A 230,686-nucleotide genomic window follows, 5' to 3' on the forward strand; every position below is an offset into this window, starting at 1 on the left:
AACTCCGAATACCGGGGAGTACTACTGGGCAGACACACGGCGGGTGCTAACGTCCGTCGTGAAGAGGGCAACAACCCTGACCACCATCTAAGGTCCCTAAGTTATGGCTAAGTGGGAAAGGATGTGAGGATCCCAAAACAACCAGGATGTTGGCTTAGAAGCAGCCATCATTTAAAGAAAGCGTAACAGCTCACTGGTCTAAATAAGGGTCTTTGCGCCGAAAATGTACCGGGCTAAAGCCATACACCGAAGCTGTGGATGCACGTATGTGCGTGGTAGCGGAGCGTTCCGTAAGCCTGTGAAGGGACAGTCGTGAGACATCCTGGAGGTATCGGAAGTGAGAATGCTGACATGAGTAACGATAAAGGGAGTGAGAGACTCCCTCGCCGAAAGTCCAAGGGTTCCTGCTTAAAGTTAATCTGAGCAGGGTTAGCCGGCCCCTAAGGCGAGGCCGAAAGGCGTAGTCGATGGGAACCACGTTAATATTCGTGGGCCTGCAGGTAGTGACGGATTGCGTGTGTTGTACATTCTTATTGGATTGAATGTGCAGCGAAGCGGTTCCAGGAAATAGCTCCTGCATATAGACCGTACCCTAAACCGACACTGGTGGACTGGTAGAGAATACCAAGGCGCTTGAGAGAACTGCGTTGAAGGAACTCGGCAAAATGCACGCGTAACTTCGGAAGAAGCGTGACCCTTGTTTAGGCAACTAGATGAGGGTGGCACAGACCAGGGGGTAGCGACTGTTTACCAAAAACACAGGGCTCTGCGAAGTCGCAAGACGACGTATAGGGTCTGACGCCTGCCCGGTGCTGGAAGGTTAAGAGGAGATGTGCAAGCATTGAATTGAAGCCCCAGTAAACGGCGGCCGTAACTATAACGGTCCTAAGGTAGCGAAATTCCTTGTCGGGTAAGTTCCGACCTGCACGAATGGCGTAACGACTTCCCCGCTGTCTCCAACGCAGACTCAGTGAAATTGAATTCCCCGTGAAGATGCGGGGTTCCTGCGGTTAGACGGAAAGACCCCGTGCACCTTTACTATAGCTTTACACTGGCATTCGTGTCGACATGTGTAGGATAGGTGGTAGACTTTGAAGCAGTGGCGCCAGCCATTGTGGAGTCATCCTTGAAATACCACCCTTATCTATATGGATGTCTAACTGCGGCCCGTTATCCGGGTCCAGGACCGTGTATGGTGGGTAGTTTGACTGGGGCGGTCGCCTCCTAAAGAGTAACGGAGGCGCGCGATGGTAGGCTCAGAACGGTCGGAAATCGTTCGTCGAGTGCAATGGCATAAGCCTGCCTGACTGCAAGACTGACAAGTCGAGCAGAGACGAAAGTCGGTCATAGTGATCCGGTGGTCCCGCGTGGAAGGGCCATCGCTCAACGGATAAAAGGTACGCCGGGGATAACAGGCTGATGACCCCCAAGAGTCCATATCGACGGGGTTGTTTGGCACCTCGATGTCGACTCATCGCATCCTGGGGCTGGAGCAGGTCCCAAGGGTATGGCTGTTCGCCATTTAAAGCGGTACGTGAGTTGGGTTCAGAACGTCGTGAGACAGTTCGGTCCCTATCTGCCGTGGGTGTAGGAATATTGATAGGATCTGTCCCTAGTACGAGAGGACCGGGATGGACGTATCTCTGGTGGACCTGTTGTCGTGCCAACGGCATAGCAGGGTAGCTATATACGGACGGGATAACCGCTGAAGGCATCTAAGCGGGAAACCCACCTAAAAACGAGTATTCCCTATCAGAGCCGTGGAAGACTACCACGTTGATAGGCCGGGTGTGGAAGTGCGGCAACGCATGTAGCTTACCGGTACTAATAGCTCGATCGACTTGATCACTCCCATTTACAATATCCATCAAGCAAAGCTTGATGATGATAAAAGCACGAAAGACAACAGCTTCTCATATTTGTGTTCTTCGCCGACCTGGTGGTTATGGCGGAGCGGCTGCACCCGATCCCATTCCGAACTCGGCCGTGAAACGCTCCAGCGCCAATGGTACTTTGTCTTAAGACACGGGAGAGTAGGTCGCTGCCAGGTCTGCTAAGCACACAAATAATTCCATCTTCTCAAATCCATACAAAACAGACCATTCAACGCGGCAACCGCGAAAAAAATACCCAACCGGTTCATAATAAACACCCTGGCGCGGGGTGGAGCAGCCCGGTAGCTCGTCAGGCTCATAACCTGAAGGCCGCAGGTTCAAATCCTGCCCCCGCAACCAATATCCATAACAAATACAAATTGTTACGCCTCCTTCGGGAGGCTGTTCGCGTTCCCGCCAAATCCACCCGGAATCATATCGGAAGCATCAGAAGGAAAGCTGTCGCGCAGTAAAGCCGGATAAATGCGACGGAAATTTACTGCGGATTGCGCTGAAAAAGTACCAATGGCGGAGACGTGGTAAGGGTATAAACGAACCAGGGCCGGAGGGGATGAGATGGCTGAAATCCGGGATGAAGCTCATGACGTCGTCGTCACCTCTGATGATATTCTTGGCGGTACGCCGGTGATTGCCGGCACGCGAATCCCAGCTCATGATGTATTGGCTGCCTTGGCCGCGGGCGCAACAGAAGAACAAGTCCTTACAAACTATCGCTCGCTCACTACCCATCATATTAAGTTGCTGGCATCCTATCATGAAATCTACTCGACTGGGGCGTTGAATGCACCGCGGGCGCGTACCTTGCCCGAAGGCGTCCGCCGGATCAATGAATACCGCGTTCCACGTATCCGGAAAGGTTAATCCACGTTGATCGTCGATATCGATGAGACAAGATATGGGAGAAAGCCATTCCAGGTCTCTGCTGATCAGTCATCAACATATCAGACGCGGCGATGAAGAAAAACACGACTGCTTCGCGCTTTATTTCTGCCGTCAAGTGAAGTTCGTGCGTATCCACCAAGCAGACGTAGATTAGGCACTCGAAATTCGCCTCTCCTGCTCTTATTCGACCTGAGTGTCGATCCAATCGCGGGTCTGCTCAAGAACCTCATTAGACAATTCGGGGTCATCGACCGCTCTCGCGAGGATGACGGCTCCGATCATTGCCGCCCAGCTTCCGATCGCTGCCCGGCGCTTGTCGACCGCGCCGTCGTCCGGAAGTGCTTGCTCGATACGAGCAATCTGTGTCCGCAGACCTTCGGTCATGGCGCCTTTCGCTGCGGGCGTCTGGTGACGAATGGCAGCGGCCAAGCCCGCCGTCGGGCATCCATTGCCGGGATTATCCCGATGGCGAGGCGCTAGATAAGACCGGATGAAATCGCTGAACTCGCCATTGCCGACGCTGTCTGCTGCAAGCGCGTGCGCCAGACTCTGCGCAACCAGGTCGTCCTTCGATGTGAAGTGTCCATAGAAGCCGCCATGGGTCAGGCCCGCTGCCTTCATGACCTCTGCAACGCTCACCGCATCGAACCCCTTGTCCTTAAACAACCGGCTGGCGACGTCCAGGATCCGGCGACGGTTCTCTGCCATCTGTTCTCGGCTGACCTTCATTTTCAAAATTCTCCGCAACACCCGTTGACATTTACATGATGACCATCATATTTAAATATATTCATGATGAGCGTCATGTATATAAGATCAATGACAGAAAAGAGCAATCCGATGAGCCAAGATTCCGCAGTCCTCATTACCGGCGCCTCCACGGGCATCGGCGCCACCTATGCCGAACGGTTCGCGCGCCGCGGCCATGATCTCGTACTGGTCGCCCGAGACGCGGTGCGCATGGAAGCGCTTGCGGGCCGCCTGCGCCAGGAAACGGGAGTCACGGTAGATATCCTCCAAGCCGATCTCACCCAGGCGACTGATCTTGCCAAGGTCGAGACGAGGCTGCGCGACGATGCGCGCATCGGCGTCCTAGTCAACAATGCCGGAACGGCGATCGGCGGAAGCTTCGTCGACCAGAATGTCGATGACATGACCAAGCTCGTTGCGCTCAATGCGACCGCACTCGTCCGACTTTCCAGCGCTATTGCTCCCCGTCTTGCCAAGGCAGGCGAGGGCGCGATCATCAATATCGGTTCGGTCGTCGGTCTAGCGCCAGAGTTCGGCATGACCGTCTACGGTGCGACGAAGGCTTTCGTGCTCTTCCTGTCGCAGGGGCTGGCACATGAACTCGGGCCTAAGGGCGTGTACATCCAGGCCGTACTTCCCGCCACGACCCGCACCGAGATCTGGGATCATGTCGGCGCAGACGTGAACGCCATGAGCAATGTCATGGAAGTGGGCGATCTGGTGGATGCCGCCCTGGTCGGCTTCGACAGTCGCGAGCCGGTCACCATCCCGCCGCTGCACGACGGCGGACAGTGGGACGCTTTCGATGGAGCCCGCAAAGCGATGCTCGGAAACCTTGTCAACGCGCTTCCCGCCGAACGCTATCGCACTCCCGCCTGAGCATCTCCAGTCAGCAAGCCCCCACTGCAGAAGAAACATCAAAGGTACATCATGACCCGCAGCCCTCTTTTCGAACCCGCCGCCCTCGGCAACATCCCCTTTCAAACCGGGTCGTAATTGCGCCGCTCACACGCAATCGTGCAGGCGCGGGCTTCGTGTCCGGTACCCTGACCCCCGAGTATTATGCCCAGCGCGCCACGGCTGGCCTGATCGTTACCGAAGCGACCCAAATTTCTCAGCAGTGGCAGGGCTATCAGGACACGCCGGGATCTACACGCAGGCGCAGAGATGCGCGCCGAAGGGCAGCAACTGAGGGAGATCTCCTAGCTGAGCGACGCTGGCCCCATTCGTCCGATCGTGTACAAGGTGTATCCCTTTGCGCAGACGCCAGAAGCCTTGGGTTATGTCGAGACCGGGCGGGCCAAGAGCAAGGTTGTTGTTGCCGTTTCGCAATGACCGTCTCGCCAGCAGTAGTTCAATTCCACTAAAGCATGATATCCGCTTCCATGACTCTTGCGAGATGAGCGGACATTCTCCTTCCGGCCCCTTTCCGGACAAAAAATCTGTCCAGAAGGCGCTGCTCTTGATTGGCTTCCTGACTTGATCGTTGCGCCACGACAGGGTAGAATGGTAGAAGATTGGTTGATTAGGTAGAAGCGGAGCGCCTCCACATGAGCCTCAACGTGAAAGATCCCGAAGCGCATCGCCTTGCCCTGGCAATTGCCCATGCGACCGGGCAGAGCATGAGCCGTGTCGTGACCGACGCGCTGCGCGAGCGGTATGCGCAAATCGAAAAACAGAGGGGTAGGGCTTCCGTCGAAGAGCTTCTGGCGATTGCTGATAGGGCCGCCGTTCACCTGAAACGGCCTTACGCCGACCACGCCGAGCTTCTCTATGACGAGGATGGCCTGCCGAAATGATTATCGACACATCCGCCATGGTGGCGATCCTCTACGGCGAACCGGAGGCGGCTGCCTTCACGCGACTGATCCACGATTCCGCAGCCAGCCGGATCAGCGTGGCGAACTATCTGGAACTGTCCATGGTGATCGAGAAGCAACTTGGGCCGGAAGGCATGAGGCAGGCCGATGCCTTCTTCCGCCGTGCCGCGATCGATATCGAACCTGTAACAGTTGAACAAGGTCATCTGGCGCGCCAGGCATTCCTCGATTTCGGGAAGGGCCGGCACAAAGCCGGGCTGAATTTCGGCGACTGCTTTGCCTACGCTCTTGCCAAGGATTTCGGTGAACCACTGCTGTTCAAGGGCAACGATTTCACCGAGACGGATATCCGTTCGGCTACGTGACTTCGTGGCTGATAGCGACCGGATCAACCTGGCAACGTTTCAGGTATTCCCCAATCCATTTGTGTAGGCGGTTAAGGGCAGGGGACTGTTCCGTGGTTCAGAGTTATGCCTGCCGAACCACGGGTTGTTATTTTATGCCAAGTGTTATCGCTTTTCTGTCATGGCTTTGGCCGGATAGACTGTGTCCGTACCGAAATCGGACGTAGAAGCGCGTCGCCCTTTGTCGACCCAGGCTCTCAGATCCACGACATTGTAGACCACCCTGCCGCCGAGCTTCCTGTAGACGGGACCTGTACCGTAGGTCCAGTGCTTTTCGAGCGGTCCTGCTGGACAGCCCCAGCAACTCTGCTGCCTCGCGTGTTTTGAGCAATTGAACGAGCGTTGCGCCGGATTGTGACATGTCTTTCTCCTTGGTATCGCGCGGAAATTCGCGCGGGCGAGGAGGGGGCAGATCGCTGGTGAGGACGCAACGGGATTGCGGCATGCGGCGCGAATTTCCCACAGATGAGGTTGCTGCAATTCCACGGGCCGCTTGACTGCGCCTCTGCGCCTTGGATATGAGAGCCAGCCGATCGTGCAGCTTACGACCCCTTCCGGAATCATTTTGCGGAAATCGCCGCGTGGTGCTGCGTAGAAACGGCGACACTATCCGTAAAAGCCATTCGTGAGCGTAGTATCGCAGCGAATGTTCGGATGCTGCCGGATACTGTGGCGTAGGAATCGGCCGTCAGGCTCATAACGTGAAGGCCGCAGGTTCAAATCCTGCCCCCGCAACCAAATCCTTCCCTGAAAATACTAAAACCTGCGATACATACGTCATGCTCGTAGCTGTACGGCTTGTGAAAGCTCCATGGAGCAGCCCGTTCAAGCTGAAATCGATAATCAATCGATCTTTGAACGCTCTCACCTCATAAGCATCATAACCTGAACCGTGAGGAGCATAGTAATCGATCCACTATCGATTACCCGACGAACGGGAAAAAGCATCACACGCAACCAAAGACCCCAAAACATCAATAAAATCAAAAAGCCCGGTGCATAAGCAGCCGGGCTTTTGCCGTTTCTGATAGATGACCAAAGCCGGGAAAGGGCAAAGGGCAGGCCAACATAAGTGTATTTGCCTGCAGGACCACACAGCGCCTAACCTCACATAACAAGGCAAACCCAACGGTGCTAAAAATACAAGTGTTGGCATTTGATAAGTTGGGTGTGAAGCTCTAGTCTGGGTCAAGGAGTAAGCTCGTAAAAGGGCGTTGGCGTCACGACCGCCAGTGAAGTTCGCAGCGCAAATGGTTTTTCCTGTTCAAAATCGCTCAGTCCCCTCTTGGGCAGTCTCGAGTTTTTGACTATGAAGAGGATTATACCAATATTGAAGGTGTGTTTAGAATGCGCTTCTGCCTGATCGTTGCCCTTGCATTGTCGCCGAGTATTGCTTTGGCTGAAGCCGATCAGGATCATATCTCGTATATATGCGATCATGAAAATGCGATTGAGATTATCACTTCGCAAGACAAACCCGAACAGATCATTCTGAATGCTTTTGGACGTGAACGTTCGCTTGATAAAACAACGGATGCTCCGCGGAAGACCTTCGCGGGTGAGGGCTACGAGATATCGTTTACCACTATGGAACAGATATTCGTTACATCTCAGGGTGTAACGCTTACCTGTAACGTGGATGCTATCGAGTAATATTACTTCGCTTGGTTTTGCCCACTCATCAGTTGAGGTCTGCCTATTAATTGCGGCTTCGCAGGCTTACTTAAGACATAATATCGCGGCTCATTATATTCTCCCTAACGATTGGCGGAGAACTCATGAAAAGCGCTTCTACAGCATCGGCATTAGCGGTATCTGCATCGCTCTTGTTTGCCACGGCATCCTTTGCCGAGGCAGCCCCCCAGCAGGTATCGTCCCAACCCAGGCGAGTTGAAGTGGCCTTCGTACTCGACACCACAGGATCAATGGTAGATTTGCTTGAGGGAGCGAAGCGTAAAATCTGGTCGATTGCGAATACGATAGTCGATGTACAGCCTGATGCAGATATAAGAATGGCATTGATCGGATATCGTGATCGTGGTGACGATTATGTGGTCAAATCCTTCGAAATGAGCAAAGATTTGCAGTCACTTTACGCAAATCTGAGGCGCTTTGAGGCTGATGGGGGCGGAGATGATCCTGAATCCGTCAATGAAGCGCTTGATAATGCGATTGGGCGACTGACATGGAGCGAAGGTTCCACAACCCAGAGAATTGTGTTCCTGGTCGGTGATGCCCCACCTCACATGGATTATAAGGGTGAGCGCAAATATCCCGAGATTTTGGCCGAAGCAAAAAGCCGAAATATTCGCGTGAATGCCGTCCAAGCCGGTAACTCTGAAGAAACCCGTAACTTCTGGAAGGATATCGCGGAGCGCGGGTCGGGTCGCTATATCCAGATTGCGCAGGATGGTGGACGTATTGATGAAGTCAAAACACCCTATGATCAGGAGATCATTACGGTTCAGCAGAACATCGATAACACAATCATGCCATACGGTAATGCCGCGATCAGACAAGAGCTCAACAGTAAACTAGCCGCGAAAGCCGCAGCGCCAATGGAGGCGCAGGTCGAGAACTCCAAGTTTTATTCCAAGCGATCATCGATGAAGGAGGTTGTTACGGGTGGCGGCGATCTTCTTGACGATATTCGCAACAAGGATCTGAAATGGGACGAAATCAAAGAAAGCGAGCTGCCAGCGTCGTTGAAAGACAAATCCCATGCGGAGCAGAAGAAAATTATCGATGAAACCCTGAATGTGAGAACCGAGCTTGAGCGCCAGATGACGGATCTTGTCCAGAAGCGGGATGAGTATGTTGAAAGCGAAATGGAGAAGAACGCGAAAAATGGTGACGTTTCTTTTGATAAGGTCGTCGCCGATATGTTGAAGCAGCAGCTCGCTCAGCAATAGTCGACAATCCCGCATTCAGCTTTGATAACAGTGAAATCGAGTGGCGAAAATTGAGCCGCTCGATAAGGCTTGAACGCTTGTTCGAGCTAAGAAAGTTCAATCTGAACCTGAAATTATAAAAATATTGCAATTAGATACTGGTGCATGTGGCTGTTTAAGGCTGAATGCTTCATCCTGAATTAACTCTTGGATGAAATTTATATGATTTCCGGCTTCTAAGGGAATACGTTGTTGACTGCTCTGAAAGTTGAACAGTTTAAAACGCTACCCTGGTAGCGAAGCAGGCAAGGCCTCGGATACCCTCGTATGGTTGAGGTCAGGCGCTCCCAATCGGCATTAGCCACGCCCCCGCAACAAAGAAACCTCTGGTAAGGCACGGGCTTGCCATCGATTCAATGGATGTCATCGAATTCAATGAGGCTTTCGCCTCTCAGAGGTTGCTGTCTTGCGCGAACTCGGCATTTCTGACGACGATCATCGCGTTAACCCGAACGGCGGTGCGATTGCGCTGGGTCATCCGCATGGCATGTCGGGCGCACGGATCACAGGATCAGCAGCGCTCGAACTTTCTTTGAGCGGCGGTCGCTATGCGCCGGCGACAATGTGTATCGGTATGGGTCAAGGGATTGCAATCGCTCTGGAAAAGGTTTGAGTAGGCGCGCTGCGTTAGCCTTAACTATCATACATCCTCGGCACCCGAGCGGCTGATATGGCGTTTGAGCAAGGCTGCAGCAAATTCAAAGGCTCTGTTCTCGATGGCTTCGAGAATGCCTAAGTGATCTTTGCAAGCCTTGTGGATACGCTATTCGCCCAAACGGTCGAAGTCGGAATATTCCGTCATGCGGCGAAGATGGTTCTGTCACCGGACTGATTGCGTGAAAACCGATTATTCGCCCACGAAACAATGGTTTCGTGAAAGTTTGCATTGGCGTTGAATCAGAGATCCCGTGTGAGATTCTGGATCGGCAGGACCGATATTTCATTCTGCTCGCGTTGCAGAGCTGCGAGCTGGCTGAGATCAGGCGCGTAGTCGGGTTGCGAAAGCGCACCGCATTCGATCACCAGACGGAAACCGTAGCTTTCATTGACCGCGGCCGCTCATCAGACGCCGGTAGAGCTCTTCCGCCTCCGATGGCGGCAGCAGATTGTCGTTGAGTTCGTCCGGCTCTGCAATGCGGTGCAGCGCGTATCCGCGATTGGGTGTCTGACTGACAATACCCTGCTGCACAAGAAGATTGATCGCCTGACGCACGGGGGAGCGAGTTCTGGCAGCTTGTTCTCAGAACGACGGAAAGTCTCTTTCCGCCGAAAAACTCCTATTGAATAAAATCAAAGGGGAAACCTACTCAAATGAAGAAAATTCTAGCTGCATCGGTTGCTCTTCTGGCAATGTCGCAAGTTGCATAAGCTGCCGATACTATTGTTGCACCCGAGCCCGAAGCTGTTGAATACCTGCGCGTTTGCGTGCCTATGGCAAGGGCTATTTCTATATTCCCGGAACCGAAACCTGCCTGCGTTTTGCTGGTTATGTGCGTTATGATGTCAGGATGTCAGTGGTGGCGATAATGCTTATGCGCGCGTACCGAGCACCCGGAATATGGATGCTTATGCGCAGCTGACCCGTTTCACCTTCCGCTCATTTGCCGGAACCGAAACTGGAACTCGGTACACTCAAGACAGCCACTGAAGTTCGTTATCAGTGGTACAATGGTGCAGATTCTTCGTCATCCGGCTCCCTGCGTTCGGGCTTTATTGAACTTGGTGGTCTGCGTGTCGGTCTCGATCAGTCGACTTTTGTGACCTTCACGGACCATTTGGGCAATTTGCTCAATGATGACGTCATTCTCGCCGGTGGCTACCGCACGAACCTCATCAGCTATACCTACAAGAACAAGGAAGGCTTTTCGGCTACCTTGTCGCTTGAACAGGGCGGAAACACAGATGCAGACGTGGATGTTACCATCGACGATTACATGCCGCATGTGGTGGGTGGTCTGAAATATGCTCCGTCATGGGGCAGTATTGCAGGTGTAGCGGCCTATGACGCGCGCAACGAAGAATGGGCAGGTAAGGTCAAGGTCGACCTCAAAGTGAGCAACAACTTCTCGGTCTGGTCGCAGTTCGCCTATAAGTCCAATGATGACCATTACAAAGCCAATGCCAATGGCGAAGTCTATCGTATGGTAGATAGCTTCTACGGAACATGGGGTGGCGATTGGGCTTTGTGGGGCGGTCTTGCCTATCAGAAAACTGAAAAGGCAAAGCTCAACCTGTAGGTTGGCTATGATGCCAGTGAAACGCTGATGGCGACCGGCAATGTGAGCTATGCACTGGTGCCGGGCTTCAACATCACCCCGGTACTCACCTATGTTCAGTGGAATAACAAGCGCATTGCGCTTGATGGTGAAGACGCATTCGGTTTGAAAGTCCGCTTTCAGCGTTCGTTCTAAGCGGTCAAAGAGAACTGGCGCTGTCTGTATGCAGGTAGCGCCAGCGACTAGCCATCAGGCGCTGTCTTTGAAAAGGACGCTCTGGTCGAAAAGATAGCGATGGGAGAGCGGTAGGCTTGCAGCGCCCATCGCTTTCCCATGAACACCGACTTTCCCTTCAATGATTTCGGGTGCCGAAAGACCTTGCAGGTCGATGCGCGTTAGCTCAAGCTTGGTTGCTTCGACGATGCTGTGGCGGACACTTTCTGGCAACCAGCCGTCAATAATCGCTGCAGGGAAATCAATGACAGACGCAGCTGCAACTGCTGCATGGGCCAGGCCGCGTGCGGCCAATGCAACCCAATCGTCTAGTAATTGACCGAAATCCGGCCAGCGTTCCGGGGAAAGCCACAGTTGTTCCGACGAGATACCGTGCTCACGCAACATGCGTTCAAGCACGAAGAGCGAAGCAGTATCGATCAACTGAATTGTTTCGCGAGCATCGTCTGTTCCGCGCATACGCATAGGCATGGAACCGAGAGCCCCAGCGTTGCCGGTGCGACCCGGATAGAGTGTGTTGTTTAAAACCACACCGCCACCGATAAATGACCCGATTGAGAAATAGACGAAATCGGCAAATTCAGGCCCGCGTCCGAATGTCAGTTCCGCGCCGCAGGCGGCCGTTCCGTCATTTTGCAGAAAGACAGGAAATGGCAAAGCTGACCCGAAATCATGGATAAGATCAGCATCAAGCCAAGCATTCATATCGGCGGCAGGTGCGCCGACTTCCTCGACCCAGTTCCATAGCTCGAACGGAAGCGCAATGCCGAGGCCTGCAATACGGGTGCGTTTATCTGCGTCAAGGGCTGCCGTAAACTCATTGATGCTGTCGAAAGCAAATTGGCGAATTTTATCGGGAACGGGCCAGGAATATGTGACGTGGCGGCGCTGCCGAATGTGACCGAGAAAATCCATCAGGATGATCTCTGCACTGCGCCGTCCAATCTTGAGGCCAAATGAGAATACGCCGTCGGCAGCAAGCCGCATGGGCATGGATGGTTGCCCCACACGCCCGCGCACGCGTTCGCCTTGTGTAATGAGGCCATCTTTTTCGAGTTCGCGAATGATCACAGAAATGGTTTGTGCCGAAAGCCCAGTCTTCCTCGCAATATCAGCACGCGCCATTGCACCATGTCGGCGCACCAACGCTAGTACAAGGCGTTCATTATAGGCGCGAACGCCAATCTGATTGGACCCACGATTAATACTCGCCCCGGTTTCGGCAAATTGTGGCAAAGTAGATTCAGCTGCTGCGGGTTCGCCGCGCTGCTCAGAATCACGTTCTGAAGTGTGCCTGACCATATCCTCTCCCAAGGTCCCGCATGTTGAAGTCGCGCCCGGAAATGTGTGAAACGATCTTCGGAACAAGATGCGCGATTAAACATAAGCTTAGCGTGTAGATCTGGTTCAATCAGATCCAAACCCGCTTCATCGTCGATTGGCCTACTCCATTCGATGAAGCAGAAAAAGCCCTCATTTGGCGAACATGTTAAATAAAAACATCAACTTAAGCGCCGGAATCGTACTTTCAGGAAACAAACCAGCCTCAATCTCTTAGCCAGAGAGTGGCACAGCAAATTAATAAATCAAGTGGATTTATTAATTGACTCTCGTGCGAAGCCGTGTTTTGCTTTCATCACGCCGGGGGAAGAGGAACCGGTTTCACTCTGGGAGGAGTTCATGAAGAAGACAGTTCTCTCGGCAGCGGTTGCTGCCTTTTCGCTTAGTGTGGCCGCTTCGGTTGCAGGCCCAGCCAATGCGGCGGATGTTGGTGCTTGCCTGATTACCAAGACCGACACCAACCCCTTCTTCGTTAAGATGAAGGAAGGCGCGATTGCAAAAGCCAAGGAGCTAGGCGTCAATCTCAAGACTTATGCAGGCAAGATCGACGGCGATTCCGAAAGTCAGGTCGCAGCAATCGAAACCTGTATTGCAGATGGTGCAAAGGGCATTCTGATTACCGCTTCTGACACAAAGGGCATCGTACCGTCGCTGCAAAAAGCTCGTGACGCGGGTGCGTTGATCATTGCGCTTGATACGCCGCTAGAACCAGCGGATGCAGCAGATGCCACTTTCGCGACAGATAACTTCCTTGCTGGCGAACTGGTCGGCAAATGGGCCGCGGCAACGCTTGGCGATAAAGTGAAGGATGCGCGCGTGGCTTTCCTTAACCTCACCGCGTCGCAGCCAAGCGTTGACGTTCTGCGCGATCAGGGTTTTGCCGTTGGCTTTGGCATCGACCCGAAAGACAAGACCAAGCTCGGCGATGAAGATGATCCACGCATTGTGGGTCGTGATTTGACTGATGGTAATGAAGAAGGTGGCCGTCGCGCGATGGAAAACCTTCTCCAGAAAGATCCGACCATCAATGTCGTTCATACGATCAACGAACCTGCTGCAGCTGGTGCTTACGAAGCGCTCAAGGCCGTAGGCCGTGAAAAAGACGTGCTTATTGTTTCGATTGATGGCGGTTGCCCAGGCGTTAAAAACGTCGAAGCCGGCGTTATTGGTGCAACGTCGCAGCAATATCCGCTGCAGATGGCAGCTCTTGGCATCGAAGCTATCAAAAAATTCGCTGATAGTGGCGAAAAGCCAAAGCCGACAGAAGGCAAGACCTTCGTCGATACGGGAGTGGCGCTGGTCACTGACAAGCCGGTGGAGGGTGTGGAATCAATCGACACCAAAACTGCGCTCGGCAAGTGCTGGGGCTAATAGCTTAGAGCATTTCCGATTATGATTGAGTCATTGGAAATGCTCTATCCGTTTGTTTTTTCGCGCTTCTTGTTCCAAAGACCGCTTCGCTAGTTTCGAGATGCGCTCTAGTGATAACTCGCATCCGGCAGCTTTTGCCGGATGCTCTTGCGCCTTAAGCAGGAGATAGAAATGAGTGAGCCACAGGCGACGACCACCCCTGTAAAAGCATCAATGCAGGAATATGAAAAATCGCTCTCCCAAAGCGCAAGCGATGTCGCATCTTTTGATGCGGGCGATCAGTCTTTGCTCTATCGCCTTCGGCATTTTCTGCATCACAATCCCGCGGCCGTACCGTTGATTGTGCTGGTCATGTCGTTGCTGGTCTTCGGCATAACGCTTGGTGGAAAGTTTTTCTCCGCTTTCGCGCTGACACTTATTCTACAGCAAGTCGCGATTACAGGCATCGTGGCTGCGGCGCAGACTTTGGTGATCCTTACTGCCGGCATCGATCTCTCCGTCGGCGCAATCATGGTCTTATCTTCCGTGGTCATGGGGCAGTTCACATTCCGCTATGGCTTGCCTGCAGAGCTTTCCATTCTGTTCGGCTTTGCTACCGGTGCGCTTTGCGGTTTCATCAACGGGTTCTTGATCGCCTATGTGCGACTGCCACCATTTATTGTCACGCTCGGAATGTGGCAGGTGATCCTGGCGACGAACTTTCTTTATTCCTCGAACGAAACCATTCGTGCACAGGAGATTACAGCAGAGGCGCCTATCCTGCAGTTTTTTGGAGAAAGCATTCGCGTAGGTGGGGCAGTCTTCACCTATGGCGTTATCGCGATGGTACTTTTGGTTTTGTTACTCTGGTTCGTGCTAAACCACACGGCCTGGGGGCGCCATGTCTACGCCATCGGCGATGATCCGGAGGCTGCAAAACTATCAGGCGTTTCGGTTAAGCCGATACTCATGTCGGTTTATGTTCTGGCAGGTGTTATTTGCGCACTTGCTGGCTGGGCTATGATCGGGCGCTTGGGTTCTGTGTCACCGACTGCTGGACAGTTTGCCAACATTGAATCCATTACGGCTGTCGTGATCGGTGGGATTTCCCTTTTCGGCGGGCGTGGGTCCATCCTCGGCACAATGTTTGGCGCACTGATTGTTGGCGTTTTCTCGCTGGGTTTGCGCTTATGGGGCACAGATCCGCAATGGACCTATCTCCTGATTGGCGTTCTTATTATTGCCGCCGTCGCCATTGACCAATGGATCAGAAAGGCTGCCGCATGAAAACCTCTCCAACCCCGGTTCTTTCCGCACGCGGTCTCGTCAAGCGTTATGGACGCGTTACGGCACTCGACCATGCCGACTTTGACCTCTATCCGGGAGAAATCCTTGCTGTTATTGGCGACAATGGCGCTGGCAAATCGTCGCTTATCAAAGCGTTGTCAGGGGCTATCCGTCCCGATGAAGGCGAGATAATGCTTGATGGCAAGCCAGTTAGTTTCCATTCGCCAATGGAAGCGCGCCATGCAGGTATTGAGACGGTTTATCAGAACCTAGCTCTTTCTCCTGCACTTTCCATTGCGGACAATTTGTTTCTTGGACGCGAAATCCGCCGCAAGGGACCTCTTGGTTCAATACTCAGGATGCTTGATCGTGGAGCGATGGAAAAGATCGCGCGTGAAAAGCTTTCTGAACTCGGCCTGATGACCATCCAGAATATTGGTCAGGCGGTGGAAACCCTGTCAGGCGGTCAACGACAGGGTGTTGCGGTCGCGCGTGCCGCAGCTTTTGGTTCCAAGGTTGTCATCATGGATGAGCCGACGGCGGCACTTGGCGTAAAGGAATCTCGCCGCGTTCTGGAGCTTATTCAGGATGTGAAAGCGCGAGGAATGCCGATTGTGCTGATCTCGCACAACATGCCGCATGTTTTTGAAGTGGCTGATCGTATTCATATTCATCGTCTTGGCCGTCGTCTGACGGTGGTTGACCCTAAGGAATACTCGATGTCGGATGCCGTGGCATTAATGACAGGAGCAATGGCACCGCGCGCTGAAGCTGCTTGATTGGGTATATTCGGTCTGCGGGTGTGTCTGCCTGGTTGGTTTTTTAAGCAAAAAACGGCAACCCAATTAAAATCAAAAAATGTCAGTCGAAATGAACAAGCAGCACTTACGAGAAGCCAGGAAACTGGTTACACATGGCGCAAATTCTAAGGAACTCTGCTTCAGAGACGTGAAACCGTTACAAGGCTGACCAATGTTTGAGTTTGATGACCCCCGATTTCGGCCTCTGTGGACTCGGGTATTGATCTCAGGAAGCTGTTTGGCTTGGGCTGCATTCGAGATTTCGATGGGGGCCGTCGGTTGGGCCATGTTGTTTGGCGCGCTTGGCCTCTGGTCGGCTTACCGTTTCTTTGTCACATTTAACCCGGACAAGAAAAAGCAGGATTAAGCAGGGCATTTTAGTTTCACGCTGCTAACGGGCACCTCGCTGAAATATCAAATTTCTCTTAAATAATTGTGAAGGGCGCGAGTCATCGACGCGTGCTCAAGCTGTTTGCATGTGTTTTATGTGGGAAAATGACGGAGTTTGTGCGCGAGTAACATCATTTTAAAACATATTATCACATTTAAATCGTTATAATGTTATCCACATGATTGTGATGATATCAGAACGGTGTTACGTCCTCCGTGTCTCGGCCCACTATCGGGCGTGTCTTGAAGACATCCGCATGGAGATTGCCAGTAAATGAATTCCGTTTCCCCCGCTTCCAACGTGCTGCAACTGCCTCTTTTCCAGGAGCAGGGCGAATGACGATGGTAGGTAATTTCGCACCACTGGTTCTCGAAGGCGATAATGACCGTGTAGATGTGCAGGCTGCTGGAGAGTATCTGGACACTTGGGCGGGTCAGGATAGCTTGCGTCTTGCAACAAGCAGCGTCATCAAGGCCATTCTCGCAGGATCAGGCCGTCTCGCTGGTCGGATCGCGCGCGGCTCGCTTCCTGGTGATCCCGGCAAGCTGGTTGGCGTCAACAGCGATTCTGATCAGCAGAAGAGCATTGATGTCGGCTCGCACAATCTCTTCGTTGAATTGCTGATTGCGGCGGGTGCTGCATCGGTTCTGTCCGAAGAAGCGGATCTTCCTATTAAGGGTAAAGCGGATGGTCTGGTTGCGGTTGCAATCGACCCGCTCGATGGTTCCGGTAATGTGGGCTTAGGCGCACCGCTCGGCACCATTTTCTCGATCTTCCCTGCGGATACGGCAGAGCCATTCCTTCAGCCCGGTAATCGCCAGCTGGCAGCAGGCTATGTCTCGTTCGGCAACTCGATTGATCTCGCCTTCTCGGTCGGCGAAGGCGTTCTTTTTGCGACGCTTGATCCGGTCAGCGGCATCTTCCAGATCACCCGCAAGAATGTGACGCTTCCTGAGCGCACGTCCGATCTCGCTTATAATGCATCCGTATATCGTCATCTTTCGGCTGGCATGAAGGCCTATGTCGATGATTGCTACAACGGCAAGGACGGGCCGCGCGGACGCAATTTCAATATGCGCTGGTTGGGTGCAGCTGTCGGTGACATGCATCGCATCATGCAGCGCGGCGGCATCTTCTTCTACGTAGACGATGCGCGTCGGGGCTATGAAAAAGGCCGTCTGCGCCTCGTTTATGAAGCCAATCCGATTGCTTTCCTCAGCCAGCAGGCTGGTGGCAAAGCGACCAACGGTTCCACACCGATCCTTGATATCGTTCCAGAAACCTACCACGAGCGCAGTGCGCTGGTGTTTGGCGTTGCGGAAGAAGTCGATGTGCTCGGCGAATATTACGCGCGTTCGCGTAACTGATTTAGTTTAGGAGGAAACTCAGATGGCACGTATTACGCTGCGTCAATTGCTCGACCACGCTGCTGAACACAGCTATGGCGTTCCGGCTTTCAATATCAACAACATGGAACAGGCGCTCGCCATTATGGAAGCGGCGGATGCGACCAATGCGCCGGTTATCCTGCAGGCTTCGCGCGGTGCGCGTTCCTATGCAAATGATATTATGCTCCGTCACATGATGGATGCGGTCACAGAAATCTATCCGCATATTCCGGTTTGCGTGCATCTCGATCATGGCAATGAAGCTGCCACCTGCATGACTGCAATTCAGGCAGGCTTTACCTCTGTCATGATGGACGGCTCGCTCAAGGCTGACGGCAAGACGCCTGCCGATTGGGACTACAACGTCTCCGTTACGCGTCAGGTCAGTGAAATGTCCCACCTTGGCGGCATTTCGGTTGAAGGTGAGCTTGGTGTTCTCGGTTCGCTCGAAACCGGTATGGGTGAAGCAGAAGACGGTCACGGCGCGGAAGGTCAGCTTTCGCATGACCAGCTTCTGACCGACCCGGATGAAGCCGTGAAATTCGTGCGTGAAACCAAGGTCGATGCACTGGCAATCGCTATGGGCACCTCGCACGGCGCTTACAAGTTCAGCCGTAAGCCTGATGGTTCCGTGCTTGCAATGAACGTGATCGAAGAGATTCATCGTAAGCTGCCAAACACGCATCTTGTTATGCATGGATCGTCTTCGGTGCCGGAAGATTTGCAGGAGATCATCAACAGGTATGGCGGCAAGATGAAGCCAACCTGGGGTGTGCCTGTTGAGGAAATTCAGCGCGGCATCAAGCATGGCGTGCGCAAGATCAACATTGACACCGATAACCGCATGGCACTGACGGGCCAGATCCGTCGCGTGTTGCAGGAAGATCCGAGCGAGTTCGATCCACGTAAATATCTCAAGCCTGCAATGGCTGCGATGACCAAGCTTTGCAAGGATCGCTTCGAGCAGTTCGGCACTGCTGGTCATGCTCAGTCAATTCGTCCGATCCCGCTGTCGGATATGGCAAAGCGTTATCGCGACGGTTCGCTGGATCCGAAGTTCAGCTAAATAGTCTAGCTTCAATGTAAAAAAGCGGCGGGAAACCCGCCGCTTTTTTGCATTTTTGGACTTTGCTTAGACGATCAGCACTTGTTGTACTTGGCGTCGACTTCGTTGATCGCGTCGACATTACCAGCCGAACGGCCATTTTCGTCAAAGGTCTGTGCAAGGAACGCATCAGCAATGGTCTTCGCAACTTCCGAACCGATAACGCGTGCGCCCATGGTGATGATCTGCGCGTTGTTGGAGAGTGCTGCACGTTCTGCCGAATAGGTGTCGTGGGTCAACGCTGCGCGGACGCCCGGAACCTTGTTGGCCGCAATGCAAACCCCGATGCCGGTGCCGCAAACCAGAATTGCGCGGTCATAGGTGCCGTCGAGAACGGCGGATGCAACGCGGTCCGAGAGGTTTGCGTAGAATGCGTCTGCGCCAGCGTCCGTGCGGGAGATTTCGGACACTTCAAAACGATCCTTCAGATAATCTGCAAGAACCTTGGCCAGACCTTCACCGGCGCTATCGCCTGCTACTGCTACTTTCATGATATTGCTCCTTAATTGGCTTTGATGGTTTTGGCGCATTTCGCCAGAATATCGAGATAGCCTTCCACGTTCCATGCCGAACGGCCAATGAACAGGCCATCGATATGCGGGCAGGCAATGAGTTCTTCGCAGTTGCCGGGATTGACGGAGCCGCCATAGAGGCAAGGCACGCGACGGCCAAGGATGCCTTCGGCAACAGCAATAATTTCGGCCTGGCGGGCATCGGCGTAATCTGCCGAGGCTGGAATGCCATTTTCACCAATCGCCCAGACAGGCTCATAGGCAAACAGGATTTCGGCCTTTTTCTGTTCGTCCGAAAGCTTGGAAAGTGCGCCACGCACTTCTTCAGCAAGCACTTCCGCAGCGCGTCCGCTCTCGCGGTCTTCGAGCGTTTCGCCAATGCAGATAAGCGGGATCAGGCCGTGACGAACCGCTGCTTCAACCTTGAGGCCAACGGTTTCGTTGGTTTCGCCAAAGTTTGCGCGGCGTTCGGAATGGCCGAGTTCTACGATGTCGAGGTTGCAATCTTTCAGCATCAGCGGCGAAATTTCGCCGGTCCATGCACCGTGATCGGCCCAGTGCATGTTCTGCGCGCCAACCTTGACGGAGGTTTCCGACAGAATTTCCTTCACTTCACGAACATAAGTAAACGGTGGAATGACGAAGCGCTGAATGCCTGCCGAACGGCCAGCATCGGCGTCCTTCAGTGCGTTTGCGAAAACGCGTGCTTCCGCAAGCGTCTTGTTCATTTTCCAGCTCGTACCTACCCAGAATTTGGACATGCTTGAATGGTCTTTCTTCTCGTGTGTTATTCTGCAATTGTCAGTTTGATGCCTGCCGGCTCAAGTTCGGCCACAAGAGCATCGCCCGGCGATTTATCCGTGATGATCGCATCGAAATCGCCAAGATCAGCCATTACATGCAGGGCCGTGCGGCGGAAACGCTGATGATTGACCAGCAGGCATGTGCGAGTTGCCGACGCTGTCATGGCGCGCTTGGTGCGGACGACGTTTTCATCCATATGATAGACGAGACGCCCATTGACCGCAGGCGCGGAAATGAAGGCAATATCTGCGCTGAGTTTTGACAGGGCTTCCTCGGTCAGCAGGCCAAAGAACGCATTGAACTTTGCCGAAAATACGCCGCCGAGCGCGATCAGGTTGATGCCGCCTTCGCCCTTGAGATTTTCGATGATGACCGCATTGTTGGTAATCACCGTCAGCGGGCGCTTCTCAATCAACATGCTTCCGAGAACCGCAGCGGTGGAACCGTCATTAATCATCACGGTCATGCCGGGTTCGATCAGGTCAAGGGCCGCGCGGCCCATCTCGATCTTGGCTTCATTATCCTGCTGGACGCGAAAACGGAAATCGCTTTCAAACTGAGAGCCAGCATCCATGGTCGCTCCGCCGCGTACTTTGCGCAGCACGCCCGATTCTTCAAGCGAATCCAGATCGCGATGGATGGTCATTTTGGAGACAGCAAAGCGCTCGGAAAGATCATCGAGATCGACTGCATGATTTTCAACCAGCAGATTGATGATCGCCTGTCTTCTTTCATCGCGTTTCACGGAATTTCCGATCTCAGAGCGTGTTTGTTTATCACACAAACTTAAATCACAAAATCACAAAACAATCCATATAAAATGTGATTTTGTGATATTTTATTGATCGGCGTTGTGGCTATTGCAGAAGTACTTTGGCCGTGCGCTCGTCGGTAATCAGGCCATAAAGGCGACCGCTCCTCAGCACCGACCGGATAGCGCCTGCCTTGGTGATCCCGCCAGCAAGCCCGATAATACGGCTCATATCGGCATTTTCGACCGAAGCGGCAATGGTGCGTGCCGTCAACCCTGTTTCAAGCCGCGTTCCGTTGATGTCGAAGAAATGTCCAAGCATTTCGCCGACAGCGCCACGCTCTGCGATCTCTTCCATCTCCGACAGATCGATCACGCCGGATGTGACGAGCTGCGCATGGGCGTCGACAGTACCGATGCCGACAATCTTAAGTTCGGCCTGACAGCCCATTTCAAAGACGCTGGTAACACCCTTCTGGGCCAGTAGGACTTCGCGATCTTCTGCCGTATTTGCAAAGAAAGGCACCGGCATCACATAAGCAGGTCTGCCGGTCTTCTCGGCGATGCGATGCATGACGTCATGTGGATTGGCCGCAAAATTTCGCGTCAGACCACCAAGCAGCGACACAAATTGCAGATCCTTGGCCGCCACGCGCGGCATGTGATTGACCGCTGCTGAAAGCGTGCGGCCATGGCCGAGGCCAATAACCTCATGATCGCCATGCTCGATCTCGCGACGCAGAAATTCAGCACCGGCGGTTCCGAGCGACAAAAGAGGCAAATCATCTTCCCCAAGATCAGGAGCGACTTCGCAGTATTCAAGATTATATTGCTCTGCGAGGCGGTTTTCGAGGTCGATGCATTCGGTGATATCGCCGTCGATTGTTACCTTAACCGCTCCGTCGGCAACGGCCTTGGCGATCAGCCGGTGGGCCTTCACGGAAGGCAAACCCAAGCGTTTTGCAACAGATGACTGGGTCATCCCAGCAATAAAATGGAGCCAGGCTGCACGAAGGGCCAAGGAATCGTCTGAATCTGCCATTTTCGCGCTGCCTGCTCCCGATTCTTTATTCTTTTCTTGTAGTTATATTCTCAAGTCACTCGCGCCTGTGTCAATGTGGGGTGCCCAGAAGGCCACACTTTCTGCAATCTGCGGGATAACTTCACGGTCGTTTGGCTCGCGTTCCTTGAACGAGAGTTCGAGGCAGATTTCGTTATCCACTGCACCGCCTTCGGCAAAAGCCTTCAGCAACGGTTCAGGCTGAATGCGGCCCTTGGCATTGAAAGCAGCCGTGAAAGGACGATGACCGCCCTTATCCATAAGGCTCTGCTTGATGTGAATGATCGGTGAGACCTTGGGCACGGCGCGCGCCCATGCATAGGGGTCAAAATCGCCCGGGTTGGCGGATGTGACATCGCCGTGATCGATGTCGGCCATCATCCACATTGGAACTGCCATATTGGCGGCCGTCAGCCGATCCTGAAGCTTGATGCTTTCAGCGATTGTGTCTCCAAATTCACGACCGATGCTCATTGGTTCCCAGAAGACATATTCGAGACCGGCACCTCGGGCATGTTCGGCAACTTGCGCCCAGCAGTCGATCGCAATCTTGATCAGCTCTTCGCGGCGTTCAGGATTGTCAAAATCCTTGTAGGTGAAAATCGCAAACTGTGTGCCGACCGACTTGCCGCCGAGATCGCCAATAATATCGGCAAATGTCTTGAACCAGTCGATGTAATAGCGACGAACTTCGGCATCCGGATGACCAAAGTGGTTGAGGCGGCCATAGGGGCCAGTCATGCCGGACGTTACGCGAACACCGGTGCGCTCTAAAGCCTTATCCATGTCGCGCGTTAGGCGACGAATGGTAGAAGCCTGCCAGCTCGGATTGATGAACTCGTGCGTGAGCTGCAGATCGCGTAGCCGCAGGTCGCGCGCAACGGTTTCGATCAGATCATCCGGCTCTGCAAAGCGGTTAACAAGCGGATTGGTGTTCAGCGAAAGCGTAAGGGCCATGGTGTCCTCGGATGTCGCGCTTTATGCAGCAAGTTTGGCGTTCTCGAACCATGCAATGAAAGCAGTGCGTTCGGCTTCGGTCAGGTGCAGATAGTGCTTGGTGCGGCGGTATAGAATATCGTTCGCCGTCTTCGCCCATTCTTTCGAAATGAGATAGCGAACTTCAGCCTCATAGAGGTCACCGCCGAAATGCTGTCCAAGACCGTTAAGATCGGATGCACCTGCAACGACGTCCTTGGTGCGGGCACCATAGAGACGTCCGTAGTGATGGACGAGCTTGCGCGGCATCCATAGATAACTGTCGCGGAGGCTATTTGCGAAGGTTTCGTAATCCGCATTCGGGATTTCGCCGCCTGGAAGCGGTGCACCATGAGTCCAGTCTCCGCCCATATTCGGGAAGATATGTTTCAAGCGATGCATACCGCGCTCTGCGAGCTCGCGGAATGTGGTGATCTTGCCGCCAAACACATTCAGCAGTGGCGCGTCGTTGGTCTCATCCAGATCGAATACATAATCGCGAGTGACGGCTGATGGATTGCCCTTGCCGTCATCAAACAGCGGACGCACGCCGGAGAAGCTGTGAAGCACGTCTTCGCGGCGCAGCTTTTCCTTGAAATAGCGGTTTACTGCGGTGAGCAGGTAATCGATTTCTTTTTCGTCTGCGCTGACGTCTTCGGCACGGCCTTCATAAGCGATATCGGTGGTGCCGATGAGCGCCTTGTCGCCTTCATATGGATTGATGAAGATCACGCGCTTGTCGTGGTTCTGAACCAGATAGGCATTTGCACCCGACCAGAACTTTGGCACGATGATGTGGCTACCCTTGACTAGACGTACATTGCGCGAAGAATTTGAGCCAGCGACATTGGTGATAACGTCTGTAACCCACGGACCTGCGCAATTGACGATACAGCGCGCGCGGAAGCTGCGCACTTCGCCAGTATCGCGGTTTTTGGTTTCAACGACCCATCCACCTTTTTCGCGACGTGCGGAAGTAACTGGCGTACGGGTCAGAATGGTCGCGCCTTTTTCAGCGGCGCCTACAGCATTTAGAACGACGAGGCGGGCGTCATCAACCCAGCAGTCGGAATACTCGAAGCCCTTGGTATATTGATCGAGAATAGGAGTGCCTTCCGGGTCGCGCTTCAGATCAAGTGTGCGGGTTCCGGGCAGTTTCTTGCGGCCGCCAAGATGGTCGTAAAGAAACAGCCCAAGGCGGACGAGCCAAGCCGGACGATCCTGCGGGCTGTGTGGCAGAACAAAGCGCATCGGCCAGATAATATGCGGTGCCGCGTTAAGCAGAACTTCGCGCTCGATCAACGCTTCGCGTACAAGGCGGAATTCGTAATATTCGAGATAACGCAGGCCACCATGCACCAGCTTACCTGAGCGGGACGAAGTGCCTTCGGCGAGGTCGTCTTTTTCCGCGAGCACAACCTTGAGGCCGCGCCCGGCTGCATCACGAGCCACGCCCGCGCCGTTGATCCCGCCACCAATCACAAACAGATCGTAGATTTCCGGTTCAGCCATTTCATGCTCCTTCGGATGCCGGCATTCCGGCAAAATAATAAGTAATTTCAGCCGATTGTCTAATTATCTATCAGCTGCAAGCTTGTCCCAGATAGGCTCTAACGCCAGTCTAGCGTCCTTGTAGGCCGTGAAGAGTTCGTCATAGCGTTTTGCGTGCACTTCATCAGGCGCTTCGGTGGCGCCAAGCAGTGGGGTCACCCATTCAGCTATACAGTCATCCATGGAGTTATAAGCGCCGATCGCAACCGCAGCCATCATGGCTGCCCCTGCTGCTCCTGCTTCTTCACGAGATGAAACGCGTACAGGTGCGTTGACCGCTGCAGACAAGGTGCTGCGCAGTGCGCGAGAGCGTGCAGCACCGCCTGTCAGGCGCAATTCGGCGGGCATATCACCCATGGCCGCATAGCAATCCCGTGTCGCCATACCGAGACCTTCGACCACGGAACGAACCAATTCTGGGAAACGATCGCGGCTTGAAAGACCGATAAACCCCGCGCGGGCAAAAGCGTTGACAAAAGGCCCGCGTTCTCCGGCTTCCGAAATATAAGGATGGTAAAGCAGCGCGCCGGGCCGGCTTGCGTTAAACCACTCATCCAGGCGAGGGATCAGATCGCTCAGCGAGACTTTTTTCTCTTCCGTCGACATGAGGTCGGCAGCAATCTGCAGAATCCAGTCGATGTTGATCGTTGCACCCATGTTGGTCTGAACCTGCGTGACGATGCCCGGAATCGGCAGAGCAATGACGTAACCCGTACCTTCCGCATTCAGATGAATGTCGGAAACTTGTTTTGCGCGCATATGCACGCCGGTCGATCCGATCGTCGAACAGCCCGCATCGGCTGCACCACAATAGACGCCCGCTCCAAGTGCGGTCATCACCATGTCGACATAACCGAGGCTAACTGGCGTTCCGGCCAAAAGACCTGTCGCCGCGGCTGCTTCGGGGGTTAGCGGATTCTGGTTCTGAGTGCCGTCCACGATTTCGGGCAGTAAACTGCGGCGCTTTTTAAGGCCGAGAGCTTCAATAACCACATCGTCATATTGACGATTGCGGAAATTACCGAAGGTGAAACTGGCTTCTGAGGGGTCTGTGGCGCGGATACCTGTAAGGTTGAGGTAAAGCCAATCCTTGCAATGAAGGGCGACTTCCGCATTGTCGAGCAGTTCCGGCACAAAACTGTCCATATGCGCCATCTGGGTACCTTGCTGGCAGGTATTGAGGCCTGTGCCGGTCGCTTCAAAGCGCGCGCGGTTCATCGGCCCTGCTGCAAGTCTAGTGACTGTATTGGCCGCGCGGGCGTCGAGCCAGATCCAGGCATCACCAACAGGCTTGTTGTCTCGCCCGACCAGCCATGTACCATCACCCTGGCCGGTGACAGAAACAGCCGCGGTGCGCTGGCTTAAGTTTGGAATTTTCTCGGCAAGGCCACGCAATGCGCTGGCGCAGTCTTCCCACGTTTGGGAAAGCGACTGTGTAACTGCGCCATGTTCGCCGGTTTCATATTTGTTTCGGACAGCTGCCGAATCGAGTTGTCGACCGTTAAGGTCGAATGCCACAGCCTTGACGACGGATGTGCCCGCGTCGATGCCGATGATTATATCACCTTGACCACGCATGACTTGATTATGCTTTCCCGATGAGGTCCTTGGCGGACATTTGGATTCCTCCCGCGACGAAATTTGTCGCTCGCTACCCACGTTTTTAATGAAAATGGGCCTTCGCTTATGATCGAGATAACATAACGATAACGACCTGTCTGTAAATTTTTCGTGGGTAAGCATTTTTTTTCACCAAAAGGTGATTATGGTGAAAATTACGGGTCGAACCTCAACTTCTTTGTGGATGGATTAGCTTCTTCTGCTGGAAGAAAAGAGGTGATTTTTGCGTATATATGATTGTTTTTCAATGATAAAAAATGGAAATAGTATTTTTTGCAAAGCCATGTATTGCCGGTGATAGCTTTTAAAACCAAGTCTCTGCGTAACATTCGCAGCGGTGAAATTAACGGCAGAATGGTCAGTTTTTAGCCTGAAGCCGTGCGAAACTCGGGGCGCTACAAAAACATCCGATTGACAGTTATAGGTGTTTATAACATCATTATTGAAGTTGATAACATGTCGCTACCATAGCATATGGTCGCGGCGCATCTGTTTCCATGCTGCGCGGAGGGGCGGGGCCAGGGAATTATGTGGAGGATCGTCATGCATAAATTTGTTACTCCCATATCCACCTGCTCTGGCTTCCGTTTGGCTGCTGCTGGTCGGGTGCTTTATCGCGAATGCAGTCTACAAGCGGTATGAATTCAGCCGCATAATCCGTTTTTTACAACGACAATCCGGCAGAATTTGCTGAAGGCGTTTGATTATGAGTACACAAGCTAATCAAGTTTCACAGAAGCCCGCCAAGCTGAACCGCGCAGTCCTCTGGAGTGTGGTCGCTGCGGTCGTGGTTGTCGGTGCGATTGGATTTGACACGAAAGTCGTGAAGATCGGCTCGGACGCTGATGTGCGTCAGCAGGTTTTCTCACCTGATGCCTATGGCGCATCTGAGTTTCCAAAGGTCAAGGCAAGCGTTGAAGAACGTGCCGCGGATGCTGTTGAAGTTGGCACCGCACTTGCTGCCGATAAGGATGCAGCCGGTAAGAAATATGGCGTCGGCAGCGTGAACCCGGTTATCCCGGTCAAGTTCACTGGCACTGTCGAAGAACGTAAGTCGAACTATAATGTCATCAAGGTCGATGGTTTCCCTGAAGGCATGGCAATTCGCGTTCAGACGGGTCCTGCCGTAAATGGCACCGATCTGCGTGATGCAACCGGTACAATCGAATTTGGTCAGTTCAAGAACCAGATTGAGTTCCAGAACGCCGGTTCCGCTCTCAACAACGAGATGAAGAAGCAGGTTCTCGAAAGTATCGATGTCGATAATCTCGTCGGCAAGACAGTTTCAGTCACGGGCGTTTTCAAGCTGGTCAACCCGAAAAATTGGTTGGTTACGCCAGTGGGGTTTGAAGTAAAATGACCGTTCAAGCCAAAGTTGAAGGCAAGCACGGCGAGGTCGTTCTTTCCGCACATGATGTCGCTAAGGCCTATGGACGTATCAATGCGCTCAAAGGCGTGAACTTTGAAATCCGTCGCGGTCAGGTCACAACGCTTTTTGGCGAAAATGGTGCTGGCAAGTCGACGCTGATGAAGGTCCTGTCGGGTGTCATTCAGCCAACTTCGGGCACGATCATCCTTGATGGCGAACCGGTCGTGTTCAATTCTTCAACCGAAGCACGCGACCGTGGCATTTCGATTATCCATCAGGAGCTGAGTCTCGCGCCCAATATGAATGTGCGCGACAATATCTTCATGGGACGCGAAATTCGCAGTGCAACGGGTGTCAATTTTGCAGAAGAAGAACGCCTGACCCGCGAACTTCTTGCAGAACTTGAAGAAGACATCGATCCGCTAACCCCTGTTGAAGAGCTTCGTCTTGGCCAGCAGCAGGTTGTCGAGATCGCGCGTGCGCTTTCGGTCAATTCGCGCATTCTGATCATGGATGAACCGACGTCAGCGCTTAGTGCTTCGGAAGTTGAGGTGCTGTTCAAGGTCATTCGCGACCTGACAGCGCGTGGCGTGGCGATTGTCTATATCTCTCACCATCTGGAGGAAGCACTGCAGATCACCGATCATGCCGTGGTTTTGCGTGATGGTACCATGACCGCATATGCACCGCGTGCCGATATTGATCTAGAATGGATCGTTCGCAACATGGTGGGCGAAAACTTCGATCTTGGTTCGCCTCCGGCCGGTTACGAATGGGGCGATGTCGCACTTTCCGTGGAAGGTCTGACGGTTCAGGACAAGTCCGGTGACTTCGCACTTGTCGACAATATGTCATTGAATGTTCGTGCCGGTGAGATCGTTTGTATTTACGGCCTGATGGGTGCGGGACGTACCGAACTTCTTGAAACGGTAGCAGGCCGCCTCAAGGCGAATTCGGGCAGCATTCTGCTTGAAGGCAGGGATGTCGCAGGCCTCACAATTGCCCAACGCATTGATCAGGGTCTTGTTCTTGTGCCGGAAGACCGTCAGCGTGATGGTCTAGTGCAGACGATGACAGTTGGCCGCAATCTTTCGCTCGCAAGCATTGGCGAAATGACGAAAGGCCTTTTCACCTCGACAAAGCGTGAAAAGAACATCGTAGATCAGTCGATCAAGAATGTTCACATCAAGACGGATGGTGGCGAAGCCGCAATCGGTTCGCTGTCTGGTGGCAATCAGCAGAAGGTCGTTATTGGCAAGATGCTGGCGACAGAGCCAAAGGTTATCCTTCTGGATGAGCCAAGCCGCGGTATCGATATTGGTGCCAAGGCGGAAGTCTTCAAGCTGCTGGCCGAAAAGGCAAAGGACGGGCTTGCAGTCGTCTATACGACATCTGAAGTTGGCGAATGCCTCAGCATCGCTCATCGTATCATCGTTATGCACCGTGGACGCATCTCGGCCGAATTCGGCTCCGATGTCTCCAAGGAAAAGATCATGGCCGCCTCGGGCGAGTCCATGGTCGGTCACTAAAATAGTTATGGAGCACTGATAGAATGTCAGTCACGAGCACCAACGAAAAAAAGGCGGCGTCCACCGGGACAAAGCGCAAAACCAGCATCGTGCATTTGCTGCTCGAAGGCCGTGCGTTCTTTGCGTTGATTGCGATCATCGCAGCCTTTTCGTTCCTTTCGCCTTATTACTTTACCGTCAATAACTTCCTCATCATGTCCTCGCATGTGGCCATTTTTGGCTTGCTGGCGATTGGTATGCTGCTGGTCATCCTCAACGGCGGTATTGATCTTTCGGTCGGCTCTACATTGGGTCTTGCGGGCGTTGTAGCGGGCTTCCTCATGCAGGGCGTCAACATTCCGGAACTGGGTGTTATCCTTTATTTCCCGGTTTGGGCGGTTGTCATCATCACCTGTGCTCTGGGCGCCTTTGTTGGGGCGGTGAACGGTGTTCTGATCGCTTATCTGCGCGTTCCGGCCTTCGTGGCGACGCTCGGCGTGCTTTATTGCGCACGCGGTGTAGCATTGCTGATGACCAATGGTCTGACTTACAACAATCTTGGCGGTCGTCCTGAGCTTGGCAATACGGGGTTTGACTGGCTCGGTTTCAACACGCTTTTTGGCGTGCCGATTGGCGTTCTGGTACTTGCTGTTCTCGCCATCATCGTTGCAATCGTACTCAACCGCACCGCATTTGGCCGCTGGCTCTATGCTTCGGGCGGTAATGAACGTGCAGCTGAATTGTCGGGCGTCCCAGTGAAGCGCGTGCAGATCTCTGTCTATGTGATTTCGGGCATCTGTGCTGCAATCGCTGGTCTGGTTCTGTCATCGCAGCTGACGTCCGCGGGTCCGACCGCAGGCACCACTTACGAGCTGACGGCAATCGCTGCTGTCGTGATCGGCGGCGCAGCGCTTACGGGGGGACGTGGTACAATTCTCGGCACGCTTCTCGGCGCCTTTGTTATCGGTTTCCTTTCCGATGGCCTCGTTATCATCGGCGTATCGTCCTATTGGCAGACCGTCTTTACGGGTGCAGTGATCGTGCTCGCAGTTCTGCTCAACAGCATTCAATATTCCCGACGTTGATAATTACGGCTCCGTCCACCGTTCCGGGCGGAGCCGGTTCTTCGGGGGTAGCGAAAACTTTCCAAGACGGCGATCTAGCTTGAAACTCTCGCCCACTGGAAATGGTCACGCCGGGAAACCGGCAAAACTCAACGATAATTTTACGGGAGTGAGATATGTTTAAGAAGGGTATGCGCGTTCTGTTTGCTGCCGCTGCAGCATTGCCGCTTATCGCCAGCACCGCATGGGCTGAAGGTCTGATCTCGATCGTGGTCAACGATCCTTCGAACCCATATTGGTACACCGAAGGTGAAATCGCCAAGAAGACCGCTGAAGGCCTCGGCTATTCAGCTGTTGTTGGCGGCCACAAGGGCGACACCAATACCGAAAGCAACCTGATCGATACCGCGATCACCAACAAGTCGGTCGCGATCATTCTCGACCCGGCAAATGCTGATGGTTCGGTCGGTGCAGTCAAGCGCGCTGTCGCAGCTGGCATTCCAGTGTTTCTTGTAAACGCTGAAATCAACCAGGAAGGCCTCGCGAAGGCACAGCTCGTTTCCAACAACGCCCAGGGCGCAGCACTCGGTGCAACACAGTGGGTTGAAAGCGTGGGTGAAGAAGGCAAGTATGTTGAGCTGTTCGGTTCGCCGTCGGACAATAATGCTGCCACCCGTTCGAACGGCTATGAAACTGTTCTTTCGCAGTATCCAGACCTCGTAAAGGCTGGTCAGGACGTTGCTAACTGGAACCGTACCCAGGGCCACGACAAGATGCAGGCTCTTCTTCAGGCAAACCCAGACATCATCGGCGTTATTTCAGGTAACGACGAAATGGCTCTCGGTGCGATTGCTGCTCTGAAGAAGGCTGGCAAGCTCGATAAGGTCAAGGTTGGTGGTTTTGACGGATCGCCAGACGCAGTTGCTGCGATCAAGGCTGGTGAACTGCAGTACACTGTTCTACAGCCTGTTGCTATCTTCTCTGAAGCTGCCGTCAAGCAGGCCGACACCTTCATCAAGACTGGTAAGACCGGCGTTGACCAGGAAAAGCAGCTTTTCGATTGCTTCCTGATCACCAAGGACAATGTCGACAAGTACACTGCTCCGTTCGTTCTGGAACAGTAAGAACTGAAAGATGGAGCGCGGGCTTGGTCTCGCGCTCCTCTCTCTATTTTTCGTACCGATGCTATGAATCGGGACCGGTCAATTATTGAGCGGGCTGGGGACGAGTGGTAAGCATGGTCACAAGCAACAAAGCAAGCATAGACAACTTGATGACAGAGCAGGTGCCGAACGATAGTCGGCATGCACGTCAGATGGTTCGTCGCCAGCAAATTGCTGAAATGATTATGTCGGAAGGATCGGTGCGGATCGAAGATCTGACTGAACGTTTCGCAATCAGCCTCATGACCGCGCATCGGGACGTGGATGAGCTGGTCAGTCGCGGCCTGTTTCGCAAATCACGCGGTATTGTTTCCGCAGCCCCCACTAGCCTTATTGAAGCAAGCGATCTCTATCGAGTTGCGCGTCAATCTGAAGAAAAGAAACTGATCGCTGAAGCCGCGATGCAATTCGTAGAGCCCGGTCAGGCCATTTTCTTCGATGACTCAACAACTGTTCTTCAAATGGTTCCCTATCTTGCCGATAAAGGACCGCTGACGGTTATTACCAATTCGCTGATCCTGATGAATGAAGTGCGTGACATGAAAGATGTCACGTTGCTCGGTCTTGGTGGTCAGCTTTACAACTGGTGCAACGCCTTCGTCGGCAGCATGACGATCCATGAAATCCGCCGCCTGCGTGCTGACGTGGCTTTCATTTCGATCGCTGCAATTACTGACGATCTGCTGTTCCATCAATCTCCGGAAATGATCGAAACAAAGCGCGCCATGCTGGAATGTGCTGCAAAGCGTGTGCTGTTGACAGATCACACGAAATTCGAGCGCCGGGCGCTACACAATTTCGGCGCACTCAATGATTTCGATGTGGTTATTGTCGATGACAAGACTGCACATGAACATATTGAACGCATGCAGGCGCAGAACATCAATGTTGTTATCGCCAGTTCTGGCGGAACAAGAGAATAAGCTTCAGTACTTCATCGCATACATATCAGGAAATACGTTCCATGCCGTCTCTGTTGGGAATTGATAGCGGACTGACCGTCACCAAGGCCGTAATATTTGACGTTGATGGCTCGACGCTTGCCGTTGCCCGCCGCCGCGTCGCGCAATCCTTCCCACGCCCTCGCCATGTCGAGCGCGACATGGATGAATTCTGGAATGCGACTGCAGATGCAATTGCTGAAGCACTCTCAAAATGTGGACGCCCTGCATCAGATATTCTTGCTATTGCAACCACCGCCCATGGTGACGGCATCTACATGCTCGATAAAGATCGCCGCCCGCTTGGTAAAGGCATTCTGTCACTGGATAGCCGTGCCGTTGATGTGGCTGAGCGCTGGTTGAACAGCCCTGTCGCAGAACAGTCGATTGCGATCACCGGTCAATTGCCACACGCCTCTGCACCGTCCGCCATTCTGGCCTGGGTCAAGGAAAATGAGGCCGAACGCTATGGGCGCATCGGGCATGTGGTTGCATGTAAGGATTGGTTGCGTTTCTGTCTTACGGGCGAAGTCGGCACTGATCGCACCGAGGCATCGACGTCTTTCACTGATTACAAAACGCAAGACTATTCCAAAGACGCGCTCAAATTTTTCGGCCTTGAAGCACTTTGGGATGCGCTGCCGCCGATGTCGCGCTCGGATGAGATTGTTGGTGGTGTTTCGCAAGAATGCGCAAACCGTACCGGGCTTGTTGCTGGGACACCTGTTGTTGGCGGCCTGCATGATGTGACTGCTTCTGCGCTGGGTGTTGGCGGTCTCAAGATTGGTACAGTTGCGGTTGTCGCCGGGACCTATTCGATCAATGAAACGCTGTCGTCTAAGCCCAATGTCGATAAGAGCTGGTTCTGCCGCAATGGGATTGCGCCGGGAGAGTGGAACAATATGTCCATCTCACCTGCTTCCACTGCAAATTACGACTGGTTTCTCGACAAGCTCTGCCCGGCGGAACGTCTTGAAGCTGACAAAACCGGTCGCTCGATCCACGATATGCTTCGCCCGGAAATCGATGCAGCACTGGCCAAGCCTTCAACAGCTCTTTTTCATCCCTATCTGTTTGGCTCGCCTTTCGGTGCGATGGCTAGTGGCGCGTTCTTCGGCCTGCGCGGTTGGCAGGAACGTGGCGATATGCTGCGCGCGGTCTGGGAAGGCATTGCCTTTAACCACCGTATTCATGTCGACCATCTGAAAAGCGGTTTTGAAATTTCCGCGGCGCGTCTGACCGGCGGCGTGTCGCGCAGTCCATCTTTTGCGCAGATGTTTGCCAATGTGCTGGGGATGCCGGTCACGGTCACCGATACGGATGAGGCGGCAGCATGGGGTGCGGCACTTTGTGCAGGTAAGGGCGCTGGCGTTTTCACAGATGTTTACAGCGATCCGCGTGATCTTGATGCAATTGGCCGGACTTATACACCGGATGCGGCGCGCAGCGAGCAGTATGAAAAGCGCTACGCGCTATTCAAGGAAATCGCATCTGCACTTGGATCGATGTGGCCTAAGATCGATGCTCTGACGGATTGAAATCCAATGCGCCTCTAAGCGCACCGAATATGTAAAGACAGTGAAATGAACGATTTCGTAAACAGCGCTCAAATGAAGAACCGCATTAGTCAACTCGAAGCTGATGGTGTTGATGTGCTCATCCTGGGTGCGGGTATCAATGGCGCGGGTCTCTATCGCGATCTGAGTGAACAGGGTGTGAGCTGTTTCATCGTCGATAAGGGCGACTTTGGTTCCGGCACGAGTGCTGCCCCATCACGCCTCATTCACGGCGGCCTCAAATATCTCGAAACCGGAGAATTTGGTCTCGTGGCGCAATCAACCGTTGAGCGTAATATCCTGCTCAAAAACGCGCCGCATAATGTCCGGCCGCTGCCGACATTTATTCCTGTTTTCTCCTGGACCAAGGGTATTGCCGCAGCACTTCGTACCTTGTTCGGCTCAACTACAGCACCGCGCAGCCGTGGCGCGGTTCTCATCAAGATTGGTCTTGGTCTTTACGATTATTTTGGTGCGCGTGAACGCGTTATGCCAAAGCATAATTTTCTCTTCAAAAAGAGTGCCTTGAAGGAAATGCCATACATGACGCCGTCTATCGTGGCGGGTGGCATTTATTATGATGCATGGGTGAGTAAGCCGGAACGTCTGGTTTATGAGCTTGTCAGCGACGGCGTGAAAGCCAATCCAAAGAGCGCAGCAGCCAATTTCAGTTCCATTGTTGCAGCCCGTGACGGGGCCGTGAGCTTTGAAGGGCCGGATGGCGCTGCTTTCACGATCAAGCCAAAGATCGTCATAAATGCCGCTGGTCCGTGGATCGATCATGTCAACGCGGCACTTGGCAAAGAAACCAAGATGATTGGCGGCACCAAGGGTTCGCATATCCTTGTAGATCATCCCGAGCTGGTGAAGAGCCTGAAGGGCCGGATGATCTATTTTGAAGCCGATGATGGTCGTATCTGCCTTGTCTATGATTATCATGGTCTGGCGCTGGTCGGTTCGACGGATATTCCGGCAAACAATCCGGATGAGGTTTTCGCGGAAGACAAGGAAATCGATTACTTTATCGAGAGCCTGCGTTCGCTGCTGCCGAAGCTGAAATTTGATCGCAGCCAGATCATTTATACCTATAGCGGCATTCGCCCGCTGCCTGCCTCCAATGCGTCGGAGCCGGGGCTTATAAGCCGTGATCATTCCGCACCGGTTATTGAGCCGGATGCAGGCCGTCCTTTCGCGATCATCTCGCTGGTTGGCGGTAAGTGGACGACGTTCCGCGGTTTCGCGGAAGAAGTGGCAGATACGGTACTCAAGCGCTTTGGTCGCGAGCGTCTCAAATCAACCCGCACTTTGACCATCGGCGGCGGCAAGGATTACCCGGCCGATGAGAGCGCACGCGCCGCATGGGTCGCGAAACATGCCAAGGAAACCGGGCTTGCAGTCGAACGTGTCGCGACACTTTTGCAGCGTTATGGCACGACTGCTCTGCCGATCATTCAGGACGAAGCCAAAGTTGGCGTTACACTTCTGCCCGATACAGACAGCATCAGCCGTGCGGAAATTGCGTGGATTGCGCGAAATGAGCTGGTGGTGCATCTCTCGGACGTTGTTCTGCGACGTACAACACTGGCAATTGACGGGGCGCTGTCGAATGCCAATCTTGCGGCAATCTCCGACATTCTCAGCGTTGAATTTGGTTGGGACGCGGAGCGTAAGGCGCAGGAGCTCGAGCTTGTTATTGCCGAGCTTTCCAAACGCCACGGCATGAAGCTTGGCGATCAGCCAGCGAAACGCCGCTAACGCGCATTTTTGTCTTAAAACCGTTTCAAACTTTCCCGGGCGGGCGCTCAAGATCGGCATTTTGCCATTTCTTTGCGATGTCGCAGCACTATCTTATGCACGGACAGGAGAACGCTATGGAAATCAAAAGAAATGGATCTGCGCCATCAAGTGTGGGTCCTGCAGACTGGTTCACGGGCAAGGTTCGCATTGACCCGTTGTTTTCGCCCAATGAAGCGAGGCGCGCTGCAGCGGCTACCGTGACATTTGAACCGGGTGCCCGGACCGCTTGGCACACACATCCACTGGGCCAGACACTGATTGTTACCGCAGGTTTGGGGTTGGTGCAGCGTGAGGGCGGACCGATTGAAGAAATCCGTCCCGGCGATGTCGTCTGGTTCGAACCAGATGAAAAGCATTGGCATGGTGCTTCACCAAAAAATGCGATGACCCATATTGCCATGCAGGAGCAGCTCGACGGTAAAGTCGTTGACTGGATGGAGCATGTGACGGACGCTCAGTATCCGAGTGTCTAAATGAAAAAAAACGGGCCATTGGCCCGTTTTTTTAGATCATGCTCAACTGCACGCCATAGGGGGGCAAAGTTATAGTCTTGCTACCTGCAACCACCGCATCTTGTTCATGTTGTGAAATATTGACCAGCCAGACTTTCTCTTTTACCGCCATTGCCAAAACGTCCGATGGACGCGAGGACTGACACAGTTGGAAGTTTTTCCCGGCAAGCTGTGCAAGCACTTTTACAGTGTTGAACAAAGGACGGTTGTTACCAATAGCGACCGGTTCATTATCATCCGCAATGAGCCCAAAAGGCCCGGTGAGGGCTGAAAGCGTAAGGCTGTCGAGACCAGCATTCAGCACCGATATGGCATAGGCCAATGCGAAGCTTTCCGCGAACTTACCATTATGGCGCGGATCGCGATTGGCCATCGCAATGCGCTTGCCATTAGGGTTTCCCATCGTTCTGCTGCCATAAGGATTCTGGCGCATGGGGATGGTCGATGGCCCGATGCGATAGGGCTTGTCGCCGTAGATCGCGCGCACTGAACGGGTAATGAAAGGCAACGCCTCCAGTGTTTGCATAACGCTCAGATCATCAGCGGCATGAACAATTGGATTGGTGCAATGGGTGACGAAATCAACAAGCTCGCCCGGAATGCGCTTGCGATTAAGTTCGGTGAAATAGCTCAGCATTCCGCCGCCAAGCCGCACATCCGGGAATGCTGCTCTTGCTGCCGCATAAACATCTTCAAGCGGCGGGCAGGGTGGCCATTCGCTACCGGGTGGTGTTGATTGCCGATCTATAGCCGGTGAAATTATGACCGCATCCGGGGTAAAACCAGCCGCTTTCATAACAGAAGCGATTTCTGTCGTCTCTTCGATGAGCGATTTCGCGCAAGGCAATGCAATTTCGAGCGAAACGCGTCCGCTATGCTTCGCTGCCAAGGCTGCAAAGTCTGCAAAGGTTGAACCATTGTGCCCTGCCAGTTGATCGTAATGAAACAGCAGATCCTGCGGACCAATCTCCTGCAATAGATCGATTGCGGCGAGGCTTGCTTTGGCTTCTTCCGGTGTGATGATAATGCCGATATTCGGCATTCTGCCGCTTATGTCACCAAGCGTAATGCTCACCGGCTCCGCATAACGGGTGTGATTTAGTGTCGCCGCGCGCGTGTCGGAAATGTTGAGCACGATGCGCTGATGCTGGGGCTTGGTGGCTTCGATCTGGTAAGGCCATGGCAAAGCCAGCGGACGAACATAGGTTTTGTAAGATGCATCTGACCAGTTGCGCTGATCTTCCATCTCAAACGTATCGCCTTCCATGCGGCATTCGGCCGTAACGCCAGGCATGGCCTCATGCGTGATCGCACGCATGTCCTTGAAAGGCTGCCATGGCTCGATCAGATCGGGTAAGCGGGTCTTGTTGAGCGTGCCATCAACATGTTCGACGCCTACAGGTGAGCCAGCCACGCCGACGATTGGATGCAGGATGCAAAAGCCGCAGCGGTTGGTTTGAAAGCCTGTCGCTGTATTCGCTACGGCGTCGAAAGTAAGCGTACCGCCACTCTCTGCCTGAATGCGGACATCAATGGTGAGTTGGGTCGCATCCGGGCCTTCGCAACGTGCCTGATAGGTGACGATGAAACCGCTGTCGTTTTGCTCGACGTTCAGATCATGGATTTCCGGTTTATAGGTTCCCCAGTCTCGATCCCGAACGAGATAGGAGACAGCGCGCAGAACTTCGACGCCGTCGTAAGTGATGGTGCGAAGATTGCCGTCGCTTAAATCCAGGCCGAGTAAGCCCGCTTTTAGGTGCGTTGGCTGAGCTTCGGCTTCTCGCGTTCCATAGAGCAGGAAAGGATCGACGTTGCTCATTTGAGCAACGCCGTAATGTCGACGCGGTTGCCGCTTGTGGCACTCTCATAAGCGGCTTCTACAAGCGCGAAAGTCTTGAGATTATCTGCACCCGACGTCGAGGTTTCTTCGCGAGATTCCAGCTTGTCCACCCAATGCTGCTGAATGGCAAAAACGCTTTCCTGAATATTGTGCCATGGACGTGAGGCCCATGAGAGCAGTTTTGGCGATACGTCGGAAACCGTGGTGCCGTTCGGCGTAATCACTTCAAGGCGATAACCCTGATAAAGCCGGATCGAACCTTCGGTGCCATCTATTTCAATGAGCGTTTCCGGAAAAGGATCGGTTTCGAGCTTGGTGGCATAGCTGACGTCAACAATTGAAGTAGCGCCATTTTCATGGTCCATGAGAATAGTTGCTACATCTTCCCCCTTGATCTTCGGGTTCACACGCTTTGTGCGAGCAACAACGGTGGTCACATCGCCTAGAATGAAGCGTGCAATATCAAGCGTATGAATGCCTAAATCTTCGATGATGAAGCGTTCGCCTTCTGCAAGATATGGCTGGCCGGAAAACACGTCGAAGCCCGAGCGGAAGGAGAAACGTCCCCAGAACGGCGTGCCGATGACGCCACTGTCGACTGCCTTGCGCACCGCCTGTATAGGCGTCTGCCAGCGGAAGTTTTCATGCACCATGAGCGGAATACCTGCTTCATCGCAGACCATTACCATGGCCTTCGCATCATCAAGCGTTTTGGCAAAAGGCTTCTGGCAGATTGCTGGCACCTTGTGGGCGGCAGCAAGTTCCACCAAAGCACGATGGCTTGAAACTGTGGTGGCGATATCGACAAAGTCGATGCCGCCATCTGCAAACAGCGCTTGCGCATCCGTGTAGCGGCGTTCGATGCCAAACTGGTCGCCGACAATCTTCAACCGCTCAGGATCGCGGTCGCAGATTGCCACGATTTTGGCACCCGAAACGTCATTCCATGCGTGCATCTGGTTGATTGCGAAGAAACCGCAGCCGATCAGAGCGCCATTCAATTCTGCCATTTACTGAGCCTTTATCCTGCTTTTGCCATTTGCATGAGTGTAACGCGCTGCTGGAGGCGGCGCTGTGCCTGATCAACCACCACGGCAATGATGATTACAAGGCCCTTGATGACCATTTGCCAGAAGGACGATACGCCCATCATGACCAGACCGTCGGAGAGAATACCTATGACAAAAGCACCGATGATTGTGCCGCCAATGGTGCCGCGTCCGCCTGACATTGAGGTGCCACCGAGCACGGCTGCTGCAATGGCATTCAGCTCGAACGAGTTGCCGGTTGCTGGATGCGACGACATCAGTTCGGACGAGATGATAAGCCCGGCGATCGCAGCACAGAAGCCCGAAAACATATAAACGAACATTTTTACGCGGTCGACACGGATACCCGACATGCGTGCCGCACGTTCATTGCCACCGACGGCGAAAATCTGGCGACCAAGCGGCGTGTATCGCGCGATATACGCCGCAGCCAATGCAACGACGATCAGAATCCAGATTGATACCGGAAGACCGAGAATGCTGCCAGATCCGAGAAACGCGAAACCAGTTGTGCCTAGGTCTTCGCGTCCTACAAGGTTCGGGAAGGTCTGGCCGTCCGAGGACAGTAGTGCCAGACCACGCGCTACATAGAGCGTTCCGAGTGTCGCGATGAAGGGCGCAACATTCAGTTTGGTTATCAATAGCCCGTTTATGAAGCCGACTGCTACACCGACAGCCAATGTGATCAGCGAGATTTCGATGATGTTGAAATAGATAGTATAACCGATGCCAAGATCGATACCGTAGATCAGAAGTCCTCCGGCAACCATGCCGCAGAGCCCGACAATGGAGCCGACGGAAAGGTCGATGCCGCCTGTGATGATGACGAAGGTCATGCCCATCGCAAGAAATGCGTTAAGCGCAACGTGCTTCGACATTAGGATCAGGTTGGCTGCTGATAGGAAGTTCGGCGCTGCAAACGAGAAAAAGATGAACACTGCAAAAAGCGCGATGAAGGTTCTCAGTTTCATTAGCGTCAGCAGGGCCGAGCCGCTGTTAAAGGCTGAGTCAGTGGCGGCCGTCGTCGTGTTGGCTGTCATGACGCGAGTTCCTTTGGTTGTTTGTTGTGGTCGTTGTCATGTGTGTGTCCGTGGCCCTTGGCCGACGCCGTGATGATGTCGGCTTCCGTCGCCTTATCGCGATCGAATATGGCAATCAGCTTCCCATTGCTGAGCACCGCGATGCGATCAGAGAGCGCCATGACTTCTTCCAGATCAGAGGTTGAAAAGAGAATAGAAAGCCCCTCGGCAGCGAGCCTGCGCATTGTGCGAAAGACATCCGCCTTCGCACCCACATCGATCCCGCGCGATGGCTCATCCATTAAAAGAACTTTTGGATTGGTCATCAGTGCCTTGCCGATGACGACCTTCTGCTGATTGCCACCAGACATCGAAGTGACTTCGAATTCTGGATTCGGTGCTTTGATCGAAAGGTCTTTGATGGCCTGTTGAATGGCCTGCTTTTCACGCTTTGACGTGATGTGGAAGAAACGAGCCAGACGGTCGAGGCTCGCCAGTGTCAGATTGCTGGCAATCGACAAAATCTGCACTAGGCCTTCACGCTGGCGATCTTCTGGTATGAGGGCGAGACCACGCCGGATGCGACGGGTCGTATCGCGCTCCTTCACTTCCTCGCCATCGATATAGATATGGCCGGTGGAATGCCCATGTTGGCCCATCACACATTCGAAAAACTCGGAACGCCCGGCGCCCATAAGGCCGTAAATCCCCAGAACTTCGCCAGCGCGCACAGTAAGCGAGACGTTATCAACGGCAAGGCCGCCAGTCGCACGCGGGAGAGTGATGTTTTCAGCGCGAAATCTTTCGGGGCCAATCGTGTGGGTCACAGGCTTAGCAAAATCCTTTGCATCGGAGCCGATCATCGAACGCACGATCCATTGCGTATCGATATTCTTGATCTCTTCCTGGCCGGTGATTTTTCCGTCACGCAGAACCGTGATGTGATCGCCAAGCCGCATCAGTTCTTCGAGACGATGCGAGATATACACGATTGCTACGCCCTTCTTCTTCAGCTCCGCGATCACCTTGAATAGAATGTCAACTTCGGCTGCAGAAAGGGCAGATGTCGGTTCATCCATGATGACGATCCGTGCATCGAGCGAAATCGCCTTGGCGATTTCGACAAGCTGCTGCTGACCGATCGGAAGATCCGCGACGAGCGTATTTGCACTGATACCTGCGTCAAGACGGTCGAGATATTCATTGGCCTTGACGACCTGCGCCTTGTGATCAATGCCGCGCAAACCGCGTGTGATCTCGCGTGTGGCAAAGATGTTCTCTGCCACCGTCATGTTTGCAAATAGGTTAAGTTCCTGAAAGATCATCGCAATGCCGCGCTTCTGCGCGTCGGCGGGGCTGGCGAATGACACGTCCTCGCCGTCGAGGATGATCTTGCCCATTGTCGGACGCTCAACGCCCGCGATGATCTTCATCAGCGTTGACTTGCCAGCACCGTTTTCGCCGACAAGCACATTGACCGAACCACGGCGCAATTCAAGGTTGGCGCGCTTGACCGCGACAATCCCCGAATAGACCTTGGAAACATCCTCAAGCTTGAGAACGATATCGTCCTTTGGGTTTAATTCCGTCTCCATCGCTTATTTCTCCAAAGAGATAGAAACAGGCGTGACAAGCGGAAGTTGGCCCTTCGATGGCAACGGGAAGGCACCTTCGGCTTTCACCTTCATTCCAACCAAATCTTCGCGTGGGAGCTTTGAGAGAACATCGTCATTGACGCGGGTGTTAAACGCCTTGCCAAACTGTGCCCAGTCGATCTGATTGCGAAACTCGTTGAAGTTCACAAAGGAAAGGCTGTCGCGGATTGCGCTGCCGCGAACGGTCGGCCCGATCTGCACACGTGCATCGGCCTTGCCGTCGCCATTGCTGTCAACATCAACATAGGCTGCGCGTGATTTCGTTTCTGCGGCGACCACCGTACCTTCAAGCTTGGCAGCAAAAGTCCAAGGTGCATTCCCCTGTTTTTCGCGATGACCGTATTTCGCTCCTGCGGCATCTGCATCTGAGCTTGCTGCCTGCATCACTTCATCGAGTGTTGAGGTTTTCTCAACAAAAAACGGTTTCACTTTTGAATCCCAGATGTCGGCAACCGAACGGTCGGGATTGAAATTATCGCCGCGTGCTTCTGCGGCTTCTTCTGCTGTCGGAGTCTTGATGATCTTGCAGCCCGAAAGCGCGACACCGCAGGCCAGCAGGATAAAGGAAGCTGACTTCAGCACTGACATGAATTTATCCTCGGTATCAAAGCATGTCGCGAAAAAATAGGCACCGGGCTTATGCGAATGACATGCGTGAAAACAAAGACCTAAGGCGCGTCGCCTCGTTGTGGAAAACACAACGCACTTTAGGGGTGTATTTCGGGAGCGCTAACACTTGTTGGCGCTCCCGATTTCGCAAGCCTTGGGAGTTAGTCCTTCAAAGCGAAGGTTTCGAGCTTGTCTGCATTGTCAGGATTGATGAGGACGCAGTCCATCAGCTGCTTTTCTTCAGCAGGTCCCTTACCGGTCTTGATATATTCGTCAGCCTGTACGACAGCCATCTGTGCCTGAGCATAGGCTGGCTGAAGAACAGTTGCCTTGATGCCGCCAGCCTTGATGGAGTCGCGAACATCATTGGAGCCGTCAAAGCCGACAACGATCACGTCCTTGCGACCTGCAGCTTCAAGCGCTGCCCATGCGCCCATCGCCATGGTGTCATTGCCGGAAATCACGCCCTTGATGTCAGGATTTGCCTGCAAAATGCTCTGCATCTTAGTGAAAGCTTCAGTCTGGCTCCAGTTTGCAGACTGTTGCGCAACCATCTTCATGTCTGGATATTCGTCGATGACGTCGTGATAGCCCTTCGAACGGGTGCCAGCATTGAGATCAGATTCGCGACCGAGCAACTCGACATAGTTGCCAGCTTCGCCCATCAGCTTGACGAATTCTTCAGCGCCGAGCTGAGCGCCCTGATAATTGTTGGATACGATCTGCGAAACAGCAACACCCGAGGCGTTGATTTCACGGTCAATCAGGAATGACGGGATCTTCGCGTCTTTTGCTTTCTGAACGGCGGCAATCGATGCTTCTGAGCCAGCATTGTCGAGGATGATAGCCTTTGCGCCACGGCCGATGGCGGTATCGACGAGCTGCGACTGCTTGGTCGCATCGTCATCATGCTGAAGGATCAGCGTATCGTAGCCAAGTTCCTTGGCTTTGGCTTCAGCGCCGACGGCTTCAGCCTTGTAGAATGGATTGTCGTGCGATGGCGTGATGATCGCGATCAGATCAGCAGCCCATGCCGGCATGACTACGCTGCCTGCCAATGTTGCCGAGACGGCTGCAATCGCAAAACCGCGTGCGATTTTCCTGCGTGTAAACTTCATGTAGACCTCCCAATAAGCCCCGTTTCCCAAAAGGGCGAAAAAAGGGGGCGGGTTGCGCCCCCAACTGATGTCACGTAATGCGACGGATGCTTTCTGCGATTTCTTCCGGTTCGAAAACGTTCTTCCAGTCGTCGCGCATCAGCGCAGGAATACCGAATTCGATTGCCTTGTTGCAGGCATCGGAGAATACGCCCTGGACTTCGCCAAAAATGACGGCGCCGAGAACATTCATGTGGCCGAGCAGGAAGTCGCGTGCGGCTTCTTCAGGGACGCCGCGACGGACGCATTCGTCCATGGCCTGCTTCATGACAACCAGAAGCGACGCGCAAACTGTTTCCGAAAGACCAGGCTCGAGGATTGCGAGCTGTTCAACGGTTACGCGGTGCGAACGCATGACTGGTGCCCAGATGACCTTGGCGATTTCTTCACCAAGCGCATAGGATTCTTCAGGACCCTGCATCAGTGCAGAAACGATGTGCTGCTTTGCAAACAGACCGCCGAAGTGGTCCTTCTTTGCCTGCATGTCCGTTTCATCGTTGAAGATCGGCGGATGGCAAGGATGGGTTACAAAATAGGTGAGGTCCGCGCGTTCTGGTAGATGGCCAGCAAATGGAGCAGCTGCGTCGAGCGCAATAACCATGGTGCCTGGCTTCAGCTTATCAACGATGCCTGCAGCAACCTTACCGATGATGGTGTCCGGCACAGCCAGAATGACGACTTCGGCGCCTTCGAGACCTGCATCTGCATCGATGGTGTCTATGTCGAGTTCGTTCTTCAGGCGTGCCTTGCCTGCGTCGCTGACTTCGATGTGGCGCACGTCGAAGCGCGAACCCTTGAGGTTCTTGGCCAGACGGTAACCCATCTTGCCGCCTGCGCCGAACAGAGCAATAGCTGTCATGATTGTATTTCCTTCCCGTAGTTTTGGTAGCTTAACTGGTATAACCAGTCAATGAGTATTCCAGATTCAAGAAGTCAAGCCATCACGAATCTGGCTGAAGTACCCGTCAGAACCGACCTGACCGCCCTTGAGAGCAATCTGGAGGCCGTTGGTGGCGGCATGCGCGCCGTGCGCCGTGCAAAGCGGCGACCCCGGTGTTTGTGGAAGCGGCAAAAGCGTGGTTAATGCATCAACATGCAGTTCACGCAATGCGTGGCTGGAAGTGTCACCGCCTGCAATCACTGCGCGGGTGAGCTGTTCGCGCTCGACAAGACTGCGGAGGATGAAGCCGAGGCTGCGGGCCAGCTTGTGGCGGCTGCCTGCGATCCTATCAATTTCTGTGCCGCGATCAGCCGACGGACCAAGGGCGGTGTTGAGGATAACGCTGTTGCCCTGCTGGAGCGCCTTCTGGCCGTCAGCAATGGCAGCTTCGATTGCCTGATTTCCGTTTTCGCCGAGAAGATCGAGCGGGTTAAGATTAATCCCGGTGAAGCCCGATGCGGTCGCGTGGCGGATCTGGCGTTCGGTGGTCGGCGAAACACTGCCCGAAACGACCGCGATGCGGTCAGCCTTGCCTGGAAGCGGAAACTCTTTTTTTGCACCGATCAGTCCGGCCTTGGCCCAGGCGGCCAGAAGCGCATACTCGACGCCGGACGAGCCGGCAACGAACCAGCCCATATCATGGCGCAGACGCCAAAGCTGTTGGCCTGCTTGCAGCTGGCTTTCGTGGCTGTCGACGTCAAGCAACAACATGCCGTCAGCATCTTTGACAATCACATTTACACGCTCATCTGCATCGGCGGATGAAAGCGCTACGAGATCAGCAAGCACGGTTTTCAGTGCGGTCTGCTTATCCAGATGCTCGCGCAGGTCAGCTTCGTGCATTGGCGTGACAGGATGGCGGCTCATGACCGGATGGCGGTCGATACGATAGACTTCGCCCTGATAGGCGGCAAACAGATTGCCAAAAGCGGTATAGCGCTTGAGTTGCGGTGCGCCGACAATCAACGGCACATAGGCTTGATTGAAGATCGCTTTGCCGATTTCAACCGCCTTACCGATATTGCCAACCTGAGGTGCGGAATCGAATGTCGAGCAGACCTTATAATGGGCAATTGAAGCATTCAGGCTTTTGAGCCAGTTGAATGCAGGCGTGAGATTTTCCTGCATCCATTCCGGCGTTTCGCTGCGGCTTGTTCCTGCAAGACCGATAGCCTTGCAGTGCGAAAAGCGCGAAAGAAGCTCTTCGTCCGGCACATTCATAAACAGCACAGTGTCAACGCCGTTGGAAGCCATGGCTTCCATAACATCGGTCGAGCCGGTAAGGTCGTCACCGTAGTAAGACAGCAGCAATTCGTTGGAAGCCTTGTTCATTATTCGCCTCCTCCATTTGAATTAGGGGAGCCGAATTTAGCGAGCGAAGCTGCGAGTTCAGGATGCTCTGCAGCATAGGTTTCAAGTGGGATTCCAGCGACTGCTGCTTCCCATGCCTGTTGTACGGCGCGAACACCAGCTGCCGGGCCGCCCGGGTGGCTGACAATGCCGCCGCCGCAAAGATAAAGCAGGTCCGTGATGCGACCTGTGCGCTCATAGGTTTCAGGTGCCTGTCCGCCCCACTGGCCAGAACCAGCAACAGGAAGCGGGCAATCAGCTGGGTCGAAAAGTGGCGTGCTGACGGCTTTGAACGAATTGACGAAGCTTTCGTCTGGTTCCCAATATTTCACGCGAATACCGTTTATTTGGAACTGATCGACGCCAAGTAGGCGCCAGAACTGCTGATAAACACGGAAATCCATGCCTGCGCCCGGATTGCGGGTCAAAATATCCCAGCCATTGCGATGAGCGTGAAGCACGAGGCCGGAGCGCTTCCGCAAGAAGCTCATGCCGCCAAAGCCGACCGAATTGATGTTGACCACGGCGCAATTTCCACCCGCCTCGAGCACCATGTCATGGTTGCGCATCATCTCGTCAGGATCGGCGTGTGAAATGCCGAATGCATACATGACCTTTTTGCCGGTCTTTTGCTCATGATTGAGAATAAGTGGCATGATGGCGGCGATGCGCTCTTTGAGCGGCGAGTAGGCCGGGCTCATAAGCTTTTCATCATCCTTGATGAAATCGACGCCGGATTCGATCAATTCGCCAACGAGTTCTGCTGTTTCATGCGGACGTAGGCCAAGTGCAGGTTTAACGATGGTGCCAATGATCGGGCGCCTTTCAACGCTCGCCAGCCGACGGCTTCCAGCAATGCCGAACTGCGGGCCGGGATGCGCGCTTTTGAATGCTTCCGGTAGTTTCATATCAACGACGCGGATGCCCGTCATGCCCTTAATCGAGTAAACACCGCCAACGGCAATCGTCATCAGTGCTGCAAGATCAGTACCGATCGCATCGAGCGGAAAAGCAATATCCACATCGGCGCGCTTGATTGGGCCGTGACCAGGTTCGAGTTCTGGCCACGCTGGAACTGTCGCATCTTCAAGCGGACGGATTTCCAAGACGCGCGCTGCAACGCGGGCTTTGAGCTCTTCTGTTTCACCGGGCAGGGCGACAAAAGTGCCGGTCGACTGATCGCTGGCGATCTTGGCGGCCATCTTTTCAATGCTGCCGGTTGTCTCAATGCGATAGGTCAGACAAATATTCATCGGATTGTTTGTCGCTCGCTTCTCGTGTTCCACCCATGCCAGAGAGTCTCTGGCAGCTTATTTCCCGCATTTGCCAGAAAGTATCTCCTCACTTTCCGAGATGCGACTGAAGCGCTTGGCTCTGAGTGCGAACTGGTATAATGAGTATTCCAATATCTGCAAGCGGAAAATTGTTAGCCTGTTCACGAGAGCGTGGGTAACGGCTTTCATATGGTCGCTCGACGGTGCATAAGGGGAGAAAGCTTATGAACAGTGAGATGCAATGAATAAGCCCATGGAACCTATTGTTCGCCGTAAGCTATCCGACGAAGTTTTCGACCGGCTCGAAAACATGATTACTTCTGGCGAATTGACGCCCGGCGATGAAATGCCCTCTGAGCGCGTGTTGATGGAGCGCCTTGGAGTTGGGCGTCCGGCCATCCGCGAGGCGATGCAGTCACTTGCCAAAATGGGGCTTGTCAGCATTTCGCATGGTGAACGTGCTAAAGTTCTCAAACTGACTGCGCGTTCAATTTTGCAGCAGGTCGATCCGACAGCCAAGATCATGCTGGCGCAATCAATAGATACGCTGGAGCATCTTAAAAGCGCGCGAATCTTTTTTGAACGCGGCATTGCACGCGAAGCGGCACTCAAGGCAACCGACAAGGATATTGCGGAGTTACGTACCATCGTCGAGCGACAGCGGGATTCGCTGGGCGACGCTGATGCATTCATTTCTGCCGATATGGAGTTTCACATCCGTATCGCGAAGATTTCAGGCAATCCGATCTTTGTCGCGGTGAGCGAATCCATGCTTGCCTGGCTGCGTGAATATCACACGCATATGCTGATCTGGACGGGTAAAGAAAAGTACACGCTGGTCGAGCATGAAGAGATTGTAGACAAGCTGGCCGTAAGAGATGCGGATGGTGCAGAGGCGGCAATGCTCAATCACCTGGAGCGTTCGCGCGCCCTTTATACGAAATAGCTTTTTCGGGATGCGCTTCAATTCTCAGGAATGTTCTCTCTGAAGATCACCTGAACCCGAGGTGGCTGCTGGTCGAATGGTTCGCCCTTGATGCTGCTCATCAAGGAAGCAAGTGCTTCCCGTGCTTCAACACGCGGGTTCTGGTCAATGACTGCATCCATTGTGCCATTCAACAGAAGTCGCTTTGTGTTTTCGGTTAGCTCGTGGCCGATGAAAATAACGGAATCCGATTTTCCCAAATCCATCAGCGCCTGTCCGATGCCCTGATTACCAGCGCCGAGATTATAGATGCCTGCAAGGTTCGGGTGACGTTTAAGCAAAGCTCTCGTTTCTGAGTAGGCCTTTTCGCGGCTGTCTTCGATCTCGTTAAGTTCGACGATATTCAAGTGCGAAAACTCTTCCGCAATGACCCGACGAAAGCCCATTTCGCGCTCTTCGTGGCCGCGATAGGAAAGTGATCCGGCGAAAAGCGCGATCTCGTTTCGGGACTGTGGGCCAAGAAAGCGACCGAGAATATAGCCGCCGAGGCGACCAGCTGCACGGTTATCGATGCCGATATAGCCGACGCGCGGCACATGCAGAATGTCGGACGCGATGGTGACAATGCGGGTGCCGGATTCGGCAAGGGCGCGCATGGCTTCGCGCACGGTTGGGTGATCCAGTGCGATCACGCCAACGCCTTGTGACTGTCCCTTGAGATCGTCAAGGGTGCGCGCAAGCGTATCAGGGTTGAAACCTTCGACACTGTGGATTTTAAGTTCGATCTCGGGCCTCAAGGCTGCTTGCCTCGCGATCTGGTCGCGCAGATTGGCAATGAAGGTGTTTGTGCCCGCTGGCAGAACGAAAGCCAGTTTGATGCGCTCGGTGGTATTTGCGTTGAGCGGCGCGCTGCCAGGGAGATAGCCAAGATTGCGCGCGGCTTCGAGGACGATTTCACGCGTGCGCTCTTTCACGCCATCGCGGTTGTTCAATACGCGATCAACCGTGGCGCTGGAAACGCCCGCTGTTCTGGCAATGTCGCTCACCGTGGAACGCAAATCACACTCCTAACCAAAATGATGGGAAATGATGTATTTCGATTTATGCAAGATGCAAGGCTTCTTGTGTCTCTGCCATCTGTTTTCCTCATTAAATTGGCATTAATGCGAAATGGCCCCATCAAAAAACATCATTAATTTATATATGAACGCTGAAATTCAAAAGAATGAACAGTAACTTGATTAAGTTCGATGTGAAATGATGTAAAATGATCTTATATGATGTTGACACGATCGTATTGAGTCTTCATTAATCCTCAAGCTGCCAATGGAGGTTGGCATTTTCCTCGGATGAGGGCGGCCCGTTTGTCGATCTTTTGACGATATGCGGGCTTAGGCATAAATGGGAGGGTGCAATGAGCGAAGCGCGGGGCTTTGTTCCTGATCCGCAGGTGCGGGCTCGGGATTTCAAAATCGGCTGTATAGGCGCAGGCATGATCATGGCCGAGTGCCATCTTGCTGCCTATAAAGACGCTGGTTTTACAGTCACGGCAATCGCCTCACGTACCAAGGCAAAGGCCGAAGAGGTCGCTACGCGCTGGGGTATAGCCGCCGTGCATGACACGCCAGAAGCGCTGATTGGCGACGAAGCTATCGAAATCATCGATATTGCTTATCCGCCGGATCAGCAGCCTGCGCTGATCCGCAAAGCGCTGGCACAACCACATATCAAGGGCATTCTCGCCCAAAAGCCCCTGGCTCTGACGCTTGAAGAGGCCATTGCGCTTCGCGATGAAGCAGCAAAAAGTGGCAAGATCCTCTCGGTCAATCAGAACATGCGCTACGACCAGTCGATGCGCGTGTTGAAGCAAATTCTCGATAAGGGTGAGCTGGGTGCGCCTGTCATGGCGACAATCGAGATGCGTGCTATCCCACATTGGCAGGGGTTTCTGGAAGATTATGACCGCCTGACACTGTCTAACATGAGCGTGCATCATCTCGATGTGCTGCGCTTCCTGTTTGGTGAGCCTGACACCATCACCACCCTGACACGCACTGACCCACGTACTCAGTTTGAACACAAGGACGGTATCACCGTTTCGACGCTGATGTTCCCGAGCGGTGTGATGGCTGTTTCAATGGAAGACGTTTGGTCGGGGCCGCGCGAGGACGGCTTTGACAGCGATATTTACATTAAATGGCGGGTCGAGGGTACGGATGGTGTGGCACAGGGCACGATTGGCTGGCCGGATGGTTCGCCATCAACGCTGACTTATGCCTCCAAAAAGACGACAGACGGCAAATGGGTAAGCCCAAAATGGGAAACCATGTGGTTCCCGCACGCCTTTATCGGTGTGATGGAGCAGCTGCAATACGCCATTCAGTCTGGCGAGCCGCCGGCGCTTTCTGTGGCGGACAATGTGAAGACGGTCGCACTCATTGAGGCTGGCTACAAATCGATCGATGAAGGTCGCACTGTAAAATTGTCCGAGATATCAATTAGTTAAACGAGTGCATCCCGAAAAGAGCGAAGCGGTTTTCGGGAAAGATGCGCATTAACAAAGAATCTTAAAGGGAGGGTTACGATCATGATGCAGGTGGGTATTTTCAGCGGCTATTTCCCTTATTCGCTTGAGGAAACGGCCAAAAAAATCCGCGCACTCGACTTCAATACGGTCCAGCTGGATATGCATTTCAAGGATATGGATCTGAGTGCTGGGCAGATCACCAAGGACAAATGCGTCAAAATTCGCGAGACATTCCGCGATCATAATCTGCCGATTTCATGCATTTCCGGTTATACGAACATCATTCATCCGGACAAGGCAGAGCGTGAGCGTCGCGTGGGCTATCTCAAAGAGATTATCCGCCACGCACAATATCTTGGCACGCCTTATGTGATTTCGGAAACCGGTACTTATAATACTGAATCCGACTGGGTTCATCACCCGAAGAACAAGACCGAAGAAGGTTTTGAAGAATGCCGCAAGGTCATAGCTGATCTGTCGCAGTTTGCTTACGACCACGGTGCAATGTTCCTGCTCGAAACCTATGTGAACAACGTCGTCGGTTCGGTCGAGGAAACGGTAAAAATGTTTGCGCAGGTCGATCATCCGGGCCTTGGCCTCCTGATGGATCCGACCAATTATTTCGAGACGCACAACATCGACCGGATGGATGAAATTCTCAACCAGGTGTTCGATACTTTGAGCGATAAGATCAAGATCGGTCATGCCAAGGACGTCAAGCGCTCAGGCGATGATAAGACGGAAAAGCATGCTGATATCGGTGATACCGATGCCCTTGAGAGCCATACTTTCCGTGGCGTTGGTGAGATCGAACTGCCGGCTCCGGGGCTTGGTTCGCTGAACTATGACCTTTACCTCAAGCGCCTTGCACAAAAGCATCCGAATATTCCGATGATTATCGAACATCTCGATGAGGCCGACGTACCACGCGCGAAGAAGTTCCTCGACGGAAAGCTGCGCGCGCAAGGACTTTAATGCCACCTTGGGCGGGGTGGGGCGGCTAGTGCTATAAACAAGCGTTTAAACACTGGCCGCCTTCGACTGTAATGGCTGCACGCCTCAGCATTTAAAGAGCATCCCGAAAAGTGTGAAACGGCTTTCGGAACTATATGCGCGTTTAAACAAGGAGTTAGAGCGCCGATCTGAATCAATCAGCTCGAAATGCGCTCGAAGGTGCCAGAATGGTGAAGCTTTATGGAGAGGTGAAGTCGCGGCGCGACATCGCAGCGAGCAGTGGCTCTTTTGCTCAATTTGCAGGCGTTCGCCTGATGGTGCTTGAAGACGGATTGGAACGCGGCATAAGAATGCTGGAGTTTCGTTCAGGCACCGGTTTGCGCTTTACCGTTCTGGTTGATCGCGCGCTGGATATTGCCGATTGCGACTATCGTGGCATGGCCATCGGGTGGCATTCCCCGTCCGGTTTCCGCCATCCGGGACTGCATGAATATGAGGGTGAGGGCGGCCTGGGTTGGATGCGTTCTTTCTCCGGCCTGATGGTGACATGCGGTCTGGACCATATCCTCTTCATGTATGATGAGGCGGCGGACCATTATAATTACAAGCCGCGTCAGACGATCACGCACTCCATTCATGGCCGTGTTGGCACTATTCCTGCAAAGCTGACCGGCTATGGTGAGCGCTGGGAAGGCGACGAATGTTATCTGTGGTGCGAGGGTGTCGTCACACAAGGAACCGTGTTCGGTGAGCACCTCGAACTGACACGCCGCATCGAAATCAAGGCCGGCACGAATGATATTAAGCTGACGGATCGCGTGACCAATCGCGGCTTTTATCGCACGCCGCATATGTATTGTTATCACATTAATGTTGGGTATCCCGTTTTGGCCGAAGGCTCACGTTATCTTGCGCCTATAAGGGATGTGGTATGGGTGGCACATGCCGGAGAAGACTACAAAAAGCAGGGCATCGGCTATCGTAGGCTGCCTGCTCCGCAGATGAATTTTCATGAGCAGGTTTGGCAGCATGAAATGGGCGCTGATGCCATTGGCGAAGTGCCTGTTGCGCTGGTCAATGACAAGCTTGGTGTCGGTTTTGAAGTCGTTACCCGCAAGGATCAGTTCCCTTGCATGTATGAGTGGCAGAACCTGCAAGCCGGGCAGTATGCGCTTGGCATTGAACCATCGACAAATCATGTGCTTGGGCATGGTGGAGCGCGGGAACGTGGGGAGCTGATCTGGCTCGAACATGGTGAAGAGCGCCGCTACAACAGTACGTTCCGTATTCTGGGCGATGCTGCAGATATTGCTGCCAGCGAAGCCAGAATTGCTGCAATCGCTAAACAGCCGGACCAAGATTATCCCGCACCATCTGGCAATCATCTTGCCATTGGGGGCCGCTCATGACCGCACCATCGCCGTTTTCTGTCGCAGGAAAAACCATTCTCTATACAGGTGCTGCCGGTGGGCTTGGTCTTGAAACCAGCTTGAATTTTCTACGCGCTGGTGCGCGGGTGGTGGCTATTGATCACGACCCGAAAAAGATTGATGAACTGCAAGAAAAAGCCACAGCCGAAGGTTTAAGCGGCTTGTCGATCCATGCGCTTGATCTGTCGGATTTGCAGGCATTACGCCCCGCACTAGAAGCGATTAGTCGTGAGGCCGGTGGCTTCGATATCGTGATCAACAATGCTGCGATTTATCCATCCAAATCTTTTGAAGACTATACGCTTGAGGAAATGCAGAAAGTTCAGCACATCAATGTCGATGCGGGTATTGTCTGCGTCCAGGTAGCGCTGCAGCATATGCGGGAAAAGGGCTGGGGTCGTATTATCAATATAGCCAGCGTAACTGCTTATGGCGGTTGGGCGCAGCTTTCGCCTTATGTACAATCAAAGGGGGCGCTCATAGGGCTTGCGCGCGCCTGGGCACGCGAGTTCGGCGTTTATGGCATTACCGTCAATGCAATTTCGCCGGGTGCTTTTCCAACAGACGCCGAGAAAATCCATCCCGACCCGGAAGGTTATACGAAATTCGTGCTTGAGCATCAGGCTGTTAAGCGCCGCGGATCATCGCGGGATATTGCCGCGGTTTTGATGTTTCTTGCCTCTGATGAAGCAGGATTTATCACCGGGCAGACCTTGAATGTCGATGGCGGATGGGTAATGCATTAAGGAAAGAGTTGGCATTGGAGGAATGCGTGAGGAAGCTTTATCTGGCGGTTGGATCGCTTAATCGCGAAGCACCTTATTTTCAGGGTGCGCGTGGTGAAGGCCTTTCCATCTATGCATTCGATACGACGAAAGGAGATGCGTCGCATATATGCTCGACATCTTCCGTCGACAATCCAACATTCCTGAGTGTCGCGCCGGATACAGGCGTGATCTATGCAAATTCCGAAGTGTTCAGCTGGCACGAGGGAACGGTCAGTGCCTATCGTTTTGATGCTGAAAAGAGTGAGCTTGTTTATCTCAACAAGCAAAGTGCCCAGGGCAGCATAACTGCGCATAATACCGTGACGATGGACGGAAAGTTTGTGCTTGTCGCCAATTATGCGATGGGCTCGGGCGGGCCTGACCAGTCGCTTGCTGCGTTGCCAGTGTTGCCTGACGGCAGCCTCGGGCCGGTTGCACATAGCGTTCGTCACGAGGGCAAGATTGGGCCTGTTGTCGACCGGCAAGAACGCAGCCACCCGCATTGCGTGGTTGAAACACCGGAAGGCGGCATGTTCCTGTCTGCCGACCTTGGCCTCGATGAAGTCATTGCCTATCGTCTTGATAGTGATGGCAGTTTCAAGCGGGTGAGCAGTGTTGCGACGCCACCCGGTACGGGTCCTCGCCATATCGCCCAGCATCCCGACAGCAGGTTTGTCTATGTCTCCAACGAACTAAATTCCACGGTTTCGCTCATTGAGCGTGACGGCGATGAGATACGCCTTGTTCAGACCTTGCCGACAGTGCCAGCGAATGTTGAGTCGCATTGCGCTGATATTCACCTCTCACCCGATGGTCGCTTTCTTTATTGTTCCAATCGTGGTCATGACTCGATCACAATATTTCGTGTGGATCAGAAGAATGGCAACCTGGTTGAGATCGGTCACAGCTTTACGGGTGGTGCAACACCGCGTAATTTTACGCTGACACCGGATGGCAATTGGCTTCTGGTCGCTAACCAGAACGGAGATTGCATTACGATCTTCGCCATCAACAAGGAGACGGGAAATTTGACCGATACGGGCAAACGCATCGAAATTTGCACTCCCGTCTGTGTCAGGCCGTTCTATCTGTGAGCGTTGAAGCCTCAACACCGCGAAAACAGCGCCGCAAAGGTTCTGGCGTGACCATGGCGGATGTGGCCGCGGCTGCAGGGGTTTCCATGCAGACCGTTTCGCGCGCGTTGCGTTTTCCCGATTCCGTGATGCCTGAAAAGCGAAAGCTTATTCAGGATGCAATCGAGAAGACGCATTACGTTCATAATCTCGCGGCAAGCCACCTTGCATCGCATAAAAGCAATACGGTTGCGGCGATTATACCCACCCTGTCCGCATCTGTTTTTGCTGACACGATCCAGCATTTTTCCGACATTCTGCATCAGGCCGGTTATCAGATATTTTTAGGCAATACCGATTACCGACTGGAACGCGAGGAAGAAATCATTCGTAGCCTCCTCGGGCGGCGTCCGGATGGGGTTTTTCTGATTGGTACACACCATAGCAAGCGCAGCGTTGCATTGCTCAAACGTGCGGAAATTCCTGTCGTTGAGGGCTGGGATTTTACCGACAAACCGATTGACCGGCTGGTTGGATTTTCAAATACGGCGGCCATCACCGAGATGGTCAGTCATCTGATCAATACGGGTCGGCGCTATATTGTTTTTGCTGGTGTGGTTCGGAAAGGCGACAGCCGTGCTGCTGAACGCCGTGCCGCATTCAAAGCGGCAATGGAGCAACAGTTCCCGGATGAGAAGCCACGCATCACGGTGGCAACTGAAATGCCGATTGCCATGGCTTCGGGTGTCGATCTTCTGCGACGGGCGCTGGCTCAATATCCGGAAGCCGATGCCGTGATGTTTTCAAGCGATATTCTAGCTTCCGGCGCGCTTTTGGAGACGCAGCGCATTGGTATCAAGGTGCCAGAACGCCTCGCGATTACAGGCTTTGGCGACTTTGAACTTTCGCGTCATCTGCTGCCGCCATTGACGACGGTCGCCGTACCTTCCGCGGAAATCGGACGGCAGGCGGGTGAGCTTTTGCTTGAAGCCATGCGTGGTGAAACATCGACAAACACGATTGTCGATGTCGGTTTCGAACTCAAGATCAGGGCTAGTGGCTAAATAACCATTTGATGCTCGAAGTCGGTTAGCACTTTGCAGCCATTTTCTGTCACATGCAGCATGAATTCGAGCCGCACGCCGCCAGTGTCCGGATCGAAGGCGGTGGGTTCCACCATCACAACCATGTCTTTGCGGAAACGCGCGGTTTCATAACTGACAAGCCGTGGCCATTCATGGACAGATGTGCCGATAGAATGTCCGGAATGATGAGCATAGCCATAGCCATGTGCTGCTATATGGGCCTGCAATTTTTGATCCAGTTCACCGATGCCAAGGCCTGGGCGGATGATTTCGATTGCCAGATCAAGCGCCGATTTTACAGCCTTGAACTGCTTCTCAAACCCGTCAGTTGTTTTGCCCAGCATTGCCGATGCGCAGCTGTCGCCCCAATAGCCTTTGACGCGCGGTGCGAGATCGCAGATGAGCGGGTCGCCGGTAACAACGATGCGGTTTGTTGGCCAGCCCATGAATTGTGATGAGCGGGTTTTTCCGGATATGAAATCGCCGGTAAGTGGCAGGCGTTCAGAGGCTCTGCTTTCCATGGCGAGCCTGATGTCGGCAAATATTTCCAGCTCGCTGCGGCCAGCCTTACTGTGCTCAATAAACGCGCGTTGCCCGGCGGAAGCCGTCAGCGCTGCCTCACGCAATAGCGCGATCTCAGTTGCTGTTTTCACCATGCGCTGGCGCTTGAAAGCATCGTCAATCGACACACGACGGCATGTGTCGATAAGTGGGAGCAAGGATATTGGGAAGTTGTTCTGCTCTATGGCAATTACTCCGCCGACACCAAATTTGGTAAAGAGATCCTGCGCGGCGTTGAGATAGTTCGTAAAAATGTCCGTCGGCTCTTTATATGAAAAACCTTCATATGTGAGAACGATCTGTGCCCAGCTTGGCGTGTCTGCTTCGAGATTGGTGACGACAAGTCCGCATTCGCCGCTTTTGCTAACCAGTGCGATGACAGGTCCACCCGCAAAGGGTGATGGTCCCGCTTCAATGGACACGATATGACCTGAAGCGTAGGCGATGCCATCGGGGCTGGTGAAAATGCCCCAATCGGCACCGGAAACTTTGATGGCATCAATTGTCCGTGCAAGCCGCTCGTCCAACGGGTTCTCCTTCAGATAAGGTTGCGGATATGACGATCACGGCCATAGGCTGCGACCAGAAGCAGGATGAGGACACCAAGTGACGACTGCACCATAGCATCCGAAAATCCCATGCCTATGAGAAACGTGCGTAGTTCCATCAGCATGATCGCACCCGCCACCGTCCCGACAAACCCGCCGCGCCCGCCGATCAGCGCGGTTCCGCCGATGACGACTGCAGAAACCGTTTGGAAAAGATAGGGCGTGCCCACTGTCGCACTTGAAGAGCCGGTGAAGCCGAGCAGAAGAATGCCAGTAAGTGCCGCAAACATGGCACTCAGACAAAAGGTGATTGCCCACATTGCAACTGGTCTGATCAGTGCCAGTTCGGCGGCTTTGATGTTTGAACCCAACGCATAAAGCTTGCGGCCATAAATCGTACCACGCAACACAAAGACGGTGCCAAGGGTTAGCAAAATTGTAAACGGGATCAGCCAAGGGAATGGCAAAGGCCCGATGCTGCCACCCAGTGACACGAAATCATTGATGAAAGCGGGTGCTGAACCTGTCGGCAAGCCGCGTGTCCAAATTTGTACGCTCGCTTGAACCATCGTTCCGACACCAAGCGTGACGATGAGTGGGTGGATGGAAAGCGCTGCCGATAATGCACCGGAAAACGCACCGATCAGCCCCGCCGATGTCAGCACGATAATACCGGCCAAGAGCGGTGACATTCCATCGCCATAGAGGCTGGCGAAGACTACATTGGCAAAGCCGATCACAAACGGAATGGAAAGGTCGATGCCACCAAGGATCATCACCAGCGTCTGACCAAGTGCTGCAATAGCAAGTAGTGCTGCCAGAACCAGCATGGCGCGAATGGAGAAAAGGCTGGCAAAGCCCGGAATGAGGGCTGCCCCCAAGAAGAACACCAGCACCACCCCGATGAAGGCGACCAGAGCGCGATTTGTAGCCAGTGCCTTAATCATGACTGTGCCACCTTGCGTCCGAAATAGAGTTTGAGTTTTTCGGAGTTGAGGCAGACAGCCAGAACAAGTACTGCGCCATAGACTGCCTGCAGCACGAAGGTCGAGACGTTGAAGGCCGTCAACATGCTTTGCAGCAGGAAAATACATGCTGCACCTAGAAATGCTGCGGTTAATCCGCCAACACCGCCGGCGAGGCTAACGCCGCCAAGGGCGATTGCAGCAATAGCTATCAGCGTATAGCCGGGGCCGATGATCGGATCACCCGAGCCAATGAGAGCTGTGAGCGACAATGCTGCCAGTCCTGCAAATAATCCGGCCAGAACGTAAGCGATGAAGCGTACGAGAGGAACATTGACACCAGCGGTGTAGGCGGCTCGATCCTCGCTGCCGACGGCCATAAGCGCCTCATAGAAAGGCAGGCGTTTGATACCGATCCATATCAGAACCGCAGCGCCCACTGGCAGAATGGACCATGGACCCGCCAAAGATGACAGCCATGCAGGCACCGAGCCAGATGGGGACGGCAGGATGGTGAGTGCCAGCCCGCCAAAGATCAAGTAGGTGCCAAGCGTTGCAACAATTGGCTGAATGCGGATGATCGCCGCCAGAAGGCCATTTAATGCGCCAGCTAGAATGCCGAGTGCAATTGCTGCGGGGATAATGATGAAGGGCGAGGATATGCCGCCTTTTGTGATCAGTATCTGAACGAGAATGACATTGATCAAACCCACGAGCGGACCAACGGAAATGTCAATCGAGCCGCGCCCGGCAAGAAACGGGATGGTAATTGCGAGCGAAGTCAGCAGCAACGGGGCCGCAAGCCCCAACACCGAGCCCCAGTTTGACGGTGCAAAGCGTACCGGGTTAAGCACAATATTGATGACAAGCAGAATGATGAACAGGATTGCGGCGAGCCGTGTTTCCTGACTGCCGCAGAAGATGCGCCGAAAGCCGCTTTTGTTGTCGGTTAAGATCATAGCTCCACCTCATCCTGTCCGAACATGGCTGCAAGGACGCCCGACATCGACATTTCGGATTTGCCGATGGTTTTTGAGCATTCAAAATCGCGGAACACTGAAACGCTGTCGCAGATTTGCAGGATTTCTTCGATTTCGCTCGACAGGATGACGAGCGCGATACCTTCTTCACGGGCGAGTTTACGGAAGGCTTCATAGAATTTCATGCGGGTGTTGAGATCAACGCCGCGTGTCGGATCGTTGAGCAGCATTACACGCGGTTTGAGCGCCAAAAGCCGCGCGAGCAGCACTTTTTGCTGATTGCCGCCGCTGAGTGCCGTGATCGGCGCTTCCATTGCCGGATAGCGGATAGATAGAAATTCGGTATAGCGCTGCAGCTCTTCCTTCTGTTTGCGGCGGTTGAGAATGCCACCCCATGAAAAACGTGGCATGGAAGGCATGCCAAAATTGTCGAGTACGGAAAGCACAGGGAAAATGCCGGTCGCGCGCCGGTCACGCGGTAAATAAACCACACCGCACCTGGCTGCATTGTGATGATTGCTATAGGCACTCTGCACGCCGGACCGGGTGACGATTTCTACCTTTGAATGACGAGGCTGATTGAAGCCTGCAAGCGCCAGCAGAAACTGCTCTTGGCCATGGCCTTCAAGACCTGCAAGTCCGGTAATCTCACCTGCGCGGATGGTGCCTGATAGCGCTTCGCGCCCCGGGGCAAGCACGAGATTTTCATAGGTAAGAATGATTTGATCATTCAACATGGAGATGAGCCTCCGGCGCCATGAGTTCCAGAAGGATCTGGCTGTTTATCTGCTGCCTTTTGAGCGTATCGACAACATGGCCACTGCGCAGCACCGTGACCTCATCGGAAAGGCGTTTCACTTCTTCCAGCCGGTGCGAAATGAAGATCACAATATTGCCGGATGCAGCATAATCTTCGATTGTTTCAAAGACGAGATCACGATCTGCATAGTCGAGCGCTGCTGTTGCTTCATCGAGAAGCAGGATCGAAGGACGGCTGATGAAGGCGCGCGCAATCACAACGAGCTGCTGCGCTGCAAGTGACAGGCTACCCGCCGCTGCGTGCAAGTCGATCGGAAAGCGTGCAATTTTTGACAGAACTGCATGGGCTGCCTTTTCGCGCACTGATTTGCTGACTTTACGGGTAATGAGCCCGTCAAATCCGAGAAAGATATTCTCGAGCACCGAACGATGCGGAGCGATCAACACTTCCTGAAAAACCGTCGCAAGGCCCAGTGCCTTCATATCTGCAGGCGATCTGGCCGAGACGGTTTTGTCGTTGAGAACGACACGCCCATGCGTGGGGGCGACCACGCCAGACAATATTTTCAGCATCGTGCTCTTGCCTGATCCGTTCTCCCCTAGGATCGTATGAACCCCATGGCTGAAAATCACATTGGCATTTGTGAGCGCAATTGTTTCACCATAGCGCTTTTCAAGGTTTTCAACCTGTAGTGACATGACCGGAGTGTGCGTGATGTTGGGCAGCCCCGCTTCGGCAAGCAGCCTGTGTATGCTGGACGTGCCCAGCGGGGGATGCTCAGAGTCTGGCATAATGAAATGACTTTCTGCATGCGATAAGCGAAAGTCATTGCCAATGGTTTGGGCCAAGTGATTTGGACCAATTTGATCTTGGCAATGACGTTATTCAGCACGTGGTCCTGCAAGCTCTCACTTGGAGCAGGAGGCTGGAACTTTCGCGAAATCATAAAGCGCGGTGGCACTTCCGTTCGAGAAGTAGCCATTGAGCAGTTCTTCCGGGAATGGATCCTGCGGCGGTATCGGGAAGATGGCCGCGGAATCTGGCTTCATGCAGTCTTTGTACCAATTTGGAAGGTCGGCCTGCGTCACAAGCGGCATCGGAGCGATGATCGTGTTGACGAGCGGCTTCTGACCTTCAAGAACCCGTAATGCCACACGGAAGGCGTTCTGAGCTGCAACATGCGGTGATACTTCACCGCCATAGAACTTGAACGTGTCCTGATTGGCATTCCAGTAGCCAAGTGCATCGCCTGAAATGGAAGCGGCAATCAAGGGAAGCGGACGGCCCGCCTGATGGAAGGCTTCCGCAATAAAGCGTGCTTCGCTGCCCGTCGACCAGACTGCATCAATTTGCTGCGGTGTGGTGGCAAGTGCCTGAAGCACTGCCGATTTCGTTGTCGTGCCGGTCCACTCGCCGCTCACTTTACGGGCAATCTTGAGATTACCGGCCTCTTCAACCGCTTTTTCAAGTCCAGCATTTTCCTGCTGTACAAGCGGATGACCGGAAATGCCCTCAACCTGAAGGACTGTGCCGCCATCTTTGAGCACTTCCGCAATGCCTTTGCCCATCTGGTAGCCCCAGAGGTTCTGGTTGTGCATGACATTGATCGCATTAGGGGTCGTTACGGAACCAGCGGACGTTATAACCGGAATGCCAGCCTTATAGGCATCGTCAATCACTGCATTGAGCGCGGTGGAAGAACCGGCAATCGTCGTGATGACATTACAGCCCTGCTCGATGAAGGCGCGAATTTGCGAAATCTGCTGTGTGGCATCACCATTGGAGTCTGAAACAACATATTCAGATACATCACCTGCGGCTATAGCTCCATCCACAAGGCGCTTGAGTTCGTCATTGAAGGTCACACGCCACGGATTGCCCATATAGGATTCCGAATGGCACCAGCGCCATGGCTTGGCGGGCGCCTTGAAATCACCATAAGCAGAAGGCCCAACTTCAACCACATCGGTGTAAAGTGCCTGAATTTCGGTTGGCAGGGTGCCGAGTAATGCCGCGCGGTCCTGATTTTGCGCACTCGCGCCCAGTGCAGATGCCGACAAAATGGCGAGTGTGAGTGCCTTCAAACCAAGGCCTGAGCAAATTCTGGTCATGTGTTCTCCTCCAGCGTGAACCTCCCGTTCACTTGTAAAAACTTTATTCACATATGCGCCATTACGTCAATTGAAAAATGTTAGCGCTAAACCAGTTTATAGAATTATCTCATAAATCATGAGGATATGAATATAAAAATGTTAGCGCTCACTATAGACAAGGCAAAAATATTGGATAGGTTCTGACGCGAATGGATTTGAGCAGGGAGTGGAGCTGCCATGGGTGTTTTATCAGGCTTTCGTGTGCTGGATTGTTCAATTGCGATGGCCGGGCCATTTGCAGCGCAGCGTTTGGGTGATCTTGGTGCCGATGTGGTGAAGGTTGAGCCGACGACAGGCGAATGGCAGCGCCATGTGGCGGCGGGCGGTGCCGAAGGCAATCGCGTTAATGTCTCTTTCCTGTCGCTCAACCGTAACAAGCGTTCGCTTGCGGTCGATCTGAAATCACCAGACGGCAAACAGGTGCTTCTTGACCTTGTCAAAACCGCCGACGTGTTTTTGCAAAATTATCGCCCGGGCGTCGCAAAGCGTCTTGGCGTCGACTACGAGTCGCTTTCAAAGATCAATCCAAAGCTGATCTATGTTTCGATCTCCGGTTATGGCGAAGATGGTCCTTATGTCCATCGTCCGGGGCAGGATCTCGTTTTGCAAGGTATGTCGGGCGCTATGCTTTCGGCAGGCCGTGAGGGCGAGCCGCCAACCGCTGCTGGGCAATATTTGGTTGATGCAATCACCGCTTATACTGCTTTTGAAGGCGCGCTTGCAGCACTTCTCCATCGCGAGCGCACGGGGGAGGGGCAGTTGGTGCAGGTCAATATGCTAGATGCGATCACCACCATTCAGATGCAGGAACTTTCGGTATTCACGGTCGGTGGCAAGCCGCAAACCCGTTCGGAAGAGCCACATGCCCATGTCTATATCCGGGCGCCTTACGGTGCTTTTGCGACCTCTGACGGCTTTATCATTGTCGCTTTTCCGAAGCTGAAAACGCTGGGTGAAGTGATCGGCGAAGACAGTTTCCTCACCATGAATGATGAGGTTGATACCTGGGCGCGCCGCGATGAAATCTTTGCCAAGACACGCGATAAGCTGAAAACGAAAACCTCTGCCGAATGGCTGGAGCTTCTTCGCGCAGCCGATATTTGGTGCGGGCCTGTCTATGGCTATGCCGATCTCGTGGACGATGAGCAAATCAAGCATAACGGCACCTTTGTCGAATATGAGCATCCGACCGAAGGCAAGGTAAAAACGCCGGGCTTCCCGATCCGCTTTTCCAAGACGCCATCGACGGTAGACCGTGGCGCACCCGTGACCGGGCAGGATACGCGGGATGTGCTGGCCGAAGCCGGATATGCGGCAGACAAGATTGAAGCACTTGAAAAATCAGGTGCCATCGTGTCGGGGAACATCTGAAATGCAGGTGATTAAAGCTCTCACCTGGGATCATCCGCGTGGCTATAATGCATTGGCGACGGCATCAAAATTACCGGATGTTATTGCTGCCGGTCTCAACATCCATTGGGACAAGCAGCCGCTAGAAGGTTTTGAATCTCACCCGATTGCTGATCTCTGCGCCCGCTATGATCTCGTGGTTCTCGATCATCCCCATGTGGGCGAGGCCATTTCCGGCGATTGTCTGCTTTCGCTTGAAGACGTGTTTGGTGCTGAAACGGTTGCTGAGCTTGCCAAGGCGAGTATTGGTCCGTCATTGACGAGTTACCGCTTTGCAGGCAAGCATTGGGCATTGCCGCTTGATGCCGCAACGCAGGTTATGGCTCTTCGTCCTGATCTCTCAGATTGCGTGCCTGTCATTTGGGATGATGTGCTTCGTCTATCGCAGCAAAGTGGCAAGGTTGCGCTTTCGCTTGCTGGCCCACATGCTTGCCTGTCTTTTCTGTCTATCGCGGCAGCTTTTGGCGAGGCACCTGCTGAAAAAGACCCGAACATACTGGTTTCAAAAAGTGTGGGGCAGCAGGTCTATGACCTGATGGCAGAACTTGCGGCGCGCAGCCCGGCATCTGTCAGGCATAAGAATCCCATCGGTATATTGGGCCATATGGCCGAGCATGACGATGTTGCATTGAGCCCGCTGGTCTATGGTTATGTGAATTATGCAGCGCCGCAAAGTGGAAAGCCTGTCGCGTTTCACAATGCGCCAAGCTCCGCCACTGGCAGCCGTCCTGGCTCAACACTGGGCGGCACGGGCATTGGTATTTCGCGCCGCGCTCACATCACCTCGTCGCTCAAAAGTCATCTTTTGTGGCTCATGAGCCGCGAAGCCCAGTCCGGTTTCATTCCCGATCATGAAGGCCAGCCATCGCGCCGCGACGCCTGGCACGACGAGCGGGTGAACCGGCGATGGGGCAATTTCTATCGCAACACGGCGGACACACTGGAGCAGGCCTATGTGCGTCCGCGCCACGATGGCTACATCGTCTTTCAGGGCAAGGCTTCGGCGCTTTTGGGGGCGGCCTTTGATGAACGTCGCCCGGCATCTGCAGTATTGAATGAGCTGCAAACTCTCTACGCCGTTTCGCGCGTGCATGCAGGTGAAAGGTAGTTTTGCATGACTGAAGACATCAAATTCGAAATCGATGGCGCGGTTGCCGTTATCACCTTGAACCGTCCGCAGAAACTCAATGCCGTGACGCCGGAAATGGCTGATGCAATCGTTGCAGCCGTGACCGAATGCAACGACAGCGACACGATCCGTTGCGTTATTCTGACGGGCGCTGGAGAACGTGCATTTTGCGCGGGCTCGGATATTCGCGAACTCGATACCTATGAGACGCCTTGGCAGTTCCGCAACCGGCCGGATTACTGCGATGCATTCCGCGCGCTTCTTAAGCCATCGATTGCGGCCGTCAATGGTTATGCCTTTGGTGGCGGGCTTGAAACCGCGATGTCCTGCGATATCCGCATTGCGTCTGAAAATGCGCAATTTGCTGCACCTGAGATCAAACTCGGTTGGATCGGTGGTGGTGGCATGGCGGCCCATCTGGCGCACTCTATTGGCGCATCCAACGCAGCGTTGATGATTATGACAGGCGACCCGATTTCAGCCGAGAAGGCGGAGCGCTGGGGGCTTGTGAGTGAAGTCGTGCCGCAGGCTGATCTGCTCACGCGGGCGCGCGAAATTGCGAGTGTGATCTCATCGCGCGCACCGATTGCTGCCGAAACCGCGAAGCTCAACCTCAAAGCTTCTGTCTCGATGCCGCTTGAAAAAGCCATCGAGTATGAGCGCGACCTGCAAACCATCTGCTTTGCAACTGCTGATGCGCAGGAGGGGCGAGCGGCGTTCAAGGAGAAAAGAGCGCCGGTTTTCAAGCGGCGCTAACAAAGGCCGGGGGCTTTATATACGTCAAATCGAGGGAGAGGGATTTTGACAACCGAAACTAAAAGCAAGCAGAAGGCGCTTGGCAGTACGATTTTTGCCAGCACCATCGGCACCGTCATTGAATGGTATGACTTCATTCTTTACGCGACGGCTGCAGCGCTGATCTTCAATCATCTGTTCTTTCCGCAATTCGATCCGACTACCGGTATCATTGCGTCTTTTGCGACCTATACGGTCGGCTTTCTGGTGCGTCCGCTTGGCGGCATCGTCTTTGGCTGGATGGGCGATCGCATCGGGCGCAAGCCTGTGTTGATGCTTACCCTTCTGATGATGGGTATCAGCACCACATTGATCGGTTGCCTGCCGACTTATGATTCAATCGGTATTTGGGCACCGATCCTGTTGCTGGCTCTTCGCGTCGTTCAGGGGCTTGGTGCTGGTGCAGAATATGCGGGCGCTGTGGTCATGGCGGGGGAAATCGCAGGCAATCGCCGCGGTTTCTTTGCAAGTCTTCCTGCCGCAGCTGTTGATGTGGCGACAATTCTTGCAGCAGGCGTCTTTGCGCTTTTCACGCTTCTGCCGGAAGAAGCCTTCATGAGCTGGGGCTGGCGCGTGCCGTTCCTTTTGAGCGGTCTGGTGCTGTTTCTTGGCATCTACATTCGTCAGAAAGTGCCAGAATCGCCTGAGTTTTTGCAGGTAAAGGAAGAGCGTCGCGACGCCAAACTGCCGGTGCTTGAAGTTCTGCGGGACCACCCAAGAACGATGCTGGCGGCAATGGGCGCAAACCTCGCTCCAAACCTGTCCTATGTGTTTCAAACATTCACATTGGCCTACGCGACATCTAAGCTCGGTTTCCCGCGGGAAATCATTCTTATGGGCGTGATGCTTTCAAGTGCATTCGGTGCGGTTATGTGCGTGGTATTTGGCGCTCTATCTGACCGTGTTGGCCGCGTGCCGATCATGGCTATGGGTTCCGCTGCAGCTGCAATTTACTCGCTGGTCTATTTCCAGCTTCTGGGTGCCGGTACGCCTTGGACTGCAGTGGTGCTGATTATCATCGGCCATGCGATTGGTGCGCGTTCTTCGTTCGGCGTTCAGCCATCGTTTTACTGCGATATTTTCCCAACGGAAGTTCGCTACAGTGCGATTGCCTTTGCGCGAGAAGTAACGGGCGCGCTCTTTGTTGGCCCACTGCCGCTGCTCGCAACAGCTCTGGTAAGCTGGTACGAATCCGCCTGGCCAGTCGCCGTGATTACTGCGCTTTATTGCCTGATCACCACGGTGTCCGTGCTCTCTGTTGAGAAAGCGCAAAAGCTTGATGCGGAAGCCAGAGAACGACGCGATCTGGTTGAACAAAAAGCGTAGCCGCGAATTCGCAACTACGCTTAAAGTGGTTCAAGTTAAGATTAAATCGTTGGAACCGCTTCGCACTTTTGCTGAAAATGCTATAAATTTGAGAATACTCTGACCGGGTTCCGGTCAGAGTTTTCCAGTCAAGGCTGCATTCAGCAAATCGAGTGCGCCCTGTTTTGTGAGCTCGATTGGATTGCCGCCAGCCGTTGGATCGACGATGGCCATCTCGGCGATGAGGTCTTTGCGGGCTGTATCCAGTTCAAGGCCTTTGACGAATTCCGGCAATGTATTCGGCACGCCGAGGTCTGTGCGCAGCTTCAAGATAGCATCAACAAAGCCATCGAAACCACCTTCAATATCAAGATAATCGGCAAGGCGTTCAATGCGCTTTTCGATAGCTGCCCGGTTGTGCTTGAGCACATAGGGCATGAAGACGGCATTGGTCATGCCATGATGCGTGTCGTAAAGCGCGCCGATTGGGTGAGAGAGGGAGTGGATGGCACCAAGCCCTTTCTGAAACGCAGTTGCTCCCATTGAAGCTGCGGCCATCAGATTGGCGCGCGCTTCAATATCTGCCCCATCGACATAAGCTTTGGGCAGATTTTCAAACACAAGACGGATGCCTTCAACCGCAATGCCGTCAGCCATCGGATGAAAGCCCGGTGCGCAATAGGCTTCCAGACAATGTGCCAATGCATCCATGCCGGTTCCTACCGTGATGAAGGGCGGCATACCGGTCGAAAGCTCTGGATCGGCAATGACCGTTACAGGCAGCATTTTGGGGTGGAAAATGACTTTTTTTGTATGGGTGGATTCATTGGTCAGCACGCCGGCGCGTCCAACTTCCGAGCCGGTACCAGCGGTTGTCGGTACTGCGATGATCGGTGCAATCGCATTGCTGTCGGCGCGGGTCCACCAGTCGCCAATGTCTTCAAAGTCCCAGACATCGCGGGTCTGGCCTGCCTGAAAAGCGATGAGCTTGCCTAGATCAAGCGCCGAGCCTCCACCAAAAGCAATCACACCGTCATGCTTGCCGTCTTTAAAAACCTGCACGCCAGCATAAAGATTGCTTTCAACCGGATTGGGCTTCACATCGGAGAAGACTGCATATTTGACGCTGGCTCCTTCAAGAATGGCGAGTGTGGAAGCGACGACGGGAAGTTTTGCGAGGCCGGGATCGGTAACGAACAATGGGCGTTCAATACCGGCTGCTTTGAGAAGTGCAGGCAGTTCCTTTATGCGACCTGGCCCAAAAAGCACGGTTGTCGGGAAATTCCATTTGGCAGTCAGAGTGGTCATGTCATTTTTTCCGAATAATGCGTCAGAGAAATTGTTCAGATTTTTTCACGCAGGTGGAAGGATTTTGGTCGCGTGAGATTGCGGTAACCAATGGGCGAAAGGGCAGCACCCTTGCCGGTATCTTTCACCCCTGTCCAGACCAGTGCCGGGTCGAGGTAATCGCAGCGGTTCATGAAGACCGTTCCGGTCTCGATGCGGTCGCCAAGGCTCGCTGCATGATCCGTGTCGCTTGTCCATAACGAAGCGGTGAGGCCGTAGATGCTATCATTCATCAGCGCGAGCGCTTCCTCATCATTGCGCACTTTCATGATGCCAACAATGGGGCCAAAGCTTTCTTCACGCATGACACTCATCTGGTGGTCGACATGAGTTAGCACTTCTGGTGCAATATAAGGTGAACTGGCGATGTCGCTCTCAACCTTCATATTGACGTGTGCTTTGGCACCCTTGCGCAAGGCTTCGGCCTTCTGCTCGCGGATGAGATCGGCAAATCGTGCCTGCGCCATCGGTCCCAGCGTGGTTGCGCTATCGAGCGGATTGCCGACCACATATTGCTTTGTGAGGTCGATGAATCCATCGACGAAGCGGTCATAGACGGCCTCATGCACATAGATACGTTCGATACCGCAGCAGCATTGACCGGAATTGAAAAAGGCACCATCGACCAGATTGGCAACGGCATGGTCGAGATTGACGTCGGGCAGCACATAGGCCGGGTCTTTTCCGCCAAGCTCCAGCCCCAGCGACATGAAAGTGCCGGAGGCTGCCTTTTCGATTGCCCGGCCACCGCCGACGGAGCCGGTAAAATTAATATGGTCGATTGAGCCAGACGCCAGCAGCTTTTCCGTAGATGTATGATCAAGAACGATATTCTGGAACACGCCTTTTGGAATACCAGCCTTCTCAAATGCTTGCGCGAAGCGTTCGCCCGTTAGCAGAGTTTGTGTGGCGTGTTTAAGAAGAACAGTATTGCCCGCCATCAATGCCGGAATGACCGTGTTGACGGCGGTGAGATAGGGATAGTTCCAAGGTGCGATGACCATGACCACGCCGAGCGGAACGTGCTTTACGTAACGGCGAAAGCCATCTTTCTGTGCTGGAACATAAGGCTCCAGTGCTTCTTCTGCGATGTCGATCATATACTGACCGCGTTCCTGAACGCCGCCATTCTCGCCGCCATAGCGCGTAGGCCGCCCCATTTGCCATGCGATTTCGGGGATGATCTCGTCCTGCATTGCAGCAAGCGCATCAAGTGCCAAACGGCAATAGTGTGCGCGTTCTGCGATACTTGTAGCTGCCCAGCCGTGTTGCGCCCGGCGCGCCGCTGTGACCGCCGCATGGATCGCGGTGTCACTGGCATAGGCGCGTTCTGCATAAATCGAGCCATCGATAGGGGAGATAATTCTGGCCGTGCCGCTCATTGGGCAATTCCTCTATGCTTTATATAATTTAATAGCGTTCAAAACCGCGATGCAGTTCCCAGTCTGTGACGCGGCGGTCATATTCAATCTGCTCCCAGTGCGCGGTGTGGACATAGTGATTGACCACTTTTTCACCGAGCGCTTCCTTGAGGAATGCCGAGTTTTTGAGGGCCTCTGCCGCTTCACGTAGCGTGTATGGAATTTCCTTGAGTTTGACCGCGCTGTAGGCGTCCCCCACAAATGGATCTTCCAGCTCCAGATTTTCGTCGATTCCCCTAAGCCCTGCTGCAATAAGCGCTGCAAAGGCCAGATAAGGGTTGAGATCGGCACCGCCGATCCGGCACTCGATGCGAATGCCTTTGGTGCCTTCGCCGCAGAGCCGGAAACCCGCCGTGCGATTGTCCTGGCTCCACATGATTTTTGTGGGTGCGAATGTGCCCGCCTGAAAACGCTTGTAGGAGTTGATATAGGGTGCCAGAAAATAGGTGTAATCAACAGCATACTTGAGCTGGCCCGCCACCCATGAGCGCATAAGCGGCGTCATCGTATTGGGTGCTTTGGAATCGAAGAACAGCGGTTCTTTGCCGTCGGCACTCCAGATGGAGTTGTGGATATGGCTCGAGCTTCCCGCTCTGCTATAATCATACTTCGCCATGAAAGTGATACACTTGCCATGGGCCTCGGCAATTTCCTTCATGGCATTTTTCATAATGACATGGCGGTCGGCCATTTCCAGCGCTTCTGCGTAGCGAACATTGAGTTCCTGTTGTCCCGGTCCCCATTCACCTTTGGAGTTTTCAACCGGGATACCCGCGGCACCCAGATGATTGCGCATGGCGCGCAGAACCTGCTCTTCCTTGGTGGTTAGATGGATGACATAATCCTGCACATAAGGAGAGGCGGTTTCCATCTCCTGCCAGCGTTTGGCGCGTGCGGTTTTATATGTCTCGTCAAAAAGATAGAATTCGAGTTCCGACGCGAAATAGGCGCGATAGCCGCGCTCGTGCAGACGCGCGAGCTGCTTCTTGAGGATAGCGCGCGGCGAATGTGCAAGATCTTCATGATCGTGGTGATCCAGCACGTCGCAGAGGACGATTGCTGTCTTTTCCAACCATGGCGCGCGGCGCAATGTTGAGAGATCGGGCTTTATGACAAAATCGCCGTATCCCTTGTCCCAGCTTGCGGCCTCATAGCCTGGAACCGGTTCCATATCGATGTCGTCTGCCAAAAGATAATTGCAGCCATGTGTTTCATCATGGGCGGATTCCACAAAGAATGGTCCGTAGAAGCGTTTGCCAATCAGACGCCCTTGCATGTCAACAAAACATGCAAGAACGGTGTCAATCTCGTCATTTGCGACGGCTTTTTTTAGTGTGTCGAAAGTCAACTGTTCGGCCATTTAATGCTTCGCTCCTCACGGGATAAAATCATGGGCGCCGCGCATTTTTACGCGACGCCCTAAACTGTTAACTGTATCGATAAGGCGCACCCGCATTGCGCATGGTTTCCTGATACTTCTTCAGGATTGCGACCACTTTGGCATTGCGTTCGCTCTGCTTGGCAACATCGTCCCAGAACTCAAGCGCGGCGTCTTCAATCTGCTTCCATTCGGATTCTGGAATGGTGGTGAGTTCGAGTTTGCCGCCGGTGGTGCGATAATGCGCTTCACCCCACCAGTACCAATGTTGTCGATGATAGTGCGAGGAATCCATCGCTAGTCGGAACAGCGTTTTGAGATGGTCTGGTACTGCCTCCCATTTTTCAGTATTCGCGAAATAAGAGCCAGCCCATGCACCATTGATGTTGTTGGTAAGGTAGTATTTGTTGATGTCGGCCCAGCCGACAGTATAAGCCTCGGTTGCGCCGCACCAGGCAACGCCGTCGAGTTCGCCGGTCTGAATGGCGACCTCGATGTCTTCCCACGGTAGCGTCACAGGTACGACGCCAAACTTTGTGAGGAAGCGTCCGCCCGTCGGGAAGGTGAAGACGCGCAACCCCTGAAGGTCGGCAACGCTGCGGATGGGCTTGGTGGTAACGAAGTTACATGGGTCCCACGAACCAGCACTCAGCCATGTGACGCCCGGAATTTCCTTATAGGCTTCTTCCCAGATTTCATTGAGCCCATACCAGTTAAACAGTGCTGGCACATCGAGACTGTAGCGGGACGCGAATGGGAAATAAGCCCCGAAAACGGCAACATCGACAGGTGATGCCATGGAGTCATCATCGCTCTGTGCCGCATCAATTGTACCTGACTGCACAGCACGGAAAAGTTCGCCCTGCGGCACAAGCTGATCAGCAGTATAAAGTTCGATCACCATTTCGCCGTTTGCAGCCTTATTAAAAGCATCGATCGACGGCTTGATAACGTGTTCTGCGAGTGCTGGACCGGCATAGGTCTGCAGCCGCCATTTAATGGGGCTTTGTGCCCGCACATAAGGTGTAGCCAGTGTGGTGGCGCCTAACGCCCCCACGGTTGTCAGCCCCGCTCTTTTGAGAAAGTCACGTTTATTAAGCTTGTTATTCTCGCTCATGCCCATTCTCCCAATTGTTGTTTGATGTTCCCTTTGTTGCTGCTGGTCTGGCCGCTTTTCGGCTCTTTTGACCATTCTTATGCGTGTTCCTCCGTAATTGTTTTCATCGGCCCATGTACCAGTTCGGCAGCCACATCGCGATCTCAGGAAAGATCATTAGAATGATAATGGTCAGCACCATGAGAAAGAAGAATGGAACGATGGATCGATAGATATCCATCAATGTCACCTCCTTCGGCGCCAACGCTCGCATCATGAAGAGATTATATCCGAATGGCGGCGTGATATAGGCAATCTGGCAGGTGATGGTGTAGAGAATGCCAAACCATATGGGGTTGAATCCGAGGCTCTTGACCAGTGGAATATAGAGAGGCGCCACGATCACCAACATAGCGGTGTCGTCAAGGAACATGCCCAATATGATGAAGGAAAAAAGCATCAGAATTAGAATTGTCCAAGGCGACAAATCAAAAGTTCCAAGTAAAAGCCGTTCGATTGCCTTTACTGCTCCAAGGCCGTCATAGACTGACGAGAAGCAAAGTGCAGCCAGAATGATCCAAAGGAACATACAGGTGATGGTCAGGGTGTTGCGGGTGGTGGTTTCCCACACGGCTTTTGTCAGACGCTTGGTGAACAGTGCAGCCAGAGTTGCCAGCAGAGCCCCGATGGCCGAGCTTTCCACGAGGCTTGTGATACCCGTCAAAAACATTCCCATCATGGTACCGAAGATTACCAGCGGAAGCAGCCCCACTTGAAGTGAGGAGATTCGCTCGGCCCAGGTAATCCGCTCGAGCTCCTCCTTGGGTAGGGTTGGTCCAAGCTCGGGGTTCAAGCGGCAACGGATATAAATATAGATGGCAAAAAGTGTAGCCATCAGCAGACCTGGACCGATGCCCGCCAGCCAGAGTTGGAGAACTGGCTGACGTGCGATCATTGCGTAAAGGACGAGAACCACACTTGGCGGAATCAGAATGCCGAGCGAACTACCAGCCTGAATAACGCCTGTCACCATGACCTTATTATAACCGCGCTTCAAAAGTTCAGGCAGGGCGACGGTTGCACCAATAGCCATCCCGGCCACGCTCAGGCCGTTCATGCAGGAAATGATAACCATCAGGCCGATGGTGCCCAAAGCCAGACCGCCGCGAATGCCGCCGAACCACACGTGGAACATGCGGTAGAGATTGCTGGCGATACCGGATTCCGAAAGCATGTAACCCATGAAGACGAAGAACGGCACCGTGATCAGCGGATACCAGTTCAGTACCGCGAAAGTAGCATTGTAAGGCATCTCGAAAGAGCCTTTGCCCCAGAGCAGAAGGGCCGCAATCGCGCCGACAAAACCGATGACACCGAAGACACGCTGCCCCGTCATCAGCAGCAGCATCATTGTGGCAAACATGAAAAGGGTGATGAGTTCCGAACTCATATGTGATGTCCTTCCTCAATCGCCGATCCTGCAATTGTATTGATTGGCTTTCCGCGTAACGACGCCCAATCCTTGAAGAAGTTCGAGATACATTGCAGAAGGAGGAGGAAGATACCGACCGTCATGATGAGTTTAATTGGCCAGAGCACTGGTGCCCATGCCGTATAATTTTTCTGGCTGTAGGTGATTGCGTAATTGGTTGATGAAATCCCACCCATCACCATCACGCCGAGATAGAAGATGATGAAGAGAATGGTGATCATGTCTGTGATAGCTTTTTTGCGCGGTGTGAGGCGATCAAAGAACAGATCCATCCGCACATGCGCGCCCTGTTGCATGGCGTAAGCGCCGCCCAGCAGATAATAGGCTGAAAGCAGAAACTGGGACATTTCGAGCACCCAGTTGACCGGTACGCCCAAAACAACACGCGAGAAGGTCGAATAAAGAAGACATGCGCCGAGCACGAAGAACAGATACATCGCAAAACGCCCGACATAGTAGTTCAGTGCATCAACATATTTGACGAACAGTCTGATTGGCTTGGGCATTTCCCGCTCCTTCAGGCTTTCGATCCGCTGAGTTGAGTTTGAGAGGCAAGATCGTTTCCGATTGCCGCGAAAATTGTAATTAGCCGTTCTGCCCATTGCGCTTGTGTTTCTGCACCCGCAATTTCGTTGTTGCGCAGTTCGATCATCACGCAAGGCGTGTTGCGTGGGCGCGCGTGGCGTTCCAGCGTGTAATAGACCCGGTCGGCGGGCGAGTAAGGCTCGTTGATGCCGACATTCAGGTTCTTGTCTTGCGCAAGCGCTGCAATCAGCGGCTTTGCAATGCGATCATCCTCATCATGGATGATTCCGATCTGCCACGGCCGTGAGACACTACGATAAACCGGCGTGAACGAATGGATGGTGACGATCCAGGACGGCAATCCACGCTTTGCGCGTTCCGCGATAACTTCTTCGACGCGCGTATGAAAAGGCCGGTGCGAAAGGTCGATCCGTGCAGTGCGTTCAATCGAGCTCAGGTCATGATTGCCGGGGATGAGAGTGGTTTCGCTGATCTCCGGTATCAGGTCAGTTGCGTGGAGTGGCCGATTGCAATCAATCAGCAAACGAGACAGCCCGGACTCCACCAGAGGCGCGTTCAAACCTGCACTCAGCCGACGCGCAACCTCAACTGCGCCTGGATCCCAGGCGATGTGCGCTTTCAGTGCTTCAGCATCTAAACCAAGGCTGTTGAAGCGTTCCGGAATCAAGTTTGAAGCATGTTCGCAGACTAACAGCCAAGGGCTGTTGCCGTTCCCATTTACGACAATAACAGGCGCGCACGAAGCCGTGCGATCTTCTCGCTCGTCCGTCATTCTGTTTGTTCCCCGCGCTGTAACTTATGTTACGTTTTTTCAGATTATGCGCTATTGCGGATTATTTGATACGGCCTATGATAATTTGTCAAACACAATTTCGCCCAAATTTAAAAAGGGCAGGCTTGAATGGAAACAGCGTGCAGACGAGTGCCACAGTCGCTGAACTGATCAATGAACGGATCGATGCAATGCCTGCGGGAGAGCGAAGCGCTGCGCAGACGCTGATCGCGAATTATCCTATGTTGGGTTTGAAAACGGTCGCTGAATTCTCCGCACAGGCCGGGGTCAGTTCGCCGACAATCCTGCGTTTCGTCAATCGCCTGGGTTTCCAGAATTATCCTGATTTTCAGGCTCGTTTGCAGGATGAGCTTGCTGCCCAATTACAGTCTCCGCATCATCGCAATGCGCGGCCGGACAAAGAGCAGGACAAGGCCTATCCGGCTGTCGAGCATACGCTTGAGAATATCCGCGAAAGCTTCCGGCATTTGGGCGAGAAGCAACTTAAACAGGCAGTTGCTGCTCTTTGTAACTCCAAGGGCAATGTTTACCTGATCGGCGGACGTTTCACCGACCCTATCGCGCAATATATGGCAGCGCATATGACCATTATCCGGCCTAATGTTTTTCATCTTGGCGGGCAGGAAAGTGTATGGCGGGATCGTCTGCTTGATATGGGCAAGCGTGATGTGCTCGTGGTGTTTGATATTCGCCGTTATCAGGACAGTCTTCTGAGGCTGGCGGAGAAGGCGCGAGGGCGCGGGGTGGAAGTTATCCTTGTGACTGACCAGTGGCTTTCGCCGATCGCGCGGGTATCGCGTCATGTTCTTGCAGGCCGCATAGCGGTGCCGTCTGCATGGGACTCATCGGCGGCACTTTTCGTGCTGGCTGAAACAATCATTCGTGAAATGACGCGCGTTCTTGAAAAAGACAGTGCGGCCCGTATCGCTGAACTCGAAGCATTACGCTGATTACCAGTTGAGAGCTTAACTCGGGTATCCCTCTGAAAAATAGTCGCTTCGGCGCTGCGGGAACGTCGTTCCTTCGCCGCATCGTTGGTTTGCAGCTTTTTTAACGCGCTCAAAAGATTTTTCTCAATAGAAATGAAAGCACAAAAGCTGCTTGACTCAACTTATGACATAAGTCATATGACAGAGGCTGCGTTTACTCGACGAGGATCGGGGTATTCAAAAGACGCCGCGGGAGGAAAGGTCGAAGCGCAACAGGCAGCGTGCTTGGACAAAAAAGCTGGAGGAAATCATGTTTACGAAACTGTTCAGGCGGTTTGCGCTTGCGGCATCTTTCGCGTCTGTTGTGTGCTTTGGTACATCATCGGCGATTGCTCAGTCTCTGTCAGATATCACTGGAAAAGGCACTGTAACGATCGGTGTACTGACGGGCATTCCGCCCTATGATACGGTTGATGCCAGCGGCAAAACCGATGGCTTTCTCGTCGATGTAGCACGCGATGCGGCTAAGGCACTTGGCGTCAATCTCGAAGTTGTGCCGGTTAATAACGCTTCTCGTTCTGCGGCACTTGAGTCCGGACGCGTTGACTTTTTGATTGCGCAGATGACAGCGACGCCAGAACGCGCAAAGACATTTCTCATGACCAATCCCTATGGCGCTTATGAAATGCGTTTCATTGCCGCCAAGGATTTGAAGGTCGAAACTCTGCAGGATCTGGCTGGAAAGCGCATCTCGGTGCCAAAGGGAAGTACGCAGGATGTGGCGGTCAGCGGCTATGGCATCGAAGGACTGGAAGTTGTCCGTTTTGATGACGATGCGCTAGCAATGCAAGCCCTGATTTCAGGCCAAGTCGATGCGACAGCGGCGGTGGCAACAGTTGCAGAAGACATCATAAAAAAGCGCAACCTCACCAATCTGGAGATCAAGAAAGACGTTCCGATCTTTACGCTCTATTGGTCGATGGCTACCCGTAAAGGCTCGACAGAGCTGCATCAGTGGCTGAACAACTTCATCTATTATCAGGAAGTGACCGGTCGCCTGAATGAACTCCACGAGAAGTGGATCGGCGGACCTATTCCTGGTGGAAAACTCCCGACGTTCTAAGCCTTTTTTGTCTGATCGGCGTCGCATGCCGCAATGTATGCGACTGCCTGTTCCTTCATGCCGTGTTCTTTGTGCAAGGCCCTGCCCGATGAAAGAATATGCATAAAAGTTAAAGTGTTACGGCATCTCGCAACCCCGCTTCTGCGCCGCTGTTAACTCTGAAAGATCAACACAATGGCCTATGAAATGGACTTCGCTCCGGTCCTAGCCCGAGCACCCGAGCTTGTAACCGGAACAATCAACACGATAATCCTGTCAGCAGAGGCAATTGCCATCGGCCTTACGATTGGTCTTGCTGTGGCCCTGCTGCGCTTTGATGGCCCACGCTGGGGCAGGAAAATCGGCGCGGTCTATGTTGAAGCATTCCGCAATACACCGCTTCTGGTGCAACTCTTTCTGATCTACTTCGGCTTGCCTTACACAGGGATCAAGCTGGACGCCAATCAGGCGGCGATATTCGCTGTTTCACTTAATCTTGGAGCCTATTCGGCAGAGATATTTCGCGCAGGTCTGATCGCCATTCCCAAGACCCAGATTCAGGCTGGTCTGGCACTTGGCCTGTCTCAGTTTCAGGTCATGCGCTACGTGGTTTTGGTTCCTGCGCTTCGCATCATCTATCCGGCATTGACCGGCCAGCTGACGCTGACCTTGCTTGGCACTTCGATTGTGTCGGCGGTTTCGGCAAAGGAGCTGACCATGGCAGCAGGAACGATCGAGTCACAGACGTTCAGGAGCCTAGAAACCTTCTTGATCGTGGCCGCCATCTATATCTGCATCACGTTTTTCTTCCGCTTCATCTACATGCTGTTTGGTCTCTGGTTGTTCCGCCGCCGCGTGGATGTGGGCAATGAAACTGGGGCGCTGACGCTCGACGTTCAGGAGCAAAAGCCATGATCCAGTCATTCGGATGGACAAGCATTCAGTTTCTGATCCAGGGCCTTTGGTGGACAGTAGGTCTCTCGCTTATCACTTTCGTCTGCGGTGGCATTCTCGGATTGCTGTTTGCGCTGGGGCGCTCGCTCGGGCCGAGGTGGCTGCGCTGGATCATCATGGGCTACATTCAGCTCGTGCAGGCAACACCGCTTCTGATCCTGCTGTTCTTATCATTCTATGGTCTTAGCTTCCTTGGCTTTTACTTTCCACCGCTGGCAGCCGCAGCAATCTCGCTGACGATCTACACGACAGCGTTTCTGGCAGATATTTGGCGCGGTTGCATTGAGTCGATCCCCCGAGCTCAGTGGGAAGCTTCGGATTCGCTTGCGCTCAGTGGTACCCAAACGCTGCGCTACGTGATCCTGCCGCAAGCCTTTCGCATAGCACTTGGTCCAACAGTCGGCTTTATGGTGCAGGTGATCAAGAATACGTCGGTGACGGCTTTGATCGGCTTTGTCGAGCTTACCCGCGCCGGACAGCTTCTCAACAATATGACCTTCCAGCCTTTCCACGTCTTCCTGACGGTCGCAGTGATGTACTTCGCCCTTTGCTACCCGTTGTCGTGGTGGAGCGAGAAATTAAAGGAGCAGAAAAATGCCAGCGCTGCGCATTGATAACCTGCAAAAATCTTTCGGCTCTCTGCCTGTTCTAAAAGGTGTGGACCTCTCGGTTGAGCCTGGTGAAACCGTTGCCGTTATCGGGCGGTCTGGTTCTGGCAAAAGCACGATGTTGCGCTGCATCAACGGGCTTGAGCCATTCAACTCTGGCTCAATCGAAGTGGTTGGGCATAGGCTTGATGGCACCAACAAGGGGCTACGCGATTTACGCAAGGAAGTTGGGATGGTGTTTCAGAGCTACAATCTGTTTCCCCATCTCACCGTCGCTGAAAACATCAAGCTGGCCCCGCGCCTTGTGAAGAATGTGTCCAAAGCAGAGCAGGAAAAGCTGGTGGATGAAGTGCTGTCGAAAGTAGGCTTGCTGGAAAAGAAGAATGCCTATCCAGACTCTATGTCCGGTGGCCAGCAGCAGCGTGCGGCGATTGCCAGATCGTTGGCAATGAAGCCTAAAGTCATGCTGTTTGACGAAGTCACTTCTGCACTTGATCCGGAACTGACCGGTGAGGTTCTGAAGACCATCGCTGAACTCGCCAAAACTGGCATGACCATGCTTTTGGTAACGCACGAGATGGGTTTTGCCCGTCGTGTCGCGACCCACACCGTCTTCATGCATCAGGGAAAAGTTTGGGAGGCCGGGCTTTCCGAAGAACTTTTCGCAAATCCGAAAACGCCGGAATTGCAGGCGTTTATTTCCTCGGATGTGAAGTGAACCAACAATCATTAATTCCCCACATAACTACTGACTCAAGGAGAGAGAGCCGTGCCTGTAGTTGAAAATCTGAAACTGGCTGAAAAGCTGCGCAATGGCGAAGCGACGTTCGGCACAACATTCTACACCGGTTCGACGACAGCAATCGAGGTTGCTGGTAATTGGGGCTTGGATTTTGCCTTCATCGATGCTGAGCATACGCCCGTCAACGTCGATACCCATATTGAAAAGTTGGTGATGGCAGCGCTTCTTTCGGGGATCGCACCGCTGGTTCGTGTTCGCGGTACTAATGAATGGGATATCCGCAAGTCGTTGGAAATCGGCGCCACCGGAATTATCGTTCCGCAGGTCAATACCGCAGAGCAGGCTCGTGCAATCGTTCGTGCGGCAAAATTCCCACCATACGGCCGTCGTGGTGGCGACGCTTCATGTCGTGCCGCGGGTTTTGCCGGACCGGGCTTCCAGTGGTCATCCTACATGGAACGCGAGAATGCCAACAAGCTCGTTATCCCGATGGCAGAAAGCTTCGAATTCTTCGATAATATCGATGAAATTCTTGATGTCGAAGGCATTGATGTCATCAACTTCGGCCCAGCCGACTACTCGATTTCGCGCCGCATTTCGATCGACTATTCCATGTCGCATCCGGAAGTCGATGAGAAGTTGAGCGAGCTTATCGAAAAGTGTCATGCGCGCGACATCAAGGTCATGGCGCCATGCATTCCACCGGTTGCCGAGAGCGTAACTGCGCTCAAAAAGAAGGGCGTGGACATGATTATTATGGGTAATGACGTGATGTTCCTCAACGAAGGAAATCGTCGGGCGCGCGAAGCAATCGACGCCTCAGCCAAAGCGTAAAATCTGCAAGGAGAACCTACAATGACTGATATTTTTAGTGTCAAAGACCGCGTTGCGGTTGTGACAGGCGGACTCGGGCAGCTTGGAACGCAGTTTTCAAAGTCGTTGGCCGAAGCAGGTGCGAAGGTGGCAATCTTCAGCCGTCGCCCATTCACGAAGCAGCAGATTGCTGAAAAGTTTCCCGGACTTGAAGATCGTATCCGCCTTTATGAGGCAAGTGTCACAGACAAGGCTGCCCTAGAAGCTGCAACCAAACAACTGATCGCTGATTGGGGCGTACCTCATGTACTCGTCAACAATGCGGGTATCGATTCAAAGCCAGACGGTTCGGCAGAGCAGAATGCGCCATTTGAAGTCTATCCGCAGAAATTCTGGGATGAGATTATCGATACCAATCTGACCGGTGTTATGCTGACAAGTCAGGTTATCGGTAGCCACATGGCATCCGAAGGTCGCGGTTCAATCATCAATGTCGGTTCGATCTACGGTCTCGTTTCGCCAAACCAGGCGCTCTATGCCTATCGTGAAAAACGCGACGGCAAGCCGTTCATCAAAGCAATTTCCTATGCCGCTTCCAAGTCGGGACTTATCAATCTAACGCGCTATCTCGGCACCTATTGGGGTGAGAAGAACGTTCGGGTGAACCTGATTTCGTTCGGTGGTGTGAAGACTGCAAGCTTCGATAAAGAATTTATCGATGCGTTCCTTGATCGCGTACCAATGCGCCGCCAGGCTGAGATCAATGAATATAACGGTATCATCCGCTTCCTCGCATCCGACGCTTCGTCTTACATGACGGGTTCGAATGTCGTTGTGGACGGCGGCTTTACTGCTTGGTAAAGCTCGATATTACCGAGTAGGAAGAGGCTGAAACCAGAACCTGATTATGTCAAAACCTTGACATGAAATGCGAATTTACATATGACATATGTCATAACTCTAATGTAAATAAAACGCGATAATCGCGGCTTCGGAGCGGTAAAATGGTGATTGGTTCAGTTTCCCCTCATGTCGATCGCGGCAAGTTGCATATGCATATTGTTGCCGCGATAGAGGCACGCATTCTTTCTGGTGAGCTTCAGGTGGGAGAACGTCTGCCTTCTGAGGCCGAAATTGGCAGGACATTCGGTGTTAGCACGCGATCTGTGCGCGAAGCCATGCAGGTTCTTGAAACCAAAGGGCTGGTGCGGCGTCGCCATGGTGAAAGAGCGGAAGTTGTCCGGGATGATGTCAGCGAGTTCATGGACTCACTGGTATCGTCAGTTGGATCGCTTTTTGCGCGAGACTCGTCTTATCTCGTTCAGGCCATGGATGTGCGTCGCCTGATCGAAGTGGACGTTGCGGGGCGTCTCGCCTCTGGCGAGGGAGAGCTGCGTGATGGAGTAACTGCAGCCCTCGATGTCATGCGGAAGTCTGCCGATGATAACGATTTTTCGCGTTTCGCCGAAGGCGACGCGGCTTTCCATCGGGCTTTGGTGCAATCTTTGGGCAATGAGATTTTAACGTCACTGCACGGCAATCTTCATTCGCTCATCTCAGAGGTCATCAAAGTATCGAGCCGAGTTCCGAGCAAGAAACTGAGTGCGGGGCTGGCCGAGCATGAGAATATTTACGGGCTGATTGCAGCGGGTAATGCCAGCGATGCGCGCGAAGCGATGCGCGAACACATCACCAATAGTACGGCTTATCTCGAACAGGCGATCAGGCAATCCAGAAGCAGGCCTGAAACGGGCTAAAACGGAAGAGCAATACAATGAGCAGCTATGATTATTCGCGCGTCAATTGGGATGCCATCAATCGCCTGTCGCGCTGGTATTCGGGCGATATTCAGGATGTCATGGACAAGCATGGCTTTTATGGGTTTCTGCAGGGGCTGAGCCTGCAAAGTGTATTGAAGCCTGGGCAGGTGATCTGCGGTCCAGTCCATACGGTTCTCTATGAAAAAAGCACGCGAACCGGCCAGCCGCAGGATGTCTATCACGGCACAATCGACAATGTCGTCGAGGGCGGCATTCTGCTGGTGGACGCATCCTGTGCTGAAGGTTCTGGCACTGGCGAGCTGATGTCGACTGGTGCAAAAACTGCCGGTGCTGCTGCGACAATCGTCAATGGTACGGTGCGCGATATTGCAGAAGTGAAGAAGCTCGATTACCCGCTTTTTGCGCGTGGCGTTAGCCCGGTCGGGGTTTCTGGACGTATGGAGCCGACTAAGTCGCAAGTCGAGTTGAACATCAATGGTGTTCGTGTGCGCCCTGGCGATGTGATTTTCGCTGATATTTCGGGTGTAGTGGTTATTCCTGAAGAACTGGTTGCCGTTATCGCCGACGATGCAGATGCCAATGGTGATGGTGAAATCCAATGCCGAGAACGTATTTTGTCTGGTGAGAAGTTGCAAAGCGTCTGGCCTTTGGGCTCAACCGGGCCTGTCTGATGAGCAGTTGAACTGCTCGTAGAGGACAAGCATTGGTTCTGGAGGAGACGACCACATGCAGGATATCATTCTCGTCGCCAATGGCGACTTGCGTGAAAGCGCGAATATTCAATGCTGGCCTGAACAGGCCAATATGGAAAGCCGTCTCATTGCGGCAATCGAGAAACTTGGCAGGAAAGCGGTACGCGGATATGGTATCGATCCAAAAACCGGCCACGGTTTCATTACAACGCAAAAGCAAGGCATTGAGGCTTTCTCAAAGATCAATCGCGATGCACCACTGATTGTTGCGGAAGCGGTCTGGCAATATTCCCAGAATATTCTTGCAGGCCTCATCGCTCATCGTGGTCCGATCCTGACAGTCGCTAACTGGTCGGGAACCTATCCCGGCCTCGTTGGCCTGCTCAATCTTAACGGCTCGCTGACAAAGGCGGGCGTTGAATATGCTTCGCTTTGGAGTGAGGATTTCACCGATCAGTGGTTTCTGAACAAGCTCAATGAGTGGCTGAAAACAGGTAACGTTACTTCACATGATACATCTCATGTGAAGTCGTTTAACCATGCGACAGTGCCGGTGCATCTTGTTGAGCAAGCTTCGCACATTGCAAAAGACCTTCTCGAGAACAGATCCATCATGGGCATTTTCGATGAGGGGTGCATGGGAATGTATAATGCGATCATTCCCGATGAACTATTGTTTCCATTAGGTGTTTTCAAAGAACGCCTCTCGCAGTCGGCACTCTATCATGCTGCGATCAATGTTTCTCAGGAGGACGCTTGGCAAGCCTATCAATGGCTGCTTGATGCTGGAATGACTTTTCATCTTGGCAAAGATGAAGCGCAGGAATTGACGGAAGCACAGGTGCTTGGTCAGTGCCAGACCTATATCGCTGCCGTACGTATGGCAGAGCAGTTTGGATGTGAGACGATTGGTATCCAGTATCAGCAAGGCTTGAAAGATCTGCTTCCCGCCTCCGACCTCGTTGAAGGACTTCTTAATAACGAGGATCGCCCGCCTGTGCGTAACGCACAAGGAGAGATCATCCGTGAAGGTAAGGCCGTAGTTCATTTCAATGAAGTGGATGAATGTGCGGGCCTTGATGCTTTGATGATCAATCGCCTGCATCGCGCGCTTGGTGAGCCGGTTGAGACCACACTTCATGATCTGCGTTGGGGTGATGTGGATCGAGGCGGGACGACGGATGAATATGTCTGGGTGTTTGAGATTTCAGGTGCAGCACCGTCTGCTCATCATGAGGGTGGCTATCGAGGATCGGATTCTGTACGGCAGCCTCCGATGTTCTTTGGTAAAGGCGGCGGCACCCTTCGTGGTATAGCCAAGCCCGGTGAGCTGGTCTGGTCGCGCATATATGTGGAAGATGGGCGGCTTAAAATGGATATCGGACGCGGAAAGGCGGTGTCGCTTTCACCTCAGGAAACTGAGAGACGCTGGAATCTCACCAATCGAGAATGGCCGATGATGCACGGTGTGCTCTATGGCGTCACCCGTGATCAGATGATGGCACGTCATAAGGCCAACCATATACAGGTTGTCTATTCGCGTGATGTTTCTGCGGCAGACGATGCAATGCTGGCCAAAGCAAGTCTCGCACACCAGCTGGGCATTGAAGTTCATCTTTGCGGGTCGCGCGCCAACGGTGCGCCATTGCAATAGAACAGAAAAAACCGGTTCCGATTTTCTAGCCGATGTTGTAGCCAAGACGCTGCAAGGAGCGCCCATTTGGCGCACCTAGCCTGCATGGGAGGCATAAGTTGGACGTATTTCTGGGTGTTGATGTCGGTACGGGCAGTGCGCGGGCAGGGCTGTTTACACGCGATGGAGAGTTGCTGGCGAGTGCCAAGCAAAATATCCGCATGTGGAAGCAGGGTTCGGATATTGTCGAGCAATCCTCGGACGATATCTGGCAGGCCGTTTGCAGCTCAGTGGCAGCAGCATTAGAGCTGGCAAATGTCGCCCCGGAATCCGTCAAAGGCATCGGCTTTGATGCGACGTGTTCGCTGGTCATTCTCGACAAAAACGGCAATCCATTGCCTGCGAGCCCTGCGGGTGACGCAGAGCGAAACATCATCGTATGGATGGATCATCGCGCCCGCGAACAAGCTGAACGTATCAATGCGACGGCCAATCCCGTTTTGCGATATGTCGGGGGGCGCATTTCCCCAGAAATGGAAACGCCGAAGCTGCTTTGGTTGAAGGAAAACAACCCTGATACGTTCAACGCCGCCGGTCTCTTCTTCGACTTGCCCGATTATCTGACCTATCGTGCAACCGGTAGCCACTCGCGCTCGCTTTGCACGGTGGTTTGCAAATGGACTTATCTTGGCCACGAAAAGCGATGGGATGAGGATTACTTCCGCACCATTGGCCTCGGTGTGCTGGCCGATGAAGGTTTTGCCCGTATTGGAACCGACATTGTTGATATCGCCACCCCATTGGCTCAGGGATTGACTGAGCAGGCTGCAAAAGAGCTGGGTCTTGTACCCGGTACGGCGGTCGGTGCGTCGCTCATCGATGCACATGCCGGCGGTGTCGGCACTATCGCGGGAAGTGCGGATGAGAACAGCGCCGTCGATATGCGGTCCAGGTTGGCACTAATTATCGGCACATCTGCCTGCACGATGAGTGTTACCCAGAAACCTGCATTTGTGGATGGTGTCTGGGGGCCTTACTTGGGAGCCATGATGCCCGGCCTCTGGCTTAATGAAGGCGGGCAGTCGGCATTTGGTGCTGCGACTGATTATCTGGTCGGTATGCATCCCTATAAGACTGAGGCTGAGAAGGAAGCGGCAGCCAAAGGCCTGTCACTTCTCGACTACCTTGAGCAGCTGGCCATTGATGCGACAGGTGAGTTTTCAAAGACAGCGCTTCTGGCAAAGGGGCTTCACGTTGTGCCGGAGTTTCTGGGCAACCGCGCGCCAGACGCCGATCCTGATGCGACCGGTACCATAACGGGCATCAAGCTCGATGCATCGCGAGAAAATCTGGTTTGTCTGTTCGTTGCGGGTCTTTGTGGTCTGGCCTATGGCACGGCGGATATTGTTGATGCACTGACTGCCAAAAATATTCCCATCCGTACAATAATCGTGAGTGGTGGTGCTGCGCGCAGTCCGCTCATGCGTCGGATATTGGCTGATGCGACAGGGCTGGAAGTATCCTTGCCGTCTTCTGCCGAGCCTGTTCTTCTTGGCTCAGGGATCGCGGGCGCTAGCGCTTTTGAGAAAACGGATCTCGCTCAGATTGCTGCCAGCATGAGCGCAATTGCTGAAACGATTGCGCCGCAGAAAGGTTTGGTCAGCGAGTTCCATGCTGCGAAACGCGATATCTACAAAGATCTGAAGCGCAGCGAGCGTGCCGCGCGTGTGTTGATGCAGAGGTTTTAATGCATTTCCAGCAAAATTGCGAAGCAGTTTGCGTGGGATATAGTGGTTCCAATCACTCGGTCTCAACTAGAGATGCACTAAGCGGGTTTATTTACCCGCTTTGGGTGCCTTGAAAACGGGAAGCGGGTAAGTTTTGCCAAGAACGATGCCCGCTTTCTGCAACACGTCTTCCGGTGCAGCATAGGGTTTATGGATCCAACGATCCGGCAATGCGGCGATTTCCGGCACCCATTCGCGCACATATCCGCCGCGGGTATCGAATTTGTCGCCTTGTAATACAGGATTGAACACGCGGAAATAAGGTGCCGCGTCCATGCCGCAACCGGCAACCCATTGCCAGCTCCCTGGATTGCTTGCGATATCTGCATCCACCAGCGTATCCCAGAACCATTTTTCGCCGTCGCGCCAATCGACCTGCATGTTTTTGCTTAGGACTGACGCTACCAGCATCCGCACGCGGTTATGCATCCAGCCAGTAGCCCAGAGTTGACGCATCCCGGCATCAATCATTGGAACGCCGGTATTACCCTTTTTCCAGGCTTCGAACGCTTGTGGATTGCTCTGCCACTGAACGTCAGCCAGCGTATCGCGCATATCATTTTCAGCGATGTCCGGACGATAGTAGAGCTGGTGATAATGAAAATCGCGCCAGATCAGTTCGGAGAGAAATTTTTCACCGCCGGTCTGTGTGTTCGGATGTTCATCCATTAGCGAAAGCGTGGCGTACCATGCCTGTCTTGGGCTGATTTCACCAAAGCGCAGATGCGGCGAAAGCTTGGATGTGCCTTCGACATCCGGACGATCACGATCGCCGGCATAATTGCGGATGGTCTCATCGAAGAAATGATATAACTGATCAATGGCAGCCGCTTCGCCTATCTCCCACAGGCCATTCATCTTTTTTGACCAGAAAGGCTGCTTGTAAGCTTCGCTTGCAGGCTTGTCCTTTAGGATTGATGGTTCGGCTCTCCAGTCGGACGAGGAGAGCGGTCGGGTTACTCCCTGCTGACGCAGCGTTTTGGCATAGGGTGTAAAGACTTGATAAGGACCGCCGCTGCCGGTTTTGATCTCCCAAGGCTCAGCCAGAAGATTGCCGGCAAAGGACTCCACATTCAGTCCCTTGTCTTTCAATGTGGATTTGACGACTGCATCGACATCACGCTCCTGCGGCGCATAACGCCGGTTCCAAAACACTGTATCGAAGCCGTTTTCTTCAATCAGACCCTCAATGATATCGAGTGCATCGCCGCGTGCCACCAGCACCTCGACACTGCGTTCGTTGAGGCTTTTTTTGAGTGAACTGAGGCTCTGTTCCAGCCACCAGATCACGGCACCCCCGGGTGCGCGCAATTGCGGATTGGTTTCATGCACATAAAGCGCTGTGATCTTGCCGCCCAGCTTAACGGCGGCTTGAAGGGCAGGATTGTCGGCAAGGCGCAGATCGTTACGCAACCAGACAAGCGCATTCGCAGTCATTGAATGATCCTTATTTGACGGGCTTTAAGAGGTAGTGTCCGACGCCCCAGACGTCACCATTTTCGTGGCCAAATAATCCGGCAGTTGCCAGAAAGAACAGCCGCCAGCGGCGTTCCCAAAGAATGGCATCCTGCGCGTAGACCTGTTGCAGAATTGGCCTTATCTGATCAATCGAATTGTCGAAATTGTTCAGCCAATCCAAAGCTGTTTGCTGATAATGGCGTCCAGACCAGCGCCAATCCTGCTCTACGGTGAAAATATCGTCGAAGCGATGCGGCAGGTCGAAGGCAGGCATAATGCCGCCAGTGAAGAAATGATGTGCGATCCAATCGGCCGGATTTTTATGGTTGAAGCGATAGGAACGATCGCGATGAGTGAAGACATGAATGAACAATCGTCCATCTGCATGAAGCCATCCGCGTACGCGTTCAAATAAAGATTGCCAGTTCGACATATGTTCAAACATTTCCACCGAAGCCACGCGATCAAAGCGCTGGTCGATGGAAAAATCGTTCATATCGGCGGTGATAACTGTGAGGTTTTTAAGACCAAGGGTTGCGGCGCGTGCTTCGATATAGGCGCGCTGCGAGGCGGAGTTTGAAACGGAGACGATCCGCGCGTTGGGAAAATTTTCAGCGAGATAGAGCGACAATGAGCCCCAGCCACAACCAAGCTCCAGAATGTCCATTCCATCGCTGATATCGGCATGGCGCACAGTTTCGCTGAGCGCATAGGTTTCCGCCACTTCAAGTGTTGTCTTCTGGTCTGGATAAAAACAGCAGGAATATTTGCGTTGCGGACCCAGTGCCAACTCAAAAAACTGCGGCGGCAGTTCGTAATGCTGGCGGTTGGCATCATCCGTATGGGTGGCGACCGGAAAATCCTTCATGGTTTTCAGGAAATCCAGCTCGATCTGTTCAGATGTTCCTGCCAGTCGGCGCTTGGTTCGGGCGCAAAGATAATCGATACCCGCAAGTGTGATGGTATCGCTCAGAGGAACGCGCTCTGCAGCATTGATTGCATATGCCAGCATATTCATGTTTTGGCTCCTGATCTAGCGGGGCTTTTTCGGGGGCCGGGGAAAAACGCATTAACCCGGCTTTGCAGGGCACGGAATTTTTCACCGCGCGATTTCAGCATGTGTTCTTCAAGCGGCGGGATGCCGGAGACATGCACCAGCAACCAGTACATCTGGATCGGGGCGAGTAGCGACAGCCAGCTCCATGGCGATGCGGTGATCGCCATCAGCGGCCACGCACACCAGAACAACCATTCAAAGAAATAGTTTGGATGTCGGGAATAGGCCCAAAGTCCGGTTTCGCAAATTTCAGTTTTGGCTTCTGGCGTCTTGCGAAACTGCGCGAGCTGCGCGTCAGACAGGGCTTCACCAATCAGTGCTATGGCGATGATTATTACCGCGATTATATCCCAGAAAGATGGAAAGCCCGGCCGACTAACAGCAGCGAGATAGACTGCCAGAACCAGAACAAAGGCTGCGAGAGCCTGTATCTGCAAAAACCAGAAAAGGCGCGAGGAAGCATTTTCTCCCCATTCTTTTATCAGCTTTGCGTAGCGTGGGTCGTCACCATGGCCCATGCTTCGCTGCGCTATGTGAAAGCCAAGGCGAAGTGACCACGCCAGAATGAGGATCAGTATCGCGGAGCGCCGTTGCCATGTCGCATTCGCAAGCATCACGGCTATGACTGAACCTAAGCCTACAGAGAATGACCAGATTGCATCGATCCAGCCACTTTTGCCACTCTTTCTTTCAAGCGCCCACGCGAGAGCCATGATGGCCGACAAGCTGATGGCAACAATTAAAAGCAGACCGGGTTGCATGGTGGACCTTTAGCCGAGAGTTCGCTTTTTCTTCATCCAATACGTTCGGTCCGGCCGTTTGGTTTCGTAAGCGGCTCAAAAAATGAAAAAAAGTTTGATAGCCGATTGAACCAAACCCCTTCTCAAAACGTAAGACGATGAAAATGCAGCAACACGCGGCCCAAGCATGCGGTGAAGAGAGGGACTATGGATATCACGAACCACACGGGCAGCTCTAAACGTCTCAGGGTCGCGATTATCGGCAGCGGGATTTCAGGATTGTCGGCTGCATGGCTGCTTTCGCAACGCCATGATGTAACTGTATTCGAAGCATCGGATCGCATCGGCGGCCACAGCAATACCGTCGATTTTGAAAGCAGCCTCGGTCCGGTCGCTGTCGATACCGGGTTCATCGTCTATAATGAAGTGACCTATCCAAATCTGACTGCATTGTTTCGCACACTTGAAGTTCCAACCGCGGCGTCGAACATGTCATTTGCCGTTTCAGTCGCAAATGGCGCCTATGAATATTCAGGCGGCACGGCCCTCGGACTCTTTGCCCAGCGCTCCAATCTGGTTAGCCCGCGTTTCTGGTCGATGATCCGCGATCTTTTGCGATTTTATCGCAATGCATCCAAAGACCTAGCCATTATGGGCGGCATCTCGCTTGATGATTATTTAGCACGCAATGGTTATGGCCGGGCTTTCCGTGAAGATCATCTCTATCCGATGGCGGCGGCGATCTGGTCTACCCCTGCGATGGAGGTGGGGCGATATCCGGCAGCAAGCTTCGTTCGCTTTTGTTGCAATCACGGTCTTCTGGCTCTTCGTGACAGGCCGATCTGGCGCACGGTATCCGGCGGCAGCAGGGAATATGTAAAGCGTATCACCAAGCCCTATGCAGACCGGATCAGGCTTTCGACGCCGATTAAATCCGTTCGACGCTCCGAAAAATCTGTCGAGTTGATTGACGGTAGCGGTATTTCCCATGGCTTCGACGATGTCATAATCGCGACCCATGCCGATCAGGCCTTGCAGATGCTGGCCGATCCGAGCGCGGATGAAAACCGCATTCTCGGCGCGTTTCAATATTCACGTAATGAAGCGGTGCTGCACAGCGATGCATCTTTAATGCCCAAACGCAGGGCGGCGTGGTCGAGCTGGAATTACCTCACCAATGCAGGTACTGGCCCAGCGCAGCCATCCATCACTTACTGGATGAACCGCCTGCAACCATTGGGCAAAGCGCCCGAGACTTTTGTCACGCTCAATCCGTGTCGGGCGCCGCGTGAGGAACTGGTAATCCGTCGCGAAATCTATGAGCACCCGATTTTTGATATGACAACGGATCGTGCGCAGAAGGAAATCTGGTCTTTGCAGGGAACGCGCCGGACATGGTTTTGCGGTGCGCATTTTGGCTCGGGCTTTCACGAGGATGGCCTTCAGGCAGGTCTTGCCGTGGCAGAAGATCTGGGCGGCCTACGCCGCCCATGGCAGGTCGAGCAGGAAAGTGCGCGCATCGTTCGCCAGCCTTTACCGATCACGGAAAGGGCGTTGGCATGACCGAAAACTTTCAGTCGGCCCTGTTCCCCGGGCATGTGACCCATGCGCGATTGCGGCCGAAGGTTCATAAGCTGGCCTATAAAATCTACTCGCTCCTGCTTGATCTCGACGAGTTGGAAACGCTTGATGGTAAGTTGAAGCTGTTCTCGCTCGACCGTTTCAATCTGTTTTCTTTCTACAGAAAAGATAGGGGCGATGGATCGACTGTGTCGCTGCGCGAACAGGTCGAACGTGCCATGGATGCAGTCGGAGTAACGGCGGATGGCGGTGCGATCCGCCTGCTCACCATGCCGCGCATTGCAGGATGGGCTTTCAATCCGCTGAGTGTTTTCTTTTGCTATAATCGTGGCGGCGAACTTGCGGCGATCCTTTGGGAAGTTGATAACACATTTCACCAGCGCCACGGTTACATGATCCCCGTCGAAAACGCATCAAGCGGACGCATCGTGCAAAGTTGTGACAAGGCTTTTTACGTCTCGCCTTTCATGGATATGAAGCTGCGATATGAGTTTGAAGTCACGCCCCCCACAGACAGGCTATCCATCCGCATTAACAGTTTTGACGATGAAGGCCTGCTTTTGACGGCTCGTCATTTGGCGCGCCGGGTTGAACTCAGCGACGCTGCCCTGTTGCGTGCCTTTTTTGCAATTCCGTTTCTCACCCTCAAAGTGGTGGGCGGGATTCACTGGGAGGCACTGAAAATCTGGTTGAAGGGCATCGGTTTACGCAAACGACCCGCAGCGCCTGAAACTCCCATCACATCTGTTCGTAACGAGACCGTCCAGCAAAGGAACAAGGCCGCATGAGCCAGCTCGACGAATATCATCGACTCTCCGGATCAAGCCGGATCGAACGACCTGCTTTCAGCCCTTCAGCTATTGTGTTGAAACGGCTGTTTAAACAGGTCCAGCATGGGCGATTGGTGCTTTCGCTGCCTGGCGGTGAGGTCATTGCTGTCAATGGTCCATCACCCGGACCAGAAGCCAAGATCGCAATTGTAAAATGGAACAGCCTGCGTCGGTTGCTGACGGGTGGGGATATTGGCTTTGCCCAAGCCTATATCGAAGGCGAATGGACATCCCCTGATCTAACCTCGGTCATCCGCTTTGCAGCGCGCAATCGCGATACGCTGCTCTCCACATTGCGCGGGTCGGGTTGGATGCGGGCGCTGAACCGTGTGGGACATCTGCTCAACGCCAATACGCGCCGTGGTAGCCGCCGCAACATCGAAGCGCATTACGATCTTGGCAATGATTTCTATGCCCGGTGGCTCGATCCTTCGATGCTTTATTCATCTGCGATCTGGAATGAGAAAACGCATAGCCTTGAGAATGCGCAGGAGCAAAAGTTGCAGTGCATTGCTGAAAAACTGGCGCTTGAGGGCGGCGAAAAAATTCTTGAAATCGGTTGCGGCTGGGGCGCCTTGGCCAGCTATCTCGCAGAATATGGCGACGCGCATGTGACGGGGATAACCCTGTCTCCATCACAGCTCGCCTGGGCTCAAACTGCGGTAAAAAACGTTGGGAAAAGCGACGCCGTTGACCTTCGCCTGCAGGATTACCGCGATGTGCAAGGTCAGTTTGACCGCATCGTATCGATCGAGATGTTTGAGGCCGTTGGCGAAGCCTATTGGCCGGAATATTTCGCAACCCTGAAGCGCTGTCTCAAGCCCGGCGGTAGAGCGGTCTTGCAGGTCATTTCGATCGAAGAAACGCGATACGAAAACTATCGCCGCAAAGCCGATTTCATCCAGAAGTTCATTTTCCCGGGCGGCTTTCTGCCGTCAGACAAAGTGCTTGAGCGTGATCTTGTGAAGGCCGGTCTGGTGTTAACGGCTACCGAGCATTTCGGCCATTCTTATGCGCTGACACTTTCTGAATGGCGTCAGCGCTTCATCGCAAATTGGCAAGAAATCGAAAAGCTTGGCTTTGACGATAGATTCCGGAGGCTTTGGGAATACTACCTTTGCTATTGCGAAGGTGGGTTTGAGGAAGGCGCGATCAATGTCGGCCTTTACACGATTGAACATGCTTAGGCTTCATGCCCACTGACGGAGGAGGCGTCGATGAAATGGATACTGACGATCAGCATGATGACGGTGTTGCTAGCCTTCTCGGCGCAAGCGGCTGATATCAACGGCAATTGGGCGCGAGGAGATGGCAACGCGCGGGTAAAAATTGCCGGATGCGGCAAGGATATCTGCGCAACAAACATATGGATCAAGCCGGGAACGCCCAAAGAGAAAACTGGCGACCGGCTGGTGATGAGCATCAACGAGACCGCGGACGGACAATATTCAGGCACTGCTTTCGACCCGCAACGCAACCTGACTTACAAGATCAGCGTGAAAGTCGACGGAGATAATATGACGACAAATGGCTGCGTTTTGGCTGGCCTCCTGTGTCGTAATGTGGGCTGGACTCGCATCAAATAAGAGAGTGAGCAATCGATGAAAGATTATCTCATCGCCTATGTAGTGACAGCGGTTGCATTTCTGGCAATCGACTCTGTGTGGTTATCCAACATGGCGAATGTGTTTTACCGCCCTGTCATGGGCGATATGCTTGCGCCGAGTTTTCGTCTTGCACCGGCTATCGTTTTCTATGTGATCTTCGTGTTCGGACTGATTTTCTTCGCGGTGAGGCCCGGACTTGTTGCTGGAAGTGGCACAGTCACGCTCGTTCATGGGGCACTTCTGGGGTTCGTCGCCTATGCGACTTATGATCTTACCAATCAGGCAACTTTGAAAAACTGGTCGTGGACACTGACGATTGCAGACCTGATCTGGGGCACTGTTCTATCTGCAGTGTCAGCCTATATTGGCTATTGGGTTACGTCGCGGATCAGCGGATAGACTGGAGTAATCATATGCAAAAATTGGGTCTTTTGGCCGTCTTCGCCTTCGTCATTATTGTTGTCGGAATGGCAATCGGCATCGGGTTCCCGCCGGGCGAATGGTATGCAGCGCTTCAAAAGCCGTGGTTTACCCCGCCTAACGCAGCCTTTGGTCCCATCTGGACGATACTTTATATCTTCATTGCCATTGCGGGCTGGCGCACATGGATAAGTGATAGTGGGTGGCAGCGGCGCGGACCGTGGTTTGGCCAGATGATTTTGAACTTCCTCTGGACGCCCATTTTCTTTGGCGCTCACATGACCGCGCTGGGACTTGTAGTAATCATCGGGGTCTGGCTTTGCGTACTTCTTTTTATCATTCGCGCATGGCAAGCAGATCGTATCTCGGCTCTGTTATTCGTGCCGTATCTCATCTGGCTATCGCTGGCGACAGCGTTAAACGCGGCAATCGTCGTGTTAAACTAGAGCGCGGTGCGCCCTCTTGGGCGCACAAAGGCTGCTCTAACACTCTATATTTACAGAACAATTTTACCTTAAACTGATTCAAATTTAAGGAATTATGCTGTAATAAAAAAGGCGGCATATTTGCCGCCTTTGCTTTAGATGCCAATCAAGGGCTGAACCAACCGCATAAGCCAGCTCTGGAATTTGAGCGGAGCGTCAGTGACCGCCAGACAGATGCAATCCCCATCGGGCGAGGCAATCGGCTGATGCACAAGATCACCATCCGCTTCCTCAATGTCGCCACGAGCGAAAAGCCCGGTTTCATCATAGAAACTGCCGCTTAGCACCAACGTCAGTTCGCGACCGCCGTGCCCATGCTCGGGAACTGGCCTCCCCGCTGGAATTTTTAACAAGCGGGCCTGTGTTTCGCTATCGCGCGTTTCGATTGGCACCTGATAGGCACCCCGACCAAGCGATTTCCACTTGAGGTCCAGTAAGTCGCCGCCGACATAGGATTTCAGCGGTTCCGGTATCACGGCAGGCATTTTTATCTCGGCGCGTGGTGCCGAATGCGCTGTTGACGGCGGCGTCTTCTGGATCCTCTCTTTAAAACTGTCCCATGTGGATGCTTCAAGTTTCTGCGGCTCGACGGCCTCAAGAAGCTGTCCGCCTATCTGTTCAAACTGTTTGAGCCGGGAACGGCAGGCTGGACAGAGTGCAAGATGAGTGGCCACAGCGATGCTCCAGCCTTCTGCCAGTGTGCCAGCGGCATAGCTTGAAAGGAGTTCGTCGCTCAGATGATGTTTAATATCCATTAGTGCGCCCCCGAATTATCGAGCGCTGCCCGCAATTTGCTGAATGCAAGTCGAAGCCGGGATTTGACCGTGCCGAGCGGGAGGTTAAGCTTCTTTGCGATGGCACTATGCGTGCTTTCCTCGAAATAAGCGAGTTCAAGCAGGGTGCATTGTTCCTTCGGCAAGTCAGCCATTGCGGCGCGTAACTGGCTTGCAGATTGCCGCTCGGCAATCCTCAAGTCGGCTGGCTGCTCCTCATCGGGTACGAAGGCCGGATCAGTTGGGTCAAATTCCGGGCGGCGGGCGCGTCGCACTGCATCAATGCGCTGGTTTCGAGCGATGGTGAAAATCCAGGTCGACAAGGCACCTTTGGAAAAATCAAACTGATCTGCCTTGTTCCAGACCGTAATCATGGTCTCTTGCATTAATTCTTCCGCTGTTTGCGTATCGGCAGACAGTTTGGCCATATAGGCCTTCACCCGGGGTGCGAAATGTTTGAAAATCGCCTCGAATGCGTCCACGTCGCGTCGGGAACTGACCGCCAGCATCAATTCCTCCAATGAGGGCTGATTTTCAGAAGCAGTCCGTTCATTCATCCGTATCGAATCCCGTACGCTCAGATGTCGCGAAGCCAGAAGCAGCAAATTGCGCTCCACTTTCTTGTGCCATGTCTGTGAGCCAAAGGAAACGTTTGTATTCATGAAGCCTCATACGAAGGTTCGATGAAACTGGATCACAGGCCGGGGCAAAAGGCTTCAGTTTTTTGCTTTCAACGATTTCGCTTCGACGGTGGGTATCTGATCTGCGTATTGACCAAATTCCCGCAATAAGGTGGTTGCCTTTTCGTAATTGACGGCCTTGGAGAAAGCGTAGCCCTGACCAAGCTGGCAGCCCATCTGCTGCAGCTTTTCAGCAAGGGCCATCGTCTCGACCCCCTCGGCAACGAGTTTGATTTTCAGGTCTCCAGCAATTTGCACGATGCCTTTGACGATTGCGACACTTGGGTCGCCCGGTGCTAACCTGCATACAAAAGACCTGTCGATCTTGATGATATCGACGGGAACGGTGAGGAGATGCGCAAGGGCGGCGAACCCCGTCCCGAAGTCATCAAGAGCAACGCGAACGCCCAGCATCCGGAGGTTTCGAATGCCAGAAGCCACCACGTCATCGCGTTGGCCGATATAGGCGGTTTCAGTTACTTCGATGATGAGATGTCGTAGTGGCACGTCATATTTGGCGAATGTTTTAGAGACAAAAGCCGCGAGATCTCCGACATAAAAGTCTGCAGCAGTTACATTCACACCAATATGTTGTACAGGCAGGCCGAGGTCGAGCCAGCTCCTTATGTCCTGAGCAACGATGGTTAGCATATACTGCGTGATTTCAGATGCGATATGCACATCTGAAAAGCATTCCTGAAATACCGACGCGGGCAGAATATCGCCCGAGGTCGTGGTCATGCGGCTTAGGGCCTCAAAACCAATGACCTCCCTGGTATCGAGCCGCATTACGGGCTGATAATGCGCAGTAATACGCTTTTGATCGAGTGCTTCACGCACTTCTCGGATCGAATTGCGTCGATGAACAATCCGTGTATCGACGTTCGGTTGATAGCGTACAAAGCTGCCCCGCGCATTTTCCTTGGCGTGGTAAAGCGCAAAGTCTGCATTGCGGCGCACAATTTGCGGCTGTGTATCTTGTGCGGCCAGAACAGCGCCGCCAATAGTCACGCGTGGCAGAATTGTTTGACCGTCAAATTCGACATGCGAAGTAAGCGATTTAAGGATCAATTCCGCAGTGTTGTCGAGGTCGTAAAGTGCGCTATGGCTCTGGAGGATGACAGTAAATTCATCGCCGCCTGTTCGGAAGGTTATGTCAGGTGCCATCGCTGCCGAAATGTTGGTTGCGATAGTGCGGATCAGAAAGTCGCCGACCTCATGGCCGAATGTATCATTGGTAATTTTGAGATTGTCGATATCGATGACAAACAACGCCCAGCTGCCAGCCAGTTCGCAGCGCAGTTGTGAAAGCGCGTCATCAAATGCGGCACGATTGGGAAGACCTGTCTGTTCGTCAACTGTCGCTCTGCGCTCATAGTTGAGAATGCGCATTTCACGCGCCATCGCAAGACTGCAAAGTGTGCCACCCGTATTGATCACTTGCTGCTCTTGTGCCAACGGAATGCGCTTCTTGCTGAAATAGACAGCCAGCGCGCCGACGACTTCACCAGCCTCGTTCCGTATAGGTACAGAACTACAGGCCAACAAACCAAAGGGCAACACGCATTTCTTGTAGGTTGCCCACTTCGGATCATTTTCTATATCCGCCACACTCACAGCAGCATTGTGGTAAATTGCGCTGCCGCAGGAGCCGACTTCCGGACCAACTACTGTTCCGTCAAGTATTTTTCCATAGCTTTCAGGGATGCTCGGTGCTGCAAGCAGATGCATCATACCTGCACTATCGACAGAGCAGACCATCACGCTTGCATCAGCGATCAACTCCTCCATCTCACGACAGAGTTGCACAAGAGTCTGCTCCAGAGGCTTGCCTCTTGCAATCAGCTCAAGAACAGCATTCTGGAATTTTAGCACACGTTCCCCATAGTTTTTTTGTTTGCGTGCAATCTTTTAACGCGAACGCATACAGCCTTTTTCACAGGTCTGTCTTTATAGAACACCCATTATAGTTACTTGTATGTATTATAGAAGTGCGCAGAATTTATTGAAATCTTGGTTGCTTTTTTATGTACGCGATTTTGTCAGCTCGGAAACTGTCGATAGCATTCTTCAGCGATTTGCCGTAGTTGGTCTCGGGATATCTCGCCACTTACCGCGTAGCCAAGCTCACCATCGATCCAATAGAAGGTTTCAACGCCATTATTTGAGGCGAAGCGGAAGCTCGTGTCCCGGTTTTCCGGATTGCGACCGACTATGACTGAAAGGCGTTTTCCAGCGACATCTTCATACATGAAAAAAGCACCCGGTTTGCTGTCGACTGGCAACAGACGACCACCAACAAGTTGAAAGCCAAACGTGGTGAGGTCGGGGATTTTAAGGTCAGGAATATCAAGCCGCTTTCCAAGCCATGTTGCCAGATGAGCTTCTTCCGCCGAGAAGACTTCTACCGGATGGCGCACTTCGCTTGCATAGATCAGATAGGCGGCCTGTGCCTGCTGAGGTAGTGCTTCTATACTTGCTATCTGCGGTCGCTGGTCATAAATGCGAGATCCTGCAAAGCCACCGAAACCTCCAAGCGCCAGTGCAGCAAGAATGGACGCCGCAACGGCCCCGCGATAGCGCCGTTCATTTTGTTTGGTTCGCGCGCAGATAAGCCTCGTATCGCCTTTCTTCTCTAGCGCATAGCCGGAGAAAAGCTGTCTGATGCCCTCATTCTGCTTGCGCCATTCAGCGACGATCGCTGCTTTTTGACGGTCGTCTTCCAGGATCGCTGAAACACGCGCGATTTCTTCACTGGAAAGCTGACCGTCCACAAAGCCATGCAGTTCCGCTTCTGTTATCGGAGAATTGCGTTCTGTCATAGGTTTCCCCGAATTTTTACGACATTTGAGCCGTTCATGTGGTCTGCAAGGCGTTGTCGCGCGCGAGACAGTCGTGACATTACAGTCCCTATGGGAATTTCAAGCATGTCTGCTGCTTCGCCATAACTATATCCTTCAACGACGATCAGCATCAGGACGGAGCGATTGTCCTCCGGCAGGCTGTTGATGGCTTGTTCAAGCTGCTGTAACTGAAAGGGATCGTCTTCAGTTGAAGGGGTAATGATGTTTTCGGCAGCATCCAGCGTTTCATGCCGGGTACGCGCTTTGCTTTTATAGCTGTTGCGGTAAAGGTTGGTCATCATCGTGAGTATCCACCCACGCAGATTGAGGCCTCGCCACTGGCCGCGCCTGGACAGCGCTTTGGTCACGCAATCCTGCAAAAGATCTTCACCTTCGGCATCGGACGTTGCAAGACTGCGCGAATAGCGCCGCATGATCGGCAGGAGGGCCAGAAGCTGGCCCTCGAAACTGTCGGGGGCAGGACGGCTCACATCGGCCTCATGGCTTTGCGACGTGCCAGACTCCATTAACGCCGTCTCCAGTCACGTCGCCGGCCTTTTTGTCCTTCATCCAGTAGTAAAGTGGCATTCCGTCTTTTGCCCATTGCTCGCTGCCATCCTTGCGCTTTACCAATGTATAGGCGCCTGACGCCTTGTCACCCTGTGCTGCTATAAAAGGCGGCCAGTTCGTGGCACAAGTATCATGGCAATTGGACATGCCTTTGCTATCCTTGTCAAAAGTGTAGAGCGTCATATCTTTTGCACCAGCCAAAACCTGACCTTTGGATGTTTCCATCGTTTTGACCATGGGGGCTCCGAGCACTGACGTTGCCGATACTGCTGCAATTGCCAAAACAGACATGAACGTTGCGGTTTTCATGGTTTGCCTCATACGGGTTACAATCGCGATATGCGATATGACGTAAGACAATCGGGTCGCCGTTTTTATTCCCGCAGTTCGGAAAAATATTCATCTGATTAGGTAACGTTTTCGTTAGCTGGCACAACATTAGATCGATATTGATCTCTACATCGTTATGCATTATATATGTAGCTACGCATATTATAGATAGCTATACAATGTCTCAGTCCAAACTAGAATTAGAAGCCGCATTCACGATGGGCCTTTCAACGGCCGCACGAAAAATGCGCAATCTTTTTGACTCCCGTGTTCGCGAACGCGGGTTGACACTCGCACGTGCTCGCGTGCTGCTGCTTCTTGCCGAGAAGCGAGATTGGAACCAGCGTGAACTCGCTGACGCTCTTGAGGTTGAGCATCCTTCTGTTGTTCGATTGCTTGATGGTCTGGAAAAACAGCAGCTAATTTATCGCGCAGCTGTGGAGGGTGACCGTCGTGCCAAGCGCATTGAGCTGACTGAAGAAGCGCAGGCTCAGGTCAAGCAGCTTCAGGAAATCACACAAGGCATCCGCGCGGAACTTCTGCAAAAGATTGATCAGAAGTCCCTTGAAACAGCACTTACCGTCCTTCAGGAAATCAGCCAGACCGTTGAAGCAACGCTCGCTGATAAAGACAGGTGATGCGGTATGTCCGAAAGAGGCGACGATAAACCGATACCAGCAAAAGAGCCTGTCGTTCCCGCACAGGTTGCAACGTCTGCGGTTGCGCATATGCCGGTTTACATGTCCGCAATCTACATAGCAGCGTCTGTTCTCATGTGGTCGACACGCGGCCTCAGCATGTATTTCATCTCGGCAAATACGCAGCAGATTCAGGGTTCGCTCGGCGCGACCTTGACTGAAACCTCATGGGTGATTGCCGCCTACATGGCGCCCTATGCGAGCCTCACCATTCTTCTGGTCAAGATCCGCACACAGTTTGGTCTCCGACGCTTTGCAGAAATCGCGATTGCAATCTTTCTGGTTTCTTCGCTGCTACATCTGTTGGTCTATGACATCTGGTCAGCGATCCCGATCCGCTTCATCGCCGGTGCCGCCGCTGCACCTGTTTCGACCATCGGCTTTCTCTATATGCTTGAAGCTTTTCCGCCAGCAAAGAAGATGACCTGGGGGCTGAGCCTCGCGCTAACCTGTTCTGCTGCCGCTGGTCCATTTGCGCGTGTGATCTCGCCGATGTTGTTTGATATCGGACAATGGCAGCAGCTCTATATGGTTGAGATTGGCCTGTCGTTGGCGGCCTTTGCGGTTGTTTATGTATTGCCAATGACACAGGTTCCGCGGGCCAAAGTTCTGCATTGGCTCGATTTTGTGGCCTATGGACTGATCGCAATCGGATTTGGTCTTCTGGCTGTCATTTTGGTCCAGGGGAAAAACTATTGGTGGTTCGAAGCGCCATGGATTGGCGTGTGTCTTGCCATATCAATTGTGGCTTTGGCTTGTGCTGCTGCGATAGAATTAAACCGCGAACAACCGCTGATGAACCTGCATTGGTTGTTTTCGCCGGAGATCCTGCGTTTTACGCTGATCCTCCTTGTATTCCGCATTGTGCTTGCCGAACAAACAACTGGCGCCGTGGGGCTGTTTCAGGCCTTCGGTCTGCAGGATGGGCAAAGTCAGGCTCTATATCTCATAATCCTCGCCGCATCACTGGCGGGTGGCCTTTTTTGTGGCATGTGGATGAACCTTGAACGCGTCTCCTCCATCTTCGGACTGGCGCTGATTTTCATTGCGGTGGGTGCCTTTATGGATAGTCACGCAACCAATCTCACACGGCCGCAAAATGCATATCTTAGTCAGGCGTTGATTGCCTTTGGTGGTGCGTTGTTCCTACCACCTGCGATGTTGACGGGCATCACGAAAGCGCTCAAACAGGGGCCGACCTATATGACGAGCTTCATCGTCATCTTCCTGTTTACGCAGAATATTGGCGGGCTGATCGGTTCGGCAGTGTTCAGCACCTTCATTGCGATCCGCGAGAAATATCATTCAGCGCATCTGGTCGAGCAGCTCGTGATGTCCAATCCGGTGGTAGCGCAACGCATTCAGGCGCTTTCGGGTGCGTACGCGAAGGTACTGGCCGATCAAGGGCTAACCAGGGCTGAAGGATTGGCACTGCTCGGACAACAGGTTACGCGTGAGGCAACAGTGATGGCTTACAATGATGCCTTCCTTGCAATCTCGGTAATCGCTGTCATGTCACTTGGCTGTCTGATCGCCTATCGCATTTATGAAAATATGCAAATCCGTCGTCATCCAGAAGTGACGACCGTTGGTTAATCGATGAGTGTTTGAAAATGTCTGTTGGAAAGCAATATGTTCGCGGCGGTTTAGCCCTTATCATCGGCCTTGCAGGTGTTCTGATGGTTCTCTGGGCGTGGCAATTGCCACCGTTCAAGCACAGCATCGAGACGACCGATAATGCTTATGTCCGGGGGCAGGTTACGGTCATAAGCCCGCAGGTTGCGGGATATGTTACCAGCGTCGATGTGACTGACTATCAATCGGTCAAACAGGGACAGCTTCTATTTGAAATCGATAGTCGCAGCTATCAGCAGAAGCTGGATCAGGCAGAGGCGTCGCTTGCCAACAAAAAGGCAGCACTGGCCAATTCCGAGCAGAGTCAGCGTTCTGCGGAAGCAACGATCCAGTCGCGGCAGGCACAGATTTCAGGTGCGAATGCAGCGCTGGAAGTGGCGCAGGCCAATGCAAAGCGCGTAGAGGCTCTGCTGCCGCGCGGTGTTACAACGCAAAGCTCGGCCGACACAGCGCATGGTACGTTGTTGCAGGCGCAGGCTTCTGTTGAAGAAGCGCAGGCAGCTCTTGCTGTTGCAAAGCAGGATCTCCAATCCATTATCGTCAATCGAGACAGCTTGAATGCCGATATAGCCAATGCGGAAGCAACGGTGGAGCTGGCAAAGATCGACTTACAAAACACCAGGATCATGGCTCCACGTGATGGTGAACTCGGCGAAGTTGGCGTGCGGCTCGGGCAATATGTGACGGCAGGCACGCAGCTTGTCTCGCTTGTTCCCAACACCAAATGGGTTGTTGCGAATTTCAAGGAAACCCAGCTCTACGGGATGAAGGTTGGTCAGGCGGTGACATTCACCGTCGATGCACTTCGCCACGCTGAGTTGAAAGGCCATATCGAGGCCTTTTCACCAGCTGCGGGTTCGGAGTTCAGTGTTATCAAATCCGATAATGCGACTGGCAACTTCACCAAGATCACACAACGCTTGTCGGTTCGCATCGCCATCGATGACGGTCAGCCGGATGCTGATTTGCTTGCACCCGGCATGTCTGTCGTCGTTCGGGTTGATACTGCAGCGAATTAGCAGGCTTTATCGATCAACCATGGCTGGCATCATTTGGAACGAGAGGTTCTGTTTTTTTCACCTTGTCACGGTGGAAGATGAAAAGACCAGCCAGAACAATGATTGCAGCCCCAAAGAGCGTTTGGCGATCTGGCAGATCGTTGAAGAACATCCAACCGAACACGATCGCCCATAGCAACAGAGTATATTGCAGTGGTGCCAATACCGATGCCGGTGCGAGCTTAAGTGCGCGCGTAATCAGCAGATGTGCAAGGCAGGCAACAATACCAAGCAGAAGTAATGCCAGCAATTCGCCGGTGGTAAACGGCGTCCAATGTCCAATACTCAAAACGCCACCAACAACAAGACAGCCCAACGTCTGCCAGGTTACGAGCGTCGCGTCTGGTGTGGAACGCAGAACACGTCCAAGCACTAGGGTCATGGCGAAAGAAATACTGCCCAAAAGGCCGAAAACGGAAGGCCATGACAGCATCGCTGAAGATGGACGCAGCGCGATGATAACGCCGATAAAACCAATGAAGACAGCAAGCCAGCGCCGCCAGCCGATGCGTTCACCCAGCAGGAAGTGCGAGAGAGCTGCGACGTAGATTGGGCCAGCCATGTAGAAGGTCATCACGTCTGCTAGCGGAAGGAAAGTAACCGCCGCATAGAAAAGGCCTGTATCCGCGGTTGCCAGAACCACGCGCGCCAATTGAAGCGATGGTTTTTCAACCTGAAGTAAGGCGCTTGCCGGCTGGCGCGATAACATCGGGCCGAGCACAAAGAAGGCACCAAACGAGCGGATCAACAAAACTTGACCAACTGAGAAACTCGCTACAAGCCATTTGCCCATGGCGTCGTTCAATGCGAACATGAAATCGCCAAGCAGCATCAGAAGGATGCCCGCCAATACAGCGTTGCCGCCCACGGCAAGTGCCGCTTTCTTATTCATAATTTCTGGGTGCCCCGACCACTGGTTCAACGCGTTCTCGTGCGCAAATCCATTGCTGAAGTTTGCCGGATAATCTCGCTGCATGTTTGAATAGAATCTGCTTACTCCTCGCCTCATGCCTTTGCAAGATGCTCGGTGTTCTGCGTACATCAGAACAAGCCTTCTCAAGTCATTCGTCGTGAGCTATAGCGGCTTGGCTTCACTGTGAGGTCACCATGGATTCTGGAAACGCTGAGTCGAAACCGATTTTCGGGATCGCGCTTGCCTCTGCAGGTTATGCCTGCTTCGCCTTGCAAGATGCCATCGTTAAATGGCTTGTTGCAGATTATGCGGTTCCGCAAATTCTATTTATGCGAAGCCTCGTGATTGTAATCATTACCGGCGGGCTTGCGTGGCGGCTCCGCCATCCCTCAATTTTCAAGAGCAGATATCGCGGCACACTTGTGCTGCGCGCTGGTCTGATGCTCTTGGCTTGGCTTCTGTTCTATAATGCCGCCCGTCATCTTGGCCTTGCCGAGCTCACAACACTTTACTTCTCAGCGCCGATCATGGTGATGTTTCTGTCGATCTTTATTCTCAAGGAGAAGATCGGAGCAGGGCGCTGGGTTGCGTGTATGGGCGGCTTCGTCGGTGTGTTGATCGCAGCCAACCCAACCCATACGCCAAACCTGATACCCGCGATAATGTGCGTGATTGCCGGCTTTTGCTGGGCTCTGAGCACGATTTTGATCCGTCTCGTTAGCCGGACCGAAACGACTTTGACCCAGATGTGGGCGACAAGCCTTCTTTTTGGTATTGCCTGCGCTGTGTCCTTCCCTTGGGTGTGGAAAACCCCTGACGCATCGGCATGGGTATTGATGATTGGCCTTGGCCTTGTTGCAACGATTGGACAATATCTTCTTTATGAAGGTTTTCGTCACGCACCAGCCTCGGCGCTCGCGCCGACCGAGTTTACTGGCCTCATTTGGGCGTTCCTCTATGGTTACGCAATCTGGGCGGAAATCCCGGCTTCAAATGTCGCTTTCGGCGCTGTGCTGATAGTTTGTTCGAGCCTTGTTTTGGTTGCCTGGGAGAAGAGCACGGCACGAGTGCGGGCCCTATCTTGATATTTCTCACCAGCTTGAAGTGCTGGAGCTTTTGCAAAAGCTTAATCAGGAGCGTGGACGTACCATTGTCATGGTCGTGCACGATCTCAATCACGCCGCTCTATATGCGCATCATCTGATCGCGATCAGCGAGGGCCGCGTTTATGCTTCGGGTTCACCAGCGCAGCTTTTGACACCTAAACTGGTGAAAGATGTGTTTGGGATTGAGGCGCTGGTCGTACCACGCCCGCTTTATGAAACCCCATATTGCTTTCCAATCGCGGCTCGATAGAGCGGCTGCGCCCAAGATTTGGCGGCTCTAACTGTCTGTCTGCGCAATGTTTAAAGCGACACCGGTTCCCACTTTTATCGGGATGGTTTAATGTGTCCGTTAATCAGCCTATATTACATAAAAGAGATATTTCACCTCATTGAGGCATACTGAATGCAAACAATAGCTTTTGTAGTCATCGACGGATTTTCATCAATGGCTCTGGCCGCGCAGCCGGTTTTCGAGGCAGCTAACTCGATTTTGGGTGAGGAAAAGTATCACGCGGCTGTCTTCTCAGAGCATGGCGGGCTTGTAAGTTCGTCTGGTGGTCTTTCGATCATGACCGCTCCTTTGCAAGACAATATATTTGATACCGTGATTATCGCTGGTGGGACGACGGTTTTTGAGGACGCTTCCGAAGGGCTGATCCACTTTGCGCGCAGGAGTTTTCAATCGTCGCGTCGTGTCGCTTCCATCTGTACTGGCGCTTTTGTTCTGGCACAGGCAGGGCTTCTAGATGGCCGAAGGGTGACGACCCATTGGGCTTGTGCGCGCAGCCTGAAAGAACGTTTCCCAACCGTCATACTGGATGAAGACCGCATTTTTGTGAAAGACGACAAAGTCTGGACATCGGCGGGTATGACTGCAGGCATCGATCTGGCACTTGCAATGGTGGAGGAAGATCATGGCCCGGATGTTGCCCGCCGCGTTGCGCAGGCTCTTGTGATGTACCACAGGCGTGCCGGCGGTCAGTCGCAGCATTCTGCTCTGCTTGATATGGGCGCAAAGTCGGATCGTATCCAAACAGCCCTTACATATGCGCGCGCAAATCTCTCGCGGGCGTTAACAGTTGAAGATTTGGCTGAGGTTGCAAGGCTTAGTCCGCGGCAGTTCAGCCGCGCCTTCAAGGCGGAAACAGGACATTCTCCCGCGAAGGCCGTTGAAAATCTTCGCCTTGAAGCCGCGCGTCTTATGATGGAGCAAAGCCGACACAGCATTGATGAGATCGCCGGACAAACCGGTTTCATTGACAGGCGGCGGATGCGTGAAGCTTTTCTTCGTGGTTTCGGCCAGCCACCTCAGGCCATCCGTCGTAATGCGCGGCAGGGGGTGATCTAATCACACTCTTTGCGGAACTGAATTTGTCCTAATTACGTAATATATACGTCATTTGAGACGTAAGGCATCTAGCTTATTTATCAGATATCGGGTCGTTCCGATCATCTGGAGAACTAGAATGTCTGCTAATTCATTAGGTAAAGCCCTCATAACTGGTGCCTCAACTGGCATCGGTGCTGTCTATGCTGATCGTCTTGCCAAACAAGGCTACGACCTCATCCTCGTGGCGCGAAGTGCGGATAAACTCGAAGCTCTTTCGAAGAAACTCATCGCTGCGACAGGGCGATCAGTTGAAGTGCTTCCAGCGGATCTGACGAACGCTCATGATGTCCGCGCCGTGGAAGATGTACTTAAATCCGACAAGAATATCAGTCTTTTGATCAACAATGCTGGCGCGGGTGGCGTGAAGCCCCTGCTCGATAGCGATGTGGACGATATGGAGAGGATGATTACGCTCAATATCACCGCACTGACACGACTGACTTATGCCGCCGTACCTGGGTTTATCGCGCGGGGGCGGGGGACGATCATCAACATCGCCTCAGTTGTTGCGATAGCACCAGAGCTATTGAATGGCGTTTATGGCAGCTCGAAATCGTATGTTTTGAGTTTCAGCCACTCCCTCAACCATGAGCTGGCAGACAAAGGTATTCGTGTTCAAGCAGTTCTACCGGGCGCGACGGCCACCGACTTCTGGAGCATTGCTGGTAAACCAGTGGAAGAGCTGCCGCAAAGCATTGTGATGTCGACGGATGATATGGTCGATGCTGCACTTGCCGGTCTCAAAAACGGCGAGCGCGTTACCATTCCAGGGCTGCATGATGTTGAGAAATGGACAGATTTTGAAGCTGCGCGCGGTGAACTCTCCACGCTGTTTGGCAATTCAAACCCAGCTGCGCGATATCTTTAAAGATAATCCAAAAACTGTGATGCTGGGCGAGGAATCGCCCAGCACGTTGATCAAATTAGACGATCGCATATCGTGATATGAAATATCATTCATGCACGATAAGCTGGAACCAGGTGTCGAGAAAACGACTGCGTTTTAATCCGTCGAGATAAACCAGAAGCTCCGGTCCAAGCTCGACAGGTTGCAGTGATGCTACGTCCGAGGGACTCGTTTCCGATACAAGACCAGTTTCTTGAAGGATCGCCTGACCGTTAGAAGACAGAAGAAATGTGATCGCCTGTTCGGCGATGTTTGCGTGTTTGCTTCGATCCGGGATGAGCGCGGTCCAGGGCAGGGCGACAACGTAATCCTGTAGTACGATGACTGCAAAATCCCGGGCGTCATATTGCCATTTGCTTACGTCTGACAACGGCACATTATAGGCGAGATCGATGTTGCCAGCCGACAACGCCTGTAACAGCTCTTCGCTTGTATCGAAAATACGCGCTTGTGATGCGCCGAAAGCACGGACGATACGCCAGAACAGCGGTGATCGGATCGAATCCTGAGCCGCCAGTGTGTAGCTGACATTATCAATGCCGATATTGACGAGCCCGACACGCCGTTGAAAAAGCGTTGCGTTTTGCTCCAGCAATCGTGCGAGTTCGATGCGTGTCGTTGGCAGTTCATTGTTGAGCGCGCGGCGTTTGACAACACTCACCGCTGGATCGAAACCAATGCTGAACAATTCGCTGCGCCAGTGAGCTTGTGGTGCTAATCCTGCATTGCGAACAATTCCATTTCTTGGCTGCGCGCCGCCTTCATTGGCGATGAGTACCGCAAGATCGGGTGTCGAGAGGATAACGAGATCGGCGGCACTCGCTTCTTCGGCACCAGCTAGAAGCCGCGAGGTCCATTCGCCCGGTCTGATCTGTCGATAAGCGATATTGACGCTAGGCAACTGACGGGCCAGACCAGCTTGTACGGGGGCTATGGTTTCGGGTGCAATGTCACCGACAATCTGAAACTCGGGCTTTGATGCCAGGTCATTTTGCGCATGCGTGTTATGCCATGAAGGAACAATCAATATCAGAACGGCACAGAATTGCAGGATAATGCGTTTCATGTGCGTTGCTCCGGCGTCGTCGCGGGCAATGACACCAGCACGCTTGTTCCACCACCTTCGCGGTCACGCAGTTCGATCTGGCCGCCTAGTGCTTCCGCAACCATTTTTGCTATCGACAAACCAAGACCGGAACCGGGCTTTGACTGGTCCACTCGGACAAAACGCTCGAAGACACGGTCTTTCATGTCGGTCGCAAGCCCAGCCCCTCTGTCATGAACGCCAAGCGTGATCGTAGCTCCATTCTGGCTAAGGCTGATAGTCAAAGGGCCGGGTGCATGAACGAGTGCATTTTCGACGATATTGCGAATCATTTCTCTGAGGCTGATGGTTTCGCCACTCACATAGAGCGGCTCATCAGGCACATCAAAGCTGATGGTTTGTTGCAGATCAGAATAACTGCCTTCAGCGCGCAGTCTCCGGACTGCTTCCTGTGTAACCTGCCGCAGATCGAGCGTTTCGAGCTTTCGCGACTGAATACTGTGCAGTGTGGTCGCTTCAGACAGAAGCTGATTTGCGAGAAGGCTTGCGCTTATGGAATTGGCATGGACACGGGCAAGGATTTCCTTTTGCCGATTTGGATCAGTTTCTTCGAGCGACAGTTCGGTCAGGGCACGCAAGGCTGTGAGTGGCGTGCGCATCTGATGCGCTGCATCAGCAGTGACCAGCTTCAATCCGGCAAGCACATTGTTCAGACGTCCCATGAAGTCATTGAGTGCTGCAACAAGTGCGCTGACTTCCTTAGGAATAGGGCCGGCCAGTGGATTGAGATCGGATGAGGAACGCTGGCGCAGATCAGATTCAACCGTCCGCAGCGGTCTGAATGCAAATCGGATTGCGAGCCAGATAAGCACCAGTGCGAGCAAAGCCACTCCAAGCGCAGGCAAGAGAGTATTGAGGCTTAGTTGCAACGTCAGCTGTCTCCGTGCTTCCCGCGTTTCCCCAACCAGAACATCGACCCAACCGCCGCCTTTTGCGTCGCTGTGATAGCGTGCGACTGCAGCAATTCGTACTTTTTCCCCACGATACATACTGTCGCTGAGGCGAACGCGGCTATTATTGCCATGCGGAATTTCTAGCCCGAGAATGGGTGAACCGGTCAGGAGGCTGCCATCGGGTGCGACGACACGATAGAAAATGCGATTGAGACGCGAGGTGCCCAGAATGGAAAAGGCGGAGTGGGGAAGATCGACGCTGAGCGAACCATCCTGCAGAGTTATCGTGTCTGCGATGGATAGGGCGGCGGCACCAAGAACACGATCGAATGCTTCATCGGCCGCACGATGCGCATACCAGCGGCCAAGAAAGAAGAGCAGAACGGTGACAGCAAGCAGCGTCAATCCACTGCCCACCAGAATGCGGCGCTGGATTGAATATTCCCTGTTTGCGGCTCCTTTGACCATCAGAGTTGCAGCGCTTTAAGCCTGAGCAGATAGCCCACGCCGCGTTGTGTGATAATTTCAACTGTGCTGTTCTCGAGCTTCTTCCGCACGCGTGAAACCAGCAGTTCGATAGCATTGGGTGTGCCGGTATCTTCATGGCCAAACAGTTTCAGAACCAGCATATCTTTTGGGACCGTGACATTGAAACGGGTGGCAAGCATCTCGAGAACGTCGAATTCGCGCCGCCCGAAATCCAGTGGCTCGTCACCCTGCATCACTGATCTTTGTGTCAGGTTGATCGATAGTTCGCCGATCCGCAAGACCGGCTGCGCCACGCCCATATGCCGTCTTGCGACTGCTCTGATACGGGCAACAAGCTCCCTGAGATCGAAGGGTTTGACTAGGTAGTCATCAGCGCCAAGCTCGAGAAGATCGATCTTGTCGGCAATCTGATTGCGAGCGGTGATTACCAATACCGGACATGACAAGGATTGTTCGCGCATACTGCGCAGGATGGCAAAACCGTCACGTCCCGGAAGGTTGATGTCGAGTACGACCAGATCAAAGGAGCCATTCACAGCCAGATCTTCCCCTTGCACGCCATCATAGACAGTCGTGACAGAGTGGCCTTCCTTTTCAAGCTTTGAAGCAATAGCAAACGCAATATCGATTGTGTCTTCTACAAGAAGGATACGCATGTTGTGTTCGACGATTCTATTCAAGGTTTTCGGGACGACAGGATTCTGACAGTTAGAATTGCTAGTATCTGAGACAATACTGGATGAGGCTGCGGCGCTTGTATCATAGCAAGTGTCCAGGGAGGAAAAAATGTTCTGGCGCGGGTTGGCATGTCGAATCGGCATGACCTTGTTTGGGCTTCAGCTGTGCATCGCTTATGCGAATGCCGCTGATGCTGCTTGCGCTTATCGCGGTGCGCTGGATGAGCGTTATTGCGACGAGAACCGCGACCTTGTCGCAGATACACCCAAAGACGCTTCCCAGTGGCGTGATCCGCAAACACTCGTATGGGCTTATTCGCCCATCGAAGACCCGGCGGTTTATGCGCGACTTTTCAAGCCATTCACGCAGCATCTTGAAGCCTGCCTTGGACGGCAGATCGTTTATTATCCAATTCAGTCCAGCGCCGATGAAGTTGATGCGATGCGTTCAGGACGTCTGCATTTTGCGGGGTTCTCTACAGGGCCGACAATTGAGGCGGTCAATCGCGCAGGTGCCGTTCCTTTTGCCGCCAAAGGCACTGGCGATCAGATGCGCGGCTATAGGCTGGTCGCGGTCGTGCGCGCGGAATCTTCCTATGAAAAATTGGGTGATCTTAAAGGGCATCGCGTCGCCCATGCATCATTGTTCTCAAATTCCGGCAATGTCGCGCCACGCGCTCTCTTTCCAAAAGAAGGTCTCACGCCGGGGCAGGACTATGCGCCTATCATGTCGGGCGGACACGACAAATCGATCCTCGGTGTTGTCGCCGGTGATTACGATATGGCGGCGGTTGCCTCCGATGTGCTTGAACGCATGATCGAGCGGGGGCTTGTGAAGCGTGATGCCATTCGTCTGATTTATCAGAGCGATCTGTTTCCAACCTCATCATTTGCATATGCTCACAATCTTGCTCCACCTCTTGTGGCGGAAATGAAGCGCTGCTTCTTTAATTTCACATTTACGTCTGAAATGAGAGCCGAGTTTCAGGGCGACAATCACTTCATTCCGATAGATTACGCAGCCGCGTGGTCGGTGGTGCGCGAGGTGAGCGAGAAGGCTGGCGCACCGCCTCCATAATTCGCTTCCTAGTAAGCGATCAATTCGCATGGCATTTCTCTGAGTGCCAGCTCCCGCAGCAAGCCAGAACACAGTCAACTGCAACCCGATTGGGTTTCGGTCGGAGTCTCTTCGGCTCAAAGTGGATAAAATAATGAGTTTTTACAAGCAACTAACCTACAAATATAAGGTCTATAATGCAGACCCCACGACACTGATCGGGGTTATGCTGGCAATGGTTTTTGCCTATCTGATTGCAGCGCCAATCGTGCTGCTTTTGTCAGATGCAGTGATTGTCCAATTTGCTGATCGGGCACGCTCGGGCCAGCAGATTGGTGAATTGACCTTTTATTATCTCAACCGTGCGTTCTTCTCGGCGATTTCGACGGATGTGTTTTGGCGTCCGCTTTGGAACACGGCAATCATCGCACTTGGTTCGATTGCCTTTGCGCTTGTCACGGGCATTCCACTCGCATGGCTTTTGAGCCGCACAAATTTACCGGGCAAGAAGTGGTTCTCGACAGCATTGATCGTTCCTTACATGCTGCCTTCGTGGACCTTCGCGCTGGCTTGGCTGACCCTGTTTAAAAACCGCACCACCGGTGGTCAGCCAAGCTGGATGGAAGCTTTGGGCTTCTCGCCACCTGATTGGCTTGCTTACGGCATGTTGCCAATTACGCTCATTCTGGCCATGCACTATACGCCATTCGTGATCCTGCTTTTCGGCAATGCGTTGCGGCAGTTTGATTCCACGCTTGAAGATTCAGCCCGTGTCATGGGCGCAGGCAAGTTGCTGATTGCGCGCCGGATCATTCTTCCATTGATGCTGCCCTCGCTTGTGTCGGCTTCAACGCTGATCTTCGCCAAATGTCTCGGCGACTTTGGTGTCGCCTATATTCTTGGCGTGCCGGTTGGTTTTGACGTTCTGGCAACGTCTCTTTTCCGTGCAATTTCAACCAGTCAGGCTGGCATGAGTGCCGTTCTTGCGGCAACCATTGTCGTTCTTGGTAGCATTTCAATCTTCCTCGATATGTATCTGCTCAAGGAAGCGCGCCGTTTCGTCACTATTGGCAACAAGGGTTCTATGAACCGCGAGACAGACCTCGGTCGTTTTCGTGTGCCTGCATTCAGCTTCGCCGCACTCATGTTCGTTGTCAGTGCGTTCATTCCGCTGATGGCGCTTCTGCTGACGACGGTTATGCGCGTGCCGGGCGTTTTCACGCTTGATAATTTCACGCTGGATTTCTGGATCGGCACCGATCTTAACACCACCGCGATGAGCAATGGCATCCTCCTGACTGGCGAGTTCTGGAAAGCGACCTGGAACACGTTGTGGATCGTCGGCTCGGCTGCATTGGGTGCAGGCCTGCTTGGTCTTTTGGTCGGCTATGTCGTGGCTCGTACGCCTGTTTCGCTTGTCGGCACGTTTCTGCGTCAGGTGACATTCTTGCCGTATCTGGTTCCGGGCATTGCATTTGCTGCGGCCTATCTCACTATGTTTGCAGTGCAGCGTGGTCCGCTTCCGGCACTTTACGGAACGCCGATTCTGCTGGTTCTCGCGATCCTTGCCGATCAGATGCCATTCGCATCGCGTGCGGGTATCTCGGCAATGATGCAACTTGGCAAAGCACCTGAAGAAGCGGCCCAGATCGTGGGTGCCGGTTTCTGGCGTCGTCTGGTTTCGATTGTCGCGCCGATCCAGAAAGGCTCTCTGGTTTCAGGTATTCTGTTGCCGTTTATCTCTGGCATCAAAGGCTTGAGCCTCGTCGTCGTGCTGGCTGTGCCGGGCACGGATGTTCTCACCACCTATGCATTGCGCCTCGTCGACTACAGCTACAGCCAGGCCGCAAATGCAGTCGTTTTGATGATCTGTGTCATCGCCTTTGGCGGCACAGTCATCGTTCAAAAACTCACCAACAGCAAATTGTCTGACGGATTGGGAGGCAAATAATGTCGAGCATTACTATTCGCGATGTCAGAAAGAGCTACGGCAAAGCCGCCCGCGCCGCAGTTGAAAAGCTTTCACTCGAAATTCCAAAGTCGGAGTTTCTCTGCCTGCTAGGACCTTCGGGCTGCGGTAAGACGACGACGCTCCGCATGATTGCGGGTCTTGAATATCCAACCGAAGGTCAGATCCTCGTCGATGGTCAGAAGATTGTGTCGGTTGATGACGGCATTTATGTACCACCCGAAAAGCGTGGCATGGGGCTGGTGTTCCAGAACTATGCCCTTTGGCCGCATATGACTGTCGAACAAAATGTCGAGTTCGGCTTGAAGTTGCATAAGGTCGCAAAGGCTGAGCGTCAGCGTATTATCGATGACGTTCTGCAGAAGCTTGGCATTGAGCGTTATCGCGACCGTTTGCCAGCGCAGATGTCTGGCGGTCAGCAGCAGCGCGTAGCGCTTGCGCGTATGCTGGCGCTTAAGCCCGATATTATTCTGCTCGATGAACCACTGTCCAATCTCGATGCGAAACTGCGTCTCGAAATGCGCGCGGAACTCAAGCGTATTCATCAGGAAATGGGGTCGACGGTCGTATTCGTAACCCACGATCAGTGGGAGGCCATGACATTGGCAACCACGATTGCGGTGATGAGCGAAGGCGAGTTGCAGCAGCTTGGCACGCCTGACGACATTTACGAGCGCCCGGCCAATCGCTTTGTGGCTGAATTCATCGGCAATCTGCCGATCAATATCATTGAGCTTAATGACAGCAATAACGGCGCGTTGGCGACATGGGCACGCGATTACCTCAAGGCGCAGAGCCTTGCGGCAAGCAATGTCGGATCCGTCGGTGTCCGGCCTGAATCCGTACGTCTCAGCGATACGCCTGTTGAGCAGGGATGCGTGGCCAAAGTGGTCGATATCGTGCCTACCGGCGGTAGCTGGATCGTCGAAATGTCAGTTCACGGCGAGCAGTTTTTTGCAATCGCTGCAGATGCTCCAGCCCAGAAGGCTGACGATGAAATCTGGTTCTCTGTCGAACGCAGTCACGTCCATGTGTTTGACAGAGAAGGCAAGCGCATCAGCGACTGAAAAGAGACGCATCAAATGCGCGTCGATGCTTTCGCTTTCAAACAATAATTATCAACTTTGGAGGAAATAATGAGTTCAACCCTTCGCAAATATACAGCCCTTTCGTTGAGTGCCGCACTTCTGGCAAGCACGGCTGCCTTCGCAGAGCCGGTCGCTGAAATCGGCATCAAGGATGCGGATTTCTCACTAGAAGCACTGATTGAAGCGGCCAAGAAAGAGCCCGGTATTACCGTTGTGGACGCCACTGGTAAGATCGTCACCATGGCTGAAGCCTTCACCGCAAAATACGGTGTGAAGGCTACAGGCGTGAAGATGAACGGCCAGAACCAGGAACAGGTCATTCTGCGTGAAGCTGCTGCGAACAATGTTCGCACGGATGTCTTCAATATGAGCAATCTGCCATCAGTTACATCGGAGATCATAGTTCAGGGCGCAGGTCTCAGTTGGCTTCCTGTCGATCTCAAGGATCAGGTGCCTGTGGAATATCAGAACCCGGCTATCACCAGCCTTAACCCATGGGTGTGGGCTTATAACTCGGATGTCCATGGCGATAAGTGCCCAATTGACAATATTTGGGCATTGACCACGGAAGAATGGAAGGGCCGCATAGCTATTCCTGATCCGCTCCTGCGCAACGAAACCATGTTCTGGTTCAATCAGATTGCCGAGCATGATGATGAAGCCATGCGCAATGCATATGAAGAGTTCTTCGGTGAGCCATTGAAAACCGATGAAGCAAGCGCGACCGCTGAGTGGGTCAAGCGCTTCGCCAAGAACCGCCCGAGCGTTACACGGAGCGATACGGAAGTTGGCCCGATCATCGGTGCAAAGGGGCAGGAAAAGCCATTTATGGGCTTCCTCAGCACCTCGATTTTCCGTGATGCCAAGAAGAATGGCTACACGATGGGAATTTGTGCCGGCATGAAGCCTTGGGCAGGACAGCTGACGCCACGCGTTGCCGTTATCGCGTCCGGTACGAAAAGCCCGAATGCATCCAAGCTCTTCGTGCATTACATGATGACGGAAGAGGGCATGGCTCCGCAGTTGGCAGACGGAAAGATTTCGTCAAATAAGGACGCGAAAATTCCAGAAAGCGAAGTGTCTGGCATCGTGAAAGTCATCGACCAGCTCTATGTCCCGCATTCTGAGACCGCTGAAAGCGACTACTCAAAGCTTCAGGATTGGCAGGATTTCTGGACCATCAGTTCGCGCTAAGTCGGGATTGAATTGGTCTAACCGGCAGAAGGGCGGTGATCGCCCTCCTGCAACAATGCCTTTTTTGCGGCTTATTCATTGTTAGAAATGTTAGAGCCGACAGCCTATTCAATGTGCGATACTGATCGGCAAGCAATAACTATCCTGCTTGAAAGGTCTGTCAATGAAGACGGTAGCATTTACACTTACTGCGTTTGCTTTTTGCGTGGGCTCTGCTCATGCATCCAGTTCGGCTGCTTGGGAGGCGCTTCATACCAAAGTCGTCAGTTCATGCATGGCGAAATCGTCCATGGTCAGTCCTTTTGTTTCCGAGCCTGTCGACTTTGATGATAGAGTTGGGAAAGTTGCACTGCTGTTGCGTGAAGGGTCGACCCGCAATCGCAAGCAATCCAAAGACACGACGGTTATTTGCCTCTACGATAAGCGTTCAGGTAAAGTCGCAATTGAAGAGGTTCAATGGAAGAAGAACTGATCGGGTCTTGCTTTTGCAACTCCATCAGACACCTGCCATAAATACCAGGCTTTCGATGCTAAAATGTCTCGAAAGCCTTAGTTTTTTTAAACACCAGTCTTCGCCCGGATGCGCGAATTACACTTTGAAATCATTCGCATTGTAGGGGTGGTCGACGGAAGTTTGCCACTAACCAGTCATGGCCCGATCTTCGCGGATAGGAGGTGTAGAAGCACCCGGTATGTTCGACATATCCGCGAGTTTCAGTTCCTTTATAACGTTCTCCGCGAGGTGTCTCTTTTACCTCTCCGTTATACTTACCAGCAACGACTTGCGTTTTGGTTCGGCTCCATCGATAGGCTTGCTCGTTTGCGCTCATCTTATAGATATTGTCGGGAGGGCCGAAATCCCGCATGACGCTACTGATGGGTGCGGCATTTGCGAAGCGCAGCCTGTCAGCACTACAGCTGTTCCAAGAGCGGCTACTCCTCACTGGGAGGCAGGAAATAATCTGACTGCCATGGTTGTTCCTATCGGTTGCTATCTGCAGTAACGATATGAGCCAAGATTGCAAGCACATTGCACGTTTTGGTTGTTCAGAGATGCCCTTAGCCACCGTTTAACAATGCCGCTCGGAAAGCTTATTGCAAGGTGCTAAATATAGTAAAGGATGCCAATTGCAATGTAGTCGCAATGTTGGATGGCTAGTGGGGGAATGAGGACAAAAACTGGCCTCTGAGGGAAAATCATTGCGTATCTTGCTTCTCGAAGATGAACCTGAAATGGCGCGCGCTTTACTTGAAGCGCTCAGACGACATGAAGTGCTGGTTGATCATGTCAGCACCATTGCCGATGCAGATGCCCTGGCGCGTGATGGCAATTACGATGTGCTCGTTTTGGATCGTCGTCTTCCTGACGGAGAAGGGCTCAATTTGGTCGCAGCACTGCGCAAGAGTAAGCTCTCCGTACCCATTCTTGTTTTAACCGCATTGGGAAGCGTCGATCACCGCGTCGATGGGCTAGATGCAGGGGCGGATGATTATCTTGCCAAACCTTTTGCCATTGAAGAGCTGCTTGCGAGACTGCGCGCACTTAGGAGGCGGGGACCTTCGTTGTCAGATAAATTTATGAGCTTCGGAAACCTGATCATTGACCCTCGGACCAAACAGGTCACTGTGCTTGATGCGGTTATTGATTTCCCGCGGCGAGAATATCTCGCGCTGGAAGCGTTAATGCGGCGCCCAAACCGTATTGTGACCCGTTCAAATCTCGTCGAGGCCGTTTACACACTTGATGACGAGATTGAGTCAAACGCCCTTGATGCTCACATTTCCCGCATTCGCAAGAAACTGGCTCAGGCCGACGCGACTGTTGAGATTAGGGCGGTGCGAAACATTGGTTATCTGATCCGGTCGAAAGCATGAAAAAGATGCGTAGCCAATCGCTGCGATGGAGTCTGATGAGGCGCCTGTTCATATTGCAGGCATCTTTACTTGTACTTTTCGTCATTCTGCTCGTGGGCTGGATTTGGATCATCAACCCCGAGTTGGAAGATGCCAATGAAGGAGCGGTGCGCGTTGTTGCCGAAAGTGTGATGAAAGACGGGCAGGGCCATGTTCAGATATTAGAGACCCCGCAGTTCACTCAGCTCAAACAACGATATCCCGATCTGTGGTTCATCGTGAGAGATGAAAATGCGGTTGTCGTGCAATATGGCAAGATACCGTGGGCGGGTCTTGATGCGACCTTTCCATGGAACATTGACCGTGCGCGTGTGCAAACGGCCAATACGACGCGTGCTACAGTGGAAAATCGAAATACCTCCGTTGGCAAACTTCAAGTGATAGCGGCCACGGAAAAAGGATTTGAAAACGACGGGATCAGTCTCTGGATTAGTATGCAAATCGATCTCGCTAAATATCCTGATGGGGAAATTCATTGGTCCAATGTGTTGCCGGGCTTAGGTATCATCGTCCTGATCGCTGTCGTGCCAATGTTGATCCTGACTAGCATTGCGACGTTGATCGTGACACCACGGGCTGTTGGCCGCTCCCTTCGTGGTCTCATGGAAACTGTGAAACAAGCGCAGGCTATCAATTTTGAGAACCGTTCTGCACGTATTGACCGGTCCAAAGTTCCGCAGGAGATCATTCCGCTGGTCGATGCCTTCAACACCGCACTTTCCAAACTTGATGAAGGTTATAATCGCCGAAACCGTTTTCTCGCAGACGCTGCCCACGAGCTTAGAACACCAATCGCCATAGCTCGGACACGAGCTGATCTTCTAGCCGATGATGATGTAAGCAAGCAGTTGCGATCCGATATAGATCGCCTGTCTCGTGTGGCGCATCAGTTACTTGAAATGCAGGCTATCGGTGTTGTTGAACTGCGCGCTGAACGTCAGGATTTGAATGTGCTTGTTCAGCGGCTTGCTGCTGATCTTGCACCGCTGGCGCTCGATGGAGGTTATGATTTTGACTTTGAGCCGAGCAGCGAAGAAGCTATTTTCACTGTTCAGACTTCGGTTATCGAGATGGCAGTCGTTAATCTGATCCGCAATGCGATCGACCATGCGGGCGGCAAAGGGGCTATCGTTATCAAGGTAGGCGCTTCTGGAACTATTGATGTTTGTGATGAGGGTCCTGGTATTCCTCTTTCTGAGCGCGAGCATGTATTTGAGCCATTTCGGCGCATTAATACGCATTCATCGGGAGCTGGACTTGGATTGAACCTTGTCCAAAAGGCTGCAGAAATTCACGGCGGAAAAGTCATGTTTTTTGATTTGAAACCTGGCTTTTGCGTGCGTCTGCAGATTCAATCAGTCACGGCGAGATCAGGCGCCGATCTAAACAAGAAGCAGCATTGAGTAGTTTATGCCTCAAAGCACAATTCTTTAATATTTAGTTAAAGAAAGCACTTTAAGCACTTAAAAACAATGGATAAATTTTATATAATGAATGTTCCTGTAATCTAAGCGCAACTCTCGCGAGGAGAATGCCAGCATCTTCTGAATTAGTCAGCGCACATCGTTGATTGGGTTGGGAGATCAATAGGAGCCTGCTTCGGGCTCTCCAACGCGAACTGAAGCTTTGTAAGCGTCAATGAATGATGCGCTGGCTTCGTCTGGAGTTATACATGTCTTTTATCGCAAAAACCCTTGCGACTGCGACCGCTGCCCTCGCGGTCACAACAAACGCATATGCTGCTGATCTCAACTACAATTCAGGATCCTACGATTACGAAACCCCGCCAGCATTTTCATGGGGCGGCGCATATATCGGTGCTCATGGTGGTTTGGCTTCGCCGAAGATTAATCCATTTACTGGCGGCAAGGGCATGACCGGCGGCGTGCAGGCTGGTTACAATTTCCAGTTTGGCCCTGCTGTTCTTGGTGCCGAACTTGAAGGTTCGTATATGGGAAATGAAGCCCGCGTACCGGATGGCCGGTTGAAAGAGCGGTTTCGTGGTGCAGCGAAGGCCAAAGCTGGTCTCTCGTTTGATCGATCACTGGTTTACGGCACAGCAGGTGTGACCATGACAAAATTCAAAGACGGCGATGACGTTACCGGCCCTAACGGCTGGAAATCGGGTTATCTTCTGGGCGGTGGTATTGAACAGGGATTTGGCGGCGGTCTGTCGGCAAAAATCGAGTATAACTACGTGACAACCAAGGATGTCTCAAGCACGACATCATATGGTACCACCAATACAAATGTGCATGACCATGTCATCAAGGCAGGCGTAAACTACCGCTTCTGATGGAGTTGTTTTGACGTCTTTAACAGAAAAGGCTCTCAAACCAGTTCTGCAGCATCAGTTTCGAAGGCGATACCCCGCCGCCAGTCGCCACTGTGGAACGATATGTCATTTGAGAAAACACTTTAGATAGGCCGTTCTCATTCTGAAAGTTCATATGGCTCAAGCTTAACTTGTGCTGCGTAAGTCCGAGCGCGTGAACGAATAAAAGTCATTGAGAACGGCTTTGGGTTACACAATTGGTGATTCATATGCAGAAAGGCCGGAGGTTTTGCCTCCGGCCTTAATGTTTTTAGACTTCAGCGTGAGCATCCAATATTTCTACTTTCGGTCCAGCATGTTTCAGCGGACGTTCGCCTGTCAATTTGCGGATCAGCACATAAAACACCGGCGTCATGAAGATACCGAAGGCCGTCACGCCGATCATTCCGGCAAACACAGCGATACCCATTGCAGAGCGCATTTCCGCACCGGCCCCTGTTGATATGACAAGCGGAACAACGCCCATGATGAAAGCCATTGAGGTCATGAGGATCGGACGCAGACGCAACCGGCTTGCCTCGATAGCCGCTTGAACTGCCGTTCTTCCGGATAGTTCCAGCTCGCGGGCAAATTCAACAATCAGGATCGCGTTCTTGGCGGACAGCCCCACCAGAACGATCAAGCCAATTTGGGTGAAGACATTGTTATCACCTCCCGTAAACCAGACGCCGATCAATGCGGCCATGATGCCCATTGGTACGATCAGGATGATCGAGAGTGGCAGTGTGAGACTTTCATACTGCGCAGCCAGCACAAGATAGACCAGCAGCAGCGCCAGAGGGAAGACAAGGAAACCCGAATTGCCAGCCAGAATTTGCTGATATGTCAGGTCGGTCCATTCATAGGCAATGCCTGCAGGCAAGGTCTCTTCCGCAATCCGCTCTATTGCAGCCTGCGCCTGACCGGATGAAAAGCCGGGAGCCGGGTTGCCGTTTATGTCGGCTGAAAGGAAGCCGTTATAACGGATTGCGCGCTCTGCCCCCACGGTCTGCTCAACTTTAAGAAGGGCGGACAATGGGATCATCTCACCAGACTGCGAACGAACCTTCAGCTTGCCAATATCTTCGGCATGGCTGCGATAATTCGCGTCTGCCTGAATACGCACGCTGTATGTGCGGCCGAAGGCATTGAAGTCGTTGACGTAAAGCGAACCAAGATAGATTTGCAAAGTTTCGAAAACATCCGTAACGGCCACGCCCAGCTGGCGTGCCTTCACCCGGTCAATATCAGCGAAAAGTTGCGGAACGTTGATCTGATAGCTCGAGTAAAGGCCCGCCAGTTCCGGTGTCTGATACGCCTTGGCAAGAAATGCCTTGGTTGCATCGTCAAGTGCGCGGAAGCCTAAACCATTGCGATCTTCCAGCTGAAGCTTGAAGCCGCCGGTAGTACCCAGTCCCTGTACGGGAGGGGGGGGGAACATGGCGATGAAGGCATCCTGAATGGATCCAAACTGCTGGTTGAGCTGCATGGTAATAGCATTTGCAGAGAGTTCAGGTGTCTTGCGCTCTTCAAACGGTTTCAAGGTTACAAACACAATGCCGGAGTTCGACGAGTTGGTGAAACCATTGATTGATAGACCCGGGAAGGCGATAGCATTGGCGACGCCAGGCTGCTTGAGTGCAATATCCGTCATCCTGCGGATAACATCTTCCGAACGGTCGAGCGTTGCCGCATCCGGCAATTGTGCAAAGCCGATCAGATATTGCTTGTCCTGTGCCGGAACAAAGCCGCCGGGCACCGCACGGAACAGAACGAAGGTGACGCCGAGCAACACGACATAGAGGCCCATCACAAGCGATTTGCGTGTGAGAATACCACCAACACCGCGACCATAGGCATTTGAACTTGCACCAAAGAAGCGATTAAAGCCACGGAAGAACCAGCCAAACAGCTTGTCCATAATGCGGGTCAGCCGGTCTTTCGGTGCATTGTGGCCCCGCAGCAGCAAAGCTGCCAACGCTGGCGACAGCGTCAGTGAGTTAAAGGCCGAGATCACGGTCGATATGGCGATAGTCAGCGCAAACTGACGATAGAACTGGCCAGTCAGGCCGGTAATGAAGGCCAGGGGTACGAAAACCGCAACCAGCACCAGTGCAATGGCGATAATTGGACCGGACACTTCCTGCATGGCGCGATAGGTCGCCTCAATCGGAGAGAGGCCCTGTTCAATATTACGCTCGACATTTTCCACCACCACGATCGCGTCATCGACGACGATGCCGATCGCAAGCACGAGGCCGAAGAGGCTTAGTGCATTGATGGAGAAGCCAAATACATACATCACCGCGAAGGTGCCGACGATAGACACGGGAACAGCTACGAGAGGAATGATCGAGGCTCGCCATGTCTGCAGGAACATGATAACCACGATTACAACCAGAACGATGGCTTCAAGCAGAGTGTGAATAACCGACTCGATAGAGGCCTTAACAAACGCTGTTGTGTCATAAACGATATCGAAGTCCACGCCTTCCGGCATGGTTTTCTTCAGTTCGGCCATGGCCGCATGGACGTTTGTGGAAATATCAAGGGCATTGGAACCGGGCGCCTGAAAAACACCCATGCCGACGGCTGATTTGTTATCGAGCAGCGAGCGCAACGAGTAATCCGCTGCCCCCATTTCAACGCGTGCAACATCGCCAAGGCGCGTAACTTCACCCTGACTGCCGGATTTCACAACGATGTCGGCAAAGTCCTCAGGTGTTTGGAGACGTCCCTGAGCATTAACTGAAAGCTGCAGATCGAGACCCGAAACGGATGGTGAAGCGCCAATAACACCAGCTGCGGCCTGAACGTTTTGCTGGCGGATGGCGTTGGCAATGTCTCCGGCCGAAAGCCCGCGTTCAGCGGCCTTCTGTGGATCAATCCAGACACGCATCGAATAGTCGCCGCCGCCAAAAATCTGCACCTGACCGACGCCTGGAATACGAGCAATACGATCCTTGACGTTGAGAACAGCATAGTTGCGCAAGTAGTTCACGTCATATCGGCCATCGGGCGATATCAGGTGAACAACAAGTGTAAGATCGGGCGAACTCTTGGCTGTCGTGACACCGAGCGTCCGTACTTCTTCCGGCAGGCGTGGCTCGGCCTGTGAAATGCGGTTTTGTACCAGCTGCTGGGCCTGATCTGGATCTGTGCCGAGTGCGAAAGTGACCGTCAGTGTCATGACACCATCAGCGGTCGCCTGACTTTGCATATAGAGCATGCCTTCGACACCGTTGATCTGCTCTTCAAGCGGTGTTGCAACAGTTTCTGAAATAACGGCTGGATTGGCGCCCGGATATTGTGCACGCACCACGATCTGTGGTGGCACGACTTCCGGATATTCCGAGATCGGCAAACCGGTCATGCCAATCAGACCGGCAACAAAGATCAGTACCGACAGAACGCCAGCGAAGACCGGTCGGTCTACGAAAAAGCGTGAAAAGTTCATCTTATTATCCCCCTTTAGGCGGATGAGCAAAAGACTCTCCCGTTCCCGCGAAAACATGTGTTCTCGCGGGATGAATAGGCTGAGCTTTTTGCGTTTGCGCGCGCCGACAGACGCGCCGTTTCAATTAATTCTTGGCAAGCGTTTCAGTTACGGGCTGCGGTACAACGACTACGCCGGGACGAATGCGCTGCAGGCCGTTGACGACGATGTTTTCACCGGGCTTCAATCCGCTTTCGACGATACGCAGACCGTCATAGTTGCGACCAAGCACCACCTGCCGGTATTCAACCTTGTTGTCTGCACCAACCACAAAGACGAATTTCTTGTCCTGATCAGACGAAATTGCGCGATCGCTTACCACGAGCTTCTGATCGGGGTCCGGTTCGCCAAAGCGAATGCGGACAAACTGTCCCGGAATGAGCCTGCCATCTGGATTATCGATGGCTGCACGAACACGGATCGTGCCTGTCGTGGCATCCACCTCGTTGTTGATAAGTTGAATATGTCCTGAAATCGGTGTGCCATTATCAGCTGCCGTTCCTATCTGGACCGGGATGCGCTCGATGGAATTGCCGCCGGGGGAAGTCGCGAGCTTGGCAAGCGCTTTGGTGACAACTTCTTCATTGGCGCTGAAGCTTGCATAGATCGGGTCGACCGATACGAGTGTTGTTAGTACCGGTGAAGCTGAACTTGCTGCAACCAGATTACCAGCTGTTACTTCCAGACGTCCGACACGACCAGAGATTGGTGCGCGTACCTCGGTATATTGGAGGTCAAGTTCAGACGAGCGCAGTGCTGCCTTTGCGGAACGAAGGCTTGCCTGTGCTTCATCAAAGGCGCTTGAACGCTGATCAAGGCCGCTTTGTGCAATGGTACGGGTTGTCACCAACTGGCGTCCGCGTTCCAGTTCAGCTTTGGCGAGGGCTACACGCGCTTCTTCTGCTGAAACCTGTGCCTTGGCCTTTTCAACAGCAGCGGCATAAGGTTCCGGATCGATTGTAACGAGTAGATCACCCTGTTTCACCAAAGCACCTTCTCGGAAATGTGCCTTCAAGATTGCGCCGCCGACACGCGGACGAATTTCCACGCGGTCAATGGCTTCCAAACGACCGGAAAATTCTTCCCAGCTGTTGATGGTGCGCTGTTCGGCTGCTGCAACTGAAACCGGAACTGCGGGTGGCGAAGCAGATACATCGGTTGCGGCGTCGGCTTTCAGGTGCGGCATACCGAAAAGAATGGCGCCACCACCTGCTGCAGACAATAGGATACTCAGGCCAGCGCCCCATAGGGCCCGGCGGGCAATGTTCGATGTCATGTTGTATCTCCTAACCGGTGGGGCCGGCTTCATATTGAGCGTCATGCCAAAGGTTGGGAGACCGTTCGAGCTGACGTTATGCTTCGATTTGCTTTGCACCTGCTTGCCGGAAGAAATCCGAAAACAGGTCGATCAGTGTCTTTTCCTGCGGTTTCCAGTCCGTGCGCGTGACCTTGTTCTCAGGTATCCAGCCGGCTTGTCCTGGCAGGACATGCGACTGGACCTTGACGCCGGCCTGACGAAGACGCTCTGCATAGGCTCGCGTTTCGTCACGCATTGGACATTGGGCACTGGTGACGAGCAGAGTTGGCACCAAGCCACCAAGCCGCGTACAAAGGGCGGGCGCGGCATAGGGGTGGGTGAACCCTGCACATTCGCCAAGATAGTTCTGCCAGCCGTCTGCAATCGTTTGAACGGCACTCTCCGGACAATATTTGCGGAAAGATGCCGTGGCGAGGCATGGGTCAAGCATGGGCGAAAGCAATATCTGACCCTTAAGATCCGCCAGATGTTGATCGCGCGCCATGAGTGCCACGCCGGCTGCAATATTACCGCCCGCCTCTTCACCGGCGACGAACAGCATAGACTTCTTGTGCGCAAACTCCGGACAACGCGCGCGCATTGAGGTCATTATGGAATAAGCCACATCCAGTGCCGCCGGGAACGGGTTGAGACAGGCCGATGAATATTCAGGCGATACGACCACCGCACCTGCCTCAGCAAGTGTTTCGGCAACGCGTTCGCAGGCACCAAGACAGCTGTTTGAGAACGCCCCCCCATGCAGGTGTAAAACCACTGGTGGCGGTGAAAGCAACCTGGCACCGCGATAAATGCGTGCCGTGCAGGTGGAATCACCAGCCTGCATTGTTCCAACCGTAAATTTCTCGCACATCTTTCTTGCTTTCGTGACTAGCGGTCAATTGATTCTGACATTTGTTCGACCTCTGTAACTCGTAAGAGCAAATGTCGGAATCAAACCACTAGCGGCAAACTGCCATGTTGAGATATTACCATTGTCTATTATCTGGAATAGTCCCCATGTATTGGTTACACTATCCAAAATTTCGAACAATGGTGGCTATTGAAAATGGATCAGCTCTCCGCCATGCGCGCATTTCTGCGGGTGGTTGAAACCGGTAACTTCACGCGTGCATCTGCCTCTCTCAATGTGCCGAAGGCCACAATCAGCAATCTTATTCAAGGATTGGAAGCCCATCTTCGTACAAAACTCCTCAATCGCACGACCCGCCGTGTTCTCGTAACACCGGATGGCGCACTTTACTATGAGCGTGCTGCACGCTTGCTTTCCGATCTCGAAGAATTGGACGGCAGTCTCTCAAGCGCCCAGACACTACCCAAAGGCCGCCTGCGCGTAGAAATGGCGAGTGCGGTTGCCAATCTGATCATCATCCCGGCATTAATCGAGTTTCATCAACGCTATCCTGATATTCAGATTGATCTGGGCGTATCAGACCGCCCTGTCGATTATGTGGCGGAAAACGTCGACTGTGCGATCCGGATCGGCGAGTTGAGCGATCAGTCGCTGATTGCGCGCCGGATAGGCGATATGCATTTTATCGCCTGTGCGTCTGCGAAATATCTTGATCGGTGCTCCACACCTAAACATCCATCCGACCTGAGCAATAATTGTCATGTAGTTGGCTATTTCCGGCCTTCAACCGGTCAGCAAATGCCATTTCACTTCAAACGAGGTACGGAAGAGGTCGAGGTCAATGGACGCTATGTTGTTGCGGCCAATGAATCTACCACCTATCTTGCCGCTGCACGCGCTGGCTTAGGCGTGGTGCAGGCGCCATTATTCATGGTGCAAGAGGATATAGCGAACGGCGCCTTGCGCCCGGTATTGCAGGACTGGCAGATCGAGCCGATGCCGATCCATCTCGTCTACCCACCCAATCGCCATTTGAGCAATCGCCTCCGCGTTTTTGCTGATTGGGTCGTTAAAGTCGTTGCGCGATCTCAGGATCTTGCACCGAACGGGACGAATGGATGAGCAAAGTAGGTGATTCATGACTTTATGCGTCCATGTTTGCCAAAACGACAGGGATGTTCGCTTCTGAAAGCAAGGTGGATAAAATTGGGGCTGGAATTTCATTGGTTATGACGGTGGTAATGTCGTGAATCGATCCAAGTCTGACCATGGCTCTTTTGCCAAATTTTGAGCTGTCAACTGCGAGCAGCTTTTGTGCCGCTTGTCGCAATGCGGCTGAAACGACGGCCACTTCCGTATGGTCGTCGTCACAAAGATCACCGTCATCATCAACGCCGCTGACGGAAATGATTGCATAGTCGAACTTAAAGCGTCGGATGAATTCCGGTGTATCTTCCTGAAACATCCCGCCATCGATAGGTCGAACAAAGCCACCAGGAACTGCTAAAGTGAAATCCGTTTTTTCACTAATAATGGCGGCGGATCTCAGGCTATATGTGACAACATGCAGGCGTTCCCTGCTTACAAGCGCATTGGCGATCGCTTCGCATGTGGTGCCGGTGTCAAGAAAAATCGTGGCGTTATCGGGAATGAGCGCGACCACTGCTTCAGCAATCCGAGCCTTTTCATCTGCGCTATCATGCCTGCGCTGACGATAGGTGATGGGGTCCAGCGGAGCTAGCTGTGATACGCCCCCATGTAACCTTCTGACCTTGCCCTGATGCTCCAGATCCGCAATGTCACGTCTGGCTGTTTGCGTGGTAACGCGGAATCGTTCGGCGATCTCCTCCAGCGAAACATAATGGCTGTTCTCAATCCACTGAAGCAGCATTTGCTGACGGATTTCTTTCTTTTTGCCACCGGAACCAGCAAGTTCGCTCATATTTGCTCTCGCATCCTTATGCGCGTGGTTGCTCAGATCCATCTCTCATTCCCAGGTTGAAATAGGCAAGGAAATTGTTGGCTTAGGCCACAAGAACTCACAGAGGCGATAGCAAATAAAAATGTAATATTAATGACAATTACTGTTCATGGGGTGGGATAATTGAGTCTTCCAAAGTCGCCCTGGAGTAAAATGTAATAAAAGTGACATTGAATTCTGTCATTTCAGTATCAGGTGAAGTTGGATGATCAATCCGGCTGTCACATTGATGAAGTGGATGCATTTTCCAAGAAAAGGACTGAGGGATGGTACCGGGGACAAGCAAACGTAACCGAAAACTTCTGGCTTTAACTGCGCAGCTTTTATGTGGCGTTGCAGTCGCGGGAATAGCTGCTGCTCCGGCACGCGCGGCCGATAGCTATGACATTCGTGTCATGACGCTCAATATCTGGAACAAGTTCAAACAGAACCCGGAACTGACCGCGGATTTTATGGCAGCCGCCAATTTTGATGTCCTCGGTATGCAGGAAATCAACGGTAGTACTTATGTTACGCGCATCCCCGATTTCCTCCAAGCCGCTGGTCGTGGCACTTACGGCAACGTGCAGGTCGGCGATGTGGGTATTATTTCGCGTCTCCCGGGCACGTTTGGAACACTTAATCTGGGTGGATCGACGCAGGGGCGCTATGTCAGCTACACTCAGCTGGATGCCCAAGGTTCCCGCCCGCAGACAATGATCGGTACGGTTCATCTTGATTATGCAGACGGTTCAACTGGTCGCCTGAACGAAGCCAAAGCCCTCAATACATGGGCAAAAGGATTTAATCAGCCAATTATTGTTCTTGGCGATTTCAATGCTGGTGATGTTTCTGAGCGCGGTCTTCATCACATTGATGCACAGATTAGGCTGATGCAGCAGTCTGACGGTAATACATTTTACCGCGATCTGACACGGCAGTATGTTCTCAACGCCAATCAGCAGACCATGCGTGCGGTCATCCAGGAAGCATATGCCGGACAAAACATCGATAACCTATCGTGGAAGCAATGGGGTGACGCTCTTTCAGTCGCCTACAGAGCTGGTAAGGATGTTGGTCTTCAAGAAGAAACCTATGCGGTAGATAACAACACGCCGGTTACCATGAATGTTCTCAAGAAGCAGTATATGCTGCTTCAGACTGATGCGGCCCGTGAAGGTTTCAAGCCACATGATCTCAACGATGGTAGCACCACATGGCCATCGGCAGGCGAAGACGCAACCAATACCTGGGCGAGCTGGGACCGTGCCAAGATCGACCATTTCCTCGTCTCGCGACCATTCGGGAAGTGGTATGAGATTGTAGATGATCCCAATGATCCCTATACCGGGGTGATTAAAGACGTAAAAGTCACTCGGCCTGGCCGCCAGCCAGAAGCAATCTCGGATCATGAACCCGTTGCGCACGATTTCCGCTGGGTCGGGCCTCAGTTGCAGACCTACTCGGAAAATCAAGTCCAGAAAACACGATTCGTTTGGGGTGCCAATGCTTTTGGCTTTGCGGACAAGAACAAGGAATTTGTTCTAACGCGAAACAACCAACGTACAGATATCTATCTTGGCCAGATTTCGGATGCCAATGGCAAACCAATCCTGAACGATCTGACGCTTGAAGAGAAGAAGACATTGCTCAACTGCGATAGCACCGATGCGCGCTTCCAGCAGGCCATCAAGGACTATTGTATTGATGACCACTCCTTCATTGGTGAAACAGCAGTAACCGACGGCGGAACGATCCTTGTCAGCGAAGATGCAGCTCTTGGCAATGCCGCTGCGCGCCTGCGTCTCATTGATGGCGGTTTGCGCATAACTGGCAGCGATATGAAAACACTGGATCGCACCGTTTCGCTTGAAGGGCTTGGATGGATCGACATTGCTGATGCAAACAACCGCGTGACGTTGTTGCAGCAAGCCACGGGCGAGGGCGCTCTGCTCAAGCGTGGAGCCGGTACGCTCGTACTGGGGCAGGCAAACAACTATACGGGCGGAACCTTGGTTGAAGGCGGTGCGCTTCAAGCCGGTGTAAATGGTGCATTCGTTAACAACACCGCTTTCGCCGTGAATGGTGGCAAGCTTGATCTCAATAATTTCAATGTGAGCATGTCGTCGCTGATGGGTGAGGGCGGAACTTTGAGCCTTGGTTCTGCAGCTTTGACTGTAGACCAGTCTGCCAATACGCGTTTTGACGGCAACATTGACGGTACTGGCAGCCTTACGAAGTCCGGCACAGGTGTTCTGGTTCTCAATGGTGCCAACACCTATACAGGTGGTACAACTGTAAAAGAAGGCGGTCTGGTCATCGGTGATGCATCCCATTCAGGTGCATTCCTTGGCGGCACGGTTAGCGTTGAAAACGGCGCACATCTTAGTGGCGCAGGCATCATCGGCGGACTTTACGCTGGTGCTGGCAGTATCATAGCGCCGGGCAATTCTATCGGCACGCTGAAGGTTACCGGCAATCTGGCATTTGATGCGGGAGCTACTTATGTCACTGAAATTGATGCCGCCGGTAAAAGTGACCGTATCGATGTGAGTGGAACGGCAGCGCTTGGTGGCGCTAAGGTTCATGTAGAAAAGGCTGCTGGCACCTATATGCCGGGCAAGCGTTACACCATTCTGAGTGCTGAAGGCGGCATCACAGGTACATTTGGCGATATGAGCCAGAACATGCCTTTCGTAGATCTCGGTTTGGCTTATGACGCCAATGCGGTTTACCTCGAAATCGCTCGTAACGATGTCGACTTCATTGCTACAGCAAAGACAAGTAATCAGAAGTCGGTAGCCCTCGCTGTGGAAGAGCTTGGTGCTGGCAACGCTGTTTACGACACGGTCGTCATGCAGGACAGCGAAGAAAATGCGCTTCGCGCATTCAATGCTCTTTCGGGTGAAGTTCATGCTTCAACGCGAACTGCGATCATCAATGACAGTTCCATTGTGCGAAATGCAGTTATGGACCGCATTGGTGCAGCATTTGGTGGTGAGCGAAATGCTGCATCTTCGTCGGTCGCAACGGATGCCGATTCAGCTCAGATTTCCGCACCGCGCGCAGCAATCTGGGGGCAGGCGCTCGGTCAATGGAGTGAGACCGGAGCTGACGGAAATGCCGGTAAGTTGAAGCAATCCACGGGTGGCTTCGTTGCAGGATATGATGCGGAAGTTGTCGAAAACTGGAGACTGGGTGCTCTCGCAGGATACAGCCGCACAAGCTTCGATGTGAATGATCGCAACTCGTCGGGTCACAGCGATAATTATCATCTGGGTATCTATGGTGGCACTCAATGGGACGCGACACTGCTCAAAGCAGGCGTTGCCTATAGCTGGCACAAAATCGAAGCCGATCGCTTTGTCACTTTCCCCGGCTTTTCAGAGAGTCTTGATACGGATTACAGCGCAAATATCTTACAGGCTTTTGGTGAACTCTCACATCGTTTCGATCTGAATGGAACAGCGATTGAGCCATTTGCGAATGTTGCTGTGGTGCGTCTGCAAACAGACCGCTTTAACGAGCATGGCGGCAATGCTGCGCTGCAGATTGGAGAAGAAACAACGACAACTACGTTCACTACGCTTGGTCTTCGTGCTTCTGCTCCTGTCGTGTTTGGTAGCATGAATGCCAAGCTCAACGGAACAGTCGGCTGGCAGCACGCCTATGGCGACACTATACCGACTGCAGCTGCTGCATTTGATGCTGGAACAGTATTTGAAGTGGCTGGTGCACCAATTGCCAAGGATACTGCGATTATCAAGGCTGGTTTTGATATTGATCTCGGCAACCAGACGACCTTGGGTCTTGAATATTCTGGTCAGTATGGTTCGAGCTTTAATCAGAATTCGGGTAAGGCCAAGCTTAGCGTAAAGTTCTAACCCCTATTGAGCAAAGTTGTGGCCGGTGAGACAGTCATTTCTCACCGGCCATTTTGTTTTAGGAACTATGAGTTTGCGCAGCCAGCACACGCTGATTGCGGCGGCGATAAGCTGACCATGTTCCCCACACGAGTAGTGCGGCAGTGACGGCGAGAACCGTGGCACTGATTGGACGGTCGATGAATGTGGAGAACGAGCCACGCGACATCAACATCGCCCGCCGGAAGTGCTCTTCCATGAGCGGTCCGAGCACAAAGCCGAGCAAAAGGGGGGCGGCGGGGAAGTTGAAGATACGCATGAGGTATCCGGCAAAGCCAAAGAACACCACTAGCCAAACTTCAAAGGCACTGTTGTTGACCGAATAGGTTCCGATGCAGATGAACATCAGAACGGCAGGAAACAGGAGGTGATATGGGATTGTTAGTAGTCTCACCCAGACGCCAATCAGGGGAACATTGAGGATCACCAGCAACAGATTGCCGATCCAGAAACTCATGATCAGACCCCAGAACAGAGATGGTTGATCGGTCATGAGAGTAGGGCCTGGCGCAATGCCGTGGATCATCAGAGCGCCCAGCATCAGCGCCATGGTCGGACTGCCCGGAATGCCCAGTGAAAGCGTGGGAATGAACGAGGTCTGATCTGCGGAATTATTGGCAGACTCCGGCGCCATGATACCTTCGATTGCACCTTTGCCGAAGCGCTCCGGTTCTTTTGCCACACGCTTTTCGACAGCATAAGCCATGAAAGCCGCCACTGATGGACCGGTGCCCGGCAATGTGCCGAAGAAGGCGCCGATTGACGATCCCCGTAGCATCGGGAACCATGACCGGCTTACGTCTTCGCGGGATGGCTTCATGGCCTTGAGTTTCACACTCTCTGGGTCAATGTCACCGACATTGACTTTACGCACGCTGGCAATCACTTCGGATACGCCGAAAATGCCCATGGCAAGCGCAATCAGGCTGATGGCGTCGGTCAGTTCGAGTACGCCAAACGAAAAGCGTGCAGTGCCGGTGTAGATATCAGCACCGACTGTGCCAAACATGATGCCGAGAACAACCATTGCGAGGCCCTTTGCCAGCGAGCCATCCGATATTGTGGACGCAGCAACCAGCCCCAGAACCATTAGCGAGAAATAGTCCGCCGAGCCAAAGCTCAACGCATATTTTGCGATGATGGGTGAGAACAACATCAGCAAAACAATACCAATGGAACCACCAACGAAAGAGGCGACCGTGGTCATCAGAAGCGCGATACCGCCGCGCCCCTGACGCGCCATCGGATACCCGTCCAGGCAGGTGACAGCATTGGCAGGCGTTCCGGGGATATTGAGCAGTATGGAGGCTGTGTTCCCTCCATAAGAGGTGCCGTACCAGATGCCTGCCAGCATGATGAGAGCGGTGGTAGGCTCTAGATAGAAGGTGATCGGGAAAAGCATAGAAATGGCTGAAAGCACCCCGATACCTGGAATGACGCCAATCAGAGTTCCCAGAAACACCCCCAGAAAACAATAGAAGAGATTGTTAAGCGTCAGAGCTGTTTCCAGGCCAATCGCGATATTGGAGAATATGTCCATCAGAACGGCCACCGGAACATTGCAACAGGAAGCCCAAGTCCGACACGGAAGACCAGCCAGGCGATAAGGCAAAGTGCGGTTGAAAGAATTGTCAGGCTAAGTGGCTTCACACGCAACTCGGCGAAGGACGAAATTACGACAACGCTCAGCACTGCCGGGATCAAGCCAAAGGGCCGGATCGTGAGCGCGAAAGCACCGACACCCAACAGAACATAAATTGGAGTCCAGACACGAATTTCCGGCATAACGCCCGGGCGGAAGAAAGCTGGTATGGCAATCACCAGACCGAAGCCAGCCAGTACAACGCCAAGTGATGTCGGGAACATACCCGGTCCCATGCGCCGCAACGTGCCAAGCTCGTAGTTTGCAGCCGCATACCAGGAGAAAGCGAGACCGAGGGCAACCAGCAGGATGCCCCCAACGATATCTCTATAATCTCGGGACAGCATTTTGCGATACCCCAATGAAATGGATTAGATTTTGTCAGTTTTTAGTTCGCGTAAACGCCTGCTTCTTCAATGACGGGGCGCCAGAGCTCGATTTCGCTCTCAAGTTTTGCTTTGAGTGCGGTCGGTGTTGCGTCTTCCTCTGACGACGGTACCGTGCCGAGATCTGCGAAGCGAGCGATGACGGTTTCATCCTTGAGTGCGACTTGAAGAGCTTTGCTCAGGCGCTCAACCACAGCTTCGTCCGTTCCGGCTGGAGCATAAAGGCCATGCCAGATACTGACATTAAAATTTGGAAAACCCTTTTCCGCTATGGTCGGCAGATCCGGCAGACTTGAAACGCGTTCCGGTACCGTGACAGCGAAAGCCTTTACCGACTTGTCACGGATTTGGTTGGTGGTATTTGTCGTCTGGTCACACATCAGATCAACCTGTCCACCCATAACGTCCGTCATTGCAGGACCGGTGCCCTGATAAGGAATTGTGGTCATCTGGGTGCCAAGCGCGTTCATCAGCAATAAGCCACATAGATGCGACGCCGCACCAATGCCCGCATTGGCATACATAACCTCTTCGCCATTGGTCTTGATGTATTCGATAACTTCCTCAACCGAGTTGGCTTCAAGATCCGAGCGGCCGATGATGGTCATCGGTACTTCTGTAACCAGACCGACATAGGAAAACGCTTCGAGCGGCTTATATGGAAGTTCGCGGTAAAGAGTGGCCGATGTAGCCATGCCGATATGATGAAGCAGCAGCGTGTGACCATCATTCTTTGCTTGAGCAGCCCTTGCCGCGCCGAGCGTTCCGCCTGCCCCGCCAACATTTTCAACGATAATCTGACTGCCCAGATCGCGGCTCATGGCCTGCGCAACAAGACGTGTCACGGTATCGGTCGGCCCACCTGCTGTGAATGGCACAATGATCGTGATCGGTTGGTTTGGAAAGGATTGCGCAAACGCGGTTGCAGTAAGAGCGGTGAATGCCAAAGCAGTGAGAATTGCTTTTTTCAATTGAATTCCTCCCGGATGTCTTTTGCCCCTGATGCCCTGAAAAGGCTCGCGGTGTGGACGGGCGGAATAGAGCAAGCGGATACGATATGCCCGTTCACGCCGTGGTTCCTCCCAGACCACTTAATGCGATAACGCGGGCTGATCATTTACCGTGCAAGAAAAAGCTCGGCACAAACATGCTGTTCTTGTCATTTTGTTGATGGCCATGGGTGGAAACGGTAACGTCGGCGTAATTATATGGGTGGATTTCCACCCATCTCGGCGTTCAGTCTTCTTGTGAGCTGATGAAGTTCTGCTTGTCCAAGTCGAACTTCTGCATCTTCTCGTAAAGTGATTTGCGCGATAGTCCGAGCGTTTCGTAGACGGGTTTAAGACTTCCGCGATGCATCACAAGCTCGCTTGCAATGATGCTTTTTTCAAACGCAGCAACGCGGTCGGCAAGACGCATCGGGCGTGTCTGATGTTTGCGATCATCATCAAATTGCAGGCCAAGTCCTAGCCCGAAACGGTCGGCCGCATTGCGCAGCTCGCGGACATTTCCCGGCCATTCACGCTCCGTAAGCGTGGTTATCAGGTGAGGCGGAACAGGGGTTGGGTCGTTGCGATAGCGTGCGGCTGCTTCGTTGACGAGTTTGAGGAAAAGCACAGGAACATCTTCACGCCGCTCTGCGAGCGATGGCACTTTAATCGTCACGACATTGAGCCTGTAAAGCAGGTCGGCACGGAAGCGGCCAGCAGCCACTTCATCTTCCAGATTGGCTTTGCTGGTCGCAATGAAGCGAACATCCAACGGATAAATTTCGTTCGATCCCAGCCGCGTGATTGTACGCTCCTGAATAACGCGCAGCAATTTCGCCTGCGTGTCGATGGGCATGGTTGCGATTTCATCAAGAAGAATCGTTCCTCCTTGTGCGAGTTCAAACTTGCCAAAGCGGGCCCGCATCGCACCAGGGAAAGCCCCCGGTTCATGGCCGAACAATTCGCTTTCGATGAGATTACTCGGAAGTGCGGCACAGTTAATCGCGATAAAAGGTTTGTCGGCGCGGGTGCTCAGATCATGCAACGTCCGCGCGACGACTTCCTTGCCCGTGCCCGTTGCACCGACGATCAGAACATCGGCGTCTGTAGGACCGACGGCGCGGACATGATAGCGCAAATCAATCATGACCTGCGTTCGCCCGACAAGTCGTTGCTCGATGTCGTCTTTTTGTCCGGCAGCTGCACGAAGGAGGCGGTTCTCCATGACCAGTTGCCGGCGGTCGAGTGCACGCCCAACCGTCTCTGCAAGTTGCTGCATGGCAAAAGGCTTTTCGAGAAAATCATATGCGCCGTCACGCATCGCACGTACTGCCAATTGCACATCGCCATGACCTGTAAACACAATGACGGGTGTTTCCGGATCCAGCTCATGAATGCGTGACATGAGGGTCAGACCATCCATGCCGGGCATACGAATATCGGTGACAACAATGCCTTTAAAGCCAAAGCCGACCAGCTCAAGCGCACGTTCCGCATTTGACAATTGGCGCACGCGATATCCCATGAATTTAAGTCCAAGTGCTATCGCTTCTCGGGTCTCTTCTTCGTCATCAATAAGGAGGATTTCGCCAACACTCATATGTCTTTTCCGGTTTCTTGCTTGGTTGGAGCAGTCGCCTGATGGAGATTTATGCAAAACTCGGCACCACCCTCCGTTAAATTTTGCACGGAGAGTTCCCCATCAAAATCTTTGACGATGTTGTAGGAAATAGAGAGACCCAGACCCAAGCCTTTGCCCACGCCCTTGGTCGAGAAAAATGGATCATAAATGCGGGCCGCTATAGCATCCGGAACACCAGGGCCATTATCCGTGATCGCGATCTGAACCTTTTCAGGCTCTGTCTTGATTTCAATACCAATAAATCGGCTCGCTTGACCTTCAACGGCATCAGCTGCATTTGAGATGATGTTGACGAGCACCTGCTGCAGACGCACGGAGTCCGCTACCACCCAGGTCTCTTCGTCTTGCTGGTTGAAGGAGAGATCAACCTTCGCGACGCTCAGGCGCCATGAAATGATTTCCTTCGTATCACGTATGACATCCTGCACTTTCACAGCGCGTAGCTTTTTGTTGGGTCGTCGGGCAAAGTTGCGCAGATGTTTGCTGATACTCGTCATGCGCTCGACGACCTTTAATATCCGGTCCAGCCCCGCTTTAGCATCGCGCTCGCGCCCCTGATCGAGCATCAGACCAGAGACTTCGGCATAAGCGCGGACTGCGGCCAACGGTTGATTGAACTCATGCGATAGCGCCGCTGACATCTGCCCAAGTGCCGCAAGTTTTCCGGCGTGAACAAGTTCGACCTGCGTCCGCCGCAACTGCCGCTCGGTTGCTCTGCGTTCTTCGACTTCGCTTGCCAGTTTGTTGTTTGCCGTCGCCAGTTCAACGGTACGTGCCGCAACACGAAACTCCAATTGCTCCTTGATTTCACGCTGGGCTGCGAGACGTTCGGCGAGCCGTGTGCGGTTCTGCAGAAAGACAGCAATGGCCATTGCGCCGAGCCCAACCAGCAGCAGGAGGGCAAGCACGGAGGTATAAGCCTGGTTTCGGGCTGAGCGCGTCGCCTGCAGCACGCTGACGGTCCAACCGGCATCGGCCATTTCTTCCGATAGGATCAGATATTCAATGGTGCGCTCTGCGTCATCCATCTCAAGCAAAGTGTCACCACGGTCCGTTTGCGTGCCGCGGACCGGTATTTCGATCAGCGGTGTTTCTGCATAGCGACGGGTGTGAGCCGTGCGTGCAATCTGCTCAGCAGTGAGAGGGCCTATACTTTTAAACAGCCAATCGGGTCGCCCCGACATGAAGATTATGCCTTCGGGATCAGTCACGATGATTTCGAAATCATTGCCATGCCATGACCGCTCAATCACATCCATGTCGACTTTGAAAGCAAGAACACCGCGTGCTTGACCATCGACCATTACCGGGGCGCTGAAATAGTAACCGCGTTTTCCGGATGTTGTGCCGAGTGCGAAGAACCTGCCGCTGTCCCCCGCGATTGCATCGAAGAAATAGGGACGGTAGCTGAAATTCTCTCCGACAAAAGGCCTTTGTTCATTGTAGTTTGAGGCGGCAATTGTCAAGCCTTCGTCGTTCATCAGATAGATGTCTGAGGATTCGAGCAGATTATTGATGGATTGCAGATACTGATTTACTGCCAGCACATTTTGAGTTGAAGGATTGCGTACCAGATTTTGAATGGTGTCGTGTTCAGCAATGAGGGCCGGTAGCTTCTCATAGCGCGCCAATTGGCCGGCAAGCGCCGATGAAGCCAGACCCAAAGTGTTGGCACCACGCTGATGCAACCCATTTAGTGCGATAGACATCATATGTTTGGTGCCGAAAACGGCAATCAGGACCGATAAAAAAAAGGCTAGTATAGCCAAAGTCATCCAGTCAAATCGCCAATGCCATCTCATTCCACCTCCTCCAAGACAGGTATAAAAACTTATACTGTGCTGAAAAATCCTATATGGAAAATTTCATCATCAAAAACATTACGGGCATATAGCCATAATATTCGATGCTCAGTGCCTGAAAAAATCAATATTTGATAATTTCGGGTTTGGAGACTGGATATTCTTTTAAAGCATCAAAAGGCAATTTAAATGCAAGCTTTTATCCATGATACGAGATGAAAAATTTAACTGTAAAAATGGTCTGGTGGTGCATTACGCGCCACCAGACCATTAAGTTGTAAATTGGCTGATTTAGAACGAAACAGATAGTTTTACATTGAAACCGTTCTGTTTCACATCCTTGGCAAACTGACCGGTGTAGGCGACCCCAAGAACTGTCGACGGCAGCAGATTGAAGTCCAGCCCTGCCTCAAGCGTAGCGACGTCTTTTGCGACGGGAGTTCCCCCAACAGTGAAAATGTCGGAACCCGTGAAACGCGCGGAGGATTCTGAATCAACGTCACCATAAGCGTGTCGCCAGCCAATATCGGCTCTTGCTTTCGGTGAAATGTTGCCCAGATCAAACGTCGTCGCCGCGCGCAGACAAAGTGTTGTAAAGACGGTGTTGGTCTTGTCGGAATCTACATCCAACGCAGCAAGTGTATTGCCGGTTTCATTAAAGCCATTGGTCTTGTGATGGACATTCGTCAAATTGGCATAAGGCTCAAAAGTGCTTCTGCCAACTGCGATTTTGTAGCCAAGTTCACCAAAGGCAACCAGGCTGCTGGCATCATAATCTGCATTTAGATGATCGGAGAACCCGTTAAAAGCAACAGATCGCTCAGTTTCCAGCTGATGCCAAGTATAAGCGATGCCGGAACTGAACGCGAGCACGCCATGCGACATCGCCCATTGCGATCCTGCATAGACTCCAAGTGTGTAGTTGTCGCTATTGCCCGATGAAGCACGGTCATTGCTGTGAAAGCTCGTCTGTCCATAGCCCGCCAGCACGCCGACACGCCAGCTATCAGCGATAGTGGTGTCTATACCTGCCACGAAACCGCCTGACGAAGCCCTGAACTCGCCGACATTGCTATTGCCGTCCTGTTTAAGCCAGTGGCCATAGGCTTGCGCCCACCCACCATAAGTCGCGGCTATTCTGTCTTTATCGACAACGCTGTTAAATGCCGTAGGCTGCTTGCTCTCCGGTCCGTAGCCGAGAGGCTCGATTGAAGGCGTTGCGACAGGCTCATTGAAAGCAGAGCGCAAGCGATTGGTTATAGCATTCTGTGTCAGCAGGGTATTTTCGATCAGTGCTGATTTAGCTGATGCATGCACTTCACCGGATAATGCATCAAAGCTGCTCTGGATTGTTGCTTGATCGTCGCCCAAAGTAACAAGAGCGGTGTAAAGTGCGTTCCCATCAGCCTTGAGGGTATCCAATGCACCGGCCAATGACCGCTGATTTGCGGTCATAGCCTTGTTGGCAAATTTCATATCGTTCCGCGATAGCTTCAGATCGACCGTTTTTTTCGCATAGTCATAAATAAGCTCTGGTGTCAGGAATGCGAAGTTCGAGGTTACGCCGTTGAATGCGCCGGTTAGTTCTTTTCCAACGGTCAGGATGCGATAGGTCGAAAAAGGGTTATAGTTGCCGCTTGCACCAACATGGAGTACGGAGCCACCATTGAGCGAAGCTTTGCCAGAAACGTAAACATGATCAGATGCATTGTTTTTTGGATCAACGTTAACCTGATAGGACGAGCCAGCGGCAAAAATCAGATCGCCATTGATTGTCAGTCCCCCGTTCAGATTGCCAGGTGCAAGGATGCCTCCCGAAGCAATTGTCACAGTCGAAAGCGCATCGGTTGTTCCAATCGCGCCTGAGCCGCCCAACGCACCACTACCGCTGACAAGTACGTCGCCGCCAAGCTTGTTGCCGATCAGCAATGTGCCGCCTTCAACATATGTCTTGCCTTGGAAAAGTGAATTGTCGCCCGACAGAAGTGTTTTGCCAGAACTCTGATGCAGTTCATGGGTTCCAACGGTGATGCCGTCTTTCCAAGTATTGCCATCAATGTGTCTGCTGATCAATTTCCCGGAGAACTCGTAAAGCTCATTGTTGTGACTGAAATCGAGCGTTGTTTTGCCGTTTCCAAACCAGATTTCATCGGCGTTGAGCTTGGCATTTGAGCCAGAAATTGTGACGGACGAGTTAGAGCCGGCGAGAATCCCCATTCTGAGGGAATTGGTGTTCAGCGTTCCACCGTCGCGCACGATGATGGCGGACTTCCCGGAAGTTCCTGCCAGAATAGGGCCGGTCGGTACGACAGTGCCGTTGCCGCTTACTTCAAGCAAACCTTCTGAGCCAGCCTGCGTAGCCAGGCGAATTCGTGCACTTTTGAGTTTGGCGCCATTTTCGACCTTAATGTCGGCTTTGCCATAAAAGCCGACGTAGAATTCATTGACGTCGATTGACGAGCCTTTACCCCCAAGAAGCAAGCTGCCTTGACCGTCAGTGTCATAACCGACGAAGAGGTCTTCTCCACTGAGAGCGCCGCCGTCCGCGATGGTCATAGTGCCTTTGCCGCCGGAACCGATATCCATTGAATAGTCGAAAGACCAATGTGATCCGGTGCCAGTGATTGTAGCATTGCCGACGGATCCTGCACCCCAGCCAACAGCCGAGAAAGAGCCGCTTGTAACCTTTGCGCCTTTTTCAATCGACAGAGTGCCGATGCCGTCATTGCCAACTATGAGCTGCTCGATATTGTTCCAAGCAGAGTTTGGTCCAATGACAAGGACTTCGCCTTCAGAACCAGCAACATCGCCGACGATACCGCGCAGGTTTTCGAGGGTGCCACCGTTAGAAATGACAAGGCTGGCTTGTTTGCCGCTTGTCGTTCCGACGATTGCGTTGTCACTCGGATGAGATACCTGGAACCATTTATCTCAACCGCGCCTTCATCAACCGTTACTGGCAACAGAGTAGGTGCCATGCTTGCAAAGCAAGGGGGCGATCCACCCGGTAAACTGCAACTGGCTGCGGCAGTGTCCAATCCCGATATGCTCATCAGAAATGCGAGCGTCACTATAGAGCTGCTCGATAGCAGCATCTCAGGCTTTTTCATTATCCCCTCCCACGGCTTTCTGCCGTCCCACAGCTTATTTAGCGTGTCCTTAAACGCCCCACTAGTTGAATCACAAACATTGCGCAAAGATTGCGTGTATAATTCTTGCTTTTGGTTCAGAGGGGTTGTTCGCCTTATTGTCCCAGGGAGTTGCGGCAATGCAACTCCCTGGAAAGACGAGTTCGGCGAACCTTGTATGGAAGGAGTGAGGTTAGATATCGCGGGTCCGATTTCCAAAGTTTACCAAGATGAACTGACCCGCATAAGCTGCAATCGCTGCTTTGAAGAGATCACCGGGTACGAAGGCTAAATCTCCAATTATGGCGCTCCATGGAGAGAGGCCGACATAGGCGATAAGCCATGCTACACCGAAGATGTGGTCGATAATAACGCCGATCGTTGCAGCGATGAAAAAGCCTGCGAAGGTTTTCCAGCCACCGCTCGTGCTATGGGCCACCTTATTTGAAATCCAGCCCGTTATGAACGCCGCAGGCAAGAACCCCACCAGATATCCAGCGGTTGGGCTGAAGAAGATGCCTAGGCCGCCTCTGCCTCCGGAAAGAACAGGTAAGCCAATTGCGACGAGTGCTATCAGCAGCAAGACTGAAAGCGCTCCACCGCGGGCGCCCAGTACCACGCCAGCGAGCAGGACGCCCAGACTTTGGGCATGAATAGGTACAGGTACGAAGGTAAGCATGATGGGTGGTATCAAGCCTAACACCACGATTATTGCTGTAAACAGCGCGATCATAACCAAAGATCTCGTTTGCACGTCGTGTACCTTTTTGCTGACGATATTGTGGCCGTAAGCGGCGGCGCGCCTACGTTTCTAATTGTGCTTGCGCTGTTGCGAGCGAATGCATCTCGCGTCAATTGCGTTTGCAATTTCATCTGCACTTTGCATTGTGCCAATTACCATCGGTACGATCACCGTGGATAGCCGCATTTTCAATCCCCGCGCACGATGAGCTTCCGCTACCGATTTATAGTGTGCGTGAACCTCAGGCACGAAGCGAATAACGAGCCCAATCGCTAAACCAATGTCACGAGCGTTGCCTATGCCAATTGCTTCAAATGGTCGTGCGGCTCTGGTTATCGTGTCGATGAACTGACCAATCGTTGTCGTGGCCGTAATGACGGTTGCAAAAAGGCTCAATGAGCCCAGCCGCATTAGGACGATGGAAGCCGCTTCAAAACTGTTAGCATAGGCCGTCCACACAACGACAACGGCAATCGTCAGTAAGAGTGGCCAAGATTTTAGCCATTGAACGACCGCTGAACGACAAAAGGCGAGGGAACTCAACGCCACGAGAGCGGTTAAAATTCCAAGGGCGAGTGGAGTGTTGAGCATGAACAGAACAACACTTAACCCGAAAAGAGCAATGAGCTTGATTGCTGGTGGCAGTCTATGGATTGGCCCATCGCCGAGCGATTCATAGAAGTTCATGAGACTAACGCCAGATAACGCGCAATCGTCTCATCAGCGGGGCCATCCTCGACGAGTTTACCCTGATGGAAAAGCAGCACACGGTCGAAGCCCGACAACAAGGTTAAATCGTGGCTGACCACGATAACATTTTCCTTAAGCTCACGGATGGTCCGCTCCACTATATTTCTATTTCTCAAGTCGAGCTGATTAGTCGGTTCGTCCATGATGACAATATCAGGTTCCGTGGCAAGAACCGACGCGAGCGCTGCAAGCTGCAACTCACCTCCGGATAGCTCATGTGCGCGGCGTTCGGACAGATGCGCTATCCCAATGCGATCAAGTGCCGCTGAAACCGTGTTCGCCAATTCTTGCTTTCTCAGCCCACGCGATTGCAGGCCTAATGCAACGTCGTCTTTGATTAGTGGCAGTACGATCTGGTTCGCGGGGTTCTGAAAAATATAGCCGACGGCTGCGCGCACTTTCGCACCGTCAGTTGCTGTGTCATGGCCATTTGTCAAAACGCGTCCCGACGATGGCAGAACAAGTCCATTCACCATGCGTGAAAAGGTGGTCTTCCCTGATCCATTGAGGCCAATGATACCAATGCGCCGTTCTGAAAGCTCAAGCGAAAGCGGTTCCAGAACCACTTTATCGGCAAACTGCGCCTCGGCTTTATCAAACAGAATGTTCAACTCTTGATCCCACACAAAATAATTTTGCTTTGCCTGCGATGACCATGTTTGGTCTAGCATGTAGTCAAAGCGGTTGGTTAAAGCTGATCAATGAGCAGTGCAATAAGGTCGTAATGCTTTTCTATCGTTGAGTTTGGATTTTTGATCTTTGCAAATGTTTCAACAAAACGACGGTGGCTTCGTCGATTTGATTAAATTGTCTACACAAAATTTGTCATATCAAAGGCTTGCACGGTTGATCCATCGGTGGAACTCTGATCTTCTTATTTCCAAGGCGTTACTTAGGGAGGGGATCGCTGAATGTCTGTTGTAATGCCCGAATTGCGTGCTGATACCATTATTTATAACGGCACTGTCTGGTGTGGATACGAAGAGGGCACGGTAGAGGCCCTGGCAATCTGGCAAGGCAAGGTACTAGCCACTGGTACTAAAGACCAAATCTGGTCTCTCAAAGGTGACAAAACAAAAGTCATAGATCTGGAAGGGCGTTTCGCTACACCCGGATTAAACGATTCTCATCTCCACCTGATTTCAGTCGGGCTAACGCTCAAGTGGCTTGATGCAACTCCGCAAGCCGCACCCACTTTGGAAAGTCTGCTTGGTTCGATACGCGAAAAGGCGGCTTCGGTTCCACCGGGGACATGGATCAGAGCTCGTGGCTACGATCAGACCAAACTAGACATCGGGCGCCATCCGCATAAGTCAGAACTCGACGCTGTTGCACCCAATCATCCCGTCATGCTGGTACGGGCCTGTGGTCACGTTTCGATCTTCAACTCAAAAGCTTTTGAGCTTGCCGGTATCGATGAAAAATCGCCGGTGCCGGACGGCGGTTTAATCGAACAGCAAAATGGCGTGCTGACCGGAATGGTCGCGGAAAATGCACAAGGGGCAGTTCGCAAAGCAATTCCAAAAGCAACAACGGAAGAAATGATCGAAGCCATTGAGGCTGCTGGTAATCTGTTGCTTTCATATGGCATTACCAGCGTGATGGATGCTGCCGTTGGGCAAGTTGCAGGCTTTGACGAAGTGCGCGCCTATAATATCGCGAAACTTCAAAAGCGATTGCCGGTACGCACATGGCTTGTCCTGTTGGGCGACCCTGGCCCATCGATTGTCGAGAAATGTTATGAAGCCGGATTGGTGTCCGGGGTCGGCGATGACATGCTGACGGTTGGTGCGGTCAAGATTTTTCTTGATGGTTCTGCAGGTGGGCGGACCGCATGGATGAGTAAGCCTTATCTCGGAGACGATAATAATATCGGCGTGCAGATATTACCGGATGCGGAACTAGAAGCACTGGTGCTTGATGCCCACAAAAAGGGTTATCAGCTTGCCTGCCACGCAATCGGTGACGCAGCGATTGGTCAGCTCATTACTGCCTACGAAAAGGCACTTGCAGCCCATCCCGATCCTGACCGTCGCCACCGTATCGAACATTGCGGATTCTCTACGCCCGAACAGCATGAGCGGATGAAAAAGGCTGGCATCTATCCATGCCCGCAACAGGTTTTCATATACGACTTTGGCGATGCATATATTTCCGTTCTTGGTGAAGAAAAAGCGCTGTCGAGCTATCCACTCAAGACGTGGAAAGACCTCGGTTTCAAGCCTGCTACAGGAAGTGACGCGCCTGTCTGTCATCCAAATCCTTACCCTAACATCTATTCGATGCTCACGCGCGAAACCGGTAAGGGAACGGTGATGGATGCCCGTGAGCGTGTTTCGATCGAAGAAGCACTTCAGGTCTATACTGAATACGGTGCCTTTTCGCAGAAACTGGAGGATGTGAAAGGCAAACTGGTTCCGGGGCAGGTAGCTGATATCGCAGTGTTTTCACGCAATATGCTTAATGCAAAACCACAGGAAATTCTCAACGACACGCAGTGTATGCTCACTATTCGCGAAGGCGAAGTGGTGTTCGAACGTTCGTAAGAAGGACAGGCTGCGAGGCTTCGGTCCCGCCGCCTGAAGACGCTCATCGGATCTAAAAGAATAAAGTAAAAGGGGAAGACTATGAGGAAATTTTCATTGCTTGCGGCAATGTCTATCGCACTGATGGCGGGTACTGCCGCCTATGCTGCCAATGAACCGCGTTCGGGAGGCGTTATTAATTTTGTTGCACCTTATGGTGACAGCTTCTCGACCCTTGACGTTCAGGCTTCACCTGCAACTCAGGACGAGTTTTATGCCAAGGCCATTCATCGCACGCTTTATGATTGGGATGCGGATCAGAACAAGCCGGTACTCGGTCTGGCAACAGATGTAAGCGTTTCTGAGGATAGGCTCGTCTATACCTATAAGCTGCGCCAGGATGCATTTTTCCATGATGGCAAGCCATTAACGGCTGACGACATTATCTGGAGCTATACCCGCATTATGGACCCGAAGAAGGCTTTCCCGCCAGCCCGCTATATTGCCGAAATCAAGGGTGCCGAAGAATATACACAGGGCAAAGCCAAGGAAATCTCCGGTCTGAAGAAGATCGACGACCATACGCTTGAGATCACGTTGAAACAGCCAATTGATCCCGGCTATCAGTTCATGCGCAACAACACGGCGATTTATCCTGCTGGTCAGGGCGATAGCGAAGAATATCAGCGTCACCCAATCGGTCTTGGACCTTACAAATTCGCCGAATATGTTCCTGGCTCCCGTCTGACGGTTGAAAAATGGGACAAATATTACGAAAAGGGCAAGCCATACGCAGACAAGATCAACATCATGATCATGGGCGATGCTGCTGCCCGTGACGTTGCGTTCCGCAATAAGGAAATCGATGTGGCAGTGCTCGGACCGGCGCAGTACACTGCCTATCTTGCCGATCCTGAACTTGCGAAGAATATGGTGGAAGTAGCCGAGGTCTATACCCGCGCTGTTGGTTTTAACCCGGATTTCAAGCCGTTTCAGGACAAGCGTGTCCGCCAAGCAATCAACTACGCCATTGATAGCGATCTGATCATCAAGCGTCTCGTCAAGGACAAGGCCTATCGTGCCGTGGGTTGGCTTCCGAACTCATCGCCTGCCTTCGACAAAGATGCGAAGCCTTATCCCTATGATCCTGAAAAAGCGAAAGCTTTGCTTGCTGAAGCTGGCTATCCAGACGGTTTCGAGTTTGAGTTGACGGCGACGCAGAACGAAAGCTGGGGCTTGACCATCGTTCAGGCGATCATCCCGATGCTGGATAAGGTTGGGATCAAGGTCAAAGCAAAGCCGGTCGAAGCGTCCGTACTTGCGGATGTGGTTCCTGCTGGCAATTTCCAGGCCTATATGTGGTCACTCGAAAGTGGCCCAGATGCACTGACCGCAATGCAGTGCTTTTACTCCACGACACCGCAATCTGCATGTAATTATCAGAAGTTCGCCAATGCAGAATTTGATAAGATCGTCGATGAAGCAAAACTTGCGAAAACCGAAGACGAAAAGAATGCGCTGCTGAAAAAGGCCAACAATCTGTTGCAGGAAGAAGCGCCAGTCTGGTTCTTCAACTACAACAAGGCCGTCATGGCGCATCAGCCATGGTTGCACGGCTTGCAGCCAAACTCTGCGGAGCTAGCAGTACAGTCCTATGAAAAGCTTTGGGTCGACGACACGGCTCCGTCCGGTCGTTAATTCCGGCTGATCTGGATCGGCCCGCTCGATTTCGGGCGGGCCACTGATCCCCTTTGCTCCAGCGTCTTCCACGCTGATCCGAAAGGAGGACCGTGTGCTCTATTTTATCGCCCGCCGCGTCTTGCAGATGATACCGACAGTCATCGCAGTGTCGCTTCTGATCTTCGTCATTTTCAGCGTCGTTCCGGGCAGCATTGCTTCTGGTCTTATCGCCAACGGCAAGGGCATGAACGACCCGAAGATGGTCGAAAAGATCACGCAGGAGTTCGGTCTCGACAAGCCCGTTCATGTGCGTTTCGGCAACTATCTGGTGCAGTTGGCACAGTTCGATCTTGGCACGTCCTACCGATCGAGGCAGCCGGTTGTTTCGCTCATTCAGGAACGTATGTGGCCAACGCTGAAACTCGCTTTCGCAGCTATGGGATTTGCCATTCTGATTGGGGTGCCGCTTGGATTTATAGCGGCGCTGAAGCCTGGAAGCATTCTCGATAGTGTGACGATGATAGGCGCGGTCTCTGGCCTTTCACTGCCGCAATTCTGGCTGGGGCTGCTTGCAATGTATCTCTTTGCACTGACGCTTGGATGGTTGCCAAGTTTTGGTTACGGCAATGGCGGCATACGCAACATCATTCTGCCAGCACTCACTTTGGGTGTTGCACCGCTGGCGCTTCTCGCAAGGACAACACGCGCAGCTGTGCTTGAAGTTATGGGCGCGGATTTCATTCGCACAGCGCGATCAAAAGGCATGAACAGCTTCAGGCTCGTGACGTGGCACGTCATGCGAAATGCGCTTGTTTTGATCATTACGACAATCGGTCTGCAATTCGGATCGATGATGGGGCAAGCCGTGGTGGTTGAAAAGCTGTTTTCATGGCCGGGCCTTGGCTCATTGCTGATTGATAGCGTTTCGCTGCGCGACATTCCCGTCGTACAGGGGGCTATTCTCGTGATCGTATTGTGGTTTCTGGTCATCAATACGATTGTTGATATTCTCTACGCGGTTATCGATCCGCGCATAAGTCACGAGTAAGCCCATGAAGCTCCGTTTCAATCTCGTATTTGGCGGGTTCGTGTGCATCGTAATCGTGGGCGCGGCTGTTTTTGCACCGTTGCTGGCGCACTATAATCCGGTTCTCGATGCTGATTTGATGAATGCAGAACTGCCACCCGATGCACAATTCTGGTTTGGCACTGACGCACAAGGCCGCGATGTATATTCGCGCATCCTCTATGGCGCGCAGGTGTCATTGACCGTTGGTGTGGTCTCACAGTGCATCAACACGGTCATAGGCCTCTGTTTTGGAATTTCTGCTGGCTACTTCGGCGGCTGGTGGGACGATTTCGTCAATGGTCTCACAAATCTCATGCTGGCAATCCCGTCGCTAATCTTCGCGTTGGCGATCATGGCTGTTCTCGGCCCCGGTTTGCCGAGCCTTTTGCTCGCACTCGGTCTCACAAACTGGTCCTGGACGTGCCGTATTGCGCGCAGTTCCACCCTTTCGCTCAAGAAGCAGGGCTACATTCAGGCCGCCAAGATGCTGGGTTATAGCGATGTTCGCATCATGATTACGCAGATCCTGCCGAACATGATTGGACCTGTCCTTGTGATCGGCACACTGGGAATGGGTGACGCGATCCTCGCAGAAGCGGCACTTTCCTATCTGGGTCTTGGTATTAGTCCTCCGGATCCTAGTTGGGGCAACATGCTTACCGATGCGCGTGAGTTGATCGTGAATGCGCCTTGGGCAGCAGTGTTTCCCGGTCTTGCCATCTTTTTCACGGTGCTTGGTCTCAATCTGTTCGGTGACGGTCTTCGTGACTGGCTCGACCCACATATGAGGACGCGCAAGGTATGAGCGAACAAACACTTCTTGAGGTCGAAAATCTGCGGATCGATATCGTGTCTGGTTCGACCAATCATAATGTTGTTGAAGACGTATCCTTCACAATCGGTGCCGGTGAAACATTCGGTTTGGTTGGAGAGTCCGGCTGCGGAAAAAGCATCACCGCATTGTCAATGATAGGATTGCTGCGCAAACCACTATCGATAACCGGTGGCGCGATACGGTTCAAAGGGCAGGACTTGCGATCCATGTCGTCACGCGAAATGCGAAAGCTGCGTGGCAATCGCATCGCGATGATCTTTCAGGAACCGATGACCGCACTCAATCCGCTTTCACCCGTAGGGCGGCAGATTGCAGAAATGTTTGTGCTCCATCAGGGCGCAACTTGGCATGAGGCAGAGCGCAAAGCGGTTGAAGCACTGGCCAGCGTTCAGGTTCCCGCGCCGGAGCAGCGCGTGAAGAACTATCCGCATCAGATGTCGGGCGGTATGCGCCAGCGTGTGATGATCGCTATTGCGCTCGCATGCAACCCGGATCTGTTGATCGCCGATGAGCCCACGACGGCGCTTGATGTGACGGTTCAGGCGGAAATTCTCCGTCTGATGCAGGAGCTTTGCACAGCGCGTGGGACTTCCGTACTCATGATCAGTCATGATCTTGGTGTTATTGCGAAAATGTGCCGTCGCGTGGGTGTGATGTATGCCGGGCATCTTGTCGAAGAGCGCATAACAGCGGGTCTGTTTCACCATCCGGCGCACCCTTATGCTCATGGACTTCTGGCTTCGCTCCCGCAACTTGGTTCCCGCCAGAAAGACGGTCAGTTACGGCTGCAGGAAATCGAAGGCGTGGTGCCTTCCATTTCCGCTTTCCCGGCAGGCTGCAGATTTGAGCCGCGCTGCACGCGTGCCACCGATATTTGCCGCGTGCAAAAGCCGGACTGGACGCCACTTGAGGATGCGGGTGTGGTGAGGTGTTTCCATCATGAATGATATGCATTCGACGAAATTAGCAGAGCCATTGGTCAGAATTGATGATGTCTGCGTCTATTTCCCGGTGAGCGGCGGGATCTTCAGCCATTCCAAGCAATTGCTGCGCGCCGTCAATAATCTCAGCCTGACCCTTAATAAAGGCGAGTGCTTGTCCATCGTGGGTGAGTCTGGCTGTGGGAAATCTACGCTCGCCCTCTCCATTGTAGGTCTTCAGAAGCCAACCAGTGGACAGATCTATTTTGAAGGACGTCCGATTACTGGCAAGAATGAGCCTTCGCGGCTGGAGCGGGCAAAGATAGCGCAAATGGTCTTTCAAGATCCATTTGCTTCACTCAATCCACGCCAGTCGGTCTATACATCGCTCGCAGCACCTTTAAGACTTCATGGTGTAAAATCACGTAGCGAGGTTGATGGGCGCGTTGAGGAAATTCTACGCCTCGTCGGATTGAAGCCCGAGCAGGCAAAACGTTTCCCGCATGAGTTTTCCGGCGGGCAACGCCAGCGCATTGGGATTGCGCGCGCCTTGCTGCTCAATCCGAAAGTTATCGTGCTGGATGAACCTGTCTCAGCGCTAGATGTTTCGATCCGGGCACAGATCATCAATCTGCTGCTGGAACTGAAAGAGCGGCTTGGTCTTTCCTACATCATGATCAGCCATGATCTGAGCGTCGTTGAGCATATGAGTGATCGGGTGGCCGTTATGTATTTCGGCCAGATTGTTGAGAGTGGCCCCTGGGATCGGATATTCTCGAACCCGACGCATCCCTATACGCGGCGACTGATTTCGGCCATTCCCGATCCGATGACGGAATTGACAGGTGGTCGGTTGATCGATGATCGAAACCCACCCAACGCACCAGAAGGCTACGCGTTTTATCCCGAAAGCTTTGGTACACATGATGTGCATCAAGTGCCGCCACCCACGCAGTTTATAGATATCGGCAGTGAGCAACGTATCCGTGTGGTTCAAAAAACATAAAAGCGCCGGACACCGACGCGTTTCTTCAGATCATTTGAGGTGGAGGAACTGCTTCCTCCACTTCCGCTTTTTGAGCTGAGTAAGATTATTTACGAAGCTCGGCTTCGATCTCGTCCAACGTTTTGTCTTTTCCGATACCAGTCAGGAAGGGTAGACCCTTGATGACTGGCTTGGTGACGGAAGCGGAAATAGGCGTTGTTGAAACGATGAAATCCACATTGTCAGCTAAGGAGGCTACTTCCGTGGCCTTTGCCTGCTGAGCATTGAAGGTAAGCCCGCGCTTTTTCATTTCTTCGGTGACTGTTGCGTTGACTGCCGTAGATGTCGCTACACCTGTTCCGCAAGCGAAGAGAATTGTTTTTATTCTAGCCATGGTTTCCTCCAAGTGGTGTTCGTGCGTTCCATGAAACGCGCGAAGATCGTATTTTTTGTTGTCTCGAATTCAGCTGTTAAGATCTACTCTTAATTCAGCGCACTTTGAATGTCTTCAAGCGTGCGTGCCGCCTTCAGCCTATCGAGTGCATCTGGATCCTGAATTGTCGCCATAATCTGCTGCAAGGTTTCAATCTGTTTGTCCTTGTCATTGATGGCAAGCAGAAAGACATATCCAACAGAAACTGCTTCTTCAGGATCTTCCATATTGGCAAATTCAATTGGTGACTTCAGTGTTGCAAAGGCAATGCCAGCCTTGAGCACATGCTCAGGATCAGTATGTGGCACGGCAACGTTTTCTTCGCGCTCAAGCGGCAATCCTGTTGGCATCGTCAGCTCGCGGCTTACGACCGCGTCGGCGTAGCTTGGCTTTACATAACCCAGCTTTTCCAGCTTACCCGCCAGAATCCGGATGATTTCTTCATTGGTTTTTGCTTCGCTCTGAAGCTCGATCGCTTGTGGGTCGAGAAAATCAATCAGACCAGCAGCCATTTCATTCTCCGTTTAAAGAAGGTCGCACGTCGGTCTCGACGTGCGACTTTTATTTCATGCATCGATCATTGCCAACTTTAGGCGGCAGTTTCGTCTGCTGGTTCGTCTTCAGCGCCTGCCGCACGCTCCCATGCCTGGGTATTGCGGCGATAGAGCATGAAAAGTGCAGCAATAACAACGGCAATCACCGCGATACCAATAGCACCAAGCCACTGGATGGCCGATATGATGATGTATGGCACCCACAGGAATCCATCGACCACTGAAGTGATCTGCAAGGCGTTCTCAGGCAGCTTGAAGCCGGATGAAACCGCAGCGCTCGTAAACAACGGGGCAAGCGCATTGGCGACATAGAAGCCGATTGCCAGTGTGATCGTTCCTACAACGACCATGCGGAACACGTTTCCTTTCAGAAGCGGTGCAGTCATGGCGACGATGAAAGGAATGACGGCAAGGTCGGCAAACAGGATGACGCGGTTGCCTGGCAGGATGACGGAAAGAATGATCGCAATAGGCACCAGAATGAGCGACGACGAGATCGCGGCTGGATGTCCGATAAGGATTGCCGAGTCGAGACCGACGAGAAGTTCGCGGTCGCCGGTGCGCTTGCGCACAAATTCCTGTGCAGCGTCCGAAACCGGCAGCAGGCCTTCCATCAGGATTTTGACCATACGCGGAAGAAGCAACATAACGGCGGCAAGTGTCATGCCTGTACCGAAAACTTTCGCGAGTACGACGCCGAAATCCCCTGCGTTATAAAATGCGATTAGGCCGAGCACCAAACCGATAATCAGGCCGAGCACAACCGGCTCGCCGAATACACCGAAGCGACGTTCGATGGTTTCCGTGCTGATGTTGATCTTGTTGATGCCGGGTATGCGATCCATGATCCAGTTGAGCACGATTGCAATCGGCAGAATCTGTGCCGAGGCCAGATGTGGTACGGAAACTCCCGGTACACCGTAGAACTGTTGAACAGCACGCGCCGACCAGTCTGCAAACAGCAGAGACAGTGCTGCAACAAGTGCTGCAACAATGATGCCGTAAGCCAGATTATCGGTTGCAGCGACAACCAACGAACCGACGAAAGCAAAGTGCCAGAAGTTCCACACATCAACGTTCAACGTGCGTGTCCAGCGAAGCAGAAGCAGCACGATGTTGACCAGAATGCCGACAGGAATGACCCAAAGACCGACCGATGAGCCGAAGGCGATTGCTGCAGCCGAAGGCCAGCCTACATCAACAATATCGCGCTTGATGCCTGTGTTGGTGACAATTGCCTGAGCCACTTCGCCAATAGAAGTGAACATAAGACCCAGGACCAGATTGATACCGATGAAAGCAACCCCGATGGTGATGGCTGCACGGAAGGCTTTGCCCACTTTTGCGCCGAGTACCACCGCAATGATGAAGATGACGATAGGCAACAGAACAGTTGCCCCAAGCGTATCGACTGCCGTTTTTAGTCCGCTCAGAAATGCGTCCATCTATTTTCTCCTCCCCCCGGAGCACTCCCAAAGTGCGCCGAGCTAACAGAACGCCCTTATTAGATCGCACGTATCGACGTTTCAAAATGTGAATTGTGCGAAACGGCAGAACATTTGTATTCTATAGCAAACTAAAGTTGAATAACAAGATGGCATTTACGAGCAGGTTGAGTTGCGCGGCAAATGAACACTGGTATTGACTTAGAAACAAATGTTCATTAATCGATTGGATATCAGAGGAGACTGCGAGAATTTTTGCAGGGACGTTCAGGAGGAAACGATGGCAACTAACGTGGCGTTGACAGGCTTGGCGCGTGATATGCAGGCGCGGGCTGATAGTGGGCGACCAATCCGTATCGGACTGATTGGCTCGGGCGAGATGGGGACTGATATCGTCACGCGCGTTGCGCATATGCCGGGTATCGAAGTTGGTGCCATTTCTGAACTGCGCGTTCCCAATGCCCTGAAGGCCGTCGATATCGCTTTTCAGGAGGAAGGTCATGGCCGTGAGGTTTCGACCGCTTCCGATCTGACAGCTGCCATGGAGGCTCACAAGGTCGCCGTAACAGATAACGCCAATCTGATCCTCGAAAACGATCTTATCGATGTTGTAATCGACGCAACCGGTGTTCCGGCTGTCGGTGCCGAGATTGGCCTTCGCGCCATGGAGCACGGCAAGCATCTTGTCATGATGAATGTCGAAGCAGACGTGACAATCGGCGCTTATCTGAAAGCAGAAGCCGAACGTCTTGGTGTTACCTATTCATTGGGCGCTGGTGACGAGCCGTCATCTTGCATGGAGTTGATCGAGTTTGTGAGTGCCATGGGGCATCCAATTGTGGCCGCCGGCAAGGGCAAGAATAATCCGCTCAATATTGATGCAGTCCCTGACCAATATATAGAAGAAGCCACGCGCCGTAACATGAACGTGCGCATGCTGGTGGAATTCGTCGATGGTTCAAAAACCATGGTCGAAATGGCCGCTATCGCCAATGCGACAGGTCTTGTCCCGGATAAAGCCGGCATGCACGGTCCGGCTGCGACCCTTGATCAGCTCAACAAGACACTGATCCCCGAAAAGGACGGCGGTGTGTTGTCTAAAGTTGGTGTGGTTGATTATTCGATCGGGAAGGGTGTAGCGCCCGGCGTGTTTGTCGTCGCCGACATGTCGCATCCACGTATTTCCGAGCGCATGGAAGACCTGAAGATGGGCAAGGGTCCATATTTCACGTTCCATCGCCCGTATCACCTGACGTCCCTCGAAGTGCCGCTGACTTGCGCCCGCGTTGTTCTTTACGGCAAGCCTGACATGGTTCCGCTTTCAAAGCCGGTCGCAGAAGTGGCTGCGGTTGCAAAGAAGGACATGCAGCCGGGCGAACAGCTCGATGCAATTGGTGAATACTGCTACCGCGCATGGATCATGACTTCGGGCGAGGCGCGCAGCGCACATGCGATCCCTTGCGGGCTTTTGCAGGGTGGGAGTGTGACCAAGCCGATCAAGAAGGGTGAGCTTATCACTTACGATAATGCGGCCGTGGCTTCCGGTTCCAAAATTGCTGAACTGCGCGCGCGTCAAGATAAGCTCGTTTACGGAGCGTGAGGACAAAACATCATGGTTCAAGCCAAAAAAGTCGAACCGCAGGATTTGGGCGACCGTCATAACTTACCTTATGCCTTCCGCACCTATTCGCCGGAGCAACTGAAAGAAGCGCTGCACAAGATGTATCTCATCCGCCGCTTTGAAGAAGGCGCGGAAGAAAGCTACACGCGTGGTCTCATTCACGGAACGATGCATCTTTCCATCGGGCAGGAAGCGAGCGCGATGGGATCGTGTCTGCCACTCAATGATGATGACATGATCACGTCGACCCATCGCGGACACGGTCATTGCATCGCCAAGGGCGCAGACGTGAAGCGTATGTTTGCTGAGTTTTTTGGCAAGGAAACGGGTTATTGCAAAGGCCGTGGTGGTTCGATGCACATTGCCGACGTTTCCAAGGGAAATCTTGGCGCAAACGGTATTGTCGGTGGCGGTATTCCGATTGCGGTCGGAGCTGCGCTTTCCGCCAAGAAGCAGAAAAACGGCAAGGTAGTCGTATCGTTCTTTGGTGATGGCGCAAACAATGAAGGTGCTTTCCACGAAGCGCTCAATATGGCGTCTGTTTGGAAGCTTCCTGTTGTTTTCGTTTGTGAAAACAATGGTTACGGCATGTCTACCTCCACCAAGCGCTCCACAGCAGTTGCCAATGTTGCAGACCGCGCCGCAGCTTACAATATGCCCGGAGTGATCGTCGATGGTAACAATCTGTCGGAGGTGGCAGAGGCCATCAATGAAGCCACTGAACGTGCACGGCGCGGCGATGGTCCGACACTCATTGAAAACAAGACATACCGCATTCGTGGTCATTCCAAAAGCGATCGCAACCGCTATCGCACCAAGGAAGAAATCGAGCATTGGCAGAATGATCGCGATCCAATCGCGCATTTTGAGGCCGATTTGAAAGCCTATGGCTTCATCAATGACGCCGAGATCAAGGAAATCCGCGCTCAAGTGGAGAAGGAAATCGCTGACGCGATCGAGTTCGCCAGGAATAGCCCGGCACCTGATCTGACCAACCTGACCCGCGACGTTTACACGGACGATATTTGAAAATGGACACGACAATCCGTGAGTTGAGCTATTCGCAAGCCATCCAGGAAGCAATGGCAATTGCCATGGAACGCGACGACCGCGTATTCCTGATGGGTGAAGATATTGGCGTCTATGGCGGCGCATTTCAGGTGACAGGTGATCTGGTGCATCGCTTTGGTGAAGACCGGGTCATGGATACGCCGATTTCAGAATTGGGCGGTGCGGGCGTTGCGGTCGGTGCAGCACTGACCGGTATGCGTCCGATCTTTGAGTTTCAGTTCTCCGACTTTGCAGCGCTCGCGATGGAGCAGATCGTCAACCAGGCTGCAAAAATCCGTTACATGCTTGGTGGTGCAGTTTCGGTGCCACTGGTTATGCGTTTTCCGGCAGGGTCGGGAACGGGTGCCGCGGCACAGCACAGCCAGAGCCTTGAAGCATGGCTTGGCCATGTGCCGGGTCTCAAAGTTTTGCAGCCAGCGACACCTTACGATGCGAAGGGTATGTTGCTCGCAGCTGTTGAAGATCCCGATCCGGTTATGATTTTTGAGCATAAGCTGCTCTACAAGACCAAAGGTCCGGTTCCTGAAGGCTTCTACACTGTGCCAATCGGCAAGGCGGAAGTAGTTCGCGAAGGGCGCGATCTGACCATCGTTGCAACGGCTATCATGGTGCACAAAGCCCTTGATGCCGCCGCTGAACTTGCCAAGGAAGGCATTGATGTTGAAGTGATCGACCTGCGCACCGTGCGTCCGATTGATCGTGAAACCATCATCAAAAGCGTCAAGAAGACGTCAAAGCTTATTTGCGTTTACGAGGCGGTAAAGACCCTTGGTATTGGCGCTGAAATCTCTGCTATTGTGGCGGAAAGTGATGCGTTCGACTATCTGGATGCGCCAATCGTGCGTCTCGGCGGAGCAGAAACCCCAATCCCTTATAACCCCGACCTTGAACGCGCGACCGTTCCACAGGTACCCGATATCCTGAATAGCGCTCGTGATCTGGCCAGGGGAGTGCGCTAGCCATGGCTGTGGAAGTCATTCTCCCCAAGGTCGATATGGATATGGAGACGGGACAGATTTCGCGATGGTACGCCAAGGATGGCGATACCGTTACGAAAGGTCAGCTTCTCTTTGAAATCGAGACCGACAAGGCGGCGATGGAAGTCGATGCGCCAGCATCGGGTATTATCGCGGATATTAGTGCGTCTGAAGGGACTGTTGTGCCTGTCGGTCAGGCTGTGGCCTGGATTTACGCAGAAGGGGAAGCACGTAACGGCAAGTCGGTTCCGCTTGTTGAAGAATCCGTCGCTGTTGCCCAAGTGGAGGCGGTAGTCGAACCGGTAACCCTGAAACGGGTTGAACCTCAGTCCTCCCAAGACGATGAATCGGGTTCAGTCAATGACGTTCGGGCAACACCGCTCGCTCGTCGGCTTGCCCGCGAAGCAGGCATTGATCTTACGTCTATTCAAGGTTCAGGCCCGAAAGGGCGTGTTCAGAAGAAGGATGTTGAGGGAAATATCATTGCGACAAAGCCTATAAACACAGCGATAGCAGCAAAGCCCTCTCCGAGTAGAATCACCGCACCTGTCGCATCTAGACAGCTCAATGCAGTCTGGCTGCGTGAGGGTGAAGCAGGCCGCTTGCCGGTTGTTTTGATTCATGGTTTTGCCGCCGATCTCAATTCGTGGCGTGGATTGTTTGCCGGTGCATCGCTTGGTCATCCAATTCTAGCACTCGATCTTCCAGGACACGGCAATTCACCACGCGTCGTTCCTGAAAGCATAGACGACATTGCAGCAAGCGTTGAGGCAACGCTTGCATCATTGGGTGTAACATCCTGCCATATGGTCGGACATTCACTTGGTGGAGCGGTTGCGACTGTAACGGCTGCTCGCGGTGTTGTCGATGTGCGTTCGCTGCTGCTGATTTCGTCGGGCGGCTTGGGGCCACAGGTCAATGGGGCGTTTATAACGGGTCTCGTCGGCGCGAAAAGCGAAGCCAGCATCGTTCCCTGGCTGAAACTGCTCGTCGCTGATGAGAGCCATCTGACAAAACCTTTCATCAGTGCGACTGTTGCTCAGGCAATGGATGCAGAACTGCGCGACACGCAGGAAGCAATTGGTGCCCGGTTCTTTGCAGATGGTACGCAGACCTTTGAGGTACGCTCAAGCATTGCTTCGCTTGCTATACCAGTGCGGCTTATCTTCGGTGTCGAAGACAGTGTTATCCCCGTCGCTCATGCTCGTGGCTTGCCGGGGAGAGTGGGCGTTCACATTTTCGCAGGGTGTGGACACATGCCACAAATCGAAGAGCGAGCTGCGGTGTTGCAAATCCTTAAAGAATGCGTGGCAGCTGCCAATTGATGCCCGTTTCGTCGCAGATGCGGCAATTAAAAAAGCACATCGTCGCAAAACGATGTGCTTTTTGCATTTAATGGGATTGCCCTCTGAGTATCTCAGCAGCACTTTCCTCATCAGTGATGAGAACGGTTGGCTTCAGAAGCTCTAATGCACCAAGCAGAGCTGCGATCTTCTCTTTTCCACCTGATGTAAGAATACGCTGCGGTGTCTTCTGAAGGCTCTCAATTTTGGCCGACATGACACGATCATGCACTGGATCATCAACGATTTTGCCATTTATATCGTAGAAGTGGAACAACACGTCGCCGACGGCACCGTTCTCGATCAGGGACAGTTTCTGTGCCTCATCGATCAGGCCCACGCGATAAGACGTGCTACTGGCTGTCTGAATATCGCCAACGCTGAGCAAAACCATATCGAGTTCTTCGGCCATGTCCAACACAGTATTCAGCCCACAACGCTCGATAAGTGCGATCCGCGTTTCTTTGCTGTCGACCAGAGCAGGGGCGGGGATCAGATAGCCTTCTCCCTGAAAAATCTGCGCAAATTGCCACGCAAATTCCGGTGGGTTGGAGCGACGCGGTTGCACGATGCCGCCAAGCAGAGAAATTACCTTGAGATCGTTGAGCGGCCGGGCACCGATATGTTGCAGGGTACTGGAAAGGGTACGCCCCCAGCCCACGCCGATTGTCATGCCATGCTGCACTTTTTCCGAAAGATAAGCACCCGTTGCCGCACTGATCGGTGGTATTGGATCAATGTCAGACGAAGAAAGTGGTGCGACAATCGCGCGCTCAAGCCCGAAGGTTTTTTCAAGCTCAACTTCTAACGATGTCAGACTTGCCAACTTGCCTTCGATCGTAATTTTCACTTCGTTTCGAGCGCGGGCATCAGCAAGAAGGCGAACGATTGTGACACGACCGACCCCCAGCGCTTCGGCGATATCATTCTGGGTCATTTGCTCGACATAATACATCCACGCAGCTCGCGTTCGCAGCCGACTTGTTCGATTTTCTGCAGCCACACCTTCCGATCCAATGATGAGGTCCGCTGCTTCCGGATTTTTCTGCGTCTTCTTGCCGGCTTTTTTCAAAACTGTCCCTCAAATTATTGACGTATTATTACATTATAGAAGTAGTGTTCTTACACCGAAACTATTGCTTTTCCTCCCGAAGGCAAACAATAATTCATGTGCTTGGTGCATCCTGTTAGGATGGCGCTGTGGTTGAGGAAAATGAATATGTTACGCATTCTTTCAGAAGAAATTGCAGTCAATCTGAAGGACCGCCTGCGCGAGGTTCGATACATGATTCGTCGCAACCGACATGAAAGTTTGCAGGTCGAGCAATCAGCGACACGCCCGGGAGAAATCGTATCGCCGGAGTTGTTGCTTGGACATGCGGCAAGCGCGATTGATATGGCGCTGACCACGGCTGAAACAATTTCGATCTCACTGATTTCTTCTAATCCAAATGTGCATAACAGCGCGCCGAATGTGAAGGGTTTGTCGGTTTATTTCGGTACTGGTGCCGAGGGCGCACGTGCTTTTCGTCGGGATATGTATTATCTCACAAAAGAAGTGCTCCGCCGCCATCAGTTGCAGAATGTGCTGGTCCAGGAAGCAACATTTGTCATGGTTCATGCCAGAATGATGCAGAAGCATGGCTTGTTGCTGAAAAGTGTCTTTTCTTCAAAAGCTGAGGATAGGAAGATTGCAGCAACGGCTAAAGCTGTCGCTGCCATGTTTTTGGAACTGCTTGACGAAGTACCAGTGCGCTTTATCTCGACGCATGGTCATTGCGACCCACAGGCGCTACGTAGATTTGAAACAACGTGCTTTGCGGCATTTGGTGTCGCTTGTGGTCTGGCCACAGCAAAGGCCGCAGATCTGGCAGACGTAGATCCTTTGGAAAGCGCCATCCTGTCGCTTGATGTACGCCATGATCGTCTCATGCAGGCGGCAGAGGACCGCGATGAGGCTCAGCTCGAAGTATTATTCCAGACTTTAATTGCTCATCTTCCATAAAGTAAAAGCCCGGATAGCGATATCCGGGCTTCTTGTAGGTGCCTTGTAGGCAAGATCTAACCGCCAAACATATCTGCGATATGCTTTTTTGCGCGTGGAATTGAAGCCGGGCTCATGCTGAGTTCGGTCAATCCCATACGAATGAACTCGCCGATAAGCTCCGGCTTTCCAGCTGCTTCACCGCACATGCCGACCATGATTCCTGCTTCCGTTCCCGCTTTCGCGGTCATCTCAATTGCAGCCATTACAGCCGGATGGCTGACATCATTGAGCTTTGCAACGGTTGGATTGAGCCGATCTGCAGCCATCACATACTGTGTTAGATCGTTGGTGCCGATGGAAAAGAAAGCAGCTTCTTTTGCGAGCTCTCGGGCAGCGAAAACCGCTGCAGGTGTCTCTATCATTACGCCAAGGTCAAACTCAGCAAATGTTTTGCCTTCGGATTTAAGCTCAGTGATGCATTCCACGATAAGGCGTCTGGTTGCGCGGATTTCTTCAACGTCGGAAACCATTGGCAACATAACTTTGAGATTGCCGTTAACCGCAGCACGCAAAAGTGCCCTAAGCTGCGGTTTGAACACATCAGGACGGTCGAGGCACATGCGAATGCCGCGCCAGCCAAGGAAAGGGTTTTCTTCCTCGGGGAACTCAATCCCCGCAATCGGCTTGTCACCACCAATATCAAGCGTTCGAACGATTACGGAGTTTGGCGCGAAAGCTTTTAGAAGTGCCGTGTAGGTTTCTGTCTGCATATCTTCTGAAGGCAGGTGAATATGCTTCATGAACAGAAGTTCGGTGCGAAAAAGTCCGACGCCCATCGCACCGGCTTCAAGGGCTACATCAATTTCTTCCAGCGCACCCATATTGGCGGCCACTTCGATTATTGTTCCGTCAGGGCGACGCGGCGTGATGGAGCGGTAAGCATCCAGTGCCTGCCTTTCCTGCAGCGCTTCGGAAATGCGCGCTTCGATTTCGTTGCGGGTGGCTATATCCGGATCGGCATGAACGATGCCGAAACTTCCATCCACTGCTACGGTCCTCGCATTCTTGAGTTCTTGAACTGCACTTCCAAGACCAAGAACAGCGGGAATTCCATGTGTGCGTGCGATGATGGCAACATGCGATGTTGCGCCGCCATGGCCGCAGACTACGCCTTTGATCTTCTTGAGCGGCGCGCGGGCAAGATCCCAAGCGCCGATGTCGTCGGCAATGAGCACCGAGCCTTCCGGCAGGCCTTCAAGATTGATGTCTTCCTTGCCAAGCAGAGCCAGACAGATCTGGCGGCTGACAGCGTGCACATCATCCGCGCGTGCGTTGAGATACGGATCATCAAGTGCCGCAAATTGGCCTGCTACCGTTGAAGCTGCGGCGAGCATGGCGGAAATCGCATCCAGACCGTCCCGGATAAGCCCAAGTGCTTCGTCGGTCAGGCTATCATCTGCAGCAATATCTTTTAATGCCGCCACGATGCCCCTGTCTGCGTCAGCGAGATTACCGCTGGAAAGGGAAGCATCCATGCGCTGTTGGACTGTTGCAATTGCAGATTTGAAATGGGCAATCTCGGCGTCTATTTCAGAAGCTGCAAGTTTTCGACCCAAAGGTCTAATCTCTTCAGGGAAGAACGGAAAAGCTGCTCCCAATGAAATACCTTCGCTGGCCCCCACACCTTTTATCTGACCAGCAGGAAGCTTGATCGTGATTGCAGGCTGAGGGGTCGCTTCGGCTTGAGGCGCAGAATTAGGAGCTGGCTTTGTCGAGATTGTCGTTTCTTCAAGGCCCGCCTGTGGGTTCTCCAGATAGCCTATCAAAGCCTCAATAGCTTCAATCGCATCTGCACCATCGGCACGAACGGTCACTTCATCGAGCTCTTTTACGCCAAGCAACATCAGCTTAACGGAGCTTTTGGCACTTACGCTTTTTCCTGCCTTGGCAATTTCGATGTCACTCTCAAAACCTTTGGCCAGTTTAACAAAGCGAGTTGCAGGGCGCGCATGCAGCCCTTCATGCACCCGGACGATCGTCGAGCGTTCCATTTATGTAAGCCTCAAATCGACATCTGAAACGATTTCACATCCATGACATAAAAATCGTTTCAATTGTCTGTTTTAACACGCGATTCTTATTCCAGAGATGGCCAGTTCCTAGCCATCGATGGTGATAATCTGCCCTTCTTTGAGAGCAGCGACAAGGTCTTCACCTGCTATTTCGCTGGCACAGATCTCACCAGGGCGATCAGTCGAATTCGCGCCCGTGAATGAAATAACCACATGCCCGATTTCGCGGACTTTCTGCCAGGCGCTTTCACCAACGGCAGTAATTTCTGCTTTGAGCGAGCCAATGGTGATTTTTGCTCCAATAGCGGGAGCTGATACCTCAGGACCTTCTTCCACAACGTGAAGAACAGATACTTCTGCCAGTTCAGGTGGCGAGCCGTCAGCAAACAGGATGAGAACGCCGCCTTCGGCGAGATCCGCTACTTCCGGGCCGATCGCGGTGATCCGCGTTTTCAGATGTATCGACATAGAGGCGGTCCTTTCTTGATATGGTCGTTCGATGTCCACGACAGTCGATCAGGAGCATCGATATTGTACATGTTTTGGGAAATTGCCTGCCGCCGCTTTTGTTGCGGCAGGCTCCGAGTTTCAAAGCACTGCGAGGCTGACGAGCCATGCGATCAGAACCGAAAGAGGCCCCATGATCTGACGGCTGATCAATACTGCCGGAACACCAATTTCAATGGTCTTAGGCTTCGCTTCTCCAAGTGCCAGGCCAACTGGCACGAAGTCACAACCGACCTGTGTGTTGTAGGCAAATAGTGCAGGCAGGGCCATCGCCGGGGCAATTGTGCCGTTTGCGATCTGTGGCCCGATGATTGCCACGCCGACAACCTGTGCAATAACCGCACCTGGTCCGAGGATTGGCGAAAGAAACGGTAGGCCACAAATTGCAGAAAGCACCAGCAAACCAACAATGTTGTTCGCAAGTGGTCCGAGCGGCTGAGCGAGGATGTCACCGATGCCCGTGTATAGGATCAGGCCGATCAACATCGTTACGAACGCCATGAACGGCAACACGTTGCGGATAACCTGATCAATTGTGCGGCGACCAGCCTGGAAGAAGATACCAACGACACGGCCCATCACGCGACCGATGCTACTGATAAGGCCGACAATACCGCCTTCGCTTGGCAGTTCGACCGGAGCAGGGGCTTCTTCTTCTGCGGCTGCAGCAGCAGGAGCTGCAACGGCAGAACCATCAGCCGGCACAATATTTTCTGGTTTCACACCTGAAACATAAATGTCCTCGGTGATGAATTGCGCTAGAGGCCCGGATTGTCCGACCGGCGTAATGTTCACCGTTGGAATGCGCTTGCGTGGATAGACGCCGCAACGGGCCGTGCCTCCGCAATCAACAACCACAACGGCCATTTCGCTTTCGATTGGCGGCGAGCGGAAACCGTCAACGGCCTCTGCGCCGGTCAGCTCAGCAATCTGGCGTGCAAGTGGATGGATACCACCGCCAGTGACCGATACCACCTTATTACGCTGCTCGGTTGGCTGTATCACGAGCGGGCCGCCCCAGCCATTTGAGCCGCGGGAAATCTTAACTGCCTTATAGGTCTTTACCATGTCGTCCTCCCCAATTCCCGCTTACAGCTCAATGCCCTGACGCCGCGCCATGATGGCGGTGATGCGTTCTGTGAGTATGCCTTTGAGGAGGATCACGACGAGACCAACGATGGCATACCAGATGGCGACGTTGATATGATAGCCTGTTGGAACCGCGCCCTTCTTCTCAAGTTCGAGCAGTGCGACGAGTACGCCGCCCCAGACAAAGTATTCGCCCGGATTGATATGCGGGAAGAGACCCAGCGGCGGATGGACGTAAGACACAGCCGCGTCATAGAAAGCAGGCTTGTATTTCTCGTCCAGGAACGAACCAAATGTATAAGCCATTGGGTTTGTCAGGAAGAAGACCGCGAGCACTGGCAGAACAGTATAGCGGGTAAGCGCGATACGGCCGGCGCTGCGTGCGAGGCCATGGACACGCTTTTCACCGACCAGTTCAGTTACGGCGTAGAACGCAGTCATCAGCACGACGAGTGTTGGGATGATACCGGTTACAAATCCGGCGAAAACTTCGCCACCCTTTTGGAAGACGCCAATGAAGTGCTTGCCAATAGAGGCAAGCCAGCCAAGCTGCTCTTCCTGCTGGACGTTCTGAAGTCGTTCTTTGAACTGATCGACGGTAATTCCGCCGCTGCCAGCATCGCCCGGCGCGGTGGTGGTCGCTTGTGCAAGCTGCAGTAAATCGTTTCCTGCATGCTCTGCGGCGTGTTTGCCATGCAGGGCGGCATCGGAAATCATGCTGCCAGCCATATGGATAGATTGCATTGTTACGTCGGCATGTTGTGCCAACATCGTCACTATCGACATTGTTCCTCCTCGATTGCTTGTTTCAGGCAAGCAACTCCTATGCTCCCACTGCCCTCAGACCTTCGAGCTCGATCCCATCGGATTGATCTCTTATGCGACCGATCTGCTCTATAGCCTGTTTGGCAGCAGCCACCACTTCAGGCTTTCCTTCTCCAATTGCGGGATTGTCCTGCAATTCGCTGAGACTCATTCCCTCGAAGCCTTCGCGACGGCTGAATTGTGCAAAAACCGTCCGTCCGCTCATTTGCAGGAAGCGTCGCACCACCAAGTTGCGGTCTGCGACGATCAACACGATGACACCTTTGCCGAAGCGTCCCCGAATATGCCCAGCGCCAACAAAACCGTCAGAGTATTTCGAAGTGATGCCCTTCATCACATCGGAATAGTGGCGCATCTGGAACCAGACGCCCAGCGACTGAAAGCCCCACAGCAAAGCAAGCGCCAGCAAAGCCCATTGCCAGATAGCCATTTTGATCTCCTCCCACGAAGGACGAACAGGATATTTTTTCGCGTTCGTCATTCACCAATTAGAGAACATTTGTCTTCCAGAATGTCAATATGTATAATTATCGCCGATAACCGACGGCGAATGAAGACTGGCATTTCCATCGGTTTCGCATAATGTCATTTGCAAACTGGAGGCCGCTGGCAACATGGACTTGCTACTCAGAGAACAAATGGCATCGATGCCTGATTTGCGCCATCGACTACGCCAACTACGCTGGTTCAGGGCGACATTTCGTAAGCATGCAAGCTTGTTGCATGAGCTCTATGGCGTTGATTACGACATTGATGAAAAGAAGCTCACTGAGGCGTTTCTGAACTGGGTTGAGCTGGTTAATCAGAATAAGCGTTTTGCCAAGGTGGATCGCAAGGATTTTATCATCTTCGCTGCGGGTCTCGTGTTGCGCGAGCTGATCCGTGTGTCACCGGTGAGGGTCGTTTCATCACCGAGGCATGCCAAGGACGATTCTGCCCGCCTTTACGAGATCGTCAGCTTCTGGCCGGAAGGTTTTCTATACACCAACTACTGCATCTGCGCGATTGCTGCAGTGCAAGAGCAGGAGTTTGGTAAAGTGCCTGATATCGACCAGTGTGCCGATGATCTGCGGACATGGTGGTCGTACAAGGAAAATGTCTCGGAAATGCCAGGTTATGCAATCGCGTTCCTTGATAAGTTTCTTGGCAGCGAGCCGAACTGGGTTATGCCTGATCTTGCATCAGCGCGCGCCGCTGTAAAACGTGCGCTTGGCGACAATAATCCAGCTAAAAAGATACAAAAAAGATAGCCACACTCAACCGTTGTTCATGTCTATGACAAACCTTTCTGTTCGGCTTGGTTTTTCAAGTCGCAGGCCTGACCACTTACGTCTTTGACAGATGAAGGTTTCTTGTCCCGTTCAATTCGGATTGCAGTCATGAAGCCTTCGAGCGGGGCATCAATGCGGAATTGCATTTTCGCACTTCAAAATTCTTACATTTTTCGATAGGCAATCGACAAATGTAAGAATTTTGATTAACGTTGAAGCTGAGTATTGAACGAAGACTCTGCCCAATCCAAACGGTTGGCGAGAAAGGCTGAAAATTCAGGCTCTTGACGGATTGATAACAAATGAGTTGACAAGCGCCAGCATAGGCTGACAAATGTCATAGTGAGGTGGCGTAACTCATTTGGACGGAGAGTCTAAGGGATTGCCGGTTCATTTTAGGGGTGGGAGCCCCTGAATACTGCTGGGAGGAGATGACGTGTCATCGTATGGCGTGGATAGGCAGACTCTTTTTCTGCTTCTGATCAATTGCGCGGTTCTAGCCGCAGGCGCGGCTTTCGCCGGTGCCAATTTTATGGATAGCTATAATTTGCAGTCTATGGCTGCACAGGTGCCTGAGCTTGGTCTGCTTGCGCTGGGTGTTATGCTTGCCATGATCTCGGGAAACGGTGGCATCGATCTTTCGGGCATTGCGCTTGCCAATCTTGCAGGAATTGTCGCCTTCCTGTTGACTAGAAATTTTATCCCGGTTGCCGAGACACCGCTCCTGTTCTCATGGACTTTTGCCGGTTTGGCTGTAGCGGTTGGCCTCGTAGGTGGTTTGATCAATGGAATCATGATCGCCTATGCGCGACTTACGCCGCTGATTGCAACCCTCGGCACCCAGCTGGTTTTCACGGGTGTAGCAGTCTTCCTGACCAATGGTTCTGCGATCAGCCTCGGCTATATCGAGCCGCTGGATAATTTTGGCAATATGCCTGTGCTCAGCATACCAATGTGCTTTGCGCTGTTTCTTGCAATTGCTGCCCTTCTGGCTTTTCTTCTGAAATACACGCCATTCGGCGTGAAGTTGATGCTGATGGGGAGCAACTCGAAAGCCGCGCGTTATGGCGGCATCAACGAAAAGCGTATGCTGCTTATTACCTACACGATCTGCGGTGTATTGGCCTCAATCGCGGGTATCATCATCGCAGCGCGCAATTCGTCCGTGAAGTGGGATTATGGCGGTTCTTACGTGTTAATCGCTATTCTTATTGCCGTGCTTGGCGGTGTTAAACCCGAAGGTGGCTACGGTAAGGTTCTTTGCGTGCTGCTAGCCGCAACAGCACTGCAGATTCTCTCAAGCCTGTTCAACTTTATGAACATTTCCAATTTCTTCCGCGACCTTGCCTGGGGTGTGCTGCTTCTAGTGCTGCTGGCTTCGGCGCGCGTGCATCTGGGCTACTGGTTGCGACTAAGAAGATGATCAATTCCCTGATGCCCAGCGGGAGGAACTTTGCGGGGCATGAGGAATGAAACTCAACAATAAGCATCCCTATAATTGGAGGAGAAGCATGCGTATAATTTCCAAACTAGCTGCTTGCACAATGCTCGCAGGAGTTGCGATGGCCGGTATCGCCGTTGCACAGGATAAGCCAACCATCGTGACTGTCGTGAAGGTAACTGGTGAGAACTGGTTCACGCGCATGAACGAAGGCGTTGATGCCTTTGGCAAAGACAATGCCGATGTCAGCGCAAGCCAGGTCGGTCCGGCAAAGGCAGATGCTGCACAGCAGGCTCGTATTCTTGAAGATCTCGTTGCAAAGAACGTGTCTGCAATTGCCGTAGTGCCAATGGACCCATCGGCACTTGAAGGCGTACTGCGTCGTGCTGCCCAGCGTGGCATCAAGGTCATCGCACACGAAGGTGACAGCCTGACCAATGTTGATGTCGACATCGAAGCATTCGACAACAAGGCATTCGGAACGCGTATCAATGAAGCGCTTGCAAACTGCATGGGCAAATCCGGCAAATGGACTTCATTCGTGGGTTCGCTCGGAAGCCTCACGCATAATCAGTGGGTTGATGCAGGCGCTACTAACGCAAAGCAGTATCCAGATATGGAACTGGTTGCTGAGAAGAATGAATCCTTCAACGATGCTAATAAAGCCTATGAAAAGGCCAAGGAAATCCTGCGTAAATACCCTGATATCAAGGGCTTCCAGGGCTCATCGGCTATTGATGTGATTGGTATCGGCCGTGCTGTTGAAGAAGCTGGTCTGCAGGACAAGACCTGCGTTTATGGCCTTGGTCTGCCAAAGGATACCGGCCCATATCTTGAAAGCGGTGCCGTCGATCAGATCTTCTTCTGGGATCCGAAAGATGCAGGCTATGTAATGAACAAAGTCGCTGATCTGGTTCTTAAGGGTGAGGAAATCAAGGACGGTATGGACCTTGGCGTTCCTGGCTATGAGAAAATGACGGTAATCAAGGGACCGGGCAAGGGTGTCATCATGCAGGGTCAGGCATGGGTAGACGTGGACAAGTCCAACTACAAGAACTTTCCGTTCTAAGAAGCACTCTGCCTGTCCGATAATATTCCGGGGCTGTAACACCACAGCAGCCCCGGAACTGCGATATCGCACCCAACCAGTTCGCGCCTTGAGAAAACGCAAGGCGCAGAAGTGTCTGAGAGTTTCAGGAAATTTCCATGCACGCTACAGATTCAACACCTGCATCAACACCGCCATTTCTTGAGATCAGAAGCGTCAAGAAATCCTTTGGCGGCGTTAAGGCGCTCAAGGAAGTAAGCCTTGTTATCGAAGCAGGTCAAATCTATCATCTGATGGGTGAAAATGGCTGTGGCAAAAGCACATTGATCAAAATCCTCTCCGGCGCGCAGCCTGCCGATGAGGGGCAGATTTTTATCGACGGCGAACCAACAGGCGCCCGCGCAGGCGACCTTGGGGCCATCGGTTCTTTACGCGCAGGTATCGAGACGGTTTATCAAGACCTTTCGCTATTGCCGAACTTTTCTGTTGCCGAGAATGTCGCCTTCACCGAGCAGCTCGTTGAAGCGTCAGGGAAACTTGCGCGTAAGCTCGATGTTTCGGCACTGAATGCAACAGCGCGGCGTGCACTCGCGGAAGTGCATCTTCCCACCGATAATGCCTTCCTGAAACGCAGAACAGATACATTGCCGCTTGCCACGCGTCAGCTCATCGCAATTGCACGCGCGGTTGCTTCCGAGGCGCGCCTGGTCATCATGGATGAGCCGACGACCTCACTGACGCGACAGGAGGTGGTCAATCTTTTGCGCGTTGTCGAAAAGTTGCTCAGCAAAGGCGTTGCTGTCCTTTTCGTCACGCATAAGCTTGATGAGTGCAAGTCGCTCGGCGGTCGTGCAATCATCATGCGTGATGGCGTGAAAGTCGCTGAACTTGATGTTGCAACGCATACGAAGGCTGAGTTCAGCCATTGGATGACTGGTCGCGAAATCAGTGAAACTCGATATCGCACCGACCCCAAACTGGGCAATGTGATGCTGGACGTCGAACACCTAGGTGACGGACGGAATTTTGAATCTGTTTCGCTTTCACTGAAGAAGGGCGAAATCCTTGGTGTGACTGGTCTGCTTGACTCAGGCCGCAATGAACTGGCGCTGGCGCTTGCTGGTGTTGTGCCGGCGAGCTCTGGCAAAATCCGGCTGAACGGCGAAGAAATCGCACCACAATCGGCCGCTGACGCAATCCGCTTTGGTATTGGCTATGTCCCGGAAGATCGGCTTACAGAAGGTCTGTTTCTAGAAAAGCCTATTCAGGACAATATAACGCTTCCGGTCCTTGATCGTCTGCGCAATGCTCTGGGCATGATCAGTGGAAAACGTGCCAGGAAGGTCGCGGAAGATAGTGTCGCCGACCTTCAGATTGTTGCACCGGACGTCACTATTCCGGTTCAATCGCTATCGGGTGGCAATCAGCAACGTGTCCTGATTGGGCGCTGGCTGACCATCAATCCGCAGCTTCTCATCCTGCATGGTCCGACGGTAGGTGTCGATGTAGGTTCCAAGGATACAATCTTCCGCATCATCCAGCGGCTGGCTGACGATGGAATGGGTGTTATCATTATCAGCGACGATCTGCCTGAACTTTTGCAGAACTGCGACCGCATTCTCGTTATGCGGCAGGGACGTATCGTTGCTGCACACAATGCCGATGGACTGACCGAGGACGCGATCTATGCATCCATGGCCAGCACTGCAAAGGAGATCGCGCAATGACCGAAATCGTATCGGTAGAAAAGACTAGCGCGAAAGAACGCGGCATACTGCTCCGGCTTTGGGACTTGATGGGCGCCAGGCCAGAACTGTTCACGCTTTTGCTGACAGTTATCACCTGTCTTGTGGTTATCGCGGCCAACCCTGATTTCCTGCAGATGAGCAATCTGGTTGACATTCTGCGTGCATCCGTCGTGCGTGGGTTGTTTGCGATGGGCGTGCTTGTCGTCCTAGCATCAGGTGGTATCGACGTCTCGTTTACGGCCATTGCCGCTTTCGTTATGTATGCGCTGACAATGTTGGTGACAAACCTGTTTCCAGAAATGCCAATGGCTCTCATATTACTACTGGCCGCTCTAGGCGGTGCCTGCTTTGGTGCGCTTAATGGTTTTCTCGTGCAAAAGCTGCAAGCGCCTTCGCTGATCGTGACGATCGGCACACAGTACGTGATCCGAAGCTTCCTTCTCACCTTCGTCGGCACTGCACTTTTTATGAATATTCCGGCCGCGATGGACGCGTTCGGTAAGGCGTCGCTGTTCACACATCGCGCATCGAACGGCGTCGTATCCGTTCTGCCTGCCACTGTGCTAGTTTTGGTGGTCGCAGCTTTCGTGACGTGGTTTATCCTTGAACGCACATTGATGGGGCGCGCTATTTTCGCGGTTGGGGGCAATCCATCCATTGCCGAGCGACTTGGGGTCAACCTTTTTCGTGTCCGTATATTTGTCTTTGCCTATGCAGGTTTGCTGGCGGGTATTGCGGGCGTGGTTCACGTTTCCAGCAATCGTCTTGCTAATCCTTTCGACCTTGCAGGTATGGAGCTTGAAATTATCGCGGCGGTGGTCCTTGGCGGAGCGCGTATCACCGGCGGTTCGGGATCGGTTGTGGGGACATTGCTGGGCGTTTTGTTGATAACGCTCGTCAGTAACGTCCTAATCTTTGTGGGAATTCCAAGCACGTTGCAGTTGGCAATCGTTGGGGCTTTCATCCTGCTTGCTGGCACGATCTTCGCGTTGCGCGACAAGGCTTAAAACAAGCCTTATGAGCACAACCATCAACTATCAAATTGAATAGTGTTGGGCAGCCGGTGTTGTTTACACCGACCGCATCAACTGAAATCTGGGAGGATTCTATGTCTCATGATGTGTCCGTTATCGGACTTTATATTCTGGACGTACTCGGGCGGCCTGTTGATGCAATTCCACCAGGCGGCAATGTCGAGTTTATCGATGAAATCCGGCTGACCGTTGCGGGAACCGCTGGCGGCACGGTCGTCGATCTGGCGAAGCTTGGTCTAAACTGCCTCGCGGTTGGGGCCGTGGGCGATGATGAGAAGGCTGATTTCGTATTGGCGACTTTGCAGCGCTTTGGCGTCGACGTTGCGCAGATGCAGCGTCTGCAAGGCGTTCCCACATCTTCGACCATTCTCAATATCCGTCGCAACGGAGATCGCCCGGCACTTCATGCGCGCGGCGCGTCCGATCATTTTGAAATTGCCGACAGCGCGCTCGATGCAGTTCTGGCGCCACCAATCATTCATCTGGGTGGAACGGGTCTTTTGGCAAAACTTGATGGTGAACCAAGCCGTAAATTGCTGTCTGAGGCCAAGGCGCGTGGGCGTATTACAACCTTTGATCTTTTGGGCGCCAATGATGATACTCTCGATCTGATCTCTCCACTTTTCCCGCATATTGATTACTTCATGCCCTCTATTGAGGAAGCGAAGCAGATTTCAGGCGCGGCTGATGTCGAAGGCGCGGGGCACTTCTTTATCGAACGCGGCGTAAAGCATTGTGTCTTCACGCTTGGTGGTGATGGCGTATGCTTCATGGATGCAACTGGCATGGTTCTGCGCCAGCCAGCATTCTTGATTGAAGTGGTTGATACGACAGGTTGTGGGGATGCATTCGATGCTGGTTTCATCACAGCCCTTCACCGTAAAATGGATGTGAAAACCGCGTTGAATTTTGCGCAGGCATCCGCAGCATTGGTCGCCACAGGCCTTGGCTCAGATGCCGGTATCCTTTCGTTCGAGGATACATTGAATTTCATGAATGCTGCGCCAATCAAGCAGTAATCAAAACTGGGGCGGATCATTAAAACGACCGCCGCTTTTCCTTTATTGCGCGAGCAGAAGTTCCGCTGTTTCAAAATCGGTAACGAGGTGGGTTGCATAGCCGCCGGTTAAAACTGCGCGGATTGCTTCGACCTTGCGCGAACCGCCCGCCACGCAAAGCCTGCGCGGAACCCGATGTAATTCATCCAACTCAATGCCGATGACGCGTTTGTCCAGTTCACGAATGACCTGCTTGCCTTCATTGTCGAGGAAGCGACAGATCAAGACTGCGACCGCGCCATCCTTGGCGTAGGCATCGATTTCTTCATCGCTAGTGACATCCGCAATGCGCATCGTGCTTTCAGATGATAATCCCCCAACGCCAAAGACGATCATGTCTGATTGAGCAATCAGATCAAATTGCCGTTTAAGCGCAGGTTCGCCCATCAAGGCGTCGCGCAACTCCGGACTGCTCAAAATCGCTGGAGCCAGCATGTTTACACTGGTTGCACCGACATTGCGAGCCATGATCGAGGTGCAAAGCTCTGCAGAAAATTCACGTTTTCCCATTGATGAACCCGTGACTTGAACGACTGTCAGCCCTTCGATCGAACGAGGCAGCGAGATCGCATCCGCGATTGCCAGAACAGTTCGCCCCCAGGACACGCAGATCGTATCGCCCGGTTTGACCATGCGCTCAATGAGGCGTGCGCCTCCGGTGCCCAGCGCCTGAAGTAGCGCCTCGGAGGAGCCCGATTTTTCACTAGGAATGACGAGGACCTCGTCCAAACCATATAGGGTCGCGACCTTTTTGGCGATCTCGGTTCGGGTGAGAATCTCCGAATTCATCACAATCCGTACCACGCCCCGCTGCCGTGCTTCCTGCAGATAATTGACGATGGTCGCGCGCGAAACGCCCATTTTCTTCGCGATATCGTTCTGGGTTAGCTGGTCTTCATAATAAAGCCAGGCAGCCCATACGATCGCGTCATCAAATTCAGCCGGGATGGCATGCGTAGACGGTGTCAGATCGTCCGATGTCATACTGATTTCCTGATGTTAGCTGTTGATCTGGTTCGCACAGAAACGAGTTTTAATCAACAAGCTAATGAAGGAAGTTGACTAATGTCAGTATATAGTGTCAATTGTTTTACGGTGAGGAGATTTCTTCATAAATTATTGTTTTGCCGTGGAAAAATACACTTTCCGTGAGCGCCTTTTTATGTCTGTGGCTCGGAGGCCGCAGATTGCCAACTGAGGAGTAGGCAGATGAAGTCGAATTGGTCGGATGCGGATTTCAACGCAATTGTTAGTGCATATGAGAAAGCAGGCATCAACCGCGATGTGGCCATCCGCACATATACCACGCGCTTGCTGGGTTCGGAACCAAAGCTCGTTCTGCATGGCGGCGGTAACACCTCAGTCAAGACAGTGTTGAATGACCATGATGGCACGCCGGTTGAAGTGCTATGTGTGAAGGGAAGCGGTTGGGATATGGGCAAGATCGAGCCCGCAGGGTTGCCCGCGCTAAATCTTGAGCGCCTGAAAGCTATGGTCAACTACGATACGCTTAGCGATGACGATATGGTGATGCTGCAGCGCCGCCTGCTGCTCGATCCGTCATCACCAAATCCGTCCGTCGAAGCGATCCTCCATGCAATTCTTCCATTCAAGCATGTCGACCACACCCATGCCAATGCGATTGTCGCGCTAACCAACCAACCAAACGGCGAAGCGATCATTCGCGAACTCTTTCCAGAAATGATTGTCGTGCCCTACGTCATGCCGGGGTTTGATCTTTCCAAGGCCTGTCAGAAAGCCTTTTCTGAGCGCCCGGATGCACCAGGCATGATCCTGCTTAAGCATGGAATCTTCACATGGTCGGAAGATCCCCGCATTGCCTATGAAAATATGATCGAAGCGATTGATCGGGCCGAGAACCGGATTGTTGAAGGCAATCCGCGACCTTTCGGCCATGCGAGCAAAAACCCGCATAAGGAAGAGCTAGCTTCAGTTTGTGATATTGTGCCGATATTGCGCGGAGCAATCGCTCTTTCAGGCAAGGAAGAAGGCCGTCCGCGCCGTTTCATCATAGAGCATCGTTCGGATGACAATATCCTTGATTTCTGTGGAGCGCCCAATGTTGCGGATCTTGTTCGTCGCGGCAATGCAACGCCGGAGCACGTTATCCATATCAAGCGTTATGGTGTATCTCTTCCTGCCCCTTACACACAGGATCTTGAGAGCTGGGCACAGATAGTAAAAGACAGCGTTGCGTCTTATGTCGCTGGATATAAGGAGTATTTTGAGCGCAACAATGCGCGCGTCGGTGGTGGTAAAACTATGCTCGACCCGATGCCGCGGGTGTTCTACATCGACGGTATTGGGTTGTTTGCAGCTGGGCCAACGCAGAAAGCTGCGCGCATCGGTGCAGATGTGGCTGAAGCTACTATCGAAGTCATTCGCGGTGCTGAAGGGATCGATCAGTTCGAGGCGCTTAGCGAAGAAGACCTCTTCGATATTGAGTATTGGTCGCTAGAGCAGGTCAAACTCGCCAAACAGACCGAGAAGCCGCTGACCCGTCAGGTAGCAGTTGTAACTGGTGGGGCAAGCGGCCTTGGTCTTGCGATTGCAGAACGTTTACGGGAGCAAGGTGCCGAAATCGCTCTGATCGACATTGATGCAGAGCGTGTGGCAGCGCAAGCTAAGCGTCTGGGTGGTAAAGCTATCGCTTGCGATCTGACAGACTCCCAGTCTGCAGAAAAAGCCATTGCAGACATCGTTGCCGCTTTTGGCGGAGTTGATATTCTCGTTTCCAATGCCGGGGCGGCATTTCAGGGAGCGCTGACGACAGTTGATGATGCTTTGTTCAAATCGGCATTCGCTCTCAATTTCTGGAGCCATCATTACATCGCTCGCGCTGTCGTCAATGTTATGAAACGACAGAAAACCGGCGGCTCCATCGTGTTCAACGTCAGCAAGCAAGCGGTCAATCCGGGCCCCGATTTCGGTCCGTATGGCACTTCAAAAGCGGCCCTGATGGCCCTGATGCGCCAATATGCGTTGGAGCATGCAGAAGATGGAATTACAGTGAATGCTGTCAATCCAGATCGTATCCGCACAGGCTTAATGACTGATGAAATGGTTGAAGAGCGTGCTCAGGCTCGCGGTGTGACGCCGGAAGTCTATATGCGTGGTAATCTGCTTAAACGAGAAGTTTCGGCGAATGATGTTGCAGACGCATTTCTGCATCTCATTTCAGCCCGTACTTCAACCGGTGCGGTGGTTACGGTCGATGGTGGGAATGTCGCTGCCATGATGCGCTGATACTTAATCTTCTACCCGAGGACAGCTATTATAATTGCTGTCCTCGGTCACGCTTTGCTTATCGATTATAGCCACAATCGGCTTTACTCCTCAATATCGACCTTCTCGAAACGATGTGAACCAAGTGGCTCCATCACATAGTTTTTGACTTTATTGGACATTGGCAGCACGACAGTGGAATGCGCCAATGGTACCCAAGGCGCCTGATCGCTGATAATGGCTTGCGCTTGCTGATAAAGTTTAGTGCGCTCATCCTTATTAGAGCTCACGCGCGCTTTTTGCAAAATGTCCTCAAGCGGCTGGTAGCACCAATTAGCATTGTTGCTTCCCCCGACGCCTGAGCAGCTAAAGAAATAGCTTAACAGATTGTCCGGATCGCCGTTATCGCTGGTTCCACCCAAAACGATTGCGCCATCACGCTGTTTGTCGCGCGCCTTTTTGAGATACTCACCCCATTCATAGGAAACGATCTCCACATTAATGCCAACTTTGCCAAGATCTGCTTGCATCAATTCCGCAGCGCGACGTGCGTTTGGCATATAAGGCCGGCTGACAGGCATCGCCCATATCTTCATCTTCAGGTCTTTGACCCCAGCTTCATCCAGAAGCTTCTTTGCTGCAACGGGATCATAGCTGTACCCTTTGATGTCAGCATTGTAACCCCACATGGTTGATGGCAGCACGCTTTTTGCAGCCTGACCCATGCCCTGGTAAACGGCATCGACAATGGCTTCACGATCAATTGCCATGTTTAATGCACGCCGTACTTCCACCTTACCAAATGGTTCATTCAGCGTGTTCATCGCCAGATAAGCGACGTTCAATCCGGGCTGTTCCATCACGATGAGATTTGGATCTTTCTTCAAGTCCGCAACGTCGGCCGGAGCAGGATAGGCAGCAATGTGGCACTCGCCTGCCTTCAACTTTTGCATACGGGTGGAGGCGTCTGTTGCAATCACGAAGATCAGATCGTCAACCTTGGGAGCGCCGTCCCAATAGTCAGCATTTGAAGCAAAGCGGATTGCTGCGTTGGTTTGATAATCAACAAAGCGAAAAGGCCCGGTACCAACTGGCTTATGGTCAAGATCCTCACGCTGTCCGGCTTTGTCCAGTTGTTCTGCATATTCAGCAGACATAATTGAACCAAAATTCAAAGCGAGCTTTGCAAGCAATGAAGCATCGGGCTGGTTTAGCACAAATTTGACTGTGTGATCGTCAACTTTGACGACTTCTTTGATAATCGTCGCCATGTCCATTGCATTGAACATTTCCCAACCAGCACCCACGAAGTAATTGTTCCAGGAATGCTGTTTATCGAGCTGACGATTATAAGTGAAAAGCACATCGTCCGCATTGAAGTCGCGGGTGGGAGTGAAACTCTCTGTCGTGTGGAATTTCACGCCCTGACGTAGTTTCAGTGTATATTCGAGATTGTCATCGGATATAACCCAACTTTCGGCCAGTCCCGGAACGACATTTGTTGTGCCACTTTCAAATTTGGTTAGTCGATCATAAATCGTCTCTGCAGACGCATCCCATGTACTGTTGGTAGTATAGAGCGCGGCGTCAAAGCCTTCGGGCGAGCCTTCCGAACAATAGACAAGCGTCTTGGACATAGCCGGAGCTAGTGCCACTCCAGAAAGTGCTGCCGCTGCTGCCAACGAGAATAAAGTCTGACGCGCTCTTTTTGATTTTATTATCATTTTTGTTCCCTCCTAATTATTTGACTGTTGTCACAGATTATTCGGTTCTGCCTTCAGTTGTTCCAAGGCCGCGTCCCGCTGTCCAAACGGGATCGGGTTTGGTCCAAAGCACTTCATTGCGGATCAGCTTCACAATTTCTCGTGCATGAAGGTCGAGGAATTTTTCGCCCTTTTCGGCAGTCGCGCTACGCGGATCACCCCACGTTCCGGTGATGGGTGCGCGCTCCGCAAATGAGTAGAAGCGCGAAACATCTGCTGGCACATCAACGGGATGTTGCTGATTGCCAAAGGCCTGACCGAACATTTCGGACTTCACAGTATCACCGGCAATCGCGAGCATGACAGAAGCTTCGCCCTCGCAAGCGTGGTGTGGTCCGCCATCGACCTCGAAGATTTTGGCTGCGTCTTCGCTTGCTAGCATCCAAGGTGTGGAGACGACAATCGGCATTCCAAATTCGACAGCAAGTTCGCGGGCCGCTACAGCAAGTGGATCAATATTGCCGCCATGACCATTAACGATAAATAGACGTGAGAAGCCGATTGCCTTCAACGATCTCACTATACAGCGGATGACCCGGCTGAGAGTTTCATAATCAAGCGTAATCGTTCCGCCGAAAGGCAAGTGGTGTTCGCTCATACCAAGCCATTGCCCGGGAAGGACTGCAATTGGAATTTCGTTAGCGACCTGACGTGCTGCCCGGATGGACGCTGCCGAAGCACTAGCAGTATCTGTGATCACCGGCAGGTGCGGTCCATGCTGTTCTAGCGAGCCAATCGGTAAGATGGCCAGCGCACCGGGTTTACCCGCTATTTCACGAAGAGCAGGGGCGGTCATACGCGCCCATTCTACTTCCTTGGTCATATTCAACTCTCTCCCAATTGTTCTAGATTGCACGATGTCGACCAGCCCAAAGCTTTCGTTTAAATTTGTCGGCCTCTGGCGTCGGTCGATAAAGTGTGTGGTCTTCCATCGAGCTTGCGCAATGTGACCCGGTCAAATTGTGCGACAACCGCGCAGGAGTGATTTGGAAAAATGCGAACGCGGTTACCGATTGCCGGTGGCGTATGGGAAAAACGAACGAACCCATGTTCTTCCGAAAGACGTTCCACTTCCCATGCTTGGGTGGCGTCGCCCACATTGACCGCAATCCCGAAACCACTGCCACCAGAGCCATGTGCGCCAAGGTCGGATGACAGAGTTTTTGAACCTGCATCGACAATGAAATGATGGTCGTTATGAGCAACGACCGTTGCAATCACTGAAAGAGACAAGTCATCCGAAGATGCGATACCCAGACGAAGTGCAGTGCGATCCAGAAAGGCATAGTTTCCTGGCCTTATTTCAGTGATCCCTTCCGGAATAGCTGCGCCAAGACACGTTGGTGTTGCGCCCACCGATATTTGGGGCACTTCGATGCCTGACTTTTTCAATTTTTCGGCAAGTTCGAGCAGATCTTGCGCTTCCTTATAGGCAATGCTCGTCAGCTGCTCGACAGACTTGCTGCCATAAGAGTGGCCAGCGTGCGACAATAGTCCTGCAAAGTTAAGATGAGGGTGTTGTGAAATCTTCTCAGCTAATTTGACTGTTGCGGGATCTCGCGGCTTAACGCCGACGCGACCTAGCCCGACATCGATTTTTAGAAAGACGCCAAGTTTCACGCCGTGTGTTTCGGCTGCTAGCCCAATGGCCTCAACACCCATCCCATGAGCCGCAATGAAGAAGAGTTCGGTCTGATGGGCTTTTGCACACCGAACAAGCTGCTCAATAGATTCAGACCTGACGATCGGATACGCGATTGTCACCGAAGGCACGCCGGCTTCCACAAACACAAGCGCTTCCTGCGGTTTAGAAGCTGTAACGCCAATTGCTCCGAGCTCAAGCTGCCATCCCGCGATTGCAAGATTTTTATGGGTCTTGATATGAGGTCGTAATGCAACGCCGGCTTGATTGGCCCGCTGTTGCATCGCCTTGAGATTACGTATCAAACGCTCTTCGTCGATCTCCACATAAGGTGTAGGAAGATCGGTGGGTGTTGGGCGATTGAAAGCTTCGATTGCCGCATGGTCAGACAATGTTGTCTCCAACAGTAGTGCCGGCCGCATGCATAGTTTCAGCCAGCTAATTCAGCTGTACCCAAAGGTAGTCGGTGCAAGTTCGCACAGCTCTGAAAGGCAATCAATTTATTTTCTTATAAGAAACATAATTTTCGCAAATTTACCTGCGAAATGATGGATTGATACGAAAGTTTCTGCTTAGTTGGTTGAGAACTTTATCGTCTGCTGGTTGACGAGAGTGGAAACCAGTTCAGTTTCAGGTGTGGAGCAGACACATAGGATTTGTGCAGGTTCTTCACTAACGCTCAAGTAGGCATGACCCGTCATTGCATCAAAATACGCAGAGTCACCTTTCTTGAGGCGCAAAGGTGCATAGATCTCCGAGTGCAGTTCAAGCTCTCCTTCAACGACGTAGAAAAACTCTTCACCTTTGTGATGGATAAGCGGGCCGAACTCTTCGAGGGTGCGGGCATGTGCGACAGCCAGAATAGGCACCATCGCCTTCTTGTATATTTCGGTACAGAGATAAAGATAATCGTAGTTCTGCGTAATGATCGATTTTCCCTCGCCCGATTTCGTGTATGTACGGCGGCCCATAACATTTGATGTGGCATCGGGACTGGCGATTGTGCCAAAAAGCTCGGCAATGTCGATATTCATTCCCTGCGCAAGCTCAATAAGCCGATCATAGGTGAGCTGCATTTGATTGTTCTCGACCTTGGAGAGAGTAGACACGGCCAGCCCTGTCATCGCGCTTACTTCGGCGAGCGTCCATTGGTTGCGATTGCGAATGTCTCGCAGAATGTCGCCGAGGCTCGATTTCGCATCATTCATTCTTGACGTCTCCAATTCGCCTTCGACCAGATCGTGGGGGTGATAACCAAGACTAACCTAGCTTACGCGTTAATAGAACCAAACAATGAACATGAGCGCCTAATCAATAGATAGTTGAAACACAATCCATTCCAGGTGCGACCATCTTGCTGGTTCCAGTGACTGGCTATTGAGTCATTGGATCGGCGACGCGCGGCCAATATGGCTTTGTCAGCTTGGTAAATGGCAAGTCTTCGAAACGAGGCTGCAATGCACCTGGCGCGCTAACATAAAAAATATTACTCGCGATAGGTTCAAAACCAGCCCGGAAATGGTTGCTGGATTTCACCGTCACTATCTTCTTTTTGGATGGGTCGAGACCCAATGCGGACATACATTCTGGATGAAACGTTTGTGTACGTACTGTGTTCAAAACAATGTCGATGCTACCTGTACTAACCCATACGGCATCACCAATACTAAGCGGTGTTGGTCCAAAATGCTGAGTAACTCCAGATGCAATTCGCCTCACTTTGACCGTAAGGTCGAGCGGATCGCCAGATACTTTTCCTATTTTGCCCCCGATCCTTAAATCCAAAACTGCGCCTTCACCAGCCTCTCGACACATTCGTACTGCAACAGGGTCCCAATAAAGGCAAGAAGCAACATTTTCGATGCCACGCTCAAGAATGCGGTGCAAAATAAACGTTGAATCGCCGGGCGCGCCGCCCCCAGCATTATCGGAAACATCGGCGAGCACCACTGGGCCTTGTTCTATAGCAATGGCACGATCCAACGCATCATCAACTGTCAGATAATCGCCACGCATTTGTTCACGTGCGTCGTATATTTCTCGACCAAAATTTTCAGCGATGCGTGCAGCTTTATCTGGATCATTATCGGTGACAACCAGCATTTTAGCTCCAACATCTGCAACATCACCCCATGGAAAGCCGTGCCCAAACGAAACCGCAAGCACGCCATTCTGTCCTTCCATTTTTTTCATGCGATCGACTATGTCACGCAGTGGAGATTTATGTGGGTGAAAAATGCTGACAAGGCGGCAATCATATGTGGCCATGGTTGGCTGGATTTGGCCTGCTAGTGTACCTTCCACAAGAGAAAAAAGCTGGGACGCGATTTTCTCAATATCGGTGTGTGGGTATTCCTTGTACGTCATGATCATCGACGCATTTGTGGTCATGGCATCTGTGATATGGCAATGGAGATCCAATTCGACAGCGATCGGGGTTGTCGTACCGACAAGCATGCGAATGTGTGAAATCAGATCACCTTCTACGTCGTCATAACCGTCTGCAACACATGCGCCATGAAGTGCGAGCATGACTGCATCGACTGGCATGGCTGCTTTAAGATCGTCGAGAATTGTTTTGCGGAAGTGTTCGTAGACTAAACGTGTGGTTCTTCCACCGGGTTCCGCGACAGCGCATAGACTTTCAACTACGTGCCAGCCACGTTTTTGCGCGGCTTCACGCCAGACGAAAAGCTGTGATGAACAACAGTTCAAAGGCTTCTGGGTCGCGTCTCCGTAAGCAATGAGATTTTCTGAAAATGCTTCAAGGCCTGTTTGCATAGGTGAAAATGTGTTGGTCTCTGTGTCCAGCCCGGCGATGAAAAGCTTCATTCTGGTCTCTCAAATGCAAGAATTGGATTTTCTAATAGTAAAAACATGTTTATCGTCGGAAAGTCAAACTGATTGGATTTGTTGTGTGGTCGCATGCTCTTGGCCATCAGGAGTTTTCTCAAGACCATTCTAGGCACGAATTATGGAATTAAGCTATGACTGACACAATCGTTCTTGGGGCCGGTATGGTCGGTGTTTCTACCGCTCTTGCGTTACAGGAGAGGGGGCACAACGTAGTTCTTGTTGATCGCAGGGAGCCGGGGCAAGAAACGAGTTATGGCAATGCAGGTATCATCCAGACTGAGGCAGTTGAGCCGCACGCGTTCCCGCGTTCGTTGCGTGAAATTCTTTCAATTGCCATAAAACGCGGCAACGACGTTGATTGGCAACTGCGTGATATGCCACATCTGGCTGGGCCGCTCTGGCGTTACTTTTCATATTCAGCACCTCAATCTTATGCCCAAACGGTTGCGACATATTCGAGGCTGGTTGTGCGAGCGAGCGAAGACCATGCAAGGTTCATAGGGCCCGCTGGTGCAGATGATCTGGTCGTCCGGAAAGGCTGGCGAGTTGTATATCGCACACGCGCAAAATTTGAAGAAGCAGCGGTGAGGGCGGAGCGCCTAAAGCAATTATATGGCATAGCAAATGCAGTACTTGGTAAAAGTGATACAGCTGCGGTTGAGCCGACACTACAATGTGAGCTAGCAGGTGCTGTGCACTGGACGTCCCCATGGACCTGTCGTGATCCGGGAGAGCTGGTTCAACGGTATGCATCGCTTTTCGTTGCACGCGGGGGAACATTTGCAATCGGGGACGCAACAACACTACAGCAGGATACTGGCGGCTGGCGAGTCGTGTCGCAGGAGGGCCCGATATCCGCGCAGAATATTATAGTTGCTCTCGGACCCTGGTCGTCCGAGCTCCTGAAAGTGTTTGGTTACCGCGTGCCTATGGTTTTCAAGCGGGGATATCATCGGCACTTCGCGATTGAACAAGAACCGCAAATTGCGACACTGGACGTGGAAAACGCCACTTTCATTGCACCAATGAATAAGGGGTTACGTATTTTGACCGGTGCGCACATGACCCCACTGGGAACTCCCGCCTCTGCACGGCAAATGCTGCGCGCTGAAGCCGCGGCGCGAGAACTTTTCATGTTTAAGGATCCGATCGAAGATAATCCATGGTTGGGTACGCGGCCTTGCATGCCCGACATGTTGCCGGTCGTAGGACCAAGCAGACACAAAGGTTTATGGTTTCACTTCGGCCACGGCCATCAGGGATTTACGTTAGGGCCAACCACAGCAACTCTTCTGGCTGAACAGTTCGATGCTCAGAATTTGGATCCGCTTATGGCGCGTTTGTTACCGACATCCAGGAGTTGGTTTTAATGAATGGTGATCTGTGACAGGCTCAGCCTCATCAACCCAGCATAGCAGCAAACGGTCCTTAGATTTTATGCTAGCGATGTTGCGATCGAAGCCGGCGAATGCAAATGATATGCGCCCATCAATCGATCTGACGTACTTTTCGCCAATCTCATAATAATCCTTGAGGAATGGCTCGTCCTCAATCGCTCGTTTGATTTCCTCTAGCGAGCTGTCGGCTAGTGAGTTCATGAACTGTCGTGCGCAAAGCAGAATGCCCGATATGCCAGCCTTGTCGTATTTATGCCCCTTCTCGCAATGCCGGGATGTTTTACGAGCAAGCCACGATCTACCAAGCCATAGACAAGGCGATGAACGCCGGACAGTTTCTCCAAAGCCTCATAAAGATCTGGCGCTGCTTCGATTAGCTGGGCATCAGGATTGCTGATGCCGTCAATGTCAAACCGATAAACGCTCGAATCTTCCTTTGCTGCGTCTGGTCCAACAACGGAATGGTTGCAGTGAACAGTCTCGGCAATGCAGCCAACATGTACAATTCGGACGCGGTCAACCGCCCTTGGGAGGGGCAGCGGTACTTTAACGGGTGAAAGCCCGTGAGCAGAAATCGTCAATTCGACACCCATCGGTGCGGCGGAATAGGAGATGTCAGGTGAAACAATGTCAATCAAAGGACGACGCTCAAATTCATTCATCAGTTGATTATGATGGTCAGACAATAAGTTTGCGAGCGCCAATGACAATCCGCTCATTGCCTCAAGGCTCAAATCCATCTTCAACGAGTGTCCCTGATGGTCTTCACAGCTTTCTGACAGTCGATATCTCGATCTGTGTAATCGCCTTCGCGCTTTGGTCCGTTCATGGCTTCCTCCGTTTTGAATGGAGGTAGGGCCCAGGCATTGGATGGCTAGGCCGCGCTGAAAACTACGTGATTCACCAAGTGTTTGGTTGGCATTCCATATTGCATTTCATGTTGCGTGGATTTGCCGGGGGGGTGTAACTCGTTGTAATTACAGAGAATCTATTTGCAACAAGACGCGACATGAAATCTTACACCAGTCATCTGGCGATATGCGGTAAATCATTGATTTTATTGATTGAATTTTTGGAGGCCTCACCCGGAATCGAACCGGGGTGCAAGGATTTGCAGTCCTCTGCGTAACCACTCCGCCATGAGGCCTTCCGAAGAGATCTATCAAATCAGACAGTGATCTCTTGGTCAGATCCAATATTGATCCAGACACACTTCGTCAAGCGGTTAGCAGCGATTGTTTGCTTTTTCTCCAAGACTTTCCATAAGATGCTTCGAAAGATAATTATTTGTCTGTCTCACGATCGGACGGGGTTTGGGGGCGCGCGAGATTGCCCTTTGAAAATGTATATCCTGTTTCCACGGCACTGTGGCCAAATTTGTCACGCAGACGGTCGATAGCCCCCTCAGCCACGGCGCGTTTTGCAGCTTGAGTATCAACGAGGTCGGGTGGATCAGCACGCTCATCCGATGAAAGCTCACTTACGCCGATGCCAAGTAGACGGAATCTGGTTCCATCCAATTCCTTTTCAAGAAGCTGCAGACCAGTGCGGAAAATCCGGTCCGCCAGTTGCGTCGGATCGGCTAACTGCCGATTACGCGTTCGAAGTTTGAAATCCTGTGTCTTGAGCTTCAGAACCACGGTGCGTCCAGCGATATCACTGGCCTTTAAGCGCTGTGAGACCTTTTCAGACAGTGCGCGCAGCACGGGCACCAAATCACCAGCCTCTGAAAGATCCTTATTGAACGTGGTTTCAGCTGAAACGCTCTTCATATCGTGCTCAGGCTCAACTTGTCGGCTGTCCTGTCCGCGTGAAAGGCGAAACAAACGCTGCCCCATCGTGCCATAAGCCTTCATGAGCGTGCCTTCATCCATCGTCTGAAGTTGTCCAATGGTGCGAATACCGTCACTTTCGAGCTTTGTATTGAATGATCTTCCGACACCCCAGATCATGCTGACCGGTTTGTCACGAAGAAAATCGAGAGCCTCCATTTCACCTATAACGGAGAAACCTCGCGGTTTTTCAAGGTCGGATGCAACCTTTGCGAGATATTTGCAATAGGATAGACCTACGGAAATGGTGATGCCGATTTCCGCTTCAACACGTTTGGCAAAACGAGCAAGCACCATAGCGGCTGGTGCACGGTGAAGTCTCTCTGTGCCACCCAAATCGAGAAATGCTTCGTCTATGGAAATCGGTTCCACCAGTGGTGTCAGTTCGTGCATAAACTGCCGAACTTCACGGCCGACCTTAACGTATTTTTCCATGTTGGGCTTGACAACAACAGCTTGCGGACAGGCTTCAAGCGCTTTGAACATAGGCATCGCAGAACGTACGCCGTGAATGCGCGCAATATAGCAAGCCGTTGAAACCACACCACGTTTTCCACCGCCGATTATCAGCGGCTTGTCACGCAATTCAGGATTGTCTCTCTTTTCTACGGAGGCATAAAATGCATCACAATCCACATGGGCGAGCGATAATTTGTATAGCTCGGCATGGCGCAAAAGGCGCGGGCTGCCGCAAGCTCGACAACGGCGCGCTGATTCCAGCTTTTGCAGCGACAAACAATCGCGACAAAAGCCCTGTTCTGAACTGTTTATAACGGGTTGTTCGGACATGGTAGCGTGTGTTTGTATGAACATAAAAGGAACATCGCTTTATAGCACTAAAGCGAGCCAATGCCATCGATACTCTGTCACCCTGTCAGCTGTGCCCTTGACATTGGCAAGGATATCACCAAGTTTAGTGTTATGAACAACCGCTTTGCTTCCATACTCCATCGGGTTCAACCGATCACGGGATAGCAACCCTCGAGGCCTGCCTTGCGCAGAGGGCTCCGGGGGACGGGTTGCCGCTTGGTTTCAAGCGGAATTTTTAAAAGCGCTTTCATTCAAAATTCAAGCAAATGCTCCGGCCGGGATTCGGTGTGGAGAACAATTATCCTTAGACAGCAGTGAGCTATCGTCATGAGCGAAAAGAATCGCAAGAAGCCAAAGATCGTCGTCAGCGATATTGACCATGAGCGCCTGACAATTCTGGCCGGCAACGTCTCCGAAAAGTTGGAGGAGGTGGCCGAGGAGTTGATGCAGGAACTCGATCGCGCAAAAGTCGTGCCGCAGAAAAAGCTGCCTGCAGACGTCGTTCGCATGGGTTCGATGGTAGAGTTTCGCTCAAACGACGGTCATGAACGCAAAGTAACGTTGGTTTATCCCGGCGAGGCAGACATTGCGCAAGGCAAGATTTCTATTCTAACCCCAATCGGTACTGCTCTTATTGGCCTTACTCCGGGCCAGTCCATGTCGTGGATTGCACGTGACGGCAAAGCCCATGAGCTGAGCATTATCAGTGTATCGAATGCTGAAGCCGTAAGCGCTGCATAAACTCTGCAGGGCTGAAGGCGACAAAAGCTCCGCAATGCGGGGCTTTTATCAAAGATGGTTATTAATGCCCCCCGGTAACAGTGCCATGGCCTTTTCTATAAGGGCAGGATCGCGCCCTGTTTCTTCGCAAAAGCGTATCAAAGTTGGTTCATGCCCGAGAAAGAATTGGAGCACGCCTGCGAGAAAGCCCGGTTCCTGTGCAGCAGAGCGAATAGATGATGCTTCAATTCCGGTGAGTGCGAGAAAACGCGGCAATAGATCCTTGTCTTGAGCCAACCACACAAGCGCTTCTACCGCTAGGTTTTCAGCGTCGGCTCGGCTTAACAGCGTCTTCATATGATCTCTCCAATTAACTCTTTGTTTTAAATGATTTTATGCAGAAAAATTGCTTTCTTCCGTTTTGAGGAAAGCCTTAGACTGTGGCCTTTGTTTAATAGCCGAAAGTCTTAACGACAATGTGGGATTTGGCGAATATTTGCCTTTCGTCAATGAAATGCGCTTAAACTATAGTGGAGCTATATGGGCAGGACAGACAAGACAACCTTGTTTTACCTCGGGAAAGATTAAGGCCAAGGAATATTCGATGACGAAAAGTGTCATGATCGTCGAGGACAACGAACTTAATATGAAGTTGTTTCGCGATCTTATCGAAGCCAGCGGATATGAAACAATCAGGACACGAAACGGTCTTGAGGCACTTGATCTTGCGCGCGAACATCGTCCCGATCTTATTTTGATGGACATCCAGCTTCCGGAGGTTTCCGGTCTGGAAGTGACCAAGTGGCTTAAAGATGATGAGGAATTGCGGCATATCCCAGTGATTGCGGTGACGGCCTTCGCCATGAAAGGCGATGAAGAACGCATTCGGCAGGGAGGCTGTGAAGCCTATATATCCAAGCCGATCTCGGTGCCACGGTTTATAGAAACCATAAAGTCATACTTGGGTGACGCTTAAACCTTTTCGATTTGGGGAATCTCGCAAGGGTTAGAATTTTGGGGGGCTGGCTGATATGACTGCAAGAATTCTTGTCGTTGATGCTGCAGAATCAAACGCAAAGCTGCTTGAAGCGCTGTTCTTGAGCGAATATTACGAGGTCGTGACCGCTAATAAAGGCGCAGAGGCGATCGAGATTTGCCTGGGCGGGCAGATCGATGTGATTATCCTTGATGTTGTCATGTCGGATATGGACGGCTTTGACGTTTGTCATCGCCTGAAAGTCGACCCGCGCACCTCCAATATTCCGGTTGTGATTCTAACTGCTCTGAATAGTTCTGAAGACAAGATCAAAGGGCTTGAGGCCGGAGCGGATGATTTCCTTTCGAAGCCCGCGCAGGATCGTCAGCTCCTTTCACGGGTGAAAAGCCTTGCGCGTCTTAAAATGGTTTCGGATGAGCTTTTCCAACGCACTGGCACTGTCGCTGACACAGAAGTCGAAGCTCTACTCGTGACCAAATTATCCGGACGCTTTGGCGGCGGAGAGGATGCTGCACGTATCCTGGTGGTGGATGAGAATGAATTGGCAGCAGCACGGCTGCGCCTCATTCTCGGCGAGGACTATTTCGTCGATGTCGCACATGATGCAAATACGGCGCTCATCAAGGCGATTGAGAATGATTACGACAGCATCGTCATTTCGGCAGATTTTACCTATTACGACCCATTGCGCCTATGCTCCCAGATACGCACAATTGAACGCACACGGCTTGTTCCGATCATTCTGATCGTCAATGAAGACGAGGGTGCTCTGGTCGTCCGGGCGCTTGAACTGGGCGTAAACGACTATGTGATGCGTCCGCTTGAGAAGCTGGAGCTTTATGCGCGGTTGCGCACCCAGATCAAGCGCAAATGCTACAATGATTTGTTGCGTCAGAGCTTACACCGCACAATCACAATGGCGGTGACTGACAGCCTCACCGGGCTGCATAATCGGCGTTACCTGGATACGCATATGCCAGTGCTCTTGTCACGTGCTACAGGGCGCGAGAGGCCGCTATCGGTCATCATGATTGACTTCGACCATTTCAAGCAGGTCAATGACAAATACGGGCATGACGGTGGCGACGATGTTCTGCGAGAATTCGCTGCGCGGCTGCGTAAAAAGATACGCGCGATGGACGTCATGTGTCGCTATGGCGGCGAAGAATTTGCTATCGTGCTGCCGGATACAGATTTGACTGCTGCAACGGCGGTAGCAGAGCGCATTCGCGATGCTGTTGCCGAAGCGCCGTTCCTCATCATTGGCGGTAAGCACAAGATCAATCTGACGATCAGCATCGGTATTGCCGGGCTACGGCTTACGGGCGGAGATACCGCTGAGGCACTTTTTGCACGAACGGATGCAGCGCTTTATGAAGCCAAGAAAACTGGCCGGAATTGCATCGTCCTCTCGGCCGCCTGAATAAGCCCATACGCAAATAAAAAAGTCGTCTCGTAAGAGACGACTTTTTGACTCCTACCAGTAATCTGGCGTCGGAAACGAATTACTTGATCTTCGTTTCCTTGAAGTCGACGTGCTTGCGCGCAATCGGGTCGTACTTGGTCTTTGTCATCTTTTCCGTCATCGTGCGGCTGTTCTTCTTCGTTACGTAGAAGAAGCCGGTGTCAGCGGTCGACAAAAGCTTGATCTTGATGGTCGTAGCCTTGGCCATATCGAAATACCTGCTCTTTCATGATTAAACCGCTGCGAGTCTGTCCAATTGGTCAGAAGCGGAAATTCGGCGCGACACTACGGATTAAGGGCGAAAAGTCAACCCCGCTTCTTCCTTTGAACAACTCTTATCGTAGCAAACAGTGCAAAAGCTGCAAAAAAGACGCCCAGAGTCAGCGGAAAGCCCTTGGGTCCCGCCATGTCCATGCCCACGCCGACGGCTTGTGGGCCCGCCAACATGCCGATTGCATAGCAGAAGATAAAGGCGGCATTGGCTGATGCAAGCTCGCGTCCCGTGAGTTCCGAACCAAGATGCGCAAGCCCAACTGTATATAGTCCGGCAACAACGCCGCCCCAGAGGAACAAGACAGCTGCCATGAGATACCAGCTTTCCATCAGGTAAGGCAGGGCAATCATCCCGGCGAGACCCGTGACGGCGCAAAATAGCAGCAGTTTGCGGCGATCCGAAATACGGTCGCTAATGATCCCCAACGGTATCTGCATCAGCACATTGCCAAGGCCGATCATGGTCAGCAGCAAGGCTGCATCGCCTTCGTCATAGCCAACACGGGCGCCAAATACCGGGAATAGGGCGAAGCCACCGGTTTCAACGGCGCCGAATACGAAGACTGCCATCGTTGCCGTCGGTACGGCAAAAATGAACGGCAGAAAGGGAACATGTTCGCCTTCCTCAAAGTCCGGGCTGTCGCGCCATGCGACCACCACCGGAATGATGGCGATCAAGATGATGGCGAAGCCGACATAGAACGGCAAACCGCCCGCGCTACCGATCTTTGAAAAGAGCCAAGGACCGAGCGCAAAACCGAGCGAAAGCGATGTTGCATATATACCGAGCACAAGGCCACGTTTTTCAGGCGGGGCGGAAGCGTTGATCCAGTATTCTGAAAGAACGAAAAGCACCGTTAGCGCAAAATGCAGAACGATTCGCAGAGCAAACCATGCCCAGAGTGGCTGAAAAAAGTGGAAACCCAGAAATGCGACGCTGCCAATCAAGAGCATCAGAACAATTGCCTTGGCCACACCGAGGCGGGCGGCAATGGGCGCAGCGAGCGGTGCTGCAACGATTGAAGCGAGGCCCGCGACTGCAGTATTCGCACCGATAAGGCTGGCTGAGTGGCCGCGGCTTTCCAGCAGAACGCTCAGAAGTGGAATACCAAGCCCGATCGCTGCACCCATCGCGCTGATTGTGGCGATTGCCGCTGCTAAGGAACGCCAATGCATCTGGCCCTGGGTGTTGCCGCCGTCTGGTTCCTGGGGGATGATGTCGGCAGGATAAACTTCTTTATTCATTAGGTCAGATCACTTCGCGAACAAAGCGGCCATGCCGCTCGCTGTATTGCACCACTGGCAGCGTGGCTGGCAGTTCAAGCCGGGTTTCCGTCAGCAGCATTTGCGCTTCTTTCAGAATGGTCTGAGTAATACGGGCGACGTCTAGTTTATCAACGTCATCGACGGCCACCCAATCCAAATCTTGTAGTTCTCCACTGGGAAGAAGTCTCTGGCTTGCCAGTTCCGGCAAGCTGTCACGGAAAGCAATAAAAAAGCGCGTGTCGAAACGGCGTACATTTCCAGGTGGTGTGATTGCACGGGCGAAATAGCGCAGGTCTCCCAGCGCGGGCAGCGCACCGCCTTCCAGAAATGCCAACCAATCCTTGTTTGCAGGATAATTGGCACCGTTTAATGACAAGGCGTTTTCTGACCCGGGACGCGCGAGCCTCAATCCGGTTTCTTCGAATGTTTCGCGAATGGCACAAAGCCCCAGCGCTCTTGCTCGACGTCGCGAAGCCCGCGCCCCCATTCCTGATACTAGCTTCAGCGTGTCATCGGAACTAAGCTCGGAGGCAGCGCCAATGCTGCCATCGATCGGATCAGCTCTCCCGCCTGGGAATACATATTTCCCAGGCATGAACGCAAGTGACGGATGACGTCTGCCCATCAGAATGCGCGGGACGTCTTCCGTGCGGTCAATAAGAAGCAATGATGCAGCATCGCGCGGGCGAAGCGGCAGAGTTGGTGTATGACTTGTGGCGTGTGAAGGGGATTTCACGGGGATGAACCCTGTCAGGTGACGTCGCCGTAATCACCTTCGCCCTGACCGCCGAAACCGTGCATGAACAGCGCCCATTGAAGGCCTATGGTTGCGCCTTTGATTGGCTGCAGCATGAGAAGTGACAGGATGACTGTCATCGGCCCCCAGATAGCCATATGCGCCCAAAGCGACAGGTTCGTGGTTGCTTCAACGCCCATGAAAGCGCCAACGACAATGTGGCCAACAACGAGGATTGTCAAATAGGCTGGAAGGTCGTCTGCACGCTGTGGCGTATAATCTTCACCGCAGACAGAGCAGCTATCGACCGGCTTTACAAAAGCGCGAAACAGCTTGCCTTCGCCGCAATGCGGGCACCGGCACTTAAACCCGCGCCACATTGCCTCACCCAGATCGCGGGTCGGGCGTGCAGTTTTCTGGCTTTCACCGCCGAAAACGTGGATCTGACTATCCGTGGAATTGGCCTCTAGCGTGCTCATCTGCGACCTTTTCTCTTGGAGCGCGAAATGCCCGCTGGCTTTCCTTTGCGCCCGCGCATCCCCTTGCTTGCCTTATGATGTGAACGCGTCGACATCGGCAAGGAGTGCGGTTCCGATACCATCTCAAACCGAAGCGCACCTGCGACAGGGAGCGCTTCCACCAGTTTAACCGTAACATTGTCGCCCAGACGGAAGCCTTTTCCGCTTCTCTCTCCGGCGAGTGCATGGCTTGCTTCGTCATACAGATAGTATTCATCACCCAAAGTTGAAATGGGGACAAGCCCATCTGCGCCATATGTCGCAAGGGATACGAAAAGCCCGGCTTTTGTAACGCCGGTTACGCGACCCTCATATTCATCACCAAGATGGGCTGCGAGGAAATGGGCAATCAGGCGATCAACGGTCTCACGCTCTGCAAGCATCGCACGGCGTTCGGTCGAAGAAATGAGCGCCGCAGTTTCTTCCAGATGCGCTTCTTCATCGGTGGTCAGACCGTCCTTGCCAAGACCTAATGCCTTGATCAGAGCCCGATGCACGATCAGATCGGCGTAACGGCGGATCGGCGAGGTGAAATGCGCATATTTGCGTAAGTGCAAGCCGAAATGGCCGATATTATCCGGGCTGTAGATCGCTTGGCTTTGCGTACGTAGCACCACCTGATTGACCAGATCTTGATGATCTGTTCCATCAACAGCTTCGAGAATACGGTTGAACTGCGCCGGCCTGAGAGCAACGCCTTTGGCAAGGTTAATTTCAAGAGTGCGCAGAAACTCCCGCAACGATTCCTGCTTTGCCAGCGCTGGTTCATCGTGAATGCGGAAAATCAGCGGCTGTCGATGTGCCTCAAGTACTTCGGCTGCGGCCACATTGGCCTGAATCATGAACTCTTCGATGAGCTTATGTGCGTCCAGTCGTTCAGGTACGATGACTTTGTCGACCTTACCATCAGGCCCGAGCAGGATTTTCTTTTCAGGCAAATCCAGCTCAAGTGGTTCTCGTGCATCGCGACCGCGTTTCAGGGCGCCATAAGCGGCCCATAGCGGCTTAAGGATGGTGTCGAGAATAGGCGCAGTTTTCTCATCCGTTGCGCCGTCGATCGCTGCCTGTGCCTGTGCGTAGGCCAGTTTTGCAGCCGAGCGCATCAGAATGCGATGGAATTTGTGAGATTTCTTATGTCCATTGGCATCGAACACCATGCGGACGGCAAGTGCTGGGCGATCTTCCAGTTCACGCAACGAGCAGAGATCATTGGAAATGCGCTCTGGCAGCATAGGTACGACCCGGTCGGGGAAGTAAACTGAGTTGCCACGCTTCAGTGCTTCGCGATCAAGCGCCGAGTTGGGGCGCACATAGGCCGCCACATCGGCGATCGCAACGACGACCACATGACCACCGACATTTTCAGGATCAGTGTCCGGCTCCGCATAAACGGCATCATCGTGATCCTTTGCGTCTGACGGATCGATTGTGAGCAGTGGTAACTCGCGCCAATCTTCACGACCGTCAAGCGTTGCAGGCTTTGCGGCTTCTGCTTCGCCGATCACATCATCCGGGAAAATATGCGGAATTTCATGCTCGTGGATGGCGATCATCGAAAGGGCTTTTTCACTGTCGATGGATCCCACCACCTGTCGCACCTTGCCGCTCGGCAAGCCATAGCGACGAGACGATGTCAGCTCCACCTCAACCAGATCGCCACTTTCCGCATTGGCAAGCGACTTTGGGTCAAGCTGTACTTCCGGCTGCTTGCGATTGACTGGCTCAAGCCGCCATTCGCCATTGCTGAGCTTGCGCAATACGCCGAGTACCGCGTTGCTGCTCTGATCGACAACCTTGATCACACGGGCGGAATACTCCGGCCCGTCATTATCCTTGTTGCGGAAAATCTTAGCCAGCACCCGATCGCCAACACCGACTGCCGGACCATCGGACGACTTGTTGAGGCGGGTTCGGCGGATGGTGACGACTGGTGGCTTGCCGTAGTTTTCTTCGTCCCACTCAGCCGGTAGCGAGATAAGTCCGCCATCATTGTCACGGCCGATAATGTTCAATACGGAAATTGGTGGCAGGGTGCCGGGGCGAGAGAGGCGACGGGCACGCTTTTCAAGCAGGCCCTCGTCACCGAGTTCACGCAGCAGATCCTTGAGGTAGACGCGTGCATCGCCCTTGATATTGAATGCCTTGGCCAAATCGCGCTTGCCTGAGCGGTCCGGGTTCTCTTCAATAAACCTGAGAACCTCGTCACGCGTCGGCAGGAAGGAGGTCGAATCTCCTGACTGTGCAGCTTCTGATTTTGCTTTAGCAGCACGCCGTTCAGTCCGTGCAGACCGTCCGGTATCGGATTTCGGGAAACGGCGTGCCAATTCTTACTCCTCTGCCGCCTTCGCCTTTGCTTTGGAAGGGGCTTTCTTCTTTGCTGCCGGCTTCTTTGCAGCAGCTTTTTTCGGTGTGGCTTTCTTTTCACCATCTGCGGCTTTGGCAGCAGATTTGCGGGCAGGAGCCTTCTTTGTCTTGGTGCTGCCAGCTTTGGCAGTAACGAGTTCCAACGCTTCTTCCAGCGTCACACTGGCCGGGTCCTTGCCCTTTGGCAGCGTGGCATTTACCTTGCCCCAGTTGACGTAAGGACCGTAACGGCCATCACGAACGGTGACTGCGCCACCATCAGGATGGTCGCCCAGTGTAGCAAGCGCTGCAGGCGTCGAGCGGCCACGGCCACCCTTCGACTGCTTATCCGCAAGGACAGAAACAGCGCGATTGAGGCCCACCGAGAACACCTCATCAGCGTTTTCGAGATTGGCAAACGTGCCATCGTGGCTCACGTAAGGTCCATAGCGACCAATGCCAGCCGAGATCATCTTGCCGGTTTCAGGATGCTGTCCAACGTCACGCGGCAACGAGAGCAACGCCATTGCTTTTTCGTGATCAAGCGTATCGACCGTCCAGCCTTTTGGCAGGCTTGCACGCTTGGCTTCTTTGCCTTCGCCCCGCTGGATATATGGGCCGAAACGACCGGTTCGCGCGGTGATTTCCTCACCGGTGAACGGATCTTTGCCCAGCTGCTTCGGTTCGTCGGAAGCTGCTGCTTCTCCGTTGCCTTCACCGCCAAGCTGGCGGGTGAATTTGCACTCTGGATAATTTGAACAACCGACAAACGCGCCGTACTTTCCGAGCTTCAGCGAAAGCTGGCCAGTACCACAGGTTGGGCAGGTGCGCGGGTCGCTACCATCGCCGCGATCAGGGAAAGCAAGCGATGAAAGCTCTTCGTTCAGCGCATCCAGAACGTTGGTAACGCGGAGTTCCTTGATGTCGTCGACAGAACCGGAGAAATCGCGCCAGAAATCACGCAGAACGTCTTTCCAGGAAAGCTTGCCGTCGGAGATTAGGTCGAGCTTTTCTTCGAGGTCCGCTGTGAAATCATATTCAACATAGCGTTTGAAGAAGCTTTCAAGGAACGAAATAACCAGACGGCCCTTCGGCTCCGGCATGAGCTTACGTTTGTCAATGGTGATATATTCACGATCACGAAGCGTTGCGAGTGTCGCCGCATAGGTCGATGGACGACCAATTCCGAGCTCTTCCATCTTCTTGATGAGTGATGCTTCAGAATAACGCGGTGGGGGTTCGGTCGAATGTTGCGTGGCGTCGATCTTTTCGCGCGCAATCGCCTCACCAGAGCGGATTTCAGGCAGCTTTGCACTGTCTTCATCCTCATCTTCTTCTTCGCGGTGGTCCATGTAGGCCGCGAGGAAACCGTCAAACTTCGTTACCGAACCGTTAGCGCGCAGCATTGCCGAACGCGAACCATTGATTGCTTCGATGTCAGCCGTTGTGCGTTCAATGTCGGCAGCCTGCATCTGGCTCGCGATAGCTCGCTTCCAGATCAGCTCGTAAAGACGCGCCTGATCTTCATCGAGATAGCGGCGCACTTCTTTTGGATGGCGCGTGAATTCCGTCGGACGGATCGCTTCGTGCGCTTCCTGAGCGTTCTTGGCTTTGCTCGAATAGTAGCGTGGCTTTTCCGGCACATATTGCGGGCCGAAGCTCTTGCCAATCGCATCGCGGGCGGCTGTGATGGCTTCAGGGGCCATCTGCACACCGTCGGTACGCATATAGGTGATCAGACCGGCGGTTTCGCCGCCAATGTCCACGCCTTCATAAAGGCGCTGCGCCACCTGCATGGTGCGCGACGCCGAAAAGCCGAGCTGTCCAGATGCCGCCTGCTGAAGCGTCGATGTGGTGAATGGAGGGCCAGGATTGCGCTTGGTCGGCTTGGCTTCGACAGAAACTGCCTTGAAGCTTGCGCCTTCCAGCATGGTACGGATGGCCGTTGCCTGCTCTTCATTCTTGATGTCGAGCTTGCCGAGCCTCTTGCCGTCAACCGCAGTGAGGCGAGCTGTGAAAGCATCGTTTCGCGGTGTTTTAAACGAAGCGGCGATATTCCAGTATTCTTCACGGATAAAGCGTTCGATCTCGGATTCGCGGTCACAAACGAGACGCAGGGCTACCGACTGGACACGACCTGCCGAACGAGCGCCGGGCAGCTTGCGCCACAAGACAGGTGAAAGCGTAAAGCCAACGAGATAATCGAGTGCTCGACGAGCGAGATAGGCATCGACGAGCGGCTCATCGATATCGCGTGGATTTGCGATAGCGTCGAGAACGGCTTTCTTGGTGATGGCGTTAAAAGCGACACGCTTGACGGTCTTGCCCTTCAAGGCCTTCTTCTGGTTGAGCACTTCGAGTACGTGCCACGAAATGGCTTCCCCTTCGCGATCAGGGTCAGTTGCCAGAAAGAGGCCGTCACTGTCCTTCAACGCTTTGACGATATCCGCCAAGCGCTTGGAAGAGTTACTGTCAACTTCCCACGACATTGCAAAATCTTCATCGGGACGGACAGACCCATCCTTGGCTGGCAGATCTCGCACATGACCAAACGAGGCCAGAACCTTATAGTTCGACCCGAGATATTTGTTGATAGTTTTGGCCTTTGCAGGCGATTCGACGACAACGACGTTCATTACAACAGCCCAGATTCGCGATGTTTACGGGTAAGTTGTCCCTGTATCGCGTTCAAATAGTTGCCTTTCACATGAACAGCGGTTCGCGTTTGGTCAAGAGCTAGACCGTAAAAATCGTCAAATACAACTTAAAGATGCGCGAATAAAAGAGAAAACCTGGGGTAGTGTGTGGGCTCGGTATATCCGTCGGGTTTGAACCAGAAGGGTGATTTTCATTTGAAAGAAAGCGGCACGTTTTGCGGGCACAGCTCGTTCAACGAGATACGACACGTCAGGAGACACTGGCTTACATAGAAGAAATGCTAAAAGGATTGGTCAAAATGGCCAGAGGGACAGATAGTTATCTTCTCGACTATCGCATGGACATCGGATTGCAGGAAGCACGCGGCAATCTATACCATTGCGCGTCTAATTGAGTTTAAAATGCTCTTTGCGTGGCAAAAAGGCGACCTGATCGCGGGGAGAGCGTAAAGGCTTCCCGGCAAAATCAAGCTCCAGCAGGATCAGTTGAGCGTTGCTTGCATCAATGCCTGTGTGTCTGACAAGCGTATCAAAATCAATTAGAACCAACCCAAGAGCATCGACGCGAATATCGCGTTGCTCATCCGTCGTGATGGCTTGAAGTGGCCCAGGCGCTTCATTGATCTGGGTCAGCAGATCGGGCTGCTCTGCTTCGTTTTGAACGTATCATGGCTGATCAGAAGGGACAAAGAATCGATAACGCCGGCAGCGCAGGTCACTAATGTTGCGTTTTGTTTCAGAAGTGCATTTGTTTCGTGGGTGCGTGGATCGAGCGGCGATCGAGCAATGCGAACACCGTGCGGTCATTTCACCAGCCATGCGGGCGCTGATGAGTGAACCTGAACGCTTACCACGCGAAAATCCAGCTATGATGCGGTTCGACGTCGAAATTATTGCAAAGCCAACGTCACCCAAGTCGCGCGCTAGGCGCTCTGTAAAGCGTGCGCCGACCATTGACGCGTTGCGCGAGCCGACGATGGCGACAGGGGGAGAAAGACACCTGGATTGCTCTTGATAAAGACAAGTGGCGGCGGAGCTTCGCAGTTTTCCAATTGTTGCGGATAGTCCGGCTCGGCCATGCCCAAAAGGCGCGCTCCCATCCGCTCGATGGCTTCCAGTTCGCGTTGGGCTCTTCCAGCGCACGGACTTTGCACCGCTGCCGCGTATGTTGAGGTCAGGTGGTCTTTCTATGGCGATGGCGGCATAGCCAAAGAATATGATGAGGTCGATGAAAGCGATGGGACCGATGTTTTTCAGTACGAATGAGGCGCAGTGAGTCGAGCCGCTGTCGGTCGGGGAGGCGAATTCCAGAAATTGAATTCGCCCGCTGTTTCAACCTTTTTTGCCTATCTTGCTTTCAGTGCCGCTGAGGAGGCGCGAGATATTGGCGTGATGCTTTATGAAGACGATGATGGTCAGCACAGCGAACAAAGCTGCAATCGCGTGATCACCGCGTGCATAAAGTGCGATTGGCACGATCAGACTGGCAACAAGTGCTGACAGTGAAGAATAGCGGGTGAGAAGTGCCGTTATGATCCATGCCGCGACGAAGACCAAAGCACCTGGCCACGCAAGGCCAATCAGAATGCCAAGATAAGTGGCGACACCCTTGCCGCCTTTGAAGCCGATCCAGACCGGGAAGAGATGGCCGATAAATGCACCGAAACCGGCTGCAATTGCAGCCTCCTGACCAAATTTTGAGGCGATTAATACAGCGGCCGTGCCTTTAAGCGCATCAAGAATGAGCGTTGCCGCCGCGAGCTTTTTGTTTCCGGTGCGCAGAACATTGGTAGCGCCAATGTTGCCGGAACCAATCGAACGTACATCGCCCAGTCCTGCAAACCGCGTCAGGATGAGTCCGAAGGGAATGGAGCCGAGTACATAGCCGAATATCAGCGTGCAGAGTGTCACTAAATTGACCAGACCTGTTTCGGCCATGGAACTCCCCATATGTTCTTTATTCAAATTACTTGAGAAGAAAAGCCGCCCAAAAGCAAGACGGCTTTCTAATAATGTTAAGCCGAATAAACTGTCTTGCCACCAACTATAGTGCGGTTGACGCGACCTTGGAAGCGGGCACCTTCAAAGCAGCTATTCTTTGATCGTGAATGCAAATCGTGCTCACGAACCACCCACGGCTCGTCCAGATCGACAATCGCAAGATCAGCCTTGGCGCCGGGCTTCAGAGTGCCTGCATCCAGTCCGAAGATGCGTGCTGGCGCAGTCGAGAGCACTTCCACCAGACGAAGGAGCGGAATGCTGTCGTTATGATGAAGTCGAAGCGCCGCCGCCAGCAGTGTTTCCAGGCCGATTGCACCAGCTTCTGCATCAGCAAAAGGCAGACGCTTGGTGTCCACGTCCTGTGGATCGTGTGCTGACACGATAATGTCGATTGTGCCGTTCTTGACGGCTTCAACCATTGCCAGACGATCTTCTTCGCTGCGCAGAGGCGGCGATAAACGGAAGAAAGTGCGGAATTCACCAATATCGTTTTCGTTGAGTGACAGATGATTGATCGAAACGCCTGCCGTTACCTTGGTGCCAAGGTCTTTTGAGCGCTTGAGCGCATCGGCTGACATGGCACAGGAAAGCTGTGCTGCGTGATATTTGCTGTGAGTGAGAGCGGCCAAGCGCAGATCACGCTCCAGTGGAATGACTTCCGCTTCGCGTGGACTACCCGAAAGACCCAGCCAGCTTGCGAAGAGGCCTTCATTCATGACCCCATTTGCACCGAGATAGGGATCACGGGTTTCACAGGCAATCACAGCATCAAAGTCGCGCGCATAGGTCAGGGCACGGCGCATCAATTGTGTGTTGGTGAGCGTGTTTCGGCCTTCAGTGAAAGCAACTGCACCTGCATCGCGAAGCAGGCCGATTTCCGTCATTTCCTCGCCATGCAGGCCCTTGGTAATGGCAGCAGCGGGATGCACATTGACGATAGCTGTGTCGCGCGCAGTACGCTTCACAAACTCGACGAGCGCCACGTCGTCAATGACCGGATCGGTATCCGGCATCATTATCATGGAGGTTACGCCGCCAGCTGCTGCGGCCAGACTGGCCGATGCGATGGTTTCGCGGTGTTCAGCTCCGGGCTCACCGATGAAAACGCGGGAATCGACCAGACCTGGCAGAATAGCCATGCCGTTGAGGTCAATGATTTCAGCGCCTTCAGGCGTGCCCTGATTGCGGATATCTGCACCGCTGGCGACGATCTTGTCGTCTTTGATCAGCAGACTTCCGACTTCATCAAGTCCACGAGACGGATCAATGATGCGAGCATTTTCAAAAAGGATAGCACTCATGCGCGTTCTCCTGCGGCTTCTGCGCGACGCGGATCGAGCAGGGCTTCCATAACCGCCATACGCACAGCGACGCCCATTTCCACCTGTTGCTGGATCATGCTCTGCGGGCCGTCCGCAACATCGGATGCAATCTCGACACCCCGATTCATCGGGCCGGGATGCATGACCAGTGCATCAGGTCGGGCAAGCTTCAGCTTTTCCTTATCGAGACCGTAGAAGCGGAAATATTCACGCACAGACGGTACGAAGGAGCCGGCCATGCGCTCACGCTGGAGGCGCAGCATCATCACTACATCAGCGTCTTTCAGGCCTTCTTCCATGGTGTTGTAAACCTCAACACTCATATCAGCGATGCCGGACGGCAGCAGGGTCGAAGGGGCGACGACGCGAACGCGTGCGCCAAGTGCATTTAGAAGCAGAATGTTTGAGCGCGCAACGCGCGAGTGAAGCACATCGCCGCAAATGGCAACGCTCAGGTTTCCGATGTCGCCCTTGGCACGGCGGATGGTCAACGCGTCGAGCAGCGCCTGTGTCGGGTGCTCGTGCGCACCGTCGCCAGCATTGACGACTGCACAGCCGACTTTTTGCGCAAGGAGCGCCGCAGCACCGGCAGAAGCATGGCGTATGACCAGAATATCTGGCTGCATGGCGTTCAGCGTCATCGCGGTGTCGATGAGCGTTTCGCCCTTCTTGACCGAAGAGTTGCCGACCGACATGTTCATCACGTCCGCACCCAGCCGTTTTCCGGCGAGTTCGAACGATGATTGCGTTCGTGTCGATGCTTCAAAGAAGAGGTTGATCTGGGTGCGACCGCGCAGCACGGACTTTTTCTTCTCGGACTGTCTGGAGACAGCCACTTCCTGATCCGCAAGATCGAGAAGACAATTGATGTCCAGGGGCGATAGCCCCTTGATGCCAAGCAGGTGGCGATGAGGGAAAATCGGTGAGACCGTTTGATTTGTCATGGCAAGTCACCCGTATAGAGCCGAGAAAGCTGGACCGCAACCGCCCTTATAATGGCTTTGGCAGATTCACAAAGAAAAACCTGTATTCTTTGGGCATAAAGCGGTGAGCTGTCGGAAAATGTTAGTAAATTACAATGCAAGAACGCATAGAATGTCAGCTCTGCGCGCCTCAAGCGGCTCGCAAGCTGATTTTGAGTTGAACAAAGCCGAACGGATGAGCCTGTGAAAACGCACGAAGTCACCAACCAGACCCCGTCTATGACGGGTACGAATGCATATCTGGGCGATCCGCTTCTGATGCAGATCGCAGCGCGTTTCCCTAAAGAACTACATACTGATCTGGAGAATACCGGGCGTTTCGTCCTGTCAGCGGAAGCGCATGATCTTGCACGTCTCGCCAATACCGAATTGCCAAAGCTGCGCACCCATGATCGTCAGGGGCGCCGCGTCGATCTGGTGGAATATCATCCAGCTTATCATGCGTTGATGCGCCGTTCGATTGCGCAGGGGCTTCATTGTTCGATATGGGAAGCCAATCCAGCTGAAGCTGGACGTCGCCATCAGGCGCGCGCCGCGCGTTTCTACCTGACCGCACAGCTTGAGGTAGGCCATCTCTGTCCCTTGACCATGACGAATGCTTCGCTCGCAGCGGTAATGGCTTCGCCTGATCTTTACAAGGAATGGTCGCCGCAGGTTCTGTCGCGCAAATATGATTCCATGCAAAAGCCCGCCTTGCAGAAGCAGGGCATTACGCTTGGTATGGGCATGACCGAGAAGCAGGGTGGCACGGATGTTCGTGCCAATAGCACCCGCGCAGAACGCAATGAAGACGGGACCTACACAATCAGCGGCCATAAGTGGTTCATGTCTGCGCCTATGTCGGATGCCTTTCTGGTGCTTGCGCAGGCGGAAGAGGGGCTTTCCTGCTTCCTGCTGCCGCGACTGACCAATGAGGCGGCTGGAAACGGATTCTTCTTCCAGCGTTTGAAAGACAAGCTCGGCAACAAGTCCAATGCTTCATCCGAAGTGGAGTTCGACGGGGCTATAGGTCATCTGGTTGGAAATCCTGGCGAAGGCATTAAAACCATCATGGATATGGTCACGCTGACGCGACTTGATTGCGCGGTTGCCTCTGCTGGCCTGATGCGCTCGGGGCTGGCCGAGGCCGTTCACCATGCGCGCCATCGCGAGGTGGGTGGGCAAAAGCTTATTGAACAGCCGCTGATGAACCGCGTTCTTGCCGATATGGCACTGGATGTCGCCGGTGCGACCGCACTTTCTATGCGTCTGGCGCGTGCCTTTGACATGGCTGCAAGTGATCGCGCGGAAGCTGCTTTCGCACGCTGCATGACGCCAGTTGTAAAATACTGGGTCTGCAAAATCGCACCTTCATTGCTTTATGAAGCGATGGAATGCCTCGGTGGCAATGGTTACATTGAGGACGGCAATCTCGCACGCGCCTATCGTGAAGCGCCGGTCAATGCGATCTGGGAAGGTTCGGGCAATGTCATGGCGCTTGATGTAGCGCGCGTGCTCGCTCGCGCGCCGTCGCTGTTTGACGACGTTCTCGACTGGATCAGCGAACAACTGGGCGTACGTGGTCAAGGAACGATCGACGTGTTGCAGGCAGCCTTGCAGCTTACCGAAACCGATCAGGGCGTTGCGCGTCTTCTGACGGAGCAGCTCGCTTATGCTGCTTCTGCTGCCGAATTGCGCAATCTTGGTGCAGACGACGTGGCCGATGCCTTCATCGAAACGCGCCTTGGTGGGCAGTGGCGCTCGACCTATGGCATGCTAGATGCACGCCATAATGCCAACCGGATACTCGATCAGCTTTATCCAACGTCGTAATCGCTGTCGTGGGATTGTGATGAGCGTAGCATGTGCAGGCGATCCAGTGCGCCTTGCAAAATGAAGGAAGCGGCGGCCGAATCGATGCGTTCGGCCCGCTTGCCGCGTGAAACATCCATGCCGATCAGTGCGCGTTCGGCTGCGACCGTCGATAGGCGCTCGTCCCAGAACACGAAGGGCAGATCGGTTAGCGGCTGCATGGTGCGCACGAAAGCCCGTGTTGCCTGAACACGTGGTCCTGCTGAACCGTCCATATTCATCGGCAGGCCAATAATAATGACGCCGACTTTGTCGGCTTCGAGTGCTTTCAGCAGTACCTGTGCATCGATTGTGAATTTGGTGCGTTTGATAACTGGACGGGGATGCGAGAACGACAGGCCCAGATCGGAAACCGCAAGCCCAATAGTTTTGGTGCCGAGATCAAGCCCGGCGATCGTCTGGCCGCGCTGCAGAATTTCCAAAACTTCTTCGATCTCAACGACGGCCATATGTCCTCATAGTATTTTGATCAGGCTTCATATTGCCTGATGGAATTGAGCCGTAATATCTGTTTTAAAGCTGAAAATCGAGCCGCAAGGAGAAACACAATGAAAATCACCTGGTTGGGCCATGCAGCCTATCGCATTGAAACGGATAAGTCCGTCATTCTGATTGATCCGTTCATCAATGGAAATCCGGGTGCCAAGGGCATCGATTTCAAGGAAGTCACCAAGGGCACCACGCATATTGCGCTGACCCATGGTCATGGCGATCATATTGGGGACACCGTTGAGATTGCCAAAGAAACCGATGCGACTGTTATCGCAAATCCAGAAATCACCGGTTGGCTAGGGCGCAAAGGTCTGGAAAAGTTCAGCATGGGTAATACTGGCGGAACCATTGTCTGCGATGGTTTCAGTGTAACGTTTGTTAATGCACTGCATTCCTCAGCGTTGATGACAGAAGACGGCATCACTCAATCGATGGGTAATCCAAACGGCCTGGTATTCCATTTCGAGAATGCGCCGACACTTTATCACATGGGTGACACGGACATTTTCTCTGATATGGCGCTGATCAATGAACTGCATCAGCCAGAAATCGGCATTGTGCCCGTGGGTGATCGTTTTACCATGGGCGGTGCTGTGGCAGCTCTTGCGTGTCAGCGCTATTTCAACTTCAAAACCGTCCTGCCATGCCATTACGGCTCGTTCCCATTCATTGAAAAGACGGCAGACAAGTTTGTAGCGGCAATGTCCGACCATAAGGAAACGAAGGTGTTGGTGGCTGACGCTGGCACCGTTCACACATTCTAATTTTGGCTAACTACGGAACGAAGCGCAAGAAATGTTGCGCTTCCCCACCCGCACCGTTATAGCCGGTAAAAGAACCTTTTCGGGGTGGCGGTCGGCCGCTCTAAGTTATGAATTTGCGGAGAACAGAATGTCCGTCGATATTTCCACCGTCAAGCGCGTCGCGCATCTTGCGCGCATTGCTGTCAATGAAGACGAAGCAGAGCGCATGACCGGCGAACTTAATGCAATTCTGGGCTTTGTCGAGCAGTTGAACGAAGTCGACATTGAAGGCGTTGAGCCGATGACGTCGGTCACGCCGATGAAGATGCGTTTGCGCGACGATGCAGTGACGGACGGCAATATCGCCAGTGCCATTGTTGCCAATGCGCCTGTGACCGAAGATAATTTCTTCGTCGTGCCAAAGGTCGTGGAGTAAATCGATGGCTATTCGGGTTTCCGTCGAGACCCCATTACAGGATGATGTGCGTGATCTTGTTAGAGCATTGAACACGCATATGCTGCCGCTTTCTCCTATCGAGTTCCAGTTCAAGATGACTGTTGAACAGATGGCGGAGCCGGACACTACGGTTTTCGTCGCGCGCGATGAAGATGGCAAGGCCGTCGGCTGTGGCGCGCTGAAGATGCACGGTAACCGAGTGGGTGAACTCAAGCGCATGTTCACGCGCCCGGAAGTTCGAGGCAAGCGTATCGGCTCACATCTTGTCGATGCGATTGTCGAGCTGGCAAGAGCCAAGGGTGCTTCGCGCCTGGTCCTTGAAACGGGCACCGGCCCGGGCTTTGATGCTGCCTGGCGGCTTTATGAAAATTCAGGTTTTGAGCGTTGCGGAGTGGTTCTGGATTATCCCGACTCCGAATACAGCGCCTTTTTTGAAAAGCGTCTCGTTGAGGCGTGACTTTACAGGATTTGATGATGAGCGAACTGACCGCACTGACCATTGCCGAAGCGCGCGACAAGCTGAAGGCCAAGGCTTTCACCGCGACCGAACTCACAGAAGCCTATATTGCGGCTATTGAATCCGCCAATGACAAGCTGAATGCCTATGTCGCTGTGACACCAGAAAAAGCGCGCGAAATGGCAAAAGCTTCTGATGCCCGCATTGCCGAAGGTAAGGCGGGTGCACTCGAAGGCATTCCGCTTGGCGTGAAAGACCTGTTTGCGACCAAAGGTGTTCACACGCAGGCCTGCTCACATATTCTCGATGGCTTCAAGCCTGAATATGAATCGACCGTTACAGCCAATCTCTGGTCTGACGGCGCTGTCATGCTGGGCAAGCTTAACATGGACGAATTCGCTATGGGCTCGTCCAATGAGAGCTCCTATTATGGCCCTGTGAAGAACCCGTGGCGTGCGAACGGCTCGGACGTTGATTTGGTGCCGGGCGGCTCGTCGGGTGGTTCTTCGGCAGCTGTTGCTGCACATCTCTGCGCAGGCGCCACGGCAACCGATACGGGCGGCTCGATCCGTCAGCCAGCGGCTTTCACCGGCACTGTCGGTATCAAGCCGACCTATGGTCGTGTTTCGCGCTGGGGCACAGTTGCTTATGCATCCTCGCTTGATCAGGCTGGCCCGATTGCTCGCGATGTGCGGGATGCCGCGATTCTGCTCAAGTCTATGGCATCGCTTGATCTCAAAGATACCACTTCGGTTGATTTGCCAGTGCCGGACTACGAAGCAGCTATCGGCAAGTCGCTGAAGGGCCTCAAGATTGGTATTCCGAGGGAATATCGTATCGATGGTATGCCGGAAGAAATCGAAGCGCTCTGGCAGAAGGGCGTCCAGTATCTCAAAGATGCTGGCGCTGAAATCGTCGATGTTTCGCTGCCGCACACAAAATATGCGCTTGCTGCCTATTACATTGTGGCACCTGCGGAAGCTTCGTCCAATCTCGCACGTTATGATGGCGTACGTTACGGTCTGCGCGTACCAGGCAAGGATATTGCCGATATGTACGAACAGAGCCGTGCTGCAGGTTTTGGCAAGGAAGTGAAGCGCCGTATTCTGACCGGAACCTATGTTCTATCGGCTGGCTATTACGACGCATATTATCTACGCGCTCAGAAGGTTCGCACGCTGATCAACAAAGACTTTGAAAATGTCTTTGCAAGCGGCGTTCATGCAATCCTGACGCCTGTTACGCCTTCCGCTGCGTTCAGCATTGGCGATAAGGAACTCGCAAACGATCCGGTCAAGATGTATCTCAATGACATCTTCACCATCACGCTTAACATGGCTGGCCTGCCGGGTATCGCGGTTCCTGCTGGCCTCAACGATCAGGGGCTGCCGCTTGGTCTGCAGCTGATCGGTCGCCCGTTTGAAGAAGAAACGCTGTTTCAGGCTGCTGGCGCAATTGAGCAAGCTGCGGGACGCTTTACACCGAAGAAATGGTGGTAAAATCTGAAGTTTCCATTCGCCGGCCAGAAATGACCGGCGAATTTGTTTTTATGGCCGAAATCGCGGTGCGCGCATGGCAAAACACAGCGCGCGACATTGTGCTGAGGGATGAAAGCCGGTCGGAACTCCAAGCCAAATTCCTGCGCGACTTGCGCGGGAATGGCGATGGTGTTTTGTTGGCGGAACGATGCGGCGAAATATACGGTTGGGGCGCTCGTGTCCCGAAATCAAACTACATTTCCGACCTCTGGATTGATCCCGTGTATCACGGTCAGGGCGTAGGCGGGGCATTGCTTGGTGCGCTGATGGTGCAGATTGTGCTTGACGGCTTTGCGGAGGCTGAAATCGGCACCCATGCGGATAATTCACCAGCAATAGGGCTTTATGAAAAGGTAGGGTTCAAGACTTATCACCGCAGCGACGAATGGTCGGAGAGTTTTGGTCGTAAGGTTGAAAAGGTTAGAATGCAGGCAAAGCTTTAGACGAGCATTGCCATTTCAAGCAAAGCTCCTATCCTATTCTGTAGCAATTAGTTTCATGAGGAGGGGCACATGTGGATCATGCTTACGGATGTCAGCGGCGAGAGGGTTGCAGTGAACTTCAATCACGTCCTGTCATACAACGCTTACGGCACTGGAACCCGTATCGTTACGCTCAGCGCAGACCTGACATTTTTCGTTAAAGAGTCGACAGAGGAAATTGAAACCAAGCTTGGCATTGACGTCAAGAATTGAGCTTTTGCCTCAAAAGATTATCCATTTCCTTCACAAGATTGGGGACATGGTGAAATTCGTATCTCTCCCGACCATTCGACAAGCGCACGATAGGGAGAAAAACAAAGTTTAAATATCCAGTTCTTCCACAAAAGCGGCACGATCCTGAATGAACCGGAAGCGGGCTTCCGGCTTTGTACCCATCAGATCATCAACAGTGCTGCGCGTCTCATCTATGTAGTCTTCATCGACATGAACACGAAGAAGCGTACGCTTTTTCGGATCCATCGTCGTTTCTTTCAGCTGCTCGGCGCGCATTTCGCCAAGGCCTTTGAAACGGCCGATTTCGATTTTTCCGCGTCCGGTAAACATTGTGCGAAGCAGCTCGTCCTTGTGTGCGTCGTCACGAGCATAGGCGACTTTGCCACCCTGGCTCAGACGATAAAGCGGTGGGACTGCCAGATACAGATGCCCGTTGCGGATGAGATCTGGCATTTCCTGGTAGAAGAACGTAATGAGCAGCGATGCAATATGCGCGCCGTCCACGTCAGCATCGGTCATCACGATGACGCGGTCATAACGCAAATCTTCTTCACGATAATTTTTTCGCGTGCCACTGCCCAACGCCTGCACTAGATCAGCAATCTGCTGGTTGGCTGTCAGCTTCTCACGACCAGCACTGGCAACATTGAGGATTTTACCGCGTAGGGGCAAGATCGCCTGATTGGAGCGATTACGTGCCTGCTTCGCGGAGCCGCCAGCCGAGTCACCTTCGACGATGAAAAGTTCTGCACCTGCTGCAGCATTCTGAGTGCAGTCCGCAAGCTTGCCCGGAAGGCGCAGTTTACGCGTCGCGCTCTTTCGAACGGTTTCCTTTTCTTGACGGCGACGAAGACGCTCTTCTGCACGGTCTACAACCCAGTCGAGCAAGCGCGATGCTTCCTGCGGTGAAGCTGTAAGCCAGTGATCAAACGGATCGCGAATAACATTTTCCACGATACGCTGCGCTTCGACGGTTGCAAGCTTATCCTTGGTCTGGCCCACAAACTCCGGTTCGCGAATGAAGACCGAGAGCATCGCTGCTGCAGAAATCATCACGTCATCGGTGGTGATAATCGACGCACGCTTGTTATTGGTCAGTTCCGCATAGGCCTTTAGGCCACGCGTTAATGCAATGCGAAGACCTGCTTCATGCGTGCCGCCGTCGCCCGTAGGGATGGTGTTACAGTAGGAATTGACGAAGCCATCCCCCCCGTACCACGATACAGCCCATTCAACAGCGCCATGTCCGCCCTGCTTTTCTGTACGGCCTGAGAAAATCTCGCGCGTCACCTGATGTTCTTTGCCGAGCGAGGCAGAGAGATAATCCTTGAGGCCACCGGGGAAGTGGAAAACAGCCTTTTCCGGCGTTTCCTTCTTTGGGTCGAGAAGCGACGGATCGCAGCTCCAGCGAATCTCTACCCCACCAAACAGATAAGCCTTCGAGCGGGCCATGCGGTACAGCCGGTGCGGATCGAATTGCGCGGTTTTGCCGAAGATATCCGGGTCAGGATGAAAGCGGACGCGCGTACCGCGACGGTTATGGACTTCGCCGACATCTTCAAGGCCACCCTGCGGAATGCCGCGCGAAAAGCGCTGGCGATAAAGACGGCGATTGCGCGCGACTTCTACTTCCAGAACATCAGAAAGCGCGTTAACCACCGAAACACCCACGCCGTGCAGGCCGCCAGAGGTTTCATAGGCTTTGCCATCGAATTTACCGCCCGCGTGTAGCTTGGTCATGATGACTTCAAGCGTCGATTTTCCCGGGACTTGCGGGTGTTCATCAACCGGAATACCGCGTCCGTTATCGCTTACCGTTAGGAAACCGTCGGCGTCGAAGCTGACTTCAATGAAATTGGCATGGCCTGCAACAGCTTCGTCCATCGAGTTATCGATGACTTCTGCAAAGAGGTGATGCAGAGCTTTCTCGTCCGTGCCGCCGATATACATACCTGGCCGCAGACGGACGGGCTCGAGCCCTTCCAGAACACGAATAGAGGAGGCGTTGTAATCATCTGCTCCAGATGAAACGGGCGGAGCCTTGGTTGCGACAGCAGCTGATTTCGGTGCGGATGGTGTCGTTGCCGCTTGCGCAATGGATGTCGATGCGGGAGCCTTCTTGGGCTGCTGCTCCATCTGCCGTTCACGGGCATTGTTAACTACTCTGGAAAAGAGATCGTTGCTGTCGTCCATATTGGTGCGAAAAGCTTTCTGTCTAAAACCGAATGAACCGCCCCTACCGAACGGCACGAAATAAGTTAGCTGCGAATCACGTGAATAATGCCACGAGATTAGCCGCAATGCGAACAGAGTTCGCCTTACGTTCCATTTTTGACCCAAGTTATCAAATGGTTTTGCTCACAGTGAAACCGATTTGCACCAGAAACATGGCGAAAGTCAAACCGGGCGCTTTGCTTGAGCGAATTAAGATGGAAACGGGCAGGCCATTCGCGTAAGCGCAATGGCAGTTGGAAAATTGCGAGTAATGAGATGCAGGGTAGGGTAGTAGGCGGCACAGAAGCCCACGTAAAGGGCATGGCGATCATGGTGCTTTCGGTATTGCTGCTGCCTCTCATGGATGCCATCGGTAAATGGCTTGCCATGATGGATAATATGCCGCCGGCCACTGTCACCTTCATGCGCTTTTTCATTCAGTCAGTGCTGATGTTTTTCGTGCTGATCGTCATGAGTGGTTTCGCGTCCCTACGGACCACTCATCTTGTCGGCAATCTTGTGCGCGGGGCGCTGATGGGCTTTGGAGGAACGTGTTTCTTCACGGCTGTAAAATATATGCCTCTGGCAGACGCCATGGCTGTGTTTTTTGCTGAACCGTTGATCCTGACGCTGCTTTCAGCCGTTTTCCTCAAGGAAAAAGTCGGCTGGCGTCGTTTCAGCGCTGTGGGTATCGGTCTCATTGGCACGATGATCGTTATTCAGCCAAGTTTCGAGATTTTCGGGGCAGTATCCTTGTTGCCTCTCGCAACCGCTGTAACTTTTGCAATTTATCTGATCCTGAACCGAAAGTATGGCACAAAGGAAAGCCCGGTCGTCATGCAGCTTTATGCCGGTATCGGCGGGGCGGCGCTAGCAGGTTTGGCGATGGTATTCGGCACGGGTCTAGGCATTGAAGATTTGAGTTTTGCGCTGCCGCATAGCCTGCAGCCTTGGCTGCTTCTGCTTTTGCTCGGTACAATTGGTACCGTCAGCCATCTCCTCGTGGTGCAGGCATTCAAGCTCGCACCCGCATCCATGCTTGCGCCGTTCCAATATCTGGAAATTGTTAATGCGGTTCTGGTCGGTTTGCTGGTGTTTGGCGATTTTCCGACGCCGTCCAAATGGTTCGGCATCGCGATCATCGTGGGATCAGGCTTCTATGTCTTCATGCGCGAGCGGCGCGTGAAGAGCGCCTGATTATTTTGTCTGGCGAGGTCCGAAGACGTTTTCGAAGGCCGTGCCCAATGCAACATCGACATCGCCCATCGTCACCGGAAGACCTAGATCGACGAGACTTGTCACGCCGTAATCAGAAATCCCGCACGGAACAATGCCGCCAAAATGTTCGAGTTCCGGCTCGACATTGATGGCAATACCATGGAAGCTTACCCACCGGCGCAGACGAATTCCAATAGCGGCAATCTTGTCTTCGCACATGCCGCCACTGGCAAGCAGCGGCTTTTCGGGACGGACAACCCATACACCAACGCGATCTGCACGCCTTTCACCTTTGACATTGAACTGCGCGAGCGTTTCTACAATCCATTGCTCAAGCGCGGTCACAAATGCGCGCACATCTTCACGGCGCCGCTTCAGGTCGAGCATGACATAAGCCACACGCTGGCCGGGACCGTGATAAGTATATTCGCCGCCGCGTCCGGTATTGAACACGGGAAAGCGATCGGGCGTTAGCAGATCTGCTGATTGAGCACTGGTGCCAGCCGTGTAGAGCGATGGGTGCTCGACGAGCCAGACGAGTTCGTTGGCCGCACCTTCACGAATAGCTGCCACGCGCGCTTCCATAAAAGCGAGCGCTTCGTCGTAATCCGTCAAACCGTCCGATATCAGCCAATCAACAGGCGGCGCGTCGACTATGACGGGGAGGAAATGCGTTTCCTTCTGCTGAGCGGTGACTTCGGATTGTTCGGAAAAAAGAGCAGAGCTGTCGTTCATGATGGCAGCATATGGCGTTTTTTATGCTCTGCCGCCAGATGTCAAAATGCCTCTACGCGAAAGCGTGATGTCAGACGATTAGTGGGCTCGCACTTATCCTATGATCAAAGCCTGGAAATACATCGGTTGTGATCGGCGCGAGCACATTTATTCTCAAGCCTGTGGGATCAAAGTCGATGTCGCACCGTGCCTTGAGCTCTTCGGCAAGAACAAGCCGGATAAGCCGCTGGCCAAAGCCTCGTCGCGAAGGTCGCGCAACGGACGGACCATTGGTTTCCAGCCAACGCATCTGGAATTTTTTTTCGCCTTGGTCATCGACAATATCCCAGCTGAAATCGACGCTACCATGCTCGTTGGACAGGGCACCGTACTTCACCGCATTGGTCGTAAGCTCATAGAGACCGAGAGAAAGCGATACCGTTACCCGGTCACTTACAAAGAGCGAAGGCCCACTCATGCGGATGCGATTGCCAAAAGTTCTGTTGAACGGAGCCAATGCCGTATTAGCGATCTGCATAATGGTTGTGCCACCCCAGTCATCTTGCAGCAGCATGTCATGCGCTTGGGCCAACGCGTGAAGACGCTCGTTGAACAGCTTGCTTGCCTGTTCGGAACTTTCTGCATTACGTAAAGTCTGGTTGGCGATGGATTGGACCATAGCCATGGAATTTTTGAAGCGGTGGGAGATTTCCCTCGTCACTAATGCCTTGTCAGCTTCGGTCTGCTTGCGTTCGGTCACATCCAGCATAACGCCAAGCAATGTCGGATTGTCGCCGAGCAGCGCTTTGGCTCGCGTTTCCACCCAGATTGTCTGCCCGGTTCTGTTTACGATCCGATATTCCATGGAATACGGCTCACCAGTTAAAAAAGCAGCCTCCGTCTTTTGAATTACCGACATACGATCCTCAAGCGCGATCAGCTCAAGAATTTGGTCGAAATTTATGTGTTCATCGTCCCTAAAGCCAAAAATCCGGCGGCACTCAACAGAACCGGTTACGCTCCCTGTCTTCAGATCACGGGTCCAATAGCCGATATTTGCGGCATTAACGATGTAATCGAGATAGTTCTGATGCCGTTTTGTCTCACTGGAAAGCGAGTCACGCTCTTGCTCCAATTCAACCAGACGTTTTAGCTCGAGCGTGACATCGAGTTGTGTGGAAACGAAATGCTGGATTACACCATCGGAGCTTCTGACTGGTGAAATGTGCAGCCGGTTCCAAAAGGCTTCGCCTGATTTCTTATAGTTTAATATGTCGATATCGATTGAAGTGCCTGCTGAGATTGCCGTTTTTATTGCAATCACATCATCTGGATTGGTTCCAGAACCTTGCAGGAAACGGCAATTTTGGCCGATCACCTGATCTGCCGAATATCCCGTTAACAGCAAAAATGCTTTGTTCGCAAAGACAATCGGATTGTCGGAAAATTGCGGATTGGTGATAAGCATAGGTGTGGGTGTATTTTCTACAGCCGCCAGAAAAGGATCAGCTTCTTTGGAAATCATGTCTGCAGCACAAAATCTGGATGCTTCCAACTCAGTAGACACGGCAAACCCCACCATAAACACAAAGTTACGACGCCCATCAGCCACGGGCAAAACTAACTGATAATGTGGACCATGGCGAATAAAATCGCTTTGAGACTTAAGTCGGATTAAAGCCAACATGACATGAGCCTCAACACACGAGATTGCTTTTCCCTAAACCATGCCAATCACTTGTCAGATGTATAGGGCGCTATATATTCCTCATTATCATTCAGCACACGTTCATCTAGCATCGATAATGATGTGTGCAGTTGAACTGGAGAACAAGATGATAAACAACTTAAAGAAAATGATGGTTGGCTTGGTCGGCGCAGCTTTTATGATCGGTGCGATGGCGCCTGTCTCTGCTGCTCCGGTCCTGCCCACCGCTCAGCTTGTTGATGCCAATAATGTCATGCAAGTACGTGATCGTTGGGACCGCCGTGGTCATGGTAATTGGAACGGTCATCGTCCCGGTCGCCCTGGCTGGAATGGGCACCGCCCTGGTCCGCGTCCGGGTTGGAATCATCATCGCCCTCGTCCGGGTTATTGGAATGGTCATCGCGGCTATAACCACTATCGTCATGGCTATCGTCGTCATAATGATGGCTGGTGGTATCCGCTGGCAGCGTTCGGCGCTGGCGCGATCATCGGTGGTGCAATCGCTCAGCCAGCACCTCAGCCGGTTTACCGCGCTAGCAATAGCCATGTTCAGTGGTGCTATAACCGCTACAGATCGTATCGCGCTTCGGACAATACGTTCCAGCCATATAATGGTCCGCGTCAGCAGTGCTATTCGCCATACCGTTAATAGTATCGAAAATTCGGAAATGCAGCCGCCTCAAGAGGGCGGCTGTTTTCATGTGTGGGATCGGCTCTTTCACCGACAGGACGGTATCGTGCTACTAACCGCCGCGCTGGTCGTATCCTCGATGTTGTCACCGGTCATTTTATGATGCAGATATTGCTTCAAGCGATTAATCTGTTCCGTGCTCCAACCATTCACATCAGCGACTTCTAACCAAGCATCGACATAATGCTCTGGTGCGTAAACATGACCGTGTCCCATGGGCGTTGCAGTTGCGAATGCCATATCCAACGTTAGTTGCAGCATTGTCACGACCGGATACCAGCGGAGTTGTGCGGAAACGTCGGGGCCGCGTGGTTCGTTCATCCAGTCCGGCTGACGATAAAAAGAATGGGTGTCAAAGAAGACGACTGCATCGCTGGCATATTGCAGATAAACGATGCGTAGCGGTCCCCAATGGTCACCGTTGCCAGGTGCTTCACCGTCCTGGTTCATAAAGCGAACAAAAGACCCATCTTTGAATACAGGAAGCCATTCAGGTGTCCCAATGTTTCGGTCTCGCGTCATCTGCATCCAATTGCGACTAGGAAAAGGAGGCCCACTCCAGAGAGCGCCATTAATCGGATCTCCCAGCAGTTCGAAGAGCGAAACCGATTTTTCCGAGTTCATGGCTCCAAGGCTCAGACCGTAGAGATACAGACGTGGCCGCTTGTCCTTCGGGAGTGTTTTCCAGTGGTTGTAGACAGTTGTGAACAAAGCACGCGAGGCTTCGGCGCCATATTCCGGCTGAAAAAGAAGTGAAAGCGGGCTGTTTAAATAGGAGTATTGCATGGCGATGCTGGCTACATTGCCATCGTGAAGATATTCGAGACCATCCATAGCCGCGGGATCAACCCAGCCTGTCCCAGTGGGCGTAATAATTACAAGGACTGAACGATCAAATCCATTTTGCCGCTTGAGTTCACCCAATGCTCGCTCAGCACGCTCTTTGGTCGTGTCAGCCACATTTAGACCTGCATAAACGCGGATAGGGTCGACAGCAGGGCGTCTTGTGAACGATGAGATGTCGGTGCCCGTTGGACCAGACGAAACAAATTCGCGCCCGGCTCGACCAAGCTCATCCCACTGGAGCAGCGAAAGGGGACTTCCCGTTTTGTTTGCCGCCAAAGGCTGGGGTCGATCCGGCTCGATGAGCGCATCATATTCGCGAAACGAACGATCAAGTACCTTGAAAGTGGATTGGATCAACAGGCCGTTAGCAATTGTCCAGATCAGGATAATTGTTATCGCGACACCAATGACATTTGCTACTCTGCGAGGCACTACACGGTGTATTCGTGCAGAAATAAAGCGGCCAAGTCCGATGAGGCTGCGCGCCAACAGCAGGAGAAACAAAAAGGTGATAACAGCTAGTGCGCAGACACTTGCTGGATAGGCGCTTGGCACCGGTTCCATACCCATCACTGCGCGGACTGAATTTTGCCAGCCCTGCGAAGAGTAAAGCGCAACGATCGCAAATGCCAGACAGATAAGGCTAACGACCAGATTTACTCGGCTGCGCCACCAGTGCCCCGGTTCGGGTAGCTCCAAATAGTGCCAGAGCCAACGCCAAAAAACACCCAAGCCATATCCTGAACCAAATGCGACACCGCACAATATTCCCTGTAGAACGTAGGTTCGTGGGACGAGACTTGGTGTTAGCGCCGCTGCAAACAATAAAGTTCCGAGTGCAAGCCCTATGCCTGATAGGGAGTGCCTGAACTGAAAAAATGCTTTGGCTACTAAGGACATGAAAACCGAATTGCTGGAGTGGGTTATATCCGTGAACCTATAGTAACATGTCAACAATCGGAATCGATTTTTAAAAGCTCGAGTTTTTTGGGCTATTTTGCCATTGGTGATGCGAATCTTTGTCGTCTCGGATGAGCAGGTAAGCGAATTTTTGTTGATACACACGCTTTGTGATCATCAAAAATCGACCGCCTACCCAATATTTCATGGAAATTTGTCCATAGGTGTCGATTTTTTGAGTTCATGTTGAAGAAACTTGATTTTATGGTGTTGACCATTTGGAAAGTCGCCCGTATGTTCCGCCGCACTTCCAGGGAAGATTTGGTTCCCTTCTGGGAGCGCGTAGCTCAGCCGGTAGAGCAACTGACTTTTAATCAGTAGGTCCAGGGTTCGAATCCCTGCGCGCTCACCAAGACACTCCTACAATATCAAATGCTTGAGCTTGCTACAGCTTTGCTAGCCATGTTCCGTAAGATTCCATTTTCTACACTGCTTATCACTGTTTTCAGGGCGTAGCGGGGAGTCCACGACACATGGTTTGGCAGATGGCGCATGGGTTAAGCCACCTGATTTGACTCCAAATTTTCCATCCATTTTTTGAGGCTCGATTTGCGGGCAGCAACAGTACCAGCCAGTTTAAGCTAGGAGCCCGGATTGCCTCATACCCAATGATGCTGTCAAAACCACAGAAGAGCAATGGCATGAGTTTATCAACAATAGCGGGCATCGCAAAAGTCATTGAATATAGCTCGCCTGTACCGGAGCCGGACCCGTCGTGACTATCATCACAGCCGTCGCACTCTGGGGAACGTACTTCGAAGACCAAAGCTGCCCAGATTGAAGCTGCAATGGATACGCAGGGCCCGCGGTCGCGAAATATCGTCCGTGCAGCTCAAACCTTCCGTTCTGATCACGAGCTTTGGCCGCTGCTTGAACAGTTAGCTACGCAGTTATTAGGTGAGGAAAGAGCGGCGGAATTGCTTGCTCCATAAAAACCCCGGCCCTGAGGTGTTAGGGCCGGGGCTATGCAGGCCATCCAGTCGCGTCGTTAAGGCTTGCCCGCATATTCAAATGCTCATTGCGGAAGCTTCCATAAAAGAATGCAAGCTCCGCCTGTCGCGACAATCGCGCCTAGCACGAGCAAACCTTGATCAGAAATTAAGAACCCAAACAGCGTCATTTTCTGCGACACTCCTGCCATATCATAAAGCCAATCAAAGCAAGTAGGGCAGCCGTCGTGAAGCCGATAAACCAACCCATAGTCGATCCTCCAGCCGAATAAACTCGTATGACGGGAAAAAGTTCAGTGTACTGGGGAAAGAAAACCCCGGTAGGCGGGCAAGCCCTGGACCGGGGTTACTGACTTTGCATTCAAGCGGGGGCTGTGATGCCGTGAATGACCAATAGCTAGATCAAAAAATCGGGGCGTCAAGAGTTGAGACTTAAAAAGCCCCGGCTCGTGGGTAATCGTTTCGAGCCGGGGCTTATCACTGGTGCAACACGAGCAGGTGCTTCGATACAGTGAATGGTTGGGAAGTAGGGCGCAAAGATTGTGAGACAAGATGCAAAGTAAACCCCGGCGCGTTGCCGGGGCTTTTTAGTCTTGGTGACTACGGGCGGCGAGGATGTTTCCTATGGTACTTAATCTCCTTCCAAGCCAGTGTCGTCGTTACATAGGCGAGAGCAGCTATTATTGCTGCTAGGATTAACAGAAACCAAAGCATGACACGCTCCTATGCCTGAACCCGTCCGCCACCTGGTGTTTTCCCCGTCATCCAAGGAATTGCGACCTCGGGCTCTTCAAGTATACCGCGCTTCTTGGCGAACCCTCGAATGGCGCTTTCTGCTGCTTCAACTGGTTTGATACAGTCGTGAGCATCGCAGCACGCTTTCCAAGCTGTCTCATAAATCAGATCACGGTCGTGTAAGGGGCGCTCATCTAGAAAATCTAAGGCATCTCCGATGCTGCCAATTTCGCGGACGATATAAGGTCCGTCCTTCACGAAAACAGGACTGTCAAACAAACGGTCGCTCATCGAAATCTCCATTTGATCGAACGAGTTTTGTCAGGATGACCGCTTCGATTTAGTCAGTAATTCCGCCCTTTCAAGAGGGTGTTTCTTACAAATTTTTGAGTAAACACTATGGCACGACGCATCAAAGCGGCGGGGCTTTCTCCAATCTAATTACAAGGACAATCAAATGAACAAAGCAACGTTCTTCGCGTATGCGAGGCGCGCGCCTTTTGGCGGCCGTTTGAGCCAGGCTGATGTGAGCGGCACAGAGGCTGTCTTTGCCGACGCTGAGCGTAAGAATTTGCCGGACGAGCAAATCGCTCACATCCTTGCGATGGTTTTTCATGAAACCGGAGGCAAGATGCAGCCGGTCGTTAAGTATTTGAATTATTCGTCGGCTGCGCGGATAAGGCAAGTGTGGCCAAAGCGCTTTTCGTCTATTGCAGCAGCCCGGCCATATGTGATTAACCCGCAGACACTTGCCAATAAGGTCTATGGCGGCGGCATGGGCAACGACAGCGTTAATGACGGTTGGACCTATCGCGGACGCGGCTTAAAGCAGATAACAGGTGAGGACAATTACAAGGAGTTCGGTATCGCCGATGCGCCTGAGAAAGCGCTTGAGCCCAGAACGGCAATTTGCTTCCTCTTCGAAGAAATGGTGCTGGGCAAGTTCACCGATCGTAAGCTCACAGATTTTTTCGGCAAAGGGAAAGCTGATCCAGAAGGCGCGCGAACTGTCGTCAAGGGCACCGATAAAGCAATGCTGATCGCCGGCTATTACCGCAACTTCCTCGACAGCCTACTCAAACATCTAGGAATATGAATTGTGGTTCCGGCGGAATTAAATTCAGCCGTCCGTTACAGCAATACCCGGGCGAATACACAGCCAATACCAGGATTACACTGCCAAGAACTTTGGCTTAGCCTTCAATGTCTGCTTAATTGTTCCAATCTGGATCATCATCCGGAGGGTCGTTGTCTATAGGCTAGCATCAATCCCCGTCACTATCTTCCCGAATTGCCACTTGTAACCGCCGTACACGCCGTGCGGCCGATGAGTCGAATTCGGATTAGCATTTGGAGCGTTCCACTCATAAAATTCTTCGCCCATCTTCCGCCGATCTTCGCGACTATATAGCCGCCAAACCAATCAAATGCCTCGCCAACAGCAGTGTTTACCTAGGTGCCAGTGATAAGTGCGCCAACAGGTAAATGCTTCATAGCAATCTCCCCAAGGCTACCCCGCTGGAGATTATGACCCGAATCAAATCTGCAGCTGAATGTCTGCCGCCCTTCAGGCGATCTCATGCTGAAAAGTGCCCTGACAAACTCCCCAGTATGTCAGGGCGGTGATCCGACAAGAAGCTCAATAATTGTCGTCCACCAGTCAGTTATTAGCTCGAATACCAGAGAGAGAACTCCCGGCAAGCGAAGGGCCGACTGGATATTTGCGCGTTGGCTTGGTCCGCGTCGCAAGTGAATCATCTCACACTACATTGAAAACACAATGTCGCTTCCCATCAGATGCTGGCACTTTGCCGGATCTAATTTCAGAATGACAATGTGAACACAACAACGTGCTTCGCCTATGCGAGGCGCGCAGTTTCATTTCTTCGCGAAAGGATGAGTCAAAACAGATGATGTCCGGATGTCTACGAAGCTATTCACGAGAACGCTCTTCTGCCTTTGTTCTTTTGCCTTCCTGACAATTGGCATTGTCTTGTCCGCAGTCTTTATCCTGAAGCGCGCACCTGTTCTCCCTTATGTGGTCCACAGCGCGCCACTGAGGTATGCGATTCTTATCAGCCCAAAGCGTCGCAGACCTTCAGTTTTATCACGAGCTGTGGCCGCTGCTTAAACATTTGGCGACGCTGCCATTCTGTGAAGAAAAGCTCCTCAGTTGCCGGTACCATAATGTCGATCAAGCTCTTGCTGAGATAGTTTGTAAATAAGAAGATCTGGTCTGGCCGATTAACTTTGCGCACAAGATGGGGAACCTGAGCATCAAAGTATCGACATGTTTTCCTCAAATCCAAACTCCAGGGCATCGCTATCAATAAAGCTTTACAATTGGCGTCTGTCCGCTACTAGATGGCGAAAAATTATAACAAAAGCAGGGGCAAGGCGTGAAAATTACAGGCATTATGCTGCAGCGCGATGAAATTGACGTTGTCCTTTTTAACGTTTTGCATCACCTAAATACTCTTGGGTTTTCTCGTCTTATCATCGGCGATAATGGATCTACTGACGGCTCAAGAGAGGCACTTCGGCGGCTCGAAAAGCGTGATCCGCGCTTATTGGTTGTTGATATGCCGGGTGAGTTTGCTCAGGCAGATAGGACAAATCTATTATATCAAATTGCTATCGATAATGGAGCGGACTGGGTAGTTCCCTTGGATGCCGACGAATTTCTCTCAGTGAATCGTAACGAATTGAACGATGTCCTGAAGAAAAGCGATGACCCTGCTGTCCACATGCGAATTCGAAATTTCGCTCAAACAAGAAGAGCGGAAAGAATGAGGATGCATAACCTCGCGAGCATGTATTATGCAGTTCCTCCGAGCGCCACCGCCGCAGATGCGATGAATTACGTCCTTGAAGGAAAGATTTCATTTCTTGAGAGCATTTATCCACCAAAGTACATTTGGAGGGCAGATAAAGCGTTGTTGATCGCCAAAGGCAACCATAAAGCAAATATAGACCTTCCCGACGTCAAGTTTTCAATTGACTTAAATCATGCACCTCTACGGTCAAAGTCGGCTATTTCAGACAGAATTGTCAGAATTTCCCGCCTTGAGGAGGGGCCGCCTACCCAGTCATGGCATATAAAACGACTAGCTTTCGTAGACATTGAAGAAGAATGGAGACGTAGTTCCGTTTCAAATGGCCATCTAGATGTTAAGGATACCCGACGCCGACTGCAATTTGCCCCGTTCTTCCTAAAGGTATTTTTAAAACATGCACTATCAGTGCGTAGTCTAGTAAAATCCGCCTCCTAGCCGGAGCCCAGCTTAAAAAGAAAACTCCGGATAGTTGGGGGCGATCCGGTGCCGCGCTCACCGATCGATCTGGAACTGTTAAAACGCTCGCTGATGATCTTACAGCCTCAGGAAAAGACAATGCATTGCACGAGCTTGCGAGCATTTCCTAGCGTTGCTGTGTGCTGTTTTAACTTGAATGAAATTGACGAATGGGCTCACCAGGGTCTGTGTCGCAATATTCTGCCCGTGCAATGCAGTTTTGAGAGCGCGCTTACTCAACGCCAGCTCCTACGTTCCAACCGCTCCGGTTAGAGGTCTCGGTTAAAGCGGGTGGTGTCGGGTTTTGGAACACCTAGACTGTGTATTATCGTTCCGGACATATAGATAGCCGACTGTGCCGTAAGCCAGTATCCGGCCGAACGCAGGGCCAGTACGAACATCAACGTTTCCAATCAATGTGGCTTTCGCTTCTACTTCCACGTGCCCATCCCAAATGTAGGGAAAATTCGAGAGAATATTGTTTGATGCTTTCAAATCAGCCTTGATAATTTCGTCGTATTTCGGCAGAGCAGCGATAAATTTCAATCATGGGTTGATGTGTGCAGGCGAAGATGAAGATAATCGGTATTTTGCTTCAGCGAGATGAGATCGATGTCGTATTGTTCAATGTCTTGTATCACCTGAACGTCGTTGGCTTAGACCGACTTATTGTAGGCGACAATGGTTCAACGGACGGTTCAAGGGAGGCACTTCACAAGCTCGAGCGGGTCGATCCACGCCTTATCGTCATCGATATGCCAGGTGAATTCGAACAGGCCTTGAGGGTGAATGAGCTTTATCAACTTGCCATAAGTTTGGGCGCAGATTGGATTTTACCTCTAGATGCCGACGAATTTTTGCCGATGAAAAGATCAAAATTAGCAAATGTTCTGCGTGAGACTGACAGCTTGGCCGTTGAAATGGAGATAAATAACTTCGTCCAAAGGCGCGGTGCTTTGCATAAGCGTCTACGCAACTTAGCCAGCATGCTTTACAGAGCCCCAATTTTGGGTTCGAAATCGGAAGCTATGGCTCTCGTAAACTCTGGTGAAGTCGGATTTGTTGAAGCTGCATATCCCCCTAAATTCCTATGGCGAGCCAATAAGCAGCTTTCGCTTTTGAAAGGAAATCACGGCGCTGACATCTGTCTAGGGAATGTACCCATCTGCATCCCTCTCTACCACGCGCCGTTAAGGTCCAAGGCGTCTATTTTTTCTCGGGTTGCAAGCATTGCTCGACTAGAGAGCGGAACGCCCGACACTGCCTGGCATATTAAACGTTTGATAGACGTCAACGTGGAAGAAGAATGGCGCCGAAATTCGTATAAGCGTGGTCAGGTGGGTACGAATGCCGAGAAACACCGACTAGAGTTCGATCCCTTCTTCCTGAGAGTGTTCTTACGATACTATTTGAAAGTTATCCGACTGGTTCGACAGAATTGATGATTTCTCAGTATTTTAATCTCAATCCGATCAAGCGGATATATGTTACCGATAGGGAGCCCGACAAGACCTCAGGGCCCAAGCTAAACTTGGCACCTTTCGCGTAAGAAGAATCGGATTCTTTGTATGTTCCGCTTGTGTTCTCACTTTGGGCAGCCGTATATGTGGGGTGTGGATAACTGACTAACATACAATCTCACCAGCCGCGGCAGCTCAACACACTTCCGCCAGATGGTAAGTAACGGACTGGAGGCGTCCTCTGGGTGCTGGCATGTGCCTTGCGCAGCCTCTTCTGTGCACCTGACAAGAGGCGCCGTCGCTTTGCCATTGATGAACGCGGCTCACTTCTAACTAAAGAGCGGCGATTTTAGCGAGTTCGTCCAGAATGCATACGCCAGTGGGTCGACAGCAATTGGCACGACGCTCACTGTTAAGGTCCGTCAGCCTATTATTCGCTGATATCGGCGTATACGTGTACGGTTGAAGGCAGCTTCGAGATGTGAAAAGCTTTCCAGTCGCTGGAAATCTTTCAGCTGTTGGAGGTGCCAATATATAACAACACTTTGATATAGTATCAGTATCGAGGCTTGCTAATCGATCCGGTGATTGTTTTGTCGATTGCAAAAGTCACGCGGCTTTCTTTGTCATAAGCTGAGTAAACGGCAAGCATAGCGATCACCATTGGTGCGGCGAGAATGGCACTTCTGATTGCGGTTTCTGCGATTGGAGAGCGAGCTCGTTTTTTCATATTCATTTATTGTAATATTTTGCTTAAAGCTCAGTAAATCGACGTGGTTAATCATCCGTATCCGTCAGAGAAGTTGACACTCTGCAATCAGATTTTCTCAACTTCCAGGGGGGTACCCATCTGGAATGGGTTTAGGAGGCTGGTTTTACCCCACATCAATTTCTAGGATTGCTTCGTATGAACATCCATCCGAAAAATTCCCGACATCGACCGTTACGTCGAGAAGAAGCGGCTGTCAGTTTCACGGTGGCACGCAACAAAAGCTTACGTTTCTTTTTCCGCTTGTATGATTGTGGAGTTGAAGGAATTCGGCAGTGTTGCGTCGCTTTCATACTCACCACAAGAGCATTTGCATCGTTGAGTGTTTGAACTCCAAGGCTTTAAACTTAGATCGGCTAAAGCGGGTGAACGAGGAATGGTTCTTCATCGTCAACGGGTACTGTTATTAATGGATGCTCAAAGTGAAGGGGCTGAAAGAGAATAATCGATCCATTCCTCGAATTGCTGATATCCATCCCGGTTCCGTTATTCTCCAGGAGTGCTTGCAACAACTCTTTCAGGCTGTCGACCTTACTCGAAGAGTGAGACACAGTTTTGATCGATCGGGAGGTGACAGACTTAAAACAAGAACGCCCGCTGCACTGGGAGGAGGAGTGTGCAGCGGGCGGATCTGGAAAGCGCGGCGATTGGGAGGAGGAGTGCCACGCTTCGAGTTCAGCCTCTGGGAGGAGGAGTGAGGCTGGACAATATAAAAATAGGTCACTGGTACGATGATTACAATGAGCAATGTTGCACACTAGGTATGCGGTGGATGCATAGTGGCTCATTAAAATGGAAAACCGCCCGGCAGCGCCGAAGCGCGCGCAGGCGGCCTTATCCTCCCAGATAACCGTCACTAGCAGTATTGAATTAGTAAATCAACAAGTACCGTCAAGTACATAATCATACTAATTTAGTGAGATTTATCTTTGTTCTTGAAGGTATCATTGGGCGCGGTCGCCCATCTTCATGTGGCCCGTATCGCGCTTTGGGCGGGGGGCTTGGGTTGCGCGATACGGGTGCAGTCCTGCGAACAGGATGCCTACATTAAATAAGTATTATCGTCGAATTCCGAAATGACAGTTTGTTGCAGTTGAAAATGGTTAGTGCCGCAACCAAAAGCTTCCGTGTTGAGAGGACTTGCAAAACGAATGCGTATGGTCCCCCGCTGAACTCAGCGCGCAGTTAAAGTGTAACGTCAATGGTCTTAATCAATAAGCATCATCCGGCAGCTTTGTGCAGCAATGTCGCTAAGGTATCAAAGCGCAGACAATTTAGAGCAGGTTTGTATCATGACGCACTGGCGATTGGCATGCCTGTCTAAAAGTGAGTATTAGACGGTGATTTACTTCTGACGTTGATATCGAGAATGGTTGGGAGCTTCCATCGAGATCTTGCTACACGAGCGGCTAAGAAAAACAGTTGAAGATGCGAGAACAGTGAACTGTTATCACCGACCGCCGGTCAGCAAAAACGCACAGCTCCCTGTGCCGATTATTTGAAGTCTATGCGAACAATAGCCTGTTTAGACAATTATAGGCCGATTTCATTGCGATGAATATTTGCACATCGAGGGTACTGATCTGAACTTAGGCCGGTAACAGGAACGGGCATCCTATATTTGCTTTCGCCCATTTATTCCAGACCATTTCAAATCGTCCATGTGGAAATTCCTGACGGTCTTTATAAAACGATGCGTCCGCATAAAGCAGTTTCGTACGCCACAGCTCCATCATAAAATTGAGGAGCATGTGCTTTCGTTTCGCTAAAAAGTCTACAACAGGAACGGTCAAATCGGATTCAGAAAATGTACCTGCTTGATCTGACAGCTCGAAAATCCTGACCCTTACCAGATGTCTCATGACCGGGTCTGGAGTGAAGCGCCACACCGCCCCTCCTGGTTCGTCGAAGAAGGGTTGAGTGTGCTGGTGATTGTCAACCACAGCTTCGCAACACTCAAGGATATTGGTGACTACGCTGGAAAATATATCAGTTACAGTCGACGTGTGAGTTTTCTCCGGCAGGCTCAGCACAATGTTTGACCAGCCATGCTTCCGAATAAGCAAGGAAATCTGAAACTCATCAAAAATCTCGTTCTGTTCAATATTCATCAATACGTTACGCGGTTAATTGCCGTTGTGTTTTGACCAAACCGCGCGTCTCCGATCTAACCAATATATGATCAGACTCGTCTGCTCTTGTCGAGTAATGCGAGCTGGACCAGCTTCGCTTTGCTGTTCTCGGATATACGGGTGATTTGTCTGCTCCATAGTGAGCGGGTTCACGGGAAAGACACCTGAGCCGTAAAGGTCTGAAAATTCATAGTCCGGTATATCTGTGCCAACAATCGCGGCAGTCCGGGCAGAGATCAAATTAGAGCTCTGCAAAGTCTATATCAAAGAGTGAAAACCTCTCCATAACGCCATGGAAATTATCGGTACAGCATTTCATTTCGGTGCGCAAAATGTTGGAGGGATGGTCTTGAGATTTCCGCTAAGTTTATTTGATGCGTGAATAGTTTACGTCATTACAACTAATTGATCCCTTCCAGTTGTCGGCGAAGCTTTGCGATACCGCTGAGCGGTTATTTGCTTAAATTGACATGATCTTTCGGGGAATGATCATGCGATTAAAAATAAGATGTTATATCATTATGGCTATTGTGGTCTCAAGCGGCATAAGGGCCTCTGTTCCTCCGGCGGGAGCCGTAAGCTGCAACCTCGTTCCGCTTGAAGGCACAGGCGCTTTGAGTGACCAATCTGCTCCACCTGCCTGGCGCATCAAGCCGGAATTGCGATCGGCAAGGGATTTGCCATTGTTTGCACCTTCAGCGTCACCACAACTCTACCAGTTTGATTGCTCTGACAATCCCAAAGGTAAACCGCAGTCTGGAGTTGCGCCAAAAATTCCCATTCTGCAGTTAGATAAGAAATAGTTCCAAAAAATTTTCTGTCGCTTGGCTCTCGTATTTGTCGCAGTGACAATCTCGTCGAGGGATGAGATGAGCGACTATGAGCCTTAAAGCCAGAATAGTCGGCGATAAATTTGAAGCTGCCCTTTGGGTCGCCTCAATTTCGCTCGTTATTCTGATTCAGGCCATCATAACGTCCTACGCTCAGGCCTCGATGGTTGCATGGTCCAACGGCCCGAACGCAATCATCTGCTCAATCCATGAAACCCAGGAAATGAGGGATGAGGCCCCACTTAAGGAGCTGGCACGTTCCTGCTGCTCGACGCTTTGTCAGGCTGCATGTGCGATAGGAACAGGCCTTGCTGCGCAAACGTTTTCGCTTTCCTATCAAGCCATCTTCATCCCTGCGAACCATATTATACGGCTTGCTATTCTTGGCCCACCAGATCATCTGGCAAAAACGCATCTTCCCAGAGGCCCCCCTGCATTTTTATCTGATGCATGAATCAAATCCGACGTTACGCAAGCTCGCTCATTCTGACTGAGGCGATGTTGCGAGCCGTCTGGCTGTTTCACATAGGCTGGAGATGCCAATGTTTTCTACTCATCTATCCGCAAATGCTGCACCAGATGAGGTGCTGTCATGACAGATACTGTACTATCGAAGCCCAAATCTCATTCGACCGAGGCAATGCGTGCAACCGGTTCAAGCTTGAAGGCTTTCATTACACGGCTGCACTTTTATGTAGGACTGTTCGTCGGCCCATTCATTCTGACTGCCGCGTTTACAGGCACGCTTTACGTCCTCACACCGCAACTCGAAGATCTACTTTATAGCGGCCAGTTACGCACATCTTCGATTGGGACTGTGCTGCCGTTGGAGGAACAGGTTAAGGCCGCACGTGATTTTATTGGTGACGAACCAAAGCTTTTCGCTGTTCGTCCATCCACGAGTCCGGGTTGGAACACGCGCGTCATGTTTAATGAGCCGGGCCTTGGTGAATCCGAGAGCCGAGCGATTTTCGTCGATCCGATAACGTTGGCGATCAAAGGCAATCTGATCGTCTATGGAACGAGTGGGATTTTGCCGTTACGTGCGTCAATTGATTATCTTCATCGGAGTCTCATGCTCGGTAATTTGGGGCGCTATTATAGCGAGCTGGCTGCGTCTTGGCTTTGGGTTGCAGCGCTTGGCGGGGTTCTACTGTGGTGGTGGAAGCGCGATTTGCGGCGTAATGCAAAGGCCAAAGAGAACACGCACCTCCGCACTCGCCGTCTGCATGGACAGATAGGTATCTGGATTGCAGTCGGACTGATCTTTCTTTCAGTAACAGGCATGACCTGGTCGCAGCTGGCTGGCGGACGGATCGATGATTTCCGTACTGCTGTTGGATGGATAACACCGTCTGTGTCGGTGTCCCTTGATAAGCTTGGCGTCGCTGCTGATCCAAATGCTGAACATCACGATCATACAAATCATCAAAATCAATATGCAGCACTATCTACGATTGACTATACTGGCCAGCTGGACGCCGTAAATCTTCTGGCAAGACAATCCGGCCTTGAATCGCCGATGCTGGAAATTCGGTTTCCGCGCAACGCCGAGCAGGCATGGCTGGTTCGAGAATATGATCGTTCATGGCCAACGCAGGTAGATACGATTGCAATCGATCCGCGTGATATGCAGGTCATCAGCCGAGCGGATTTTGAAACGTTTCCAATTATCGCAAAGCTTATTCGCTGGGGAATCGATCTACATATGGGCGTCCTGTTTGGCGTCGCCAATCAAGTCGCTATGGCTTTGCTGGGTTTGGGACTTATGGGAGTGATCATCTATGGTTATCGCATCTGGTGGAAGCGCAGGCCGCCTGCCGGTTCCACGCCTCGAACGCTCATCCAGAGCTGGCTCTATCTTCGTATTTCGCAGCGGGTTGTGGTTGTCCTAATTGCGGCTGTTATCGGATGGACATTACCGATGATCGGTCTGAGTCTGTTGGTATTTTTGGCTATCGATTTGGTGCGGTGGAAAGTGGCTGCAATTGCCAAAGCATAAATGTTAAAGGCACCGGCTTGGCCGGTGCCTTTTATAAGATTTCAGCTGGCAGGGCGCGGTGGCAAGCCCGCGCGCGCGCGCATCTTGTCAAGCAAAGCCGCTGCAATCGGTTCGTAGTTTTCGTCGAAGTGATGACCGCCCGATAGTTTCATCAGGTCCGCACCTTTGAGCTCTGGTGCGGTGCAGGCGGTATCGTCTTCCTCTTCCCCATAAACGCAGACGATGCGATCAAGCGGAATTGTCGCGATGGCGGGGACGACGTTCTTGTCGCCATCCATTCCGAGCCAACCTTCAATTGAAACCTGGAAAGTGGTCGTGGTTTCGACGCCGAGGAGTCCGATCATTTTTGTGCGATCCTGTAATGCAGGGTCGAGATATTTCCACGCAAAGGGGAATGTATCCGCACCAAAAGAATAACCGAGCACGGCTACTGGCAGCTTGCCGGTTGGGTCGGCTTTATGGATCATAGCCGTTGTATCCCGAGCAATTTCTTCCGGTGTGCGTTCCGACCAGAAATAACGCAGAGAGTCGACGCCGATGACGTGGACGCCATGTGCCTGCAACCACTCGCCAATTGATTTGTCGAGATCGCGCCAACCACCGTCGCCGGAATAAAACACAGCAACCATATCAGCACTGCCGTTTTTTGCAGGCAGGTCGACGATGGGCAAAGCTTCGTTTTTTGCGTCCTGATCGGCCATGGCAACGACGTTATCGACCGCCATTCTCATCCGTGTCGGAAAATCTGCTCCGGATTGCAATACTGCAATCTTCTTCTGACGTGCTTGCACCGGGTTATTTACGGGAGAACCTGTTGGCCCGATAACGAGCGTAGGCGCAGGCATGTTCGCGTCATAGCCATAAGTAAAGCCTCCCTCCGGTGTCTTATTGGCTTCGGCTGCTTCAGTACAGGAGGGCAAACGCGTTTTTGCAGGCGTTGGATCGAGAGAAATTGCCCCTGCGATTGTAGCATCAGGTGAGTCAGATGCTGCAGCGTAAGCAATCGTTGCACCCTGACCGATGCCCGTCACGACGGGATGGAAATAGACATCAAGATCAAGTCCGCGCAGCGCTTCTTTCGCAATCGCTTCAAAATCGGAGTCGAGGTAGTTGCACTCGCCATCTTCTTTGTCGAGCGCGGCGCGCCAAGGGCCAAGCTCCACAGGCAATACAATTATATTACGTTCTAACATCGCATCTAAATAGCTGCGTTCTTTGTCGCCAACGCCATTTTCATCACTCAAGAGAATAGCAATCCCAACCGGATCACCTTTCGGCATATAGACCGGGATGTTGGAAAGCCGTTCGGCGCTCGCATGGATGAGAGGTTTGTCTGCATTGAAGAACTGAGCCCATTGACGGGCAATCTTGCCTGGATGAAGGGCAGCATAGCCGCCAGCGCCAACGATCAGCGCCAGCCCGAGGACAGTCAAAAGAATGCGCCGCTTCTTCATTTGCGAATGAACTCCAGAGGGTTGCCGTTGATCAGTGTAGTAGCGTCGATAAGCGTACGCGGTGTTTCAAGGCCACCGGGACAAACCATGTAGTGTGGCGTCCAGATCGGGTCGAACTTCTCTTTGAAGGCTTTGAGACCGTCAAAGTGATAGAGGTCCGCACCTCGTCGATAAATGAACGACCCGAAACGATTCCAGCGTGACGCGAGCCTGCTGCGGTTTAGTCCAGAGAGTGGCGCCGCGCCCAGATTGAACCATTTATATCCCTGATCCTTGCTATAAATAAGAAGCTTTGCAAAAAGCGCGTCCATTAAAAGCTTATGCACATTGGGCATATAGCGCATCAGGTCGACGGTGATTTCGTATTTCTCAGCGCCGCGCCAGAGATTGGCGAAGGCTACGATTTCACCATCCTTCTTCAATACGGCCACGTCAAAACGCTTGATATAATCATCATCAAAATAGCCCAGAGAGAAACCTTTTTCACTGCCCGATTTATGTTCAAGCCATGCGTCTGAGATTTCGCGCAGGCGTGGGACCAACGTAGGCACGTCCTTAACGTCGACGACTTCAAAGGTCAGTCCGTCCTTCTCAACCTTACGATCGGCATAGCGGAACGGCTGGCGACGAGGACCTTCAAGTGAAAAATTGGTCAAATCGACGCGTGCAACTTCACCAAGCTTCAGAACAACAAGCCCCATATCGAGGAACAACGGCAGGCTTTGTGGACCAACGCCGTAAAACACAGTGCGTAGAGCCATTCTGTCGGCAAGACCGTGGAAAGACCATGCAAGCTCCTTGGCCGCTTCTGCATCGCCAATAGGCTCACCCAGTGCGATCAAGCTGCCGCCAGACTGCGCGTACATGATAAATGCACTGCTATCAGGTGAGAGCATGAATTGCTTGTCTCCGAGCATAGCAAGTGCCGCATCCGTGTGAGGACAAGCGGCTACGAGTGCGGGTACCGCGGCTGGAATTGAGTAGTCGCGTTTGCGTTTGCGCTGGCTGTGCCGGTTGATAATGGAGTGAAGTCCAACGGCCGCAACCACTGCGAACACCAAAACCGTTGCCCGAAGGAAACGGGGCGCATTGTCGTTCCAGGCAAAATCCCACCAAAGATCGCTGGAATATTCGACATGACGATAAACGAAGAAGCCTAGCCAGGTGGAAACTATAACAGTGGTTCCGACCGATGCTATCCAGCTCCAGCTAAGCTCGAATGGGCCGGATATTGGACGGCGATAGAATGAATCACGGAAGCCCCACAACGCGAAGGCAAACATGCATAGAATAGTTGCTTCTTCCCAGTCGAGACCTTTGGTGAGCGAAAATACAGCACCGAAAAGCAGGAGTGCTAGGGCTGCAATCCAGGCGCGTTCCAGCCGTTTAAACAAACCGCGTGCAACAATAAGTAATGCGACACCGACCAAGCTTGCAGCCAAATGAGATGTTTCTACAAAAAACTCAGGGACAATATCTGAGAGAATTTTGGTTCGATAATGCAGATCTGGCGTGGCTCCCGAAATGAGCAGGATAATGCCGCCCAGAAAAATGATGCTGGCGGACAGGCCCGGAATAAGCGGCTCAACGAGGCGCTTGGCAAGCTTAGCATGTTGTCCAAGTTTTTTTCTGCGACGTAAGATTTCCCAGATCAGAATTCCTACAGTAGCAACGACGAGCGGCATGACCGTGTAAATCAAACGGTATGCTAGAAGCGCAGCTATAGCCTCTGGTTTTCCGCCAATGCCCAAGCCCGCAATAATTGTTGCTTCGAACGCTCCCAGCCCGCCTGGCGCATGACTGGCAATGCCAAGCACGATAGCAATCACATAAACCAATGAGAAAAGTGCAAAACTTGGAACTGCATCTTGTGGCATCAACACGTAAAGCGTTGCGGCAGCTGCGCCGACATCAACGAGACCCGCAAAAATCTGGGTGATTGCGCCTTTCGAATTGGGCAGACGAAGGCTAAGCGCGCCGAGGCGTAGGGTGCGCTGGCCATGCGAAAGCCAATAAACCAGCCACGTGATTCCACCAAGAATCACGATGCCGGCGACAATGTCGATGCGTGCGTCGATGTTAGAAATCCATGGCACATCTTGCGGGTCGATAAGTAAAGCTGCTCCGACCATGATTATGAGAGCAAACCAGATCGCAAACCACGAGGTGCCGACGATTTTGCCAATGTCGGCGAGACTTATGCCCTCGGCCGCATAGATACGATATCGAAGTGCGCCGCCGGTCAGCAGCGAGAAACCGATTGCGTTTGAGATCGCATAGCCTGCTGCACCTGCTACAGCTGCAATTCGGC

At 52.6% G+C, this 230,686-nt stretch carries 197 protein-coding genes, 3 tRNA genes, 2 rRNA genes and 7 pseudogenes (2 of these 209 cut by a window edge); 108 read left to right on the plus strand and 101 right to left on the minus strand.

Annotated features, from left to right (window positions below; genetic code table 11):
- The 4 genes from KMS41_12900 to KMS41_12915 all read left to right on the plus strand — a co-directional run.
- Window positions 1-1,849: ribosomal RNA gene (locus KMS41_12900) — 23S ribosomal RNA — on the plus strand; it begins 962 nt to the left of the window's first position.
- Between the two features lie 86 nt (window positions 1,850-1,935).
- Window positions 1,936-2,050, plus strand: a 5S ribosomal RNA gene (gene rrf, locus KMS41_12905).
- A 107-nt stretch (window positions 2,051-2,157) separates the two neighbouring features.
- Window positions 2,158-2,234 (plus strand) — tRNA-Met (locus KMS41_12910).
- Window positions 2,235-2,450: 216 nt separating this feature from the next.
- On the plus strand, window positions 2,451-2,756 hold the full coding sequence (locus KMS41_12915; protein QWK79824.1) for a DUF433 domain-containing protein: 306 nt from the start codon (window positions 2,451-2,453) through the stop codon (window positions 2,754-2,756).
- A 201-nt stretch (window positions 2,757-2,957) separates the two neighbouring features.
- On the opposite strand, the gene KMS41_12920 is transcribed toward KMS41_12915, so the two are convergent.
- Window positions 2,958-3,506 (minus strand): TetR/AcrR family transcriptional regulator, encoded by a 549-nt coding sequence (locus KMS41_12920; GenBank protein QWK79825.1) that lies wholly within the window; start codon window positions 3,504-3,506, stop codon window positions 2,958-2,960.
- A 111-nt stretch (window positions 3,507-3,617) separates the two neighbouring features.
- Here KMS41_12920 and KMS41_12925 point away from each other — a divergent pair, with 111 nt between their 5' ends.
- From KMS41_12925 to KMS41_12955, 7 genes and pseudogenes are all read left to right on the plus strand, one after another.
- Window positions 3,618-4,406 carry an SDR family oxidoreductase gene (locus tag KMS41_12925; protein ID QWK79826.1) on the plus strand — a complete coding sequence of 263 codons (789 nt, stop codon included), beginning with the start codon at window positions 3,618-3,620 and terminating at the stop codon, window positions 4,404-4,406.
- 51 nt (window positions 4,407-4,457) lie between these two features.
- Window positions 4,458-4,894 (plus strand): annotated as a pseudogene (locus KMS41_12930) (hypothetical protein).
- A 183-nt stretch (window positions 4,895-5,077) separates the two neighbouring features.
- Window positions 5,078-5,326, plus strand: a complete 249-nt coding sequence (locus KMS41_12935) for a type II toxin-antitoxin system VapB family antitoxin (GenBank protein QWK79827.1) — start codon at window positions 5,078-5,080, stop codon at window positions 5,324-5,326.
- Entirely contained in the window at window positions 5,323-5,712 is a 390-nt protein-coding gene (locus KMS41_12940; GenBank protein ID QWK79828.1) for a type II toxin-antitoxin system VapC family toxin, read from the plus strand. Before KMS41_12935 ends, KMS41_12940 begins: the two co-directional genes overlap by 4 nt.
- Window positions 5,713-7,098: 1,386 nt before the next feature.
- Entirely contained in the window at window positions 7,099-7,404 is a 306-nt protein-coding gene (locus KMS41_12945; protein QWK79829.1) for a hypothetical protein, read from the plus strand.
- Between the two features lie 125 nt (window positions 7,405-7,529).
- Window positions 7,530-8,663 (plus strand): VWA domain-containing protein, encoded by a 1,134-nt coding sequence (locus tag KMS41_12950; protein QWK79830.1) that lies wholly within the window; start codon window positions 7,530-7,532, stop codon window positions 8,661-8,663.
- A gap of 332 nt (window positions 8,664-8,995) precedes the next feature.
- Window positions 8,996-9,315: pseudogene (locus KMS41_12955) on the plus strand (3-oxoadipyl-CoA thiolase).
- A 27-nt stretch (window positions 9,316-9,342) separates the two neighbouring features.
- On the opposite strand, the pseudogene KMS41_12960 reads toward KMS41_12955, so the two are convergent.
- Window positions 9,343-9,927 (minus strand): annotated as a pseudogene (locus KMS41_12960) (GntR family transcriptional regulator).
- A gap of 86 nt (window positions 9,928-10,013) precedes the next feature.
- Here KMS41_12960 and KMS41_12965 point away from each other — a divergent pair.
- A pseudogene (locus KMS41_12965) lies at window positions 10,014-11,113 on the plus strand (porin).
- A gap of 54 nt (window positions 11,114-11,167) precedes the next feature.
- Here KMS41_12965 and KMS41_12970 read toward each other — a convergent pair.
- A complete protein-coding gene (locus tag KMS41_12970; protein QWK80244.1) occupies window positions 11,168-12,388 on the minus strand; it encodes an ROK family protein in 1,221 nt (406 codons plus the stop codon).
- Between the two features lie 444 nt (window positions 12,389-12,832).
- Here KMS41_12970 and KMS41_12975 point away from each other — a divergent pair, with 444 nt between their 5' ends.
- The 6 genes from KMS41_12975 (at window position 12,833) to fba (ending at window position 18,775) form a co-directional block, all read left to right on the plus strand.
- The gene (locus tag KMS41_12975) at window positions 12,833-13,864 is read left to right on the plus strand and encodes a sugar ABC transporter substrate-binding protein (protein ID QWK79831.1); all 1,032 of its coding nucleotides are present in this window, start codon (window positions 12,833-12,835) and stop codon (window positions 13,862-13,864) included.
- A gap of 171 nt (window positions 13,865-14,035) precedes the next feature.
- Window positions 14,036-15,130, plus strand: a complete 1,095-nt coding sequence (locus tag KMS41_12980; protein ID QWK79832.1) for an ABC transporter permease — start codon at window positions 14,036-14,038, stop codon at window positions 15,128-15,130.
- Window positions 15,127-15,909: an ATP-binding cassette domain-containing protein gene (locus tag KMS41_12985; protein ID QWK79833.1), complete on the plus strand. Its 783-nt coding sequence runs from the start codon at window positions 15,127-15,129 to the stop codon at window positions 15,907-15,909. The genes KMS41_12980 and KMS41_12985 overlap by 4 nt, the downstream gene beginning before the upstream one ends.
- 193 nt (window positions 15,910-16,102) lie before the next feature.
- Window positions 16,103-16,297 (plus strand): DUF3329 domain-containing protein, encoded by a 195-nt coding sequence (locus tag KMS41_12990; protein ID QWK79834.1) that lies wholly within the window; start codon window positions 16,103-16,105, stop codon window positions 16,295-16,297.
- A 359-nt stretch (window positions 16,298-16,656) separates the two neighbouring features.
- The gene (locus KMS41_12995) at window positions 16,657-17,688 is read left to right on the plus strand and encodes a class 1 fructose-bisphosphatase (GenBank protein QWK79835.1); all 1,032 of its coding nucleotides are present in this window, start codon (window positions 16,657-16,659) and stop codon (window positions 17,686-17,688) included.
- A 22-nt stretch (window positions 17,689-17,710) separates the two neighbouring features.
- Window positions 17,711-18,775: a fructose-bisphosphate aldolase class II gene (fba, locus tag KMS41_13000; protein ID QWK79836.1), complete on the plus strand. Its 1,065-nt coding sequence runs from the start codon at window positions 17,711-17,713 to the stop codon at window positions 18,773-18,775.
- Window positions 18,776-18,849: 74 nt separating this feature from the next.
- On the opposite strand, the gene KMS41_13005 is transcribed toward fba, so the two are convergent.
- The 7 genes from KMS41_13005 to KMS41_13035 all read right to left on the minus strand — a co-directional run bounded on the left by KMS41_13005 (window position 18,850) and on the right by KMS41_13035 (window position 26,045).
- Window positions 18,850-19,305: an RpiB/LacA/LacB family sugar-phosphate isomerase gene (locus tag KMS41_13005; GenBank protein ID QWK79837.1), complete on the minus strand. Its 456-nt coding sequence runs from the start codon at window positions 19,303-19,305 to the stop codon at window positions 18,850-18,852.
- 11 nt (window positions 19,306-19,316) lie between these two features.
- Window positions 19,317-20,087: a triose-phosphate isomerase gene (locus KMS41_13010; protein QWK79838.1), complete on the minus strand. Its 771-nt coding sequence runs from the start codon at window positions 20,085-20,087 to the stop codon at window positions 19,317-19,319.
- A gap of 26 nt (window positions 20,088-20,113) precedes the next feature.
- Window positions 20,114-20,875, minus strand: a complete 762-nt coding sequence (locus KMS41_13015; protein ID QWK79839.1) for a DeoR/GlpR family DNA-binding transcription regulator — start codon at window positions 20,873-20,875, stop codon at window positions 20,114-20,116.
- A gap of 112 nt (window positions 20,876-20,987) precedes the next feature.
- On the minus strand, window positions 20,988-21,923 hold the full coding sequence (locus KMS41_13020) for a sugar-binding transcriptional regulator (GenBank protein QWK79840.1): 936 nt from the start codon (window positions 21,921-21,923) through the stop codon (window positions 20,988-20,990).
- Window positions 21,924-21,965: 42 nt separating this feature from the next.
- On the minus strand, window positions 21,966-22,898 hold the full coding sequence (locus KMS41_13025; GenBank protein QWK79841.1) for a sugar phosphate isomerase/epimerase: 933 nt from the start codon (window positions 22,896-22,898) through the stop codon (window positions 21,966-21,968).
- A gap of 21 nt (window positions 22,899-22,919) precedes the next feature.
- Window positions 22,920-24,428, minus strand: coding sequence for a glycerol-3-phosphate dehydrogenase (locus KMS41_13030; protein QWK79842.1), 1,509 nt, complete (start codon window positions 24,426-24,428; stop codon window positions 22,920-22,922).
- Between the two features lie 63 nt (window positions 24,429-24,491).
- Window positions 24,492-26,045 carry a carbohydrate kinase gene (locus KMS41_13035; GenBank protein QWK79843.1) on the minus strand — a complete coding sequence of 518 codons (1,554 nt, stop codon included), beginning with the start codon at window positions 26,043-26,045 and terminating at the stop codon, window positions 24,492-24,494.
- Between the two features lie 748 nt (window positions 26,046-26,793).
- Here KMS41_13035 and KMS41_13040 point away from each other — a divergent pair.
- The 8 genes from KMS41_13040 (at window position 26,794) to KMS41_13075 (ending at window position 35,958) form a co-directional block, all read left to right on the plus strand.
- Window positions 26,794-27,447 carry a DUF2291 domain-containing protein gene (locus KMS41_13040; protein ID QWK79844.1) on the plus strand — a complete coding sequence of 218 codons (654 nt, stop codon included), beginning with the start codon at window positions 26,794-26,796 and terminating at the stop codon, window positions 27,445-27,447.
- Entirely contained in the window at window positions 27,444-28,985 is a 1,542-nt protein-coding gene (locus KMS41_13045) for a sugar ABC transporter ATP-binding protein (GenBank protein QWK79845.1), read from the plus strand. Before KMS41_13040 ends, KMS41_13045 begins: the two co-directional genes overlap by 4 nt.
- 23 nt (window positions 28,986-29,008) lie before the next feature.
- Complete coding sequence (locus tag KMS41_13050) at window positions 29,009-30,049, plus strand: ABC transporter permease (protein QWK79846.1); 1,041 nt, start codon at window positions 29,009-29,011, stop codon at window positions 30,047-30,049.
- Between the two features lie 155 nt (window positions 30,050-30,204).
- Window positions 30,205-31,152, plus strand: coding sequence for a D-ribose ABC transporter substrate-binding protein (locus KMS41_13055; GenBank protein QWK79847.1), 948 nt, complete (start codon window positions 30,205-30,207; stop codon window positions 31,150-31,152).
- Between the two features lie 113 nt (window positions 31,153-31,265).
- On the plus strand, window positions 31,266-32,114 hold the full coding sequence (locus KMS41_13060; GenBank protein QWK79848.1) for a DeoR/GlpR family DNA-binding transcription regulator: 849 nt from the start codon (window positions 31,266-31,268) through the stop codon (window positions 32,112-32,114).
- Window positions 32,115-32,155: 41 nt separating this feature from the next.
- Entirely contained in the window at window positions 32,156-33,670 is a 1,515-nt protein-coding gene (locus tag KMS41_13065; GenBank protein QWK79849.1) for a carbohydrate kinase, read from the plus strand.
- A 45-nt stretch (window positions 33,671-33,715) separates the two neighbouring features.
- Window positions 33,716-35,443 carry a glycerol-3-phosphate dehydrogenase/oxidase gene (locus KMS41_13070; protein ID QWK79850.1) on the plus strand — a complete coding sequence of 576 codons (1,728 nt, stop codon included), beginning with the start codon at window positions 33,716-33,718 and terminating at the stop codon, window positions 35,441-35,443.
- A gap of 116 nt (window positions 35,444-35,559) precedes the next feature.
- On the plus strand, window positions 35,560-35,958 hold the full coding sequence (locus tag KMS41_13075) for a cupin domain-containing protein (protein QWK79851.1): 399 nt from the start codon (window positions 35,560-35,562) through the stop codon (window positions 35,956-35,958).
- Between the two features lie 31 nt (window positions 35,959-35,989).
- Here the strand turns inward: KMS41_13075 and KMS41_13080 are convergent, their stop codons facing one another.
- The 9 genes from KMS41_13080 to KMS41_13120 all read right to left on the minus strand — a co-directional run bounded on the left by KMS41_13080 (window position 35,990) and on the right by KMS41_13120 (window position 46,869).
- On the minus strand, window positions 35,990-37,816 hold the full coding sequence (locus KMS41_13080) for a hypothetical protein (GenBank protein ID QWK79852.1): 1,827 nt from the start codon (window positions 37,814-37,816) through the stop codon (window positions 35,990-35,992).
- Window positions 37,813-38,847 carry a Gfo/Idh/MocA family oxidoreductase gene (locus KMS41_13085; GenBank protein ID QWK79853.1) on the minus strand — a complete coding sequence of 345 codons (1,035 nt, stop codon included), beginning with the start codon at window positions 38,845-38,847 and terminating at the stop codon, window positions 37,813-37,815. The genes KMS41_13080 and KMS41_13085 overlap by 4 nt, the downstream gene beginning before the upstream one ends.
- Window positions 38,848-38,858: 11 nt before the next feature.
- The gene (locus KMS41_13090; GenBank protein QWK79854.1) at window positions 38,859-39,926 is read right to left on the minus strand and encodes an ABC transporter permease; all 1,068 of its coding nucleotides are present in this window, start codon (window positions 39,924-39,926) and stop codon (window positions 38,859-38,861) included.
- Window positions 39,923-41,500 (minus strand): sugar ABC transporter ATP-binding protein, encoded by a 1,578-nt coding sequence (locus tag KMS41_13095; GenBank protein ID QWK79855.1) that lies wholly within the window; start codon window positions 41,498-41,500, stop codon window positions 39,923-39,925. Before KMS41_13095 ends, KMS41_13090 begins: the two co-directional genes overlap by 4 nt.
- A 3-nt stretch (window positions 41,501-41,503) precedes the next feature.
- Window positions 41,504-42,148 carry a DUF2291 family protein gene (locus tag KMS41_13100; GenBank protein QWK79856.1) on the minus strand — a complete coding sequence of 215 codons (645 nt, stop codon included), beginning with the start codon at window positions 42,146-42,148 and terminating at the stop codon, window positions 41,504-41,506.
- A 182-nt stretch (window positions 42,149-42,330) separates the two neighbouring features.
- Complete coding sequence (locus KMS41_13105; protein ID QWK79857.1) at window positions 42,331-43,287, minus strand: D-ribose ABC transporter substrate-binding protein; 957 nt, start codon at window positions 43,285-43,287, stop codon at window positions 42,331-42,333.
- Window positions 43,288-43,357: 70 nt separating this feature from the next.
- Entirely contained in the window at window positions 43,358-44,185 is an 828-nt protein-coding gene (locus KMS41_13110; GenBank protein QWK79858.1) for a semialdehyde dehydrogenase, read from the minus strand.
- 66 nt (window positions 44,186-44,251) lie between these two features.
- Complete coding sequence (locus KMS41_13115; GenBank protein ID QWK79859.1) at window positions 44,252-45,598, minus strand: four-carbon acid sugar kinase family protein; 1,347 nt, start codon at window positions 45,596-45,598, stop codon at window positions 44,252-44,254.
- Window positions 45,598-46,869: a ribulose-bisphosphate carboxylase large subunit family protein gene (locus KMS41_13120; GenBank protein QWK79860.1), complete on the minus strand. Its 1,272-nt coding sequence runs from the start codon at window positions 46,867-46,869 to the stop codon at window positions 45,598-45,600. The genes KMS41_13115 and KMS41_13120 overlap by 1 nt, the downstream gene beginning before the upstream one ends.
- Before the next feature lie 262 nt (window positions 46,870-47,131).
- Between KMS41_13120 and KMS41_13125 the strand changes: the two genes are divergently transcribed.
- Window positions 47,132-47,836 carry a transcriptional regulator NanR gene (locus KMS41_13125; GenBank protein QWK79861.1) on the plus strand — a complete coding sequence of 235 codons (705 nt, stop codon included), beginning with the start codon at window positions 47,132-47,134 and terminating at the stop codon, window positions 47,834-47,836.
- 17 nt (window positions 47,837-47,853) lie between these two features.
- Here KMS41_13125 and KMS41_13130 read toward each other — a convergent pair whose 3' ends face one another.
- Window positions 47,854-48,873: a LacI family DNA-binding transcriptional regulator gene (locus tag KMS41_13130; GenBank protein ID QWK79862.1), complete on the minus strand. Its 1,020-nt coding sequence runs from the start codon at window positions 48,871-48,873 to the stop codon at window positions 47,854-47,856.
- Between the two features lie 356 nt (window positions 48,874-49,229).
- Here KMS41_13130 and KMS41_13135 point away from each other — a divergent pair, with 356 nt between their 5' ends.
- From KMS41_13135 to KMS41_13160, 6 genes are all read left to right on the plus strand, one after another.
- Window positions 49,230-50,321, plus strand: a complete 1,092-nt coding sequence (locus KMS41_13135; GenBank protein QWK79863.1) for a Gfo/Idh/MocA family oxidoreductase — start codon at window positions 49,230-49,232, stop codon at window positions 50,319-50,321.
- An 81-nt stretch (window positions 50,322-50,402) separates the two neighbouring features.
- On the plus strand, window positions 50,403-51,317 hold the full coding sequence (locus KMS41_13140; protein QWK79864.1) for a sugar phosphate isomerase/epimerase: 915 nt from the start codon (window positions 50,403-50,405) through the stop codon (window positions 51,315-51,317).
- A gap of 206 nt (window positions 51,318-51,523) precedes the next feature.
- Window positions 51,524-52,705: an aldose 1-epimerase family protein gene (locus KMS41_13145; protein ID QWK79865.1), complete on the plus strand. Its 1,182-nt coding sequence runs from the start codon at window positions 51,524-51,526 to the stop codon at window positions 52,703-52,705.
- Window positions 52,702-53,472 (plus strand): SDR family oxidoreductase, encoded by a 771-nt coding sequence (locus tag KMS41_13150; GenBank protein ID QWK79866.1) that lies wholly within the window; start codon window positions 52,702-52,704, stop codon window positions 53,470-53,472. Before KMS41_13145 ends, KMS41_13150 begins: the two co-directional genes overlap by 4 nt.
- A gap of 26 nt (window positions 53,473-53,498) precedes the next feature.
- Window positions 53,499-54,587, plus strand: coding sequence for a lactonase family protein (locus KMS41_13155; GenBank protein ID QWK79867.1), 1,089 nt, complete (start codon window positions 53,499-53,501; stop codon window positions 54,585-54,587).
- On the plus strand, window positions 54,584-55,630 hold the full coding sequence (locus tag KMS41_13160) for a LacI family DNA-binding transcriptional regulator (protein ID QWK79868.1): 1,047 nt from the start codon (window positions 54,584-54,586) through the stop codon (window positions 55,628-55,630). Before KMS41_13155 ends, KMS41_13160 begins: the two co-directional genes overlap by 4 nt.
- Here the strand turns inward: KMS41_13160 and KMS41_13165 are convergent.
- The 6 genes from KMS41_13165 to KMS41_13190 all read right to left on the minus strand — a co-directional run bounded on the left by KMS41_13165 (window position 55,627) and on the right by KMS41_13190 (window position 61,576).
- Entirely contained in the window at window positions 55,627-56,739 is a 1,113-nt protein-coding gene (locus KMS41_13165) for a Xaa-Pro peptidase family protein (GenBank protein ID QWK79869.1), read from the minus strand. The two genes, KMS41_13160 and KMS41_13165, sit on opposite strands and share 4 nt — an antisense overlap.
- An 11-nt stretch (window positions 56,740-56,750) precedes the next feature.
- Window positions 56,751-57,707: an ABC transporter permease gene (locus tag KMS41_13170; GenBank protein ID QWK79870.1), complete on the minus strand. Its 957-nt coding sequence runs from the start codon at window positions 57,705-57,707 to the stop codon at window positions 56,751-56,753.
- The gene (locus KMS41_13175) at window positions 57,704-58,684 is read right to left on the minus strand and encodes an ABC transporter permease (GenBank protein ID QWK79871.1); all 981 of its coding nucleotides are present in this window, start codon (window positions 58,682-58,684) and stop codon (window positions 57,704-57,706) included. Before KMS41_13175 ends, KMS41_13170 begins: the two co-directional genes overlap by 4 nt.
- The gene (locus KMS41_13180; protein ID QWK79872.1) at window positions 58,681-59,442 is read right to left on the minus strand and encodes an ATP-binding cassette domain-containing protein; all 762 of its coding nucleotides are present in this window, start codon (window positions 59,440-59,442) and stop codon (window positions 58,681-58,683) included. Before KMS41_13180 ends, KMS41_13175 begins: the two co-directional genes overlap by 4 nt.
- On the minus strand, window positions 59,432-60,256 hold the full coding sequence (locus KMS41_13185) for an ATP-binding cassette domain-containing protein (protein ID QWK79873.1): 825 nt from the start codon (window positions 60,254-60,256) through the stop codon (window positions 59,432-59,434). The genes KMS41_13180 and KMS41_13185 overlap by 11 nt, the downstream gene beginning before the upstream one ends.
- 117 nt (window positions 60,257-60,373) lie before the next feature.
- A complete protein-coding gene (locus KMS41_13190) occupies window positions 60,374-61,576 on the minus strand; it encodes a substrate-binding domain-containing protein (protein ID QWK79874.1) in 1,203 nt (400 codons plus the stop codon).
- A 219-nt stretch (window positions 61,577-61,795) separates the two neighbouring features.
- Between KMS41_13190 and KMS41_13195 the strand changes: the two genes are divergently transcribed.
- From KMS41_13195 to KMS41_13210, 4 genes are read left to right on the plus strand one after another with little or no spacing between them, the layout of a single operon-like run.
- Window positions 61,796-62,989: a CoA transferase gene (locus tag KMS41_13195; protein ID QWK79875.1), complete on the plus strand. Its 1,194-nt coding sequence runs from the start codon at window positions 61,796-61,798 to the stop codon at window positions 62,987-62,989.
- Window position 62,990: 1 nt separating this feature from the next.
- Window positions 62,991-64,136, plus strand: coding sequence for a carbohydrate ABC transporter substrate-binding protein (locus KMS41_13200; GenBank protein QWK79876.1), 1,146 nt, complete (start codon window positions 62,991-62,993; stop codon window positions 64,134-64,136).
- 6 nt (window positions 64,137-64,142) lie between these two features.
- The gene (locus tag KMS41_13205; GenBank protein QWK79877.1) at window positions 64,143-64,913 is read left to right on the plus strand and encodes an enoyl-CoA hydratase/isomerase family protein; all 771 of its coding nucleotides are present in this window, start codon (window positions 64,143-64,145) and stop codon (window positions 64,911-64,913) included.
- 45 nt (window positions 64,914-64,958) lie between these two features.
- Window positions 64,959-66,278, plus strand: coding sequence for an MHS family MFS transporter (locus KMS41_13210; protein QWK79878.1), 1,320 nt, complete (start codon window positions 64,959-64,961; stop codon window positions 66,276-66,278).
- Between the two features lie 114 nt (window positions 66,279-66,392).
- Here the strand turns inward: KMS41_13210 and KMS41_13215 are convergent, their stop codons facing one another.
- From KMS41_13215 to KMS41_13245, 7 genes are all read right to left on the minus strand, one after another.
- On the minus strand, window positions 66,393-67,565 hold the full coding sequence (locus KMS41_13215; protein ID QWK79879.1) for an iron-containing alcohol dehydrogenase: 1,173 nt from the start codon (window positions 67,563-67,565) through the stop codon (window positions 66,393-66,395).
- A gap of 35 nt (window positions 67,566-67,600) precedes the next feature.
- The gene (locus KMS41_13220) at window positions 67,601-68,986 is read right to left on the minus strand and encodes an aldehyde dehydrogenase family protein (protein QWK79880.1); all 1,386 of its coding nucleotides are present in this window, start codon (window positions 68,984-68,986) and stop codon (window positions 67,601-67,603) included.
- A 28-nt stretch (window positions 68,987-69,014) separates the two neighbouring features.
- Window positions 69,015-70,385, minus strand: a complete 1,371-nt coding sequence (locus KMS41_13225) for a glutamine synthetase family protein (GenBank protein QWK79881.1) — start codon at window positions 70,383-70,385, stop codon at window positions 69,015-69,017.
- A gap of 67 nt (window positions 70,386-70,452) precedes the next feature.
- The gene (locus tag KMS41_13230; protein QWK79882.1) at window positions 70,453-71,520 is read right to left on the minus strand and encodes a TRAP transporter substrate-binding protein; all 1,068 of its coding nucleotides are present in this window, start codon (window positions 71,518-71,520) and stop codon (window positions 70,453-70,455) included.
- 103 nt (window positions 71,521-71,623) lie between these two features.
- Window positions 71,624-72,949, minus strand: a complete 1,326-nt coding sequence (locus KMS41_13235; protein ID QWK79883.1) for a TRAP transporter large permease subunit — start codon at window positions 72,947-72,949, stop codon at window positions 71,624-71,626.
- Window positions 72,946-73,497 (minus strand): TRAP transporter small permease subunit, encoded by a 552-nt coding sequence (locus KMS41_13240; GenBank protein ID QWK79884.1) that lies wholly within the window; start codon window positions 73,495-73,497, stop codon window positions 72,946-72,948. Before KMS41_13240 ends, KMS41_13235 begins: the two co-directional genes overlap by 4 nt.
- A gap of 11 nt (window positions 73,498-73,508) precedes the next feature.
- A complete protein-coding gene (locus KMS41_13245; GenBank protein ID QWK79885.1) occupies window positions 73,509-74,309 on the minus strand; it encodes an N-formylglutamate amidohydrolase in 801 nt (266 codons plus the stop codon).
- A 140-nt stretch (window positions 74,310-74,449) separates the two neighbouring features.
- On the opposite strand from KMS41_13245, the gene KMS41_13250 reads away from it, so the two are divergent.
- The 11 genes from KMS41_13250 (at window position 74,450) to KMS41_13300 (ending at window position 85,332) form a co-directional block, all read left to right on the plus strand.
- Window positions 74,450-75,280, plus strand: coding sequence for a MurR/RpiR family transcriptional regulator (locus KMS41_13250; protein QWK79886.1), 831 nt, complete (start codon window positions 74,450-74,452; stop codon window positions 75,278-75,280).
- A gap of 289 nt (window positions 75,281-75,569) precedes the next feature.
- Window positions 75,570-76,382 (plus strand): transporter substrate-binding domain-containing protein, encoded by an 813-nt coding sequence (locus tag KMS41_13255; protein ID QWK79887.1) that lies wholly within the window; start codon window positions 75,570-75,572, stop codon window positions 76,380-76,382.
- A gap of 174 nt (window positions 76,383-76,556) precedes the next feature.
- On the plus strand, window positions 76,557-77,276 hold the full coding sequence (locus KMS41_13260; GenBank protein ID QWK79888.1) for an amino acid ABC transporter permease: 720 nt from the start codon (window positions 76,557-76,559) through the stop codon (window positions 77,274-77,276).
- On the plus strand, window positions 77,273-77,929 hold the full coding sequence (locus KMS41_13265; GenBank protein ID QWK79889.1) for an amino acid ABC transporter permease: 657 nt from the start codon (window positions 77,273-77,275) through the stop codon (window positions 77,927-77,929). Before KMS41_13260 ends, KMS41_13265 begins: the two co-directional genes overlap by 4 nt.
- On the plus strand, window positions 77,910-78,641 hold the full coding sequence (locus KMS41_13270) for an amino acid ABC transporter ATP-binding protein (protein QWK79890.1): 732 nt from the start codon (window positions 77,910-77,912) through the stop codon (window positions 78,639-78,641). Before KMS41_13265 ends, KMS41_13270 begins: the two co-directional genes overlap by 20 nt.
- 51 nt (window positions 78,642-78,692) lie before the next feature.
- Window positions 78,693-79,499 carry a 2,4-dihydroxyhept-2-ene-1,7-dioic acid aldolase gene (locus KMS41_13275; GenBank protein ID QWK79891.1) on the plus strand — a complete coding sequence of 269 codons (807 nt, stop codon included), beginning with the start codon at window positions 78,693-78,695 and terminating at the stop codon, window positions 79,497-79,499.
- Window positions 79,500-79,520: 21 nt separating this feature from the next.
- The gene (locus tag KMS41_13280) at window positions 79,521-80,339 is read left to right on the plus strand and encodes an SDR family oxidoreductase (GenBank protein QWK79892.1); all 819 of its coding nucleotides are present in this window, start codon (window positions 79,521-79,523) and stop codon (window positions 80,337-80,339) included.
- 143 nt (window positions 80,340-80,482) lie between these two features.
- Entirely contained in the window at window positions 80,483-81,235 is a 753-nt protein-coding gene (locus KMS41_13285; protein QWK79893.1) for a FadR family transcriptional regulator, read from the plus strand.
- Between the two features lie 17 nt (window positions 81,236-81,252).
- Complete coding sequence (locus KMS41_13290) at window positions 81,253-81,930, plus strand: hypothetical protein (GenBank protein ID QWK79894.1); 678 nt, start codon at window positions 81,253-81,255, stop codon at window positions 81,928-81,930.
- Window positions 81,931-81,985: 55 nt separating this feature from the next.
- A complete protein-coding gene (locus KMS41_13295) occupies window positions 81,986-83,605 on the plus strand; it encodes a fucose isomerase (protein QWK79895.1) in 1,620 nt (539 codons plus the stop codon).
- 98 nt (window positions 83,606-83,703) lie between these two features.
- On the plus strand, window positions 83,704-85,332 hold the full coding sequence (locus KMS41_13300; protein ID QWK79896.1) for an FGGY-family carbohydrate kinase: 1,629 nt from the start codon (window positions 83,704-83,706) through the stop codon (window positions 85,330-85,332).
- Between the two features lie 87 nt (window positions 85,333-85,419).
- Here KMS41_13300 and KMS41_13305 read toward each other — a convergent pair whose 3' ends face one another.
- Genes KMS41_13305 through KMS41_13315 form a run of 3 tightly spaced genes read right to left on the minus strand, consistent with a single transcriptional unit; the run spans window position 85,420 to window position 88,647 of the window.
- A complete protein-coding gene (locus KMS41_13305) occupies window positions 85,420-86,808 on the minus strand; it encodes a DNA photolyase family protein (GenBank protein QWK79897.1) in 1,389 nt (462 codons plus the stop codon).
- Window positions 86,809-86,818: 10 nt separating this feature from the next.
- Window positions 86,819-87,847 carry a cyclopropane-fatty-acyl-phospholipid synthase family protein gene (locus KMS41_13310; GenBank protein ID QWK79898.1) on the minus strand — a complete coding sequence of 343 codons (1,029 nt, stop codon included), beginning with the start codon at window positions 87,845-87,847 and terminating at the stop codon, window positions 86,819-86,821.
- Window positions 87,844-88,647: a DUF1295 domain-containing protein gene (locus tag KMS41_13315; protein QWK79899.1), complete on the minus strand. Its 804-nt coding sequence runs from the start codon at window positions 88,645-88,647 to the stop codon at window positions 87,844-87,846. Before KMS41_13315 ends, KMS41_13310 begins: the two co-directional genes overlap by 4 nt.
- Window positions 88,648-88,833: 186 nt before the next feature.
- On the opposite strand from KMS41_13315, the gene KMS41_13320 reads away from it, so the two are divergent.
- From KMS41_13320 to KMS41_13345, 6 genes are read left to right on the plus strand one after another with little or no spacing between them, the layout of a single operon-like run.
- Entirely contained in the window at window positions 88,834-90,189 is a 1,356-nt protein-coding gene (locus KMS41_13320; protein QWK79900.1) for an NAD(P)/FAD-dependent oxidoreductase, read from the plus strand.
- Complete coding sequence (locus KMS41_13325) at window positions 90,186-90,995, plus strand: DUF1365 family protein (protein ID QWK79901.1); 810 nt, start codon at window positions 90,186-90,188, stop codon at window positions 90,993-90,995. The genes KMS41_13320 and KMS41_13325 overlap by 4 nt, the downstream gene beginning before the upstream one ends.
- Window positions 90,992-92,224 (plus strand): cyclopropane-fatty-acyl-phospholipid synthase family protein, encoded by a 1,233-nt coding sequence (locus KMS41_13330; GenBank protein ID QWK79902.1) that lies wholly within the window; start codon window positions 90,992-90,994, stop codon window positions 92,222-92,224. Before KMS41_13325 ends, KMS41_13330 begins: the two co-directional genes overlap by 4 nt.
- A 30-nt stretch (window positions 92,225-92,254) precedes the next feature.
- Window positions 92,255-92,623, plus strand: coding sequence for a DUF2147 domain-containing protein (locus KMS41_13335; GenBank protein ID QWK79903.1), 369 nt, complete (start codon window positions 92,255-92,257; stop codon window positions 92,621-92,623).
- Window positions 92,624-92,638: 15 nt separating this feature from the next.
- Window positions 92,639-93,043: a DUF2177 family protein gene (locus KMS41_13340; protein QWK79904.1), complete on the plus strand. Its 405-nt coding sequence runs from the start codon at window positions 92,639-92,641 to the stop codon at window positions 93,041-93,043.
- Between the two features lie 14 nt (window positions 93,044-93,057).
- The gene (locus KMS41_13345) at window positions 93,058-93,510 is read left to right on the plus strand and encodes a tryptophan-rich sensory protein (protein ID QWK79905.1); all 453 of its coding nucleotides are present in this window, start codon (window positions 93,058-93,060) and stop codon (window positions 93,508-93,510) included.
- A 134-nt stretch (window positions 93,511-93,644) separates the two neighbouring features.
- On the opposite strand, the gene KMS41_13350 is transcribed toward KMS41_13345, so the two are convergent.
- From KMS41_13350 to KMS41_13375, 6 genes are all read right to left on the minus strand, one after another.
- Window positions 93,645-94,304 carry a ChrR family anti-sigma-E factor gene (locus KMS41_13350; GenBank protein ID QWK79906.1) on the minus strand — a complete coding sequence of 220 codons (660 nt, stop codon included), beginning with the start codon at window positions 94,302-94,304 and terminating at the stop codon, window positions 93,645-93,647.
- A complete protein-coding gene (locus KMS41_13355) occupies window positions 94,304-94,879 on the minus strand; it encodes a sigma-70 family RNA polymerase sigma factor (GenBank protein QWK80245.1) in 576 nt (191 codons plus the stop codon). The genes KMS41_13350 and KMS41_13355 overlap by 1 nt, the downstream gene beginning before the upstream one ends.
- Window positions 94,880-95,038: 159 nt before the next feature.
- Window positions 95,039-96,877 carry an EAL domain-containing protein gene (locus KMS41_13360; protein ID QWK79907.1) on the minus strand — a complete coding sequence of 613 codons (1,839 nt, stop codon included), beginning with the start codon at window positions 96,875-96,877 and terminating at the stop codon, window positions 95,039-95,041.
- A 167-nt stretch (window positions 96,878-97,044) separates the two neighbouring features.
- On the minus strand, window positions 97,045-97,824 hold the full coding sequence (locus tag KMS41_13365; GenBank protein QWK79908.1) for an anti-sigma factor: 780 nt from the start codon (window positions 97,822-97,824) through the stop codon (window positions 97,045-97,047).
- On the minus strand, window positions 97,821-98,372 hold the full coding sequence (locus KMS41_13370) for a sigma-70 family RNA polymerase sigma factor (protein ID QWK79909.1): 552 nt from the start codon (window positions 98,370-98,372) through the stop codon (window positions 97,821-97,823). The genes KMS41_13365 and KMS41_13370 overlap by 4 nt, the downstream gene beginning before the upstream one ends.
- On the minus strand, window positions 98,344-98,724 hold the full coding sequence (locus KMS41_13375; GenBank protein QWK79910.1) for a hypothetical protein: 381 nt from the start codon (window positions 98,722-98,724) through the stop codon (window positions 98,344-98,346). The genes KMS41_13370 and KMS41_13375 overlap by 29 nt, the downstream gene beginning before the upstream one ends.
- 200 nt (window positions 98,725-98,924) lie before the next feature.
- Here KMS41_13375 and KMS41_13380 point away from each other — a divergent pair, with 200 nt between their 5' ends.
- From KMS41_13380 to KMS41_13390, 3 genes are all read left to right on the plus strand, one after another.
- On the plus strand, window positions 98,925-99,383 hold the full coding sequence (locus KMS41_13380) for a MarR family transcriptional regulator (protein QWK79911.1): 459 nt from the start codon (window positions 98,925-98,927) through the stop codon (window positions 99,381-99,383).
- A 90-nt stretch (window positions 99,384-99,473) separates the two neighbouring features.
- The gene (locus KMS41_13385; protein QWK80246.1) at window positions 99,474-101,039 is read left to right on the plus strand and encodes an MFS transporter; all 1,566 of its coding nucleotides are present in this window, start codon (window positions 99,474-99,476) and stop codon (window positions 101,037-101,039) included.
- A gap of 17 nt (window positions 101,040-101,056) precedes the next feature.
- The gene (locus tag KMS41_13390) at window positions 101,057-102,097 is read left to right on the plus strand and encodes an HlyD family secretion protein (protein ID QWK79912.1); all 1,041 of its coding nucleotides are present in this window, start codon (window positions 101,057-101,059) and stop codon (window positions 102,095-102,097) included.
- A gap of 13 nt (window positions 102,098-102,110) precedes the next feature.
- Here KMS41_13390 and KMS41_13395 read toward each other — a convergent pair whose 3' ends face one another.
- A complete protein-coding gene (locus tag KMS41_13395) occupies window positions 102,111-103,028 on the minus strand; it encodes a DMT family transporter (protein QWK79913.1) in 918 nt (305 codons plus the stop codon).
- Between the two features lie 215 nt (window positions 103,029-103,243).
- On the opposite strand from KMS41_13395, the gene KMS41_13400 reads away from it, so the two are divergent.
- The 4 genes from KMS41_13400 to KMS41_13415 all read left to right on the plus strand — a co-directional run bounded on the left by KMS41_13400 (window position 103,244) and on the right by KMS41_13415 (window position 106,413).
- On the plus strand, window positions 103,244-104,134 hold the full coding sequence (locus tag KMS41_13400) for a DMT family transporter (GenBank protein QWK79914.1): 891 nt from the start codon (window positions 103,244-103,246) through the stop codon (window positions 104,132-104,134).
- A gap of 31 nt (window positions 104,135-104,165) precedes the next feature.
- Window positions 104,166-104,405 (plus strand): ABC transporter ATP-binding protein, encoded by a 240-nt coding sequence (locus KMS41_13405; protein QWK79915.1) that lies wholly within the window; start codon window positions 104,166-104,168, stop codon window positions 104,403-104,405.
- Window positions 104,406-104,558: 153 nt separating this feature from the next.
- The gene (locus tag KMS41_13410; GenBank protein ID QWK79916.1) at window positions 104,559-105,503 is read left to right on the plus strand and encodes a GlxA family transcriptional regulator; all 945 of its coding nucleotides are present in this window, start codon (window positions 104,559-104,561) and stop codon (window positions 105,501-105,503) included.
- A 118-nt stretch (window positions 105,504-105,621) separates the two neighbouring features.
- Window positions 105,622-106,413, plus strand: coding sequence for an SDR family oxidoreductase (locus KMS41_13415; GenBank protein ID QWK79917.1), 792 nt, complete (start codon window positions 105,622-105,624; stop codon window positions 106,411-106,413).
- A gap of 85 nt (window positions 106,414-106,498) precedes the next feature.
- Here KMS41_13415 and KMS41_13420 read toward each other — a convergent pair whose 3' ends face one another.
- The 3 genes from KMS41_13420 to KMS41_13430 are packed head-to-tail and all read right to left on the minus strand — an operon-like array spanning window position 106,499 to window position 109,595.
- On the minus strand, window positions 106,499-107,518 hold the full coding sequence (locus KMS41_13420) for a substrate-binding domain-containing protein (protein QWK79918.1): 1,020 nt from the start codon (window positions 107,516-107,518) through the stop codon (window positions 106,499-106,501).
- The gene (locus tag KMS41_13425; GenBank protein ID QWK79919.1) at window positions 107,515-108,918 is read right to left on the minus strand and encodes a sensor histidine kinase; all 1,404 of its coding nucleotides are present in this window, start codon (window positions 108,916-108,918) and stop codon (window positions 107,515-107,517) included. The genes KMS41_13420 and KMS41_13425 overlap by 4 nt, the downstream gene beginning before the upstream one ends.
- Window positions 108,918-109,595: a response regulator transcription factor gene (locus tag KMS41_13430; protein QWK79920.1), complete on the minus strand. Its 678-nt coding sequence runs from the start codon at window positions 109,593-109,595 to the stop codon at window positions 108,918-108,920. The genes KMS41_13425 and KMS41_13430 overlap by 1 nt, the downstream gene beginning before the upstream one ends.
- A 130-nt stretch (window positions 109,596-109,725) precedes the next feature.
- Between KMS41_13430 and phnD the strand changes: the two genes are divergently transcribed.
- From phnD to KMS41_13455, 5 genes are all read left to right on the plus strand, one after another.
- Window positions 109,726-110,694, plus strand: coding sequence for a phosphate/phosphite/phosphonate ABC transporter substrate-binding protein (phnD, locus tag KMS41_13435; protein ID QWK79921.1), 969 nt, complete (start codon window positions 109,726-109,728; stop codon window positions 110,692-110,694).
- A 133-nt stretch (window positions 110,695-110,827) separates the two neighbouring features.
- On the plus strand, window positions 110,828-112,624 hold the full coding sequence (locus KMS41_13440; GenBank protein ID QWK79922.1) for an iron ABC transporter permease: 1,797 nt from the start codon (window positions 110,828-110,830) through the stop codon (window positions 112,622-112,624).
- Window positions 112,624-113,709 (plus strand): ABC transporter ATP-binding protein, encoded by a 1,086-nt coding sequence (locus KMS41_13445; GenBank protein ID QWK79923.1) that lies wholly within the window; start codon window positions 112,624-112,626, stop codon window positions 113,707-113,709. The genes KMS41_13440 and KMS41_13445 overlap by 1 nt, the downstream gene beginning before the upstream one ends.
- Window positions 113,710-113,778: 69 nt before the next feature.
- Window positions 113,779-114,924 carry an ABC transporter substrate-binding protein gene (locus KMS41_13450; protein ID QWK79924.1) on the plus strand — a complete coding sequence of 382 codons (1,146 nt, stop codon included), beginning with the start codon at window positions 113,779-113,781 and terminating at the stop codon, window positions 114,922-114,924.
- Window positions 114,925-115,087: 163 nt separating this feature from the next.
- On the plus strand, window positions 115,088-115,396 hold the full coding sequence (locus KMS41_13455; protein QWK79925.1) for a hypothetical protein: 309 nt from the start codon (window positions 115,088-115,090) through the stop codon (window positions 115,394-115,396).
- Window positions 115,397-115,750: 354 nt separating this feature from the next.
- Here KMS41_13455 and KMS41_13460 read toward each other — a convergent pair whose 3' ends face one another.
- Window positions 115,751-115,837: a hypothetical protein gene (locus KMS41_13460; GenBank protein ID QWK80247.1), complete on the minus strand. Its 87-nt coding sequence runs from the start codon at window positions 115,835-115,837 to the stop codon at window positions 115,751-115,753.
- 287 nt (window positions 115,838-116,124) lie between these two features.
- Between KMS41_13460 and KMS41_13465 the strand changes: the two genes are divergently transcribed.
- From KMS41_13465 to KMS41_13475, 3 genes are all read left to right on the plus strand, one after another.
- Complete coding sequence (locus KMS41_13465) at window positions 116,125-116,799, plus strand: response regulator transcription factor (protein ID QWK79926.1); 675 nt, start codon at window positions 116,125-116,127, stop codon at window positions 116,797-116,799.
- Window positions 116,796-118,241: a HAMP domain-containing histidine kinase gene (locus KMS41_13470; protein ID QWK79927.1), complete on the plus strand. Its 1,446-nt coding sequence runs from the start codon at window positions 116,796-116,798 to the stop codon at window positions 118,239-118,241. The genes KMS41_13465 and KMS41_13470 overlap by 4 nt, the downstream gene beginning before the upstream one ends.
- A 269-nt stretch (window positions 118,242-118,510) precedes the next feature.
- On the plus strand, window positions 118,511-119,134 hold the full coding sequence (locus KMS41_13475; GenBank protein QWK79928.1) for an outer membrane beta-barrel protein: 624 nt from the start codon (window positions 118,511-118,513) through the stop codon (window positions 119,132-119,134).
- A gap of 289 nt (window positions 119,135-119,423) precedes the next feature.
- Here the strand turns inward: KMS41_13475 and KMS41_13480 are convergent, their stop codons facing one another.
- From KMS41_13480 to KMS41_13490, 3 genes are all read right to left on the minus strand, one after another.
- On the minus strand, window positions 119,424-122,609 hold the full coding sequence (locus KMS41_13480) for an efflux RND transporter permease subunit (GenBank protein QWK79929.1): 3,186 nt from the start codon (window positions 122,607-122,609) through the stop codon (window positions 119,424-119,426).
- Window positions 122,610-122,733: 124 nt separating this feature from the next.
- Complete coding sequence (locus KMS41_13485) at window positions 122,734-123,924, minus strand: efflux RND transporter periplasmic adaptor subunit (GenBank protein ID QWK79930.1); 1,191 nt, start codon at window positions 123,922-123,924, stop codon at window positions 122,734-122,736.
- 76 nt (window positions 123,925-124,000) lie between these two features.
- On the minus strand, window positions 124,001-124,816 hold the full coding sequence (locus tag KMS41_13490) for an alpha/beta hydrolase (GenBank protein ID QWK79931.1): 816 nt from the start codon (window positions 124,814-124,816) through the stop codon (window positions 124,001-124,003).
- Between the two features lie 195 nt (window positions 124,817-125,011).
- On the opposite strand from KMS41_13490, the gene KMS41_13495 reads away from it, so the two are divergent.
- A complete protein-coding gene (locus tag KMS41_13495) occupies window positions 125,012-125,938 on the plus strand; it encodes a LysR family transcriptional regulator (protein QWK79932.1) in 927 nt (308 codons plus the stop codon).
- Between the two features lie 22 nt (window positions 125,939-125,960).
- Here KMS41_13495 and KMS41_13500 read toward each other — a convergent pair whose 3' ends face one another.
- Complete coding sequence (locus KMS41_13500) at window positions 125,961-126,800, minus strand: DeoR/GlpR family DNA-binding transcription regulator (GenBank protein ID QWK79933.1); 840 nt, start codon at window positions 126,798-126,800, stop codon at window positions 125,961-125,963.
- 263 nt (window positions 126,801-127,063) lie between these two features.
- On the opposite strand from KMS41_13500, the gene KMS41_13505 reads away from it, so the two are divergent.
- Complete coding sequence (locus KMS41_13505; protein QWK79934.1) at window positions 127,064-130,660, plus strand: autotransporter domain-containing protein; 3,597 nt, start codon at window positions 127,064-127,066, stop codon at window positions 130,658-130,660.
- A 58-nt stretch (window positions 130,661-130,718) separates the two neighbouring features.
- Here KMS41_13505 and KMS41_13510 read toward each other — a convergent pair whose 3' ends face one another.
- The 10 genes and pseudogenes from KMS41_13510 to KMS41_13555 form a co-directional block, all read right to left on the minus strand.
- Entirely contained in the window at window positions 130,719-132,239 is a 1,521-nt protein-coding gene (locus KMS41_13510; GenBank protein QWK79935.1) for a tripartite tricarboxylate transporter permease, read from the minus strand.
- Window positions 132,239-132,688, minus strand: a complete 450-nt coding sequence (locus KMS41_13515; GenBank protein QWK79936.1) for a tripartite tricarboxylate transporter TctB family protein — start codon at window positions 132,686-132,688, stop codon at window positions 132,239-132,241. Before KMS41_13515 ends, KMS41_13510 begins: the two co-directional genes overlap by 1 nt.
- Window positions 132,689-132,729: 41 nt before the next feature.
- Entirely contained in the window at window positions 132,730-133,704 is a 975-nt protein-coding gene (locus tag KMS41_13520) for a tripartite tricarboxylate transporter substrate binding protein BugD (protein ID QWK80248.1), read from the minus strand.
- A 259-nt stretch (window positions 133,705-133,963) separates the two neighbouring features.
- Window positions 133,964-135,316 (minus strand): sigma-54 dependent transcriptional regulator, encoded by a 1,353-nt coding sequence (locus tag KMS41_13525; protein QWK79937.1) that lies wholly within the window; start codon window positions 135,314-135,316, stop codon window positions 133,964-133,966.
- Window positions 135,313-137,160 carry a GHKL domain-containing protein gene (locus KMS41_13530; protein ID QWK79938.1) on the minus strand — a complete coding sequence of 616 codons (1,848 nt, stop codon included), beginning with the start codon at window positions 137,158-137,160 and terminating at the stop codon, window positions 135,313-135,315. The genes KMS41_13525 and KMS41_13530 overlap by 4 nt, the downstream gene beginning before the upstream one ends.
- A gap of 291 nt (window positions 137,161-137,451) precedes the next feature.
- Window positions 137,452-139,746, minus strand: coding sequence for an autotransporter domain-containing protein (locus tag KMS41_13535; GenBank protein QWK79939.1), 2,295 nt, complete (start codon window positions 139,744-139,746; stop codon window positions 137,452-137,454).
- A gap of 90 nt (window positions 139,747-139,836) precedes the next feature.
- Window positions 139,837-140,052: pseudogene (locus KMS41_13540) on the minus strand (hypothetical protein).
- A 429-nt stretch (window positions 140,053-140,481) separates the two neighbouring features.
- Window positions 140,482-141,042 carry a biotin transporter BioY gene (locus KMS41_13545; protein QWK79940.1) on the minus strand — a complete coding sequence of 187 codons (561 nt, stop codon included), beginning with the start codon at window positions 141,040-141,042 and terminating at the stop codon, window positions 140,482-140,484.
- Window positions 141,043-141,099: 57 nt separating this feature from the next.
- The gene (locus KMS41_13550; protein ID QWK79941.1) at window positions 141,100-141,717 is read right to left on the minus strand and encodes an energy-coupling factor transporter transmembrane protein EcfT; all 618 of its coding nucleotides are present in this window, start codon (window positions 141,715-141,717) and stop codon (window positions 141,100-141,102) included.
- The gene (locus KMS41_13555) at window positions 141,714-142,391 is read right to left on the minus strand and encodes an energy-coupling factor ABC transporter ATP-binding protein (GenBank protein QWK79942.1); all 678 of its coding nucleotides are present in this window, start codon (window positions 142,389-142,391) and stop codon (window positions 141,714-141,716) included. The genes KMS41_13550 and KMS41_13555 overlap by 4 nt, the downstream gene beginning before the upstream one ends.
- 300 nt (window positions 142,392-142,691) lie before the next feature.
- Between KMS41_13555 and KMS41_13560 the strand changes: the two genes are divergently transcribed.
- From KMS41_13560 to KMS41_13585, 6 genes are all read left to right on the plus strand, one after another.
- Window positions 142,692-144,326 (plus strand): amidohydrolase, encoded by a 1,635-nt coding sequence (locus KMS41_13560; GenBank protein ID QWK79943.1) that lies wholly within the window; start codon window positions 142,692-142,694, stop codon window positions 144,324-144,326.
- 81 nt (window positions 144,327-144,407) lie between these two features.
- The gene (locus KMS41_13565; protein ID QWK79944.1) at window positions 144,408-146,003 is read left to right on the plus strand and encodes an ABC transporter substrate-binding protein; all 1,596 of its coding nucleotides are present in this window, start codon (window positions 144,408-144,410) and stop codon (window positions 146,001-146,003) included.
- Window positions 146,004-146,097: 94 nt separating this feature from the next.
- On the plus strand, window positions 146,098-147,033 hold the full coding sequence (locus KMS41_13570) for an ABC transporter permease (protein QWK79945.1): 936 nt from the start codon (window positions 146,098-146,100) through the stop codon (window positions 147,031-147,033).
- Between the two features lie 4 nt (window positions 147,034-147,037).
- Window positions 147,038-147,859, plus strand: coding sequence for an ABC transporter permease (locus tag KMS41_13575; protein QWK79946.1), 822 nt, complete (start codon window positions 147,038-147,040; stop codon window positions 147,857-147,859).
- Window positions 147,856-148,836, plus strand: a complete 981-nt coding sequence (locus KMS41_13580; protein ID QWK79947.1) for an ABC transporter ATP-binding protein — start codon at window positions 147,856-147,858, stop codon at window positions 148,834-148,836. Before KMS41_13575 ends, KMS41_13580 begins: the two co-directional genes overlap by 4 nt.
- A complete protein-coding gene (locus tag KMS41_13585) occupies window positions 148,829-149,815 on the plus strand; it encodes an ATP-binding cassette domain-containing protein (protein QWK79948.1) in 987 nt (328 codons plus the stop codon). Before KMS41_13580 ends, KMS41_13585 begins: the two co-directional genes overlap by 8 nt.
- An 85-nt stretch (window positions 149,816-149,900) precedes the next feature.
- On the opposite strand, the gene KMS41_13590 is transcribed toward KMS41_13585, so the two are convergent.
- The 3 genes from KMS41_13590 to KMS41_13600 all read right to left on the minus strand — a co-directional run bounded on the left by KMS41_13590 (window position 149,901) and on the right by KMS41_13600 (window position 152,226).
- Window positions 149,901-150,188, minus strand: coding sequence for a PTS sugar transporter subunit IIB (locus KMS41_13590; protein ID QWK79949.1), 288 nt, complete (start codon window positions 150,186-150,188; stop codon window positions 149,901-149,903).
- Window positions 150,189-150,277: 89 nt separating this feature from the next.
- A complete protein-coding gene (locus tag KMS41_13595) occupies window positions 150,278-150,739 on the minus strand; it encodes a PTS sugar transporter subunit IIA (protein ID QWK79950.1) in 462 nt (153 codons plus the stop codon).
- A gap of 77 nt (window positions 150,740-150,816) precedes the next feature.
- Window positions 150,817-152,226, minus strand: a complete 1,410-nt coding sequence (locus KMS41_13600; GenBank protein QWK79951.1) for a PTS sugar transporter subunit IIC — start codon at window positions 152,224-152,226, stop codon at window positions 150,817-150,819.
- A gap of 280 nt (window positions 152,227-152,506) precedes the next feature.
- Between KMS41_13600 and KMS41_13605 the strand changes: the two genes are divergently transcribed.
- The 4 genes from KMS41_13605 to KMS41_13620 are packed head-to-tail and all read left to right on the plus strand — an operon-like array spanning window position 152,507 to window position 157,220.
- Window positions 152,507-153,826, plus strand: a complete 1,320-nt coding sequence (locus KMS41_13605) for an NAD(P)H-dependent oxidoreductase (GenBank protein ID QWK79952.1) — start codon at window positions 152,507-152,509, stop codon at window positions 153,824-153,826.
- Window positions 153,827-153,838: 12 nt separating this feature from the next.
- On the plus strand, window positions 153,839-154,876 hold the full coding sequence (locus KMS41_13610; protein QWK79953.1) for a thiamine pyrophosphate-dependent dehydrogenase E1 component subunit alpha: 1,038 nt from the start codon (window positions 153,839-153,841) through the stop codon (window positions 154,874-154,876).
- Window positions 154,877-154,878: 2 nt separating this feature from the next.
- Entirely contained in the window at window positions 154,879-155,877 is a 999-nt protein-coding gene (locus tag KMS41_13615) for an alpha-ketoacid dehydrogenase subunit beta (GenBank protein QWK79954.1), read from the plus strand.
- Between the two features lie 2 nt (window positions 155,878-155,879).
- Window positions 155,880-157,220, plus strand: coding sequence for an acetoin dehydrogenase dihydrolipoyllysine-residue acetyltransferase subunit (locus tag KMS41_13620; GenBank protein QWK79955.1), 1,341 nt, complete (start codon window positions 155,880-155,882; stop codon window positions 157,218-157,220).
- 67 nt (window positions 157,221-157,287) lie between these two features.
- Here the strand turns inward: KMS41_13620 and KMS41_13625 are convergent, their stop codons facing one another.
- Complete coding sequence (locus tag KMS41_13625) at window positions 157,288-158,310, minus strand: sugar-binding transcriptional regulator (protein ID QWK79956.1); 1,023 nt, start codon at window positions 158,308-158,310, stop codon at window positions 157,288-157,290.
- A gap of 147 nt (window positions 158,311-158,457) precedes the next feature.
- Between KMS41_13625 and KMS41_13630 the strand changes: the two genes are divergently transcribed.
- Window positions 158,458-159,243 carry a hypothetical protein gene (locus KMS41_13630; protein ID QWK79957.1) on the plus strand — a complete coding sequence of 262 codons (786 nt, stop codon included), beginning with the start codon at window positions 158,458-158,460 and terminating at the stop codon, window positions 159,241-159,243.
- Window positions 159,244-159,299: 56 nt separating this feature from the next.
- Here KMS41_13630 and ptsP read toward each other — a convergent pair whose 3' ends face one another.
- From ptsP to KMS41_13655, 5 genes are all read right to left on the minus strand, one after another.
- Window positions 159,300-161,276 (minus strand): phosphoenolpyruvate--protein phosphotransferase, encoded by a 1,977-nt coding sequence (gene ptsP, locus KMS41_13635; GenBank protein QWK79958.1) that lies wholly within the window; start codon window positions 161,274-161,276, stop codon window positions 159,300-159,302.
- Between the two features lie 108 nt (window positions 161,277-161,384).
- Entirely contained in the window at window positions 161,385-161,765 is a 381-nt protein-coding gene (locus tag KMS41_13640; GenBank protein QWK79959.1) for a PTS cellobiose transporter subunit IIB, read from the minus strand.
- 120 nt (window positions 161,766-161,885) lie between these two features.
- Window positions 161,886-162,872: a PTS glucitol/sorbitol transporter subunit IIB gene (locus KMS41_13645; protein ID QWK79960.1), complete on the minus strand. Its 987-nt coding sequence runs from the start codon at window positions 162,870-162,872 to the stop codon at window positions 161,886-161,888.
- 21 nt (window positions 162,873-162,893) lie between these two features.
- Window positions 162,894-163,679, minus strand: a complete 786-nt coding sequence (locus KMS41_13650) for a PTS glucitol/sorbitol transporter subunit IIC (protein ID QWK79961.1) — start codon at window positions 163,677-163,679, stop codon at window positions 162,894-162,896.
- 37 nt (window positions 163,680-163,716) lie between these two features.
- Window positions 163,717-164,148, minus strand: a complete 432-nt coding sequence (locus tag KMS41_13655) for a transcriptional regulator (GenBank protein QWK79962.1) — start codon at window positions 164,146-164,148, stop codon at window positions 163,717-163,719.
- Window positions 164,149-164,332: 184 nt separating this feature from the next.
- On the opposite strand from KMS41_13655, the gene KMS41_13660 reads away from it, so the two are divergent.
- From KMS41_13660 to KMS41_13685, 6 genes are all read left to right on the plus strand, one after another.
- Entirely contained in the window at window positions 164,333-164,968 is a 636-nt protein-coding gene (locus KMS41_13660; protein QWK79963.1) for a hypothetical protein, read from the plus strand.
- A gap of 457 nt (window positions 164,969-165,425) precedes the next feature.
- A complete protein-coding gene (locus tag KMS41_13665; GenBank protein QWK79964.1) occupies window positions 165,426-166,412 on the plus strand; it encodes an ABC transporter permease in 987 nt (328 codons plus the stop codon).
- 88 nt (window positions 166,413-166,500) lie between these two features.
- Window positions 166,501-167,499 carry an autoinducer 2 ABC transporter substrate-binding protein gene (locus KMS41_13670; protein ID QWK79965.1) on the plus strand — a complete coding sequence of 333 codons (999 nt, stop codon included), beginning with the start codon at window positions 166,501-166,503 and terminating at the stop codon, window positions 167,497-167,499.
- 137 nt (window positions 167,500-167,636) lie between these two features.
- On the plus strand, window positions 167,637-169,205 hold the full coding sequence (locus tag KMS41_13675) for a sugar ABC transporter ATP-binding protein (GenBank protein QWK79966.1): 1,569 nt from the start codon (window positions 167,637-167,639) through the stop codon (window positions 169,203-169,205).
- Entirely contained in the window at window positions 169,202-170,233 is a 1,032-nt protein-coding gene (locus KMS41_13680; protein ID QWK79967.1) for an ABC transporter permease, read from the plus strand. Before KMS41_13675 ends, KMS41_13680 begins: the two co-directional genes overlap by 4 nt.
- A 101-nt stretch (window positions 170,234-170,334) precedes the next feature.
- Window positions 170,335-171,279, plus strand: a complete 945-nt coding sequence (locus KMS41_13685) for a sugar kinase (GenBank protein ID QWK79968.1) — start codon at window positions 170,335-170,337, stop codon at window positions 171,277-171,279.
- 42 nt (window positions 171,280-171,321) lie between these two features.
- Here the strand turns inward: KMS41_13685 and KMS41_13690 are convergent, their stop codons facing one another.
- The gene (locus tag KMS41_13690) at window positions 171,322-172,302 is read right to left on the minus strand and encodes a sugar-binding transcriptional regulator (GenBank protein QWK79969.1); all 981 of its coding nucleotides are present in this window, start codon (window positions 172,300-172,302) and stop codon (window positions 171,322-171,324) included.
- 225 nt (window positions 172,303-172,527) lie between these two features.
- Here KMS41_13690 and KMS41_13695 point away from each other — a divergent pair, with 225 nt between their 5' ends.
- Entirely contained in the window at window positions 172,528-174,585 is a 2,058-nt protein-coding gene (locus KMS41_13695; protein QWK79970.1) for a bifunctional aldolase/short-chain dehydrogenase, read from the plus strand.
- A gap of 83 nt (window positions 174,586-174,668) precedes the next feature.
- Here KMS41_13695 and KMS41_13700 read toward each other — a convergent pair whose 3' ends face one another.
- From KMS41_13700 to KMS41_13720, 5 genes are all read right to left on the minus strand, one after another.
- A complete protein-coding gene (locus KMS41_13700; protein QWK80249.1) occupies window positions 174,669-176,246 on the minus strand; it encodes an ABC transporter substrate-binding protein in 1,578 nt (525 codons plus the stop codon).
- A gap of 79 nt (window positions 176,247-176,325) precedes the next feature.
- Window positions 176,326-177,150 (minus strand): creatininase family protein, encoded by an 825-nt coding sequence (locus KMS41_13705; protein ID QWK79971.1) that lies wholly within the window; start codon window positions 177,148-177,150, stop codon window positions 176,326-176,328.
- Between the two features lie 59 nt (window positions 177,151-177,209).
- Entirely contained in the window at window positions 177,210-178,391 is a 1,182-nt protein-coding gene (locus KMS41_13710) for an alanine racemase (GenBank protein ID QWK79972.1), read from the minus strand.
- 150 nt (window positions 178,392-178,541) lie between these two features.
- Entirely contained in the window at window positions 178,542-179,177 is a 636-nt protein-coding gene (locus KMS41_13715; protein ID QWK79973.1) for an XRE family transcriptional regulator, read from the minus strand.
- Between the two features lie 166 nt (window positions 179,178-179,343).
- Window positions 179,344-180,801, minus strand: a complete 1,458-nt coding sequence (locus tag KMS41_13720; protein ID QWK79974.1) for a M81 family metallopeptidase — start codon at window positions 180,799-180,801, stop codon at window positions 179,344-179,346.
- Between the two features lie 155 nt (window positions 180,802-180,956).
- On the opposite strand from KMS41_13720, the gene KMS41_13725 reads away from it, so the two are divergent.
- Entirely contained in the window at window positions 180,957-182,195 is a 1,239-nt protein-coding gene (locus KMS41_13725) for an FAD-binding oxidoreductase (protein QWK79975.1), read from the plus strand.
- Here KMS41_13725 and KMS41_13730 read toward each other — a convergent pair.
- From KMS41_13730 to KMS41_13745, 4 genes are all read right to left on the minus strand, one after another.
- Window positions 182,169-182,423 carry a phage terminase large subunit gene (locus tag KMS41_13730; GenBank protein QWK79976.1) on the minus strand — a complete coding sequence of 85 codons (255 nt, stop codon included), beginning with the start codon at window positions 182,421-182,423 and terminating at the stop codon, window positions 182,169-182,171. The genes KMS41_13725 and KMS41_13730 overlap by 27 nt on opposite strands.
- Window positions 182,420-182,968 carry a hypothetical protein gene (locus KMS41_13735; protein QWK79977.1) on the minus strand — a complete coding sequence of 183 codons (549 nt, stop codon included), beginning with the start codon at window positions 182,966-182,968 and terminating at the stop codon, window positions 182,420-182,422. The genes KMS41_13730 and KMS41_13735 overlap by 4 nt, the downstream gene beginning before the upstream one ends.
- A 327-nt stretch (window positions 182,969-183,295) precedes the next feature.
- Window positions 183,296-183,369 (minus strand) — tRNA-Cys (locus KMS41_13740).
- A 136-nt stretch (window positions 183,370-183,505) separates the two neighbouring features.
- A complete protein-coding gene (locus tag KMS41_13745) occupies window positions 183,506-184,843 on the minus strand; it encodes a DNA polymerase IV (protein ID QWK79978.1) in 1,338 nt (445 codons plus the stop codon).
- Window positions 184,844-185,191: 348 nt separating this feature from the next.
- On the opposite strand from KMS41_13745, the gene rnk reads away from it, so the two are divergent.
- On the plus strand, window positions 185,192-185,605 hold the full coding sequence (gene rnk, locus KMS41_13750) for a nucleoside diphosphate kinase regulator (GenBank protein ID QWK79979.1): 414 nt from the start codon (window positions 185,192-185,194) through the stop codon (window positions 185,603-185,605).
- Window positions 185,606-185,653: 48 nt separating this feature from the next.
- On the opposite strand, the gene KMS41_13755 is transcribed toward rnk, so the two are convergent.
- Complete coding sequence (locus KMS41_13755) at window positions 185,654-185,941, minus strand: DUF3572 domain-containing protein (protein ID QWK79980.1); 288 nt, start codon at window positions 185,939-185,941, stop codon at window positions 185,654-185,656.
- A 247-nt stretch (window positions 185,942-186,188) separates the two neighbouring features.
- On the opposite strand from KMS41_13755, the gene KMS41_13760 reads away from it, so the two are divergent.
- Window positions 186,189-186,560, plus strand: a complete 372-nt coding sequence (locus tag KMS41_13760; GenBank protein QWK79981.1) for a response regulator — start codon at window positions 186,189-186,191, stop codon at window positions 186,558-186,560.
- Between the two features lie 55 nt (window positions 186,561-186,615).
- Window positions 186,616-188,004 (plus strand): PleD family two-component system response regulator, encoded by a 1,389-nt coding sequence (locus KMS41_13765; protein QWK79982.1) that lies wholly within the window; start codon window positions 186,616-186,618, stop codon window positions 188,002-188,004.
- Window positions 188,005-188,086: 82 nt separating this feature from the next.
- On the opposite strand, the gene rpmG is transcribed toward KMS41_13765, so the two are convergent.
- The 10 genes and pseudogenes from rpmG to KMS41_13815 all read right to left on the minus strand — a co-directional run bounded on the left by rpmG (window position 188,087) and on the right by KMS41_13815 (window position 200,106).
- Window positions 188,087-188,254 (minus strand): 50S ribosomal protein L33, encoded by a 168-nt coding sequence (rpmG, locus tag KMS41_13770; GenBank protein ID QWK79983.1) that lies wholly within the window; start codon window positions 188,252-188,254, stop codon window positions 188,087-188,089.
- Between the two features lie 98 nt (window positions 188,255-188,352).
- Window positions 188,353-189,495 carry an MFS transporter gene (locus KMS41_13775; protein ID QWK80250.1) on the minus strand — a complete coding sequence of 381 codons (1,143 nt, stop codon included), beginning with the start codon at window positions 189,493-189,495 and terminating at the stop codon, window positions 188,353-188,355.
- Window positions 189,496-189,568: 73 nt separating this feature from the next.
- Window positions 189,569-190,321 carry an NUDIX domain-containing protein gene (locus KMS41_13780; GenBank protein QWK79984.1) on the minus strand — a complete coding sequence of 251 codons (753 nt, stop codon included), beginning with the start codon at window positions 190,319-190,321 and terminating at the stop codon, window positions 189,569-189,571.
- A gap of 14 nt (window positions 190,322-190,335) precedes the next feature.
- The gene (locus KMS41_13785) at window positions 190,336-190,800 is read right to left on the minus strand and encodes a DUF983 domain-containing protein (protein ID QWK79985.1); all 465 of its coding nucleotides are present in this window, start codon (window positions 190,798-190,800) and stop codon (window positions 190,336-190,338) included.
- The gene (rnr, locus tag KMS41_13790) at window positions 190,797-193,163 is read right to left on the minus strand and encodes a ribonuclease R (GenBank protein QWK79986.1); all 2,367 of its coding nucleotides are present in this window, start codon (window positions 193,161-193,163) and stop codon (window positions 190,797-190,799) included. The genes KMS41_13785 and rnr overlap by 4 nt, the downstream gene beginning before the upstream one ends.
- 3 nt (window positions 193,164-193,166) lie before the next feature.
- Complete coding sequence (topA, locus tag KMS41_13795; GenBank protein QWK79987.1) at window positions 193,167-195,818, minus strand: type I DNA topoisomerase; 2,652 nt, start codon at window positions 195,816-195,818, stop codon at window positions 193,167-193,169.
- Between the two features lie 408 nt (window positions 195,819-196,226).
- Window positions 196,227-197,087, minus strand: a pseudogene (locus KMS41_13800) (DNA-processing protein DprA).
- Window positions 197,088-197,171: 84 nt separating this feature from the next.
- On the minus strand, window positions 197,172-197,777 hold the full coding sequence (gene plsY / locus KMS41_13805) for a glycerol-3-phosphate 1-O-acyltransferase PlsY (protein ID QWK79988.1): 606 nt from the start codon (window positions 197,775-197,777) through the stop codon (window positions 197,172-197,174).
- A 77-nt stretch (window positions 197,778-197,854) separates the two neighbouring features.
- The gene (locus KMS41_13810; protein ID QWK79989.1) at window positions 197,855-199,141 is read right to left on the minus strand and encodes a dihydroorotase; all 1,287 of its coding nucleotides are present in this window, start codon (window positions 199,139-199,141) and stop codon (window positions 197,855-197,857) included.
- Window positions 199,138-200,106 (minus strand): aspartate carbamoyltransferase catalytic subunit, encoded by a 969-nt coding sequence (locus KMS41_13815; GenBank protein QWK79990.1) that lies wholly within the window; start codon window positions 200,104-200,106, stop codon window positions 199,138-199,140. Before KMS41_13815 ends, KMS41_13810 begins: the two co-directional genes overlap by 4 nt.
- Window positions 200,107-200,328: 222 nt before the next feature.
- On the opposite strand from KMS41_13815, the gene KMS41_13820 reads away from it, so the two are divergent.
- On the plus strand, window positions 200,329-201,957 hold the full coding sequence (locus KMS41_13820; GenBank protein ID QWK79991.1) for an acyl-CoA dehydrogenase family protein: 1,629 nt from the start codon (window positions 200,329-200,331) through the stop codon (window positions 201,955-201,957).
- Here the strand turns inward: KMS41_13820 and ruvX are convergent.
- A complete protein-coding gene (gene ruvX / locus KMS41_13825) occupies window positions 201,942-202,445 on the minus strand; it encodes a Holliday junction resolvase RuvX (GenBank protein QWK79992.1) in 504 nt (167 codons plus the stop codon). The genes KMS41_13820 and ruvX overlap by 16 nt on opposite strands.
- 99 nt (window positions 202,446-202,544) lie before the next feature.
- Between ruvX and KMS41_13830 the strand changes: the two genes are divergently transcribed.
- The 6 genes from KMS41_13830 to KMS41_13855 all read left to right on the plus strand — a co-directional run bounded on the left by KMS41_13830 (window position 202,545) and on the right by KMS41_13855 (window position 206,378).
- The gene (locus tag KMS41_13830) at window positions 202,545-203,252 is read left to right on the plus strand and encodes a metal-dependent hydrolase (GenBank protein ID QWK79993.1); all 708 of its coding nucleotides are present in this window, start codon (window positions 202,545-202,547) and stop codon (window positions 203,250-203,252) included.
- Between the two features lie 127 nt (window positions 203,253-203,379).
- Window positions 203,380-203,667, plus strand: a complete 288-nt coding sequence (gene gatC / locus KMS41_13835; protein ID QWK79994.1) for an Asp-tRNA(Asn)/Glu-tRNA(Gln) amidotransferase subunit GatC — start codon at window positions 203,380-203,382, stop codon at window positions 203,665-203,667.
- A 4-nt stretch (window positions 203,668-203,671) separates the two neighbouring features.
- Complete coding sequence (locus KMS41_13840; GenBank protein QWK79995.1) at window positions 203,672-204,145, plus strand: GNAT family N-acetyltransferase; 474 nt, start codon at window positions 203,672-203,674, stop codon at window positions 204,143-204,145.
- A gap of 17 nt (window positions 204,146-204,162) precedes the next feature.
- Complete coding sequence (gene gatA / locus KMS41_13845) at window positions 204,163-205,644, plus strand: Asp-tRNA(Asn)/Glu-tRNA(Gln) amidotransferase subunit GatA (GenBank protein QWK80252.1); 1,482 nt, start codon at window positions 204,163-204,165, stop codon at window positions 205,642-205,644.
- 29 nt (window positions 205,645-205,673) lie between these two features.
- Complete coding sequence (locus tag KMS41_13850; GenBank protein ID QWK80251.1) at window positions 205,674-206,126, plus strand: GNAT family N-acetyltransferase; 453 nt, start codon at window positions 205,674-205,676, stop codon at window positions 206,124-206,126.
- Between the two features lie 69 nt (window positions 206,127-206,195).
- On the plus strand, window positions 206,196-206,378 hold the full coding sequence (locus tag KMS41_13855) for a hypothetical protein (GenBank protein QWK79996.1): 183 nt from the start codon (window positions 206,196-206,198) through the stop codon (window positions 206,376-206,378).
- Between the two features lie 108 nt (window positions 206,379-206,486).
- On the opposite strand, the gene parE is transcribed toward KMS41_13855, so the two are convergent.
- Window positions 206,487-208,592: a DNA topoisomerase IV subunit B gene (gene parE / locus KMS41_13860; protein QWK79997.1), complete on the minus strand. Its 2,106-nt coding sequence runs from the start codon at window positions 208,590-208,592 to the stop codon at window positions 206,487-206,489.
- Between the two features lie 297 nt (window positions 208,593-208,889).
- Here parE and KMS41_13865 point away from each other — a divergent pair, with 297 nt between their 5' ends.
- Window positions 208,890-209,810, plus strand: a complete 921-nt coding sequence (locus KMS41_13865) for a DMT family transporter (protein QWK80253.1) — start codon at window positions 208,890-208,892, stop codon at window positions 209,808-209,810.
- On the opposite strand, the gene lipB is transcribed toward KMS41_13865, so the two are convergent.
- Window positions 209,811-210,566, minus strand: coding sequence for a lipoyl(octanoyl) transferase LipB (gene lipB / locus KMS41_13870; protein QWK79998.1), 756 nt, complete (start codon window positions 210,564-210,566; stop codon window positions 209,811-209,813). It abuts the gene before it with no gap.
- A 70-nt stretch (window positions 210,567-210,636) separates the two neighbouring features.
- Window positions 210,637-212,070 carry a PAS domain-containing protein gene (locus KMS41_13875; GenBank protein ID QWK80254.1) on the minus strand — a complete coding sequence of 478 codons (1,434 nt, stop codon included), beginning with the start codon at window positions 212,068-212,070 and terminating at the stop codon, window positions 210,637-210,639.
- A gap of 310 nt (window positions 212,071-212,380) precedes the next feature.
- On the opposite strand from KMS41_13875, the gene KMS41_13880 reads away from it, so the two are divergent.
- Entirely contained in the window at window positions 212,381-212,902 is a 522-nt protein-coding gene (locus KMS41_13880) for a BA14K family protein (GenBank protein ID QWK79999.1), read from the plus strand.
- Between the two features lie 94 nt (window positions 212,903-212,996).
- Here KMS41_13880 and KMS41_13885 read toward each other — a convergent pair.
- A pseudogene (locus KMS41_13885) lies at window positions 212,997-214,690 on the minus strand (alpha/beta-hydrolase family protein).
- A gap of 336 nt (window positions 214,691-215,026) precedes the next feature.
- On the opposite strand from KMS41_13885, the gene KMS41_13890 reads away from it, so the two are divergent.
- Window positions 215,027-215,102 (plus strand) — tRNA-Lys (locus tag KMS41_13890).
- A 1,321-nt stretch (window positions 215,103-216,423) separates the two neighbouring features.
- On the opposite strand, the gene KMS41_13895 is transcribed toward KMS41_13890, so the two are convergent.
- Window positions 216,424-216,726 carry a DUF982 domain-containing protein gene (locus tag KMS41_13895; protein QWK80000.1) on the minus strand — a complete coding sequence of 101 codons (303 nt, stop codon included), beginning with the start codon at window positions 216,724-216,726 and terminating at the stop codon, window positions 216,424-216,426.
- Between the two features lie 166 nt (window positions 216,727-216,892).
- Here KMS41_13895 and KMS41_13900 point away from each other — a divergent pair, with 166 nt between their 5' ends.
- The 3 genes from KMS41_13900 (at window position 216,893) to KMS41_13910 (ending at window position 221,170) form a co-directional block, all read left to right on the plus strand.
- The gene (locus KMS41_13900) at window positions 216,893-217,531 is read left to right on the plus strand and encodes a chitinase (GenBank protein ID QWK80001.1); all 639 of its coding nucleotides are present in this window, start codon (window positions 216,893-216,895) and stop codon (window positions 217,529-217,531) included.
- 1,303 nt (window positions 217,532-218,834) lie between these two features.
- Window positions 218,835-219,707 (plus strand): glycosyltransferase family 2 protein, encoded by an 873-nt coding sequence (locus KMS41_13905; protein ID QWK80002.1) that lies wholly within the window; start codon window positions 218,835-218,837, stop codon window positions 219,705-219,707.
- A gap of 593 nt (window positions 219,708-220,300) precedes the next feature.
- A complete protein-coding gene (locus KMS41_13910; protein ID QWK80003.1) occupies window positions 220,301-221,170 on the plus strand; it encodes a glycosyltransferase family 2 protein in 870 nt (289 codons plus the stop codon).
- 574 nt (window positions 221,171-221,744) lie between these two features.
- Here the strand turns inward: KMS41_13910 and KMS41_13915 are convergent.
- Entirely contained in the window at window positions 221,745-221,918 is a 174-nt protein-coding gene (locus tag KMS41_13915) for a hypothetical protein (protein QWK80004.1), read from the minus strand.
- A gap of 1,628 nt (window positions 221,919-223,546) precedes the next feature.
- Complete coding sequence (locus KMS41_13920; protein ID QWK80005.1) at window positions 223,547-224,068, minus strand: hypothetical protein; 522 nt, start codon at window positions 224,066-224,068, stop codon at window positions 223,547-223,549.
- A 900-nt stretch (window positions 224,069-224,968) separates the two neighbouring features.
- Between KMS41_13920 and KMS41_13925 the strand changes: the two genes are divergently transcribed.
- Window positions 224,969-225,373, plus strand: a complete 405-nt coding sequence (locus tag KMS41_13925; protein ID QWK80006.1) for a hypothetical protein — start codon at window positions 224,969-224,971, stop codon at window positions 225,371-225,373.
- A 138-nt stretch (window positions 225,374-225,511) separates the two neighbouring features.
- Window positions 225,512-226,921 carry a PepSY domain-containing protein gene (locus KMS41_13930; GenBank protein ID QWK80007.1) on the plus strand — a complete coding sequence of 470 codons (1,410 nt, stop codon included), beginning with the start codon at window positions 225,512-225,514 and terminating at the stop codon, window positions 226,919-226,921.
- A 41-nt stretch (window positions 226,922-226,962) separates the two neighbouring features.
- On the opposite strand, the gene KMS41_13935 is transcribed toward KMS41_13930, so the two are convergent.
- Window positions 226,963-228,375, minus strand: a complete 1,413-nt coding sequence (locus KMS41_13935; protein QWK80008.1) for a virulence factor family protein — start codon at window positions 228,373-228,375, stop codon at window positions 226,963-226,965.
- Window positions 228,372-230,686, minus strand: the 3' portion of a protein-coding gene (mprF, locus tag KMS41_13940) for a bifunctional lysylphosphatidylglycerol flippase/synthetase MprF (GenBank protein QWK80009.1). Its footprint extends 304 nt past the window's final position; 2,315 of the gene's 2,619 nt are visible here — the last part of the coding sequence; the start codon falls outside the window, past its right edge; the stop codon is at window positions 228,372-228,374. Before mprF ends, KMS41_13935 begins: the two co-directional genes overlap by 4 nt.

It is taken from the genome of Ochrobactrum sp. BTU1, assembly GCA_018798825.1.
Classification (GTDB): Bacteria; Pseudomonadota; Alphaproteobacteria; order Rhizobiales; family Rhizobiaceae; genus Brucella.

Excerpts from the sequence above, each read along its gene's own strand:
- KMS41_13270 (QWK79890.1), top strand. The coding sequence starts at position 77,910 with ATGCCAGCGCTGCGCATTGATAACCTGCAAAAATCTTTCGGCTCTCTG.
- KMS41_13575 (QWK79946.1), top strand. The coding sequence starts at position 147,038 with ATGAAGCTCCGTTTCAATCTCGTATTTGGCGGGTTCGTGTGCATCGTA.
- KMS41_13745 (QWK79978.1), bottom strand. The coding sequence starts at position 184,843 with ATGTCCGAACAACCCGTTATAAACAGTTCAGAACAGGGCTTTTGTCGC.
- KMS41_13515 (QWK79936.1), bottom strand. The coding sequence starts at position 132,688 with ATGCTGTCCCGAGATTATAGAGATATCGTTGGGGGCATCCTGCTGGTT.
- KMS41_13180 (QWK79872.1), bottom strand. The coding sequence starts at position 59,442 with ATGTTGAATGATCAAATCATTCTTACCTATGAAAATCTCGTGCTTGCC.
- rnk (QWK79979.1), top strand. The coding sequence starts at position 185,192 with ATGAGCGAAAAGAATCGCAAGAAGCCAAAGATCGTCGTCAGCGATATT.
- KMS41_13640 (QWK79959.1), bottom strand. The coding sequence starts at position 161,765 with ATGTCGATACATCTGAAAACGCGGATCACCGCGATCGGCCCGGAAGTA.
- KMS41_13340 (QWK79904.1), top strand. The coding sequence starts at position 92,639 with ATGAAAGATTATCTCATCGCCTATGTAGTGACAGCGGTTGCATTTCTG.
- KMS41_13480 (QWK79929.1), bottom strand. The coding sequence starts at position 122,609 with ATGAACTTTTCACGCTTTTTCGTAGACCGACCGGTCTTCGCTGGCGTT.
- KMS41_13485 (QWK79930.1), bottom strand. The coding sequence starts at position 123,924 with ATGACATCGAACATTGCCCGCCGGGCCCTATGGGGCGCTGGCCTGAGT.
- KMS41_13565 (QWK79944.1), top strand. The coding sequence starts at position 144,408 with ATGAGGAAATTTTCATTGCTTGCGGCAATGTCTATCGCACTGATGGCG.
- KMS41_13305 (QWK79897.1), bottom strand. The coding sequence starts at position 86,808 with ATGACTGCGAATGCGCTTGTCTGGTTGCGTAACGATCTGCGCCTTGCC.
- KMS41_12975 (QWK79831.1), top strand. The coding sequence starts at position 12,833 with ATGAAGAAGACAGTTCTCTCGGCAGCGGTTGCTGCCTTTTCGCTTAGT.
- KMS41_13715 (QWK79973.1), bottom strand. The coding sequence starts at position 179,177 with ATGAATGATGCGAAATCGAGCCTCGGCGACATTCTGCGAGACATTCGC.
- KMS41_13125 (QWK79861.1), top strand. The coding sequence starts at position 47,132 with ATGAATAAGCCCATGGAACCTATTGTTCGCCGTAAGCTATCCGACGAA.
- KMS41_13470 (QWK79927.1), top strand. The coding sequence starts at position 116,796 with ATGAAAAAGATGCGTAGCCAATCGCTGCGATGGAGTCTGATGAGGCGC.
- KMS41_13395 (QWK79913.1), bottom strand. The coding sequence starts at position 103,028 with ATGAATAAGAAAGCGGCACTTGCCGTGGGCGGCAACGCTGTATTGGCG.
- lipB (QWK79998.1), bottom strand. The coding sequence starts at position 210,566 with ATGAACGACAGCTCTGCTCTTTTTTCCGAACAATCCGAAGTCACCGCT.
- KMS41_12995 (QWK79835.1), top strand. The coding sequence starts at position 16,657 with ATGACGATGGTAGGTAATTTCGCACCACTGGTTCTCGAAGGCGATAAT.
- KMS41_13265 (QWK79889.1), top strand. The coding sequence starts at position 77,273 with ATGATCCAGTCATTCGGATGGACAAGCATTCAGTTTCTGATCCAGGGC.
- KMS41_13490 (QWK79931.1), bottom strand. The coding sequence starts at position 124,816 with ATGTGCGAGAAATTTACGGTTGGAACAATGCAGGCTGGTGATTCCACC.
- KMS41_13450 (QWK79924.1), top strand. The coding sequence starts at position 113,779 with ATGAGTTCAACCCTTCGCAAATATACAGCCCTTTCGTTGAGTGCCGCA.
- ruvX (QWK79992.1), bottom strand. The coding sequence starts at position 202,445 with ATGGCCGTCGTTGAGATCGAAGAAGTTTTGGAAATTCTGCAGCGCGGC.
- KMS41_13235 (QWK79883.1), bottom strand. The coding sequence starts at position 72,949 with ATGAGTTCGGAACTCATCACCCTTTTCATGTTTGCCACAATGATGCTG.
- KMS41_13915 (QWK80004.1), bottom strand. The coding sequence starts at position 221,918 with ATGAAAAAACGAGCTCGCTCTCCAATCGCAGAAACCGCAATCAGAAGT.
- KMS41_13445 (QWK79923.1), top strand. The coding sequence starts at position 112,624 with ATGTCGAGCATTACTATTCGCGATGTCAGAAAGAGCTACGGCAAAGCC.
- KMS41_13475 (QWK79928.1), top strand. The coding sequence starts at position 118,511 with ATGTCTTTTATCGCAAAAACCCTTGCGACTGCGACCGCTGCCCTCGCG.
- KMS41_13055 (QWK79847.1), top strand. The coding sequence starts at position 30,205 with ATGTTTAAGAAGGGTATGCGCGTTCTGTTTGCTGCCGCTGCAGCATTG.
- KMS41_13375 (QWK79910.1), bottom strand. The coding sequence starts at position 98,724 with ATGAAAACCGCAACGTTCATGTCTGTTTTGGCAATTGCAGCAGTATCG.
- KMS41_13840 (QWK79995.1), top strand. The coding sequence starts at position 203,672 with ATGGCTATTCGGGTTTCCGTCGAGACCCCATTACAGGATGATGTGCGT.
- KMS41_13335 (QWK79903.1), top strand. The coding sequence starts at position 92,255 with ATGAAATGGATACTGACGATCAGCATGATGACGGTGTTGCTAGCCTTC.
- KMS41_13230 (QWK79882.1), bottom strand. The coding sequence starts at position 71,520 with ATGAGCGAGAATAACAAGCTTAATAAACGTGACTTTCTCAAAAGAGCG.
- KMS41_13290 (QWK79894.1), top strand. The coding sequence starts at position 81,253 with ATGAGCAGCTATGATTATTCGCGCGTCAATTGGGATGCCATCAATCGC.
- KMS41_13190 (QWK79874.1), bottom strand. The coding sequence starts at position 61,576 with ATGACCAGAATTTGCTCAGGCCTTGGTTTGAAGGCACTCACACTCGCC.
- KMS41_13260 (QWK79888.1), top strand. The coding sequence starts at position 76,557 with ATGGCCTATGAAATGGACTTCGCTCCGGTCCTAGCCCGAGCACCCGAG.
- KMS41_13765 (QWK79982.1), top strand. The coding sequence starts at position 186,616 with ATGACTGCAAGAATTCTTGTCGTTGATGCTGCAGAATCAAACGCAAAG.
- KMS41_12950 (QWK79830.1), top strand. The coding sequence starts at position 7,530 with ATGAAAAGCGCTTCTACAGCATCGGCATTAGCGGTATCTGCATCGCTC.
- KMS41_13650 (QWK79961.1), bottom strand. The coding sequence starts at position 163,679 with ATGTCGATAGTGACGATGTTGGCACAACATGCCGACGTAACAATGCAA.
- KMS41_13910 (QWK80003.1), top strand. The coding sequence starts at position 220,301 with ATGAAGATAATCGGTATTTTGCTTCAGCGAGATGAGATCGATGTCGTA.
- KMS41_13175 (QWK79871.1), bottom strand. The coding sequence starts at position 58,684 with ATGATCTTAACCGACAACAAAAGCGGCTTTCGGCGCATCTTCTGCGGC.
- KMS41_13045 (QWK79845.1), top strand. The coding sequence starts at position 27,444 with ATGACCGTTCAAGCCAAAGTTGAAGGCAAGCACGGCGAGGTCGTTCTT.
- KMS41_13140 (QWK79864.1), top strand. The coding sequence starts at position 50,403 with ATGATGCAGGTGGGTATTTTCAGCGGCTATTTCCCTTATTCGCTTGAG.
- KMS41_13875 (QWK80254.1), bottom strand. The coding sequence starts at position 212,070 with ATGATTTCCAAAGAAGCTGATCCTTTTCTGGCGGCTGTAGAAAATACA.
- KMS41_12945 (QWK79829.1), top strand. The coding sequence starts at position 7,099 with ATGCGCTTCTGCCTGATCGTTGCCCTTGCATTGTCGCCGAGTATTGCT.
- KMS41_13220 (QWK79880.1), bottom strand. The coding sequence starts at position 68,986 with ATGAGCGGCACGGCCAGAATTATCTCCCCTATCGATGGCTCGATTTAT.
- KMS41_13550 (QWK79941.1), bottom strand. The coding sequence starts at position 141,717 with ATGAACTTCTATGAATCGCTCGGCGATGGGCCAATCCATAGACTGCCA.
- KMS41_13170 (QWK79870.1), bottom strand. The coding sequence starts at position 57,707 with ATGATTAAGGCACTGGCTACAAATCGCGCTCTGGTCGCCTTCATCGGG.
- rpmG (QWK79983.1), bottom strand. The coding sequence starts at position 188,254 with ATGGCCAAGGCTACGACCATCAAGATCAAGCTTTTGTCGACCGCTGAC.
- KMS41_13920 (QWK80005.1), bottom strand. The coding sequence starts at position 224,068 with ATGAATATTGAACAGAACGAGATTTTTGATGAGTTTCAGATTTCCTTG.
- KMS41_13900 (QWK80001.1), top strand. The coding sequence starts at position 216,893 with ATGAACAAAGCAACGTTCTTCGCGTATGCGAGGCGCGCGCCTTTTGGC.
- KMS41_13310 (QWK79898.1), bottom strand. The coding sequence starts at position 87,847 with ATGAATATGCTGGCATATGCAATCAATGCTGCAGAGCGCGTTCCTCTG.
- KMS41_13705 (QWK79971.1), bottom strand. The coding sequence starts at position 177,150 with ATGACCAAGGAAGTAGAATGGGCGCGTATGACCGCCCCTGCTCTTCGT.
- KMS41_13580 (QWK79947.1), top strand. The coding sequence starts at position 147,856 with ATGAGCGAACAAACACTTCTTGAGGTCGAAAATCTGCGGATCGATATC.
- KMS41_13105 (QWK79857.1), bottom strand. The coding sequence starts at position 43,287 with ATGAAGTTTACACGCAGGAAAATCGCACGCGGTTTTGCGATTGCAGCC.
- KMS41_12990 (QWK79834.1), top strand. The coding sequence starts at position 16,103 with ATGTTTGAGTTTGATGACCCCCGATTTCGGCCTCTGTGGACTCGGGTA.
- KMS41_13035 (QWK79843.1), bottom strand. The coding sequence starts at position 26,045 with ATGCGTGGTCAAGGTGATATAATCATCGGCATCGACGCGGGCACATCC.
- KMS41_13535 (QWK79939.1), bottom strand. The coding sequence starts at position 139,746 with ATGGATATCGGTTCCGGCGGCAAAGGCACTATGACCATCGCGGACGGC.
- KMS41_13755 (QWK79980.1), bottom strand. The coding sequence starts at position 185,941 with ATGAAGACGCTGTTAAGCCGAGCCGACGCTGAAAACCTAGCGGTAGAA.
- KMS41_13240 (QWK79884.1), bottom strand. The coding sequence starts at position 73,497 with ATGCCCAAGCCAATCAGACTGTTCGTCAAATATGTTGATGCACTGAAC.
- KMS41_12980 (QWK79832.1), top strand. The coding sequence starts at position 14,036 with ATGAGTGAGCCACAGGCGACGACCACCCCTGTAAAAGCATCAATGCAG.
- KMS41_13855 (QWK79996.1), top strand. The coding sequence starts at position 206,196 with ATGTGGATCATGCTTACGGATGTCAGCGGCGAGAGGGTTGCAGTGAAC.
- KMS41_13595 (QWK79950.1), bottom strand. The coding sequence starts at position 150,739 with ATGGCTGCTGGTCTGATTGATTTTCTCGACCCACAAGCGATCGAGCTT.
- KMS41_13895 (QWK80000.1), bottom strand. The coding sequence starts at position 216,726 with ATGAGCGACCGTTTGTTTGACAGTCCTGTTTTCGTGAAGGACGGACCT.
- KMS41_13120 (QWK79860.1), bottom strand. The coding sequence starts at position 46,869 with ATGAATATTTGTCTGACCTATCGCATTGAGACAACCGGCAGCATTGAA.
- KMS41_13030 (QWK79842.1), bottom strand. The coding sequence starts at position 24,428 with ATGGCTGAACCGGAAATCTACGATCTGTTTGTGATTGGTGGCGGGATC.
- KMS41_13110 (QWK79858.1), bottom strand. The coding sequence starts at position 44,185 with ATGACAGCTATTGCTCTGTTCGGCGCAGGCGGCAAGATGGGTTACCGT.
- KMS41_13150 (QWK79866.1), top strand. The coding sequence starts at position 52,702 with ATGACCGCACCATCGCCGTTTTCTGTCGCAGGAAAAACCATTCTCTAT.
- KMS41_13090 (QWK79854.1), bottom strand. The coding sequence starts at position 39,926 with ATGACAGCCAACACGACGACGGCCGCCACTGACTCAGCCTTTAACAGC.
- KMS41_13100 (QWK79856.1), bottom strand. The coding sequence starts at position 42,148 with ATGTCAGTGCTGAAGTCAGCTTCCTTTATCCTGCTGGCCTGCGGTGTC.
- KMS41_13010 (QWK79838.1), bottom strand. The coding sequence starts at position 20,087 with ATGTCCAAATTCTGGGTAGGTACGAGCTGGAAAATGAACAAGACGCTT.
- KMS41_13760 (QWK79981.1), top strand. The coding sequence starts at position 186,189 with ATGACGAAAAGTGTCATGATCGTCGAGGACAACGAACTTAATATGAAG.
- KMS41_13095 (QWK79855.1), bottom strand. The coding sequence starts at position 41,500 with ATGGAGACGGAATTAAACCCAAAGGACGATATCGTTCTCAAGCTTGAG.
- KMS41_13455 (QWK79925.1), top strand. The coding sequence starts at position 115,088 with ATGAAGACGGTAGCATTTACACTTACTGCGTTTGCTTTTTGCGTGGGC.
- KMS41_13390 (QWK79912.1), top strand. The coding sequence starts at position 101,057 with ATGTCTGTTGGAAAGCAATATGTTCGCGGCGGTTTAGCCCTTATCATC.
- KMS41_13410 (QWK79916.1), top strand. The coding sequence starts at position 104,559 with ATGCAAACAATAGCTTTTGTAGTCATCGACGGATTTTCATCAATGGCT.
- KMS41_13325 (QWK79901.1), top strand. The coding sequence starts at position 90,186 with ATGACCGAAAACTTTCAGTCGGCCCTGTTCCCCGGGCATGTGACCCAT.
- KMS41_13560 (QWK79943.1), top strand. The coding sequence starts at position 142,692 with ATGTCTGTTGTAATGCCCGAATTGCGTGCTGATACCATTATTTATAAC.
- KMS41_13420 (QWK79918.1), bottom strand. The coding sequence starts at position 107,518 with ATGAAACGCATTATCCTGCAATTCTGTGCCGTTCTGATATTGATTGTT.
- KMS41_13610 (QWK79953.1), top strand. The coding sequence starts at position 153,839 with ATGGTTCAAGCCAAAAAAGTCGAACCGCAGGATTTGGGCGACCGTCAT.
- KMS41_13065 (QWK79849.1), top strand. The coding sequence starts at position 32,156 with ATGCCGTCTCTGTTGGGAATTGATAGCGGACTGACCGTCACCAAGGCC.
- KMS41_13380 (QWK79911.1), top strand. The coding sequence starts at position 98,925 with ATGTCTCAGTCCAAACTAGAATTAGAAGCCGCATTCACGATGGGCCTT.
- KMS41_13185 (QWK79873.1), bottom strand. The coding sequence starts at position 60,256 with ATGCCAGACTCTGAGCATCCCCCGCTGGGCACGTCCAGCATACACAGG.
- KMS41_13585 (QWK79948.1), top strand. The coding sequence starts at position 148,829 with ATGAATGATATGCATTCGACGAAATTAGCAGAGCCATTGGTCAGAATT.
- KMS41_13630 (QWK79957.1), top strand. The coding sequence starts at position 158,458 with ATGTTACGCATTCTTTCAGAAGAAATTGCAGTCAATCTGAAGGACCGC.
- ptsP (QWK79958.1), bottom strand. The coding sequence starts at position 161,276 with ATGGAACGCTCGACGATCGTCCGGGTGCATGAAGGGCTGCATGCGCGC.
- KMS41_13675 (QWK79966.1), top strand. The coding sequence starts at position 167,637 with ATGCACGCTACAGATTCAACACCTGCATCAACACCGCCATTTCTTGAG.
- KMS41_13315 (QWK79899.1), bottom strand. The coding sequence starts at position 88,647 with ATGCAACCCGGTCTGCTTTTAATTGTTGCCATCAGCTTGTCGGCCATC.
- KMS41_13500 (QWK79933.1), bottom strand. The coding sequence starts at position 126,800 with ATGGATCTGAGCAACCACGCGCATAAGGATGCGAGAGCAAATATGAGC.
- KMS41_13660 (QWK79963.1), top strand. The coding sequence starts at position 164,333 with ATGGACTTGCTACTCAGAGAACAAATGGCATCGATGCCTGATTTGCGC.
- KMS41_13865 (QWK80253.1), top strand. The coding sequence starts at position 208,890 with ATGCAGGGTAGGGTAGTAGGCGGCACAGAAGCCCACGTAAAGGGCATG.
- KMS41_13295 (QWK79895.1), top strand. The coding sequence starts at position 81,986 with ATGCAGGATATCATTCTCGTCGCCAATGGCGACTTGCGTGAAAGCGCG.
- KMS41_12920 (QWK79825.1), bottom strand. The coding sequence starts at position 3,506 with ATGAAGGTCAGCCGAGAACAGATGGCAGAGAACCGTCGCCGGATCCTG.
- KMS41_13365 (QWK79908.1), bottom strand. The coding sequence starts at position 97,824 with ATGACAGAACGCAATTCTCCGATAACAGAAGCGGAACTGCATGGCTTT.
- KMS41_13245 (QWK79885.1), bottom strand. The coding sequence starts at position 74,309 with ATGACGGACGAGCGAGAAGATCGCACGGCTTCGTGCGCGCCTGTTATT.
- KMS41_13385 (QWK80246.1), top strand. The coding sequence starts at position 99,474 with ATGCCGGTTTACATGTCCGCAATCTACATAGCAGCGTCTGTTCTCATG.
- KMS41_13590 (QWK79949.1), bottom strand. The coding sequence starts at position 150,188 with ATGGCTAGAATAAAAACAATTCTCTTCGCTTGCGGAACAGGTGTAGCG.
- KMS41_13495 (QWK79932.1), top strand. The coding sequence starts at position 125,012 with ATGGATCAGCTCTCCGCCATGCGCGCATTTCTGCGGGTGGTTGAAACC.
- KMS41_13690 (QWK79969.1), bottom strand. The coding sequence starts at position 172,302 with ATGACATCGGACGATCTGACACCGTCTACGCATGCCATCCCGGCTGAA.
- KMS41_13225 (QWK79881.1), bottom strand. The coding sequence starts at position 70,385 with ATGGCCGAACAGTTGACTTTCGACACACTAAAAAAAGCCGTCGCAAAT.
- KMS41_13075 (QWK79851.1), top strand. The coding sequence starts at position 35,560 with ATGGAAATCAAAAGAAATGGATCTGCGCCATCAAGTGTGGGTCCTGCA.
- KMS41_13680 (QWK79967.1), top strand. The coding sequence starts at position 169,202 with ATGACCGAAATCGTATCGGTAGAAAAGACTAGCGCGAAAGAACGCGGC.
- KMS41_13215 (QWK79879.1), bottom strand. The coding sequence starts at position 67,565 with ATGACCACTCTGACTGCCAAATGGAATTTCCCGACAACCGTGCTTTTT.
- KMS41_13050 (QWK79846.1), top strand. The coding sequence starts at position 29,009 with ATGTCAGTCACGAGCACCAACGAAAAAAAGGCGGCGTCCACCGGGACA.
- KMS41_13020 (QWK79840.1), bottom strand. The coding sequence starts at position 21,923 with ATGGCAGATTCAGACGATTCCTTGGCCCTTCGTGCAGCCTGGCTCCAT.
- KMS41_13725 (QWK79975.1), top strand. The coding sequence starts at position 180,957 with ATGACTGACACAATCGTTCTTGGGGCCGGTATGGTCGGTGTTTCTACC.
- gatA (QWK80252.1), top strand. The coding sequence starts at position 204,163 with ATGAGCGAACTGACCGCACTGACCATTGCCGAAGCGCGCGACAAGCTG.
- KMS41_13710 (QWK79972.1), bottom strand. The coding sequence starts at position 178,391 with ATGCGGCCGGCACTACTGTTGGAGACAACATTGTCTGACCATGCGGCA.
- KMS41_13685 (QWK79968.1), top strand. The coding sequence starts at position 170,335 with ATGTCTCATGATGTGTCCGTTATCGGACTTTATATTCTGGACGTACTC.
- KMS41_13330 (QWK79902.1), top strand. The coding sequence starts at position 90,992 with ATGAGCCAGCTCGACGAATATCATCGACTCTCCGGATCAAGCCGGATC.
- KMS41_13525 (QWK79937.1), bottom strand. The coding sequence starts at position 135,316 with ATGAGTGTTGGCGAAATCCTCCTTATTGATGACGAAGAAGAGACCCGA.
- KMS41_12915 (QWK79824.1), top strand. The coding sequence starts at position 2,451 with ATGGCTGAAATCCGGGATGAAGCTCATGACGTCGTCGTCACCTCTGAT.
- KMS41_13830 (QWK79993.1), top strand. The coding sequence starts at position 202,545 with ATGAAAATCACCTGGTTGGGCCATGCAGCCTATCGCATTGAAACGGAT.
- KMS41_13005 (QWK79837.1), bottom strand. The coding sequence starts at position 19,305 with ATGAAAGTAGCAGTAGCAGGCGATAGCGCCGGTGAAGGTCTGGCCAAG.
- KMS41_13530 (QWK79938.1), bottom strand. The coding sequence starts at position 137,160 with ATGAGATGGCATTGGCGATTTGACTGGATGACTTTGGCTATACTAGCC.
- KMS41_13200 (QWK79876.1), top strand. The coding sequence starts at position 62,991 with ATGCAGGTGATTAAAGCTCTCACCTGGGATCATCCGCGTGGCTATAAT.
- KMS41_13070 (QWK79850.1), top strand. The coding sequence starts at position 33,716 with ATGAACGATTTCGTAAACAGCGCTCAAATGAAGAACCGCATTAGTCAA.
- KMS41_13440 (QWK79922.1), top strand. The coding sequence starts at position 110,828 with ATGAGTTTTTACAAGCAACTAACCTACAAATATAAGGTCTATAATGCA.
- KMS41_13280 (QWK79892.1), top strand. The coding sequence starts at position 79,521 with ATGACTGATATTTTTAGTGTCAAAGACCGCGTTGCGGTTGTGACAGGC.
- KMS41_13600 (QWK79951.1), bottom strand. The coding sequence starts at position 152,226 with ATGGACGCATTTCTGAGCGGACTAAAAACGGCAGTCGATACGCTTGGG.
- KMS41_12925 (QWK79826.1), top strand. The coding sequence starts at position 3,618 with ATGAGCCAAGATTCCGCAGTCCTCATTACCGGCGCCTCCACGGGCATC.
- KMS41_13615 (QWK79954.1), top strand. The coding sequence starts at position 154,879 with ATGGACACGACAATCCGTGAGTTGAGCTATTCGCAAGCCATCCAGGAA.
- KMS41_13935 (QWK80008.1), bottom strand. The coding sequence starts at position 228,375 with ATGAAGAAGCGGCGCATTCTTTTGACTGTCCTCGGGCTGGCGCTGATC.
- KMS41_13400 (QWK79914.1), top strand. The coding sequence starts at position 103,244 with ATGGATTCTGGAAACGCTGAGTCGAAACCGATTTTCGGGATCGCGCTT.
- KMS41_13415 (QWK79917.1), top strand. The coding sequence starts at position 105,622 with ATGTCTGCTAATTCATTAGGTAAAGCCCTCATAACTGGTGCCTCAACT.
- plsY (QWK79988.1), bottom strand. The coding sequence starts at position 197,777 with ATGGCCGAAACAGGTCTGGTCAATTTAGTGACACTCTGCACGCTGATA.
- KMS41_12935 (QWK79827.1), top strand. The coding sequence starts at position 5,078 with ATGAGCCTCAACGTGAAAGATCCCGAAGCGCATCGCCTTGCCCTGGCA.
- KMS41_13810 (QWK79989.1), bottom strand. The coding sequence starts at position 199,141 with ATGAGTGCTATCCTTTTTGAAAATGCTCGCATCATTGATCCGTCTCGT.
- KMS41_13040 (QWK79844.1), top strand. The coding sequence starts at position 26,794 with ATGAGTACACAAGCTAATCAAGTTTCACAGAAGCCCGCCAAGCTGAAC.
- KMS41_13505 (QWK79934.1), top strand. The coding sequence starts at position 127,064 with ATGGTACCGGGGACAAGCAAACGTAACCGAAAACTTCTGGCTTTAACT.
- KMS41_13195 (QWK79875.1), top strand. The coding sequence starts at position 61,796 with ATGGGTGTTTTATCAGGCTTTCGTGTGCTGGATTGTTCAATTGCGATG.
- KMS41_13785 (QWK79985.1), bottom strand. The coding sequence starts at position 190,800 with ATGAGCACGCTAGAGGCCAATTCCACGGATAGTCAGATCCACGTTTTC.
- KMS41_13925 (QWK80006.1), top strand. The coding sequence starts at position 224,969 with ATGAGCCTTAAAGCCAGAATAGTCGGCGATAAATTTGAAGCTGCCCTT.
- KMS41_13730 (QWK79976.1), bottom strand. The coding sequence starts at position 182,423 with ATGAACTCACTAGCCGACAGCTCGCTAGAGGAAATCAAACGAGCGATT.
- KMS41_13720 (QWK79974.1), bottom strand. The coding sequence starts at position 180,801 with ATGAAGCTTTTCATCGCCGGGCTGGACACAGAGACCAACACATTTTCA.
- KMS41_13285 (QWK79893.1), top strand. The coding sequence starts at position 80,483 with ATGGTGATTGGTTCAGTTTCCCCTCATGTCGATCGCGGCAAGTTGCAT.
- KMS41_13930 (QWK80007.1), top strand. The coding sequence starts at position 225,512 with ATGACAGATACTGTACTATCGAAGCCCAAATCTCATTCGACCGAGGCA.
- KMS41_13510 (QWK79935.1), bottom strand. The coding sequence starts at position 132,239 with ATGGACATATTCTCCAATATCGCGATTGGCCTGGAAACAGCTCTGACG.
- KMS41_13430 (QWK79920.1), bottom strand. The coding sequence starts at position 109,595 with ATGCGTATCCTTCTTGTAGAAGACACAATCGATATTGCGTTTGCTATT.
- KMS41_13850 (QWK80251.1), top strand. The coding sequence starts at position 205,674 with ATGACCGGCGAATTTGTTTTTATGGCCGAAATCGCGGTGCGCGCATGG.
- KMS41_13645 (QWK79960.1), bottom strand. The coding sequence starts at position 162,872 with ATGGTAAAGACCTATAAGGCAGTTAAGATTTCCCGCGGCTCAAATGGC.
- KMS41_13605 (QWK79952.1), top strand. The coding sequence starts at position 152,507 with ATGGCAACTAACGTGGCGTTGACAGGCTTGGCGCGTGATATGCAGGCG.
- gatC (QWK79994.1), top strand. The coding sequence starts at position 203,380 with ATGTCCGTCGATATTTCCACCGTCAAGCGCGTCGCGCATCTTGCGCGC.
- KMS41_13115 (QWK79859.1), bottom strand. The coding sequence starts at position 45,598 with ATGAACAAGGCTTCCAACGAATTGCTGCTGTCTTACTACGGTGACGAC.
- KMS41_13255 (QWK79887.1), top strand. The coding sequence starts at position 75,570 with ATGTTTACGAAACTGTTCAGGCGGTTTGCGCTTGCGGCATCTTTCGCG.
- KMS41_13350 (QWK79906.1), bottom strand. The coding sequence starts at position 94,304 with ATGGATATTAAACATCATCTGAGCGACGAACTCCTTTCAAGCTATGCC.
- KMS41_13060 (QWK79848.1), top strand. The coding sequence starts at position 31,266 with ATGGTCACAAGCAACAAAGCAAGCATAGACAACTTGATGACAGAGCAG.
- KMS41_13815 (QWK79990.1), bottom strand. The coding sequence starts at position 200,106 with ATGACAAATCAAACGGTCTCACCGATTTTCCCTCATCGCCACCTGCTT.
- KMS41_13695 (QWK79970.1), top strand. The coding sequence starts at position 172,528 with ATGAAGTCGAATTGGTCGGATGCGGATTTCAACGCAATTGTTAGTGCA.
- KMS41_13370 (QWK79909.1), bottom strand. The coding sequence starts at position 98,372 with ATGGAGTCTGGCACGTCGCAAAGCCATGAGGCCGATGTGAGCCGTCCT.
- KMS41_13880 (QWK79999.1), top strand. The coding sequence starts at position 212,381 with ATGATAAACAACTTAAAGAAAATGATGGTTGGCTTGGTCGGCGCAGCT.
- KMS41_13320 (QWK79900.1), top strand. The coding sequence starts at position 88,834 with ATGGATATCACGAACCACACGGGCAGCTCTAAACGTCTCAGGGTCGCG.
- KMS41_13670 (QWK79965.1), top strand. The coding sequence starts at position 166,501 with ATGCGTATAATTTCCAAACTAGCTGCTTGCACAATGCTCGCAGGAGTT.
- KMS41_13355 (QWK80245.1), bottom strand. The coding sequence starts at position 94,879 with ATGAATGAACGGACTGCTTCTGAAAATCAGCCCTCATTGGAGGAATTG.
- KMS41_12985 (QWK79833.1), top strand. The coding sequence starts at position 15,127 with ATGAAAACCTCTCCAACCCCGGTTCTTTCCGCACGCGGTCTCGTCAAG.
- KMS41_13775 (QWK80250.1), bottom strand. The coding sequence starts at position 189,495 with ATGCATTGGCGTTCCTTAGCAGCGGCAATCGCCACAATCAGCGCGATG.
- KMS41_13080 (QWK79852.1), bottom strand. The coding sequence starts at position 37,816 with ATGAGCAACGTCGATCCTTTCCTGCTCTATGGAACGCGAGAAGCCGAA.
- KMS41_13025 (QWK79841.1), bottom strand. The coding sequence starts at position 22,898 with ATGGCCCTTACGCTTTCGCTGAACACCAATCCGCTTGTTAACCGCTTT.
- KMS41_13425 (QWK79919.1), bottom strand. The coding sequence starts at position 108,918 with ATGGTCAAAGGAGCCGCAAACAGGGAATATTCAATCCAGCGCCGCATT.
- KMS41_13085 (QWK79853.1), bottom strand. The coding sequence starts at position 38,847 with ATGGCAGAATTGAATGGCGCTCTGATCGGCTGCGGTTTCTTCGCAATC.
- KMS41_13205 (QWK79877.1), top strand. The coding sequence starts at position 64,143 with ATGACTGAAGACATCAAATTCGAAATCGATGGCGCGGTTGCCGTTATC.
- parE (QWK79997.1), bottom strand. The coding sequence starts at position 208,592 with ATGGACGACAGCAACGATCTCTTTTCCAGAGTAGTTAACAATGCCCGT.
- fba (QWK79836.1), top strand. The coding sequence starts at position 17,711 with ATGGCACGTATTACGCTGCGTCAATTGCTCGACCACGCTGCTGAACAC.
- KMS41_13620 (QWK79955.1), top strand. The coding sequence starts at position 155,880 with ATGGCTGTGGAAGTCATTCTCCCCAAGGTCGATATGGATATGGAGACG.
- KMS41_13135 (QWK79863.1), top strand. The coding sequence starts at position 49,230 with ATGAGCGAAGCGCGGGGCTTTGTTCCTGATCCGCAGGTGCGGGCTCGG.
- KMS41_13655 (QWK79962.1), bottom strand. The coding sequence starts at position 164,148 with ATGGCTATCTGGCAATGGGCTTTGCTGGCGCTTGCTTTGCTGTGGGGC.
- phnD (QWK79921.1), top strand. The coding sequence starts at position 109,726 with ATGTTCTGGCGCGGGTTGGCATGTCGAATCGGCATGACCTTGTTTGGG.
- KMS41_13345 (QWK79905.1), top strand. The coding sequence starts at position 93,058 with ATGCAAAAATTGGGTCTTTTGGCCGTCTTCGCCTTCGTCATTATTGTT.
- topA (QWK79987.1), bottom strand. The coding sequence starts at position 195,818 with ATGAACGTCGTTGTCGTCGAATCGCCTGCAAAGGCCAAAACTATCAAC.
- KMS41_12940 (QWK79828.1), top strand. The coding sequence starts at position 5,323 with ATGATTATCGACACATCCGCCATGGTGGCGATCCTCTACGGCGAACCG.
- KMS41_13145 (QWK79865.1), top strand. The coding sequence starts at position 51,524 with ATGGTGAAGCTTTATGGAGAGGTGAAGTCGCGGCGCGACATCGCAGCG.